The organism is Pseudoxanthomonas sp. 68-E7 (assembly GCF_057773145.1).
The window spans coordinates 420982-651667 of record NZ_JBYMTI010000001.1; the positions used below are offsets into that span (position 1 = coordinate 420982).

A 230686-nucleotide genomic window follows, 5' to 3' on the forward strand; every position below is an offset into this window, starting at 1 on the left:
CCGTACCTGAGCACGTTGATGAACTATCCGGTGTTGACCATCGGCCTGGTCCTGGCGCCGCGCGGCGTCGGCACCATGCTCAGCATGATGGTGGTCGGGCGCCTGCTGGGGCGGGTGGACGCGCGCGGACCGATCCTGGTCGGCATGGGCCTGATGGTGCTCTCGCTGCACGGCATGACCCAGTTCGGCCCCACCGCCTCGATGTCGGCCATTGTCTGGCTGGGCGTCATCCAGGGCTTGGGCCTGGGACTGGTGTTCGTGCCGATTTCGACGGTCGCCTACGCAACCCTCGAACCCCACCAGCGCACCGAGGCGGCCGGGCTTTTCAGCCTGGTCCGCAACATCGGCTCGTCGGTCGGCATTTCGGTGGTGATGACGCTGCTGTCGCGCGCCGGACAGATCAACCACGCCGAGATCGGCGCTCGCATTCCCGCCTTCGGTGCCGAGACCACCCTGCTGCCGCCGATGTGGAATCCGGACACGGTGAGCGGCGCGGCGCTGCTCAATGTCGAGGTGATGCGGCAGTCGGCGGCGATCGGCTACCTCAACGACTTCAAGCTGATGATGCTGTTGACCCTGGCGTCGATGCCGCTGGTGCTGCTGATGCAGAGCGGCAAGCACCCGTCCGCCGGTTCCGCGGGGGCGGACGCGGCGGCCGCGCATTGATGGGAATCACCCGGTCATGGGCGCGTCGCGGGTCGCGACCGCTTGCCCGGGGATCGCAAGGGGTACCGGTAGTTCGCGACTTGCGTCGTCCCCACCGCCCGCAGGACTAGAATGATGTCCATGAAACTGCTCGGCATCCATCATGTCGCCATCATCGCTTCGGACTATGCGCGTTCGCGGCGTTTCTACACCGAGGTGCTCGGGCTGGAAGTGATTGCGGAGCATTACCGCGAGGCGCGCGATTCCTGGAAGCTGGACCTGCGGGTGGATGATCGCACCCAGATCGAGCTGTTCTCCTTTCCCTCGCCACCGGCGCGCACCTCGCGCCCGGAAGCGTGCGGCCTGCGCCATCTGGCGCTGCGGGTGGCGGACCTGGATGCGGCCGTCGCCCATCTCGCTGCGCATGACGTGGTGGCCGAGCCCGTCCGGATGGACGAGTTCACCGGGCGACGCTTCACCTTCTTCGCGGATCCGGACGATCTGCCGCTGGAGCTTTACGAGGATTGAAACGTGATGGTCGTAGGAGCGGCGTGAGTCGCGACCGTAGTGCCGAGGCTCGGTCGCGACTCACGTCGCTCCTGCGGAAGCGGGACGATCAGTGCCCCGCGTCGGTATCGCGCAGGAAATCGATCAGACCGTTCACGTAGGTCGACTGATCGTCGTACATCGCCATGTGGCTGCCTTCCGGGCAGAACAGGTAGCGTCCCTTCGGCAAGCGCTTGCTCATCATCTCCATGTAGGCCGGATCCATGGTGTCGTGGCGGGCGCCGATGACCAGCGTGGGGATCGGAATCCTGCCCAGGTCCGCGGTGCGATCCCACTTGGCCAGGATGCCGCTGGCGCCCAGTTCGCTGGGGCCCTGCATGGGCACGTAGACTTTCTTGTTGATGTGGGCGAAGGAGCGGTTGACCGGTTCCGGCCACTGCGCGGCGGGCATGCGCAGGACGTGCGCTTCGTAATGCGGCAGCAGCAGCTCCATGTAGCGCGGATCGTCGAAGCGCTTCTCCGCTTCCAGGCGCTTGATCCCGGCCAGCGCGGCAGGGTCCATCTTCGGTTCCAGCACTTTGTGCGCGTAGTCGTTGTACGCCGGGATGCTGGACATCATGTTGGAGATGATCAGCCCCTTGAGGTGCTGCGGATACTTGAGCGCGTACTCCATCGCCAGGATGCCGCCCCAGGAATGCCCGAGCAGGTAGAAGTTGTCCCGGTCCAGCTTCAGTGCCTGGCGGACCTGCTCGACTTCCTCGACGAAGCGCGCGGTGTCCAGCAGGCGCGGATCGTCAGGCTGATCGCTGTAGGCCGAACCCAACTGATCGTAGTAGTAGTACTCGATGCCCGCGGCGGGCAGGAAGCTGTCGAACGCCTCGAAGTACTCATGGGTGGCGCCGGGCCCACCGTGCAGCAGGAGCAGCTTGATGCGCGGATTGTTGCCGACCCGCTTGGTCCAGACCTTGAAGTCGCCGGCCGGGGTGTGGATCGGAATCATCCGCGCGCCGCCGGACAGCACGTCGTCGCGGCCGCTGTTGTCGAAGTAGCTTGCCGGTGGCGTCGACGGCGCAGCAGGCGCGGATTGCGCACTGGCGATGCCGGAGACGAGGAACAGGGACGACAGCAGCAGCGAACCGGCCAGCTTCATGACGAACTCCGCGACGGTGGACCGTGGCGAGCCTAGCAACCGGCGCGAAGCCCCCGCAACCGCGCGGGCGGATGCGCATGCGGTATGCGCGGCCTCACCGCCATGGAATGGCGGCAAGGTGCGATGGCGGCGATGGGGGGCGGTTCATTTGCCGCCCAGGAACGCGGGGTCAGCCCAGCGAGGCCAGCCACTCGTCGTCGGAGCCCTCGTTGACGCCTTCGAACAGCGGGGTGGAGAAGTAGCGCTCGCCGGTGTCCGGCAGCACCGCCAGGATGACCGATCCTTCGCTGGCCTTTTCCGCGACCTGCAAGGCGGCGGCGACGGTGGCGCCGGCGGAGATGCCGACGAAAATGCCTTCCTCCGCGGCCAGCCGGCGCGAGGTGGCGATGGCACTGGCGTCGTCCACGGTCACCAGTTCGTCGAACACTTCCCGGTTCAGCACCTCCGGCACGAAGTCCGGGGTCCAGCCCTGGATCTTGTGCGGTGCCCAGTCCTTGCCCTGCAACAGGGAAGCGCCGGCGGGCTCGGAGGCGGTGATGCGCACTTCCGGGCGCGCCACCCGCAGCACTTCGCCCACGCCGGTAAGGGTGCCGCCGGTGCCCCAGCCGGTAACGAAATGATCGAGGCGGCGGCCGGCGAAATCGCGCAGGATTTCCGCCGCGGTGGTCTGCCGGTGATAGGCCGGATTGGCCGGGTTGGCGAACTGGCGGGCGAGGAACCAGCCATGCTTCTTGGCCAGTTCCTCGGCCCGGCGCACCATGCCGCTGCCGCGTTCGGCGGCGGGCGTCAGGATGACCTTGGCGCCGTAGGCGCGCATCAGCTTGCGGCGCTCGATGGAGAAGGTCTCGGCCATGGTGGCGACGAACTTGTAGCCGCGCGCGGCGGCGACCATCGCCAGCGCCACGCCGGTGTTGCCGGAGGTGGCCTCGACAATCGTGTCGCCCGGCTTGAGCAGGCCCTTGGCCTCGGCGTCCAGGACGATCGCCAGGGCCAGGCGATCCTTCACCGAACCGCCGGGATTGAACGATTCCACCTTGGCGTAGAGCTCGACGTGCGCAGGCGCCACGCGGTGAAGCTTGACCACCGGCGTGCGGCCGATGGTGTCCAGGATGCTGTCGTAGATGGGCATGAAGGGATCTCCGGAAGGGTATGTCAGGCGGCGTGCGGGAGTGTGGCGGCCGAAAGGTGATCGGAACGTGGTGGCGCGGCCAGCGGCGCCTGGCCGAACCAGTGCAGGGTATCGGCCAGGCCGGCGACCTCGCCGAGGACGAGCAGGGCGGGTGATGCCACCCGGTGGTGGCGGGCGGTTTCCGCCAGCCCATCCAGGCGGCCGGTGATCACGCGCTGTTCGGCGCGTGACCCATTCTCGATCAACGCGAACGGCGTCGAGGCCGGACACCCTTCGGCGGAAAGTCGCGCCTGCACCGCCTCCAGTCCGGCCACGCCCATGTAGAACGCCAGGGTCTGGCGGCCACGCGCCAGTGCCGCCCAGTCCAGGGTGTCCAGTGAATCCTTGCAGTGGGCGGTCACCAGCCGCACCGACTGGGCGTGGTCGCGGTGGGTCAGGGGAATGCCGGCGTAGGCCGCGCAGGCCACCGCCGCGGTGATGCCGGGGACGACTTCGTAGGCAATGCCATGCGCGCGCAGGAACTCCAGTTCCTCGCCACCGCGGCCGAACACGAACGGGTCGCCCCCCTTCAGGCGCACCACCCGGCGACCGGCGAGCGCATGCTCCAGCATCAGCGCGTGGATGCTTTCCTGGCGCACGCTGTGGCCCTGCGCGGACTTGCCGACCTCGATGCGCAGCGCGTCGCGTCGCGCCAGTTGCAGGACCGCGTCGCTGACCAGCCGGTCGTGCAGGATCACGTCGGCCTCGTTGAGCGCGCGCAGGCCGTTGAGGGTCAGCAGGCCGGGATCGCCGGGGCCGGCGCCGACCAGGACCACCGCGCCCGGCGGCCGCGACACCGGCGCGGCCAGCGCGTCGGCGAGCGCCCGCTCGGCCTGCTCCGGGTGCCGCTGCCGCAGCAGGCGCGGCAACGGGCCGGCGAGCAGTTGTTCGAAGAACCGGCGGCGCGCGCCCGGTTCCGGGAAACGCGCGCGGATGCGCTTGCGCTCGCGGGCGAGCAGCGCGGTCAATGCGCCCCAGGACTCGTCCAGCCAGGTTTCCAGCTGCCGACGCAGGTGCCGCGCCACCATCGGCGCGCCGCCGCCGCTGGATACCGCGATCTGCAGCTCTCCGCGCTGGACCACCGCCGGCACCTGGAAGCTGGACAGCGCCGCGTCGTCGACCACGTTGGCGAGCACCCGGCGGCGGCTGGCGGCATCGGCGACGGCGCGATTGACGCCCGCGTCGTCGGTGGCGGCGATGACCAGCCAGACGCCGTCGAGCGCCCCCGCGCGGAAGGTTCCGGGTTCCCAGCCGATCCGGCCGGCGTCGGCCAGCGCCTGCAGGGCAGGGGTGAGGGCGGGCGCCTGCAGGTGGATGCGGGCGCCGGCTTCACGCAGCGCCTGCACCTTGCGCTCGGCGACCGCGCCGCCACCCACCACCAGCACCGGGCGGTCATGCAGATCGGCAAAGAGGGGGAACAGGGTGGCCACGGCGGAGCGACTGATTCGAGGCTCATGACCGTAGCGTCGGCATGCCGGTACCAGGAAATAACTTGCGCCGGATCGGACATGCCTTGCGGTTATAAGCCACCGGCGTTACGGTCCGGGAAAATCCTCTACAGTCCTCCGCTCCCCCTGCACCGCCCGCCGAGGCGGTCCCGAGACGGATTCCGATGACGCTGACCCAACTGCGCTACCTGGTGGCGATTGCCGACGCCGACCTCAACATCACGCTGGCGGCCGCCCGCGTGCATGCCACCCAGCCGGGTCTGTCCAAGCAGCTCAAGCAACTGGAGGACGAGCTGGGTTTCCTGCTGTTCGTGCGCAAGGGCCGCAGCCTGGAGTCGGTGACCCCGGCCGGCGAGGAAGTGATCGAGCGCGCGCGCGCGGTGCTGTCCGAAGCCAACAACATCCGCACCTACGCGGCCAACCAGCGCCGCGAGAGCCAGGGCCAGTTGATCCTGGCCACCACCCACACCCAGGCGCGCTTCGTGCTGCCGCCGGCGATCGCCCGGATCAAGCGGGCCTATCCGCAGGTCAGCGTGCATCTGCAGCATGCCGCCGAAAGCACCGCGCTGGATCTGCTGAGCCAGGGCGACGCCGACATCGCGGTGATCAGCACCGCTGGCGACGAACCGCAGGGGGGCATCGCGGTGCCGCTGTACCGCTGGCGCCGGCTGGTGCTGGTGCCGCGCGGGCACGCGCTGGATCACGAGGGCGCGGCGCCGAGCATCCGCGAACTGGTCGATCTGCCGCTGGTCAGCTACGACTCCTCGACCCGTCCGGGCTCCTCGCTGCAACGCGCGTTCGCCAGCGTGGGCCTGGAGCCGACCATCGCAGTGACCGCGCTGGACGCGGATCTGATCAAGACCTACGTGCGCGCCGGCCTGGGCGTGGGCCTGCTGGCGGAAATGGCGGTGGGCAGCACGGACACCGATCTGCGTGCCTGGCCGGCGCCGGTGGAGATCAAGGAATGCATCGCCTGGGCGGTGCTGCCGCGCGAGCGCGTGCTGCGCGACTACGCGCTGGAGCTGGTGCACGCGCTGGCGCCGCAGGTGGATCGCCGGGATCTGCGCCGGGTGCTGGACGGCAACCAGGTCGCGGACTGGCCGGATCCGCCAAGCTGGGAATCGCTGACCCAGACCATCACCATCTGAGGGCGCGGCACTTCCGGCGCCGTTGGCGGGGTCGCATACTCCGGCCCTGGTTCGAAAAGGATATCGACATGCGCTTCGCGATCCCCCTGGCGTTCGGCCTGGCCTGCTGCCTGCATGCGCTTCCCGCCCGTTCCGCCGAACCGGCCGCCGGCCAGGTGGCATTGCCGGCGCCGGAAGAATTGAAGCGGATCATCCGCGAACAGGATCGCGCGCTGTTCGCGATCACCTTCGAGACCTGCGACATCGAAGCGTTGAAGCCAATGCTGGCCGACGACCTGGAGTTCTATCACGACAAGGGCGGCCTGGTGGCGCGCTCGGCGGCGGACTTCATCGCGATCACGGAAAAGAACTGCGCGGCGCGCGCTGCGCCCGATGCCTGGCGATCGCGCCGCGAACTGATCGAATCCTCGTTGCAGGTGGATCCGATTCCGGGCTACGGCGCGATGGAGATCGGCGAGCATCGCTTCCACGAACGCCAGGGCGACGGTCCCGAGAAGGCGGTCGGCATTGCCGGCTTCAGCCAGGTCTGGAAGTTCGAGGACGGGCGCTGGAAGATCTCCCGCGTGCTCAGCTACGGCCATCGTCCGTTGCCATGAGGCGCCGCCGATGAAGATGGTTTCCCGGATGGTGTTGCGCCTGTATGCCCCGGCGGTGCTGATCGCCGTGGGCGGGCTCGTGGTCGCGGAAACGGTGACCCGGACCCAGGCCAGCTTCAGCGGCCTGAGCAGCGGACGCATGGCCTCGCTGTCCTTCCTGGCGGCGATCCTGCTGGGCACCGCCTGGGCGCTGCACTCCAGCTGGCGTTTGTATCGCTGGGCGCTGGGGCGTGAGCGTCGTTGCGCTTGCGGGGGGCTGATGTCACGGCCACGGATCGGCCGGCGCGGGGAGATCTACCGCAAGTGCATCGGCTGTGGCGGCAAGACCGTGATCCGCCACGCCCACTGACGTCTCGCCGAGGCGTGCATGCCCACCCGTGGGAGCGCAGCCGGACTTGCCCGGCTGCGGGGAGCAGGCCAGGCCTAGTTCAGGCAGGTGGCCGCATCGGGCACGCGTTCGCGGTCCACGCAGGGGCGCGCGCCCCGTGGCAGGTCGGCGATGCGGCGCTCGCCGCCGACCTCCAGGTCGAAGGCCTGCAGCCTGCGGGGCGGACAAGCGCCGTTCGTCGCGCAGGCATCGGCCACGACGATCACGTAATGGCATTTGCCGGTCGCGCTGGCCAGGCAGCGGAAGCGGCCCTCGCCGGCGCGGATGACGCTGCGGCTGTGGATGAGATCGACGCCGTTGGCCTCGCTGCGTACGACGGAGGTCACGGTCGGTTTCTCCTGGCAGCCGACGAGGCTGAGCAGGAAGGACACGGCGGTGGCGATGATGCGCATGACGGGCCTCGATGGCGGTGCGTGTCGCGGTGATGTGGCGCGGGGCTCACATGCCGCGGAACAGGGACATGAAGGGCTGGCTGACCAGCAGGGTTTCCGGACGGTTGCGGAGCTTGAGCACGCCGCGACCGGTGTCGTCGCGGGTGATCGACGCCACCGCCTTCAGGTTGACGATGGTGGAACGGTGGATCTGCTTGAAGATGCTCGCGTCCAGCGCATCCAGCAGTTCCCGCAGCGGCGTGCGCAGCAGCGCCTCGCCTTCGGCGGTCATCACCACGGTGTACTTGTTGTCGGCGCGGAAGTAGGCGACGTCGTCGATCAGGATCAACCGGGTTTCCTTGCCGGTACTGGCGGTGATCCAGACCAGCGGCGGCTTGTCCCTGGCCGCCGCGCGGCCGCCGATCTGCCTGAGCAGGGCCGCCAGCGTGGCCGCGTCGGGATGGTGGCCGCTGCGTTGCTGCAGGCGCTGGACGGTGGTGGCCAGGCGTTCGCGGGTGATCGGCTTGAGCAGGTAGTCGACCGCGCCCTGCTCGAACGCGTCGATCGCGTACTGATCGTAGGCGGTGACGAACACGATCTGGGTGGCGGGGCTGGCTTCGGCCATCGCGGTGGCGACTTCTATTCCGGTCAGGCCCGGCATGCGGATGTCGAGGAAGGCGACGTCGGGCTGGTGTTCGGCGATGGCTTCCAGGGCCGAAGCGCCGTCCTCGCACTCGGCGACCAGTTCCAGTTGCGGCCAGGTGTCGCGCAGCAGCGAGGCCAGCGCGGTGCGCAGCAGTTCCTCGTCCTCGGCGATGACGGCCTTAGCCACGGGACACCCCCGCCGACGACATCGGCAGGTTGAGGGTGGCGGCCACGCCCTGCGGGAAATTGGAGATGATGGCGAACGAGGCGTGGTTGCCGTAGGTCAGGTGCAGGCGTTCGCGCAGGTTTTTCAGGCCGATGCCGGTACCGCCGGTCTGGCTGCCGAAACCTTGGCCATCGTCGGCGACGGTGATCGCCACCCGGCCTTCCTGTTCGCGGGCGATGACCCAGATGGTGCCGCCGCCGGGCTTGGGCTCCAGGCCGTGCTTGATCGCGTTTTCGACCAGGGTCTGCAGCATCATCGAGGGCATCGCCACGTCGCGCAGGCCTTCCGGGATCTCCACCCGCGTGTCGAGGCGGCTGCCCATGCGGATCTTCAGGATCTCCAGGTAGGCTTCGGCGCGTTCGGTTTCCTCGCCCAGCGTGGACATCGCATCCTCGGCGCGCGGCAGCGAACGCCGCAGGTACTGGATCAGGTGGCCGAGCATGAGATCGGCGCGCGCCGGATCCGTGCGAGTCAGCACCTGCGCGCTGGCCAGGGTGTTGTAGAGGAAATGCGGTTCCACCTGGGCCTGCAGCAGGTTGAGCTTGGCGACGGTCAGTTCCTTCTCGGTCACGGTCTGCACGGTGTCGGCCTTTTCCTGGCGCCGCCGTTCGCCGATCCGGCGCGCCATCGCGCGGACGATGGCTTCCGCGTTCTCCAGGTTGGTGCCGTTGTCGACCTTGAGCAGATCGCTCCAGGTGCTGGCTTCCGGTTCGCACAGCAGCGAAACGCTGCAACTGCCGGCGCCCGGGGTGACCGTGGCCAGGATCTGGTTGCGCTTGGTGCTGAACCAGTTGAACACGTTGTAGCGCGAGGGCCGGTCATTGCCGTAGGGATCGATGCGCTTGAGCTTGGCCTTGACCTGCAGGCTGTCGCGCGCACTTTCCACCTCTTCCACCCGCGGCAGTTCGCGTACCGCCGATTCGACCAGCAGGAAGGCTTCGTCGGCTTCCAGCGGAATCTCGATGCGCCGGTGCTGGCGGTTGGACAGGGTGTCGTGATCCAGCCGGCCGGCGACCAGGCTGACCCGGCGCAGGTGCGAGAAGGTGCTGATCACGACCGACAGCGCGACCAGCAGCGCCAGCAGGGCGAAAACCGGCCCGGGCGCGTTGTCGCTGCCGGTGATGACGTTGAAGGTACCGGCCCAGATCAGGCCGGCGAGCATCAGCACGCCGGTCCAGGCGGCAAAGATGCGGACAATGAAGAACAGGCTGGCGAACACGGCGGATCCATCGGTGTTGGAGTGCCGCGGAGCATAGCCGGCCCGTGCCCGGGGGGAAGGGGGCGGGCGACGGAAGCCGGATTCGGGCGATGAAGGCCGGCCGGTGCCGGATGGGGTCGGTCAGGCGGCAACCCCGGCGCGTGGCCGGGGTCACCGGTTCGAACGGGGCGGACCCGAATCCCGCGGGATGCCGGCGGAGGCGGATCAGACGTCCAGGTGCAGGCCGCACTCGCGCTTGAGGCCGAAGAAGCGCGTGTCTTCCTCGCGCATGCCCGGTTCCCAGCGGCTGGTGGTGTGGAAATCGCCGATGGACACGTAGCCTTGTTCCCACAACGGGTGATAGGGCAGATCGTGCTGCTTGAGGTACTGCCACACCTCGCGGTCGGTCCAGTCGGCGATTGGATTGACCTTCAGACGCGCGCCGCGCCATTCGGCGATCGGTGCGTTGGCGCGGCTGCTGGCCTGGCTGCGGCGCAGGCCGGTGAACCAGGTGCCCACGTCCAGTTCGGCCAGCGCGCGCCGCATCGGTTCGACCTTGCGCAGGTTGTTGTACTGCTCGATGCCGACCAGGCCCTGTTCCCACAGGCGGCCGTGGCGCGCTTCCATCCAGGCGCGGCTGACCAGCGGACGGAATACCTTCAGGTTGAGCTTGAGCCGCTCGGTCAGTTCGTCGGCGAAGCGGTAGGTTTCCGGGAACAGGTAGCCGGTGTCGATCAGGATCACCGGCAGATCCGGCTGCTGGCGGGTGAGCATGTGCAGCAGCACCGCGGCCTGCGCGCCGAAGCTGGAGGACATCGCCGCCTGCGCGGGGCCATTGGCCAGCGCCCAGCGTACCCGCGCCTCGGCCGGTTGCGCTTCCAGGCGCGCGTTGAGGGCGGCGATGTCCTCGGTGGATGCGGTCAGCGGTACGGCGTGCGGCGCACTCATGCGTGCAGCTCCAGGGCGATCTGTCGGTGGGTGGGATACGGGGGCAGGGCGACGATGCCGCTGCGATGCAGGAAGTCGCCGAAGCCTTCGTCCGTTTCGCGTTCCCGCGCGTAGCGGGCCAGCAGCGGATCCAGGGCCTCCAGGATTTCCGGTTCGGTGATGTTTTCGCGGTACAGCGTGTTCAGGCGCTGTCCGCGGTGATCCGCGCCGAGCATCAGGTTGTAGCGGCCCGGTGCCTTGCCGACCAGCGCGATCTCGCCCAGGTAGGGGCGCGAGCAGCCGTTGGGGCAGCCGGAGATGCGCAGCAGGATCGGTGCGTCGCGCAGGCCATGCCGATCCAGCAGCGGCGCCAGCCGGGCGGTGAAATCGGGCAGGTAGCGCTCGGCCTCGGCCATCGCCAGGCCGCAGGTGGGCAGGGCGACGCAGGCGACCGCGGCGCGCGCCAGCGCGGTGCCGGCGCCGCGGCCGTCGTCCAGGCCATGCGTGCGCACCAGCGCGTCGATGCGTTCGCGCTCGCCGGCCGGCACGCCGGCGATGACCAGGTTCTGGTTGGGGGTCAGGCGGAATTCGCCGCGATGGATGCGCGCGATCTCGCGCAGGCCGGTCAGGTGGGTGGCCTGCGCGGTATCGGCGATGCGTCCGGCGAAGAAATGCAGGGTCAGGTGCCAGCGGCCGTCCTCGCCCTCGACCCAGCCGTAGCGATCGCCGTTGTGTTCGAAGTGCCAGGCGTGCGCCGGCAGCAGCGTGAAGCCGGCGCGGTGCTCGATTTCGCCGACGATGAAATCCAGGCCGCGATCATCGATGGTGTACTTGAACCGGGCACGCTTGCGCTGCTCGCGGTTGCCGAAATCGCGCTGGGTGGTGACCACCGCGGTGGCCACGTCCAGCAGCTTCTCCAGCGGCACGAAGCCGACCACGTTGCCCAGCCGGGGATAGGTCGCGGCATCGCCGTGGGTGGCGCCCATGCCACCGCCGATCACCAGGTTGAAGCCCGCCAGTTCGCCGTCCTCCAGGATAGCGATGAGGCCCAGGTCGTTGGCGAACACGTCGACATCGTTGAGCGGAGGCACCGCGAAGCCGATCTTGAACTTGCGCGGCAGATAGGCGGCGCCGTAGACCGGCTCCTGTTCCTCGCCGCTGCCGGCCACGCGCTCCTCGTCCAGCCAGATCTCGTAGTAGGCGCGGGTATTGGGCAGCAGGTGCTCGGACAGGCGCGCGGCCCACGCCTGCACCTGCGCATGCGCCCTCGAAAGCAGCGGATTGGCCGCCACCAGCACGTTGCGGTTGACGTCGCCGCAGGCGGCCAGCGTGTCGATCAGCGCGGCGTTGATCGCCTGCATGGTCGCCTTCAGCTCGCGCTTGATGACCCCATGGAACTGGAAGGCCTGGCGGGTGGTGACCCGCAGCGAGTGGTTGGCGTAACGGCTGGCGATCGCATCCAGCTTCAGCCACTGCTCCGGCGTGACCACGCCACCGGGGGTGCGGGTGCGGATCATGAACTGGTAAGCCGGCTCCAGTTTCTGCCGCCGCCGCTCGTCGCGCAGATCGCGGTCATCCTGCTGGTAGCTGCCGTGGTACTTGATCAGCGTCTGGTCCGACTCGCGCAGCGCGCCGGTCACCGGATCGGCCAGGCTCTCCAGCAGGCTGCCGCGCAGGCGCCGGCTTTCGGTCTTGATGTCTTCTACGGAGTGGGACATGGGTGGGGAGCCGGGATTCGGGAGTGGGGATTCGTGATTCGCAGGAGCGCAGTCGGAGGGCGGAGAAACACGGAACAGGGCGGGCTTCTACGAATCCCGAATCCCCGCCGTCAATACACATCACGACAGTAGCGGCCTTCCGATTGCAGGCGGGCCAGGTATTCGGACGCGGTGTCTTGGTCGTGGCCACCCTCGGTGCGGACGATGTCGAGCAGGGTGGCGTGTACGTCCTTGCCCATGCCGATGGCGCCGCAGACGTACAGGTGCGCGCCGCCCTCGAGCCAGGCGTAGACCTCGCGGGCCTGTTCGCGCAGGCGATGCTGCACGTAGATCTTGTCGGCCTGGTCGCGCGAGAACGCCAGGTCGAGCCGGTGCAGCGAACCCTCGCGCAACGCGTCCTGCCATTCGGACTGGTAGAGGAAATCCTGGTTGAAGTGGCGGGCGCCGAACAGCAACCAGTTGCGTCCGCCGGCGCCGGTTTCGGCGCGTTCCTGGACGAAGCCGCGGAAGGGCGCGATGCCGGTGCCGGGGCCGATCATCAGGATGTCGCGCGCACCGTCGGCGGGCACGCGGAAGCGTTCGTTGGCCTCGATGTAGACCGGCACCGGGTCGCCTTCCGCGCGTTGCGCGAGGAAACCGCTGGCGGCGCCGCCGTGCGGCTGGCCAAAGGCCTCGTAGGCCAGCACATCGACGGTGAGGTGGACTTCCTCGCCGACCCGCTTGCGGCTGGAGGCGATGGAGTACAGCCGTGGCGCGAGCGGGCGCAGCGCGGCGACCAGTTCGAGCGCTTCCCAGCGCGCCGGCCAGCGCCGCAGCACGTCGACGACCTGATGGCTGCCGAGCAGGCCGGCCAGGGCAGGTTGCTGCGCCGGTGCCAGCAATGCGTTGAGGTCGTCGGCGCGCGCCTGCGCGGCGTGTTCGGCGAGGAACGGGCGCGACAACCGGGTCAGCTCGCGGCGGCTGGCCAGCCATTCGCGCAGCGGCAGGGTCTCGCCCAGCAGGGCGACTTCGGCCTCGCCCGGCAACGCGGTGGCCTGGAGGACGGCCTCCACCAACGCGTCCGGATTGCGGTGGCGGATGCCCAGCGCGTCACCCGGTTCGTAGTGCAGGCCGCTGCCGGCCAGTGACAGCTCGATATGGCGCACGTCCTTGTCGCGCACGCCATGGCGGGCGAACGCGGGACCCTTGAAGTCGCGACCGCCGATGGCCTGGTTGAGCAGCAGTTCCGCGGCGAAGGGTTTTTCATGCGACCACGGCGACGGGGCATGCGCCGGACGCAGCGGGGTGACCTTGGCCAGCGGGGTGCCGCCCTGCGGCTTGAGGTGTTCGCGGGCATGGACCAGCGCCTGGGTCCGCCACGGGTCGGCGATGGTGTCGATGTCCAGATCGGCCAGGCCGGGGTCGAACAGCCGTTGCGCGCCCAGTTCGCCCAGCCGGGCGTCCAGGCGGCGGGCGATGCCGCAGAAGTCGGCGTAGCTGGAATCGCCCAGGCCGAGCACGGCGTAGCGCAGTTCGGGCAGTTTCGGCGCGCGCCGGCCCGACAGGAATTCAACGAATCCGATGGCGTCGTCCGGCGGGTCGCCTTCGCCCTGGGTGCTGATCACCACGTACAGCAGGCGTTCGTTGGCCAGTTCGCGGGTCGGATAGGCGTCGGCGCGCAGCAGCCGCACCGGCAGCCCGCCAGCTTCCACTTCCTGGGCAATCTTCTCGGCGGCGCGGCGGGCATTGCCGGTCTGGCTGCCGTAGACGATGGTCAGGCGCTGCCCGGACTGCGCCTGGCCGCCGGGCAACACGGCCAGCTGGGGCGCATGCTGGCCATGGGCCAGGCCGGCGGTGTAGCCGGACAGCCACCACAGGGTCGGGGCGTCGAGTCCTTCCACCAGTCCCGCCAGCAGCGCACGGCGCTCCTCGGCCAGGGGGCTGGGCGCCAGTGCGGAGGAGGAAGCGGTCATCGCGGGCAATCGCTTTGCGCAGAAGGGAATCCGATGTTAGGAATTGGTTGCCGCACGCAGAAAGGACGGCTGGTTATGGCCTTATCGCCGGGGCTTATTTCCGGGGTCGGCGGCGTCGTGGAATGCTCTTCGGCCCCGGAGGGCAGAGGCAGCGGCGGCAACTGGTACGCTTCGCATCGGCATCCCGTCACGTACCGCAGCCTGTTTTGATGAGCGCCGACCCACGTCTGTCCCACCTCGACCGCCTCGAAGCCGAGAGCATCCACATCCTCCGGGAGGTGGCGGCCGAGTTCCGCAACCCCGTGCTCCTGTACTCGGTGGGCAAGGACAGCTCGGTGCTGCTGCACCTGCTGCTCAAGGCATTCGCGCCGGCCCGCCCGCCGATTCCGCTGCTGCACGTGGACACGCGCTGGAAGTTTCGCGAGATGATCGCGTTCCGGGACCGGCGGGTTGCCGAAACCGGCGTCGAACTGCGCGTGCACATCAATCCCGACGGCATCGCCCGCGACATCGGCCCGATCAGCCACGGCGCGACCGTGCACACCGACGTGATGAAGACCCAGGGCCTGAAGCAGGCGCTGGACCAGCATGGTTTCGACGCGGCCATCGGCGGCGCCCGCCGCGACGAGGAGAAATCCCGCGCCAAGGAACGCGTGTTCTCCTTCCGCAACGATCGCCACCGCTGGGATCCGAAGAACCAGCGGCCCGAACTGTGGAACCTGTATAACGCCCGCATCCACAAGGGCGAGAGCGTGCGGGTGTTCCCGCTGTCCAACTGGACCGAACTGGACATCTGGCTGTACATCTACCGCGAGGGCATCCCGGTGGTGCCGTTGTATTTCGCCGCCGAACGACCGGTGGTGGAACGCGACGACGCGCTGATCCTGGTGGATGACGAACGCCTGCCCCTGCATGCGGGCGAACAACCGCGACTGCGGCGGGTGCGGTTCCGTACCCTGGGCTGCTATCCGCTCACCGGCGCCATCGAATCCGAAGCCGACACCCTGGAAAAGATCATCGCCGAGATGCTGGTGGCGACGTCCTCCGAGCGCCAAGGCCGGGTGATCGATCACGAGCCGGGCGCGTCGATGGAGAAGAAGAAGCTGGAGGGGTATTTCTGATGAAGCCGGGATTGGGGATGACCGGCCATTCGGCCGTTGAAAACGGGGATTCGGGATTGGGAAAGGCGGAAAATAGTCCGCAGGGGGACGCTTTTGCGAATCCCGAATCCCGAATCCCCAATCCCGAAAACGGTATTGCCGCCTACCTGCGCCAGCACGAAACCAAGCCGCTGCTGCGTTTCATCACCTGCGGCAGCGTCGACGACGGCAAGAGCACGCTGATCGGCCGCCTGCTGCATGACAGCAAGCGGCTGTTCGATGACCAGCTCGCGGCGCTGGAGAGCGACAGCCGCCGACATGGCACCCGTGGCGGCGACATCGACTACGCGCTGTTGCTGGACGGCCTGGCCGCCGAGCGCGAACAGGGCATCACCATCGACGTGGCCTACCGCTACTTCGACACCGAGCGGCGCAAGTTCATCGTCGCCGACTGCCCGGGCCACGAGCAGTACACCCGCAACATGGCCACCGGCGCGTCGACCGCGGACGTGGCGGTGGTGCTGGTGGACGCGCGCAAGGGCGTGCTGGGCCAGACGCGCCGGCACAGCTACATCGTCTCGCTGCTGGGCATCCGCCACGTCGTGCTGGCGGTGAACAAGATGGACCTGGTGGATTTCGACCAGGCGGTGTTCGACGCGATTGCCGGCGAATACCGCGCGCTGGCCGCGCAACTGGGTATCGCCGACGTGCTGTGCGTGCCGCTGTCCGCGCTGGAAGGCGACAACCTGATCGAGCATTCATCGCGCACGCCCTGGTATGACGGCCCAAGCCTGCTGGGGCACCTGGAAACGGTGCAGTTGCAGGACACCGCCGTCGCCGGTGGATTCCGCCTGCCGGTGCAGTGGATCAACCGTCCGCACCAGAATTTCCGCGGTTTCGCCGGCACGATTGCCGCCGGGCGCGTGGCGCCGGGCGACGCGGTGGTGGCGCTGCCCTCCGGGCGCCGTTCGCGGGTGGCGCAGGTGCTCGGGCCGGACGGCGAGGTCGCCCATGCCGCTGCCGGCCAAGCGATCACCCTGACCCTGGCCGACGAGATCGACATCAGCCGTGGCGATGTCATCGCCGCCGCCGACGATCCGCCGCAGGTCGCCGATCAGTTCGCCGCGCACGTGCTGTGGATGGACGATGCCGCGCTGCTGCCGGGGCGTCCCTACTGGCTGAAGATCGGCGCGCGCACGGTGGCGGCCTCGATCAGCGAAATCAAGCACCGGGTCGACGTGAACAGCCAGGAACACCTGGCGGCCAAGCGCCTGGAACTCAACGAGGTCGGTTACTGCAACCTCAGCCTGGACGAACCGATCGCGTTCACGTCGTACGCGGAGAACCGCAGCCTCGGCGGCTTCATCCTGATCGATCGGCAGAGCAACCACACGGTGGCCGCCGGCACCCTGGACTTCGCGCTGCGCCGCGCCGGCAACGTGCACTGGCAGCACCTTGACGTGGACAAGGCGGCGCGCGCGCGCATCAAGGGCCAGCAGCCGCGCGTGCTGTGGTTCACCGGCCTGTCCGGCGCCGGCAAGTCGACCGTGGCCAACCTGGTCGACAAGCGCCTGCATGCGCTGGGCTACCACAGCTTCATCCTCGACGGCGACAACGTGCGCCACGGGCTCAACCGCGATCTCGGTTTCACCGCCGAGGACCGGGTGGAGAACATCCGTCGCGTGGCCGAGGTCGCGAGGTTGATGGCCGACGCCGGCCTGATCGTGCTGGTCAGTTTCATTTCCCCGTTCAGGGCCGAACGGCAGATGGCGCGCGAGCGTTTCGGCGCGGACGAGTTCCTGGAAATCTTCGTCGATGTTCCGCTGGCGCTGGCCGAGGAGCGCGACGTCAAGGGCCTGTACCGCAAGGCGCGCGCCGGCCTGATCCCCAACTTCACCGGCATTGACTCGCCGTACGAAGCACCGGAACATCCGGACCTGCGGCTGGATGCCGGTGCCGAGAGCCCGGAGCGGTTGGCGCTGCGGGTACTCGAAAAACTGGGACTGGCCTAGCGATCCGGCGTTGTACAAGGGTCGTTAGTCATGGCCCTGTCAACGCCCTTGTGCGCTTTTTCGTTCATGGCGTGAAGGTAAACTTCACGTGATAACGATCATTACGGTACTTGCATGCTGAGCCGAACCGGATTGCGGGCGACGCTGGCCGTCGCCGCGTCGATGTTCCTGTTGACCGCCTGCGGAGGAAAGTCCGCCGACGCGGGCCGAGGCGGGCAGGGCGGTGATCGGCCGGTGCCGGTGACCACCCAGGTGGTCGCTCCGTCGGCCTGGAACGACACCCTGGAGGCGCTGGGCACCGCCAAGGCCCGCGAGTCGGTGACCCTGACCGCCAAGGTCAGCGAGATCGTCCAGGACGTGCATTTCGAGAGCGGCCAGGACGCGAAGGCCGGACAGGTCCTGGTGACCTTGCGCGGGGATGCCGCCAAGGCGTCGCTGGAGCAGGCCGAGGCGACCTACGCCGAGGCCGATCGCCTGTACCGCCGGCAGAAGGAACTGGCGGAGCAGCAACTGGTCGCCCGCTCGACCCTGGATACCCAGCTGGCCCTGCGCGACGCCGCCGCCGCGCGCGTGCAGCAGATGAAGGCCGACATCGGCGACCGCAGCGTGCGCGCGCCGTTCGCCGGGGTGCTCGGCATCCGCCAGGTCAGCCCGGGGTCGCTGATCACCGCCAATACCGTCATCGCCACCCTCGACGATGTTTCCCGCATGTACGTGGACTTCCAAGTGCCGGAAGCCGCGCTGGCGTCGGTCGGCAACGGCGATGCGGTCGGCGCGACCACCGCGGCGTGGCCGGGACGCAACTTCGAGGGCAGCGTGGAGACCGTCGACGCCCGCGTCGATCCGGCCACCCGCGCGATCACCGTGCGCGCGGTGTTCGCCAATCCCGACCGCGCGCTGCGTCCGGGCATGCTGCTCAACGTCAACCTGTTCCGGCCGGAACGGCAGGCGCTGGTGATCCCCGAAATCGCCGTGGTGCAGGTGGGCCGCGACACCTTCGTGTACCGGGTCAAGGCCGATGCCAGCGTGGAGCAGGCGATGGTGCGTACCGGCGTGCGCCGCGAAGGCAAGGTGGAGATCGTCGAAGGCCTGAAGGCGGGCGAGCGCATCGTCGTCGACGGCACCGGCAAACTGCGCCCGGGCGCGAAGATCACCGAAGGCGAGGCCACCGTGCCGGCTGCCGCCAACAAGGGCTGATCAATGAAACTGTCCGACCTGTCGATCAAGCGGCCGGTGCTGGCCGTGGTGATGAGCCTGCTGCTGATCGTGCTGGGCGTGATGTCGTTCATGCGCCTGACCCTGCGCGAACTGCCCAACATCGATCCGCCGGTGGTGTCGGTGGAGGTGACCTATCCCGGCGCATCCGCGGCGGTGGTGGAAACCCGCGTCACCCAGATCCTGGAGGATGCGCTGGCCGGCATCGAAGGCATCGAGACGATCGAGTCGCGCAGTTCCAACGGGCGTTCGCAGGTCACCATCGAATTCACCCTTACCCGCGACATCGAGGCCGCCGCCAACGACGTGCGCGACAAGGTCAGCCGGGTGATGGATCGCATGCCCGACGAGGCGGACCCGCCGGAAGTGCAGAAGGTCGAAGCGGACGCGGACGTGATCCTGTGGTTGAACATGAGTTCGACCAAGATGGACACGCTGCAGCTGACCGACTACGCCGACCGCTACATCGTCGACCAGCTGTCGGCGCTGGACGGCGTGGCCCAGGTGCGCATCAGCGGCGCGCAGCGCTACGCCATGCGGATCTGGCTGGATCGCGCGGCGATGGCCGCGCGCGGGATCACCGCCAGCGACGTGGAGGCGGCACTGCGGCGCGAGAACATCGAGCTGCCGGCCGGCCGCATCGAATCGGAAACCCGTGACTTCACCCTGCGGGTCGAGCGCGGCTACATGACCGCCGAACAGTTCGCGCGGATGCCGCTCACCAAGGGGGCCGACGGCTACGTGGTGCGGGTGGGCGACGTGGCGCGGGTGGAACTGACCACCGCCGAACGCCGCGCCTATTTCCGCAGCAATGGCCAGCCCAACGTGGGCCTGGGCATCGTCAAGACCTCGACCGCCAACGCGCTGGACGTGGCCCTGGCGGCGCGCGCGGCGGCCGAGCGCATCCGCCCGACCCTGCCGGACGGCACCAACATCTTCGTCGCCTACGACAGCACCGTCTTCATCGAGGCCTCGGTGGAACGCGTCTACGCCACCCTGGTCGAGGCGATGATCCTGGTGTTCGCGGTGATCTGGCTGTTCCTGGGCAGCCTGCGCGCGGCGCTGATCCCGGCGGTGACGGTGCCGGTCTGCCTGATCACCTCGTTCATCGCGCTGTACGCATTCGGCTTCTCGATCAACCTGCTGACCCTGCTCGCCCTGGTGCTGTGCATCGGCCTGGTGGTGGACGACGCCATCGTGGTGCTGGAGAACATCCAGCGCCGCGCGGATCTGGGCGAACCCCCGCTGGTGGCCGCCCGCCGCGGCACGGCGCAGGTGGCCTTCGCGGTGATCGCCACCACCGCGGTGCTGGTGGCGGTGTTCCTGCCGGTCGGTTTCATGGAGGGCAACACCGGGCGCCTGTTCCGCGAATTGTCGGTGGCGCTGGCGGCGGCGGTGGCGATTTCCGCCTTCGTCGCCCTGACCCTGACCCCGATGATGTCGTCCAAGCTGGTCCGTCCGCACAGCAAGCCGAAGGGCTTCAATGCCTGGATGAACCGCCGGCTGGCCCGGCTCAGCGAAGGCTACGGCCACCAGGTGGAGCGGCTGGTCGCCATGCCGGGCCGGCGCATCCTGTTGATCCTGCTGGTGGCGATGGGGGCCTGCCTGGCGCTGGCGGCGGTGCTGGGCCTGCGCGTGCCGAAGGAACTGGCCCCCATGGAGGATCGCGGCGCGTTCTTCGTCTCCATTCAAGGACCGGAAGGCGCGGGCTTCGATTACAGCGTGAAACAGATCCAGCAGGTGGAACATCTGTTCGCCGACAACATCGGCGAAGGCAAGCCGATCCAGCGCGCCAACGCCCGCGTGCCGGGCGGCTTTGGCGCGAGCGAGGAGATGCATACCGGCCAGGTGATCGTGTTCCTGCAGGACTGGAGCAAGCGCCACGAGAGCACCACCGAGGTGCTGGAATCGGTGCGCGGCCAGCTGGAAAAGATGCCCGGCATCCGCGCCCAGCCCTCCCAGCGCACCGGCCTGGTCCGCGGTGGCGGCCAGCCGTTCCGGATGGTGCTTGGCGGCCCGGACTACAACGAGCTGTCGCAGTGGCGCGACCGGATGATGGCGCGCATGGAGCAGAACCCCGGCCTGTACGGCGTGGATTCGGACTACAAGGAAACCCGGCCGCAGATGCGGGTCAACATCGACCGCAGCCGCGCGGCGGATCTGGGCGTGTCGGTGCAGGAAATCGGCCGCACCCTGGAAACCATGATGGGCTCGCGCCAGGTCACCACCTTCGTCGACAACGGCGAGGAGTACGACGTGCTGATGCAGGCCGACCGCGAGCGCCGTTCCTCACCGGCGGACCTGACCAACACCTACGTGCGCGGCAGCGCCGGTGACCTGATTCCGCTGTCCAACCTGGTGACCCTGTCGGAGATCGCCGAGCCGGGCAGCTTCAACCGCTTCAACCGCCTGCGCGCGATCACCCTGACGGCCTCGCTGGCGCCGGGCTACACCCTGGGCGAGGCGATGGACTGGGCCCAGCAGACCGCCCAGCAGGAACTGCCCGACTACGCGCAGATCGATTGGAAGGGCGAGTCCCGTGAATACCTGAAGGCGGGCGGCGCGGTGCTGCTGACCTTCACGCTCGCCTTGCTGATCGTCTATCTGGTGCTGGCGGCGCAGTTCGAGAGCTTCATCCATCCGCTGGTGATCATGCTGACGGTGCCGCTGGCGGTGCTCGGCGCATTGATCGGCCTGTGGGTCACCGGCGGCACCCTCAACCTGTTCAGCCAGATCGGCATCGTGATGCTGATCGGCCTGGCGGCGAAGAACGGCATCCTCATCGTCGAGTTCGCCAACCAGTTGCGCGACGATGGCATGAGCGTGGCCCGCGCCATCGCCGAATCCTCGAAGGTGCGCCTGCGGCCGATCCTGATGACCTCCGTGGCCACGGTGATGGGCGCGGTGCCGCTGGTGGTCGCGGGCGGACCGGGTTCGGCCAGCCGCGCCACGATCGGCGTGGTGGTCATCTTCGGCGTCTCCTTCTCCACCCTGTTGTCCCTGTACGTGGTGCCGGCCTTCTATGCGCTGCTGGCGCCGTTCACGCGTTCCCCCGAAGCCGTGGCGCACGAGCTGCAGCGGCTGGAAGACGAAACTCCCCCGGTAGGCGGTCATGGTTGATCTGGAAGACACGGAAGAAAGAACGATTGAAGGCGATGGATTCAGGTTGCGGCCCTGGCAGGCGGAAGACGCGCGCTGGCTGGTGCGGCATGCCAACGACGCGCAGGTCGTGCGCGGCCTGAGCGAACGTTTCCCGCATCCGTACCGGCGCGAGGACGCCTGGCGCTTCCTCGCCGGCGAGGTGGTGGACCTGGCCGACCCCGTGTTCGCCATCGACATCGATGGCCGCGCCTGCGGCGGCATCGGCGCGCATCCCCGCCAGGGCGAACGCGGCGGCAGCGCCGAACTCGGTTACTGGCTGGGCCGCCGCTACTGGGGCCAGGGCCTGATGAGCCGGATCGTGGCGGCCTACGTGCCGTGGGTGATGGACCACCTGCAGCTGCACCGCATGCAGGCCAACGTACTGGACATCAACCCGGCCTCGGCGCGGGTGCTGCTCAAGAACGGCTTCCAGGAAGAGGGCGTGCTGCGCCAGGCCATCCGCAAGGACGGGCAACTGCACGATCTGCACGTGTTCTCGCGCCTGCGGAAGCCCACCACGCACTGAATCCCGCCGGATTTCCCTGTTCAGCAGGAAGATCGGCCCTGCCGGGCTTCGCAGGCCGGGCCGATTCGTGGAGAATCGACCGGCCCCGATGACGGGGATTTCTTTTTGGGCTGGGGAGACCGCGTGGAAGCCATCATCAATGCCGTCAACGGCATCATCTGGAGCAAGGCACTGATCGTCATGTGCCTGGGCGCCGGCCTGTACTTCACCATCCGCACCCGCTTCATGCAGGTGCGCGGCTTCGCCGAAATGCTGCGGCTGACCGTGAGCGGACAGAAGTCCGAGGCCGGCGTGTCCTCGTTCCAGGCGCTGGCCATGTCGATGGCCGGCCGCATCGGCATCGGCAACATCGCCGGCGTCGCCACCGCGATCGCCTTCGGTGGCCCGGGCGCGGTGTTCTGGATGTGGGTGATGGGCTTCCTGGGCTCCTCGACCTCCTACGTCGAATCCACCCTGGCCCAGATCTACAAGGTCAAGGACGCCGAAGGCCGCTATCGCGGCGGTCCCGCCTACTACATCGAAAAGGCGATGGGCCTGAAGTGGTACGCGCTGCTGTTCGCCATCGCCACCATCGCCGCCACCGGGTTCCTGATGCCGGGCGTGCAGGCCAATGCGATCGCCGACAGCGCCGCCAACGTCTGCCAGGGCACCTCGCTGTGCGGCGCGATGGATGGCCATTGGCTGGGCATGCCGGCGCGCGACGCGTTCAAGCTGGGCATCGGCATCACCGTGTCGCTCCTGCTGGCGGTGATCATCTTCGGCGGCGTCAAGCGCATCGCCAACTTCGCCGAAATCGTCGTGCCGTTCATGGCCGCCGGTTTCATCCTGATGGCGGTCACGGTGATGGCGCTCAACGCCGAACTGGTGCCTGAGATGTTCCGCGTGATCTTCAGCAGCGCCTTCGGCAGCCATGCCGCGTTCGGCGCGATCCTGGGCCTGGCGGTGGAATGGGGCGTCAAGCGCGGCATCTACGCCAATGAAGCCGGCCAGGGCACCGGTCCGCACGCCGCCGCCGCCGCCGAGGTCTCGCATCCGGCCAAGCAGGGCTATGTGCAGGCCTTCGCGATCTACTTCGACACCATGCTGGTGTGCACCTCGACCGCGTTCCTGGTGCTGACCACGGGCAAGTACAACGTGTACTCGCCGACCGGCGGCGCGCACCTGTATTCGGGCCTGCCGGCGGGGGTGGAAGAGGGGCCCGGCTACGCGCAGGCAGCGGTGGAATCGGTGCTGCCGGGCTGGGGCGCGGGATTCGTGGCGGTGGCGCTGTTCTTCTTCGCCTTCACCACCATCATGGCCTATTACTACATGGCCGAGACCAACCTGAGCTACGTCAACGGCAACCGCCGGCGTCCGCTGACCGTGCTGCTGCTGCGCCTGGGCATCATGGGCATGGTCGTCTTCGGTGCCTTCCACAACGCCAAGACCGCGTGGGCGCTGGGCGACATCGGCGTGGGCCTGATGGCCTGGCTCAACATCATCGCTATCCTGATCCTGCACAAGCCCGCGATGGCGGCGCTGCGCGACTACGAGCGGCAGAAGAAGCTGGGCCTGGATCCGGTCTTCGATCCGGACGTGGCGGGCGTGAAGAACGCCGACTTCTGGAAGCATCGGCAGGGCTGAGATGAGCGGTCCCTGGGACAAGCGGCCTCCGTCGCCGCGTGCGGCCGGCTCCGGCCCTCGGCCACCGCGTGGCCCGCGTCCGCCCGTCGCGCGTGACGAACCGCGCGCGGCGTCGGCGGCGGGAGGAGCGCGCGACGAACTGCGGCTGTACGGCATCAATGCCGTGCAGGCGGTGTTCGAGCGGCGTCCGGATGCGATCCGCAAGGTCTACCTGACCGAAGCACGGATTCCCTCGTTCAAGGCATTGCTGGCCTGGTGCGTGAAGCATCGGGTGGGTTACCGGGTGGTGGCGGAGGACGATCTGGATCGCCTCGCCGCCAGCCAGCACCACGAAGGCATCGTCGCCGAGGTGCGCAAGGGCGAACCGCAGGCGCTGGGTGATTGGCTGCGCGGCCTGCCGGCCGGACCGGTGTCGGCCATCTGGCTGGACGGGGTGGGCAATCCGCACAACTTCGGCGCGATCCTGCGCTCGGCCGCCCACTTTGGCGTGTCGGCGATCCTGCTGCCGCCTCAGGGCGGACTGGCCTTGTCCGGTGCGGCCGCGCGGGTCGCCGAAGGCGGCGCGGAACAGGTACCGCTGGTGCGTCTGGGCAACACCGCCAACGCCATCGCGCAGTTGCGTGGCGCGGGTTTCTCGCTGGCGGCCACGGTGGTGCGCGGCGGCGACGATCTGTTCGCGGCGCGTTTGCCGGAGCGGCTGGTCTACGTGATGGGCGCCGAGGGCGAGGGCATGGACGCGCAACTGGCCGCGGCCTGTGACGGGCGCCTGTCCATTCCCGGCACCGGCGCGGTCGAAAGCCTCAACGTGGCCTCGGCGACCGCGGTGTTCCTGGCCCAGTGGCGGCAGCGCCTGCGCAAGGACTGAGCGGCGCGTCCGCGCCGGGCTCCGATCGGCAGGGCTTTCAAAAAAAGAGCGGGCCGATGGCCCGCTCTTTTTTCATGCGCGGATGACGCTGGCCATCACTCCTGCGGCGGCTTCACCTGCTTGGGTTCGCTGCCGAAGCCGCCCTCGGCCTCCGCGGCCAGATAGGCGAACACGGTGTAGGCGGCGACGTTCTGCGCCAGCGCCTTGGGATCGATCTTGTCGAGGGTGTCGTCGGCGGTGTGGTGCAGATCGAAGTAGTCGCTGCCGTCCTGCGCCAGCCAGCCCCAGGCCAGCCCCTGCGCCGCGAACGGACTGATGTCCGGTCCCGGGCCGCCCTTGTCGGCCTGGTATTCGATGCCCAGCGGCGCCAGCGCTTCGGCGATCTGGCGGGTGGCGTCGCGGGCGTAATCCGGCGCGCTGGTGTTGAAGGCGTAGATGCGCCCGGCGCCGAAATCGCTCTCCGCGCCGATCTGGTGCAGGCGCACGTCGGCGGCATGCTTCTCCGCATACGCGCGGCCGCCGTACAGGCCCTGCTCCTCGTTGGCGAAGGCGACCACGCGGATGGTGCGCTTCGGCGCCTGCTTCAACTGGCCGATCAGGTGCCCGGCGGCCATGGTCAGGGCCACGCCGGCGCCGTCGTCGATGGCGCCGGTGCCCAGGTCCCAGGAATCCAGGTGGCCGCCGATGACCACCACTTCCTTCGGCAGGCTGCGCCCGGTGATTTCACCGATCACGTTGTACGAGGTGGCTTCGCCGTCCCAGCCGCAGTCCAGCGCCATCCGCACCTTCACCGGACCGCGCGCCAGCAGGCGGGCGAGCTGATCGGCATCGGGAATGGTCAGCGATGCCGACGGCACCGGGGTCAGGCCTTCGTCGAAGCGGGTGATGCCGGTATGGGCGACGCGGTGGTTGTCCGTGCCGGCCGAACGCATCAGGTAGCCGATGGCGCCCTTGCGGATCGCCGCCGACGGACCGCGCGAGCGGATCGCGCCGCCGTTGCGGTAGTCGCTGCCGGAGCGATCCGCCTTCATCTGGTAATCGACGAAGGCGATCTTGCCGGCCAGCGAGCCGGCCGGCGCGGCTTCCAGCGCGGCCAGATCGGCGAAGCGCACGATCTCGGCTTCCACCGTACCGCCCGGGCTGCCGCCGAGCGCGGTCACGGTGAGCGGCTGCGGATGGGTGCCCAGCACCGAGGCCTGCTCGCTGCGGCGCTCCCACTTGGGAAAGGTCACCGGCTCAGTCCAGACCTTGTCGAAGCCCAGCGCCTTGAACTTGGCGGTGGCCCAGACCACCGCGCGCGCGTCGGCCTCGCTGCCGGCCAGGCGTGGCCCGACCTCGGTGGTCAGCGATTCCACCACCTTCCAGCCGGTGTCGTCGGCCAGCGCCTGCTCGCGCAGCTGCGCGGCGGTGGCCAGGGCGACGTCGGGAATGCGGGTGGGTTTCTGCGCGGCGTGCGCGGACAGGGACGGCAGGGACAGGCTGAGGGCGATCAACAACGGCGTCAGACGCATGGAGTACCCCTGGAGGAAGGCTGGAAACAGGAAAGCCGCGAGCTTAGCAGCCCGCGGCTTTCCACGATTGTGAAACAAGTCCTGGCTTACTTCTTCAGCGAATCGCGGATCTCGCGCAGCAGCAGCACATCCTCCGGCGGGGCGGCCGGCGCTTCCGGCGCCTTCTTGTGCAGGCGGTTGACCGCCTTGACCAGCAGGAAGATGGCGAAGGCGACGATGACGAACTGGATCAGCGTGTTGATGAACTCGCCGATGCCGATGACCACGGCCGGGATTTCCTTGCCGGCGGCATCGAGGCTGGCTTCCTTCAGCGTCCACACCAGCTTGGAAAAATCCACGCTGCCGACCAGCAGGCCGATCGGCGGCATGATGATCTTGTCCACCAGCGTGGTGACGATCTTGCCGAAGGCGGCGCCGATCACCACACCGACCGCCAGATCGACGACGTTGCCGCGCGCGATGAATTCCTTGAACTCGCTGATCATGCCCATGCTGGTTGTCCTCGTGATCCGGGCGGCCACGCCCGTATGCGCAAAACTATACCGTGGATGGTGAAGAACGCATCCTCCTCCAAGCTCTTTTCGTCGTCATTCCAGCGAAAGCCGGAATCCATTGCGGCGTTGGCGGCGTCGACGTGGCACGGAAGAAACAAGCGGAAGAAACCGGCATCGGGCCCGGCTTTCGCCGGGACGACGGGGTTGGCTGAGGTGGCGGGCGGTCGATGTCCGGCCGACTGCCCTGGAATCGGGTTCCGACACGGGGCGCGGAGGATGCCGCTTCAGCCGACGATCGTGCCCCGCAGTTCGACCACGCCGTCCAGCGATGCGGTGAAGCGATCGCCGGGCAGCAGCGCGGCCACGCCGGCCGGGGTGCCCATGAAGATCAGGTCGCCCGCCTTGAGCGCATACAGCCTGGACAACTCCTGCACGATCTCGGGCACGTCCCAGATCAGATTCGACAGCGCGCTGTGTTGGCGGACCTGATCGTTGATGGCGAGGGTCAGCGTGCGCGGCGCCAGTTCGCCCACCTCGGCCGCGGGCACCAGTTCGCTGATCGGCGCCGAATGATCGAAGCCCTTGCCGGTGTCCCAGGGCAGGCCCTTGGCCTTGGCCGCGCCCTGCAGGTCGCGGCGGGTCAGGTCCAGGCCGACCCCGTAGGCAATCACGAGCGCCTGCGCCTGCGCGTCGTCGAGCGGGCCGGCGGGCGCGTCGTGGCCGAGCGCGGCGACCAGTTCGACTTCGTGGTGCAGATCCCGGGTGCCGGGCGGGTAGGGCACATCGGCGCCGTCGACGACGATGGCGTCGGCGGGCTTGTGGAAAAACGTCGGCTGTCCGCGTTCGTCCCTGGAGGCCGGCGCGGTGGCGCCCATCTCGCGGGCATGGTCGGCGAAGTTGCGGCCGACGCAGAAGATGCGGCGCACCGGAAAGGTGCCGCCGCCGCGCACGCGGATGCGCGGAACGGGAGAAGCGGGGAACAGATCGGTCATGTCAGCGGCCGGCCGGTGCCGGACAGGGAAACAGCCGCTGAGTGTAGGCGTCCGCCGCGATCAGCGCGACAGCGGCAGCACCGGCTTGCGCACCACTTGGTACTCGCCTTCGACCACGCGGTCGCGGCCGCGCGTGATCGGCTTGCCACGCTGCTTGAACAGCTTGTACAGCAGGCCGGCGGCAATCATCGCCGCGCCGACGAACACGCTGAAGAACACCAGCACGCACAGCACGCCCAAGCCCAGCAGGCCAATGGCCAGCCGCAGCAGCGGATGGCGCGGCTTGCGCGGCGCGAAGGCGGAACGGAAGGCGTTGAACTGGAAGCTGCGTGCGAACATGGCGATGGGTCGTGACACAATGCGGCCGGAGCCGGGTGGCGAGCAGTATCCGGTGACAAGAATATGACGGTGTGAGAAGTTCGTTAAGACGGCCATGGTTCTTATAGCGCTGGACAGCATAGAAGACGGCGGTTTCGCCGAAGTCGAAGCTGATATCGACGGAGATAGCGAGTCCCTGCTGCTATATCGGCAGGGCGCGGAAGTGCGCGCCTGGCTGAATGTGTGCCCCCATGCCGGCCGCCGGCTGGACTGGGCGCCCGGCAAGTTCCTGAAAAGCAAGGACGGCCTGCTGGTCTGCGCCGCGCATGGCGCTTCCTTCGAACTGCAGCGCGGCGACTGCGTGGCCGGTCCGTGCCGCGGCGATTCGCTGCGGGCGGTGCCGGTGCAGGTGGTCGAGGGGATGGTGCGGCTGGCCTGACGGCTCGGTGCCGGCGGGAGCGACGTCAGTCGCGAGCGCTTTGCCGGCCTTCACCGTAGCGATCATCGCGACTGTCGTCGCTCCCACGGGTGGATCAGGCGAACGCCTCAGCCCGCGCGGCCGTTCCACCAGAACAGCGCGTTGACCGCCAGCACCACCACCATCGTGTAGATCAGCGACAGCGGTCCGCCGACCCGCCACATCTGCCGCGAGGTGTAGTTGGCCGGGCCGGTGACCATCGAGATCACCGGGTTGGAGGCGGTCATCAGGTTGTTGGAGGCCGACAGCGCGACGATCAGCGCGAACGCGGTGGGATTGCCGCCGGCCGCCAGCGCCAGGTTGATCGCCATCGGCACCATCACGATGGTCGCGCCGACATGGCTGATCACCAGCGAGAAGCCGGTGGTGAGCAGCGCCACCGCGATTTCGATCAGCCAGACCGGCATGCCCTCGGGCAGGCGCTCGACCGTATGGCCGGCCACCCAGGCGGCCGCGCCGCTGCTGTCCATCGCCCACCCCAGCGGAATCAGGCCGGCCATCAGGAACACGGTCTTCCAGTTGATCGCCGCGTAGGCCTCGTCCATGCGCAGCACGCCGGTCAGCAGCATGCCGGCCACGCCGGTCATCAGGGTCAGCGAGACCGGCAGCTTCGAGGTCAGCGCGATGATGATGGTGACCGCGAAGATGGTCATCGCGATCTTGAATTTGTGCGGTCGCTGCTCGCCCTTGGGATAGTCGGTGACCACCACGAAGTCGCGGCTCTCGGAGGCCTGGTGCAGGTCGGTCCAGATGCTGTGGAAGACCAACATGTCGCCGGCGCGCAGCGGAATCTTGCGCACGTCCTCGCGCAGCACCTTCTTGTCGCGGTTGATCGCCAGCAGGCTGATGCCGGCCTGCTTGCGCAGGCGCAGGTCGGCGGCGGTCTTGCCGATCAGCTTGGAGGTGGGCGGAATCACCGCCTCGGAAATGCCGGCGCGGCTGGGATTGAACAGGTCGCCGAAATGGCGCAGCCGCGAGGACATGCGCAGGAAATGGTTCTGCGCGAAGTCGGCCACCTGCTGGCGCGGGCCCATCACGCCCAGCACGCTGCCCACCCAGATGCGCATGTCCGCCGGCGGCGCCAGGCGGGTGTCGTTGCCGGTCTGCAGCGCCAGCATCAGCGGCGCGTCGTGCATGGCTTCGGCCTCGCCCAGCGACATGCCCACCAGCGGGCTTTCCGCGGTGACCAGCAGCTCGAACACGTCGCCCTCGATGCCGTAGGTATTGGCGAAGTAGCTCTCGGTGCGCGCCGGGGTCACGCTGGTCTCGGTCTCGTCCTTCAGCTTCCTGTCGCCGTAGTAGCGGAAGTACAGCAGCGAGGCCAGCAGCAGGGCCACGCCGATCGGCAGCGGCGCGAACATGCGCAGCGGCTCCAGCGTGGCCATGCCGGAGGGCAGGTTGTTGTTGGCCGAGACCAGCAGATCGTTCAGCAGGATCAGGGGCGAGTTTCCGACCATGGTCAGCGCGCCGCCCATCACGATGGCGGCGGCGATCGGCAGCAGCAGGCGTTGCAGCGACAGCGAGGTGCGCGAGGACAGCCGCGAGGCCACCGGCATGAACAGCGCCATCACCGACGGATTCTGCATGAACGAGGAATTGAGGCCGGCGATGGCGGTGGTCATCAGCAGCAGCCGCTGCTCGACCCCGTGTCCGCGCCGCAGCAGCCAGGAGGCCAGCCGGTTCAGCGCGCCGGTGCGGTCCAGGCCGGCGCCCAGGATCATGGTGGCGATGATGCTCATCACCGCGTTGCCGGAGAAGCCGCCGAAGATTTCCTCCGGGGCGATCAGGCCGGTGATGCCGAGGATCACCAGCACCACCAGCGCGACCAGGTCGGCGCGGATGCGCTCGAACAGGAACATCGCCATCGTGAAGCCGACCAGCCCGAGGACGAGCTTCATGTCGTTGGTCAGCGTCAGCGCGTTGGTTATCACGGCCAGGATGGGGGAGTGGGGATGACCGTCCATTCGGACGCTGAAAACAGGGATTCGGTAGAGCGGGCGCACCGGTGGCGCGGGCCGGGTGCAGTGTTGGCGCAGTTATCAGGCAATGTGGCGAAGACGTCCAATCCCGAATCCCTATTCCCTAATCCCGGTCATAAACCAGATCCCAGACGCCGTGGCCCAGCTTCTGGCCGCGGGTCTCGAAGTGGGTCTGCGGCCGCCACGGCGGACGCGGCACGTGTCCGCGCGGGCCGGCCCGGTTGCGCAGGCCGGGCGTGGCGTCGAGCACGTCCCACATCTGCTCGGCATAGTCCTGCCAGTCGGTGGCCGCGTGCAAGCGCCCGCCGCTGCGCAGCTTGCTCGCCAGCAGGGCGGCGAACGCGGGCTGGATCAGGCGCCGCTTGTTGTGGCGCTTCTTGTGCCAGGGATCGGGGAAGTAGATGCGGATCTCGTCCAGCGAGCCGTCGGCGACCTCGTGCTGCAGCACTTCCACCGCGTCATGATGGTAGAGGCGGACGTGATCGGCGGCGTCCTCGGCGAGCGCGTTGAGCAGCCGGCCGACACCGGGCGCGTGCACTTCCAGGCCGATGTAGTCGCGATCCGGATCCTGCGCGGCGGCGAAACGCAGCGCCTCGCCGTTGCCGAAGCCGATTTCCAGCACCCGCCGGGCCTGCCGGCCGAACACCGCGTCGTAGTCCTGCAACATGCCGGTGTAGTGCAGCCCGAACCGCGGCCAGAGGGTGTCGAAGGCGCGCTGCTGGGCCTCGGTGAAGCGGCCCTGGCGCAGCACGAAACTGCGGATCCGGCGCCGTCCTTCCTCCACCGTGAACGGCTTGGGCGGGGTCTTGGCGCCGGGGCTGGAGAACGGATCGGTCATCGGCTCAGCCGATCAGGCCGTCGATGGGACTGGACGCCGAGGCATTGCGCTTGCGCGGGATGCGGCCGGCCAGGAACGCCTCGCGGCCGGCCTCGACCGCCTTGCGCATGGCGCTGGCCATCAGCACCGGGTTGCGGGCGCCCGCGATCGCGGTGTTCATCAGCACGCCGTCGCAGCCCAGTTCCATCGCGATGGCGGCGTCCGAGGCGGTGCCGACGCCGGCGTCGACCAGCACCGGGACCTTGGCGTTCTCGATGATTTCCAGCAGGTTGTACCTGTTCTGGATGCCCAGGCCCGAGCCGATCGGCGCGGCCAGCGGCATCACCGCCACGCAGCCGATCTCCTCCAGGCGGCGGGCCAGGATCGGGTCGTCGCTGGTGTAGACCATCACCTGGAAGCCGTCGGCCACCAGTTGCTCGGCCGCAGCCAGGGTCTGCACCACGTCCGGATACAGGGTCTTCTGGTCGCCCAGCACTTCCAGCTTGACCAGGGTGTGGCCGTCGAGCAGCTCGCGGGCCAGCCGGCAGGTGCGCACCGCGTCCTCGGCGGTGTAGCAGCCGGCGGTATTGGGCAGGATCGTGTAGCGATCCGGCGGCAGCACGTCGAGCAGGTTGGGCTCGTTGGGCGATTGGCCCAGGTTGGTGCGGCGGATGGCGACGGTGACGATTTCGGCGCCCGCGGCCTCGGTGGCCACGCGGGTTTCCTCGAAATCCTTGAACTTGCCGGTGCCGGTGAGCAGGCGGGAACGGTAGGTTTTTCCCGCAATGACCAGCGGGTCGGTGTGGGTATCGTGAGACATCGCCGGATTATCGCCGATCCCGGCCGGACATGCGTGAGCGGAGGGATGCGGACGGGGCGCGAAAGCGGGATCCACGTCGCGACGGTCATCCCAGTGACCTCCGATGGTCACCCCGGCGACACATCCGCCGGCCACCATCCGGTTGATCACGGCGCGGCCCCTGTCGCCGCGCGGTCACTCTCCTCCCCCAGGAAACAACCATGCCCATCCGTCTCCACCGCCTCGGCGGTTCGATTCGCTGCGTCCTCGCGTCCGGCGCCTGCTTCACCGCCGGCCTGCTGCCCGTCCATGCCCAGGAAGCCGCTGGCGCCGCCCCGGCCGCCAGCGCCAAGCAACTGGACACGGTCATCGTCACCGGCCGCGCCGGCGTGAAGGAACGCAGCAAGGCCGAAACCAGCTATTCGATCACCGGCATCGACGAGGAGCGGCTGCGCCTGCAGGCGCCCACCAGCGTCACCGAATCCCTGAAGAGCGTGCCAGGCTTCTGGGTCGAGGCCTCCGGCGGCGAGGCCAGCGGCAACGTGCGCGCGCGCGGCGTGCCGGTCGACGGCTTCGGTTCGATCACCCTGCTCGATGACGGCATGCCGGTGCAGCATGATCCCGCGCTGGGCTATCTCAACGGCGACCAGGCGTTCCGCCTGGACGAGACCACCGAGCGCATCGAAGTCGTGCGCGGCGGTCCCTCCTCGATCTTCTACTCCAACGCGCCGGCCGGCGCGGTCAATTACATTCCGCGCCAGCCGGGCGATCGCACCGAGGGCGTGTTCAAGTACACCCTCGGCGACTATGGCCTGCATCGCGGCGACTTCTGGCTCGGCACCCCGATGGGCCAGGACTGGAAGCTGTCGCTGGGCGGCTACTACCGCCAGGACGACGGCGTGCGCGATCCCGGCTTCAAGGCCAACGATGGCGGGCAGGTGCGGCTGAACCTGGTGCGCGCGCTGGACGGCGGCAGCCTGTCCTTCGACGTCAAGCACATGGACGACAAGGTGATGCTGTACCTGGGCATCCCGATGCGCACCACCGGCGGCAAGATCCGGGCGGTGCCGGGCTTCGACGGCAACCGCGGCACCCTGGCCGGGCCGGAAACCGAGCACGTGCGCATGCGCATGGCCGATGGCGGCGTCTACGACTTCGACAATGGCGAGGGCACCCACGTCAAGCGCGACCAGTTCACGGTCAAGTTCGACAAGACCCTGGGCGATTGGCGCTTCGTCGACAGCCTGCGCTACAACGACACCCAGACCCAGCGCAACGGCATGTTCCCGAACGCGCTGCAGAGCGCGCGTTCGTTCCTGACCAACGGCGACAACCTCGCGCTGCTGTCCCGTTATCCGGGCGCGACCGCGTTGCAGTTCCGCTACGTCACCAGTCCCGGGCAGGTCTACGACACTTCCAACCAGAACGGCAACGGCCTGGTCGTCATCGGCGGCCTGCGCGGCATCACCGCGCCGGTCAAGGAGTTGATGAACGACGCGCGCGTATCGCGCCGTTTCGAGTTCGGCAGCCAGTCCCACGATCTGACCTTCGGCTACTACTACGCCAAGGTGGACCAGGATTTCGACCGCTATTCCTCCACCGTCCTGCTCGACGCGCGCGACAACGCCCGCCTGCTGGACCTGGTGGCGGTGGACGCCAGCGGCAACCCGGTGGCCACGATCAGCGACCACGGCGTCTGGCGTTACGGCTACGAATGGGAAAACGCCAGCGGCCGCTCGCAGACCCACGCGTTCTACCTGGCCGACGAATGGCAGGTCAACGACCAGCTGCGCATCGACGGCGGCGTGCGCTGGGAGAAGGTCAACGTGGAAGGCTGGGTGGAAGGGCGCGTGCAGCCGAATCTCACCAGCGGCGGTCCAATCACCGACAGCCAGATGTGGATCGGCAATGATCGCTATTCGACCTACGACCGCGATTTCGACAAGGTCGGCTGGACGCTGGGCGGCAACTGGCAGTTCGACGAATACTCCGGCCTGTTCGCGCGCTGGACCTCGACCTTCCGCCTGCCGAACCTGGGATCGTTCATCACCAACGCCACCGCCAAGCCGGTGATCCAGACCATGGACCTGGGCGAGATCGGCTACAAGTTCACCCACCAGCGCTTCGACCTGTTCGCCACCGCCTTCTTCACCAAGTACGACAACGTCGGCTACAGCAACTACGTGTTCGATCCGAACAGCGGTGCGTCGACCCGGCAGGAACTGTTCGCCAACACCCGTACCCTCGGCCTGGAACTGGAAGCGGCCTACTATCCGGTCGACTGGTTCGACGTGTCGATGACCGCGACCGTGCAGGATCCCGAATATCGCGGCCTGCGCTATACCGAAGTGGTGGCCGGCCAGCCGGTGCTGCGCGACTTCGTCGGCAACCAGCTGATCCGGGTGCCGAAGAACAGCCTGCGGGTGGTACCGGGCTTCAACCTGCTGGGCGGCAAGCTGCGCCTGCAGGCGTCCTACGAACGCCAGGGCGAGCGCTACGTGGATACCGCCAACAGCGTGCGCCTGCCGTCGTATGACGTGATCAATCTCAGTGGCCACTACGCCTTCGACGATCGCTGGTCGCTGTATGCCTACGTCGACAACCTGGACAACTCGCTGGGACTGACCGAGGGCAATCCGCGCGCGGGCGAGGTGTCCAGCGGCGACGCCGGCGCCAACACCTTCATCGCGCGTCCGCTGCTGGGACGCTCGTATCGCATGGCGTTGATGTACCGCTTCTGATGACCGCGGCGCGGGCCCGGTCGATGCCGGGCCCGCGCATGCCTAGGGGAAACCGCATGAAAACCATTCTGTCGGCCTTGCTGGCGTGCATCCTTTGTGTCGTTGCGCCCGCCATGCGCGCGAACGAACATCCGGACCAGGTGCTGGAAGGCGCCATCCAGGGCGGCGATCACCAGAGCTACCGCCTGCTGCCGTTCGACGTGCCGGCGGGAACCCGGCGCATCACGGTGGAGTTCGAATACAGCGGGCGCGAACACAAGACCACGGTGGATCTCGGCCTGCTGGGACCCGACGGCTTCCGTGGCCAGGAAGGATTCCGTGGCTGGAGCGGCGGCAACAAGAAGCGCTTCACCGTGGCGGCGACCGATGCCACGCCGTCCTACCTGCCGGGTCCGATCACGCCCGGACGCTGGTCGCTGCTGCTGGGATTTCCCAATGTCCGCGCCGACGCGCGCGATCGCTATGTCGCGCGCATCTGGTTCGATGACGCGCGGCACGATGCGCCATTGCGGCCGGAAGCAGGCTGGTATCGCGGTGATCTGCACATGCACGACGCGCACAGCGATGGCGGCTGTGCCAGCCAGGCGGGCACGCGCGTGCCGTGCCCGCTGTTCCTGACCGCGCAGGAAGCCACGCGGCGCGGGCTGGATTTCATCGCCATCACCGATCACAACACGATGTCGCAGGCCAATGGACTGCGCGAGCTGCAGCCTTACTTCGATCGCCTGTTGCTGATGCCCGGACGCGAAATCACCACCTTCAGCGGCCACGCCAACTGGATCGGCAGCATCGAACCGCTGGATTTCCGGGTGGGCTCGCGGGAGGTTCCGGACTGGAACGCGGTGCTGGCGCAGATCCGGGGGCAGGGCATCGTGTCGATCAACCACCCGGTCCGGCCTTCGGGCGAGGCGTGCATGGGGTGTGGCTGGAGCGCGCCGGCAACGACGGACCTGTCGCGGATACAGGCGGTGGAAGTGGTCAATGGCGCCGACGCCGACAGCGAGTGGTCGGGCATCCCGTTCTGGGAAAGGCGGCTGTCAGCCGGACATCGATTGACCGCCATCGGCGGCAGCGACAACCACGACGCCCTGCGCGTGACCACCGATGCCGGTGGCGCGGCGCTGGGCGCGCCGACCACGGTGGTCCACGCCGACGCGCTGTCGATGCCGGCGATCCTGGAGGGTATCCGCAGGGGGCGGGTATTCGTCGATGTCCAGGGCAGCGGCGATCGCGCGCTGGCCTGGGAAGGGGTGTCCGGCCAGGCGCGCGCGGTGATGGGGCAGTCGTTGCCGGTGGCGGCCGGCGGCGAAGCGAGCTTCACCCTAGTCGCGACCGCGGTCGGTGGCGCGACCGCGGAGTTGATTGTCGATGGCCAGGTCGTGGAGCGCCGCGGGATTCCGGCGGGCGGCCAGGCGCAGACCCTGCGGTTCGGCTGGCGCGGCGACGGCGGCCGGCACTGGGCCAGGGCCAACGTGCGCGGCGCCGATGGCCGGCTGTGGTTGCTCGGCAACCCGATCTACATCGAGCCGCCGGCGGACTGAGGCGGGAAAGCGGCGGCGCTCAGCCGCCGCCCAGCGCGTGGACGATCTCGATGCGATCGCCGGGTGCCAACTGGCGGGTCGGGTGCAGGCCGCGGGGCACGATTTCGCCGTTGACCTCCACCGCGACCCGGCGTTCGGCCAGGCCTTCGGACTGCAGCAGGCCGGTGATGGTGAGGGCGGGTTCGATGTGGCGGGATTCGCCGTTCAATACGATGTCCATGCGCCCATTGTCGCCTTCCCGCCCGGCGGGCGCACGCGCGGTTTGCCGCATTGCAGCGTGAACGGCCCCGGGCTTGGTGGAACGATAATCCCATGCGCCGCCGTACGGCCTGCGGGCCGCGTCGCATCACGACCATAACGACAGCACCCTCATTGCCCCGGGAGAACACCATGAAACCGACCCAACGGCCGCTGCGCCGCCTGCTGGCATTGGCGCTTGCCGCCGCCGCCGCACCGGCGTTCGCGCAGAGCAGCCCCTTCTCGCAGACCATCTTCTTCGGCGACAGCCTGACCGACAGCGGCCATTTCCGGCCGACCCTGGTCCAGCTCAATCCGGGCGCCGCGGTCGCCGGCCGCTTCACCACCAATCCGGGTTTCGTCTGGTCCGAGTTCCTGGCCCAGTACTACGGCACCGGCGCGGTCAGCGCCAACCAGGGCGGCACCAACTACGCGGTGGGCGGTGCGCGCACCGGCACCGATGGCTCGCAGGCCTTCGGCCCGATCACGGTGCCGGTACCGGCGCTGACCACGCAGCTCGGTACCTATCTGGCCGCGACCGGCGGCAAGGCCGATGCGCGCGCGCTGTATACGGTCTGGGGCGGTCCCAATGATCTGTTCGCGGCGGTCGCCAACCCGTCGCAGACCCCGGCCATCATCGGCGCCGCGGTGACCTCGCAGGTCACCGTCGTTGCCGGGCTGAAGCAGGCGGGCGCCGAGTACATCCTGGTGCCGAACATCCCGGATCTGGGCAGGACCCCGGCCTTCCTCGGCAATGCCGGCGCCACCCAACTGGCCGCGACCTACAACGCCGCGCTCTACAACGGCCTGACCGCGCAGGGCCTGCGGGTGATCCCGCTGGACACCTTCAACTTCCTGCGCGAAATCACCGCCGCGCCGGCCCAGTACGGCTTCGTCAACGTGACCACGCCGGCCTGCGGCGCCGTCTCCTCGCTGCTGTGCGTGCCGCAGAACTACGTGGATCCGAATGCCGCCGCCACCTACGCGTTTGCCGACGGCGTGCATCCGTCGATGACCGCGCACCAGATGCTCGGCCAGTACGCGATTTCGGTGCTGGAAGGCCCGCGCCAGCTGGCCGTGCTGCCGTACACCGCTTCGGTGATCGGACGCTCGCGCGCCGACCGCGTCGCCAGCCACATCGATGTGAAGCCGGAAGGCGACGGCGTGCGCTGGTGGGGCGATCTGCGCGGCGATTCGCTGCGCTATGACGAAGGCGATTTCGACGGTATCACCCCGACCGGCACCTTCGGCCTGGACTGGACCCGTGGCGACTTCGTGTTCGGCGGTTTCGCCGGCTTCGGCCGCGGCAAGATGGACTTCGGCGATCGGCGCGGCAGCTTCAAGCAGTCGGACGCCACCCTCGGCGGCTTCGCCGGCTGGTACCAGGACCGCATGTGGATCAACGGCCAGATCAGCTATACGTGGCTGTCGTACGACGTGGATCGCGAGATCCAGTTCGGCCCGGCCACCCGCCGCCACAGCGGTTCGCCGGACGGCAGCAACCTGACCGTGGCGATCAGCGGCGGCTACGACTTCGAGCACGGCAAGCTGCGCCACGGGCCGGTCGCCAGCGTGATCGCCCAGCGGGTCAAGCTGGACGGCTACGCGGAAAGCAACATCAGCTCGACCGCGCTGGCCTATGGCGACCAGGACCTCGACTCGCTGATCGGCAGCGTGGGCTGGAAGGCCAGCATCCAGGCCACCGAGCACACCCGTCCCTACGCGCAGCTGACCTACGATCACGAGTTCGAGGAAGCCGATCGCCAGGTGTTCGCCAGCCTGCAATCGATGCCGGGCGTGATGCCGTACGCGGTGCCGGGCCTGAACTTCGATCGCAATTACGGCACCTTCACCGTCGGCGCCCGCACGCAGGTCTTCGGCCTGGACGCCGACGTCGGCGCGCGGGTCTCCGCCGGCAAGAAGGATGGCCACGACGCGACCGTGTTCGTCAGCCTGGGCGGCGGCTTCTGATCCAGGCGATCGCCTGATGCCTGCCTTGCGGCGCCCCTCGCGGGCGCCGCATTGCATCCGCGCCCCGACAGCGCATAGACTCCTTCCCGTGCGGGTGTAGTTCAATGGTAGAACTGCAGCTTCCCAAGCTGCTAGCGTGGGTTCGATTCCCATCACCCGCTCCAAGATTCAGAACCCCTTTCCAATCAATGCCTTGGAATGGGGTTGGGTGTCCTTATCGTTACACCAGCTCGTAGCGCTGTTACACCTCCAACAAGGCCCGCCAAGCGCGGGCTTTGTCGTTTCCGGGATTTCGGTCTACGCTTCGGACGCCCAACGGGGGGGCGAGGCTGGTGGCGCCATGGATTCGCGCAAGCAAAAGGAAGAGTTCCAGTACGCGTACGTCGCAGCTCTCGCCGCGCACGCCGGTCTCAACCGGGGAGATTTCCGCGTCGATAATGACAGCGTCGACATCACCTTCCAGGGAAAGGGCTACATCGGGAAAGTGCGTAATCCGCAGATTCAGCTCCAGCTGAAGTGCTCTTCGCAGGATCATCGCGTCGAGAACGGGGTGATCAAGTTCCCGCTGAAGATGAAGAACTACAACGATCTTCGTGGTGATGATGTTGTCGTTCCTCGCTACCTCGCTGTCTTGGTGGTCCCTGAGCGCACCGCGCAGTGGGTTGTGCATCACCCTGACTGTGTCGCGCTACACAACCTTTGCTACTGGGTCTCGCTCCGCGATGCCCCCGCATCCAGCAACACGACGGCTGTGACCGTCGACATTCCGCTTTCGCAGCGGCTCACTGCGGACGCACTAAGGGACATGATGCAGGCGGCTAGTCAGCTGGAGGCGTTGTGAGAAACAGCAGGTTCGCTGACGTCACCGTCGAACAGGTCCACACTTACCTTCAGGTAAAGAACTGGATAAGTGAAGGCGCTGTCGGATCGGTTGCGACTGTGTGGCATCGGAATGATTCACGCGATGCTGAGGTTGTCTTGCCACTTTCTCCCGAGGTAAGGGATTATCGTCAGCGGCTAGACGATGCGCTGCGATCTCTCGCGGCGTACGAGGGGCGAGACGTTGCAGACGTCGTGGACGACCTGGTTGGCGCCGCCCTCAACCTGATGTCAGTGCGCGTCGTCGGGCAGGACACTGCAGACGGGAGCATTCCCCTTGAAGACGGTGTCTTGCTGATTCGTAAAGCGAAAGACCTGCTTCAGGCTGCCGCAATGGCGGTTTACTCCAAGCGGCGACAGTTCAGCGGTGCTCCTCCGAAGGAAGCGAAGGAGTACGTCGATTCGCTGTTGCTCGGGCAGACTGAAGTAGGTAGCTACATCATCAAAGTCATCGCCCCGATTGCGCCAATCACCATGGCGCCATCAGACGAGGGGGAGAGTAGCTCGCTTGCGGAACAGGTCGCTCATAGTTTGGTAGTCGGCTTGTCCGCACTGTCGGAGGCCAGTGGGCGCTTTCAGGTGAACAATGATTTGACGGTGTTCGACAGGGCCGTGGCGAAGGGGGTTAGCGCAAACATGTGCGATGCCCTACTTGGCTTCAGTGGCAAGGAGCGTGACCGACGTTTTGAGGTTAAGGTCACCGCCCCATCTGGGCCTATGTTCGTGCGGGATACAACGACTTTCGCATTCGATCCTGCTGACGTTGAAACGCTGGAGGCGGCGTCCAGCTACTACAAGAACGATTACGTGTTGCGCAATCGGGAGATCATTGGTTCCGTCAAGCACCTGCATCGGCCGCAGGTCGACGAGGTCGGCACTGTTACAGTGCAGGCGATAGTGGGAGATAGTGAGCGAAGCGTCCAGATCGAACTCGGACCGGAGGACTACCACGTTGGTGTGCTCGCTCACGACAGAAAGGCGGTCGTTCGGTGTCGTGGTGACGTGCACGTAAAGAGCAGGACTACGCGATTGCTTAACCCGACCGGCTTCCAGATTGTCGAGGTCCCCGACCTGTTTTGACGACTCGCGCAGTATTGAAAAAATTTCTGTGGACTTTGAGAGAACGTTCTTGGCGGCGTCCCCCCCCGGGGGTAGGAGGGAGCTGAGTCCCCGTGTAGGAAAGAATGAACTCAAGTCCCTCTAAGTGAGACTGTAGAAAGACGTAAAGTCCACTTCAGGAACAAACAGTAGTTCTCTCTTCTTGTGTACTGTTAGATCATTACTATCAGTAGAGCCTTAAGTCTGTACTGCCCGTCACTTCGTGACTCATAGTACAAGCAGTCCGCGTCAGGCTGCGTCTCTGCGCCGCGCTATCTCCAAGACCCGATCACGACCAGGTAATTGGGTTTTTTTCGTCCGGTGCGGCGTAGGCCGCTGGGCAGCCTACAGAACGCCGCTGCTCGCACCGAGCGTACAGGCCAGCGTGCCAGTGCTACCCCTGACTCTGGAGGCGTATTGCGTGTGGCGCCTTGCCATGATCGCGGTAACGCCGAAACATCAGCACGCGAACTTGGAGAGACGGCATTCATTCTTGGAATACCCCGTCAATTCCGAAGGCTTCCAGCTTGTCGGCCGGCCACGACCACATGACCAGCATCCCAGCGTCCAGATCGCGCTGAACATCGGGTGGGGGATTGGTCAGCATGGCCATATCGATGCCGTGGGAATGATAGAACGCCCTGAACGCCTCTTGTTCGGAGCGCAGGTGTTGCTTTGCGGCGTCGGGAATACTCATTGCCGCAATGGTGTCGTCGGGGACAGGGCCGCCGTGAAACAAGAGCAAACCTCCCTTGAGAAGGACCTTGTCCTTGCCTGCTAGAAACAGAAATTGCGCACACGAGGACGCGCAGCGCTCGCCAACCACGACCGAGGCGTTGAGCTTCTCGATTTCGTTGGCGATGTCGATAGCCGACTGAAGTTGACCCCCATCACTTGATAGGACGACGTGGGAAACCTGGTCACCCACGTTGGCAAGCTCGTTGAGCTTCTTGCGGACTGCGCTGGCGAGCGATCCGTTGATATTGCCGACGATGCACAGCGAGTGCGTTTCCTGCGAGTAGGTAACGTGTGCCAGAAGCGGATTGGTGCTGGCCGATTCAGCCTTGCAAGCCGTAAAAGCCGCCCTGGCTTCGACGAACCGGGCCTCATCCCTCGGTTCGCTCGCGGTTTGCGTGCCAATGAACAACAACAGTGTACTCAGGTATCGAATGATGATGGCTGCGGTCATTGCGGTTTCTCGGAAAAGAGAACGCGCGGGGACGGACTTCTACCCCCGCGCGACCTTCCAGCAGTCGAACTCAATCGCTCTTGCAGGTGGCCTTGACCGTATTGCCAGAGGTCGTCGTTTCCAGCGAGGTGCCGGCCGGACAGGAGCAGACGGTCGTATAGACGGTGGCCGAGACCCCGTTTGAACCCGTGATCGTGGCGGACATGACCGTGCAGGTAGGGGCGGTATCGCCGCCGGCGACGGAGCGAAGTTCGTTGGGGGAAAGCATGCGCATGGTGTCTTCTCCTGAGACGTTTACTTGGGAATGCACATCACTGTGACCGTTTCCGTCGAAAGAACGGTTACGGTCATCACCGTGTTGGCAGGACAGGTGATGGTGGTAGTGGAGCCGTTGGTTGTTGGTTGGGGTGGCGGGGAGGGCGGGGGAGTGTCTGCACCGCCGGCGATGAGCGCGAGTCGTTCCTTGGGAATCACCTCCATGTCAGCTCTTCTTCTCGACGATTTCGCCTTTCATGCAGGTCACTGACACCTGATTTTCCAGGACGCTCGTGATCGCCAGGGTGCCCGTCGGACATGTCATGGTCGTTGTATTGCCGGAGGTGGTCGTTTGGGGTGGTTGAGTGGTGGGGGTAGATCCAGTACCCCCGGTCACGCGCACCAGCTCGCTTGGCGGAATAAGACGCATCAAACTCTCCTTTTGGATTTGGATGGCCGGTGCCGTTAGCTCGTCAAGATCAAGTGGCCATCACTGCTCGTCCTTGATGCTCCAATGCCAAATGCGTGATTGCGGCATTTGTCGCAATGTATCGGCGTAGAAGTCCGTCGTCCTGATGCCCGGTGTTTCAGCACCATGAACGAAGGGCTTCGACGATTTCACGGTTGCAGAGCAATAGAGTCGTGTCAATTAACATTGACGCTGATGAGGCGCACGAACGCTTTGAATAGCCGGCAGCGCCATGCAGGGTAATGGCAGGAGACGGTGATGTAGGGAATTCCCTATATGCGGATGCGGCATCTTCCTGTCCTGCGACGCGTCAAGAAGTAGATGTGGTTGGCGGACGTCTCACGGATGGCGTGCTGGAAACGCACCCGGATAGCTTCACCGAGTTCGACGTCATGCAGTTCAACGTACTCACTGCACCCAGGATGCCTTGGTGCTGCGGACCGGGGAAACCAGGGTTGAATGGACTCAGGCGTCCGAAACCACCACGTTGGCGCGGGTCTGTCGTTGAACAGACTGTGCGGGGCGCGAACCGGTTCGGATTCGCCCGTGCCACACCCTAGAGAAAGGGCATCCACTCGCCGAGTACCCGCTGCCCATCAGGCGAGGTTGACCGGCTCGCACGGCATGCAGCGCTTCCTGCCGTCAGAAGTATTTCTTGAAACTTCCTGCCGCGCTATTCCTCGCAAGTCCAAGGAGTGCGGCACTTGGCAGCGGGATCAGCAAGGGATGCAGTGACACCGGCGGCAAGGTAGATGACCCCACGGCAACACGGCCAGCGGCATCAGGGCGGCCTTCGCGCGGTGGTAGACAAAGCCTGTTTCGCGGCCGGCTCCGAGCTTGCGGATGTCCCGCCGCACCGGGTCGTCAATCGGGCCAACGAAGGAGGCCAGCAGAAACAGCGGTATGGCGCCGCGCGTGAACTGCTCGGACAGTTGGGTGGGTTCGTAGTCGAGCATGCCTTATCGAGGTGCACAGCGCCCCGAGCGGGCTATGGGTGACCATTGGCTCTCAAAGCGGCCCATGTCACCGCCGGATGTGTGTAAATTGTTTTTAAAATCAAATATGTAGGAGCGGGTTGTTGTTCCCGTCACCTGAGCCACCTTTTCTCCCCCCTCCCATGTCACCGGGCCGTTATCCACGATTGCCGGGGGCGTGCGATCCTGTTGCCGTCCCCACGGCATACGCCCCATGAAACTGGCCATCCTTTCGCGCAACAGCAAGCTGTACTCCACCCGGCGCCTGGTCGAAGCGGCACGCGAACGCGGCCACTCGGTGCGCGTGCTGGATCCGTTGCGCTGCTACATGCGCATCGCCTCGCATGGTTTCGCCATGCATTACATGGGCAAGCCCATCGCCGGCTACGCGGCGGTGATTCCACGCATCGGCGCGTCGGTGACGCGTTACGGCACGGCGGTGCTGCGGCAGTTCGAACTGATGGGCAGTTTCAGTCCGAATCCGTCCGACGCCATCCTGCGCGCGCGCGACAAGCTGCGCGCGCACCAGTTGCTGGCGGCGCAGGGCATCGGCCTGCCGATCACCGTGTTCGGCGACAACCCGGACGACACCACCGACCTGCTGTCGATGCTCGGCCCGCCGCCGCACGTCATCAAGCTCAACGAGGGCGCGCAGGGCGCCGGGGTGATGCTGACCGAGAAGCCGTCGGCCTCGCGCAGCGTGGTCGAGGCGCTGCGCGGGCTGTACGCCAACTTCGTGGTCCAGGAATTCATCGGCGAGGCCGAGGGCGCCGACCTGCGCTGCTTCGTGGTGGGCGGACGGGTCATCGCATCCATGCGCCGCCAGGCGCCGGAGGGCGACTTCCGTTCCAACCTGCATCGCGGCGGCACCGCCGAGGCGGCCCCGGCGACCGAGGAGGAGCGGGCGGTCGCAGTGCGGGCCGCGCAGGTGCTGGGCCTGGGGGTGGCCGGGGTCGACCTGATCCGCTCCCACCGCGGTCCGCTGGTGCTGGAGGTCAACTCGACCCCCGGCCTGGAAGGCATCGAGGCGGTCTGCGGCGTGGACGTGGCAGGGGCCATCGTCGACCACCTGGCGGATGGGGCCGCCTGTTCAGGCTGAACCTGCGCCTGAACAGGGCGATTTCACGCAGAATTAACGCGGTCTTTAACGGTTTTTTAGTCGAAATCCGCGTAGCCTTGCCCGACCGATAAGCTCTGCGTCTTCCCTGGATTGGGTTACTTCTGGAAAGCACAGGATTACGGTAATCGGGGCACATCTTGGCCCAGGTCGGCGCCCGCCGGCCTGGGCTTTTTCTTGGCCGGGAGGCGGCGCTGCAAGGCCCGGCACGCTGCACGCGGGCCATGCAGGGAGAATTTGTTAAATTCGGGGTCTCACTTCTGGAACCGCGGCCCGCGCGACGGGTCGAATGGATCCCAACACAGGAACCGCCATGCGTATTCTGGTCATTGAAGACAACAGCGACATCGCCGCCAACCTCGGGGACTACCTGGAGGAACGCGGCCACACCGTGGATTTCGCCGCCGACGGCGTCACCGGCCTGCACCTGGCCGTGGTCCACGAATTCGACGCCATCGTGCTGGACTTGAACCTGCCGGGCATGGACGGCCTGGAAGTCTGCCGCAAGCTGCGCAACGAAGCGCGCAAGCAGACCCCGGTGCTGATGCTCACCGCGCGCGATTCACTGGACAACAAACTGGCCGGCTTCGACTCCGGCGCCGACGACTACCTGATCAAGCCGTTCGCCCTGCAGGAGGTGGAAGTCCGCCTCAACGCGCTGTCGCGGCGCGGCAAGGGCGTGCAGACCCGGGTGCTGGAAGTCGGCGACCTGGAATACAACCTGGACACCCTGGAAGTGCGCCGGCAGGGCAAGCTGCTGCAGCTCAACCCGACCGCGCTGAAGATCCTGCAGGCGTTGATGGAAGCCTCCCCGGCGGTGGTCACCCGCCAGGAACTGGAGACCCGCGTCTGGGGCGAGGAACTGCCGGATTCGGATTCCCTGCGCGTGCACATCCATGGCCTGCGCGCGGTGGTCGACAAGCCCTTCGAGACCCCGCTGATCCAGACCCGTCACGGCATCGGCTACCGGATCGCCGCGCCCGATGGCAACGGCTGAGCGGCGGCAACCGGCCGCCCGGCGCGCGGCCAAGTTCCGCCACCGGCTGCGCACCCGCATCATCCTCTCGTTCTTCCTGCTGGGCACGGGCCTGACGGGCCTGTTTGCCTACTTGACCGACGTGACGCGCCAGCGCGTGGAAAACGAGCTGGTCGAAGACGTGATGAATCAGAACATCGATAAGTCATGGCAGCTATACCAGCTGAACCCGGACAACGTAGTGCTGCCAGTGCAGCAGATGCGTGCCCGCATCGTCAGGCCCGACGGATTCGAGCGCCTGCGCGCCGACCAGCCCGACTGGTACGACTTCAAGGACGGCATCCACAACCTCAGCGGCATCGACGAAAACGGGCAGCCGTATTCGTACAAGCTGGCGGTGCGCAAGACGCCCGAGGCATGGTTCTTCCTGGCTTACGACATGACACAGTCGCGCAAGGGCGAAATGCAGCTCAAGCGATGGTTGTATCTGTCGGTCATACTGTTCGGCGCGCTTTCGCTGATCATCGGCTGGTGGTCCGCTTCCCGCGTGATGAGTCCAGTGTCGAGCCTGGCGCGACGGCTGCGCGCCTACAAGGGCAGCAGTGATCCCAAGCCGCTGGCCCCGCATTTCCCGGAAGACGAGGTGGGTGAACTGGCCAAGGCGCTGGACGACTACTCCGACCGCCTGACCGAAGTGGTCCAGCGCGATCGTGAGTTCAATGCCGATGTTAGCCACGAACTACGCACCCCGCTGGCGGTCATCCGTGGTTCGGTCGAACTGATGCTGTCCCGCCAGGATCTGGACGAGAAGACTCGTACCCGCATCCAGCGCATCCAACGTGCGGAACAGCAATGCACCGATCTGATCAGTGCGCTGCTGCTTCTTTCGCGCAGCGAACGTGGACACGGCAACACTGACGTTGGTCGGGTCGCTGAGCAATTGCTGGATGCACATCGGGCTCAGCTTGGCGGGAAGAAACTCGAACTTCGCGTGGAAGGCGAAGGTGAGGTGAAGATAGATGCGCCGGAAGCGGCTCTGTCGGTCGCACTTGGAAACCTGATCGGCAATGCGGTCAAGTACACCCCCGATGGCGAGGTGATAGTACGACTGCTGCCGGCCGCGGTCGAAGTGGAGGATTCCGGCCCTGGGCTGAGCAAGGAAGATGCTGCGCGCCTGTTCGAGCGGGGCTATCGAGGCACCCACGCCGGGCACTCGCAGGGTGGTGGTATCGGTTTGTCGATCGTCAGCCGACTGTGCGCGTTGTACGACTGGCAGGTCAGTGTCAGGCCCGGAGATACAAAGGGCGTTGTCGCAAGGTTGGTTTTCTCTCCCACCAAAGATACAGGCGGGGGGGCAGCTGGAAAGGAACAGACGTTAGATTGAGTGGTGTCTGGTCTTTATCTAGGGTGTGTGACACCACTAATTTTGGCTGGCGTTTCCTTGATTTGACGAAACCCGACTCTGTAGTTTCGCAGGTGCACTGAACCCATGTGCACTTTCCTAACTATGGAGAATCCCATGATCGGTATTCACAACATTGTTCGTTCAATTTTATTGATATCGATGTTGTTTGTTGGTTTAGGTCTGCAAAGTGGTCTGCTCAACCTCGCGGTGGCTTCAGAGCCAGAGGTGATGGAAATTCCCGATATCCAGGAAGACCGGAGTGGCGAGGAAAATTGCTCGCCCCTCTCGACCTCAGTGGATTCTGACGACGCCTTGTATGCCGGTGGAAAGGGACCTTTGCGGGACAAGGATGATCCGGATTGCATGTGTGTCCCCCTTCCGGGTTGCGCAGACGACCCGGTGTGTCCGTGTGTTCGTTATTGTCAGTGGATCTAGTTGGATTTGAGCGGGCCAGTTGAGCAAGCTGGCCCGCTTACAAAGTGATCCAGAAACAGTTATAGGCACGCCGCAGCCCGAACACGGTTCGAGAAGGCGTGGCGCTGTTCTTCAGGGTCTGCTCCAGGCGCAGGCCGACCGGTCGCTGCGGCGTGGTCTGCGGGTAGTAGCCGTCGAGGTTGGCATCCACCACGCTGCCGTCCTCGGCCAGCACCGGCGCGGTGGGACGGATCGGGACGATGTCGATCAGCGGTCGCTGCACGACCGCTTCCAGTTGGTCCAGGATCCGGTTGGCGGAGGCGTCGGAAATGCCGCTCCATTGATAGATGCCGGCCAGGCGGTTGACGTCGTGGGCGTCGACCGCCGCGGTGATCTGGGAGACCAGATCGCTGAGGGTCCGCGAACAGGTGCCGCGGTACAGACCCGAGGAACCGCGCACGGAACTGGATGCGGGATCGGGCAGGCGGTCCATCGCGCCGATGTCCTCGCAGCGCTTGTCGGTGTAGACGGTCTCGCCGCTCATGGTGGTGCAGCGCTGCACCGGATCCTGCGCCTGCGCGCGCGGGATTCCACCGGACCAGGCCAGGCAGGCGGCGAACAGCATCAGGACGGGGAATCGCATCGCGCCAGCCTACCGGCCGGCGCGTGATCCGCCAATGCTTCCAGCCGTCACTTGGTCGTGACGGGAGCGCCGCGCCGTCGGCGTGCGGCTTCAGCGGCCCAGGCGGCTCAGCACGGCCTGGGTCGGCTTGGCCAGGTTGAGCGTATAGAAGTGCAGCGACGGCGCGCCGCCGGCGACGAGCTGATCGCACAGGCGCGCGACCACGTCGGCACCGAATTCGCGAATGCTGTCCGCGTCATCGCCGTAGGCCTGCATGCGCTTGCTGATCCAGCGTGGAATCTCGGCGCCGCAGGCTTCGGAGAAGCGCTTGAGCTGGGAGAAATTGGAGATCGGCATGATGCCGGGCACGATCGGGATGGTCACGCCGATCCTGCGCGCCGCGTCGACGAAGTGGAAATAGGCGTCGGCGTTGTAGAAATACTGGGTGATGGCGCCGTCGGCGCCGGCATCGACCTTGGCCTTGAAGTACTTCAGATCGGTCAGCGCGTCGTCGGACTGCGGATGCGTCTCGGGATAGGCGCCGACTTCGATGTGGAAGCTGTCGCCATGCTCGGCGCGGATGAACGCGATCAGTTCGGAGGCGTAGCGCAGGTCGCCCGGATGGCCCATGCCCGAGGGCAGGTCGCCGCGCAGGGCGACGATGCGCTTGCAGCCGATGGCGCGATACAGCTTGAGCAGCTCGCGGATCTCCTCGCGGCTGCCGCCCACGCAGGACAGGTGCGGCGCGGCGGAGAAGCCGTGCTTCTGGTTGAGATGGCGGACCGTCTCGGAGGTATAGCTCAGGGTCGAACCGCCGGCACCGAAGGTGCAGGAGACGTACTCCGGCGCGTAGTCCTTCAGCTTCTCGGCGGTGCGGTCGAGCTGGGCGCGCTGTTCGTCGGTCTTGGGGGGGTAGAACTCGAAACTCAGGGCGGTCATGGGCGGTGCGGGCGACGGGAATGCCGGCATTATATCTCTCCATCAAGATGGATATGCAAACGACGGCCGGAATCGGGAACGGCCACGCGCTACCCTGTGCGGGTTCCTTCACCACGCCCGTCCATGTCCATCGTCCTGACGCCCTTCGCCCGTACCCGCCTGTTTCCCCGGGAAATCCGCCGCAACACCCTCCAGGACTGCACGCCCGAACAGTTCGAACGCCATCTCAACGCGCATGCGCCGTTGAAGGTGCTGGAGGGCTACGCGCCGTTCTGCAAGCTGCACGTGCACGAGAACTGGACTTCCACCCGCTGCCTCACGGTGCCGATCACCGACGCCAACCGCCACCAGCTGCGTTCGGCCTACGAGGCCCGCACGCGCGAGGAGCTGCCGGTGCTGGTGCGCTGGTTCGAGGGCGTGGAGCCGCCGGTGGCCCGCTACCTGGTGGTAATCCTGTACAGCCGCGAGCAGCTGGCGCGCGAAGGCAGTCCCATCGAAGCCGACTGGGGCGTGGTCGGCTGCCTGTACACCACCGAGCCGGAGGAGCTTCCGATGGCGCCCATCACCATGATGCGCAATGCGCTGGGAGTGGAGGAGGGTGGTTCCGGCACGCCGCTGGACCGCGAGGCCTATCGGCGCGCGGTGGCGTTCTGGGAGAACAACGCCAACTGGCGGCCCTGAGCAGGGTGCCCTTCCCGTCGGCGGGAGGGGCGACGCGTCAGCGCGCCCGCCCGAGGCGGGCGACGTGGGCGCCGGTCAGCCGCACCAGCTCATCCGGCGCCAGTTCCACTTCCAGCCCGCGGCGCCCGGCGCTGACGTGGATCGCGGGCAGGGCGCGCGCGCTGGCGTCCAGGAAGGTGCGCAGGCGCTTCTTCTGCCCCAGCGGGCTGATGCCGCCGACCAGGTAGCCGGTGGCGCGTTGCGCGGCGTCCACCGCGGCCATGTCGCAGCGGCGACAACCGGCGGCTTCGGCCAGCGCCTTGAGATCGAGCTGGCCGGCGACCGGCACGATGGCGACCAGCAGTTCGCGGGATTCGGTGGCGGCCAGCAGGGTCTTGAACACGCGTGCCGGGTCCAGGCCCAGCTTTTCCGCGGCCTCGTCGCCGTAGGAGCCGCTGTCGCGGTCATGCGCGTAGGCGTGCACCGTGTGGGCGACGCGTTCGCGCTTGAGCAGTTCGATGGCGGGCGTCATGGCGGAAGGGGGGCGGTGGCGGTGATGACAGGCATCCTGGCTGTCTCCCCGCGCGCGGTCTTGAACCGGATTGCTGGGCCAGACGACAACGGGCGCCCGAAGGCGCCCGTTGCGAGGTACAGCGGATCGGACGAGCCGATCAGTAGCGGTAGTGATCCGGCTTGTACGGACCTTCCACCGGAACGCCGAGGTAGTCGGCCTGGTCCTGGGTCAGCTTGGTCAGCTTGACGCCGATCTTCTCCAGGTGCAGGCGGGCCACTTCCTCGTCCAGGTGCTTGGGCAGGCGGTAGACGGTCTTCTCGTAGCTGTCCTTGTTCGCCCACAGGTCGATCTGGGCCAGGGTCTGGTTGGCGAACGAGTTGGACATCACGAAGCTCGGGTGGCCGGTGGCGCAGCCCAGGTTGACCAGGCGGCCTTCGGCCAGCAGGAAGATCGCGTTGCCGTTGGGGAACACGTACTTGTCGACCTGCGGCTTGATGTTGACCTTCTGCACGCCCGGGAAGTTGACCAGCGCATCGACCTGGATCTCGTTGTCGAAGTGGCCGATGTTGCAGACGATGGCCTGGTCCTTCATCGCCTTCATGTGATCGATGGTGATGATGTCCTTGTTGCCGGTCGTGGTCACGTAGATGTCGGCCGTGCCCAGGGTGTCCTCGAGGGTGTTGACCTCGAAGCCTTCCATTGCCGCCTGCAGCGCGCAGATCGGATCGATCTCGGTGACGACCACGCGGGCGCCGTAGGCGCGCAGCGAGTGCGCCGAACCCTTGCCGACGTCGCCGTAACCGCAGACGACGGCGACCTTGCCGGCGAGCATCACGTCCATCGCGCGCTTCAGGCCGTCGGCCAGCGACTCGCGGCAGCCGTACAGGTTGTCGAACTTGGACTTGGTCACCGAGTCGTTGACGTTGATCGCCGGGACCAGCAGGGTGCCGGCTTCGGCCAGCTGGTACAGGCGGTGCACGCCGGTGGTGGTTTCCTCGGACACGCCCTTCCAGGCCTTGACCACGTCGGTCCAGTAGCCCGGACGCTCCTTGTGGACGCGCTTGAGCAGGTTCTTGATCACCTGTTCCTCATGGCTGGAAGAGGCGGTGTTGACCCAGTCCGAACCGTTTTCCAGTTCATAGCCCTTGTGGATCAGCAGGGTGACGTCGCCGCCGTCGTCGACGACCAGTTCCGGACCCTGCTTGCCGCCGCCGAAGCTCAGCGCGTCGAGCGTGCAGTCCCAGTATTCCTCCAGGCTCTCGCCCTTCCATGCGAACACGGGGGTGCCGGTGGCGGCGATCGCCGCGGCGGCGTGATCCTGGGTGGAGAAAATGTTGCACGAGGCCCAGCGCACGTCGGCGCCCAGGTCGACCAGCGTTTCGATCAGCACGGCGGTCTGGATGGTCATGTGCAGCGAACCGGTCACCCGCACGCCCTTGAGCGGCTTGGCGGCGGCGTGCTTGCGGCGGATGGACATCAGGCCCGGCATCTCGTGCTCGGCGATGTCGATTTCCTTGCGGCCCCAGTCGGCCAGGGAAATGTCGGCGACCTTGTAGTCACCCTCGGTGGAAAACTGGCGTACGGCGTTCATGCGTTGCTCCGGTTAGTGGGCGAGCCTGGGCTCGCATTCTCGACCGGGCGCCGTTACAGAAAAGTCCTGCCGAGCCTGGCCGCGTGCACTTCCCTGGAAGTCGTCACGGTCGCAGCGCCCCTCGGCGAGGGTGGCCATTATATCGGTTGTTCCGGATGGAGCGATGGATGGGCCGGGGCATGACCGACGGCCGTGGCCGGGCCCCGCGCGCCGTTGTTAAGCTCGGATGAATCCCCGCCAACGAGAGTCCCGCATGACCCCCATGCCCCGTATCGCCGCCCTGGCCTTGGCGGTCGGCCTGCTGGCCCCGGCCGCCTTCGCGCGCACGCCGGCGTCGGCGCCGCCCGCCAGCGCCGACGCCGGCTACCAGTTGCCGCCGCCGGCCCTGCGCGCCATCGTCGATGCGCCCCGCCGCCCCGACGTTTCGGTCAGCCCGCGCCGCGATCTGCTGGCGTTGATGCAGGTCCCCGCGCTGCCCGGCATCGACGTCGTCGCCCAGCCGGAACTGAAGCTGGCCGGCCTGCGCATCCATCCGCGCAGCCATTCGGCCAGCCGGTTTTCCTTCGGCAGTGATTTCTGGCTGCAGGAAATCGCCTCCGGCAATGAACTGCGCATCCAGGGGTTGCCGCAGCCGCTGTCGATGGTCGGTTTCCGCTGGTCGCCGGATCAGCGTTACATCGCGTTCAATCGCATCGATCCGCAGTCCGCCGCCAACGAGTTGTGGCTGATCGACGTGGCGGCGCGCAGCGCCCGGCGCCTGACCGATCGCGCGCTCAACACGGTGGTGGGACGCGGCTATGCGTGGCTGGGTGACAGCGGCCGGCTGCTGGTGCAGTTGCAGCCGCAGGGACAGGGCGAGCCGCCGGAGCGCAGCCCGGTGCCGTCCGGCCCCAACGTGCAGCAGACCCAGGCCGGTGGCGGCGTGGTGCAGATCCGCACCTACCAGGACATGCTCCGCAACGAAGGCGACGCGCGCCTGCTGGAGTACCAGCTGCGCTCGCAACCCGCGTTGATCGACCTGACCGGCGCGGTGAAGCCGCTGGGCAATCCCGATCTGAACCTGTCGCTGTCGGCTTCGCCGGATGGCCGCTACATCCTGCGCCGTCGCATCGAGCGCCCGTTCTCCTACCTGGTGCCGGTGAGTTCATTCCCCACCCGCATCGAGGTCCTGGACATGCAGGGGCAACTGGTCCACGAAGTGGCGAAACTGCCGCTGATCGAAGGCCTGCCGCCCGGCAATGACGCGGTGCCCGCCGGCGTGCGCGACATCCACTGGCGCGCCGACGCCGATGCCACCCTGGTCTGGGCCGAGGCCCAGGACGGCGGCGATCCGTCGCGCGACGCCGCTATCCGCGACGCGGTGATGATGCAGGCCGCGCCGTTCGAGCGGCCGCCGGTGACCCTGGCGCGGCTGGGCATGCGCCTGGTCGACATCCAGTGGGGCGATGGCCAGCTGGCGCTGATCAGCGAGGCGTGGTGGAAGAACCGCCGGATCCGCGAATGGCGGATCGCGCCGGACGATGCGGCGCAGGCGCCCAAACTGATCCGCGAGGGTTCCTACGAGGACCGCTACCAGGATCCCGGCCAACCGGTGCTCGCGCAGGACGCACGCGGCGAAATGCGCCTGATGATGGCCGCCGATGGCCACAGCATCTTCCGCATCGGCGATGGCGCGTCGCCGGAAGGAGATCGGCCCTTCCTGGACAAGGTCGATCTCGACAAGGGCGATGCGGAAGGCGGCAGGACCCGCCTGTTCCATTCGCAGGCGCCGTACTACGCCGCCCCGGTGGCGCCACTGGACGCCGATGGCAAGCGCCTGCTGATCACCCGCGAATCGCCGGACGAGCCGACCAACCTGTTCGTCAGCGAAGGCGAGGCCGCGCCGCGCGCGCTGACCCGCTTCCCGCATCCCACGCCGCAGCTGAAGGGCGTGAAGAAGCAGCAGGTCCGCTACAAGCGCAAGGATGGCGTGGATCTCACCGCCACCCTGTACCTGCCGCCGAACCATGATCCCAAGCGCGATGGCCGCCTGCCGATGCTGATGTGGGCGTATCCGGCCGAGTTCAAATCCGCCGAGGCCGCCGGCCAGGTCACCGATTCGCCCTATCGTTTCAACGCGGTCAGCTACTGGGGACCGCAGGCATTCCTGGCGATGGGCTACGCGGTGTGGGACGACTTCTCCGTGCCGATCGTGGGCGAGGGCGACAAGGAACCCAACGACACCTACGTGCCGCAGCTGGTCGCCAGCGCCGAGGCGGCGGTGGACGAGGCGGTGCGCCTGGGCGTGGCCGATCGCGATCGCATCGCCGTCGGCGGGCATTCCTACGGCGCGTTCATGACCGCCAACCTGCTCGCGCACACCCGCCTGTTCAAGGCCGGCATCGCCCGCAGCGGCGCCTACAACCGGACGCTCACGCCGTTCGGCTTCCAGGCCGAGGAGCGCAATTTCTGGCAGGCGTCGGAGGTGTACGAAACGATGTCGCCGTTCAACCACGCCGACCGGATCAAGGACGCACTGCTGCTGATCCATGGCGAGCAGGACAACAACTCCGGCACCTTCCCGATCCAGAGCGAGCGCATGTACGCGGCGATCAAGGGACTGGGCGGCACCGCGCGGCTGGTGATGCTGCCCAACGAATCGCACGGCTACCGCGCGCGCGAATCGATCCTGCAGATGCTGGCCGAATCCAACGCCTGGCTCGACCGCTACGTGAAGCAGGCGCCGGAGGCGCCCAAGCGCTGACCCATAGCAGACCGGAGCCGGACCAATTGCGGTCCGGTTCGCCTGTCCCGCGGGACATCGCGGGACAGGCGTGCGGCGGTGCAGCAAACGGCGGCCGAATTGGGGTAGTGTTGGGGACTCACCCCCGCCGTCCGGTCCGCCGCCTCGATGAATTCGCCCCGCAGTCTCGAGTTCGCTCCCCCCGATGTACCGCTTCGCGAAGACGTGCGCCGGCTCGGCGCGCTGGTCGGCGACATGCTGGCCGAACAGGTCTCGCCCGCGTTCCTGGATGAAGTCGAACGCGTGCGCACCACCGCCATCGCGCGCCGCCAGAGCGATGCGCCGCCGCAGTCGCTGGCGGGATTGCTGGCCGGGCTGAAGCCTTCGCACGCCGAAGGGCTGATCCGCGCGTTCAGCGCATACTTCCAGGTGGTCAACATCGCCGAGCGCGTGCATCGCATCCGCCGTCGCCGCGACTACCAGCGCACCGACAGCAGCAAGCCGCAACCGGAAGGCCTGCAGGACGTGTTGCAGCGGCTGCGCGCGCAGGGCGTGGGCGTCGACGAGCTGGCGCAGTGGCTGCCGCGCGTCGACATCGAACCGGTGTTCACCGCGCATCCCACCGAAGCGGTGCGGCGCGCGCTGCTGGAGAAAGAACAACTGATGGTCGCCAGCCTGGTCAACGGGCTGGATGGCACGCGCACGCCCGGCGAACAGGCCACCGACACCGCGCGCTTCCGGATGGCGCTGACCTCGGCCTGGCAGACCGCCGATTCCTCGCCGGTGCGCCCCGGCGTGGAGGACGAGCGCGAGCATGTCGGCTTCTACCTGATCGAAGTGTTGTACCGGGTGATGCCGGTGCTGTACGAAACGCTGGAAAACGCCATTACCCAGGTGTATGGCGAACAATCCGCCATCACCCGCCACCTGCCACGGCTGCTGCGCTTCGGCACCTGGGTGGGCGGTGACATGGACGGCAATCCGAACGTCGACGCCGGCACGATCACCGCGACCCTCAACGCGCAGCGCGCGCTGATCCTGCGCCGCTACATCAAGGAACTGCGCCAGCTCACCACGCTGCTCAGCCAGTCGACCTCGCTGGTCGGTGTGTCACCGGAAGTGACCGCGCGCGTGGACGCGTATCGCGAACTGCTGCCGCAGGCCGCGGCGCAGTCCCGCCCCCGCCACGGCGACATGCCGTATCGCCTGTTCAACGACCTGATGCGGGCGCGCCTGCAGGCGACCCTGGAGGATCGTCCGCAGGGGTATGCCGGCCCGGATGAACTCGCCGACGATGTCGATCTGATCCTGCGCAGCCTGGAAGCCAATCGCGGCATCCATGCCGGCTGGTTCGCGGTGCGCCGGCTGGCCTGGCGCATCCGCAGCTTCGGTTTCCACCTGGCCCGCCTGGACGTGCGCCAGGAATCCAGTGTCCATGCGCGCGCGGTCGCGGCCGCGCTGGGTGATGCGGCATGGGAATCACGCGATGCGGTCGAGCGCGGTGCGTTGCTGGCGCCCTATGCCAGCGGCGAACGGCGGCTGCCGGCGTCGGAGGAAGAAGGCAATCCGCGCCTGGACGCGGTGTTCGCGGCCTTGGGCGATGCGCGCCACCGGCACGGCACCGACGCACTGGGTGCCTACATCATCAGCATGGCGCACAACCGCGCCGACGTGCTCACCGTGCTGGCGCTGGCGCGCCGCGGCGGACTGGTCGACGCGGACGGGCACGTGCCGCTGGATATCGCGCCGCTGTTCGAGACGGTGGACGATCTGCGCCACGGTCCCGACACCCTGCGCGATCTGATGGCCGATCCGGTGTACCGCGCGCACCTGGCCGCGCGCGGCAACGTGCAGATGGTGATGCTGGGCTATTCCGACAGCGGCAAGGACGGCGGCATCGCCGCTTCGCGCTGGGGCTTGCAGCGCGGGCAGGTGGAACTGCTGCAGACCGCCAATGAACTCGGCATCAAGCTGACCTTCTTCCACGGCCGCGGCGGTTCGATCAGCCGTGGCGGCGGCAAGACCACCCGCGCGGTCGATGCCTCGCCGCGCGGCAGCGTCGACGGGCGCCTGCGGGTCACCGAGCAGGGCGAGGTCATCCACCGCAAGTACGGCATCCGCGCGCTGGCGTTGCGTTCGCTGGAACAGGCGGTCGGCGCGGTGCTGGCGTCGTCGCTGCGCCCGCGCCCGCAGGAGCCGCGCGAGCCGGCATGGCGCGCGGTCATGGACACGGTGGCCCGCCACAGCAGCGAGGCCTATCGCGATTTCGTCGGTGCGCCGCGCTTCATGGACTACTTCCGCAGCGCCACGCCCATCGACGTGATCGAGCGCATGACCCTGGGCTCGCGGCCGTCGCGCCGGCTCGGCCAGGACGCGGCGCTGGGCAACCTGCGCGCGATTCCGTGGGTGTTCGCTTGGAGCCAGGCGAGGGCGGTGATTCCCGGCTGGTTCGGCGTGGGCAGCGGCCTGCAGGCCGCGGTGGACGCGCACGGCGAGGACGCGGTGCTGGAGATGGCGCGTGACTGGCCGTTCTTCCGCACCTTCCTCGACGACATTTCGATGGTGCTGGCCAAGGGCGATCTGAGCATCGCGGAGATGTTCTCGCGGATGGCCGGCGACCTGCACGGCGAGTTCTTCCCGCGCATCCAGCGCGAGCATGCGCTGACCCTGCGCTGGGTGCTGCGCCTGACCGGCGACGAATGGCTGCTGCAGCATGATCAGCGACTGGCGCTGTCGATCCGCCTGCGCAATCCGTACATCGATCCGATCAGCGTGCTGCAGGCGGACCTGCTGCGGCGCTGGCGCGAGACCGGGCGCGAGGACGAAACCCTGTTGCGGGCGCTGGTGGCCAGCATCAACGGCGTATCGCAGGGCGTGCAGAACACCGGCTGATATCCGCCTGCCGATCCGGATCCGCCGACCCGCCCGAGGGCGGGGCGATCAGCCCTCGTGCCCGCGCTTGGGCCGGTCCAGTTGCAGATCCAGCCAGCGCAGCAGATCCGCGACCACCCGGCTGCGCTCGGCCTCGGCCTCGTTGTAGATCTCGTGGTACAGGCGCAGGTATTCGTGCGCGCGCAGCTTGCGCTGCGGCGCGGCGGCGGCGAACGCGCGCGAACCGGCGGGATCCACCAGATGATCGTCGGCGGCGAACTGCAGCAGGGTCGGCGTCCTCAAATCCGGCGCCCGCGCGATCACCCGGCGGCCACCGCCGAAAATGAAATGCGCCAGGCGCGCGCTGATCCGGGAATGGTTGAGCGGGTCGTTCCGATACTCATGTTCGACATGCGGATCATGCGAGAGGCGATCCGCATCCAGGCCGGTGCGCAGGGTCAGGTCCGGCCACCAGCCGGCCAGGCAGCGTGCCAGGGCGCGCTGGATGCCACCGGCATGGGTGGCCAGCGCCGGCGAGGAAGCAATCAGGCCACGGGGGATCAGGTCTTCGAGCAGGACGGCCTGCATGGCGACCAGGCCGCCCATGCTGTGGCCGAACAGGAACGGCAGGTCACCGCTTTCGGCGGCATAGGCGTTGAACACCGAGACCGTGTCGCGTGGCAGCCGGGTCAATTCGTCCACGCACCCGCGCGCGCCTTCCGAACGGCCGTGCCCGCGATGATCGTAGGCGCGTACCGCGATGCCGGCGGCGTTCAGTTCTTCGGCCAGCCGCGCATAGCGTCCCGAGTGTTCACCCAGCCCGTGCACCAGCAGCAGGCGCGCACGCGGCCGTTGCAACGGCCAGTCCCGCTGGTGCAGGCGCAGACCGTCACGGGTGAGGAAGGGCGAGATCGGGAGAGCGGTCGGCATGGCGCAACATCGCTTGCGCCCGCGCGACGGTCAAGGGGCGCGGGCATGGAACGTAATGCCCGCGACGGCATCAGCCGTCCAGTTCCGCCCAGCGCTGGTAGGCCAGTTCCAGTTCCTGCTGGAGCGCGGCGAGTTGCTCGTTGGCGCGCTGCAGGCTGGCCGGATCCTGCTGGTAGTAGGCGGGGGCGTTCATCGCCTCGGTGCGGCCGGCGATATCGGCCTCCAGCGCCTCGATGCGCGCGGGCAACTGCTCCAGCTCGCGCGCGTCCTTGTAGCTGAGTTTGCGCCGTGCCGGCGCCGGGCTGGCGGCGGGCGAGGGTGCGGCGATGGATGGCTTCGCCGCCGCCGCTGCTACCGCCGCCGGGCGTTGCCGTAGCCAGTCGCTATAGCCGCCGACGTAGTCGCCCAGGCGGCCTTCGCCCTCCAGCACCAGGGTGCTGGTGACCACGTTGTCGAGAAAGTCGCGGTCATGGCTGACCAGCAGCAGCGTGCCCTTGTAGTCGAGCAGCAGCTCTTCCAGCAGTTCCAGCGTTTCCACGTCCAGGTCGTTGGTCGGTTCGTCCATCACCAGCAGGTTGGACGGCTGGGCGAACAGCTTGGCCAGCAACAGGCGGTTGCGCTCGCCGCCGGACAGCCGGGTGATTGGCGCGCGCGCGCGTTCGGGCGAGAACAGGAAATCCTGCAGGTAGCCGATGATGTGCTTGCGGCTGCCGTTGATCTCGACGAAGTCGCGCCCCTCGGCGACGTTCTCCAGCGTGGTCAGCGATTCGTCCAGCTGGCTGCGGTGCTGGTCGAAATAGGCGATCTGCAGGCCGGTGCCCAGCTTGACCTCGCCCCGCTGCGGCGCCAATTCGCCCAGCAGGATCTTCAACAGGGTGGATTTGCCGGCGCCGTTGGGGCCGATGATGCCGACCCGATCGCCACGCATGATGGTGGTGGACACGGCGTCCAGCAGGACGCGCCCGTCGTAGGCCTGCGACACGTCCGTGGCCTCGATGACCTTGCGCCCGGACGCCTGCGCCGCGGCCGCTTCCATCCTGACGTTGCCGGACAGTTCGCGGCGCTGGGCGCGTTCGCGGCGCATCGCCTTGAGCGCGGTGACGCGGCCTTCGTTGCGGGTGCGCCGTGCCTTGATGCCCTGGCGGATCCAGACTTCCTCCTGCGCCAGCAGTTTGTCGAAGCGCGCGTTCTCCTGCGCCTCGGCGTGCAGGCGCTCCTCGCGCCGGCGCAGGTAGTTGTCGTAGTCGCCCGGCCAGCTGGTGAGCTGGCCGCGATCGATTTCGACGATGCGGGTGGCCAGCGAACGCAGGAAGCTGCGATCGTGGGTGACGAACACCAGGCTGCCCTCGAACTGCTTGAGGAAACCCTCCAGCCAGGCGATCGCCTCGATGTCCAGGTGGTTGGTCGGCTCGTCCAGCAGCAGGATGTCGGGTTTGCGCACCAGCGCCTGGGCCAGGAGCACGCGCCGCTTCATGCCACCGGACAGGGCGGCGAAGTCGGCGTCCTCGGGCAATTCCAGCCGGGTCAGCACCTGCTGCACGCGGCGGTCCAGGTCCCAGCCGTGACGGGCCTCGATCTGCGCCTGCGCCTCGCCCAGCGCGGCCATGTCGCCCTCGGCCAGCGCGTGGTGATAGCGCGCCAGCAGCGCGCCCAGATCGCCCAGGCCCTGGGCGACCACGTCGAACACGCTGCCGGCGGTGTCCTGCGGGACCTCCTGGGCCATGCGCGCGACCACCACGCCGCCCTGGATCCGGATTTCGCCGTCGTCGGGCCGGATTTCACCGGCCATCAGCCGCATCAGGGTGGACTTGCCGGCGCCGTTGCGACCAACGATGCAGACGCGCTCGCCGGCTTCGATGGACAGATCGACGTGTTCGAGAAGGAGCGGACCGCCGACGCTGAAGTCGACCCGCTGGAATTGCAGAAGGGACATGCCGCCATTGTACCCGGCCGCCCCGCGCGATCCGCGCGTCGCGGGCGGGGCGGTCCACTTCCATCACGGGGCCGGTCCGCAGCCCGGAACCCGCGGGGTCCTACTGGAACCCGTAGCGGACCACGTGGAAGAAGATCGGCGCGGCGAACACCACCGAGTCCAGGCGATCCAGCATGCCGCCGTGGCCCTCGATCATCTCGCCCCAGTCCTTGGCCCCCAGGCTGCGCTTGACCGCCGACAGCGCCAGCCCGCCGAGGAAGCCGCACAGCATGATGAGCAGCGACAGCAGCCCGGACTGCAACGGCGTGAACGGGGTGATCCACCACAGCGCCGCGCCCACCCCGGCGGCGGACAGGCCGCCGCCGATCAGGCCTTCCACCGTCTTGGACGGACTGACCAGTGGCGCCAGCAGGTGCCGGCCGAACAGTTTGCCGAACACGTACTGCAGCACGTCGCTCAACTGCACCACCAGCAGCAGGTACAGCAGCAGCATCAGGTTCTGGCCCTCGTAGCTGGGGATGCGCAGCAACAGCAGCGCCGGGGCGTGGCTGAGGCAGTACACCGCCAGCATCAGGCCCCACTGGACCTTGGCGCTGCGCGCCAGGAAGTCCTCGGTGTCGCCCGACAACGCCGACACCGCCGGCAACAGCAGGAAGCCATATACCGGAATGCACACCACGAACAGGCCGTACCAGTCGACGCCGATCAACCAGTACTGCAGCGGGATGGCGATGTAGAAGCACAGGCACAGCGCCAGGTGATCGCCGCGCCGGGTCGGGGTGAGGCTGATGAATTCGCGTAGGGCCAGGAACGAGAGCAGGCCGAACAGGATCAGCGTCGCCACCTTGCCGAGCAGGAAGCAGGCCGCCAGCACCGCCGCCATCACCCACCAGGCGCGGATGCGCGCGTTGAGGTTGTCGATGACCGGTCCGGGCCTGCGCAGGTGCAGCAGCCAGCCAATCAGGCTGGCCAGCAGCAGCAGCGCGCCGATGCCGCCCATCACGCCCCAGAACGTCTGCGGCGCGCGCGCGATGGCGGCCTGCAGGAAGCCGCCCACCGGCAGATCGGTCGCGATCAGGGTCATGCCAGCGCCACCACCGCCGCGCGGGCGCGTTCCAGGAAGGCGTCCTTGTCCTCGTCCGGCCGCAGCGCGACCGGTGCGCCGAAGCGCACGCTGCACACCAGCGGCACCGGCACCAGGCTGCCCTTGGGCAGGCAACGCCGCGCGTTGTCCAGGTAGACCGCGATGAGTTCGACCTGCGGATACCGGCGCGCCAGATGGAACAGCCCGGACTTGAACGCCTGCGGATGGATGTCGTGGTTGCGGGTGCCTTCCGGGAACAGGATCAGCGAATCGCCGGCGTCCAGCGCCTGGTACAGCGGTTCCAGCAGATCCTGCTCGGGCCTGCTGCGCTGGCGATCGATCAGCACCGCGTTGAAACCGTGCCGGGCCAGCCAGCGCCGCGGGCCATGGCCCCAGTAGTCGCGCGCGGCGACCGGGCGCGTATGCGCGCGCAGGGGCGGCGGCAACGCGGCCCACAGCGCCACCGTGTCGATGTGGCTGGCGTGGTTGGCGAAATAGATCCGCTGGCGCGGTTCCGGCCGGGATCCCTGCCAGCGCGGATACGCGCCGAAGAACAGATGGGCCAGGCCGGCGAGCAGGCGCGATCCCATCAGGCGTTCCCGCGCAGTCGGGCGGCGATCGCGCGGGTGCGGGTGACGCAGGTCAGCAGCGAGCCGATCGCGATGATCCACGCCGCCGCAGGCAGCACACACGCGGTGTCGATGAGGAAGCGCTCGCCGACGGCGAGCAGGCAGGCCGCGGTCAGCACCGCCATGCGGTGCTGCTTGGCCATCGGCCCGCGGAAATCCTGGGGCAGGCCGAGGCTGCCGCCGGACACGCGCACATAGGCGGTGAGCGCGGCCAGCAACGCGCCCAGCCAGCCCAGCCAGGGCAGGCCGGCGGCGTAGCCCAGGCCGATGATCAGCAGCGAATCGGCGATCCGATCGGGAAATTCGTTGTACAGCGCGCCGGTGGGCGTCTGCTTGCCGCCTTCCATCGCGACCATGCCGTCCAGCAGGTTGCACAACAGGCGCAACTGCACGCACGCGGCGCACAGTAGCAGGCCGGCGGTGGAGGGCGCCCACGCCAGCATTGCCGCGCCGACCGCCGCGAAGAAGATGCTGAGCACCGAGATCTGGTTGGGCGTGACGCTCGAGCGCGCCAGCGCCGCGCTCAGTGCGCGCGCCCAGCCGCTGCCGCGCGCGGCGATCGGTCGTCGTTCGGATGAGTTCCCCATGACGGGAGAATAGACGAAATGCGCGGGACGGGCCGGCCAGAGCGATGTATCCGCGACGTCGCCGGAAAAAGAAAAACCCCGCCGGGGCGGGGTTTTTCGGAGCGCGTCGCGTCGGCGGCCTTACTTCAGGCCGGCATCCTTGCGCAGGGCTTCGGCGCGATCGGTCTTTTCCCACGAGAACGCGGTGGCGGTGTGCTTCTTGCCGGCGCCGTCGACGTAGCTGATCTCGTGCGGCTTGCGGCCGAAGTGGCCGTAGGACGCGGTGGCCTGGTACATCGGATGGATCAGGTCCAGCATCTGGATGATGCCGTACGGACGCAGGTCGAAGTGCTTGCGGATCAGCTTCTCGATCTTGTCGTCGCTGATCTTGCCGGTGCCGAAGGTGGTCACCGAGATCGAGGTCGGCTCGGCCACGCCGATGGCGTAGGAGACCTGCACTTCGCAGCGATCGGCCAGGCCGGCGGCGACCACGTTCTTGGCGACGTAGCGCGCGGCGTAGGCGGCGGAACGATCCACCTTCGACGGATCCTTGCCCGAGAACGCGCCACCACCATGGCGGGCCCAGCCGCCATAGGTGTCGACGATGATCTTGCGGCCGGTCAGGCCACAGTCGCCCACCGGGCCGCCGATGACGAACTTGCCGGTCGGGTTGATGTGGAACTTGGTGCCCTTGTGCAGCCACTTGGCCGGCAGCACCGGCTTGAGGATGGTCTCGCGCACGGCCTCGATCAGATCCTTCTGCTTGACGTCCGGATCGTGCTGGGTCGACAGCACCACCGCGTCGATGGCAACGGCCTTGCCGTTTTCATAGCGCAGGGTGACCTGGCTCTTGGCGTCCGGGCGCAGCCACGGCAGCGGCGAATTCTTCTTCTTGCGCACCTTGGCCTGCTGTTCGACCAGGCGGTGCGACAGGTGGATGGCCGCCGGCATGTAGCTGTCGGTTTCATTGGTGGCGTAGCCGAACATCAGGCCCTGGTCGCCCGCGCCCTGTTCTTCCGGCTTCTTGCGATCCACGCCCTGGTTGATGTCCGGGGACTGCTTGCCGATCAGGTTCAGCACGCCGCAGGTGGCGCCGTCGAAGCCGACGTCGCTGCTGTCGTAGCCGATGTCCAGGATCACCTTGCGGGTCAGCGCTTCCAGATCGATCCACGCGGAGGTGGTGATCTCGCCGGCCACGATGGCCACGCCCGTCTTGACCAGGGTCTCGCAGGCCACGCGGGCGCGCTTGTCCTGGGCCAGGATGGCGTCCAGCACGGCATCGGAAATCTGGTCGGCGACCTTGTCCGGATGGCCCTCGGAGACCGATTCGGACGTGAACAGGTAGTTGGACATCGGGCTTATATCCCTGTATTCGGATGAAAAGATGGGCGCGAATGATACACGCGCCGGGCGGTGCGTGCATTCTGCGCCGTTCAGGATGTTCCTTGCGTTAAGCCGGACAGGCCGGAGGGCGCGTCCAGGGCTGTCATGGAACCGCCACGCCACTGCCATCGGGCTGTCGCGCCGCCGGCGCAGGCTTCGCGGCGAAACCCGCCGTCCCCGGCCGGATCCGAGCGACCATGCGCCCGCTGGAACAGCAGATTGCCGAACGCTATCCCCACTGGTTCCGTGGCCGCCGCGCCGGCCTGACCCGGCCGCTGCTGCGCACCCTGGGCCGCTGGTCGCGGCTGGACCGGGCCTACGCCTTCCTGGCCGAACATGCCCATCTGCGCGACTTCGCCTTCCTGCAGGCGGCCATCGATTTCCTCAACCTGCGTTACACGGTCGAGCCGGCCGAACGCGCGCGGGTGCCAGCGACCGGTCGCCTGCTGATCGTCGCCAACCATCCCTCCGGCGCGCTGGACGCGATGGCGCTGCTGGACTTCGTCGGCGGCATCCGTCGCGACGTGCGGATCGTGGCCAACGACCTGCTGTCCAGCATCGACAATCTGTCCGGGCTGCTGCTGCCGGTGCGCATCCTCGGCGGCCAGCCCCGCCCGGAGAGCATCCGCGCGGTCGAACAGGCGCTGGAGGCGGGGCAGTGCGTGATCGTGTTCCCGGCCGGCGAGGTGTCCCGGCTGGGTCCGCGCGGCATCACCGACACGCGCTGGCGGCGCGGCTTCCTGCGTTTCGCCCGCAGCACCGGTACCCCGGTCCTGCCGATCCGGGTGCAGGCGCGCAATTCTGCCTTCTTCTACGGCGCCTCCGCGCTGTTCAAGCCGGCCGGCACCGCGCTGCTGGCGCGCGAGATGTTCAATCGCAGCCAGCGCCGCATCGCCCTGCGGATCGGCACGCCGATGACCATCGCCGCCAACGAGGACAGCCAGGCCGCACTGCAGCGCGTGCGCCGCGCGCTGTACGCGCTGGGCCGGCGCGAGGCCGCGCGCGCCGAAGCGGCCGTGCCGGAACCGCTGGTGCCGCCGGTCGCCCCGGACCACCTGGCGATCGCGGTCGACGCGCTGGAACGGCTCGGCCGCACCACCGACGGCAAGCGCATCTGCGTGGGCCGGCTGGCGCCGGATTCGCCGGTACTGCGGGAAATCGGCCGCCTGCGCGAACGGACCTTCCGCGAAGTGGGCGAGGGCACCGGCAAGCGCCTGGACGTGGACCCCTACGACGCCTGGTACGAGCACATCGTGCTGTGGGACGAACAGGCGCGGAAGATCGCCGGCGCCTACCGGATCGCGCGCGGCGCGCCGGTGCTGGCCGAGCATGGCCTGAAGGGGCTGTATACCGCGTCGCTGTTCCGCTATGCCGACGACGCCCTGCCGCGCATCGCCGAGGGCATGGAACTGGGTCGCAGCTTCGTTGTTCCGGAATACTGGGGTAGCCGCAGCATCGATTACCTGTGGCAGGGCATCGGCGCCTACCTGTCCCGGCACCCGCGGGTGCGCTACCTGTTCGGCGCGGTGTCGATGAGCGCGGCGTTGCCGCGCGACGCGCGCGAGCAGATCGTCTCCTACTACGCGCGCTACTACGGCGTTGACAGCCGGGACGCGGTGTCGCGGCATCCGTTCCGCTATTCCGCGGTGCCGCCCACCTACGGCGAGATGGACGCCGACACCGCGTTCCGCGTGCTCAAGGCCAACCTGGACGCGCTCGGCGCCAGCGTGCCGATGCTGTACAAGCAGTACACGGATCTGTGCGAACCCGGCGGCGCGCGTTTCCTCGCCTTCGGCGTGGATCCGGCCTTCTGCGATTCCATCGACGGACTGATTGAAGTCGACCTGCACCGGATCCGGCCAAGGAAGCGCGCACGCTATCTGCAACCGGCCACCGAGGCGGTGCCGGCGTGAGCCCGCAGGCCGCCGACGCGGGCGTCCGGCGGGCGGTCTTCGTTTCCGACGTCCATCTGGGATCCAAGCACTGCCACGCCGCCGAGTTCGCCGATTTCCTGGCCACGCTGCGCTGCCGCCGACTGTATCTGGTCGGCGACATCGTCGATCTGTGGTGGATGGCGCAGCGCCGCGCCAACTGGGACGCCGCCCATAACCGGGTGATCGAGCAGCTGCACGCGCTGGTCCGCAACGGCACCGAACTGATCTACGTGCCCGGCAACCACGACCGGCCCATCCGCCGCTTCTGCGGCCTGATGCTGCCGGCCATGCAGGTGCGCCGGCGCGCCATCCACGTGACCGCCGACGGCCGCCGGCTGCTGGTCACCCATGGCGACGACTATGACGGCATCACCCATTTCGGTGGCTTGCAGGAAAAGTTCGGCGACTGGCTGTATTACCGCATCCTCACCGGCAACCGCCTGACCAACCGTATCCGTCGCCGCCTGGGCCTGCGCTACTGGTCGCTGGCCGAATACCTCAAGCGCCAGAGCGACGCGGCCGAACGCTACATCGCCCGCTTCGTGCAGGCGGGCCTGGACGACGCGCGCCGGCGTGGGCTGGACGGCATCCTGTGTGGCCATATCCACCGCGCCGCGCTGTTCCAGCGCGACGGCCTGCTGTACGCCAACGACGGCGACTGGGTGGAGAGCCTGACCGCGCTCAGCGAGGAAGCCGACGGCACGATCTGCCTGCTCTCGCACACCGGCCAGGTGCTGACGGAAATCCCGCCACGCCTGCGGCTGGTGGCGCGGGAGCGGCCGGAGGCGAAGGCGGCTTGATGGCCGGCTTGGATTCAGCGCGAACAGCAAATCCCCCGTCGTTCGCTGCGCGGCCGCCACCCCCTTTTTCGCTTTCAACAGCCGCATGGCTGCTCAAGGGGGCATGGGAAAGCAGGTTCCATCCTGATTGGAGGATTCACCTCCCCCTTGACCAGCCATGCGGCTGTTGAAAGCGAAAAAGGGGGATTGAGGGGGATTTGCTCTTCGCCTTATCCATCGCGCCAGCCAGGCAACTGCTAGCATCCCGCCATGGATTCCCTCTCCCAGATCGTCCTTGGTGGCGCCATCGCCGCCGCCATCGCGCCCGCCGGGCATCGCCGCGCCGCGTTGCTGGCAGGCGCCGCGCTGGGCACGTTGCCCGACCTCGACAGCCTGCCGATCGCGCTGCTCACCGATGATCCGGTGGCGCTGATGACGATGCACCGCAGTTTCAGCCACTCGCTGTTCGTGCTGCCGTGGGTCGGCTGGCTGATCTGGTGGCTGTGCAGGCGCCGCGGCGGTCGCGTCGCGCAGGCGCCGGCGCGCTGGTTCTGGGCCATCCAGCTGGCCCTGATCACCCATCCCTTGCTCGACGCCTTCACCGTCTACGGCACCCAGCTGTGGTGGCCGCTGCATCCGCATCCGACCATGTGGTCCAGCGTCTTCATCATCGATCCGCTGTACACGGTCTGGTTGCTGGTTGCCTGTGCGCTGGCCTGGTGCTGGCGCGACCGGCGCGTCGCCCAACGCGCGCTGCTGGCGGGACTGGTGCTGAGCAGTGCCTACCTGGGCTGGTCGTTGCTGGCCAAGGCGCAGGTCGATCGCGCCGCCGAACGTTCGCTGGCTGCGATGGGGCTGAAGGACGCGCATCATTTCAGCGTGCCGATGCCGTTCAATACCCTGCTGTGGCGGGTCGTGGCGATGACACCTTCCGGCTACGTCGAAGCGGAGTATTCGGTGGTCTCCGACCGGGGTGCCATGGCGTTCCGCGGCTATCCCTCCCAGGTGCAGGCGCTGGCCGAGGCCCGCGATGTTCCGGCGGTGCGGCGCCTGCAATGGTTCAACCGCGGCTTCATGCGCGCGCGGGTGCGTGGGGACGGCACGCTGGTGCTGTCGGATCTGCGGATGGGTCTGGAACCCGACTACACCTTCAGTTTCGAGGTCGCGCGCCGCCGGGACGACCGCTGGCTTGCGATACCGCCGGTGCAGCAGCCGTGGCACTCGCCGATCTCGGGCTGGCGCGGACTGCGCACCCTGCTGGCCGCGACCTGGCAGCGCATCTGGCATGCCGACGCCGGGCCGCTGCGCGGCGCCATCGTGGAAGAACCCGCCGTGCCGGGCGACACGCCGGTACCGGGCGCGCCTTGATCCCGCTCGTGCGGCGGATCGCGACGCGACCTCCACGGAATCAGTAGACCGTCGCGCTGGCCTGCACGAAGGCGTAGAAGAACACCGCGTTGGGATCGTTCTGCACGTCGTTCATCTCGCGGCGCATGCCCTCGACCACGTCGGGGGTGACCCGGCCGGCGTCCAGCAGCTGATCCGACGCCGACAGCAGCAGTTCCTCCCAGAACGCGATCATGGTCTTGCGCCGTGCCGGTTCGCGGTTGTCGAAATGGAAGGTCTTGATCTCGGTCTGCACGTCCCGGTAGCCGCCGGCCAGCAGCAGGTTGCCGAGCTTGGCGCCGACGAAGGGATCGCCGCCGTTGTCGTACTGGAAATCGTTGAATGCCATCCAGTAGCGCCAGACGTTGGGCGAGTAGGGATGCAGCAGGAACGAGGAGTTCATCACCTCGGTGACGTAGACCGGCGATCCCGGCGCCAGCACGCGCCGGACCTCGTTGAGCACGCGTTGCGGCGAGGGCACGTGTTCGAGCACCCAGCACAGGAACGCCGCATCGAAGCTGCGCGGTTCGAACGGCAGGTTGGTGGCGTCGGCCTCGTGCAGTTCGTAGCGGTCCCGGTACCAGGGCATCTGCGCCAGGTTGCGGCGCGCGGCCTCCAGTTGCAGCGGGTTGAGATCCACGCAGGTCATGTGGATGTCCGGGAATCGCCGCAACAGGATCTCGGTCTGCGCACCGACCCCGCTGCCGACTTCCAGCGCGCGGCGCGCGCCGGTGTAGTCGATGCGGCTGAAGATGGTGGATTCGGCCAGTCGGGCCTGCTTCATCAGGCGGGCCTGTTCCACCGGCGAGAAACCATGCAGATACGCGGGAGACGGGGATTCGCTCATGGCACGGCTCCGGTCAGGCGGCGGCAGGCAACTCCGGGGTGACGCCGGCGATCAGGGCGTCGAAATAATCGGCGGTCAAGGCCACTTGCGCTTCCGCGGTCTCGGCGCGGTTGACCACCGCGCGGAACGCGGCGTTCTCGGGCCGATCCTTCGCGTACCAGCCCAGGTGCTTGCGGGCGATCCGCACGCCCTGCGCTTCGCCATAGAACGCATGCAGCGCGTGCAGGTGGCCGAGCAGGACATCGCGGACCTCGACCAGCGTGGGCGCGGGCAGGCTTTCGCCGGTGGCGAGGAAATGCGCCACCTCGCGGAAAATCCACGGCCGGCCCTGCGCGGCGCGGCCGATCATCACCGCATCGGCGCCGGTGACTTTCAGCACCGCCGCCGCCTTTCGCGGTGAATCGACATCGCCGTTGGCGAACACCGGTATGTCCAGTTCGGCCTTGATCGCGGCGATGGTGTCGTACTCGGCCAGGCCGGTGTACTGCTGATCGCGGGTGCGGCCATGCACCGCGAGCGCGGCGATGCCGCTGGCCTCGGCGATGCGCGCGATCACCGGCCCGTTGCGGTGGTCGCAATCCCAGCCGGTGCGGATCTTCAGGGTCACCGGTACGTCGACCGAGGCCACAACGGCCTCCAGGATGCGCGCGACCAGTGGTTCGTCGCGCATCAGCGCCGAGCCGGCCCAGGCATTGCAGACCTTCTTGGCCGGGCAGCCCATGTTGATGTCGATGATCTGCGCGCCGTGATCGACGTTGTAGCGCGCGGCCTCGGCCAACTGGCGCGGCTCGGTGCCGGCGATCTGGACGCTGATCGGAGCCGGTTCGCCTTCATGGTCCATGCGCCGGCGCGATTTGTCGGTTTTCCAGAAGCGCGCATCGCTGATGGTCATCTCCGACACCGCCAGCCCCGCACCCAGCCGTTTGCACAGCTGCCGGAACGGCTTGTCGGTGACCCCGGCCATGGGGGCCAGGATCACCGGGGTATCGATGTGGTGGGGGCCGATGCGCATGTGCACATTGTAGTGCGGCGGATGCGCGGGGATGTGTGCCTACAGCCGGGGCCAGGCCTGCAGGGTTCCGGCCAGGTACAGCCCGCCGAGCATGAGGCAGGCCGCCGAACTGATGATCCAGAAGCGGACACCGTTGTAGCCGGGCCGAAATCCGGCGATGACCAGGCCGGCAACGCCGCGCAACAGCAGGAGGGCGGTGATCGCGGGCAGGATGAAGCGGGCGGCCGGCAGGGCGGGGAGCATCCCCGCGCCGGCGAGCGCGTACAGCGCCCAGATCACCAGCACGAGCGTGATCGCGCCGGTGATCAGCGTCGGCCGCCAGCGGCGCCCGCGCGACCAGCGGACCATCCGTTCGCCGGCGCCCAGGGCGTCGTACCAGGCAGGGCCGAAGACAATGCAGCCGACATGCAGGGCAGCGGCGAGCGCCGTGCCCATGGCGGCCAACAGCAACCCATTGTTGCCTTCCATAGGGAGTCTCCTGAATCGGGACCCGATGTTGGCAGTGCGCGTGCGTGGGCTCAACGCGACGGAAGGTCGCAGCGAAGGAAAACGAAGCGGAGGACGATTTTGTCAAATCGACAAGCGCTTTTTCCATCGCCGGTCAGGACGACCGATGCGTGCGGCCATGCCGTCGCCGTGCCACATCGCGCGGGCACGGCGTCGCGGCGCCCGTCCGCCGTCGACGGGAACGACGGATCGGGCCGCGCGGAATCAAATCAGACGGTTTCGTCGACCACGTCGGCATCCGGCGCGTTGTTCTTCACCGAAGCGATACCGCTTTCGCGGCCGGATTCGGATTCGTACATTTCGCTGGTGCCGATGACCTGCCCGTTGCCGGCCAGCAGGTTGAAGAAGAACTTGTTGTTGGTGGATAGCTTGCGCTCGTAGCGGGCATCGTCGGCGCCGTTCTTCTTCACCGAATCGATGCCGTTCCTGCATCCAGCCTTGTCGGCGTAACCCTGGCTGCCGAGGATGACCTGGCCGTTGCCGGCCTTCAGGTTGAACTGGAAATCGCCGTTGCTGCGCTTGCCGATCACGAATTTGCCTGCCATGGAATCCTCCTTGGGCCGGGGTGGCCTGGCGAGCTTAGCCGTGGCTTCTTAAGGATCCGTGACGGCGCGGCGGCGGCGCGCGCGCCAGAACAGGAAGCCGGTGACCAGGAAAAACAGCGGCAGCAGGCCAGAAGCGGCCACCGCCCATTGCCAGGGCCAGCCGCCGATGAAGCCGCCATGCAGGGGATACATCGCTTCGTCGATGCGCGCGCCCGCGCCCTGGCGGGTGGCGGCGTGGATCTGGACCACGCGGGCGGCGTAGGGATCCAGCCAGACCTGGCTGCGGCCGTTCGGATGCCACTCGCCGACCGCCCGATAGCGGATCGCGACCAGCGCGTCCTGGTCGTCCGGCGGCGAGATGCGCCGCAGTTCACCGCCTTCGACCGCTGCCTGCGCGGCGCGCAGGATCGCGGCCCAGTCGACCTCGGCCTGGCGGGAGGCCATCGGCAGCGGCGGCACCACCTCCGGACCGTCGTCGAAACTCCAGCGCAGCGCCGGCCGCACCGCGTCGTGATAGACGATCGCCACGCCGGTGACCGTCGCCAGCAACAGCAATGGCAACAGCAGCGCCCCGGTGCTGCGGTGCCAGCTCAGCCAGCGCCGGGTGGGAGGGCCGGCATGCCAGCGCAGGCTGGCGGCGAGCGCGCCCTTGCGCGGCCACCACAGGTACAGCCCGGACAGCAGCAGGAACACCGCGATCAGTCCGCACACGCCGAGCAGATCCTCGCCGGTTTCCCCGTACAGCAGGTGCGTGTGCAGTTCGCGCAGCCACAGCACCGGGTCGTTGTCGGCGTTGCGGATCAGCAGCAGTTCGCCGCTGGCCGGATCGAAGTAGCGGCGTTCGCCGTCCGGAAAGTACGCCTGCCAGACCGGCAGGCGCTCCGACGGGATGTCCGCCGAGCGCAGGCCGCGCGGTTGCCATTCGGCCAGGAGCCGCGTGAACGCCTGCGCCTGCGCCTCCGCATCCGGCAGCGGGCGCCGGGTCCACTCCAGATGCTGGGCGAGCAGGATCTCGCGCTGGAAGGTCAGCACGGTGCCGCTGAGGGCGACCAGCGCGAACACCGTGCCGACGATCAGTCCCAGCCACAGGTGCAGCCACTTCAGCGCGCCGCGAACGCGGTGGCGTGGCGGCGCGGAAGGAGACGTGGCCTGGCGATGCGGCATGCGGGGCGTTGTGTCAGGGGCTTAGAAGCGGTGTGCCCAGCTCAGCGAGAGCACCCGTCCGCGACCGGCGACATAGGTGTCCTCGCGCGGCGTGCTCTGCGAGTAGTAGGTCACGTACTGCTCGTTGAACAGGTTTTCGATGCCGACGCTGAGCGTGCCGACGGGCAGGCGGAAGCGGCTGAGCAGATCCACGGTGGTGTAACCGTCGAAACGGGTGTTGGGATTGGTGACGCCGCGGAAGTCGAAACTGCGGTCCTCGGAGCGGCTGGCCTGCAGGCGCAGGTCGGCCGAAGGCGTCACCGGCACTTCCCAGAAGGCGGTCCAACGGTCGGGGCTGACGTTCACGCCGGGCAGATCGCTGTCCACGCGGTTGTCGCGATCGCTGTCATAGCGGCCCTCGCTGCGCGCGTAGGCGATGCCGGCGCGCATGCCGTTCCGCGCCTGGTAGGCGACGCTGCCGTCGATGCCCTTGATCTCGGTGCGCTCGCGCGCGACCTTGTAGGTGCGGGTGGCGGTATCGTAGTTCAGGCGCGCGCCCAGATCCGAATCGGACCAGTACGCGGCCAGGTGCACCAGCCAGCGGCCGTCGTCGTAGTCCAGGCCGATTTCCTGGTTGTCGGCGATCACCGGCTGCAGATCGACCAGGCTGTCGACCCGCTGATTGGGCGCGTTGATGCCGCGCAGGACGCGGCCGATGTCGGCGACGGTGTAGCCCTCGGAGTAGGAGGCGTAGAGCTTCAGCGCGTCGGTGGCTTCCCAGACGATGCCGGCGTTGGGCATGGTCTCGCGGGTTTCCGGCTCGCCGCCCTCGACGAAGTAACGGGTGCCGCGGACGCCCGGCGGGTTGGTCCGTTGATCCGGAACCGTCAGGTAGTCGTCCACCTTCAGCTTGCCGCGCTCGTGGCGCAGGCCGGCGGTGAACATCAGCGATTCGGTCATCCACCACTCGGCCTGCACGAACGGCGACCAGGATTCGTAGATGGTTTCCGGCACCCAGGCCATGCGCGCGCGCACCAGTTCCTGCCGGGTCTTGTCGCGGGCGATGTCCAGGCCCAGGGTCACGCGCAGGTTCTGGTCGAACAGGTTGCCGCGCGACCAGCTGAACTTGCCGCCCAGTTTCTCGGACAGGTTCTGCGATTGATCGAACCAGTGCGGATCGCGGCCGTCGCCCCAGAAGTCTTCCCAGTCGGTGCTGCCGTAGCGGCCCTTGAAGTCCACCCAGTACAGCTGCGCCTGCACGTAGCCGCCGGCCAGATCCTTGTCGGTGTAGTCCACGCCCAGGGAGGTGGACAGGTTGCGGGTTCCCTCGCCGGGCTTGCTGCCGCGCCTGGAAGTCGCCAGCTCGCCGGTCGCCGGATTGCCGTTGACCGTCACGTAGTCGTTGTTGCCCACCAGTTCGTAGCGGTTGGCGCTGAGCTGCAGGCGGCGGTTCCCGTCGATGTTCCAGCCGGCCTTGGCGAACAGGTTGTGGCTGCGCGCGTCCATCAGGTCGCCCTGGATGTCGTTGACCGCGATCGCGCGGCCGTCGCCGTCGTGGTACAGGCCCTCGCTCGCATACGACGCACCGCCGACGAAGTCGAACGCGCCTTCGCGCATGCCGAACACGTAGGAGGCGCGGTATCCGGTGCTGTCGCTCTCGTGCGGCAGCGCGGTGCTGGCGCCGACGGAGACGTCATGGAAGCGATCGCCATCCTTGCGTGGCGCGCGCTTGGTGATGATGTTGATGATGCCGCCGGAAGCGCCCAGGCCCTGCAATGCGTTGGCGCCGTGGATGACCTCGATGCGCTCGATCATCGCCGGATCGATGGTATGGCCGTCACGACCGCCTTCGCGCAGCGGCGTGGACTGCGGCACGCCATCCACCAGGTACAGCGGCTTGCGCCCGCGCAGGTTCTCGCCGGCATTGGTCAGCTTCTGCCGCGACGGCGTGAACGAGGGAATCAGGTTGGCCAGCACCTGCGACAGGTCCTGGGTCAGCGCCAGTTGCTGATCCAGCTGGACCTTGTCGATAACGGTGATCGTGTTGGGCAGCGCGGCGGCGGAGTCGGGGATGCGGCTGGTGCTGGCGGAGACGCTGACGCGGTCCAGTTCGACCGGTGCGTCCGCGCTGGCCTGGGCGAGCGCGAGGGAGGGGAGGGCGGCCAGCAGGGCCGTGGCGAGCAGGTGGGGACGGAATGCGTGCATGGGGGTGGGGGCGGCAAGGAACGCCTCATTGTAAATGAGAAACGTTATCAGTACGAGTCGGTGAGTTTCGGGGAGACACGAGACCGCTCGGCCTTTTAGGAGGTTTCCGATGGCCCGGGCCGATGCCTGCGTGGTCTTTTCCCTGGTGCTCGCCGGAACGGGGAAAACCCCGCGGCGCCCCGTCCGGAACCTCCACTGATCACATGAACCACTGGAACATCGAATCAAACGCCCGTCCATCCGGCGCCGAATCCGCCGACGTCACCCCGACGCCACCGCGCTCGCCCGCGTCGCCGTTCACGACGCCGCAAGAGCCGCGGCTCAACGAAGCGGCGCTGACGGCGATGGCGCGGGCGCGACAGACTTTCTTTGCCGGCCTGGGCAGGGTCGCTCCCCACGCACTGGCGCCGCCGCGGCATCCGGTCTTCGCCGGGGGACCGGTCTGGCCGGCATTGCGGCAGGCATGGCGGGTCATCCATCGCCCCGACACGACACTGGTATGCAGTGACGGCCTGTCGGATCCGTTCGATCCCTTCGATCCCGACAATCCCTTCGGCGCCGCGGGCGCCCGCGCGGTCACGCCGGGACTTGGCCTGGAGGTCTATGCGGAAGCGCGCGGCCGCTTCGATGACGTCGCGAACTCCTGGCTGTTCGATCTCGTTCACCAGGTCAGCCAGAACGCGGCGATGCACGGTCGCTTCCTGCCGCTGCTGCGCGAGCATGGCGTGATGAGCCTGCAGATGGCGCTGTCCGGACTGCCGGAGGGCTGGCTTTCGGTGGGCGGGCTGGCGACGGTCCTGGTTGGCGTTCCGGCTGCCGATGTTCCTTCCCGGTTTGCAACACCGCACGGACCGGTGAGCGTGGTCGCGCTGACCCTGGTGCCGGCGGCGCGCAGGCGCGCGCTGGAAGCGGAGGAGGGCGGTTTCGCAGGCCAGGTCCGGGCCGTGGCCGAACGGTTGGGCCGGGTGCCCGGCGGGCACGTCAACGATGTGCCCCAAGCGCAATGGAGCCACGCATGAAGCGGTTTCACGGCTTCGCCGCATCCTTCGCCGCCGCGTTTCCCGCGGCCAATCCGATGCCGCCCGTGTTGTGGACGACCCTGGAATGGCTGGAGGCGTGGGGCTTTGTGACCACCAGTGAAAAGGGGATGTGCGCGCGTCTGTATCCGGGGGACGAGCCGGGCTCGTCCCGGGTCACCCTGAGAATGCCGAAGGTCGCGGAGACGCAGGCCTGGACGCGCTGCGAACGGGCCCAGGTGACGGATCGGCTGGTCCTGTTCGTCGATACGGGCATCGATGGCTCACAGGCGGGACTGTGGCTGGACGATCAGGGCCACCAGCGCCTGGTCCACGTCGGGGCAACCGAAGGCCCCGGCCTGTTATGCGAACTGGCGGATGATCCGATGCACCTGCTGAGGCTGTTGGCGCTGGGCTATCCGGAACTGTCCGCGCCGGACTACTTCGGCATGACCGCCGCCGACGCCTACGCCATGGGGTATGGGCCGGCAGACGGATACCTGCCTCCCGTCCGCTTCCGCGCGCATGTGGAGCGTGACTTGGATCTGGATGTTCCCAGCACCGCTTCCGTCATCGTCCGCCGCACCGCCAGCATTCATGATGCCCATTCGGAGGACCGCTTCTGGCGCTGGCTGGCGGACGTGAGACGCGCATCGGCCTGATCCGGTCGGCGTGGCGCGACCCCGGCCACGCGGCCGTGCGTACCCGCGGGCGTTCAGTCGCCGAAGCGTGCCCGCAGGTCTGCCAGCATCGGCATCGCCAGCGCCGCGCCGGCGCGCTCGGTGGACAGCGCCGCGTATCGGTTGGCGAAGCGCACGTGCTCGGCGAACGCGGCGTCGGGCGCGCGTGCCAGCGATGCCGCCAGCGCGCCATTGAACGCATCGCCCGCGCCGGTGGTGTCGATCGCGGCCACCGATTCGGCGGGATGGCGGTAGAAGGGCTTGGCATCGCCACGCAGGTGTTCCTCGGCGTGCGAGACGAACACGCCGGTGGCGCCGAGGGTGATGACCACCGTGCCGCGCGGGAGCACTTCGCGACACAGCGCGTGCAGGCGCTGGCCGTCCAGGGCGGCGACATCCTCCGGCGCGACGCGCTCGCCGACGTGGCGGGCGAGCAGGGCGGCGAACTCGGTCTCGTTGGGGGTCAGCACGTCGGCCAGCGACAACAGTTCGGGCGTGGTCGAGGCGTTGGCGGGGGCCGGATTGAGCAGCGTGGGCACGCCATGCTCGCGCGCGGCGCGCAGCGCGGCCAGCACGCTGTCGAGCGGCGATTCCAGTTGCACCAGCAACGCGCGCGAGCCGGTCACGGCATCGCGCTGCGCGTCGACGAAATCGACCGACAGATCCGCATTGGCGCCCGCGCCGATCACGATGGTGTTGCGTCCCATCGCATCGACGTAGATGCCCGCGGTACCCGTGGGTTCGGCCGATGCCTGCGCGATCAGCGTCACGCCATTGTCGGTGGCCAGTCCGCGTGCCAGTTGCCCGCCGGCATCATCGCCCAGCGCGCAGACGAAACGCGTCTCCGCGCCGGCACGCGCCGAGGCGATGGCCTGGTTGAAGCCCTTGCCGCCCGGACCGGTGTCGTAGCGGCCGGCGATGGTGGCGCCCGGCGCGGGCAACTGCTCGCAGCGCCAGACGTGATCGACATTGAAGGAACCGACGAGGGTGACGGTGGGCATGGAGGTAATCGGCATCAGAAGGGACGGCAGGGCCGCGGGCGCGGTGGCGCCGGCGGCGGAGGAACAGCGGGCGGCTCAGCCGAAGTGGGTCAGTACGCCGGCAATCGTGGCGGTCATGAACGTGGCGATCGAGCCACCCAGCACGGCGCGCAGGCCGAACCGCGCCAGGTCGGCGCGGCGCTCGGGGGCGAGCCCGCCGATACCGCCGATCTGGATCGCGATCGAGCTGAAGTTGGCGAAGCCGCACAGCGCGTAGGTCGCGATCAGGCGGCCCTCGTCGCTCAGCATCATGCCCGGCACCTGGCCGTTCACGACCTTGGCCAGTTCGGTATAGGCGACGAATTCGTTGATCACGACCTTCTGGCCGATCAGCGAGCCCACGGTGGTCGCGTCCGCCCACGGCGTGCCGATCACCCAGGCGATCGGCGCCAGCAGGTAGCCGAGCAGGGTGGACAGGTTGGTCGGCTTGCCCAGCATCGCCTGCAGGCCGCTGATTTCACCCAGCCAGGTCAGCGGCGCGTTGAGCAGCGCGATCAGGGCGATGAAGGCCAGCAGCATCGCGCCGATGTTCAGCGCCAGGCGCAGGCCGTCGCCGGCGCCGGCCGCGGCGGCGTCGATGACGTTGCTGGTGGTCTTCTCCACTTCCATCTTCACCGTGCCGCGGGTCAGCGGCGTGCCGGTTTCCGGGATCAGCAATTTGGCCACCACCAGGGTGGCGGGCGCGGCCATGATCGACGCGGCCAGCAGGTGCTTGGCGTAGAACGCCTGCTGCACCGGATCACTGCCGCCCAGCATGCCCACGTAGGCCGCCAGCACGCCGCCGGCGATGTGCGCCATGCCGCCGATCATCATGGTGATCAGTTCGGACTCGGTCATCCGCGGGATGTACGGACGCACCGTCAGCGGCGCCTCGGTCTGGCCGATGAACACGCTGGCGCAGACGCTGGTGGTCTCGGCGCCGGACACCTTCATCACCTTGGTGATCGCCCAGGCCATCGCCCGCACGATCGCCTGCATGACGCCCAGGTGATAGAGCACGCCCATCAGCGCTGAGAAGAAGATGATGGTGGGCAGCACCTGGAAGGCGAAGATGAAGCCGACCTTGGTGGTGTCCATCAGGCCGCCGAAGATGAAGTTGGAGCCTTCGTTGACGAAGCTCAGCACCTTCACGAAGCCCTTGCCCAGCGAATCGAACACATCGCGGCCGCCGGGCACCAGCAGCACGATGGCGGCGAAGCCGATCTGGAGCAGGATGCCGGTGACCACCAGCCGCCAGTCGACGGCGCGGCGGTTGTTCGAGAACAGCCAGGCGATACCGATCAGTACCGCCAGGCCGAACAGGCCGAAGCCAATCCGCCCCAGAGCTTCCACCATGCAATCCCCCAGACCACTACGCGTCGTTCAAAGGCGGGCAGTCTAGCAGGCCGGCCCGCCCGGCCTGCCTGAACCGGCCGGGGGGACGCCGCGTTCAGCCCACCCCGAAAACGGCCACCCAGGCCGCCAGGCCCAGGAACACCAGCGCCGCGACCGTGCGGGCCAGCTTCAGCGGCAGGCGATCGGCGAAGCGGTGGCCCAGCCAGACCACCGGCAGGTTGGCCACCAGCATGCCCAGGGTGGTGCCGGCGATGACCTGCCACAGCGGGTCGTAGCGGGTGCCCAGCAGGACCGTGGCCACCTGGGTCTTGTCGCCGATTTCGGCCAGGAAGAAGGCGATCGTGGTCGCCACGAAGGCGCCGTAGGCCGGCAGCTTTTCCTTGTCCTCGTCCAGCTTGTCCGGCTTCAGCGTCCACAGCGCCACCGCCAGGAAGCTGGCGGCCACGCCCCAGCGCAGCACGTCCGGCGACAGCCAGCGGGTGAGTTCGGCGCCCAGCCAGGCGGAGATGGCATGGTTGACCACGGTTGCGGCGAGGATGCCCCAGGCGATCGGCCAGGGCTTGCGGTAGCGGGCGGCCAGCAACAGGGCGAGCAATTGGGTCTTGTCGCCAATCTCGGCGAGGGCGACCGTGCCGGTGGACACCAGCAGGGCTTGCAGCGACAGCATCAGGAACTCCGGGGCCGGGCTTCGCATGGACGCGAAGGCAAACGCACGCAGCCCGGCCCGGGTTGCGTCGCGCTTGCCTTCGGTCTTGCCCGACTAAGCCTTCGCTTCGTCCCCGGCACCATGGCGTGCCGCCAAGTGTGTTGATGCAGGGTATCCGCACGCGGCGGACGGGCTACTCCCCGGAGGTAAGTGCGCGCATTCTAGCGGAGGCCCGCGGGCGCGGGCGTAAACTGTTCTCATTTGCGCGCGTGCGCGAGGTCGCCATATGCAGTACCGCCGCCTGGGAACCTCCGGATTGCAGTTGTCGGCGCTGTCCTTCGGCAGCTGGGTGACCTTCGGGGATCGCATCGGCCGCGAAGGCGCGCGCGAACTGCTGGCCTGCGCCTGGGACCACGGCGTCAATTTTTTCGACAACGCCGAAAGCTATGCCCACGGCGTGTCGGAAACGGTGATGGGCCAGGCGCTGCGCGATCTGGACCTGCCGCGCGACGGTTTCTGCATTTCCAGCAAGGTGTTTTTCGGCGCGGCCGAGGCGCCCGGCCCGACCCAGCGCGGGCTGTCGCGCAAGCACGTCACCGATGCCTGCCACGCCGCGATGGCGCGCCTGCAGGTCGATTATCTGGATCTGTTCTTCTGCCACCGCCCCGATCCCGAAACCCCGATCGAAGAAACGGTCTGGGCGATGGACACCCTGATCCGGCAGGGCAAGGTGTTGTACTGGGGGACCTCGGAATGGCCGGCCGTGCAGATCCGCGAGGCCGCCCGCATCGCCCGCCAGCACCATCTGCACGGCCCGACCATGGAGCAGCCGCAGTACAACCTGCTGCGCCGGCAGCGGGTGGAACTGGAGTACGCGCCGCTGTACGCGGAACTCGGCCTGGGCACCACCATCTGGTCGCCGCTCGGGTCGGGCCTGCTGACCGGCAAGTACAACGACGGTATTCCGGAAGACACGCGCCTGGGCCATGCCGGCAACGAGGAACTGCGGCGCATGGTGATCGGCGCCGCCGACGATCGGAAACTGGAACGCGCGCGCCGCTTCACCGCGCTGGCGGCCGAACTCGGTGAAGCGCCGGCTCCGCTGGCGATCGCCTGGTGCCTGCGCAATCCGCATGTCTCCACCGTCATCACCGGCGCCAGCCGGGTCGAACAACTGCAGCAGAACCTGGCCGCCATCGAACTGGCACAGCGCTACGACGAAACCATTTGGGAACGCCTGGGCGCCGCCGCCAGCTGACGACGGACAAAGTGCCTCCCCCTCCCCCGTTCACGGGGGAGGGCGGGGTGGGGGCCAAACGGAGCCAGTGAACGTGCTGGGCTGATCGAGATATCGAACGTCACCCGATCCAGCCAACGCGCGCGCATGACTGATGACACGGCGTGACTCCCGGCAGGGGAGCCCATGCCGCGCCGCTGCGGATACTGCGGCCCTGTCCGCGGGAATCGCCATGAGCTACGCCATCCAGACCTTCGATCTGCAACGCCGCTTTCCCGGCGGCTTCGGCGTGCAGTCGCTCAACCTGCACGTGCCGGAAGGTGCCGTGTACGGATTCCTCGGCCCCAACGGCGCGGGCAAGACCACCACCGTGCGCCTGCTGCTGGGCCTGCTGCATCCGGATCGGGGACGGGTCGAACTGTTCGGCCAGCCGCTGGCGAAACATGATCGCAAGGTGCTGGCGCGCGTCGGCGCGCTGGTCGAGTCGCCCTCGCTGTATCCGCACCTGAGCGGCCGCCAGAACCTCGAAGTGACCCGCCGCCTGCTGGATCTTCCGCGCACGCGCATCGACGAGGTGCTGGAGCTGACCGGGTTGCGCGATGCCGGCGATCGACGCGTGCGCGAGTACTCGCTGGGCATGCGCCAGCGCCTGGCGCTGGCGTTGAGCCTGCTGCCGTCTCCCGGCCTGCTGATCCTGGACGAGCCGGGCAACGGCCTGGATCCCGCCGGCATCCTCGATATGCGCCGGCTGCTGCGCGAACTGGCCCGGCAGGGCATCACCGTGTTCGTGTCCAGTCACCTGCTCAGTGAAATCGAATTGATCGCGGGCCACGTCGGCGTATTGCAGGCGGGGCAACTGCGTTTCGAGGGACGCCTGGAAGAGCTGCGCGCGCGTGCGCGTCCGCGCCTGCAGATCCGCTGCGACGAGCCGGCGCAGGCGGCGGAGACATTGCGCCAGGCGGGCGAGCGGATCAGCGATATCGATGCGGAGGGCCTGAAGGTGCACCTCGGGCCGCGCAGCGAACAGGACATCAACCGGCTGCTGGTCGGTTGCCGGATCGGGGTCTCCCATCTGGCGCGCGAGGCGGTATCGCTGGAATCGCTTTTCTTCGCCCTCACCGGCGATCTTCCGGAGGAGTTGGCGGCATGAGCGGGATCATCACGGCCACCCTGCGCGCGGTTTCCGCGGAGTCGCTGAAGCTCAGGGGCACGCTCGCGTTGCGCCTGTGCTTCATTGCGCCCGGCCTGGTGGTGCTGCTCTCCGTGCTGCAACTGCTGTTGAGCAAGGGCGGCCAACCATTGGCGACGCCGGCGCTGGCATGGGAACGCTTCATCCAGGGCGTGATGTTGCTGTGGGCCTTCCTGATGCTGCCGCTGTACGTGACCCTGCAATCGGCGCTGCTGGCCGGACTGGAGCACGGCGAGCGGCAGTGGAAACACCTGCTGGCATTGCCGCTGCCACGCAGCGCGCACTACCTGGGCAAGCTGGCGATCCTGATCGGCATGGTGGTGCTGGCGACACTGGTGCTGGCCGCACTGATCCCGCTGGGCGGCTGGGTGCTGATGCATACGCACAATCCCCTCGGCCTGGGGGGCGCGGTGCCGTGGACCTTCCTCGGACTGCGCGCGCTGGTCGTCCTGGCGGCATCGGGCTGCATCATCGGCCTGCACCTGTGGATCGCGCTGCGCTGGACCAGTTTCACCGTCGCCGTCGCCACCGGCATGACCGCCACCGTGGCCGGCTTCCTGATCGGGCAGTCGGCGCGCTTCGGTCCCTGGTACCCGTGGACCCTGCCGATGCAGGTGTTCGCCGGCCGAGGCGAACTGATGGGGCAGGTGGCGCTGGCCGGCATGCTCGGCGGCCTGGCCACGGTTGCCTTGGGACTGTGGGATTTCCTGCGCCGCGAGTACGCCTGAACGGGCTTTTGGCGGTCCCGACGGCTACGGCGGCGCACCTGGAAAAAAGATTTGACTAGTCAATGAGAATCATTATCATTTGAGTGGCCCGACCCGGAGCCACCACCATGATCTCGAACGTCACTTCATTGCCGAACGTCGAACCCCTGTCCCTGCGTGATCGCCTGCCCACGCGGCCGGCCGCGTCCGCCGAGGAACCACTGGACAGCCATGTCCTGCTCAAGGGACAGCGCGAAGTCCTGATCCGTCATGGCGACAAGATCTATCGCCTGCGCCATACCAGCAACGACAAGCTGATCCTGACCAAGTAACACCGCCGCCGCGGCCGCGCCCCAACGCGCTCTCTCCCCGACGGGGCGCGCCGCCGCGGTGGTGACCTTCTCTCTCCACCTGGGCGCCAGCCATCGGTTCGACCGGCCCGCCAGCCTTCCAGGTTTCCTCCACAACGGCGTGCATGCGTGCGCGCCGGGAAACCGAACAAGGACTGCCGTAAGCCGATGATCCGTCCGACCCTGCTCACCTCCGCATTGTGGCTGGCCTGCGCAAGCATGGCCCAGGCTGGAACGCCTGCCGACGCCGCATCCGCCGGCACAGCACCCACCCGCGAGTTCGAGCGCATCCAGGTCACCGCGACCCGTAGCGAACGCGAGATCGCCGACGTGCCCAATACCGTCAGCGTGATCGATCGCGAACAGATGGATGACCACCTGATCCGCGACATCAAGGACCTGGCGCGCTACGAGCCGGGTGTCAGCGTCACCTCCAGTTTCGGCCGCTTCGGCATGGGCGGATTCCGCATCCGCGGCCTGGATGGCAACCGCGTGCGCATCCAGACCGACGGCATCGCCGTCTCCGATGCGTTCTCGATCGGCAGCTTTTCCAACGCCGGCCGCAACCTGGTCGATCTGGACACGATCAAGCAGGTCGAAATCGTGCGCGGCCCCTCGAGTTCGCTGTACGGCTCCGACGCCCTCGGCGGCGTGGTGTCGTTCATCACCAAGGATCCCTCGGATTATCTGGGGGACGGCAAGGACGCCTACTTCGGTTTGAAGCTGGGGTACGAAGGCGATTGGAAAGGCCTGTTCGGCAGCGCCACCACCGCCTTTGGCGGCGAACGCTGGAGCGGCCTGGCGGTGGTCGGCCATCGCCAGGGCAAGGAAACCGGGAACATGGGGCGCACGGGAGGCGAAGGCGCCGCGCGCACCCAACCGAATCCGCAGGAGCGCGATGGCCGCAGCCTGCTGACCCGCCTGGTATTCGCACCGAACGAACAGCAGCGATTCCGCCTGACGTTGGAAGGGACGGAGGACAACACCGACACCAACCTGCTCAATTCGCTCGGCTTCCAGGCGGCCACCCGGGCCACCAACACGGCGGTCACGGCGCGCGACCGCCAGACCCGCGCGCGACTGTCGCTGGCGCACGAGTGGGACGATTTGGGCGCGGGCTTCGCTGACAGCCTGGACTGGCAGATCTATCGCCAGGACAGCGAGACCACCCAGTACACGCATGAGGAGCGCACGCTGGCCGCGCCCGTCCTGCGCGATATCCGCGACCGCGTGTTCAATTTCGACCAGCGCACCCATGGCCTGCAGGCCAACTTCCGCAAGCATTTCGAAACCGGCGCCGCGCAACACGATCTGAGTTACGGGGTGGACCTGGCCTGGACCCGGACCCGGCAGAAGCGCGACGGTGTGCGTACCTTCCCGCTGACCGGCGTCACCACGCCGGTGATGGCGCCGGATACCTTCCCCGTGCGCGATTTCCCCAACAGCGAAACCACCGTGGGCGCGTTGTACGTGCAGGATGAAATCGCGCTGGCCGACGGCCGCCTGCGGCTGGTCCCCGGGCTGCGCGTGGATCACTACCGGCTCAAACCGAAGGTCGACAACATCTTCGCCGAGGACAATCCGGGCGTGCGCGCGGTAAGCCTCAACGAAACCAGCGTGTCGCCCAAGTTCGGCCTGGTCTGGCATTTCAACGACGCGTGGTCGCTGTTCGGCGGCTACGCGCGCGGCTTCCGCTCGCCGCCGTACAACGACGTCAACATCGGCTTCACCAATGTCCAGTTCGGCTACACCGCCATCGCCAATCCGGACCTGAAGCCTGAAACCAGCGACGGCCTGGAACTGGGCCTGCGCTTTTCCGGCGATGCCGTCTACGCCAGCCTGTCCGGCTACTACAACCGGTATGACGACTTCATCGAATCCAACCGCAACATCGGCACCAATGCCGAGGGCTTGATGGTGTTCCAGTCGCAAAACATCGCCGAAGCCGAGATTTACGGCGCCGAGGTGAAGGCGGGTGTCGATTTCGGCGCGCTGTCGGCCGCCTGGGACGGCTGGTCGATGCGCGGTTCGGCGGCCTGGTCGCGCGGCAAGGACAAGACCGACGACACCTGGCTGGACAGCGTGGACCCGCTGACCGCGGCGTTGGGAGTGGCCTACGACCAGGCGCAATGGGGCGTGGAACTGGCGGGCCGTTTCGTCGGGCGCAAGCGCCATGCCTCCGCCAGCAACCTCTACCGCCCGGGTGGTTACGGCGTGCTGGATCTGTACGCGCACTGGGAATTCGCGCCTGGCGCGAAGTTCAACCTGGGCGTCTTCAACCTGGGCGATCGGCGTTACTTCGATGCCGGCGACCTCGCCCTGGTGGCCGCCACCAGCAATGCCCTGGATCGCTACACCGCGCCCGGTCGCACGCTGTCGGCCAGCGTGGCGGTGAGCTGGTAGCGATGGCCGCGCGCGTATTTCCGCCGCAGCTCCGGATGCCGGACGAGGGGCGGGAACCCGCGCGCCTGCCCCGGCCGCAGCAGCTGGCCGCGCTGGGTGCGGTGTTGTGCCTGTACCGCGCCGAGCAGGGGGGCGAACTGGCCGGCTGGGAGTTGGCCAGCGGCGTCCAGGTCCGCGCGGGGCTGGACAGCGACGGGCTGCGTGAATCCCTGCAGTTCGTGGATGCCGGCGGCCGCTGTTGCTGGCGCCTGTTCCTGCTGCCGGACAGCGATTTCCTGGCCTGGGACCGCCTGCTGTCGCGTTGGCCGCAGGAGGCGGGCATGGAAGCACCTGCCGGTGTCGGCGAGCGCCTTTGGCGACGACTGGCCGGTCGCCTGCGCGGTGAGCAGTGGCGTGCCGCCGTCCTGCGCCTGCACGAATTGCCGGGCGGGGAAGGCCGGCCGGTACTGGCCGCCAGCCTCGCCCGCCTGTCTTCGCTGGGTGCGGCCACCGCGCGTGCCATCGCGCGCGGCGAAGGCGTCGATGATGAAACCCTGTCGGACGAGTACTGCTGTCTCTCGTCCGCACCGTCGCGAGCCCGCGACATCCCGCACGGTAGCTACCCGGACGCCGTGATTTCCTGGAAGCCAAACGAGAGAACCCACGCATGAAACGCCTGTCCTGCCTGTCCCTCCTTCCCCTCCTGATGACGGTCGCCGCCGGCGCCTTCGCGCAGGACGCGGATCCCGCGCGCGATCGCGCTTCCATCCTGGCCATGCAGGGCGAATACACCGTCGATTTCGCATTCGACGAAACCGTGTTGCTGCAGCCGGGCTACGAACGGCAGGCCGCGATGCGCAGCGGCGGCGATGAAACCGTCATCGTGGTCGAGGACACCCCGCACCGGATCGTCCTGCAGCACATCCTGGTGGATGCCAAGAGCGGCCACGTCACCAAGCACTGGCGGCAGGACTGGGTCTACGAGGCCCCCCAACGCTTCCAGTTCACCGCCGACCAGACCTGGAGCCGTGAGGCGATTCCCGCCGAAGCCACGCGCGGCGCCTGGACCCAGTGCGTGTACGAAGTCAGCGACGCTCCCCGCTACTGCGGCACCGGCCGCTGGACCTATCGCGACGGCCATCCGACCTGGACCAGCGACCTGTCCTGGCGCCCGCTCCCGCGCCGCGAATACACCCGGCGCAGCGACTACAACGCGATGTCGGTGATCAACCGCCATACGCTCACCCCGAACGGCTGGACCCACGAACAGTTCAACACCAAGGTGCTGCGCAAGCCCGATGGCAGCCAGGTGCAACTGGCGCGCGAGTTCGGTTTCAACGACTACATCAAGACGAAGGACATCGACTTCAAGCCGGCCTACGACTACTGGAAGGGCACCGCGGGCTACTGGGCGAAGGTGCGCGGCCGTTGGGATCGTTTCCTGGCGAACGATACCGGCGTGCATCTCAAGACCAAGATCGATGGCATGGCGATGATCATCCCGCTGTTCACCCAGGCCGAGGCGCAACAGGAAGGCAAGGCGGTCAGTGATGCGGAAATCGACAAGGTGTTCGCGGCGTGGGTGGAACCGGCGCCGGTCGCCGATACCGCCGCCCGGTAAATCCGCGATGCGGGACACATCGCCACCGCTGCCGTTGTTGCCGCTGGTGCTTGCCAACGCGGCCTGCATGATGGCGATGAATGCCTTCATCGCGTTGCTCGGGCCATTGGCGCGGACGCTGGGACTGGCCGAATGGCAGGCGGGCGCGTCGGTCACCGTGGCCGGCGTGCTGTGGTTCCTGCTGGCGCGGCGCTGGGGCCGGTTGAGCGATCGGCTGGGGCGCAAGCACGTGATCGTGACAGGCATCGCCGGTTTCGCGCTGTCCTGCCTGGGGCTGGCGGCCGGCGTGCACTGGGCGTTGCTGGCGGTTCCCGGCACCTGGATCAGTTTCCTGCTGCTGCTGGCCGGGCGCGGTGCGATCGGCGCGTTCTATGCCGCGGTGCCGGCGGCGGCCAACGCGATGATTGCCGATCGCACGCCGGTGGAACGGCGCACCGCGGCGATGGCGACGCTGGGCGCTTCCAGCGCCATCGGCCTGGTGCTCGGTCCGTCGCTCGCCGGTTGGCTGGTCGGCGACGGGCTGGTGCTGCCGCTCTACGCCATGGCGGGTCTGGCGGTGCTGGCCCTGGCCGTCGCATTGACCGGCCTGCGAGGCGGCCATGTCCATGCGCCCGGTGGAGTGTTGCCGGTGCGCATGGGAGATCCGCGGTTGCGCATACCGATCGTGGTGGCGTTCGTGGCGATGGGCAGCGTGGCCATCGCCCAGATCTGCGTGGGCTTCTACGCGATGGACCGCTGGGGGCTGTCGCGCGAACACGCCGGACGGGTGGCGGGGCATGCGCTGACCGCGGTGGGTGTGGCGCTGATCGCCGCGCAGATGGGCGTGCGGCGGCTGCGGTGGCCGCCCCGCGTACTCATCGGGCGCGGGGCGGGCCTGGCGATGCTGGGGTTTCTCGCGGCGGGATTCACCGCGGCGTCCTGGCAATTGATTGCCAGCTACTTCGTGATGGCGCTGGGCATGGGCCTGGTGTTCCCCGCGTTCGCCGCGATGGCGGCCAACGCCGTGGCCGCGCATGAGCAGGGTGCGGCCGCCGGCGCGGTATCCGCGGCGCAGGGCGTCGGCATGGTGCTGGGCCCCTTGCTGGGCGCGCTGCTGTACGGCATCGCGCCCGCGGTGCCGTTCCTGGTCGGGGCCGCGCTGCTCGCGCTCGTCGCGCTCTGGGTTGGCGGTGCGCGCGACCGTAGCGTTGCCGCGACCGCGGACGAATCCGCCTGACACCGGGTGAAAAAAATGCCCCGGAAACTCCGGGGCAGGGGATTCACTTGCGCGTTTCTAATGGGAATGTCCAACAAGAATGCTCAGACCGGTATGCCCGGCGGCGGGGGAGGCGGTGGTGGCGCGGGAGGTGAAGGCACGGAAGGGGCCTTCGGCGCGACCGGCGGCGCGGGCGGCACGGGCAAGGGCGCGCCGGCATCGCCGCTGTACGCGTGGATCTTGCCGTTGCGTTCGACCATCACGACCTGCTGCCGACGGGAGGTGGTCACGGTCGACGGCGGCGGAGCCGGCGGCGCGGGGATTGCGGCGGCCGCCGGAGGTGCCGGAGGCGCTTTCGCGGCCGGGGAAGGTGGAGTGGGGGGCGGAGCCGGTGGAGCGGGCGGCGTCGGCGGGACGGGGATCCGCAACGGCATGGCGCGCGGAATCTTGATCGCACTGGTCGCGCTCCGGCGATCACGCAGGTATTCGACGTTGACGCTGCTGTCGGCCGGTTTTCCGCGCAGGGCTTCCATCACGTCGCGGGGCGTGCCGACCTCCTTGCCTTCGACGCGCCGGATCACGTCGCCGGCCTGCAGGCCTTCCAGCTCCGGTCCGGTCGACAGCACCAGCACGCCGCGATCCGTGCCGAAGTATCGACCCAGTTGCGCATCCACCGACGACAGGTTGAGGCCGTTCCAACGATAGGCCTCGGCCAGCCGCGGCATCAGGCAATCCTTGCCGTCGGTGCAGTCGGTAAGTTCGCGCACGCGCATCAATTCGCGCTGGATTTCCGGGGTGATGGCCAACTCGGCGGGTTTGAAGTCGAAAGCGCCGAAGTTGAAATTGTCGATCGTCGCGACGCCGTCCCCATCCGGCGACAACACGATGCGGGTGCCGCGTTCGTCGACCGAACCGTCGTCGGTGAAGACCAGGACCGGCCGCCCAGCCTGGGGCATCACTTCCACCGCCTGCTGGCGGCCATCGCGTTGGAACTCGACCTTCACCGGCACGTCCGTCTCCAGCCCCGACAGGGCAGCGCGTGCGTGCTCCAGGCGCTGCTCGGGCGTACCGCCGGTGATCGCCTTGCCATTGATCTTCAGCAACTGATCGCCGGATCGCAGGCCAACCCGCGCGGCGCCGCTGTCCGGGGTGACGCCAGTGACGCGGACGCCCGTCCGCGCATCCGGCGCCAGCAGCACACCCAGCATTGGACGCCGCTCGATGCGCTGGCGCAGCGCCGCCATCTCATCGGCACGCGTCAGTTCGGCCATGCGGCGGGCGGCACGCTGCAATTCCGCGCGCGCCGCGTCCAGTTCCTTGCGCTGCGCTTCCCGCTCGGCGGTGCGTTGCGCCGCGACCCTGGCGTCCTCCCGATAGGCGGCGGCGTTGTCCTGGGCCTGGCTGGTGAAAGCCAGGCCGACGGCGATGGCGAGCACGGCGATGCTCAGGTTTCGGGTGTTGGGTTTCATGATCACCTCGGTGGTTCCTCGTGTTCCTCAATAGACCTGGGCTACGGCGCCATCGGTCGGGTAGCCATTGGCCGCCATCCAGCGCTGGGTGCTTTCCACGCCGGCCAGGCGTTGCAGGACCGCGACCCGTTCGCGCCACAGGCCGACGCGGGTATCGGCGGCCAGATCCGGCTGCGACAGCGCGACGTCGATCCCGGCTACGCGTTCGTTCAAGGCGGTGCTCAGCGCCATGGCCGGACCACTGGCCACGCGGTCGTCGCGGATCTGCGAAAGCAGCGCCTCCAGCCGTGCGGATTCGGTGTACAGGGTTTCGAGCATGGCCGGCGAAGCCGGCGTGTCGCCCGCACCGGTGGCCTGGCGAACGGGGGCGGCGGCATCTTTCGTCCCGGTGGTGGCGACGGACGGGCCTGCGTCGAGCAGGTTCGTGCCGGAACTCCCGGACGCGGGAGCCGGGCGAGCCGGCGCTTTCTTGTCCCGCGGCGCGCGCACCGGCGTGACGGCCAGTCCGGTATCCGGCGACGCGGGGGCGTCGGTGGAAATGGACGCCGCGCGCTTGCCATCACCGACCGCATCAAGGGACCTGTCCGCCGGAGTGGCTGCAGGCGTGGCGGCGGCGACCGACGTTGCGGGCGTTCGTTCCGATGGCGTGATCGATGGCGTCGCCGCCGGCGGAACGGAAGCGACGACGGGTGGCGATTGATCCGGCGTGGCGCCGCGCCAGGGCACGACCACGGCGAGCGCCAGGCAAGCCGCGACGGCGGCGGGAATCCAGACCCGGCTGCGGGACCGACGCGCGGGCAATGCGGCGGCCACGCGGTTCCAGCCGCCGGCGGGCGGCGTCTCCAGCGGCAGCGCGGCAAACGCCTGGCCCCAGTCGTCGGGCGCGGGGCGCCCCGGTTGGCGTGCATCAGGCATGGGCGGGTTCCTCGATCTGCAGCAGCGTCCGTAAGCGGCGGGTGCCGCGCGAAAGCTGGGATTTGGAAAAACTGGGCGTGCGTTGCATCAGGCGGGCGATTTCCTCGTGGGTATAACCCTCGGCGTAGTACAGCCACAGCACGCTGCGGGTGGCCGCCGGCAGGGCGCCCAGCGCGCGTTGCAGCATCGCCGCGTCGGCGGCGGCCGGGGGCAGGTGGCCCTGGTCTTCGGGAAGATCCTCCTCGTCCATGGCGATCTCCATGTCGAAGCGGCGGTTGCGGCGCAGCTTCATCAGGGATTCGTTGACGGCGATCTGGCGCAGCCAGCCCCAGAACGGGCTGCCGCCGCGGAAGTCGTCGAGGTGGTGGAACAGTTTCAGCATGGTGTCCTGCAGCACGTCGGAGGCTTCTTCCCGATCGCCGCAGATGCGCAGCGCCAGGGTGAATACGGGCCGCTCGAACCAGCGATACAACTGCTCGAAGGCGTCCTGCCGCCCCGCGCGGGCGCGGGCCAGGAGGGTGTCGGGCACATCGATGGCGAAGCTGGATACGGGTGGCATGCATTCATCCAGATGCCGGGGGCGCCAAAAGGGTCGCAGCCGGGCCCCACAATTGTTCCAACCCGGCCGGCGGTGCCCCGGGGGCCGTCTATACTCGCCTATTACTAAGGACTGGAAAGGGGATCACCATGTTCACCTCGGCTCTCACCACGTTCGTGGTCGCCGCGATCGGCATTTTCATCATCATCACCTTCTTCAAGGGGGTGCGGGTGGTGCCGCAGGGGTACGAGTTCACCGTCGAACACTTCGGCAGGTACACCCACACCATGTCGCCCGGCCTGCACTTCCTGATTCCGTACATGCAGGGGGTGGGGCGCAAGGTGAACATGATGGAGCAGGTGTTCGAGGTGCCGTCCCAGGACGTGATCACCAAGGACAACGCGGTGGTGAAGGTGGACGGCGTGGTGTTCTTCCAGGTGCTGGACGCGGCCAAGGCGGCGTACGAAGTGGCCAACCTGGACCAGGCGATGATCGCGCTGGTGCAGACCAACATCCGCACCGTCATCGGTTCGATGGACCTGGATGAATCGCTCAGCCAGCGCGAGACCATCAACGCCAAGCTGCTGGGCGTGGTCGACCACGCCACCAGTCCGTGGGGCGTGAAGGTCAACCGCATCGAGATCAAGGACATCCAGCCGCCACGGGATCTGGTCGATTCGATGGCGCGGCAGATGAAGGCCGAGCGCGACAAGCGCGCCTCGATCCTGGAAGCGGAAGGTTCGCGCCAGTCGGAGATCCTGCGCGCCGAAGGCGAGAAGCAGTCGGCGATCCTGGAAGCCGAGGGCAAGCGCGAAGCCGCCTACCGCGAGGCCGAGGCGCGTGAGCGGCTGGCCGAGGCGGAAGCCAAGGCGACCGCGCTGGTGTCCGAAGCCATCGCCAAGGGCGATGTGCAGGCGATCAACTACTTCATCGCGCAGAAGTACGTGGAAGCGTTCAAGGAACTGGCGACCGCACCCAACCAGAAGTTCGTGCTGATGCCGATGGAAGCCAGCGGCGTCATCGGTTCCATCGCCGGCATCGCCGAGCTGGCCAAGGACGCGTTGAACCAGCAGCAGGCGTCGATCGCGTCGCGGCCGCCGCGCATCGGAGGCTGAGATGAGCTTCAAGTTCGCGATCTGGGCCGGCGCCGCGTTGCTGCTGTTCGCGGCAGAGACCATGGCACCGGGTGCCTTCATGCTCTGGTTCGGCTTCGCCGCCGCCGCGATGGCGGTGGCGGTCCTGGTGCTGCCGGAACTGGGCTGGCTGTGGCAGGCGATCCTGTTCTCGTTGTTCGCGGTCATCTCGGTCGGCATTTACCTGAAGTGGTTCCGCGGTCGCGGCCGCCGCAGCGACCAGCCGCTGCTGAACCGGCGCGCCGAACAGCTGATCGGCCGGGTGCTGGAACTGGACCAGGCCATCGTCGACGGACGTGGCCGGGCCAAGGTGGACGATGCCTTCTGGTCGGTCAGCGGTCCGGATCTGCCGGCCGGCGCGCGCGTGCGGGTGGTGGCGGTGGACGGGATGACCCTGAAGGTGCAGGCACACTGACCCGCGCGTCTCACGGCGACGCGCACCGCGCCACCGCAAGGGCGGGACGCCACCGTGGCGTATCGCCGGGAGTGCGCGAGAACGGGTCGGGATCCCGTTCGCCGGCTTCCCGCTCCAGGGGACACGTCCGCACCATGCGCCGGCGTCGGGGGCGTTGCCGCGCCCCATCTGGGATAATGGCGTTCTTTGCCCCGGAGCCGCCATGACCCAGAAGACCATCCTCAACGACACCCATCGCGCGCTTGGCGCCAAGATGGTCGATTTCGGCGGCTGGGACATGCCGATCCACTACGGCTCCCAGATCGAGGAACACCACCAGGTGCGCCGCGATGCCGGCATGTTCGACGTCAGCCACATGACCGTGGTGGATCTGCATGGCGCCCGCACCCGCGAGTTCCTGCGCCACCTGGTGGCCAACTCGGTCGACAAGCTGAAGGTGTCCGGCAAGGCGCTGTACACCTGCATGCTGGACGCCGGCGGCGGCGTCATCGACGACCTGATCATCTACTTCATGGACGAGGCGTTCTTCCGCCTGGTCGTCAACGCCGCCACCCGCGACAAGGATCTGGCGTGGATCCAGTCCCAGGCCGCGGCATTCGGCGTGGAAGTGAAGGAACGCCCCGAGTTCGCCATGATCGCCGTGCAGGGCCCCACCGCCCGCGCGAAGGTCATCGGCCTGCTGCGCGAAGCCGACCGCGCCGCCGCCGACAAGCTGTCCCGCTTCGCCGCCGTGCAGGCGCAGAGCAGCGCGGGCGTGCCGCTGTTCGTCGCCCGTACCGGTTACACCGGCGAGGACGGATACGAGATCGTGCTGCCGGAACAGGATGCGGTCGCCTTCTGGAACGCACTGCTGGACGCGGGCGTGAAGCCGGCCGGCCTCGGCGCGCGCGACACCCTGCGCCTGGAAGCCGGCATGAACCTGTATGGCCAGGACATGGACGAGTCGGTGTCGCCGTACGAGGCCGCGCTGGCCTGGACGGTCGCCCTGGACGCCGGTCGCGACTTCATCGGCCGTCCGGTGCTGGAACAGCAGAAGGCCAACGGCGCGCCGCGCCAGATGATCGGCCTGGTGATGGACGAGAAGGGCGTGCTGCGCCATGGCCAGACCGTCCTGACCGCCAACGGCAACGGCGAAATCCTCTCGGGCACGTTCTCGCCCACCCTCGGCAAGGCGATCGCTTTCGCGCGCGTGCCGGCCGGCGAGCCCGGCGCGGTCCGCGTGGACATCCGTGGCAAGGAAGTCCCGGTCCGGGTGGTGAAGTTCCCGTTCGTCCGCGACGGCCAGGCCCAGCCCGGCGTGCTGGGTGAATGAAAACGATGGCGGTCCCGGTCGTTGGACCGGACCGCTTTCATGCCCGGCATAAGCAGCTAAACTAGCCCCCTCTTTCCGCCCACCCGATACAAATCCGGAGTAGCCAACATGAGCGAGATTCCCGGCGATCTCAAATTCCTGAAGTCCCACGAATGGGCCCGCGCCGAAGGCGGTGGCCGCGTCACCGTCGGCATTTCCGATCACGCGCAGGGCCTGCTCGGCGATCTGGTCTACGTCGAGCTGCCGAACGTCGGCGACCGCGTCGAGGCCGGCAACGCCAGCGCCGTCGTCGAGTCGGTGAAGGCGGCTTCGGACGTCTACAGCCCGGTCACCGGCAAGGTGATCGAGGTCAACGCGGCGCTGGCCGACAAGCCCGAGACCATCAACGAGGATGCCTACGGCGAAGGCTGGATCTTCGTGGTCGAGGCCGAGGAACCGGAACAGCTCAACGAACTGCTGTCCCCCGACGACTACGCCGAACTGCTGGAGGACGAGGACCACTGAGTCCCCGCGCCTCCTCGTGGAGCATCGACCGGCCGCCTTCGCGCGGCCGGTTTTTTTTTGCCTTCCCGCCGAGGGAATGGACCGGAGCGCATCCCGGAACCGCGCCCGGCCGATGGAGATGCGTCGTTGCCGTGGCCGGCGTCGGAATTCCGCCGCGGTTTTTTTCAGCGCGTGGCGTCGTCCACGGCAACCTCGACCGGTGCGCGATGGCATGCCTCATCCGATCCGGTGACCGGGCGGCGAAGGTTGGCGGCGTGCATCACGGGTGCCGATCCGAGGCGCCAACGCATCTCCGGGAGGCGGCGAACACGGTCGCGACGACGGATTTTTTTTGCGCAAATCCGCGCAATCGGGCTTGTGCGCCGCCCCAAACCGGACCGTTCGGCGGAAAAATTTTTAGGTGCCGTTTAGGCCGCAACCGGGATCCCGGCGACGCGACTACCCGCGTGGCGGATCACGATGTCGATGACGCGTCGCGCGAAGCGATATCAAAAAAGCACTCGTTTTTGCGCTTTTTTTTTTTTTGCCGCGTCGCTGCGGGTATTGCCGGCTGGATCCGTCATGGTCATTTCCCAAGCTTGGCCGAAGCCGGACGACCGGGCGGGCGGCGGCGGCCATGGAAAAAAAATTCGCCGAGGTGTTGACACGTCCAAAAACCGTGATTAGGTTTCGCGCAGCAGAGAGTGCTGCGGAAGCGAGTGAGTCGGATCAATACGACAGCGCGAGTGACAACAAGGCCAATCGTCCCAGCCCAGGTAGCGGCGGACGCAGGACCCGCTTCCCCCGAAAAAAAGCGCCCCACCTTCCTCATCGCACCCGCGCCGTCCGGCGACGCGGGTGTTTTCGTATTTGTAGGGGACCACGTCAGAAGGGTCCTTACAAAAGAATCCGGTTCAACGCGCCTGGCGCGTCGACGGTTGCCTGCGGGTCCGACTCCCGCGGCTGATTCCGCAACTGGGCCTGCCTTCGGGCAGAGGTTTCGTACCCCGATGTACCCAATCCAAGTTCACTGACGAGGAGCCATCACATGGCAATGAAGAAAGCTGCTAAGAAGAAACCTGCCAAGAAGGCCGCCAAGAAGGCGACCAAGAAGGCAGCCGCCAAGAAGACCGTGAAGAAGGCCGCCAAGAAGGCTGCCAAGAAGGTCACCAAGAAGGCCGCCAAGAAGACCGTGAAGAAGGCTGCCAAGAAGGTCGCCAAGAAGCCGGCCAAGAAGGCTGCGAAGAAGGCCACCAAGAAGGCTGCCAAGAAGACCGCCAAGAAGGCTGCCAAGAAGGTCGCCCGCAAGCCTGCGAAGAAGGCTGCGAAGAAGGCCACCAAGAAGGCTGCCAAGAAGACCGTGAAGAAGGCCGCCAAGAAGGCTGCCAAGAAGCCGGCCAAGAAGGCTGCGAAGAAGGCCGCCAAGAAGCCTGCCCGCAAGTCCAAGAAGAAAGCGGCTCCGGTCGCGCTGCCGGCCACCCCGGCTCCGCTGATCTAAGCCAACCCCGATTAGCCGTATCCATCAGACTCTCTCCCTGTGCCCAGCAGGGGGAGAGTTTTTTTTTTGCGGGCGCTTAAGCTTGTCGCCATCCGGAACGGAGGAACGACATGAAGCTACTGAAGTGGGCCCTCGGCACCCTGATCCTGCTGGGCGTGCTGCTGGTCGTGGGCAGCCTGCTGCTGCCGGCGCGTACCCACGTGGAAAGATCGATCACCATCCAGCGGCCGCCCGCGGAGGTGTTCGCCACCCTCAACTCGTTCCGACGGTTCAACGAGTGGTCGCCCTGGTTCGCCGCCGATCCCCAGGCCAGTTACACCTATGAAGGACCGGCAGAAGGCGTCGGCGCGGGCATGCGCTGGTCGGGCAACCAGGCGGTGGGTACCGGCAGCCAGCGGATCACCGAAAGCCGGCCGCCGGCGCGCGTGGTGGTGGCGCTGGACTTCGGCGGACATCCGTCGACCGCGACCTACACGCTATCTCCTGAGGGCACCGGTGCCACCCGCCTGACCTGGGCCTTCGATACCGAGCACGGCTACAACCCGATGTCGCGCTGGTTCGGGCTGCTGTTCGATCGAATGATGGGCACCGACTACGAGCGTGGCCTGGCCAGGCTCAAGACCCTGCTGGAAACCGCTCCGCCGCGCTGAGCGTGGCCCAGGAAGCAGAACGCCCCGCGCGGATGACCGGGCGGGGCGTGCGGGATCAAGGAGAGGTCGCGGTGGATGTCAGCGTGGAGACGCCGTCGCCTGGCTGGCGGCCGCGCCGCTCTTGTTGTCCGGTTGCGGCGAATCGGCCATCAGCAGGTCGCTGGTGTCCATCGGTGTATCCAGCCACTGCTGCGGCGAGAGGCCAATGGCGCGGTCGAGGATGGTCGGCAGCAGTCCGGAAGGCACCGAGCTGTCGCTGTTCCAGAGGATGGCGATGCCCAGGTCGCGTTCGGGCACCAGCGCGACCATGCCACGGTAGCCCTGCACCGCACCGGCGTGGAAGATCACCGGATGGTTGGCGTAGTCGAACACGCGCCAGCCCAGCGCGTAGCCGGCCGAGTAGATGCGATCGCGGCGCCAGCCGGCACGCATCTCGCCCGGCGTGGGCACCAGCGAGGCGTGCAGGGTGGCCAGCAACGGCGCGGACAGCACGTCCTGGCGATGTCCGGTCTGCGCCACCAGCCATTGCGCCATGTCGCTGATGCTGGCGTTGACGCCGGCCGCGGGCGCCAGGCGGTAGTAGGTCGGCTTGGGCGTCAATGCGACCCAGCCATTGCGGCTGCGTACGTGCGGACGCGCCCAGCGCGCGCTGTTCTGGATGCCTTCTAGGCCGAGGCTGGCGTCGTTCATGCCCAGCGGCTTGAAGATGCGCTTGTCGACCGCCTGCTCGTAGAAGCCGCCGGTGGCGGCGAACACCACGTCGCCGAACACGCTGAAGGCGACGTTCTGGTAGGCATAGCACTGGCCGGGTACGCAGCTCATCGGCGCGTAGGCGAGCTTCTGGGTCACCGCGTAATAGTCGGCGTTGCCCTCGATGTCGCGGTCGAACGCGTTGTGCGCCTGCAGGCCGACGCGGTGGCTCAACAGATCGGCCACGGTCACCTGGCGCGTCGCCATGGGATCGCTGAGGCGGAAGTTGGGCACGTAGTCGGCCACGCGGCTGTCCCAGCGCAGCGAGCCATCGTTGACCAGCAGCCCGGCCAGGGTGCCGGCGAACGCCTTGGACAGCGACGCCAGGCGGAACACGGTATGTCCGTCGATCGTCTGCGGCGCGCTGACGTCGGTGACGCCATAGCCCTTGGCGGTGAGCACGCGGCCATTGTGGACGATCGCCAGTGCCATGCCCGGCACGCGCTCGCCCATCGTCAACTGCTGCGCCATGGCCTCGAAACGGGCAACGTCGAAACCCGGGGCGAGCGTGGATGCCGATGCGGTCGCGGCGGCGGCCGTCGTGGCGGTATTGGCTTGCGTGGCGGGAACAGAGGCCGTGGCGGCGGGCACCGGCGAAACGGCGTGCGCGGTTCCGGCGGGAGGCGTCTGGGCCGTGGAGGCCAGCGTCAGAGGTATCAGCAGTCCGAGCAACCCAATACGGAACGGGCGCAACGGCCGCCGAGTTACCTTCTTTTTCATGTACTGATCGCCTGCGCAACGGTTGCTGGACGCGATAATAACGTTGCTGTTTCAGATTGCACAAATGGCGGCAACTTCCGCACGCATGTCGTTCATCTAGTTGAAGATCCGGGGTGCGGTCCGTCGCATTTTTGACGCGCCCTGTTCAGATCCCTGAGCAGGGGTTCCCGCGCGTGATTCAGTGCGAATCACGGACCGGCTCATGCCCACGGATGAGGTCGGCGGCACGCTCGGCAATCATCATCGTCGGCGCGTTGGTGTTGCCGCCAATCAGGGTGGGCATGACCGAGGCATCGATCACGCGCAGGCCAGCGACGCCGTTGACGCGCAGTTGCGGATCGACCACGGCGCCGGCATCGCTGCCCATGCGGCAGGTGCCGATGGGGTGGTAGACCGTCTCCGCCTTCGCCCGCACGAACGCCGCCAGGCCGGCATCGTCGAGGTCATCGCGCGCGGGGAAGATCGGCGCGCCGCGATAGTCGTCGAACGCGCGCTGGGCGAACAGTTCGCGCGACAGGCGCGCGCATTCGATCATCATCTTCAGGTCGAAGCCTTCCGGATCATTCAGGTAGTTGGCCTCGATGCGTGCCGGCGTGCGCGGGTCCGCATCGTCCAGGCGGATGCGGCCGCGGCTGCGCGGTCGCAGGAAGCAGGCATGCAGGGTATAGCCGTCCCCGTCCAGCCGGTGGCGACCGTGGTCGTCGAGCATGGCCGGCACGAAGTGCAGTTGGATGTCGGCGTGCGCGTCGGGCGCCAGTGGCGAACGCACGAATGCGCCCGCTTCGGCGATGTTGCTGGTACCCGGACCGTGATGACCGCGCAGGAAGTAGTCGAAGGCGGTTTTCAGCTCGCTGGTGCGGTCGTAGGTGACTGGCCGGGTGGAATGGCGCAGCGTGCAGATGTCCAGGTGATCCTGCAGGTTGAACCCGACCTGCGGCGCATCCACCCGCACGTCGATACCGTGTCCGCGCAGGTGTTCGGCCGGACCCACCCCGGACAGCATGAGCAGCTGCGGCGAATTGATCGCGCCACCGGACAGCAGCACCTCGCGCTCGGCCCGGACCTGCACCTCGCGTCCCTGGTGGGCATAGGCCACGCCCACCGCGCGTCCGTTCTCGATCAGGATGCGACGGGCCAAGGTGCCGGTGAAGACTTCCAGGTTGGATCGATGACGGACCGGATGCAGGTAGGCCACCGCCGACGAGCAGCGTGCGCCGTCCTTCTGGGTGACCTGGTAGAAACCGAAGCCAGGCTGCTCCGGGCCGTTGAAATCGTCGTTGCGCCGATAGCCGGCCTGTTGCCCGGCCTCGATGAAGGCCGCCGACAATGGATTGGTGTAGCGCAGATCGGAGACCCACAACGGACCATCGTCGCCATGCAATGCATCGGCGCCTCGGCTGTTGCGCTCGGAGCGCCGGAAGTACGGCAGCACACCGGCCCAGTCCCATCCCTGCGCGCCCTGCGCCGCCCAGCCGTCGTAGTCGGCGGGGATGCCGCGGATGTAGCACATCGCGTTGATGGAGCTCGATCCACCCAGCACCTTGCCGCGCGGCCACCACAGGCGCCGGCCGTCGAGCTGTGCCTCGGCCGCGGTGTCATAGTTCCAGTTCACGCCCTTGTGGCCGACCAGCTTGGCCAGCCCGGCCGGCATGTGGATGAAGGGATGCCAGTCGCGGGGACCGGCTTCCAGCAGCAGCACGCGGCAGGCGGGATCTTCGGAGAGGCGGTTGGCCAGCACGCAGCCGGCCGAACCGGCGCCGATGATGATGTAGTCGTACACGTGGAGGCCTGCAACCGGGACCGGTCGAAGCTATCGGGCGGGGATAGAGCAAATGCTCGGCCGCGCCGGGCATGCGCGGAAGGCACCCGGCGGATGGAACGCAGCGGCGCGGGAAAGTGCTGGCGATGTTGCAGTGCATCGGATACCTTGCGCGCGTGACGCGGGCCGCTGCGCGCGTCCATCCCGTTCCCGGCGGCCACGACGATCGCATGAATCCTTCCGCTTCCGACGCCTCACGCCCCGCCGGTTTCCGCCAGGTGATTTCGCAACTGGGCGTGGATTCCCCGGCCTTGTGGTGGTCGCTGCTCTACTTTTTCTGCCTGCTCAGCGGCTACTACGTGCTGCGCCCGGTGCGTGATGCGATGGGTGCCTCGGGCGATGTCGCCGCGGTGTTCCCGGTGCAATTGAACGATTGGGCGGGGCGGCACGGCATCGACCTCAAGGACTTCACCCTGCAGGTGCTGTTCACCGGCACCTTCGTCTGCATGGTGCTGCTGCAGCCGATTTATGGCGCGCTGGTGTCGCGTTTCCCGCGGCGGGTGTTCCTGCCGGTGGTGTACCTGGCCTTCATCGCCTGCCTGGGTTTTTTCTACTGGGCCTTCAACCGGGAACTGCCGGGGCGCGGCGCGGCCTTTTTCATCTGGGTGGCGGTGTTCAACCTGTACGCCGTGTCGGTGTTCTGGAGCTACATGGCGGACGTGTTCGACAACGAGAACGCCAAGAAGGTCTACGGCTACATCGGCGCCGGCGGCACCACCGGCGCTCTGGTCGGGCCGATGATCACCAGCCTGCTGGTCGAGCGCATCGGCGTGGGCAACCTGCTGCTGGTTTCCGCGTTGCTCCTGGGGATCTGCCTGTTCTGCATCCTGCGCCTGCGGCCCTGGGCCGTGCGCCGCGAGCAGCGCAACCGCGATGCCAGCGGCGAGGACGCGATGGGCGGTTCGGTGCTGGCGGGCCTTCGACTGGTCTGGCGGGATCCGCTGCTGCGTTCGCTGGCCATGCTGATGTTCTTCGGCGTCGGCGTCGGCACCCTGCTGTACAACGAGCAGGCCGCCATCGCCCGCCAGTTGGCCCAGGATGCCTCGCGCACGGCGTACTACGCCAAGCTGGATCTGGGGGTGAACCTGCTGACCATCGTGGTGCAGGTGTTCCTGACCCGCTGGCTGCTGCGCCGGTTCGGGATCGCGCCGCTGCTGCTGATACCGGCCACCGCCATCCTGCTCGGGTACGCGCTGCTGGCGGCGGCGCCGCTGCCGGCGCTGATCTGGGCGGTGCAGGTGGCGACCCGCGCGGGCGAGTTCTCGCTGGCCAAGCCGGCCCGCGAAACCCTCTACACGCGGGTCGACCGCGAGTCGCGTTACAAGGCCAAGGCGGTAATCGACACCGTGGTCTATCGCGGCGGCGATCTCAGTTTTGCCTGGCTCCACAAGGCGTTGTCGGCGCTGGGCTCCAGCGTGGTGTTCCTGGTCGGCATCGGCGTGGCCGCCGGCATGACCCTGGGCGCCTGGCGCGTGATCCAGGCACAGCGCCGATTGCCGGAGGCGGGGAGGGCGGTACCGGCGGAAGGCGAGCCGGCCTGATCGGCGACGCGCCGGAGCGGCGCGGTGTCGCGTGCGGACACGACCGGCGCTTCACTGCCGGAGCGCCTGCGCGCACGCAGCGGGGTCCCCATGCCTGGATGCGCGCGCGACGCGCCCCCTGTCATTGGCTATCCTGTCGAGGTTGCCACGCTGGAACCCAAGCATGTTGATTGCCGCGTCACTGAGCGTCCTGGTCGCCCTGCTGCACCTGTACTTCATGGTGCTGGAGATGTTCCTGTGGACCCGCCCGGTTGGCCTCAAGACGTTCCGCAACACGCCCGAGAAGGCGGCGGCCACGCGGGTCCTGGCCGCCAACCAGGGGCTGTACAACGGCTTCCTGGCCGCGGGCCTGCTGTGGGGGCTGATGAGCGAGCAGTGGAACGTGGTGGTGTTCTTCCTGGTCTGCGTCACCCTTGCCGCGCTGTATGGCGCCTACAGCGTCAGCCGGCGGATCTTCTTCGTGCAGGGCATCCCCGCCATCGCCGCGCTGGCCGCCATCCTCATCGGTTGAGCGAATCGGGCGGTTCCCGCGGGAGCGACATCGGTCGCGACCAGGAATTCTCAGCCCGCCAATGTTGCTTGGCGACCGACCTCGCTCCTACGGGAGAGGCAGGGCCAGCGGCAGCGCGAACAGCAGCGCGCCCAGCACGAACAGCGCGGTGAGCAGGTGCAGCAGCCAATGATGGCGACGCAGGAACACGAACTGCTCGACCGTCCGTCCCGCCCAGAACAGCGCCATGAAAGCCAGCAGCGCACGCCCCAGGCCACTGTCCTGCAGCTCGCCGGTGAACACGAAACAGGCCGCGCCGACACCGAGGAACAGATAGACCAACCGGAGATTGAGGATCTGGGTGATCGCGCGGGTGGCGAATCCGACCTTGGCCAGTTCGTCATGCCAGCGGAACAGCTTCCAGAACGCCAGGTGGAACAGGGCAAAGCCCAGGCTGTGGACGCCCGCCAGCCGCACCAGCCAGTCGCCGGATGCATCCATGGGTCAGCGCTCCTCGCGTGGCGGCCGCGGCGACACCCACATGGCGATGCGGGCGCGGAACACCGCCTCGCCCTGCGGGTTGCTGACCACCACCTCCATCGGCAGTTCATAGCCTTCTTCCGCCGAATGCGGAGGAAAGGCCGGCGTGGCGACCGCGTGCATGGTGCCGACGGCCTTCTTCAGGTACTCCACGCTCATGCCCTTCGGAATCCAGCGCATGGAGGCAGGAATGCTCACGTCCGTGGTCAGGCCGCCGACGAACTCGGCCAGGTTGCACAGCGCGATCGCATGCACCGTGCCCAGGTGGTTGGTGACGCTGCGCCGATGGGCGATGGTCGCTTCGCCGCGGTTGGGTTCCAGCCTCGTGATGCGCGGCCGGATGCTGGCGAAATAGGGCGCCTTGAAGCAGACCAGCCGCGAGAACAGCCATGAGCCGAACGGGCGCGCGGCGAGCTTGCGGTACATCGTCAGGACGGATGCGCTCATGGGGTCTCCGGACGAAGACGGCGAGCCGAAGCTCGCCGTCAGGGGGAACATGGGGATCAGGCCGCCGCGCGTGACTTGTCGCCCGGCTGGTGCCGATCGTAGTAGCTGGCGGCACGCAGTTCGTGCGGATCGAAGTCGTCCACGGTGATCGTGTCCAAGGTCATCGTGCGCAGTTCTTCCAGCTGCTTGCGCTCGTCCGCGGTTATCCAGCCTTCGCGCACGCCTTCATCCAACTGGCTGGCGAAATCCAGCGCCTCGATGCCCTTGGTCTTGAGCGCCTTCAGGAACTTGCGCTCCACCGGCTCGGCCAGCACCGCCTTGGCCAGGTAGCTGTTGATGCGGCCGGCCGGGTTGTTCTCGCACGGCGTGGTGAACACACCCTTGGCCAGGCGGTCGCGCGCCTCGTTCGGCGTCATCAGCAGGGCCGCGGCACGGTGGCCGAGGCGGTCGCCCGGCGCATGCGCGCGACGGCCCCACGGGAAGATCAGCGCCCACATCAGCCAGCCGACCGGACGGATCGGGAAGTTGCGCAGCGCCGCCGACAGCGACAGTTCGATCTGGTGCACGCTGTCATGGAAGGCCCAGGCCAGCAGGGTGCGATCCGCCGCCGGCGCGCCTTCGTCGTGGTAGCGCTTGAGCATCGCGCTGGTCATGTACAGGTGGCTGAGCACGTCGCCGAGGCGGCCGGACAGCGACTCCTTGAATTTCAGCTTGCCGCCCAGGGTCAGCATCGAGATGTCGGCCATCAGCGCCAGGTTGGCCGAGTAGCGGTCCATCTTGCGGAAGAACCGGCGGGTGTAGTCGTCGCCCGGCGCCGCACCGATGCGCGAAGCAGTCAGGCCGAACCAGAACGAGCGCACCGCGTTGGAAATCGCATAGCCGATATGGCCGAACAGGTTGCGGTCGAACTCGTTGGTGCCGGCGACGGTATCCGGATTCTGCGCGGCCTTCATCTCCTTCAGCACCCACGGATGGCACAGGATCGCGCCCTGCCCGAAGATCAGCAGGCTGCGGGTCATGATGTTGGCACCTTCCACCGTGATCGCGATCGGCGAGGCCTGCCAGGCGCGGCCGACGAAATTGCGTGGTCCCAGGATGATGCCCTTGCCGCCGACCACGTCCATCACGTCCTTGACCACGTCGCGGCTCATGTTGGTGCAGTGGTACTTGGCGATTGCCGATGGCACCGCCGGCTTCTCGCCGCGATCCACGGCCGCCGCGGTCGCCTGCGACAGCGCGCTGATCGCATAGGCCTTGCCGGCGATGCGCGCCAGCGCTTCCTCGACGCCTTCGAAGCGGCCGACCGACAGGCCGAACTGCTTGCGGATGCGCGCATAGGCGCCGGTGACGATCGCGCCCTGCTTGGCGCCGCCGCTGGCGGTGGAGGGCAGGGTGATCGAGCGGCCGATGGACAGGCACTCGCTGAGCATGCGCCAGCCTTCGCCGATGCCATTTTCCTCGCCGATGATCTGCGACAGCGGCAGGAATACCTCATGGCCGCGCACCGGGCCGTTCTGGAACGGCGAATTCAACGGGAAGTGGCGGCGGCCGACCTCCACTCCGGGCGTTTCGCGCGGCATCAGCGCCAGGGTGATGCCCAGGTCGCGCTTGTCGCCCAGCAGGCCATCCGGGTCGTACATGCGGAAGGCAAGTCCGATGATGCTGGCGACCGGCGCCAGGGTGATGTAGCGCTTGTCGAAGGTAAGCTTGATGCCGACCACCTTGGCGCCGTCCCAGTCGCCTTCGCAGACGATGCCGTAGTCCGGGATCGAAGTGGCGTCGGAGCCGGCGAACGGACCGGTCAGGCCGAAGCACGGCACTTCGCGGCCATCGGCCAGGCGCGGCAGGTAGTAGTCCTTCTGCTGCTCGGTGCCGTAATGCATCAGCAGTTCGCCCGGTCCCAGCGAATTGGGCACGCCGACGGTGGAGCTCACCACGCTGGAGACGGACGCCAGCTTCTGGATCACCTTGTGGTGGGCCAGCGCCGAGAAGCCCAGGCCACCGTAGGACTTGGGAATGATCATGCCGAAGAACCTGTTCTTCTTGATGAAATCCCACATTTCCGGCGGCAGGTCCGCATGGACATGGGTGATTTCCCAGTCATTGGTCATCCGGCACAGATCCTCGACTGGACCGTCCAGGAACGCCTGCTCCTCGGGGGTCAGTTCGGGCTTGGGCTGCGACAGCAACTGGTTCCAGTCCGGATCACCGGAGAACAGCTCGCCTTCGAAACCCACCGAGCCCGACTCCAGCGCGATGCGCTCGGTCTGCGACAGCGGAGGAAGGATCTTGCGGTAGAAGGTCAGCAGCGGCGCGGTGATCAGCGGCTTGCGGATGGCCGGAATCAGTAGCGGCACCGCGATCAGCGCGACGATGATCGCGGCGACGATCGTCGCGGTGTGATTGGCGCCCATCAGCCAGCAGGCCACCAGCAGGGTTGCGGTGATCGCGGCCCAGTAGGCCAGCCGCAAGCGGTGATAGGCCGCGAACGCGCCCGCCAACAGGAAGGCGAGGAAGGGGGCTAGGATGCTCATGGACTTGCTCCGGTTGCGGATCCGCCGTCGGCGGACGATTCGGTGGGGGCTGGCCCGAAGGACGCCTGCGGCGAGCGCAGTTCGGCCAGGTACTCGAGGACGGTGGCGGTGAAGGTGTCGTTATCGTCGCCGGCCACCATGTGGGTGGCCTGCGGAAGGTGGACATGCCGAGCATGGGGAACCAGCGTGCGGAATTCCTCGACGGTCTTTTCCGAGACAAGATCGCTGCGTCCGCCGCTGATCAGCAGGATCGGGCAGCGGATGCGGCTGGCCGCCTCGGCCAGGGCATCCTGGTGCTGTTCGCTGTCGCGCGCCAGTTCGTCGATCAGGCGCGGATCCCAATGCCAATGCCAGCGGCCGTTCCTGTCCGGGCGCAACAGCGCACGCAGTTCATCCGGCGACTTGCGGTTGCGGCGATGCGGCAGGTAGGCGGCGATGATGTCGCTGGCCTGTTCCGGAGACTCGAAACCGTCGGGAAACGCGGTCATGAAACCGAGGATGCGCTCCAGCCCGGCCGATTCCCAGCGCGGGGTGATGTCGACCAGCACCATCGCCCGCAGCAGTCCGGGCCAGCGCGACTCGGCGATCAGGCCGAACAGTCCGCCCATCGACGCGCCGACGAGGATCGGCGCCTGCGCCTGCTCGCCGGCCACGATGATCAGGTCATCCGCGAACTGCTCGCCGGCATAGGGCACGTCTTGCGGATTGCGCTGCGAATCTCCGTGCCCGCGGGCGTCGTAGGCCAGGCCGGCATAGCCCTTCGAGGCGAGGAACTGCGCGGTCCGGGTCCAGGCATGGCGGGTCTGGCCAAAGCCGTGCGAATAGATCAGTGCCGGTTCCGCTTGCAAGGGAGCGGGCGAGGCAAAGCCGCTGGCGGCGAGGCGCAGGTCTCCGGCGCCGGTCAGCCCGAGTGCTTCGCCCGCACCGGAGGCGGAGAGGGACAGAGCAGGGGAGTGGGTGTTGACCATACGGACTAGTATGGACCTACCGATTTAGAGCAGTCAATCGGTCGGCAGGATTGTCGGGAGCGCAAGCGTTTGATTTGACGAAAGTTTTGCTGCGACGCAGCAAACGTACTCCAACAAACTTCGGCGTATGGTTAAATGGAACCATGACGACCCCAAGCCCCGACCCAGCTCCCGCCGCATCCCCGCGGAATGCCCGCCTCAGTGCAGACGACTGGGCCCAGGCCGCGCTCGATCTCATCGCCGAACAGGGTGTCTCCGCCGTCGCGGTGGAACCGCTCGCGCGGCGTCTTGGTGTGACAAAGGGCAGCTTCTACTGGCATTTCCCTTCCCGCGACGCGCTGCTGCAGGCGGCGCTGGAGCGCTGGGAGGCGGTGGAACAGGAAAGCGTGTTCGGCAATCTGGAGAAGGTGCCTGATCCGCGCGAGCGCCTGCGCGCGCTATTCCAGTTGGTCGGCCATGAAGTGAAGCCGCACATCATCTACAGCGAACTGCTGAAGGCACTGGATCACCCGGCCGTGCAGCCGGTGATCGATCGCGTGTCACAGCGCCGCCTGGAATACCTGATGGCGTCCTTCCGGCAGGCGGGGCTGGCGCGCCAGGATGCCATCCACCGCGCACGCCTGACCTACGCGGCCTACGTGGGTTTCCTGCAGTTGTCGCTGCAACTCCAGCAGCCGCGCATGACCCACGACGAATTCGAGGCCTACCTCGAACACGTCATCTCCACGCTCATTCCGACCTGACGGCGCGGGCACGCGGCTCGCGTGCCGGACACACGGCGCAGTGGGCAAGGGCGGAGGCACGAGGCCAACACGCGGGAATCATGCCGGTCCGGGCGTGGCCATCAATCGGCCGTTGCGCCATTCCTGCACGCGCTCGGTGTATCCCGCCCTCTCCAGGTAGCGGAAGATCGAGCGGACCGTGACCACGGGGTAGTCGCCTGACAGGCGGGTCGCGACCGGATGGTCGGTGAAATCGACGTTGGCGGTGAACAAGCCACCCAGCACGCGCTTGGTGTAGGGAACATGGATGGTCTCCGGTACGAAGCCATCGCCGCGCGCGAAGGCGTAGGCGGTCGCGCGGTCGTAGATCGGCGAGTCGGCGATCGCGCTGGCCATCATCTCGACCAGCCAGGCGGTGGAATTCTGGTAGTCCCGGCTGCCGGGGCGCGCGATCAGGTTGTAGTGCGGATGATGCAGGCTGTGACGCGGCACCTGCTGCAGTCGGCGGGTCAATCGCTGGGCGACATCCGGCTTGAACCAGACGATGCGCAGATCCTGGTTGACCAGATCATCGGAGAAGAAATTCACCAGTCCCTGGGCATACAGTCCGGAACGATCACTGCCGCACTCGTTGAGCAGATGCACCACCGTCCAGCGTCCCTGCGGATGATCGCGGACCACGAAACCGGCGTGGCTGTAGACCAGGCCCTGTTTGGACAGGTCCGTGCCCACCCGCGCGATCAGCGCCACCGGCGCATCGCTCTCCTCCAGCGCAACTGCGGCCCGCAGCGCGGTTTCCGCCGCCGCGGCGACCTTGGCAGGCGGCATTTGCTGCTCCCGGCAGTTGTTGCCGGCATGGGCCGCCAGCGGCAGGCACAGCAGCCACGCAACGCGCACCAATAACCGGTTCATGGCTCAGCTCCCGTAGCGGTGGCTGTGGATGTGCGGGCGGACCCGGTCGTTGGCGATGAAGCAGAGCGTTTCGCCGGCAGCGCTCAGCAACCAGCCGGTGGCGACCGTGGTCACGCTGATGGCGGTTCCCACCGCGATGCCCAGCCGGCGAACGGCTTCCACCGACAGGTAGATCACGAACGAGGCGCCGGCAGCGGTCGCCGATACGGTCACGACCACGCTGCTGCCCACCGCCGCAACCCCCGACACCACCGCCGACGCTCCATGCGCCAACGCGTGCACGACGGCCACCGGGACTTCGACGGACGCCGCAAGGCTCGCTCGCGAATGCCGGCTGGCGCCATCGGACTGGACGGCGCCCCAGGCGGGAATGGTCGCGACGGACAGCGCGACCGCCAGCAGCAGGGGGCGGACATGTTGGATGGGGGATGCGGACGGGGTCATGGGCGGGTCTCCTTGCGTGGCGCGAAGGTGGACGCAGACACCCGGAGGATTCAACTAACTTTGACAAGGTAAGCTCTTGGGGGACGAAAGGTATAGGAATCCGCTACCCATGGCCGTATCCATCGAACTGGTCGACGCCCTCAAACGCTGCCTGCGCGGGCAATCCATGACCTATCGGGACCTCGCTGCCCGGATGAAGATGAGCGAGGCGGCGATCAAGCGGATGTTTTCCCGGCGTGCGATGAGCCTGCAGCGGCTGGAACAGATCTGCGAGGTGCTCGACGTTGGCCTGGCCGAGCTCAGTGCCGAGGCGGCGCGCGGGCGCAAGCCGATGGCGCAGTTGGAGGCGGCCCAGGAACAGGCGCTGGTGAAGGAACCCGCGCTGTTGATGGCGCTGTTCCTGGCCCTGAACCGTTGGCGGCAGGAAGACGTGCTGGAGCATTTCGGCTTCACGCCCGCGCAGTGGACCGGCCTGCTGGTGAAACTGGATCGCCTCGGCATCATCGAACTGCTGCCCGGCAACCGGACGCGCGCGCTGACCGCGCGCAATTTCCGTTGGCGCGCGGACGGTCCGATGGAACGCTATTTCCGGCATACGCTGCTGACCGACTACTTCGCCGATGCCTTCGATGGCGAACAGGATGCGTTGCTGCTGCTCAGCGGCAGCCTGAGCATCGACGGCATCAAGCAACTCCGGCAGCGCCTGGAAGAAGTGGCCCGCGAGTTCGACGCGCTGCTCGCCAGGGATGCCACCCTGCCGGCGTCCGGGCGGATCGGGGTCAGCCTGGTGCTGGCGCAGAAGCCCTGGCTGCTGCAACTGTTCAATCCCTACCGGCGGTCGCGCGGCGGCTGAGTCCGCCTCCCGCAGCGCCGGCGGTGCCAGTGCTTTAAGGCCACTCTTATATGTAGCGGTCCGGCCAGGACATGGTCTGACCTTCCTGAATCCGATTCGGCGTTGTTCTCGTCATCGGGACCAGACATTGGTATCATTTTGGTCTCTTTTTCGAGGGCTAGGCATGAACGCAGCGGTCGACGTTTTCAAATCGCAGGATTCCCGGGGATGCCGGTTGGAAGCGCTGAACGCCTGGGTGGCCGAGGTTGCTGTCTTGACCCAGCCCGACCATATCCACTGGTGCGACGGCAGCGATGCCGAAAACGCCGCCCTGATCGCCCGCATGCAGGCTGACGGCACGCTGCTGCCGCTGAACCACGAAACCCACCCGCATAGCTGGTTGCACCGTTCCAGCCCCAGCGACGTCGCCCGGGTCGAACACCTGACCTTCGTATGCACGCCGGAGCGCGACGATGCCGGTCCGAACAACCACTGGATGGCACCGGCCGAAGCGCACGCGAAGATGGACGCCCTGTTCGCCGGCTGCATGCGCGGGCGCACCCTGTACGTGGTGCCCTACTGCATGGGCCCGATCGATTCGCCGCTGGCGCGTTGCGGCGTGGAGATCACCGACTCGCCGTACGTGGTCGCGAACATGCGCATCATGACCCGGATGGGCGCTCCCGCACTGGCCCGGATCGAACGCGAAGGCAGCTTCGTCAAGGGCCTGCATTCGGTCGGCGAGCTGGATCCGGAGCGTCGTTTCATCATGCACTTCCCGGAAGAACTCACCATCAAGAGCTTCGGCTCCGGCTATGGCGGCAACGCGCTGCTGGGCAAGAAGTGCCACGCACTGCGCATCGCCTCGCACCAGGCCCGCCAGGAGGGCTGGCTGGCCGAACACATGCTGATCGTCGGCATCGAGAATCCGCAGGGCCAGATGCACTACGTGGCCGCGGCGTTCCCCTCGGCCTGCGGCAAGACCAACCTGGCCATGCTGATTCCGCCGGAAGGCTATCGCCAGGCGGGCTGGAAGGTCTGGACGGTCGGCGACGACATCTGCTGGATGCGTCCGGGCGCCGACGGCCGCCTGTATGCGATCAACCCGGAAGCCGGCTTCTTCGGCGTCGCGCCGGGCACCTCCGACAGTTCCAATCCCAATGCGCTGGCGACCATCAGCCACCACACCATCTTCACCAACGTGGCCGTGACCGACGATCAGGAACCGTGGTGGGAAGGCCTGGACAAGCGCACGCCGGCACTGGACTGGCAGGGGCGTCCCTATGATCCGGCCAATGGCCCGGCTGCACATCCGAACTCGCGCTTCACCGTCTCCGCACGCCAATGCCCGAGCTACTCGCCGCGTGCCGAGGACCCGCAGGGCGTGCCGATCTCCGCGATCGTGTTCGGCGGACGTCGCGCGTCGCTGGTGCCGCTGGTGTTCGAGGCCCGCGACTGGACCCACGGCGTGCTCATCGGCGCCGCGATGGGCTCGGAAACCACCGCGGCGGCTACCGGCGCGGTCGGCGTGATGCGCCGCGACCCGATGGCGATGAAACCGTTCTGCGGCTACAACTTCGCCGACTACTTCGCCCACTGGCTGTCGTTCGACCAGGCCGGCGCGAAGCTGCCGAAGATCTTCCACGTCAACTGGTTCCGCAAGGGCGACGATGGCAAATTCCTGTGGCCCGGCTTCGGCGAGAACCTGCGCGTGCTGGAATGGATGATCAAGCGCGTGGAAGGGCAGGCCGACGCGGTCGATACGCCGATCGGCAACCTGCCGCGGGCGGACGACCTCAATCTGGATGGGGTATCGCTTTCGCAGGAAGCGGGAGCCAAGCTGTTCGGCTTCGACCCGGAGGGCTGGCGTGCCGAGGTCGACAGCATCGGTGCCTATCTGGAAGAGTTTGGCGGGCGCATGCCGGAGGCACTGAAGGCGGAGCAGGCGCGCATCGCGGCGCATCTGGGCTGAAAGCCTGACTGGAACATCGGGGCTGCCGAGAGCGGCCCCTTTTGCACGTACAAGATTGGTTTCAAATGTATTTGAATTTACAGTTCATCAAAATGAACAGGGCAAGTGATTGATTTATAAGGCTGGATAACTCTTTCTTAATAAAGAAATTTGCGTTACTCTTGGGTTCACAGGATATGTCGCGCCTGTCACATCGGATTCCGGGGCCTGTTGGCACCGGCCGCTTACAACTCAAGAGAGAGAGACAAATGGGTTCCAGTTACTTGTCGAAAGGCATCAAGCGCACGGCCCTGAGTTTGGCCCTGGGTGCCTGCTTCGTGGGTGGGGTACAGGCGCAGTCGAACTCGGCCGGTGCCATCACCGGTCGCGCCATCGACGGCGACACCATCACCATCGTCAGCCCGGACACCGGTTTCACCCGCACCCTCAACGTCAGCGGCGACGGCAGCTATCGCTTCTCCGCGCTGCCGACCGGTAAGTACACGATTACCCGCAAGGCGGCTGATGGCACCTCGTCCAGCCGCGACATCACCGTCACCGTCGGCACCGCCGCGAATGTCGATTTTGCCCGCGCGGCGCAGGCTTCGAGCGGTGCCACGACCTTGGACGCCGTCCAGGTCGTCGGTTCCAACGCCATCAATCCCATCGATGTCTCCTCCGTGGAATCCACCACGGTGCTGACTTCCGAGCAGATCGCCAAGATCCCGGTGCCGCGCAACATCACCGGTGTCGCCCTGCTGGCGCCCGGCACCATCAAGGGCGATGCCGCCTTCGGTAATCTCGCTTCGTTCGGTGGTTCGTCGGTCTCGGAGAACCAGTACTACGTCAACGGCTTCAACATCACCAACACCTTCAAGAACCTCAACTTCGCGCAGATCCCGTTCGAGGCGATTGCCGAACAGCAGATCAAGACCGGTGGCTACGGTGCGGAGTTCGGCCGTTCGACAGGTGGCGTGATCAACCTGATCACCAAGCGCGGCTCGAACGAGTTCCATGCCGGCGGTAACGTTTTCTGGGAACCGGAGTCCCTGCGCGAAGCCACGCCGAACTACTATTGGAACAACGGCCAGCTGATTGCCGACAATTCCAAGGACAAGGGCTGGGAAGCCACTGCATCGGTCTGGGCGAGCGGGGCCCTGGTGAAGGACAAGTTGTTCGCGTACGCATTGCTGCAGTACGGCCGTACCGAAACGGATGCATATCCGGGTACCGAGAACGGCTTGAGCTTCCGTTCCCTCAACAACACCCAGACCCGGCAGAAATCGCCGACCTGGTTGGTCAAGCTGGACTGGAACATCACCGACGATCACTTGTTGGCGCTGACCGCGTTCTCGGACAAGCGCAAGAACGAGCGGGAGTACTACCGCACCACGTTTGGTGATGCTGCTTCCCCGAGCACCAAGCCGGGCCGCGGCAACTACATGGGCACGGTATTCAGCGAAGAAGGCGGTGACAACTACTCGTTGAAGTACACCGGCTACCTGACCGAGAACTTCACCTTGTCGGCTCTGGCCGGCCATGGCGAGTTCACCCGTACCAACTATGCGCGCGAAGCTGATGGTGCGGTAATTCGCTACAACGGCGACCTCAACGAGGTGGTGGGTGGTTGCCCGGTGATTTCCAGCAGCCGCAACTGGCGCGCCAACAATGGCAACACGCCCCCGCCGGGATGCTTCATGCAGGGCACCCTCACGCGCGCCGACGCCAAGGACACGCGTGACCAGTTCCGCCTGGATGCCGAATGGCTCCTGGGCGACCATGTAGTCCGCTTCGGCTATGACGTCGACAACTTTGAAACCGTCGACGGCGGCGCCTATTCGGGCAACTATCAGTACCAATACAACTCCAACCTGTCCGGTACCAACCAGTTCGTCCGCCGCTACAACATTCGCCAGGGTTCCACGGTAAAGGTTGAGCAGGAAGCCTTCTATCTGGAAGACACCTGGAACATCACGGACAACTTCCTGGTCTATGGTGGTGTTCGTTGGGACAGCTTCGAGAACAAGAACGGCCGCGGCGAGAGCTATGTCAAGATCGACAACCAGTTCGCTCCGCGCATCGGCTTCTCGTGGGACGTGAATGGCGATTCCTCATTCAAGATCTTCGGTAATGCGGGCCGCTTCGCGCTGCCGCTGACCGCGAATGTCGCGGTGCGTGGTGCCAGTGCGTCCATTTACCAGATCCAGGACTTCACCTACACGGGTATCGATCCCGAGACGGGCCTGCCGTTGGGCATGGCACCGGGCGGCGGTCCATACAGCACTCCGTTCTACGCCAACGGCGAGAATGGTGGGCCGAAGAACCCGGAAAGCATCGCGTCCACGAACCTCAAGCCCATGTATCAGGATGAGTACATCCTCGGCTTCCAGGCTCAGCTGACCGACCATTTCTCGGCAGGTGTGCGCGGCGTGTATCGTGAACTCAAGCGCGCGATCGACGATAGCTGCGACTATGGTGCGATCCTGGAATCCGCCGGCTTCACCCAGCGGTTCGACGGGGATGACAACTTCCTGGGTTGGGCCGATGGCAATGACCGCTTTGCGGTTACGCCGAACGCCGGTTTCCCCTATTGCCGCCTGTACAACCCGGGTTCGGACGCGGTCTTCATGACCGACTTCTTCAATACCGGGCAGCTGACCGCCACCACCGTCAAGGCTGATCGCCTGGGACCGGACGCCAAGCGTACCTACAGCGCCCTGGAGTTCTTCTGGGAAGGTGCGTGGGACAAGTTCTTCCTGCAGGGTTCGTACACCTACGCCAAGAGCAAGGGCAACACCGAAGGCGGCGTCAAGTCCGACATCGGTCAGGCGGATACCGGCACCACGCAGGACTTCGATTATCCGGAACTGATGCTGGGCTCGTTCGGTTACCTGCCGAATGATCGTCGCCATACCCTGAAGCTGTTCGGCAACTGGGAAATCACCGATGAATGGTCGGTCGGCGGCAATCTGCTGGTCCAGTCCGGTCGTCCGGAGAACTGCTTCGGCATTTATGGCGGCGACCCGACCAACTACCGTGTCGCCTATTTCTCCTGCGATGCGGGTGAACCCACCGGCCTGGACAACGGCAGCACGATTGTCGACCGTGGCACCGTCGGCCGTACGCCGTGGACCACGACGTTCGATCTGAACGTTGCCTACCGACCGTCGTTCGCGGATGGGAAGCTGGCTTTCAAGGTCGATGTGTTCAATTTGTTCAACTCGGACAAGCCGACTTCGGTGGATGAGGAAGGCGAGGACGATCTGGGTAGCCCGGCAGGTGCGCGCAACACCTACCTGACCCCGCTGTCCTGGCAGACCCCGCGCTCTGTCCGCTTCATGGTGCAGTACGACTTCTAAGCAATACCGGAAGTCTGCTTGAAAGGACGGCCGCCCTTGGGCGGCCGTCCTGTTTTTGCTCTATCCTTTTTCTTTATCCCACGGAGCCGAGCGTGCAGAATCCTGACATTGGTGCCTACGTCCAGCGTGGGCGGCAAGCGATGATGGAGCGCCGTTTTGACGACGCGCGCGGCATATACCAGCAGATTCTCGAACTAGATCCGGCCCAGCCGCGAGCGTGGCTGGCCTTGTCCGCACTTGCGCAGAGCCAGGGCGATTTCCGTCAATCATTGCGCGCAGTGCGTTCTGCTGTACCGGCTTGGAAGCGCAGCGGCAGCCAGCAGTTCATCACGGAACTGAGCATGCGCCTGCTCGTACTCGGCGAGTACCGCGAGGCCAGGGACATCATTGCTTCCGCAAACTGGTCCGATCCGGTTGTACTGCGCTATAGCATGGGCCTGGTGCAGTATCTGGGGCTTGTCGAGGCGCACGAACAGGCCCTCCAGCTGGCGGACCACGCCTTGTCGAGGATAAGCAGCCCCCCCGTGGAGCTGTTTTATTCTCGGGCCACTGCGCTTCGCTATCTGGGCAGGATGCAGGAGGCGACGGAAGCATATGAGCGCTGCATAGCATTGAACCCGCTATACGCCGAGGCACATTGGGCATTGGCGCATCACGAATCGGCACATTCTCCCGGCGCAAGGGTCCAGCGCTTGCGCAAGGCAATAGCGCACACGAGTGCGGAATCGGAAGACGCCATCTACCTGCAATACGCGCTCTTCAAGGAGCTTGATGATGCAGGAGATGTTTCCGAAGCGTGGCGTGCGCTCGAATTGGGTGCACGCAAGAAGCGAGAGAGGATCCGGTATGACGCATCGCTGGACGACGCCGGGTTCAGGGCTTTGCAGGAAACATGCTCCGAAGGATTTTTCGCGGATGCTCAAAGCGTCGAACATGGGGCAGGGCACACACCGATCTTCATCGTGGGTTTGCCGAGGAGCGGAACGACGCTTCTGGAGCGTCTGCTTGGAAATCATCCAAGAGTGAAATCAGCCGGCGAACTCAATGATTTCCCTTCGCAGATATCCTGGGAAATAAACCGCTTCCTGGGCGAGTGTCCAGACCGCGATACACTCAAGGCCTGCGGCCAGATGGATTTCGCCGCACTTGGAAAGGCATACCTGGACAGGACCGCCTGGCGTGCCGAGGGAGCGGATTTCCTCGTCGACAAGCTACCCAACAATGTTCTCCACGCAGGCTTCATCCGCAAGGCACTGCCGAAGGCCAGGATAGTCATCATGCGACGAAACGGCCTGGACAGCTGCTTTTCGACTTTCAAGCATCTTTTTTCCGGGAGCGCCTATCCCTACAGCTACCATCTGCAGGAAATGGCGGCCCATTACGATCGATTCGAACGCCTCGTCGGCCATTGGGAGCGGGTACTCGGTGACGGGGTACTGACGGTCGATTACGAGACATTGGTCAGCCAACCAGCGCTGGTCGTTCCGCAGATCGCGAAGTTCTGCGGAATCTCCTATCAAGACGGAATGCTGGATATCCGGAGGAACATCTCTCCGTCGGCTACGGCGAGCGCATCGCAGATTCGCGAAGGCGTCCATGTGCGCAACGTGGATAGCTGGAAGCGATACGGGTGGGCTCTTGGAGAGCTATCGATTGCGCGTCCGGGATAGGTTGCATCTGCAACTTTTAACGGGACGGCTCGCAGGTTAGTCGAGCCATAGGATGCAAGGCACGCGTCCGGTCCGACGATCTGAACGTAACCCAGGACGAGAGGTGTATCCTAAGCATTTGATTCTAAATGAAATAAGTTGCTCTGAGTGTAATTCAAATTCTGCTCTCACCCGTAAAAGTTACGTTATTCTTCGGTCACCAGACACCATTGAGTGTCGGTTCATTTGGGTCGGGCTGCTTGCAACCCGGGCTTCTATTGACTTGAGAGAGAGAGCACAAGATGACTACCCACAAGGGTTCCAGCTACTTGTCGAAGGGCATCAAGCGAACGGCGTTGAGCCTTGCGCTAGGTGCCTGCTTTGTTGGCGGAGTGCAGGCTCAGTCCAACACGGCTGGTGCGATCACCGGCCGTGCGACGGCGGGCGACACGATCACCATCACGAATCCGAACACCGGGTTCTCGCGCACCATCACGGTCGGCGGGGATGGCAGCTATCGCTTCTCGGCGCTTCCGACCGGCCAGTACACCGTCACCAGCAGCAGTGGCGGTTCGCGGAACGTAGTGGTCAGTGTGGGCACGGCTTCCAGCGCGGATTTCGTGACCAGCAGTGGTGCGGCGACGACCCTTGATGCGGTCCAGGTCGTCGGCTCCGGCTTCATCAATCCGATCGACGTCTCCTCGGTCGAGTCGACCACGATCCTCACCGCCGAGCAGATTGCGAAGATTCCGGTCCCGCGTGACGCGACCAGTGTCGCGCTGCTGGCTCCGGGTACCGTGCGTGGCGATGCCGCGTTCGGCAATCTTGCGTCGTTCGGTGGCTCCTCCGTTGCCGAAAACCAGTACTTCATCAACGGCTTCAACATCACCAACTCGTTCCGGAGCCTGAACTTCTCGCAGGTGCCATTCGAGGCCATCGCCGAGCAGCAGGTGAAGACCGGCGGTTACGGCGCGGAGTTCGGGCGTTCGCTGGGCGGCGTGATCAACCAGGTCACGAAGCGCGGTACCAATGAATTCCACGCCGGTGCGAATTTCTTCTGGATCCCGAAGAGCCTGACTTCGGACGTGGATAACACGTATCTGCGCAACGGCACCCTGCGCCAGGACAATTCCAAGGACACCGAGTGGGAAGCCACGACCGCGGTCTGGGCGAGCGGCGCGCTGATCAAGGACAAGCTCTTTGGCTACGCCCTGGTCCAGTATGGCCGCGAGCAGGCTGAAACCTGGGGCAGCGTCGTCGCCAGTACCAACACCAGTGCGGAAACCAAGAACCCGAACTGGCTGGTGAAGTTGGACTGGAACATCACCGATAACCACCTGCTGGAACTCACCGCGTTCTCGGACAAATCCAAGGTCGAAACGGACATCTACGCCAATGATATCGGCGTGCTGAATCGAGGCGACTTCATCGGTACCAACTTTACCGAGCAGGGCGGCGAGAACTATGTCCTGAAGTACACCGGCTACCTGACCGACAACTTCACCCTCTCCGCACTGGCTGGCCATGGCGAATTCTCTCGCAGCCAGCATCTTCGTGCCGCCAATGGCACCGAAGTCCGGTATCAAGGCGATCTGAACAATCCGGCGAGCGGCTGCCCTGTCGTGGTCGATGGTCGCCCGGGCTATCGTCGTGCCATCACCGGTACCTACTTCAGCACCTGCAACATCACCGGTACCACTGTTGACCGTGTTGACTCCGGCGATACCCGCGACCAGTTCCGACTGGACGCCGAGTGGCAGCTTGGCGATCACCTGCTGAAGTTCGGCTACGACGTGGATGACTACGAGTCGCTGGCCGGCGTGTCGCTGGAAGGTGGCCGCCAGTGGAACTATTCCACCAGCAACGGTCCGGACGGCGACCCCAATACGGGTGACGAGTTTGACATCGTTCGCGAGCAGGTCTTCAGCCAGGGTGCGACCGTCAAGGTCAAGCAGCGCGCTTTCTATCTGCAGGACAGCTGGAACGTTACCGATAACTTCGTTGCCTACCTGGGCCTGCGCTGGGATACCTTCGAAAACATCAACGGCCAAGGTCAGACTTACGTCAAGATCGACAATCAGTTCGGTCCGCGCCTGGGTTTCTCCTGGGACGTCAACGGTGATTCTTCCTTCAAGCTGTTTGCGAATGCAGGCCGCTATGCGCTGCCGCTGACCCCGAGCGTTGCCGTTCGTGGTGCCAGTGCCTCCATCTTCAGCCGTGAGGAGTTCGACTTCACGGGTGTCGACCCTGTGACCGGTGCTCCGACCGGACTGACTTCGCGCGGCACCTTCCGCTACCTGAATGGCGAGGACGGCCATGCGAAGAATCCGCTGACGGTGGCCGCGAAGAATCTGGACCCGATGTACCAAGACGAGTTCATCCTCGGCTTCCAGGCCCAGCTGACGGATCACTTCTCGCTGGGTGCACGTGGTATCTACCGCGACCTCAAGCGTGCGATCGACGATAACTGCGACTACACCGCCATCCTGGATGCCAATGGATTCACGCCGCGGTTCAATGGCGACGGTGACTTCATCGGCTTTGCGAATGCCAATGACCAGTTCGCTGCATTGCCGAGCGCCGGCTTCCCGTACTGCCGTATGTACAACCCGGGTTCGGACGCGATTTTCGTGACCGATTTGCTGGGCGATGGCACCCTGACCACCAATACTATCGCCGCTGATCGCCTGGGCCCGAAGGCCAAGCGTACGTACACCGCGCTGGAAGTGTTCTGGGAAGGCAACTGGGACAAGTTCTTCCTGCAGGGTTCCTACACTTACGCCAAGAGCAAGGGCAATACGGAAGGCGGCGTGAAGTCGGATATCGGCCAGGCTGACACCAGCGTCACCCAGGACTTCGACTATCGCGAGCTCACGGTTGATACGTACGGCTACCTGCCCAACGACCGTCGCCACAGCCTGAAGCTGTTCGGTAACTACCAGTTCAATGACGAATGGAGCGTGGGTGCCAACCTGCTGGTGCAATCGGGCCGTCCGTTGAACTGCTTGGGCGTGCTGGATCGTGACCCGAGCCGCGGCCCGGGCGAGCCGGTCAACCCGGAAACGTACGATCCGCACCCCTACGGATCCTCGTTCATGCGCTGCAATAACACTCCGGTCCCGCGTGGTACGGCTGGTCGGTTGCCGTGGACGACGACGTTTGACTTGAATATCGCTTATCGGCCGTCCTTCGCCGAAGGCCTGCAATTCAAGTTGGACGTGTTCAACGTCTTTGATTCGCAGAAGGTCACCTCGTACAACGAAACGGCGGAAGTCGCCAACACGGGTGCTGCTTCGGAAACGTACCTGCTGCCGCTTTCGTTCCAGGCGCCGCGCACCGTGCGTTTCATGGTTCAGTACGACTTCTGATAGACACCGTCTGATTCGTGTTTTGTTGACGGCCGCCTCTTTGGGGCGGCCGTTTTTTTTGGAGCGGAAATTTTTTGGAATGAAGGCTGAACGACAGGGGGAGCTCGGCTGTTAGGCGACGTACGGCATTGTTTCAGAAGGGGCGCTCTGCTATTCAGTGCGCTTGACCAACCATTGAGGAGCACTCGGATGCGCAGGCTGGGAATGGTCGCTTGTTGGAGCTTGTTGATGGTTGCGGCAGGGGGGACGTTCGCCGCAAAGCCGCCGGTGGTAGTCCAGGAAGGAAGGCTGGGACAAGACTGGAAAGTTGCGGACGGCGTGCAGCTCGCCGCTCCCGGATATCCCGCATCGGGACAGGAGAGTGCGAACGTATGCATCAATCTGGGATACGCGGTCGATGAAGACGGCAGCATCCAGGACATGGTCGTGCTGAAGTCATGGGGAGAGAACTCCGCTGGCGAGCCGCTGACGGAAGAGGGAATCAAGCCCTTTGCCCAGGCTTCGGCGTTGGCCGTTTCTTCCTGGCGTTTCGCGCCCAAGGAACATGTCAGCGAGCCCGCGCGGACGGTAACCTCAACGACACTGGCCTTCGTCAACGGGAAATCACAAGGCGAAGTGCGAGCGCATTGCGCGATTGAGAATCTTGCTGTGTTCCTCGATGAGAACCGGCCGAAATTCCGGCGCGGCGAGTCGATGAGGGCGAGTGACCTGGATGCGATCTATCGCGGCCTCAATCGCCAAGAGAGGATCAACAACGCCAATCGGACCATCGGCCAAGGCGCCAGATAGCGGATGGCGGGGACGGTAGCGACCCGGGTAGGGTGACGATGGCGGGACGTGGTGGCTGATGTATGATGCCTGCGCATGAATTCATCCGCAGAGCAGCTCGCCAAGTTGGCTGAACAGTACGCCGGCCAAGGAAATTGGAGCGAGGCGCGGCGCATTTATGAACTGATACTTTCCCGTTCTCCGGGCAATGCCGACGCGGCGATACAGCTCTCCTACGTAGAGTCACTCGGGGGAACCTATCGCGCTGCCCATCGATACGCCATGCTGGCGCTTCAGGCGCGGCCCCGGGATCCGCGGACACTGGGCGAGTTGCTGAAGCGCCTGCGGACTTTCAATGAAGCCGAGGCCTTGCTTGCCTGTTTCAAGGCGTTGGGGCCATTGGGGAGTGTGCCGATTCCCCTGCTTATCGCTTTCGCGGCCCAACTGAGCTATCTGAACTGCCAGGAGAAGGCGCTGGAGCTCCTCGATGAGGCCAAGCGAGGCGATCCCGACTATCCGACAACGCTCATGGCGAGGGCACAGGTACTAATCTACTTGGGCCGCTTCTCTGCGGCCGAACAGGACCTCCAGTACTGCCTGCGGCGCGCACCCGAGATTGCCCAGGCCTGGTGGCTGGTATCCCGCCTGCGCAAGCAGAGCAAGGAGGCGAACCATGTGGATCGCCTGCGCCGCCTGCTGGCCGTGCCCGGCAAGCGGGCCGATGAAGTGGCGTTGCTGGGCTTCGCGTTGCACAAGGAACTGGACGATATCGGCGATGTGGCCGGCGCCGGCGAGGCGCTCACGCTGGCCTGCCGGGCCAAGCGTTCCACCCTGAAGTACCAGAGCGAGGAATCGAGGCGGCTGGTCGATGCGCTGATTGAAGTCCCCGTGGCGGCAACCACGGCGCCGCGCTCCGGGGGCACCGGCGATTCGTCCCGGATTCCGGTCTTCATCGTCGGCATGCATCGGTCCGGTACCACCCTGCTGGAGCAATTGCTGGACGGGCACCACGACGTGCACGGCGTAGGCGAGCTTTACGATTTCACCAGCCAGATGCGTTGGGCTACCGATTACCACTGCCGTGGCGTGATCGACGAGACCTTGGTGCGGAAAGCTGCGGAGGGCGTGGACTATGCCGCGGCAGGGCAGGGATACCTGCAGAAGATGGAATGGCGGCTTGGCAAGGAGCGCTTCTTCACCGACAAGCTGCCGTCCAACTTCCTCAACATCGGCTTCATCTGCCAGGCGTTGCCGCAAGCGAAGATCCTGCACATGGTACGAGACCCGGTGGAGACCTGTTTCTCAAACCTGCGCGAGCTGTTCTCCGATGCCAATCCCTATTCCTACGACCAGCAGGAACTGGCTTTCTATTACCGCCAGTACGAGCGGTTGATGGCGCATTGGCGGACCGTGTATCCGGGGCGGGTGCTCGATGTCGACTACGGCCGACTGACCCGGGATACCGAGGCGGTGCTGCGCGAGGTATCCGATTTCTGCGGTTTCGCGTTCGAGCCGGGCATGCTGGCCCTGCAGGAACGCACCCGCGGGGTGGCCACCGCCAGCGCGGTGCAGGTGCGGGACCGGGTGGTGGCGCTGGAGCGGCCGAAGTGGGCGCCCTACGAGGATTATCTCCAACCGCTGATCCGCGGCTTGAGGGCGGAAACCGCTTAAACCTTTCCCCGCGCCGGCACATCCAAAGGGATATGCTGAACGCTGCCGTGACCGACCTGATGACCGACACGACCGCCCTGGTGGCCGCCGAGACCGACAATGGCCTGGTCCGGGCCGCCGTCGGCGGCGACATGCGCGCCTTCGAAGCGATTTACCGCCGCCACGCCGGCCGCATCCACGGCGTCATCCAGCGCCTGGTCGGTGGCCAGGGCGTCCGCGCCGACGACCTGACCCAGGAAGCCTTCGTCCGGGCCTGGCAGGCGCTCCCGCAGTTCCGTTTCGAAAGCGCCTTCAGCACCTGGCTGCACCGGCTCGCGGTCAACACCGCGTTGATGGAACTGCGTTCGCGCCGGTCGCAGCCGCTGTTCGACGAAGACGAGGACCGCCTGGACGATCTGGGCATGGCCGATTCCGCCGGCCAGCACACCGCACTGTCGCTGGACCTGGAACGGGCCGTGGCGACCTTGCCGCCCCGCGCGCGCGCGGTGCTGGTGCTGTACGACGTGGAAGGCTGGAAACATGAAGAGATCGCCGGCGAACTGGGCATGGCGGTCGGCAGCTCCAAGGCGCAGTTGCATCGCGCCCGCCAGTTGCTGCGTGAAAGATTGGGAGTAGAAGCATGAACGAAGAAAACGATCGCCTGCGTTGGCAGCTCAAAGGGCTGCGCCAGGACACCCCGCCGACCCGGGATCTGTGGCCCGGGATCGCCGCCCGGATCGCCGGGCTGCCGCAACCGGAAGCCGCACCGGGACCGGAGCGTGGCCATGGGTTCCCATGGAGAAAGGGCGCATCACCCGATCATGGCGGGAGCCTCACGCGCACGGGTGCGCGACGGCTGGTGCCCTGGGCGATGGCGGCCTCGATGCTGCTGGCGGTCGGTTTCCTCTGGCAGGCCACGCACCTGACCTCGCCGCAGGAGCCCCTGATCCGGCAGGAAGCAGCGCTGCTGACCCGGGATTACCAGGGCGCGCTCGCGCAGATCCAGGGAGCCGAAGCCCATCCGGAACTGGGAGGCGCCCTGCAGGAGCTGGATCGCAGTGCCGAGGAGATCCTCGCCGCGCTGGATCGCGCACCCAACACGCGCTTCCTGCTCGAGCAGTTGCGTCGCACCTATGCCAAGCGCCTGGCGTTGACCCAGCGCGCCATGATGAGTTGACCAAGGAGCCCTCCATGCACATGTTCAGAACTTCCCTGCTGTTGCTGTCGTTGGTCGCGGCATTCCCGGCGCTGGCCGGAACGCCCATCAACGAGAGCCATCCGCTGGATCCGCGCGGACGCGTGGATGTCAGCAACGTCAAGGGTCGCATCCAGGTCCGCACCTGGGACCGGGCCGAGGTCAAGATCACCGGCACTCTTGGCGCCGGCGTCGAGAAGCTGGAAATCGATGGCGGTGGCGAACACCTGAATGTCTCCGTCCGCTACCCGAACGGCAGTGGCTGGGGCGAGCGCAGGAGCGAGCCGACCGATCTGCAGCTGATGGTGCCGCTGCGCGCGGATCTCGAGATTGATTCGGTGTCGGCGGATGTCGATGTGGAGGGCGTGGCGGCGGGCTCGTTGTCGATCGAAGCGGTCAGCGGGCAGGTGGTGGCAATCGGTGCGCCGCGGAGCGCGGACATCAGCTCGGTCAGCGGCGACGTCCGCCTCACCCTCAACAGTCCCGAGGTCGATGCGCAGACCGTCAGCGGCAGCCTGACTCTCAACGGGCGTCTGAACGGCGAGGTCACCGTCGAGAGCGTCTCCGGCAACGTCAATGTCGCGGTCAGGAACGAGCGCCTGCGCGAGTTCAAGGCCAATACGGTGAGCGGCGATCTCCGGGTCAGCACCGGCGTGGCGCCCAAGGCGGAGTTCCACATGGAGACGGTGAGCGGCAACGTGCTGCTGATCGTGCCGAAGAATCTGTCGGCCGAGGTTCGGGGCGAAACCTTCAGCGGGGATCTGCGCGCGCCGGGTGTGAAGGTCGAGCGCGGCGTGGGACCGGGCGCCAGTTTCCAGACCCGCTATGGCAGTGGCGATGGCGACATCAGCCTGGAGACATTCTCCGGCAACGCGGAGCTCCGGTTCGAGTAAGGACGGAGGGGCGGTACAAAGCAGAAAGGCCGCGAACGTCGCGGCCTTTTTCTTGTTGCGGGTCCGTCATGCCGAAGCGGTGCGGTTGGCTTGGGCGTCAGAGATCCTGTTCGTAGCGCACGTAGGGCACGGTACCTTCATCGGCCTTGTCGTTGCTGAGCGAGAACGGATTCTTGCCCCGGCTGATGACGTTCTCCGCACCTACCGTCAGCTGGCCGCTCCACGGGGTGCGCCAGGTGAAGCCCAGGCCCAGGCCTTCCCACTTGCCCGGCTGGCCCGGCACGTCGATCACGCGGCCGATGATGTTGGCGCTGAAGGGACCATAGCCGCCGCCCACCGTGAAGGTCTTGCTGTTCCAGTGGTCGGCGATGGCGGGCAGGTCGGAGGCGGGCACCAGGCGCGCCCGGGCGACCGCGCCGCCGATGGACACGAAGCCTTCGCGGCCGATGTTCTTCTCGCCGAACACTGCCAGGTCATTCTGCTCGACGCGACCCGCGGACACCTTGTTGCCGCCGGACAGCCAGACCGGCAGGGTATCGCGGCCGGTACCGGCCGAAAGGCCGAGACGCCCGCCGGGCCGGTTGAGGGTCGCGCCCGCACTGAGACGTTGGCTACCGCCGGTGGCGTCGTCGTTGTCCAGCGCAGCCAACATGCAATGGCTGGCCAGGCTGCCGATGTTGCCGACGATGCCGCTCTGCCGGTTGCAGACCAGGCCGAGCGAATCCCCGGCTTCCAGGCCGAAGGCGGCGCTGAGCGTATTGCTGCCGAAGCGCCAGCGCGCGCCCGCGGCGGTCTCGCCGGTGGGCTCGAGCAGCAGCACGGCTTCGACCTTGCCGTTCGCATTGTTGAGGATGGGGAGGGCGGTCGGCGCGGCGCGCTCGGACTTCTTCTGCTTGTTCTGCGCAGCCGCGCCCGTTGCCACGCCAAGGGCGAGCAGAACGGCTAACGGTAGTCGCAGATGACGCAGTTTCATGGCTCGCTTCAGACCCCGATCGTTGACGCGGAGTTCCCCTCCCGAAGGGGAACTGATGCTATGCCGTTTATGTTTCTTTAACAAGTCCCCAAGACCCGCTGGTCTCCAAAATAACGCTACTGGAGTCTGGCAGGGGCCTCGATTCCGACCGACGGCAAGGTGAAAAGTTCCCCGATCTGATTGGTATCAAATTGGTACTTTTGGCCGCAGAACTCGCAGCGTACCTCCGCCGTCCCGTCCACCAGCGCCGCCCGGGCTTCTTCCTCGCCCAGCGACTGCAGCATCGCCGAGACCCGCTCGCGCGAGCAGGAGCAGCCGAAACTCAACGAACGCTCGGTCATCCGTTCCGGTGCTTCCTCATGGAACAGGCGATGGATCAGCAGATCCGGCGGCGTGGCCAGCAGTTCATCCCCGGACAAGGTGTCGAACAGCGCGCCGACGCGATTCCAGCCGTCGGCATCACCCTCGTCGCTGGGCAGCTTCTGCAGCATCAGCCCGGTGGCGCGCCGTCCGTCGCTGGCCAGCAGCAAACGGGTGGGCAACTGCTCGGACTGGCGGAAGTAGTCCTCGAAGGCCTCGGCCAGCGATTCGGCGTTCAGTGACACCAGGCTCTGGTAGCGCTGGGGTTCGCGCGGGTCCAGGCCAGGATTCTCGATGGTGATGGCCAGCAGGGCATCCTCGCCCAGTTCGCGCAGGTCGCGGGGAGCATCGTGGCCTTCCTCGAGTTGGGCGATGCCGCGCAGCGTGCCGGCCGCGGTGCACTCGGCGAACAGGGTGCGCAGCGGCGCCCGGCTGCGCAGTTGGATCGACAGGCGGCCATCGACCTTGGTGTGGCCGGTGAACAGCACGGCCGCGGCGCAGGCTTCGCCCAGCAGCCCGGCGGCGGCGGGCGGATAGGCCTGGTGCGACAGCAGTTCGCGCCATGACGCGTCCAGGCGCACGGCCACGCCGCGCACGCCGGCCTTGGGCAGCAGGAAACGCAGCTGGGTGTCGGTGTCGGGGCTGGGGTTCACGAAGACTCCGGGGTGCGGGAAAACGGGCCGCATCGGCATAATGCGGTCTTGCGATGACGATGGGTGGAATCACGATGGGGGCGAACCCGGCCTTCCTCAAGACGGCAGGCCAGGACGTGAAGACTTCCCGGTGGCGGCGCTGGAGGCGCTGGCTGCTGGCGCTGCCGTTCCTGTTCGCCGCGGCCAGCGTGCTGCAGGTGCTGGTCCTGCGCTTCGTCGATCCTCCGCTGTCGGCGTTCATGGTCGCGCGCCAGATCGAAGCCTGGGGCGAAGGCGACTGGAACTTCCGCCTCCAGCATGCGTGGCGCGACCTGGACCGGATCGCGCCGAGCCTGCCATTGTCCGTGGTCGCGGCCGAGGACCAGAACTTCGCCGATCACAACGGTTTCGATTTCAAGGCCATCGAAAAGGCCCGCGCCAGCAACGCCAAGGGACGCCGGCTGCGCGGCGCCAGCACGCTCAGCCAGCAGGTCGCCAAGAACCTGTTCCTGTGGCAGGGCAGCAACCGCCCCTCGCGCTGGGTGCGCAAGGGTTTCGAGGTCTGGTACACGCTGCTGATCGAAACCTTCTGGCCGAAATCGCGAATCCTGGAAATGCACGTGAACATCGCCGAGTTCGGTGACGGCGTCTATGGCGCCCAGGCGGCGGCCCGCCGCTACTGGGGCAAGGATGCGTCGCGGCTGTCGCCGGCCGAAAGCGCGCGCCTGGCGGCGGTGCTGCCGGCGCCGCGCCGCTACAACGCGCGCAATCCCGGTCCGTACGTGCAGCGCCGGGCCAACTGGATCCAGCGCCAGGTACGCCAGATCGGTGGTGCGGCCTATCTCGAGCATCTGGATTGAGCCGGCCATGAGCGACGATCTGCTGACGGTGGTGATCGCGGCGCGCAACGAAGCCGATGCCCTGCCACACCTGCATCCGCGCATCGCCGCGGCGCTGGATCGGATGGCGGGCATCCGCGGGCGCGTCCTCTATGTCGACGACGGCAGCACGGACGGTACCTGGGACGTCATGCGGCGCCTGGCGCAGGAAGACGGCCGGGTATCGCTGCTGCGGCTGTCGCGCAACTTCGGCAAGGAGGCAGCCCTCACCGCTGGATTGGATCAGGTGCTGGAGGGAGCCGTCATCATCCTCGACGCCGACGGTCAGGATCCGCCGGAACTGATTCCCGATTTTGTCGCGCGATGGCGCCAGGGTTACGACAACGTGCATGGCACCCGCATCGCCCGCGAGGGCGAGGGCTGGCTGAAGCGTTCGACGGCGCACCTGTTCTACCGGCTGATCGGCCGGCTGTCCAAGACCCCGATACCGGCCGACACCGGCGATTTCCGCCTGCTTTCGCCGCGCGCGCTGGAGGCGCTGCGCGGACTGCGCGAACGCCACCGTTTCATGAAGGGACTGTTTGGCTGGGTCGGCTATCGCCAGACCGCCATCGCCTACCGGCGCGAGCCGCGGCTGGCGGGAAACAGCAATTTCGGATTCTGGCGGCTGTGGAACTTCGCCCTGGAAGGCATCACCAGTTTTTCCACCGCGCCGCTGCGCGCCGCGACCTACCTGGGCGTGCTGACCGCGCTGCTGGCGTTCCTGGCCGCGATCTGGGTGATGGTCAAGGCGATGCTGTGGGGGGATCCGGTGGCCGGCTGGCCGACCATGATGACCGTCATCCTGTTCCTGGGCGGCGTGCAACTGGTGGCGCTGGGCATCATCGGCGAGTACCTGGGCCGACTCTACGAGGAATCCAAGCAGCGTCCGCTGTACCTGATCGACGAGTGGCAACCCGGCGCGGCAGGAGTATCCTTGGGCCAGCCCGATCGTCCTTCCCATGGAGGCAGTCATGCGCACGGTACGCCAGCTGTTGGGGGCCAAGAGCCCTGAGGTTTTCGCGGTTTCTCCGGACGACTCGGTACTCGATGCCATCAAGCTGATGGCGCAGAAAAGCGTGGGTGCGGTGCTGTCCATGCAGGGAGCGAGGCTGTGCGGCATCGTTTCCGAACGCGACTACGCGCGCAAGGTGGTGCTGCAGGGACGCTCCTCGGCCAACACGCCGGTCCGCGACATCATGACCAGCCGGGTCGTCACGGTGGGGCCGGACGACACCGTCGATCGCTGCATGCAGATCGTCACCGAGCATCGCATCCGCCACCTGCCGGTGCTGGAAGGCGATCGCGTGGTGGGGGTGATTTCGATCGGCGATCTGGTCAAGGCGGTCATCGAGGACCAGCAACTGGAGCTGGATCAACTGCAGCGCTATATCGCCAGTTGATCCTCAGCGCGCATAGCGACCGCCGCAGCCGGCGTCCTTGCCGGGTCCCAGTTCCAGGGTGGCCAGCAGCGCCGCGGGCGGCGCGATGCTGCCCAGCGCCAGTGCGGTCGCGCCGCGCAGGCCCAGCCGCTTGAAGTCGGGCCGGAACGAGGGATCCCGGAAGGTGCCGCCGACCACCAGCGGCGAGCGCAGCGCCAGCAGGCTGCGATCCTTCGGGCGGGGCCGCAGTTCCAGGTCCAGGGTTTCCTCCTTCAGGCTGATATCGCCCTTGCCGACGATGAGGGTGTCGGTGGTGTCGAACGCCAGTGTCCGCGCGTGCATGACGCCGTCCTGCACGGCGAAGTCGCCGAACGCGCAGCGCACCGGCACGGTCTTGTCGCGGGTCAGCAGGAACTTGAGCGACTCGGCGATATCCAGTCCCGCCAGTTCCATCAGCAGGTTGCTGATCTGGCCCTTGCCCATGCCGATCGCGATGTCGCCATCGGCGCTGCCGAGGATGCGCGCGATCGAATTTCCGGTGCCGGTGATGGCGAGGTCGCCGCCGATGCGGCCGATGGCCGTGCGGGTGATCTCGGCATCCGGGAACAGGCGGCCGAGGTTGAGCCGGCGCACCGCGATGTCCGCGCGGGTGCGGATGGTGTCGGTGCGCGCATCCATGCGGATGGTCGAACGGATATCGCCTTCGGCGACGCCGAAGTTGAGCGGGTCCAGTTGCAGCAGTCCGCCCTCCAGGCGCAGGTGCGCGTCCATGTCGTCCAAGGGCAGTTTCGGCGCGTTGATGCGATGGGCCTTCCAGCGGACATCGGCATCCATCGCGCGCAGCTTCGCCAGATCGTAGGGCGTGTCCGGCAGGACCCGGGCCTGCGCGCGCTGCTGCGCGGCCAGGGTTTCCTGCTGCGTGTTGCTGGTCTCGCCGGCACCGGACTGTGGCGAGGCGCCCACGAAGCCGGCGAGGTCGTCGAAATCCAGTCGTTTCGAAACCAGGTTGGCCTGGAACAACGGACGTATCCGGCCGACCGTCACGCTGGCGGTGCCGGCCAGATCGCTGTCGCCGACCTGGCCGCTGAAACCGTCATAGCGCCAGGTATCGCCCGCGCGGGTGAAACGGCCATCCAACTGGTAGGGCGGCGTCGGCGGCAGGGCGATGCCGAGCAGGGGATACAGGTCCTCCAGATCGCGGCCGGCGAGCCGCAGCTTCAGATCGAAATCGCGCAGGCGCAGCGGATCCAGGAGGGTGCCACGGGCGTGCGCACGGGTCGGTCCGGCCTGCGCGCGCAGATCGATGCGGTAGGGCTGGCGGGTGTCGCGCAGGGCCAGTGGCGAGTCGGCGTGGCCCTGCAGGCGGAACGGTTCGCCGGTCCAGTGGCCGCCGCCCTCGACGGCCACGGAAGGTGCACTGCGCGCACCCTGCGGCGCCACGCTGTCCAGGCGGATGTCGATGTCGGTTTTTTCGGCCGCATCGAGGTATTGCAGGCGTCCGTCCCGGACCCACAGCCGATGGAAGTGGACGTCGGTGTCGCCACCGGGCCCGAAATCCCAATTGCCCTGTTTCCCCGGACCGGTTTCCAGGCGCAGCCTGGGTTCGAGCAGCCGGATCTCGGGAATGCGGACTTCACCGCGCAGCAATGGCCAGATTTCGATGTCCAGTTCGGCGCGCCGGGCCACGGCCATGGCCGGTTCCTTCGACCAGGCGGCGTTGCCCAGCCTCAGGCCATCGGCGCGCACGGTGGTCACCCTGCCGAGATCGACATCCAGGTTTCCACCGATGCGGAACTCGCGGCCGGTGCGCGCCTGGACCTGGCGTTCGACCGGCCCCTTGAACCAGTTCCAGTCGAACAGCAGGAATAGGGCCAGCACGGCGACCGCCACCACCGCGAGGATGAGCCCGGTGCGGCGCGAGGGCCTGGGCCAGCGGAATGGCGTCTTGCGGGCGGGGACGCGATTCATGCGTCCACTTAGCCAGCGCGGTTGTTCAGGGGATGCGAAAGCCGGGTCAAGCCCGGTCAGGCGTGTTCAGGCGGCGTGAGCCGCCACTCAGGCACCGCCCAGGCGCGGCCGCAATACCTGTTCGGTGACGGCGATGTAGTGGCAGACGCTGCCGCCGATCACGAACAGGTGCCAGATCGCATGCGAATAGCGGATCGATTCGCGATGGTAGAAGTAGGTGCCCAGGGTATAGAAGAGGCCGCCGGCCAGCAGCCAGCCCAGGGTCCAGGCATCGAGCGAGGTCAGCATGGGCTTGATCGCCACCATCACCAGCCAGCCCATCGCGATGTAGATCAGCGTGGACAGCAGCTTGAAGCGGCCGGTGTAGAACAGCTTGAAGATCACCCCGCCCACGGCCAGCGTCCAGATCGCCGCGAACAGGCTCCAGCCCCACGGCCCGCGTAGGCCGATGAGGGTGAAGGGCGTGTAGGTGCCGGCGATCAGCAGGTAGATCGCGCAGTGATCGAACACTTTCAGCCGGCCCTTGGCGATTGGATGCTGGATCGCGTGGTAGAGCGTGGACGCGGTGTACAGCAGCAGAAGGGTCACGCCGAACACGATCGAGGCGCCGAGCTGCCAACCGTCACCGTAGATGGCGGCCAGGGTGATGAGCACCGCGCCGCCGGCCAGGGCGGCCATCGCGCCCAGGCCGTGGGTCAGGGCGCTGGCGATTTCGTCACGGATATGCGCGGCGCGGGGGTGGGAGCGTTCGGCGGTCATGCGCGGACGTTACCGCAATGCAGCAAGCGCTGCATCCATACGCCGCCCGTGCCTTCAGCATGGAGCCGGAAAACAGGGGCGGTGACGCGCGGGATCGTCGCTCAGTCCACCGTCGCGGCGTGGGCGTGTTCGCGGGTGGCGAGGAACTGCACGGCCGGCGCGCGTTCCTGCGCCAGTTGCAGGTTCACCCGCGTGGGCGCCAGGTAGACCAGCTGGCCGGCGGCATCCAGCGCCAGGTTCATCGCGTTCTTGTCGCGGAACTCTTCCAGCTTCTTCGCGTCGTCGCAGCGGATCCAGCGGGCGGTGGCGACGCTGACGTTCTCGAAGCTCGCGTCCACGCCGTACTCGTCCTTCAGGCGATAGGCGACCACGTCGAACTGCAGCACGCCGACCGCGCCGAGGATGAGGTCGTTGCTCATCAGTGGGCGGAAGAACTGGGTCGCGCCCTCCTCGCTGAGTTGGGCCAGGCCCTTCTGCAGTTGCTTGAGCTTGAGCGGATCCCGCAGGCGCGCGCGGCGGAACAGCTCCGGCGCGAAGTTGGGGATGCCGGTGAAGCCCAGCGATTCGCCCTCGGTGAAGGTGTCGCCGATGGAGATGGTGCCGTGGTTGTGGATGCCGATGACATCGCCCGGCCAGGCTTCGGCGGCGATTTCGCGATCGCTGGCCATGAAGGTCAACGCATTGGCGAGCTTGACCTCCTTGCCGTTGCGCACGTGGAAGGCCTTCATGCCGGCTTCGAACCTGCCCGAGCACACGCGCATGAACGCGACGCGATCGCGATGCTGCGGATCCATGTTGGCCTGGATCTTGAAGACGAAGCCGGTCAGCTTGTTCTCGGTTGGCTGCACGCTGCGGCCGGTGGTGGCGCGCGCCTGCGGCGAGGGCGCGTGTTCGACGAAGAAATCCAGCAGCGGCTGCACGCCGAAGTTGTTCACCGCCGAGCCGAAGAACACCGGCGTCTGCCGGCCTTCGCGATAGGCCTGCAGGTCGAACGGATGCGAGGCGCCCTGCACCAGTTCCAGTTCCTCGCGCAGGTTGGCCAGCATCTCCACGCCGATCCGCGCTTCCAGCTGCGGGTCGTCCAGCGAGGCGAAGATGGTCGAGTCCTGGCGGGTGAAGTTGCGCCCCTGCTCGTACAGGTGGACCTCGCCGGTCAGCAGGTGGACCACGCCCTTGAGGCGGCTGCCCATGCCGATCGGCCAGGTCACCGGCGCGCACTGGATGCCGAGCACGCGTTCGACTTCATCCAGCAGTTCGATCGGCTCGCGGCCCTCGCGGTCGAGCTTGTTGATGAAGGTCATGATCGGGGTGTCGCGCAGGCGGCACACTTCCATCAGCTTGATGGTGCGCTCCTCCACGCCCTTGGCGACGTCGATGACCATCAGCGCCGAGTCCACGGCGGTCAGCACGCGGTAGGTGTCCTCGCCGAAGTCGGCGTGGCCGGGCGTGTCCAGCAGGTTGACGATCTTGCCTTCGTACGGGAACTGCATGACCGAGGAGGTCACCGAGATGCCGCGCTCCTTTTCCAGCGCCATCCAGTCGGAGGTGGCGTGGCGGGCGGCCTTGCGGCCCTTGACCGAACCGGCCATCTGGATCGCGCCGCCGAACAGCAGCAGCTTTTCGGTCAGCGTGGTCTTGCCGGCGTCAGGGTGGGAAATGATGGCGAAGGTGCGGCGGCGCGCGGCTTCGGTGGCGACTTCGGACATGGCGACGGCGCCCGCGCGGGCGCTGGGGGACAGGGGAAAGGCGGCGATTATACCGGGTCGGGTGGTTACGGGCCGGGCCGCCCCGCCGGCGCGGTCCCGACGGGTGGGGACTCGGCGTGCTGGCTCGGGAACCGCAGCAGGCCGAGCGGGCCGAACATCCGGAACGGGATGGACTCCAGCACCATGCCGTGATTCACCTGGACCACGAAATGCAGGTGCGGGGCGGTGCTGAAGCCGGTGTTGCCGGACAGGCCGATGCGCTGGCCCTTGCGCACGTATTGGCCCTCGCGCACCTGCACGCCCTCCGGTTTGAGGTGGGCGTAGACGGCCATGCTGCCGTCGCCGTGGACGATGCGGATGAAGTTGGCACGGCCGCCGAAGCGTTCGCGGTTCAGCCCGGCCTTGTCGAAGTCCGATTCCACCTGCATCACCAGGCCTTCGCGGGCGGCCAGGATCGGCGTCCCCTCGGGCACGGCGAAGTCGATGGCGTAGAGGTTCTGGGTGTCGTTGTGGCTGAAGCTGCCGCCCGGCCCCTGGTCCACCCGCACCCGCCCGTACTCGAAGGGCAGGCGGTATTCGTAGTCCTGCGCGTCGGCGGCCGGATCACCGGGCAGGCTGTCCAGCGACAGTTCGAAATCGCCGCCGCGCATGGGATCGCGCATGGCGATGCTGGCGACCATCACGCTGCTGCGCGCCGGCACCACCGCGGTGGCCGGCAGCAGCGGCTGGGCGATGACGTTGCTGTTGCGCTTGAACCCCAGGCGGACTTCGACCGGGCCGTGCAGCAGGTTGTCCGCCCATGCCTGGTATCGCATGCCGCTGCGCTCCAGGCGCAGGCGGACCAGCGCGCTGGGGGGGTTGTGGAAGCGCAGGACGTCCACGCTGGCGTCCACCAGTTCGCCCGCTTCCGGGGGGCGGTCGCCGTACTGGGTGTAGCCCTGCTTGTCCTTCCAGCGGTACAGCCGCGCGGCCTCGCCCGGCACGGCGCCACCGAGCAGCACGGTGGCGGCGAGGCAGAGCAGGGCGGTGCGCAGGACGGGCTTCACGGCAGGCAGTCGTTTCCGAGGTCGAGGGCGCGCGCGACGTCGCGCAGATCGAAGGCGGCCAGCGATTGGTCGTTGTGCAGGGCGAACAGCGCGCCGGCGGGGAAGCGCCGGGTCGACGCCGCGTACAGGGTCTCACCATCGGTGTTGGCAACCTGTTCACCGCGGAAGATGCCGCGCGGCTTGAGGTCGGCGCGATCGAAGACGCGGAACAGGGTGGGCGTGAGCTGGTCCACCGCGATCCAGTAGCCGCGATCCGGCGCGCAGGTCCACAGCGCGATGCCCTCGGCGTCCGCGTCGAACGTGGGCAGGCTGTAGCCGCGGTACTGGCCCGACAGGCTGTAGTCGCGCAGGGTGGAACCGACCCGGCGATCCTCGTCGGCGATCAGCAGGCGGTCGTGCGCCGGGTCGCCGGCGATCGATTCCACCATGCGTAGCGCGCCGGCCTCGTCGGTGGCGCCGAAGCTGCCGAGCAGGCGCGCCTGCACCGTGCCGTCCTCGTGTTCCTCGACCCGGAAATGCTTGATCCGCTGATCGAGTTCGGACATCGGCGGCAACTGGCCGGTGCGGAAGTCGGCCATGAAGCTGTCGGTGACGAACAGGTCCAACTGGTTCGGTCCGGTCTCGTCCAGCCACAGGCCATAGGGGACCTTCAGCACGTCCTGGCCGATCTGCGCGACCGGGGTGAATCCGGGCAGGCGCATGACCTGTACCCGGTGGTTGTCGCGCTCGGCGACGAACAGCAGATCGCCGAACACGGCGATGCCGTTGGGGCGGTTGAACTGGCCGGGAGCCGGCCCGGGCCCGCCGACCGTGCGCAGGCGCTCGCCGGTGTCGGCGTCGTAGATCGCCAGGCGATGGCTGGACTTGGCGGTGGCGATCAGCCAGACGTGACCGTCCTCGGTCGGCCAGGCGGCCAGCGAGTCGAGTTCGTCTTCCGGAACCGGAGTGGACACCCAGGCTTCGGGGACGATGGCGTCGGCGGCGGTGGTTGGCGTCGGCGCCGGCGGGCGGGAGGTGTGGTGGGGCCGGGTGGCGCAGCCGGCCAGCAGGGCCAGCGCGCCGATCAACAGGTATTTCCTTGTCATGACAGGATTATGCGGCATGGGTCACGGAGCCGGGAGGGGGCATTCCGGAGATCCATCGCTCCATCCGTATAAAGCGATTGACATCGCTGGAAAGCGCTGGCAAAGTGCCGGTCACCATCGAGACCGGCAGAGGGACAGGCCCGAAGAAGCCGGGGCAACCAGCGATGCGCAAGCGTCGTGGTCGGTGCCAAATCCTGCGGGGACCTCTGCGTCTGCCCGAAAGATGGTTCGTACCGTGCCTCTGCACGGCGAACGCGAGCTCCGCGAAAGCTCGATGGCCGCAAGTCCCCTCTTCATCGGACACCGCCATGAGCTTCGCCACCGCCGCCGTGCCTTCCCTGTCTTCCGTGCCCGCGTCCTGTACGGCCGATGCCGTCCTCCTCGCCCAGGACGGCATCACCGCCCGTCGCGGCGAAATCGCGCTGGAACTGGACATGCGCCACGCCGGCAGGCACCTGATCCGGCTGCGCTACGAACTGTCCGGCGCGGTGGACGCGCCGGTGGTGCTGGTCGCCGGTGGCATTTCCGCGCATCGTCACCTGGCCGCGAGCGCCACGTTCGCCGAGAAGGGCTGGTTGAACGATCTGGTCGGCACCGGCCGCGCGCTGGATCCGGCCCACCGCTGCCTGCTGGCGATCGACTTCATCGGCGCGGACGGCAAGCTCGATGCGCCGATCGACACGGCCGACCAGGCCGACGCCATCGCCCGCCTGCTCGATGCGCTGGGCATCCGCCAGCTGCATGCGTTCGTTGGCTATTCCTATGGCGCCCTGGTCGGGCTGCAACTGGCGGTGCGCCATCCCGCCCGCCTGGCGAAACTGGTCGCGGTCAGCGGCGCGCACCGCGCCCATCCCTATGCCGCCGCCTGGCGCGCGCTGCAGCGCCGCGCGGTCAGCCTGGGCCAACTGCAATGCGCCGATGCCGAGGGACTCTCGCTGGCACGCCAGTTCGCCATGCTCAGCTACCGCACCCCGGAGGAATTCGAGGAGCGCTTCGACGCTGCCGCCGAAATCGTGCACGGCCGCGTGCGCTGCGCGGCGGAGGATTACCTGGACGCCGCCGGCGCGCAGTACGTCGCGCGCACGCCGGTGACCGCCTATCTGCGCCTGTCCGAATCCATCGATCTGCACCGCATCGAGCCGGCCGCCGTGCGCGTGCCGACCACCGTGGTCGCGGTCGAAGGTGATCGGCTGGTGCCGCTGTCCGATTCCGTGGCCCTGGTCGAGGGGCTGGGCACGCTGGGCAACCTGCGTGTGCTGCGCTCGCCGTATGGCCACGACGCCTTCCTGAAAGAAACCGATCGCATCGACGCGATCCTCAGCACTGCCCTGCGCGGCAACGGAGAAAACGCATGAGCCAGTTCGAAGCCGCCGGCGACAGCCACTGTCGTCCCGCCACCGCCGCCGTTCGCGCCGGCATCGATCGCGATACCGCCTATGGCGCGGTGACCCCGCCGATCGTGCTGTCGTCCAATTTCAGCTTCGACGGCTTCGGCAACAAGCGCGAGTACGACTACACCCGCAGCGGCAACCCGACCCGGGATCTGCTGGGCGAAGCGCTGGCCGAACTGGAAGGCGGCGCCGGCGGGGTGATCACCTCCACCGGCATGGGCGCGATCAACCTGGTGCTCAACGCGCTGCTGCAGCCGGGCGATCGCCTGGTGGTGCCGCATGACGCGTACGGCGGCAGTTGGCGCCTGTTCAACGCGCTGGCGAAGAAGGGCCACTTCGAGCTGATCACCGCCGACCTGACCGACCCGCGCTCGCTGGCCGACGCGCTGGCGCAGTCGCCGCGACTGGTCCTGATCGAGACCCCGTCCAACCCGCTGCTGCGCATCACCGACCTGCGCTTCGTGATCGAGGCCGCGCACAAGGTCGGCGCGCTGACCGTGGTCGACAATACCTTCCTCTCGCCCGCGCTGCAGAAGCCGATCGAATTCGGCGCGGACCTGGTGGTGCATTCGACCACCAAGTACATCAATGGCCACAGCGACGTGGTCGGCGGCGCGGTGGTCGCGCGGGATGCGGAAGTCCACCAGCAGCTGGTGTGGTGGGCCAACGCGCTGGGCCTGACCGGCTCGCCGTTCGACAGCTTCCTGACCCTGCGCGGCCTGCGCACACTGGATGCGCGCCTGCGCGTGCACCAGGAGAACGCCGATGCCATCGCCGGCCTGCTGGAGGATCATCCGGCGGTGTCGAAGGTGTATTTCCCCGGCCTGGCCTCGCATCCGGGCCACGCGCTGGCGGCGCGCCAGCAGAAGGGCTTCGGCGCCATGCTGAGCGTGGAACTGCACGGCGGCGAGCCGGCGGTGCGCGCGTTCGTGGAAGGGCTGCGCTATTTCACCCTGGCCGAATCGCTGGGCGGCGTCGAGAGTCTGGTCGCGCATCCGGCGTCGATGACGCACGCCGCGATGACCGCCGAGGCGCGTGCCAAGGCGGGCATTTCCGATGGCCTGTTGCGCCTGTCGGTAGGCATCGAGGCCACCGAGGACCTGCTGGCCGATCTGTCCGCCGGCCTGGCGCGCGCGCAGCGCGCGACCGCGGAGGCCGACCGAAAACTCGCCGACGCATGAGCGCGGTCGTCCAGCTTCCGGCGGCGCGTCGCCGGCCGTCGCCGCGGCTGGCGCTGCTGGGCACCGGCGTGGTCGGCAGCGCGTTCGTGGCGCGTTACGAGCGCTTGCGCGAACGTGTCGAGGGTCTGCCCGAGTTCGCCTGGCTGGCCAACTCGCGCAGCCTGCAGGCCTGCGACGCGGCGGTTTCCAATGCCTTGGACGCGGCGCGCAACGCGCCGGCGCGCGACGCCGGGCTTCCACCTTGGGCCGAGGCCGAATCGTTGCGCGATGGCGACATCATCGTCGACGCCACCGCCAGCGACGCGGTGGCCCACTGGCATGCCGAATGGTTGACGCGCGGCATCCATGTGGTCACCGCCAACAAGCTGGGCAACGGCGGGACGTTGGCGCGGGCCGAGGCGATCCGGCATGCGCGCGCGGCGTCCGGCGCGCATTACGGCGACAGCGCCACGGTCGGTGCGGGCCTGCCGCTGCTGCGCAGTTTGCGCGCGCTGGTGGCCGGCGGCGATCGCATCCACCGGGTGGAAGGCGTGCTGTCGGGTTCGCTGGCCTGGCTGTTCAATCACTACGACGGCATGCGGCCGTTTTCAGGCTTCGTGCGCCAGGCGCGCGAGGCGGGTTACACCGAGCCGGATCCCCGCATCGATCTGTCCGGCGAGGACGTGCGCCGCAAGCTGCTGATCCTGGCGCGCGCGGCAGGCCTGCCGTTGCAGTCGGAGGACGTGCGGGTGGAGTCGCTGGTGCCGACGGCATTGGCGGCGTTGCCGGCCGGCGAGCTGGACGGCGCGCTGGACCGGTTCGACGCACCGCTGGGCGCGCGTTTCCGCGAGGCCTACCGCAACGGCGAGAAGCTGCGCTTCCTCGGCCGCTTCGACGCCGAAGGCGCGAGTGTCGGCCTGCAGGCATTGGCGTCGGATCATCCATTGTGCGGCGGGGGCGGCACCGACAACCGGGTGGCGATCTTCAGTGACCGCTATCCGGATCAGCCGCTGGTGGTGCAGGGGCCGGGCGCGGGTGCGGAAGTGACCGCGGCGGCGCTGCTCGACGATGTATTGGCGATCGCTGCGACCGCGTAGAGCCAGGCGCTTGCTCGGCTGACGGGTGTTGAGGCGCGGCGGAGCGAGCTCCGCGCCATGTGGAGCCGAGCCTGCCCGGCTACGGGGTTCGGAAAGGCGGCGGAGCTGGCTCCGCTCTACGGTTCCGCGTTCGTCAGCACTCGATGACGTTGACCGCGAGGCCGCCGCGGCTGGTTTCCTTGTACTTGTCCTGCATGTCGCGGCCGGTGTCGCGCATGGTCTTGATGACCTTGTCCAGCGACACCTTGTGCTTGCCGTCGCCGCGCATGGCCATGCGGCTGGCGTTGATCGCCTTCACCGCGCCCATCGCGTTGCGCTCGATGCACGGAATCTGGACCAGGCCGCCGATCGGATCGCAGGTCAGGCCGAGGTTGTGTTCCATGCCGATTTCGGCGGCGTTCTCGATCTGGCTGGGCGAACCGCCCAGCGCGGCGACCAGGCCGCCGGCGGCCATCGAGCAGGCCACGCCGACCTCCCCCTGGCAGCCCACCTCGGCGCCGGAAATGCTGGCGTTTTCCTTGTACAGGATGCCGATGGCGGCGGCGGTGAGCAGGAAGTCGAAGATCCGCTGTTCGCTGCTGCCGGGGCAGAAGCGGTCGAAGTAGTGCATGACCGCCGGGATGATGCCGGCCGCGCCGTTGGTGGGCGCGGTGACCACGCGCCCGCCGGCGGCGTTTTCCTCGTTCACCGCCAGCGCGTAGAGGTTGACCCAGTCCAGCGTGGTCAGCGGATCGCGCAGGTTGGCTTCCGGCTTGCTGGCCAGCTCGCGATGCAGGGTGGGCGCGCGCCGCGAGACGTGCAGGCCGCCGGGCAGGGTGCCTTCCTCGCGGATGCCGCGGGTCACGCAGGCCTGCATGGCGCTCCAGATCGCGCGCAATCCCTCGCGGATCTCGTCTTCGCCGCGCCAGCACTTCTCATTCTCGAACATCAGCTGGGCAATGCTCAGCCCGCTGCGCTGGCATTGCGCCAGCAGTTCATCGCCGCTCTTGAACGGATACGGCAGCGGGGTCTCGTCGGCGACGATGCGATCCACCGCCGCGTCGTCCTGGTTGACCACGAAGCCGCCGCCGACGGAGTAATAGTCGCGGGTGGCGATGACCTCGTCGTTGGCGTCGTAGGCGGTGAAGCGCATGCCGTTGGTGTGGTACGGCAGCTTCTGCCGCTTGTTCATCAGCAGGTCGCGCTTCTCGTCGAAGGCGATCGCGTGGCGGCCGCCCAGTTGCAGGGTCTTGCTGCCGCGGATGCGTTCCAGCGCCGGCGGAATGATGTCCGGGTCGATCTCGTTCGGATAGTGGCCTTCCAGGCCCATCAGCACGGCCTTGTCGGTGCCGTGGCCGCGCCCGGTCAGCGCCAGCGAGCCGAACACCTCGGCGCGGATTCGCGCCACGTCCTGCAGGCGGCCGGGATCTTCCAGCCAGCGGGCGACGAATCGCGCCGCCGCCCGCATGGGGCCGACGGTGTGGGAGGAACTCGGTCCGATGCCGATCTTGAAAAGGTCGAAGGTGCTGACTGCCATGGCGCGTATTCTATGCCGTCGCCGGTGAAAGCCGCTTCCGCGACGCAACAGATCGGACCCGGAGGTTGTTCCCTTGCCACTGACCCTCTACCAGCGCGACGACTGCCATCTGTGCGACCTGGCCCTGGCCGTGCTGGCCGAGGCGCGGGCGCCGGAGTTCGAAAGTGCCTTCATCGACGGCGACGACGATCTGGAGGCGCGTTATGGCGTGCGGGTGCCGGTGTTGCGTCGCGGGGATGGCGCCGAACTGGATTGGCCGTTCGACGCGTCCAGGCTGGCGCGCTTCCTGGCCGGCTAGCCGCGTCCGCCGGACGGCGGCGGCACGACCGGAATCGGCGGCAGCCCACCGGTTTCGCCGCACCCTCCCGGGCCCGCGCCCGGACGCAGGCGCAGGCGCAGGCCTCCGCCGACGGTGTCGTCGCGCGGGCGCAGCCGATCGCGCAGGGCCGGCGTGATCAGCACATCGCCCTCGCGGGTGACCTGCAGCGCGCAGTTCAGGTGCATGCGCCGGACCAGCGTATCGAATCCGGACGGACCGGCCACCATCAGCGCGGTCGCGGCCATGTCCGCCAGCACCGGGTCGGTGGCGATCACGCTGGCCGCGGCGCTGGCCCGTTCGGGCCGGCCGCTGCGCGTGTCGACGATGTGGCCGCCGCCCTGGCGCGTGCCGGCGCGCCGACGCTGGTAGTCGCCTGACGAGGACAGCGCCTCGCCATCGCGCAGGTCGATCACCCCGAGTACGCCGTCCGGACCGCGCACGCCCGCCGTCCAGGGCCGATGGCCGTCGCGGCCCATCGCCAGGACGAAGCCGCCGACGTAGAGCAGCGCGTCGTCGATGCCTTCCGCACGCAGCAGCTGCCGCATCTGGGCGGCGGCGTAGCCTTCGGCCAGGCCGTTGAAGTCCAACTGCACTTCGCGACGGCGGGAGCTCGCCACGCCGTGCGCATCCACCCGCACGTCCCGCATGCGCGGCGTCGCGGCGCGCAGCGCGGCCACCTGTTGCGCCGTCGGCGCGGCGGTGCGCACCGGATACTGGCTGGTGTGGAATCCCCATGCGGCGATGAGTCGCCCGGCGGCGGGATTGAACAGCCCGTCGCTGCGGGTGTCGCCGACCGTGGCGGCGTGGATCAGGCCGGCGATGTCGGGTTCGACCCGATGCGCGCGGCCTTCCGCCAGCGCGGTGTTGAGGCGGGTGACATCGCTGGATTCCCAGGGATGCCAGGCGCGGTGGTCGTGGATCAGCAGCGGGCCGATCGCGGCCAGTGCGCGCGAGGCCGCCTCGCGGTCCGGCGCGCGCAGTTGCACGGAAACCCGGGTGCCGAAGGCGAGGTATTCCCCTCGCGCCTCGACCACGGGCCGCCACCACAGCACCGCCGCGGTGACCAGCCCCGCGACCACGGCGCAGGCGAGCACGCCCTGCCAGGCGCGCGGGCGCGGCGCGCTGTTCACGCGCGCCGGCCGTTGAACCGCGGCGCGCTCATTCGCCGGAGGAGGGCAGGCGTCCATCGGCGATGGCCTGCAGGACCAGGCCGATCAGCGCATCGCGATCGAGGGCGTCGAGCGCCACGTCGGGCGCGACGATCGCGCCATCGGGCAGATGCAGGTGCGGACTGCCGGCGGCGGCAAGACCGGGATGCGCCACCGGCGCGGTATCCAGTCGCCACAGCCGCTCGCCGCGTCGCCATTCGAATGACCAGTCGCCCGGCGTCAGCACCCGCGCCAGCAGCTCCAGGCCGTCCGCGCCGCGCAGGCCTAGGCCGTCCAGGTGCCGTTCCGGCGGATGGACCAGGAACACCGTGGGCAGGCTGGCGGGGATGCTGTCGGCGATCGCCGGCCATTCCGCGTCGTCTCGGATATGCCGGCAGTGCCAGTCCAGCAGTTCGCGCGCGGCCTGCCGGCGTTCGCGCATCAGTCCCAGCGCCAGCCAGGCTTCGTAGCCGGGGTGCTCGGGCAGGCGGCCATCGCGGATCGCGGCGAGCACCGCCTCCTCGTCAACGCAATCCAGTTGTTCCAGCAGTTCCTTGTGCCGTTCTCGCAATTCGAACATCTGCCGGGACAGGCCGGCCATGCGGGTGGCGACGGCGGGTTCGATGCCGGTGAAGAAGGGATCCATGTCGGTGCTCCGTCAGTGCATGTCGTGGCTGGCCGCACCATCCAGCTGGACCATGTCCGCGCTGATGTCGGCGAAGGCCAGTACCTTGCCGCCGTGCGCGGCGGCGAAGCTGTCTGCGTCGTCGCGGCTGGCGAAACTGGCGAAGGTGGGACCCATGCTGCCGGTGCGGGAGGAACCCTGCACATAGAAAGCGCGGGTGGCGTCGATCCAGTGGCCCTTGGGCACGTCCCAGTCGGTCTTGCCCATGTCCTGGGTGTAGACGCCAGCCACCTTGCGCACCTGTTCCGGCTGCAGGGTGATCGACAGCAGTTCGAGGGTGTCGCAGTAGTACTCCACCTTGCCGTCGGCGTAGCGGATCTGGCCCTTCGGACCGGGATAGTCGCGCAGCACCATGCCATCGAGCTCGCACTGCTGGCCGGCGTCCGGGTCGGCGGGTTCGACGCCCGCCATGGGGGGGGCGCAGCCGGCGACCAGCAGGGCCAGCAGCGAAACACGTAACGCTTTCATCGGAATCTCCAGAGGGCCACCCCGAGCGGGGCGAGGATCCAGGCCACCATCACCGAGCCGAGCACGCGCGGATCGCCCCAGGCATCGGGCAGCAGCGTGCCGAGCCCGAACGCATTGCGCAGGGTTTCGGTGGACATGGCGTTGAACACGCGGAACACGTCCGCGGGGTTGAGCAGCAGGGCGTAGGGCGCCCATGCCGAGGAATGCCGGCCGGCGGTGGCGACCAACGCGCCGAGCAGGGCCAGGTCGAACACCAGCACGAAGCCGAACCACAGCAGGATGGCCGCACCGGTGGCGCGCGCGCGATCGCGCACCAGTACCGAGACCAGCATCGCCAGGCTCAGGAACGACAGGCCCAGCGCGATCACGCTGGCGACGAACAGCGCGTACAGCCGGATGCCGGCGGCATCGAGTTGCGCGGCCAGCGGCACCAGCGCCGCGCCGAAGCCGATCAGGGTGGCCAGCACCAGCGCCGCGCCCAGGCCCAGGTACTTGCCGAGCAGCAGTTCGGCGCGGGTGAGCGGCATCGACAGCACCAGGTCCAGGGTGCCACGTTCGCGTTCGCCGACGATGGCGTCGAACCCGAGCAGCAGCGCGATCAGCGGCACCAGGTAGATCGCCAGGCTGGTGAGGCTGGCCACGGTCACGCCGATGCTGCGGAAGCCGACCGTGCCGGACTGCGCGCCGCCGAAGTAGGCGATCAGCAGCGCGAACGCCGCCAGCACCACCGCGACCGCGAGAATCCAGCGATTGCGCAGGCGGTCGCGCAGTTCCTTGCCCGCCACCACGCGCAGGGCGCGCCATTGCAGTCCGCCGTTCATGCGTGCCCTCCGGCGTGGCGCTGGCGCAGGTACAGGTCTTCCAGGGTCGGCGGATGGATCTCCACGTCGACCAGGCCCGGGCCGGATTCGGCCAGCAGCGGCAGCAGGCCGGTGCGATGCGTGCGCGAAACGCTGACCGTCAGTACGTTGCCCGTGGTGGCGATCACCGGGAAGCCGGCGTCGCCCAGCCGTTGCCCGATGCGCTGCGCGGCGCTCGCGTCGCGGGCGTGCAGGCGGGCGCGGCCGGGCAGGTCCGACGTCGCGGTCAGGCTGTCCACGCTGCCCTGCGCGACGACGCGGCCGTTGGCGAGGATGGCCAGGCTGTCCAGGTGCGGCTGGATTTCCGCCAGCAGGTGCGAGCTGAGCACAATGGTCGCGCCCGCGCGCTTGAGCGTGGCCAGGGTGTCGTAGAAATCGTGGATGGCTTGGGGATCCAGGCCGTTGGTCGGCTCGTCGAGGAACAGCAGTTCCGGCTGGCCCAGCAGGGCCTGGGCGAAACCCAGCCGCTGGCGCATGCCCTTGGAGTACTCGCGCACCGGCCGTTTCATCGCCGCCGACAACCCCACCTGTTCCAGCAGGCGGGTGCATTGTTTCGCGTCGGCGGCCTTGAGCCGGGCGAAGAAACGCAGCGTGTCCAGGCCGCTCAGGTTGTCGTACAGCGCCACGTTCTCCGGCAGGTAGCCGATGCGCTGGCGCAGCCAGCGGAACGCGGCGCCGCGCACCGGCATGCCGTGGATGCGGATCTGCCCGGCGCTGACCGGTTCGATGCCCAGCATCATCTTGAACAGCGTGCTCTTGCCGGCGCCGTTGTGGCCGACCAGTCCGAACGTCGTCCCCGCCGGGATCGACAGGCTCACTCCGTCGACGGCCTGCACGGGACCGAACCGCTTGTCGACCCGTTCCACTTCAATCGCGTGCTGCATCGTTCCGCGTGGCTTCGAGCCACGCCCTCCAGTCCTTGTGTCCCGGCGCCATCGCCGGGCGCATGTCGGTCACCGTGGCGACCCGCAATACCGGGAATTGCCGGGAAATCAGCCGCAGGGTGCTGATCGCGGGGCTGCTGTCGAGCAGCTTGGTGAACGGATAGCGGGTCACCAGCCAGTCGACCGCGTCGCTGGCCTCCATGGGCGTGTCGCCGAAGCCGTCGCCATCGCCGTCCCAGCCCAGGTAGTTGCTCCAGTAGTTGCCACGCTGCTTGCCCCATTCGACATCGCGCGAGGCGACGTAGCGGATCTGTTCCTGGTTGTTGACGAAGTCGTTGCCGTCGACCTGGTTGTTGAACGAGCCCGCCCACAGGTGGATGCCCACCCGGTTGCCGATCACCAGGTTGCCGCGAAGGATGTTGTACTCGGCGTCGTAGATGAACAAGCCGCGTCCGTTGCCCGCCGAGATGTTGTCCTCGATGGTCGAATCCTGCAGGGTCCGCAGCATGATGCCGTGGTCGGTGTTGGCCCAGGTGCGATTGCCGCGCACGGTCAGGTTGCGGACCTCCATCAACGCCAGGCCGCCCTGGTTGTGATGGCTTTCATTGCCCTGCCACAGGTTGTGGTAGGAGTTCATGTAGTGGCTGCCATACCGCACGTGGTGGATGACGTTGTCGATGAATTCGGCGTGGTGCGACACGTCCACGTAGATGCCGTCGCGGGCGAAGCTGATGTGGTTGCGGGCGATGCGCGCGCCGCGGGTGTTGTAGAGCTGGATGGCGTTGCCGCGCTGGGACGACAGTTTCTCGCGCATGCCCGTGATCAGGTTGTCCTCGATGCGGACGTCATCGGCCTTCTCGATCCACAGCCCGAACAGCACATGGGCGAAGTCGCACTGGCGGACCACCGCGCGGTGCGCGCCGGGCTGCAGGTAGATGCCGGCGTTCTGTCCACCCAGGTCGTCGCCGCTGTCGCGCACGATGATGCCTTCGATGCGCACGTCCGGCGCGGTCACCCGGATCACGTCGCCTTCACCGCCGCCGCTGACCGTCGGCCGGTCGATACCGCGCAGGATCAGCGGCTTCTCGATGCGCAGGCGTTCGGCGTAATGGCCGCGCGGGATTTCCACCGTGTCGCCGGGAGCGGCACGCGCGATCACATCGCCGATGCGTTCGCCGGGGGCGACCCGCCACACCGCCGCGCCGGCGGGCGAGATGCAGGCCAGCAACAGGAGCAGGGCGCCCAGCCGGTTCATTCCACCAGTTCCAGCGGAATGAAATGGCCATCGCGTCCCACCGGGGTCAGCGGCAGGCCGGCGCGCTCGCGACGCTTGCGCTCCTTGGCCAATGGCGGGCACGAGTGGTCGTCGTGGTAGAGCACCATGCAGTCCAGGCATTGCATGCACTCGCTGGGGTCGATCCGGCCCTGCGGATCGATGGCCTGCGAACCGCAGCCGACCGCGCAGGCCTTGCAGGTCGTGCATTCGGCCTTGCGGCGCAGTCCGAACAGGCGCCAGCGCGAGGGCAGCGCGAGGCCGGCGCCGAGCGGGCACAGGTACTTGCAGAACGGCCGCTCCATGAACATGGAGGCCGCCAGCAGCAGCACCCAGAACGCGATGAACGGCCAGGCGCGCGTCCAGATCGACACGAAGAACGTGCTCTTGAACGGCTCCACCTCGGCCAGCAGCTCGGCCAGCGCCATCGAATGGAAGGAGGCCGCGACCAGCACCACCAGGATCACGTACTTCAGCCAGCGCAGGCGGTGGTGCCATTTGCCGGGCAACTGGAACTGCCAGCGGGCCAGGCCGATTTTTCCGGCGAACTTGTACAGCAGTTCGCTCAGCGAGCCGTACGGACACAGCCAGCCGCAGAACACGCCACGCCCCCACAGCACGATGGTGATGGCGATGAAGATCCAGAAGATGAAGATCAGCGGGTCGCTGAGGAACAGGTCCCAGCGCCAGCCGTCGCGCAGCGCGTGCAGCAGGGTCAGGCCCTGGACGATGGAGGGCTGGGCCAGCTGGCTGAAGCCGAGGAAGCCCACCGCCACCAGCCATACCGCGATGTGCGGCCACAGGATCCAGCGCTTGTCCACGCGGGTGGAACGGGCGGCCCAGCGGCGATGCGTGGCATAGAACCCGAATACGAACACCAGCAGCGCGCACATGGCGGCGATCTGCCACGCCTTGGCTTTCCAGATGCGGACCCAGGCCGGGGTCGGGCTGGCGACCGTGGGCCGTCCACCGTGCAGGTACGCGGCGGGCAGCCAGTACTGCGCATCGAAGTTGGCGTAGTCGCGGTTGCCTTCGTCGGTGTTGCGGTGGGCCAGGAACGACAGCTTCCATGGATAGGCCGCGGAGAACTCGCCGCTGCGCAGGATGAAGATGCCGGATTCGGCGTGCGACGGCGCGCCGTTCGCGTGGACGCGGTACAGGTTGCGGTAGTCGGTGTCGCGGAAATGGTGGACGTCGATGTCCTGCGAGACCTGGATGCGATCGTAGATGCCGCCGCGGACGAATGCCGAACCCTTGAAGGAACTGGTGCCGTTGCCGAGCACGAAGATCGCGTGCTCGCCTGGCTTCAGTTCATCCATCAGTTGGCGGTAACCCGCGTCGCCGAGCACGCTGCGGCCAATGGCGGGCGCATTGAGGTAGCCGAACCACAGATCGATGAAGGCCTGCTCGCTGGCCGGCGCGCCCACGTCGGCCTGGCTCACGGTCAGGCGCTGCACGCTGCCTTCCTTGACCAGCGCGTTCCAGTCGCGCGAAGGCACGGCATCCTCGATCAGCCGCGCCTGTGGCCGCGCCACCGCCTTGATCAATCCCACCTGCCGGGCGACGGCGTAGCTGCCGCGGCTGACCAGTTGGTTCTCCGCCATCACCGTCACGGTCGCGCCGCTGATGACGTCCATCGAGACTTCGCCGTCCTCGGCCTTGCCCAGCTCGAAGCGCGAGCCGGCCGGCTGGCCGACATACTGCTCGACGTAGCGGTTCAGTTCCTTCTCGGGGATGCCGGCCAGCAGGATCGGTTCGCTGTGCTTGAGGATGCGCACGCCGGTGATCCGGCCGCCCGCATCCATGCCGGCCAAGGTGATCATCGGCTTGCCGGAATAGCCGACGATGTCCGGCGTCACGTCGCTGGACAGGAACACATAGCCGACCGTGCGCAGTTTGCCGCCTTCCTCGCGCAGGCCGCGCACGAACGCGGGGTTGCCCTCGCGCAGGCCGAAACGGCTGGCCTGTGGCAGCACGCTGTCGCAGGCCACGTGGCGGCACATGTCCGGATCGCTGAACAGCGCTTCCGGCAACTGCGCTTCGTAGGAGCCGGCCTGGGCCCAGCCCGCGAACAGGCAGAGCAGCAGGAGGGCCAGGCACGGCCATCGCGTCGCGCTTGCCCGTCGCGTTGGCCGCGCGATGCCCGGATGCGATGCGCGCGGAACGGACTCCCCGTGCGGGGAGGGCTGGATGATCGAAGGCATGGCGGTACCCGTGCTGGCGTTACTTGGACTTGCTCACCATGTAGTCCACGGCGGCCTTGACCGCGTCGTCGTCGAGGCTGGGATTGCCGCCGCGCGCGGGCATCACGCCCTTCTGGCCATTGAAGCCTTCCAGTGCGTGCTTGTGCAGGGTGTCGGCACCCTGCGCGGCGCGCGCGCTCCAGTCGGCCTTGTCGCCGACCATCGGCGCGCCCAGCGCGGTGGTGCTGTGGCACATCGCGCAGGTCTTCTTGTAGGTCTCCTCGCCCGGATGCCCGGCCGCATCGGCCGCGGGCGCGCCATCGGCGGCGGCCAGCGGCGCGGCCTCGGCGGGCTCAGGTGCCGTGGGCGCGGCTTCGGGCGCGGGCGCCGCCGGTTCCGACGCGGCGGGCGCGGATGGGGCGGCATCCGTCGATTCCGGCGTCTGCCCGGAGCAGGCGGCGAGCGCGAGGGTGATGGCCGCAAGTGCAAGCAGGCCAGGATTTCGATTGTTCATGAGGAAGCTCGGAGGAAATGGAGAGGGGTCGTTCCGCGGGACCGGTCCGCCTGCGCGCACTCGACGCGGTCGCTGCAAAAGGTAGTGGGGCGTACTTCCGGCCGCCTTGATTTGAGTCAAGGAGCGCGCGGTATCCCCGCGCGTATCGTTGCGCCGCAATCCAGCGTTACATCCAAAGACGAACGTCAATCAGAGGAAAGCAGCGATGAAGAACAACGAGAGCGGGATGGAGATCCGGGATCCGTCACGCCGAAAGATTCTCGGGGGAGCCGCCGCGCTGGCGGGCACCGGCCTGACGCTCAGCCTGACCGGCTGCGGCGCGGCATCGGATGGCAAGGGCGCGGCTGCGGCCAGTGGCGCCGCGACGAAGGCGGCCGGTGCGGCGGGCCATTTCGAAGTGCCGCCCGGCAAGCTCGATGACTATTACATCCTGTCCTCCGGCGGGCACTCCGGCGAAGTGCGCATCCTGGGCTGCCCGTCGGGCCGCACCATCAAGCGCATTCCGGTGTTCAACATCGATCCGATGGTGGGCTGGGGCATCACCAACGAATCCAAGGCGATCATGGGCACCCGTCCGGACGGCCAGCTGAAATACTGGACCGGCGACACCCATCACGTGCATGGCTCGTATACCGACGGCACCTACGACGGCAAGCGCTTCTGGGTCAACGACAAGCTGCATGGCCGGGTTGCGCGCATTCGCGGCGATACCTTCGAGGTCGATCGCATCACCGAGCTGCCGAACGTGCAGGGCCACCACGGCATCTTCACCGACAAGCGCGATCCGGTGGACAGCGCCATCAACCACACCACCCGCGTGTTCGCCGGCGCCGAGTTCCATATCCCGCTGCCCAACGACGGCCGTGACATGGACAAGCCGGAAGCGTATGGCTGCCTGTTCTCCTGCCTGGACGCGGAGACCATGGAAGTACGCTGGCAATGCCGCGTCGACGGCAACATGGACCTGGTGGCGACAAGCTATGACGGTAAGTACGCCGCCTCCAACCAGTACAACGTGGAGGGCGGGATCCACTACGAGGACATGATGTCCGCCGAGCACGACGCCTGCGTGTTCTTCGATGTCGCCCGCATCGAGGCGGCGATCAAGGCCGGAAAATTCGTCACCATCGGCGATTCCAAGGTGCCGGTGGTCGATGGCCGCAAGGCCGCCAACGCCGATGCCGCCACCGCGCTGACCTGCTACGTGCCGGTGCCGAAGAACCCGCATGGCGTCAACGCCAGTCCCGACGGCAAGTATTTCGTCTGCTCCGGCAAGCTGTCGCCGACCTGCTCGGTGATCGACCTGTCGCTGGTGGAGAAGTGGTTCGCCGGCGAAATCAAGAACGCGCGCGACGCGGTGGTGGCCGAGCCCAACCTGGGCCTGGGTCCGCTGCACACCGGTTTCGACGGTCGCGGCAACGCCTATACCACGCTGTTCCTGGACAGCAAGATCGTCAAATGGAACGTCGATGCCGCCATCAAGCAGTTCAAGGGCGACAAGAACGCCAAGGTCGTCCTCGACAGCATCGACGTGCACTATCAGCCCGGCCACGGCTTCACCTCGATGGGCGAGACCAAGAACGCGGACGGCAAGTTCTTCAACTCCGGCAACAAGTTCTCCAAGGACCGCTTCCTGCCGGTCGGCCCGCTGCACGTGGAGACCGAACAGCTGATCGACATCTCCGGCGACAAGATGGTGCTGGTGCATGACCACACCGCCTATCCGGAACCGCATGACGCGATCATCGTGGCCGCCGACGCCATCAAGACCCGGCAGATCTACAGCCTCGACGAGTTCCCCAATGCGGTCAGCGCGCAGACCGCCGGCATCGAGCGCAATGGCAACAAGGTCCATGTCCGCCTGACGTCGCAGGCACCGGCCTACTCGCTGCGCGAGTTCTCGGTGAAGAAGGGCGACATCGTCACCATCACCCTGACCAACCTGGACAAGGTGGAGGACCTGACCCACGGATTCGGCATCCCGAAGTACAACATCAACTTCATCGTCAATCCGCAGGAAACCAAGTCGGTGACCTTCGTGGCCGACAAGCCGGGCGTGTACTGGTGCTATTGCACCCACTTCTGCCACGCGCTGCACCTGGAAATGCGCACGCGCATGGTGGTCGAAGGCTGACCGGGCGCCGCCCGCCGGCGTTGGCGGTATCGCGCCGGCGGGTTTTTCCCGCCAGAAAGGAAAAGCCCGCGCCATGGCGCGGGCTTTTGTTGTTTCCTGCCGGAAACCCTTTCCCTGCGCCACGGCGATGCGGATCAGGGGGGCCGGGGATCGCGGCGGGAGGCGGAACCGGACGGCGGAGCGGGTGAATCCGGATGCGCGGTCGGGCGCAGCGGCGAAACGGATAATTGGCGGTCGAGGAAGCCGACCACATGCCGTTCGTATGCTTCGGGGGCGTGCGCGAGGAAATCCACGTGCGCGGCATCCGGCAGCAGCCAGAACTCCTTCGGTCCACGGGCGCGTTCGAACAGGGCGCGCGACTCGGCGGGCAAGGTGTGCCGATCCCGGCCGCCAGCCACCACCAGCACGGGCGCATCCAGATCCCGGATCCGATCCAGGGGCGACAGGTCATCGGCGGACACGCCGATCCGCCATTGCGTTTGCAGGGTCAGGAGCGGCGCAAGCAATCCCGCCATGCCATCGCCCAGCCGCATCGCGATGCGGTTGCGGACCGCCTGGCGCGCGTTCGAATAGACCGCTTCCAGCACCACCGCGTCGAATCCGCCGGACTGCGGTGACAGCACCACCGAAGCCCCGCCCAGCGAAACACCGATGACGGCGATGCGGGCGCCGGGAACGCGCCGCTTCATCCACTGCCCGGCGGCAATGACGCCGCGGGACTCGCGTGCGCCCAGCGTGATGGCATCGCCGCGGCTCTCGCCGTGCGCCTGCAGATCGACCATCAATACGGCATAGCCGTGGCGATGCAGCATCCTCGCGCGCCCAAGCATGGCCCGCCGATCCGCGCGGATGCCGTGCAACAGGAGCACCGCCGGTTTCCCGGCGGCGCCCGCGACCCACCATCCCCGCAGGGGAGGCGCGTCCGGAACGGGGAGGGTGACGGTTTCCACCGCCAGATCGGTGGGGACGTCCGTGATGCTCGCCGGACAGGGCGCCAGCAGCGCGCCTCCGACGAACCAGGCGGCCAACGCGGTCACGACGACCAGCAATGCGCCGGCCAGTGCGGCGCGCAGCATGACGCGCCGCACGGCGACGGCTTACTTCGCCGGCTTCAACACCACCTTGGTGCTGATGGCGACATCGTTGGGGATGGTCTTGGTGTCGGCCCATTCGCCGCCGCCCACGCCGAAATCCAGGCGCTTGACGGTGGCCTTGCCGGCCAGCACCGGCTGCGCGCCGGGCGTCCAGGTGAAGGTCAGGGTGACCGGCTTGCTGACGCCGCGCAGGCTCAGGCTGCCGTCGGCGGCGTACTGGTTGCCGCCGAGCGAACGGAACCGGGTCGCGGTGTAGCGGGCCTGGGCGAACTTGGCGACGTTGAAGAAGTCACCGGTCTGCAGGGTGCCGTCGCGATCGTCGTTGCCGGTCTTGGTGCCGGCCAGCTGGATGGTCACGTCCAGCTTGGAGGTGGCCAGGTTGGCAGGATCGAAACTCAGCGTGGTGGTGAAGCCACCGAACTTGCCGGTGAACGTTTCGCCCTGGTAGTTGCTGGCGAACACCAGGGTGGAGCCCGGCGCCTGCACGTAATCGGCGGCGAAGGCGGGCGATGCGGCGGCCAGCAGCAGGCCGGCGGCGATGAGGCGGGGGAGACGGATCATGGTGCGGAGTCCTCGGGGGTGGGCGCGGAGGGAGAGGCGATGGCCGGGCGGCGGCGCCCCGGCAGCATCCGCCGCAGGGTGTCGTCGTTCTGGAACAGGTGGTGGTAGAAGGCGGCGCCGGCATGCAGTACGACCACGGCCACCAGCACCCAGAACATCGATTCGTGCAGGGTCTCGGCCAGTTCGTGCAGCTCGGGATTGCGGGCGGTGATGGCGGGCAGGTTGAACAGCTTGAACCACTGCAACGGATAGCCGGCGGAGGAGTTCAGCACCCAGCCCGACAGCGGCATGGCGAACATCAGCAGGTAAAGCGCGACGTGGGTCAGCGAGGCGATGCGTTGCTGCCAGCCGGGCGTGCCGGGAATCGCCAGCGGCGCACCGGCGTACACCCGCCAGATCAGCCGCAGCGCGACCAGCGCCAGGATGGTCAGGCCGATCGACTTGTGCAGCGCGTAGATGTTGATCTTGCGCGGGCCGTTCGGCAGATCGCCCATGGTCAGGCCGATGTAGGCGATGACCAGCAGCAGGATGGCGATGAGCCAGTGCAGGGTCTGGCTGACGGCGCCCCAGCGTTCAGGGGTGTTCTTCAGGGTCATTGAGGGTGGGCTCCCGAGGGGTGGCTGGGGCGTCGGCCGCGTCGGCGGCCGCTTCTTCGCTATCGTCGGCCTTGCCCGTCCGTGTGGCTTCGGCTTCGATGCGGAGTTCGACGGAATCGCCGATCACCGACTTCCAGGCGGTGATGCCGAAATCCGAGCGTTGCAGCGAGGTGGTGGCGGAGAAACCGGCCGTGCGCCGGAACGGCGGCAACGGATGGCGCTTGAGGGCGTTGAGCTTGACGTCCATGCACAGATCGCGGCTGACGCCGTGCAGGGTCAGGGTGCCGCAGACCGAGGCGTGGTCCGGGGCGATGGGCTCGACCCGGCGGGAAATGAAATGCGCTTCGGGAAACCGTTCGGTGTCCAGCAGGTTGCCCGCCAGCACCGCCTGGTTCCATTTCGCGTCGCCCAGATCCGCGCGGGCCAGCGGCACGGTGACGTCCAGGCGCGCGGTCGTCCAGTCCTCGGGATCGAACACCAGCGTGCCGGTGCTGCCGGAGATCGTGCCGATGGCCTGCGAAAAACCGGCGTGCTCGACCGCGAACATCACCCGGGTATGGACCGGATCCAGCGCATAGGCCACCGGCCCCCGCGCCAGCGCGGGGCCGGCGATCACGAGCAACGCAAGCAGCGCGCCGGTGCGGACGTGGCGATGGCGTCGGGACGATGAAGTCATGGGCGGGGATTCTAGGCGGGCCCGGCTGAAGATACTCCGCTTGCACCTGCAACGGTCCGTTGCGACGATTCGCGCAGGGGACCGACCGGGAACAAGGGATACGACGGCATGGGATGGCGGATCTGGATGTTGGCGGCGTGGCTGGCCTGCGCGACGGTGCAGGCGGGCGTGCCGGAGATTCCGCGGTTCCGGATGATGACGGTGGCCGATGGCCTGCCGTCCACCACCATCCCGGCGATGGCCCGGGATCGGGCCGGCTATCTGTGGCTGGCGACCTGGGACGGCGTGGCCCGCTACGACGGCGTCAATTTCAGGATCTGGCGCCACGATCCCGATGATCCGGGCTCGTTGCCGGGCAACGTGGTCCAGGCGCTGCACGTGGATGACCAGGACAGGGTCTGGGTCGCCACCGAGAATGGCGGCCTGAGCATGATGGGACCCGAGCGACGCGGATTCCGCCACTTCCGCAGGGCCGATCATCCGCAGATGGGCAGCGACGATGCCTTCGCCATCACCAGCCATGCCGGCGAGGTGTGGTTCGGCACCTTCGGCGGCGGCCTGCACCGGATTGGCACCGACGGCCAGGTCCGGCGGTTCAGCGCGATCGAGGGCGATCCGGCCAGCCTGCCCTCGGACAACGTGCTTTCGCTGGCGTTCGATCCCCGTGGGGAGCTGTGGGTCGGCACGATGAGCGGCCTGGTCCGCTTCGACGGCAAGCGGATGCAGCGCGAGCCCCTGCCCGGGGGCGAGGCGCTGATCATCTATTCGGTGACCGTCGATGGCGATTCGATCTGGGCGGGCACCTCGGCGGGCGTGTACCGCTGGCGGCGCAACGGCGGCTGGAGCACACCGGCGTGGTCGCCGATGTTCGAACGGCCGAACGCGGTGATGGCGATGGCCGCCGATGGCCACGGCGAGTACTGGCTGGCCAGCCAGGGCGGCCTGTGGCATACCGATGGCGATCGCGCACCCGCCCCCATCGCGCAGGACAGCCAGGGCGTGGGCGTGGGGCGGGTGTTGCAGACCCTGCTCATGCAGCCGGATGGCGGCCTGTGGGTGCCGGTGCCCACGCGTGGCGTGGCCTACCTGCGTTCGGATTGGCGGCGGATTGCCTCGTTCACCCCCGCGCAGGGCCTGGGTGGCGGCCTGTATCGCGGCTTGGCGACATCGACGAGCGGAACCGGTCTGTGGCTGGTCAGCAGCATCGGCGGAGTGGAGCGGCTGGATACCGCTCGCGGCGAGGTCGAGCCGCTGGGCCTGCATGCGCAGCGCCTGAAGGAACTGCGCTTCACCTCCGTGCTGGAGGATCGCCAGGGCCGGCTGTGGCTTGGGCATCGCAACGGCCTGATCCGCATCGATCCGCGCAGCGGCGAGAAGCGCGAGTGGTCGAACGCCGAAGGCGCGGACCAGGTACCCGACGGCACCTCGGTGGACTGGCTGGTGCAGGTCGGCGACGGCACCCTCTGGATCGCGACCCAGATGGGATCGCTGCAGCACCGCGACAGCGAGACCGGGCAGGTGCTCGACAATCTGGCGCGTTCCGAACAGGACAGCGAGCCGAGCGAGATCGACACCATGCTGGCCGGGCCGGACGGCCGCCTGTGGACCGCCAGCAATCGCGGCATCGAACGCTGGGATCCCGAACAGCACCGGTTCGTCACCGTGATCGGCGCGGGCGTGGAGCGGGTGCTTTCCTTCGCGTTCGCCTCACCGGACGAACTCTGGCTGCACCGGCTGTCCGGGATGGAGCATTGGCGTCAACGCGATGGCCGCTGGACCCAGGTGCGCCAGATCGCGCCCCGCCAGGGCCTGCCGGCGCTGGAATCGACCGGCATGATCATCGATCCGGAAAAGCGCGTCTGGCTGGCGACCCGGCGCGGCCTGTTCCGTGTCGAGGCGCCCGATGACCAGGCGCCGGTGCGGGTGCGCAATTTCGGCGTGCGCGATGGCCTGATGAGCCAGGAGTTCAACGATCGCGGCCTGCTGCTGGCCGACGGAGGACTGCTGGCCGGCAGCACCGCCGATGGTTCGGTCATGCTGCTGGACACGGCGCTGCCGGATCCGCCGCCGCTGGTCCCGCACCTGCTGCTGGACGGCCTGCAGGTGAACCAGCGCGATCACATCGTGCAGTTGCCGATGAAGGGCGGTTTCGAACTGCTGCCGGACGATCACGACCTGCAGCTCAGCCTGCGCCTGCTCAGCTACGAGGACCCGCTCGCGCACCGCTATCGTTCCTGGCTGCAAGGGTTCGACCAGGGCTGGGTCGATCAGGGCGCCAGCGGCGAGCGGGCGTTTTCCAACCTGCGCCCCGGCCACTATCGGCTGCGCATGCAGGCGTTCGACGCGGCCGGCAATCCGTCGGAGGAACGCCAGCTTTCCTTCGAGGTCCTGCCGCCGTGGTACCGCAGCGTGTGGGGCATCAGCCTGCTGTCCGCGGCCGGCGCGCTGCTGCTGGCGCTGCTGGCGGCGGCCTACCGGCGCCGGGTCCGCCGGCGCACGGCCTGGCAGCTGGCCGAACACAAGCGCGAGGTCGCCGAACAGGCGTCGCTGGCCAAGACCCGCTTCCTGGCCACCCTGGGCCACGAGGTGCGCACGCCGATGACCGGCGTGCTGGGCATGAGCGAACTGCTGCTGGCCACGCCATTGACCGAGACCCAGCGCCACTACACCACCGCCATCCAGGGCGCGGGTTCGCACCTGCTGCGGCTGGTCAACGATGCGCTGGATCTGGCGCGCATCGAGGCCGGCAAGCTCGACATGGACATGCAGGACGTCGATCTGCGCGGCCTGATCCGCGAGGTCGTCGACATGACCGCGCCGATGGCCGAGAAGCGCGGCCTGTCGTTCTCCGACGAATGCGCCGACGACGTGCCCGCGCAGGTGGTGGCCGATCCGCTGCGCCTGCGCCAGATCCTGCTCAACCTGCTCGGCAACGCGATCAAGTTCACCGAGCGTGGCGGGGTCGGCCTGCGCGTGCTCCGGCTGCAGCCTAACGGCGTGCGCCTGGAAGTGACCGATACCGGTCCGGGCATCAATGCCGAACAGCAGGCGCGCCTGTTCCAGCGCTTCGAGCAGGCCGATGGCGCGCGCACCGCCTCGCGTTACGGCGGCAGCGGACTGGGCCTGGCGATCTGCCAGGAACTGGCGGTCGCGATGGGCGGCAGCATCCAGGTGGAAAGCCGGCCCGGCCTGGGCACGCGCTTCATCGTCGACCTGCCGCTGCAGCACGCGGCGCCGGCCACCAGTGCACCGCGCGTGCATCCGGCCTCGGCCCAGGAGCGCCGCATCCTGCTGGTGGAAGACGATGCCACGGTGGCGGAAGTGATTGCCGGATTGCTGCGTGCGCGCGGCCACCGGGTCGTGCATGCGGCGCATGGGCTGGCCGCGCTGGGTGAAACCGCCAGCCAGGCGTTCGACGTCGCCCTGCTGGATCTGGACCTGCCCGGACTGGACGGCCTGGCGCTGGCGCGGCAACTGCGGCTGGGCGGTTTCCGCGCACCGCTGATCGCCATCACCGCGCGCGCCGACGCCGAGGCCGAGCCGCAGGCGCGCGCGGCCGGTTTCGACGATTTCCTGCGCAAGCCGGTGACCGGCGACATGCTGGCCGACACCATCCAGCGCGCCTGCGACGGCGTGGCGGGCAACATCTGACGACCCGCCTGCACGGCGGGCGGTGACGGGGGACGAGCGATGCGCAGCGGGAATGGAAGGCGAAGGATCGCAACGCCCGGCGACGGATATCGAGGCTGCCTGCGCGCATGGCTGTTGCTGTTCGCCGTTCCGATGGCGCTGGCAGGCGAACCGGAACCGGCGCCAAGGGAAGAACCCGCGCCGTTCCTCGGCGCATTCCTCACCGAAACGCGGATCCTGTACCCGTTGAAAGTCGATGCCTGGGAGGCATTGGGAGAGCATCGTTTCGAGCTTGCCGAGCTCGGCGCTTCGGTCCGTTACCAGGATCCCGCCAGCGAGGATCGCTGGATGGATGCGTATTTCTATCCGGCCGGGATGCTGCCACCGGAGCGCCTGCGCAAGGACGTCCAGCAGACGGTTGACGAGATCAGCGGCCTGGCCGGGCGTGCGGACGGCTACGAGCGGATCGCGATGGGCGCGTTGAAGCCCGTCTCCGTCACCCTCGGCAAGGGCCGGGACAAGCGGAGCCTGGAAGCCTATTCGGTGTCGATGCAGCTCCAGCGCAAGGGCAAGTCCTACCACTCGGCGATGGTGATGCTGGTCAGCGACATGTACTACGTCAAGACCCGCATGACCGTGGCCGAGGACCAGCTCAGGCAGGAACGGGTGCGATCCCTGCTCGAAAAAAGCACCGTCGAACTCGTTCGCGCGCTGCGCGTGTCCAACACCGGCCGCTGCTGGAATCCGGCGCCCATCGTGGCCGCGACCACGCCATTGGCGACCGGCAAGCCGGATCTGGTGGGGAGCGCCAACGTGGGCGGCGTGGTGTCGGTGCTGGCCTACGCGGACCGGATCGAGGCGCTGGATCCGAAGTCTCCCCAGGCCAGGGTATTGCAGCTGATGGCCGGAACCGCCACCGGCCGCATCGGTCCGGGATGCGTGCCGGCGGAAGACATGAATCCGGCAGTGCCGGAGGGCATGCGCGAACTGCGCTTCGAATACAGCGCTCCGAAAGAAGACACCGACGGAAACTCGCCGCGGTTGCGCGGGCGGCGGACGGGCGTGGGGTGAGGGTGGGGTGGATGCGGGAGGGCGGTCAGCCTTCCTGGGTTACCAGCCAATGGGTGAAGGCCACTGTTGCTGGCGCGAAAAGCAAATCCCCCTCGGTCCCCCTTCTGCGAAGGGGGGCAAAAGGCTTAGCCTTTGCCAATCCCCAATCCCCAATCCCCAATCCCCAATCCCCAATCCCCAATCCCCAATCCCCAATCCCGCCTAATCCGCCCAGCCTTCGGCGTAGATCGTGCGCGCGGCGTCATCGGGATCGGCGTGGATCCAGATACCGCTGATCTCGTCCATGCGCAGGTACAGCGCGTCCTCGCTTTCCTCCATCCTGCATTCGGGCGCGCCTTCGCGCACTTCGCGTTCCTCGCGCAGGTGGCGCTTCCGGCAATCGGATTCCAGCTGCGCGCGCAGATCGGTGGCGACCGCGGCGTAGGGTTCGGCCAGCACGTACTGGTGATCGCCCCACAGTTCGGAGTCCATCCGTCGTATTTCGCTGACCGCGTGTCCGGCCAGCCAGACCCGGCCGGGTTTGAGGAAGGCCGTCGCGGTGAGCGCCATCAATGCGGCCTCGCCTTCCGGCGCGTCCATGGGCTGGCAATCCAGATGGATGCGATCCACGGCCTCGCGCCACGGATATGGCAACTCGTCCACCCGGCGTGCGCGCACCGCCTCGCAGCCCGGCGCGCGCGGCAGGCCGTTGTCGTCCAGGGGCGGCGCCAGGCCGGTGTCCTGCACCAGCATCGGAAAATCGTCGCCCCGCACTTCGATCGTGACCGGCGCGCGTTCGCCGGTCCCGACGGGAACGCCATCCCCGGCCCGCGCGATGGACGGCACGGACAGGATCAGCGCGATGACGGCGAAGGAAAGCGCGTGGGGGCGGCCGTCCATTGCGGGCTCCGGAAACGTCGCGCCTATCGGGCGCTGAATTCGTGCACGGCGTCCACCAGCACCGCGACGTGATCGGGATTCATGTCCGGCGACATGCCGTGGCCGAGGTTGAAGATGTGGCCGTCACGGCTGCCGCCAGCGCCTTCGGCGTAGCTGTCCAGGGTCGCCCGGGCGTGCGTGCGGATGGCATCGGGCGAACCGTACAGCACGGCCGGATCCAGGTTGCCCTGCAGCGCCACCTTGCCGCCGGTGCGACGGCGCGCGTCGGCCAGTTCGACCAGCCAGTCCACGCCGACGCCTTCGGCGCCGCTGTCGGCCAGTGCTTCCAGGTGCGCGGCGTTGCCCTTGCCGAACAGGATCAGCGGGGTGCGCTCCGCGCCTTCACCGCGTTCGAGCTCGCGCGCGATGCGGGCCAGGTAGGGCAGCGAGAACTCGCGGTACATCGCCGGCGACAGCACGCCGCCCCAGGTGTCGAACACCTGCAACGCCTGCGCGCCGGCCGCGCGCTGCGCGGACAGGTAGGCGATCACCGCATCGGTGTTGACGGACAGGAGCTTGTGCAGGGTGGCCGGATCGTTCAGCGCCATCGCCTTGATCCGCGCGTAGTCCTTGCTTCCGCCGCCTTCGACCATGTAGCAGGCCAGCGTCCACGGGCTGCCGGAGAAACCGATCAGCGGCACCTGGCCGTCCAGCTCGCGCCGGATCAGGCGCACCGCGTCCATCACGTAGCGCAGCTCGGTCTCCATGTCCGGCACCGCCAGTTTTTCCGCGTCGGCGGCGGTGCGCACGGTGCGTTCGAACTTCGGGCCTTCGCCCTCGACGAAATACAGGCCCAGGCCCATCGCGTCGGGCACGGTGAGGATGTCGGAGAACAGGATCGCCGCGTCCAGCTTGAAACGGCGCAGCGGCTGCAGGGTCACCTCGCAGGCGATCTCCGGGTTCTTCGCCATGCCCAGGAAACTACCGGCGGCGGCGCGGGTGGCGCGGTACTCCGGCAGATAGCGTCCGGCCTGGCGCATCAGCCACACCGGCGTGCAGTCGACGGGTTCGCGCTTGAGGGCGCGCAGCAGGCGGTCGTTCTTCAATGGACTGGACATCATGTTCCTTGTGGGGAGTCCGGCGGTGGAATCGCCGGGTGGGGGAAAAATGCGCGGCGCGGCGCGGGGAGGCGGACAGGCCGGTCAGGCGGCGCGGAGAGCGGCCGCCGCGGAGATGCTCACGGCTGCGGTGCTCCCTGCGTGAACGTGATCTGGTAGCCACGCTTGATGTGCGTGTCGCGGGCCTTCTCGAAGGCCGCATCGGCCTCGGACTGCAGCAGATATTGCTCGCGCTTGAGCTGCGCGCGCCCGCCGATCTGGCCGCTTTCGCGCAGCAGCTCCCAGCCGCCGAACAGGTCCGGTTGCAGGGTCAGCTGGACGTAGCGGGGAGCTTCGCCCGTCTCGGGGCGTTGCTGCAGGAAGACGCGCATGGGGCGGATTGTAGCGAAGCGGCGGCCGTTCAGCCGCCGCGGAAGCTGCGCCGGTAGGCCGAGGGCGAGGTGCCCAGGGCGGCGGCGAAGCGCTGTCGCAGCGACACCGCGCTGCCGAAGCCGGCCTCGGCGGCGACGTGATCCAGCGGCCGGTCGGTGGTCTCCAGCAGTTGCTGCGCCCGCGCCAGCCGCTGGTGGGCCAGCCAGTCGCCGACGCTGGCACCGGTGGCGCGGCGGAATCGGCGGGTGAAAGTGCGTCGGCTCATCAGCGCCCGGTCGGCCAGTTCGTCCACGCCCAGCCGCTGGTCCAGGTGCGCCAGCGCCCAGGCCAGCACCGCCCGCAGGCGGTCGTCGCCGGGGTCGGCCGGCAATGGCTGCTCGATGTACTGGGTCTGGCCGCCCTGGCGGTGTGGCGCCACCACCAGCCGGCGGGCGATGCGGTTGGCCACCTCGGCGCCGTGTTCGCGCCGGACCAAGTGCAGGCAGCAGTCGATGCCGGCGGCGGTGCCGGCCGAGGTCAGCAGCTCGCCGTCATCCACGTACAGCACGTCCGGTTCAAGCCGCACTCGCGGGTAGCGACGGGAAAACGTGTCCAGCGCCGCCCAGTGGGTGGTGGCCGGGCGGCCGTCCAGCAGGCCGGCGTCGGCGAGCACGAATGTGCCCAGGCACAGGCCCACCAGCCGGGCGCCGTTCGCATGGGCCCGGCGCAGCGCCTGGCGCAACGCCTCGGGCGCCGGTTCGTCCTGATCCCGCCACGACGGCACGACCACGGTGTCCGCGCCTTCCAGTCCTTCCAGGCCGTGTTCTGGCTGCAGGGCGAAGCCGGCGTCGGTGCGCAGCGGGCCGGGCTCCACCGCGCAGACGCGGAGATCGAAGTCGGGCATGCCCGGCGCCGGCCGGGATTCGAACACCAGGCAGGGCACCGACAGGTGGAAGGGACTGATGCGGTCGAAGGCGACCACGGCGATGCGATGCAGGGACATGGCCCGATTCTATCGAAAGATGAGCTTCGGGCCACTCGTGGGGTTCCGGCCCGCCGCCCAGAATGCCGCCACCCCTCCCACCGGAACCCAATGCCATGTCATCGCCCCGCCGCGCCCTCATCGTCATCGACGTCCAGAACGAGTACTTCACCGGCCAGTTGCCCATCGAGCACCCGCCGGTGGCCCAATCGCTGCCCAGGCTGCTGGAGGCGATGGACGCCGCCCGCGCCCGCAACATCCCCGTCATCGTGGTCCAGCACAGCGCCCCGGCCGGCGCACCGGTGTTCGTGCCGGGCACCGACAGCTGGGAATTGCACCCGGAAGTGGCTCGCCGCCCGCGCGACCACTACATCGGCAAGTCGCTCGCCAGCGCCTTCACCGGCACCGACCTGGCCGACTGGCTGGCCGCGCGCGACATCGACACCCTCACCGTGGTCGGCTACATGACCCACAACTGCGATGCCTCCACGATCTACGAAGGCGCGCACCGCGGCCTGCGGATGGAATTCCTGCACGACGCCACCGGCGCGCTGCCCTATGCCAACGCGGCCGGCTCGGCCAGCGCCGAGGAAATCCACCGGGTCTTCAGCGTGGTCTTCCACAGCAACTTCGCCGCGGTCGCCTCCACCGCCGAGTGGATCGCCGCGCTCGACGCGCAGCAAGCCCTGCCGGTCGACAACGTGCCGCAGTCCAACCTGCGCGCCCGCGAAGCAATCGCCTGACCCGAATCCTACAGAGTTCGTGTCGTCTCGATACCACTACCTCCACGGAACACCCATGAACCTCATTCGCAGCCGCGACTACACCGCCGAACGGGCGTGGGGCGCACTCGACATCGCCCGTCTTGACGACGTCAGCGTGCGCCTGCACTGGACTGACCAGCCTTACCTCTGGCACGTGAATGACGGCGAAGAAGTATTCGCGGTGATGGACGGCCGGGTGCGCATGCATTGGCGTGAACAGGGCGACGAACATGCGGTGCTGCTGGAACCCGGCGACATTTTCCATGCATACACCGGCACAGAGCACCGCGCCGAACCGCTCGGCGTGGCGCGAATCCTGGTGATCGAACGCGCCGGCAGCATTTAGCCGGCAGCGCGCGGCCAGCACCCCTTCCCCCGCGTGCGGGGGAAGGTTGGGATGGGGGCTGCTTTCAGCGGTCTGGAAACCCCGAAAAAAACATTCGCCCCCCAGTCATCCCCGCAAGCGGAGGAGGGGCTGAATCCGTGGCTCGCCCGTTTCCTGCGCACGGCGAAGTAAGGAACCATGTCCGCGCACGCGCAACACGACTATGGGAGCGACTCAGTCGCGATGGGACTTTCCCGCAATCTTCACCGCGACCGACGTCGCTCCCACGGGAAACTCAACCGGCCGCCAACACCTTCAACACCTGCGCCTCGTCGACATCCGGCACCACTTCGGCGCGGCCGATGCCGCGCCACAGCACCAGGCGCAGGCGGCCGGCCTGGTTCTTCTTGTCCAGGCGCATGCGCGACAGCAGCGCGTCGGGTGCGAGCCCGGCCGGAATCGCGGTCGGCAGGCCATACGCCCGCAGCAAGACGATCAAGCGCTCGGTATCGGCGTCGTCCGCCATGCCGAGTAGCGCCGACAGCCGCGCCGCCAGCACCATGCCCACCGCCACCGCTTCACCGTGGTTGAGATTGTCGTTGTCCGGACTGCCGTAACCCTGTTCGGTCTCGATGGCGTGGCCGAAGGTGTGGCCCAGGTTGAGCAGCGCGCGTTCGCCGCGCTCCAGCGGGTCGCGCGCGACGATCTCCGCCTTGTGCTCGCAGCTGCGCGCGATGGCCTGCGCCAGCACGGTGGGCTCGCTCTCCAGCAGCGCGGCGCGCTCGGCTTCCAGCCATTGGAAGAACAGCGGATCCCGGATCGCGCCGTACTTGATCACCTCGGCCAGGCCGGCGCGCAGCTCGCGCGGCGGCAACGTGCCCAGCGCGGCGGTATCGGCGAATACCGCGCGCGGCGGGTGGAACGCGCCCACCAGGTTCTTGCCCTGCGGGATGTCCACCGCGGTCTTGCCGCCGACCGAGGAATCCACCATCGACAACAGCGTGGTCGGCAACTGCACGCAGTCCACGCCGCGCATCCAGCATGCGGCGGCGAAGCCGGCCAGATCACCGACCACGCCGCCGCCCAGCGCGAACACGCAGGCGTCGCGGGTCGCGCCGAGGGTGGCCAGCGCCTCGATGGCGTGGCCGAAATGCGCCAGCGTCTTGGACGCCTCGCCGGCGGGCAGCACGAAGGTGCCGATGCCCAGATCCGGCCGCGCGGCATGCAGCGCCTCGCGCACGGCGGCCGCGTACAGCGGCGCCACGGTCGAATCGCTGACCAGCAGGACGTGCCGACCGCGCACGTGGCGGGCCAGCGCGGCGCCGTCGGCCAGCAGGCCCGGACCAATCGTGATGGTGTAGGGCGTCTCGCCGCCGACATCGACGGTGCGGAAAAGCGGATTCATGCGGGGGTCTCTTGGCGCTGCCAGCGGATGGCCAGCAGATGGCACAGGCGCAGGGTGGCGTCCGGCGGCATCAGGTGATCGGTATCGAGGCTGAGATCGGCGATCTCGGCATACAGTGGCGTCCGTACCTGCGCCATCTCGCGCAATACCTGTTCGCGATCGGGGCGTTGCAGCAACGGACGGTTGGTGCAGCGGGCCAGGCGCTTGAGCTGGCCCTCCACGCTCACGCCCAGATGGACGACGAAACCGCGCTGGCGCAGCAGGGCGCGGTTGTCGGCCGACAGCACCGCGCCGCCGCCGGTGGAAATCAGCTGGCCTTCGCCGGCCAGCAGCTCGCGCAACACCGCGGTCTCGCGCTCGCGGAAACCGGCTTCGCCGGCGTGCTCGAAGATCTCCGGAATGGTCGCGCCCGCCCGTTCGACGATGGCCTGATCGGCATCGACGAACACCAGCCCGAACCGGTCGGCGACGCGCTTGCCGATCGAGGTTTTGCCGGCGCCCATGGGGCCGACCAGCACGAGGTTGGGGGCGGGATTCATCGCCGGGGATGCTAGCACCCGTGGCGGGGGCTTAACACGTTCTGGCCTACGGTGGCCGTCCCGGCGGCCCGTCCGCCTTGTTCCCGGAGCGACCCATGTCCGTTGCCAAGATCATCGAAATCAATGCCGCCTCCAAGACCAGCATGGAAGACGCGGTGAAGGTTGGATTGAAGAAAACCTCGGAAACCGTCAAGGGCATCAAGGGCGCATGGGTCAACGAGATCAAGGTGGTGACCGACGACGCCGGCAATGTCACCGAATGGCGGGTGAACCTGCGGATCAGCTTCGTGGTGGCGTAGAACCACCGGCATCCCTGCAGGAGCGACGTCAGTCGCGAAGGCTTTCCCGCGATGCCGGTCGCGACTGACGTCGCTCCTGCAGGGGCCGCCGCTGTTCGTCCAGCACCAGCATTCGATCCGCCAGGCCCGGAAGGGTGCGCAGCGCCTGCCGGCTGACCCGTTCGAAGAACTGCACGAAGCGCGCCACCCCGGCGGCGTCCATCGCGGCGACGCCGGGACGCGCGCCGGCGAGAGCGCGCTCCTGCTGCTCGCGCCAAGCGGCGACCACCTCGAAGCCGGGTGGTTGCAGGAACCACAGTCGGTCGAAGTGTTGCCACAGGGCCGGATAATCCCGGCGCAGCGCGTCATTGCAGTACCGCCGCCAGCGGCCGTCCGCATCCTGCTCGCGCTCCAGCGCGTTCAACGGCGCGCCCAACGCGGCCTCTTCCTCGGCCGGCGTGCCCAGGAACCAGCCTTCGAAAATCACCAGATCCGCGCCGGCCTCCAGTCGTTCCCACGCCGGCTCCGGTGCGCGATCGTCGGCCAGTTTGTCGAAGCGCGGCAGCACCGCTGGCCGGCCCGCGCGCAACGCATCCAGCAACCCACACGCCAGATCCACGTCGTGCGTGCCGGGCGGGCCACGGGTGGCGAGCAGCGGATGGACGTCGTGGGCCAGCCGCCGCCGTTCGGCGCGGGTCAGGTAGACGTCGTCGATGGACAGCACCGCCGGACGCCGTCCGCGCTGGCGCGCGAGGCTGGCGATCTGGGCGGCGAGCGTGGATTTTCCCGACCCCTGCAGGCCGCTGATCGCCAGCACCGGCACCGCCACGGGCACTGACAGCGCGTCGGCCAGCGCGGTCTCGACCCATTCGGGCGCGAACCCATCATCGTGGCCGGGGTGCGTGGATGCGGACATCGCGCGACAATAGCGCATGACCGCCGCGCACCGCGCGGCACCTTCCCTCTGCCGGGTGCGCAATGACCGACCTGTATGCCCAAGCCCTGACCACGTTCGCCGGACTCTACGAGGAAGCCCAGGCTTCCCCGCGCGAACTGGAAGCCAACGCCATGACCGTGGCGACCGCCACCCCGGACGGCCATCCCTCCGCGCGCACCGTGCTGCTGAAGGCGTTCGACGAACGCGGCTTCGTGTTCTACACCCACCTGCACAGCCACAAGGGCCGCGAACTGGAAACCAATCCGCGCGCGGCGCTGCTGTTCCTGTGGCGCAGCCTGCGCGACGCCGGCATCCAGGTGCGCATCGAGGGCGCGGTGGAGCAGGTGGACGCCGCCGAGGCCGACGCTTATTTCGCCTCGCGTCCACGCATGAGCCAGATCGGCGCCTGGGCCTCGCAACAATCCGAAACGCTGGCCTCGGCCGAGGCCTTCGACGCGCGCATCGCCGAGACCGAAGCGCGCTTCGCCGGAAAGGACGTGCCGCGTCCGGCCGGCTGGAGTGGTTTCCGGGTCATCCCGGAAGCGTTCGAGTTCTGGTACGGCGCGCAGTTCCGCCTGCACGAGCGCTGGCGCTACGAACGCGATGCGTCCGGCCAGTGGAGCAAGCGGATGCTGTTCCCGTGAGCGATGGCTGGAGCATCCGCCAGGCGCAACCCCGTGACACCGCCGGCTGGGCGCGCCTGCGCCAGGATCTATGGCCGATGGACAGTGCCAGCCAGCAGGCCGCCGACATCCTGGATTTCCTCGCCGGCGATGCGGCCGGGTTCCTCGCCACCGACACGGACGGACAGGTAGTCGCGTTCGCCGAGGCCAGCCTGCGCCACGACTACGTCAACGGCACCGAAGCTTCGCCGGTCGGGTTCCTGGAAGGCTGGTATGTGGATCCGGCCTGGCGCGGACGCGGCATCGGCCGCGCGCTGGTGCAGGCGGTGGAAGCGTGGACGCGCGCGCAGGGTTGCAGTGAACTGGCGTCCGACGCGCTGCTCGACAACCGCGACAGCCAGGCCGCGCACGCCGCCTGCGGCTTCGAGGAAACCGAGCGCGTGGTGTATTTCCGCAAGCGGCTGGACGACTGAGCATGGGCCCGCAACGCATCGTCTGCCTCACCGAGGAACCCACCGAAACGCTGTACGCGCTCGGCGAGCAGCAGCGCGTCGTCGGCATCAGCGGTTTTACCGTGCGGCCGCCGCAGGCGCGCCGCGAGAAGCCCAAGGTCAGCGCCTTCACCAGCGCCAAGATCGGCGAGATCATGGCGCTCAAACCGGATCTGGCGATCGGCTTTTCCGACATCCAGTCGGAGATCGCCGCCGAGCTGATCAAGCAGGGCGTGGAAGTGTGGATCGCCAACCATCGCAGCGTGGATGGCATCCTCGACTACATCCGCCGCCTCGGCGCGCTGGTCGGCGCGACCGACAAGGCGAACGCCTATGCCGACGGCATCGAGGCCGGGCTGCGCGCCATCGAGCAGGCCGCGGCCACGTTGCCGCGTCGCCCGCGCGTGTACTTCGAGGAATGGGACGAACCGATCATCACCGGCATCCGCTGGGTCGCCGAGATCGTCCGCATCGCCGGCGGCGACGACGTGTTTCCCGAGTTGTCCGCCGAACCGCTGGCGAAGCAGCGCATCCTCGCCAACGGCGACGAAGTCGTCCGGCGCGCGCCGGACATCATCCTGGGCTCGTGGTGCGGCAAGAAATTCCGCCCCGAGCGCGTCGCCGCGCGGCCCGGCTGGGACACGATTCCGGCGGTGCGCGACGGCGAACTGCACGAAATCAAATCGCCGCTGATCCTCCAGCCCGGTCCCGCCGCGCTCACCGACGGCGTGAATGCCATCGCCGCGATCATCCAGGCCTGGGCGGCGAAGCGGTCCTGAGACCGGCTTTCAAGCGGCCGGACGCACGCGCCGTGATTCTCCCTCAACCGGCCGGACGCACGCGTCCGGCCAGCAACGCGCCGACGACCGCCAACGCGGCGGTCAGGCCGAAGCTGAGTCCGAATGCCAGCGTCGGCGCGCGATCCAGCAGCGCCGCCACCAGCGAGCCGGCCAGCGCCAGCACCGTCGCGATCGCCAGCGCGTCCATCAACTGCAAGGCGGAACTGTTGCGGCCCTGCGCCTGCGGAGGAGAAAGCGAGAGCGTCAGTACCGACAGGCTGGGGTAGGTCAGGCCCATGCCGATGCCGGTGACTGCCCAGCCGACCAGCGCCAGCCCCAGGCCACCCGGCAGGAATATCGCCAGCGGCAAGGGCAGGATGCCGATCGCCATCATCGACAGGCCGATGCGCAGCAGCGTCGCGCGCGACCATGGCCGGCGCGTGTTGCCCTGGTACCACGAACCCATCGACCAGCCCAGCGCGCCGACGCTCAGCGCCACGCCCGCCCACAGCGGCGAGAGTCCGAACTGCTGCGCCAGCATCAGCGGAATGAATACCTCGGTACCGAAGAAGGTCGCGCTCGCCAGCCCGCGCAGCGCGATCACGCTGGGCAGGCCGCGCCGCAGGCTCAGGCTGCCCGTCGGCAACAGCTTGCGCGTCGCCGCGATCAACGCGAGCAGCGCCGCCGCCAGCAGCACTGCACCCAACGCATCGTGCCGCTGTCCGGCCAGATGCAACAGGCAGGCGGCCAGTGCCGCGAGCCCGGCCCAGGGCAACAGCGAGCCCCCGGTCGTTGTTCCGGCGCTCGTCGTCGGCAGCGCCTTCAGACCGGGCCGCAATGCCAACGCGGCCGGAATCGCCAGCAGCGGCACCGCCAGGAACACCCAGCGCCAGCCAACGTGTTCGACGATCAGTCCGCTCAGGCTGGGCCCGACCAGCGAGGGCACCACCCAGGCCGCCGAAAACGCGGCGAACACGCGCGGGCGCAGTGATTCCGGATAGGCGCGCGCCACCACCACGTACAGCGCCACCGACATCGCGCCGCCGCCGAAGCCCTGCACGATGCGCCCGAGCAGCAGCACCGGCATGTTCGGCGCCAGCCCCGCCACGATCAGGCCGGCGACGAACCACGACACGCCCCACCAGACCACGCGCCCCGGACCATGCCTGTCGCTGGCGAGGCCGGCCTGCACCATGCCGACCACGCTCGCCGCGAGGGTGCCGGCGAACGCCAGCGCGTACAGCGACAGGCCATCCAGCGCACGCGCGACGGTCGGCATCGCGGTCGCCACCGCCAGCGCCTCGAACGCGCCCAGCGAGACCAGCGCGACCATGCCCACCGTCATCGCGCGATGACGCGGCGCCAGCACGCCGTCCATGGGCGCGGCAGGCGGCATCGTGGCGGATGCCTCCGCGGCGTCCGGCGACGGGGAGGAAGAGGAGGAAAGGGAAGGGGATTCCATGGAGACAGCGGCGGAGTGGGGGGCGCGAAGCTTGCGCCCTCAAGCGCGGTTGAGGTCAACCGCTTCGCTCAGGCGCGCTCGTTGCCGGCGGAAGACGCTCAGAAATTGCGCTGGAACTGCAGCTTCTCGCTGCGGCCGTCCACGCGCACGGTCAGATCGAAGCGGTAGGTGTCGCGCGGTCCCACCTTGAGCGTGCCGATGTGATCGACATAGTCGCCGGTGCGCACCGCGCGGAACGCCAGCGCCTGCCGCTTGCCGGACAGATCCCGCGCCTCGCCCTCGACGTCGCCCTCGGTGACGGTTTCCTCGCCGCCGCTGACCTGGCGCAGGGCGATGACCACCAGCGCCGTTCCCGGCTCGCGCTGGACCTGGTATTCGCGCGCCACCGCCTCGCTCAGCGACAGCGTCGGCAGCGCGTTGAAGTGCACGCGCAGGGAACCGAAATCCTGCTGCGCTTGCACCGGCGGCACGAACTCGGCCACGCGCGGCGCTTCGCCGGACGAGCACGCGGCCAGCGCGAGCGAAAGGGCGCAGGCCATCCAGGCGGTCTTGATCATTTTCATGGCGGGTGTCGGTCTCAGTCGTTGGCGGCGGACAACTGGCGTCCGCGTTCGGTGGCGGCATGGATGGCCTTCGCCACCAGGGCCTCGAAGCCGCCGGCCTGGAAGGTTTCGATGGCGGCCTGGGTGGTGCCGTTCGGGGACGTCACCCGCGCGCGCAGCACGCCGGCCGGCTCGCCGGATTCGACCAGCATGCGCGCCGCGCCCAGCAGGGTCTGCGTGGCCAACTGGCGCGCCGCGTCCGGCGGCAGGCCTTCGGCTTCGCCGGCCGCCTGCATCGCCTCGGCCAGCAGGAACACGTAGGCCGGTCCGCTGCCGGACACCGCGGTGACCGCATCCATCAGCGCTTCGTCGGCAATCGCCACCGTCGGCCCCACCGCCGCCAGCAACGCCGCGGCGTCGTCGCGCTGCGCGGCATCGGCGCGATCATTCGCATACAGCCCGGTGATGCCCGCGCCCAACAGCGCCGGCGTGTTCGGCATCGCCCGCACCACCGCCACGTCGCCGCCCAGCCAGCGCTCCAGCTGCGCGGCGGTGATGCCGGCGGCGATCGAGATCGCCAGCGGACGCCGCGCCTGCGCCAGCGCGGTCAGATCCGCACAGACCGTGCGCATCACCTGCGGCTTGACCGCCAGCAGCCAGATATCGGCGTCGGCGGCGGCATCGGCGGCACTTGCATGGACCCGTACGCCAAAGTCCCGCGCCAGCGCCTCGCGCAACGCTTCCACCGGCTCGGCCACATGGATGCGCTCCGGCGCGTGGCCGCGCGCGATCAGCCCGCCGATCAGGCTGCGCGCCATGTTGCCGCCGCCGATGAAGGCGAGCGTGTTGGACGAAGGCGAGGAGGGCGATGGCATGGACGCGGTCCGTTGGAAAACCGCGTTGATTCTAGCGCAGCCTCCGCACCGGCAAGGGCCGGCACACCCGCGCGCCGGTCCGTGCCAACGCTAGAGCAGGCTGCAACTCCCACCCTGGCCCAGCGTCGCGCCGAGCATGACGCCGACGAAAAACAGCACCACCGCCAGAATCGCCGCATCGGACAGCAGGATGGACAATCGCCGGTGTTTCCGTACGCGATGCAGGTGCCACGCGAACATCGCTCCCAGCCCCGCCGCCCATGCGATGCCCGCGACGGCGGGCGCCACCAGGCTGCCGCCCAGCAGCGCGATGAGCGCAAAGGCCCAACCCGCCTTGCCGCACGCCGGCAGCCAGTAACCGATGCACGCGACATACGCCAGCAGCGGCAGAACGAACAGCGTGAACGCGGCGGCGCCGAATCGCTGGACCGGAGACAGGGGCAGATTCATTCCAGACCTTCAGGTGTCATGGCGGGGTGAGGTGGGGGCTCGCCGACGCATGCGCCGCTCCGAGCGATGACAGACTCGCCCCCATCCCGACCTTCCCCCGCAGGCGGGGGAAGGAGCGACACCCGCGAGGAAACGAGCGGAACACGCAAACGGCTCCCTCGCCCGCCTGCGGGGGAGGGCTGGGGTGGGAGCAAGCGGGAATCCGTGTGCGCTACTTTGCTCCGCATGATGGCGCGCGGAAAGCGCCACCATCCCAACGTTCCCCTGCACGCGGGGAAGGGGTGCGGCGCTGGCAGCGGGCTTCCTTCGTCAGTGTTCACCGCTCGCGGGAAACGAGAAAAACACGCAAACAGCTCCCTCCCCCGCTTGCGGGGGAGGGCTGGGGTGGGGGCAAGCCGGAACCCATGAGCACCCAATTTCTCCGCGTGATGGCGCGCGGAAAGCGCCCCCGAGGGGGAAGGGGTGCGGCGCGGGCAGCGGGCTTCCTTCGTCAGTGTTCACCGCTCGCGGGAAACGAGCAAAACACGCAAACAGCTCCCTCCTCCGCTTGCGGGGGAGGGCTGGGGTGGGGGCAAGCGGGAATCCGTGTGCGCTACTTTGCTCCGCATGATGGCGCGCGGAAAGCGCCCCCATCCCAGCCTTCCCCCGCACGCGGGGGAAGGGGCAGGTGCCGGCAGAGTGGCTTCCTTCGTCAGTGTTCACCGCTCGCGGGAAACGAGCAAAACACGCAAACAGCTCCCTCCTCCGCTTGCGGGGGAGGGCTGGGGTGGGGGCCAGCCGGAACCCATGAACGCCTAATTTCTCCGCGTGGTGGCGCGCCGAAAGCGCCCCCATCCCAACCTTCCCCCGCACGCGGGGGAAGGGGTGCGGCGCGGGCAGCGGGCTTCCTTCGTCAGTGTTCACCGCTCGCGGGAAACGAGCGAAACACGCACATAGCTCCCTCCTCCGCTTGCAGGGGAGGGCTGGGCTGGGGCCGCCGGGACACATGCATGTCGCTTTTTCTCTGCATGATGGCGCGCGGAAAGCACTCCTCATCCCAACTTTCCCCCACATGCGGGGGAAGGAGCAGGCTGGCTTCCTGTCGATTCCCTGCGGATATGCGGGCCTGGTATCACGGCCACTTGGAATCAGGCCCCGGCGGGTCGCGCATATCGCCGGACGTCGTATCGAACGCCTCCCGGGAAGACAGTGCCAGGCGCATCAGCAGAATGTCCGCGTCCTCCGAGCGCCAGCGCCCGTCAGCCGATTGCCGAAGCGTGAAGCTGAAATCCCATTCGCGCCGGCCTGTCTCGCGTGTCATCGATGCCGTGTACCGGTCCAGGATGGCGGCGAGTTCCCGTGCGGTCGCTACCGGCGCGTCCGACAGCGGGGGGGCTTGCGGAAAAAGACAACGGAAAGCCACGGACGCCATCGGCGGCTTTCCCGGCATGTGGTCTATGCGGTGCCCGGAAACGTCGCAGGAGGCTTCGAACAACAGTCGCGCGGTCTGTTCAAGCACCCGGCGCAGGCTGGGTTCGAGTTGTCCGCCGCCATCGCCATCCGGGAACGTCCAGTCCTGCAGTGCGATGTCGGCCAGCGGCAGATCCCGCATGCGCGAGAGCATGTCCTGCTTGGCCTTGACCGTGCGGTACTCGTCCGAGGACTCGAATTCCGCCGTGTTTCCGTGCAAATAGGCATGCAACTCGCGCGCGCTGTCGGTGTCGCCGTTGAGATAGGTCGAAAGATAGAGCCGGGTGACCTCCGCAGGATCCTTTTCCGGCGTCGAAGACATGCAGAGGGCATTCGTTGCCGTGAGGAGGTAGGCCAACAGCGTTCCTGGAAAGAAGATGCATGCGAATTTTCGGGAACGCCGGACGGCCCGCGCGTTCGCCGGAACGAAAGAACGCTCGCAAAGACTCATGGCGCGTCCTGCCCTGCCGAAAACAGCATCGTCAGTCCCATGTCGAAGATCTTGTTCGGGTGCACGTACCAGGTATCGCCGCGCACGCCGATGAGGGCCAATCCCAGCGAACTGGTGCGGGCATGCCGGACGGGTGACGCGAGCGCGGCGATCAAGGCGTCCACATCTTCCCGGGTGACCGGAACACCGGCGTCGGCACGTTGCTGGACCGTCGCGACGGCCGCGGAAATGTCCGGAAGCTGGCAGCGGACGGACACGCGCACGTGATGGCTGTACTCCAGGGGGAGCGCGTCCACCTGCGTGGCCGTGCATTGTGCCGCTTTCATGACGGCGACCATCTGTCGGGAGAGCGCACGGATGCGCTGCTCGGGTATCCCGTCAAACAGGCGGACGAGTTGGCTGCTTTCGCGACGGGTCACGAAGGTCGCCGTCAGCCGCGCAATGGGTGCTTCCTCGTCCCATGTGTGGTCCTGCCCGAGTGAGGTCAGCAGATCCGCCAGCGTGGCGCCCGGTTCGTCCCATGCCGGATCCCGCGCGGATTGCAGATAATCCTCCAGCTGTTGCCGATCCGTGGCGGCGAAGCCCAGATGCGCCCGCAGATACCGATTGGCCGCCGGCACCGCGGTGGCTGGCGCATCGGCATGTTCCAGCAGGGCCAGGAAGCATTCCATCCATTGGGCCGGCAGCATCGTCCGCCAGGCGCCGCCGGTATCGCGGTGCATCAGCATCTCCCCATCGATCGTTCGCAGTGGTGCCCTTCGCAGGGCCACGGCGGCCTCCATGTGCGTGCGCAACAGCGCGTCCACCGACAGGTTGTCGCCGTGTTCCCGCAGGGTCGTGGCCTGGCGCAGCGCGACGGCGGCATCGGGCAGATCGCAGCGGAAGCGGACTATCGCTTCGTTGGCCTCTTCCGGTGTGGAGGACCCGAAGAAGTGGCTGGATGCGTCCAGCGCATGGCAGCGCGAGCGGCGCACTCCCTGTGTCATCGCCTGCGTGATCGCGCCGATGCGTGCGGAAAGCGCCGGCTCCGCCATGCCGCGCTCCGCGAGCACCTCCCCCAGGCGGCGTTCGACCGCGACTTCGGGCAGCAAAGGGATGTCGCATCTCTCCGCGCATGACGAAGGCGTCTCGTTGCGCAGATAGTTCGAGAGCCGCTCCACTTGCCCTGCCTCGGCCTGGAGATAGGCTTGCAGATGGATATCGGCCGCTTCCACCACGGAGACGGGTGCTTCGGCATGCAGGTCAAAGCCGACAGCCGCGAGCAGCACCAGCAGGGGCATGCGCTGGCGCCAACGACCCGTCAAGAAATCAAACGGCTGGCGGCTTCTCATGTCTTCTCCTTTCAGAATTTGCAAAATAAGGGAACACGCGCACGGCTCCCTCCTCCGCTTGCGGGGGAGCGCATGCACAGACACGGCGGCTCCTTCGCAGGAAAGGAGCCACGCACGCACACGGCTCCCTCCCCCGCGCGCGGGGGAGGGCTGGGGTGGGGGCCAGCGCCGACGCACGCATCGGGCGTCTTAGGGAGGAGGAGAATGATTCATGTCTATTCAAGAGGATTTGTTGCTTCTCCCATGCGGCGTCGTTTTTCCGGGAATGCTCGGAGCCTTCCAGCGAGCCATGCAGGTACTCATACAGATTCCGCGCGCTGTCGGCGTCACCGGACAGATAAGCGCCCAGATACCATTCCGCCACGTGTTGCACGTCGGGCTCTGCCTGGCGTGGATCACTCCATGCGCATGGCGTGAAAAGCGTCAGCAGCACGGCCACGGCGGCGGGCCGTCGCGAATCGCGTTTCATCGCGGGGCCCGGAAGAGGCGACGGAGATTTGCGAACGAACATGGACCTGGATGCCGTCGTGCAAAAGCGGTGAGCCTAGGCCTATGGATTGTGGAAGGGAGTAGGAATGCTCTTAAACGGCGCCGGCGCGGAAAGCGCCCCCATCCCAGCCTTCCCCCGCACGCGGGGGAAGGGGCGGGACGTCGGCGAGGCGGACTTTTTCCTCGGTGTTCACCGCTTACCGGAAATGAGCGAAACACGCATGCAGCTCCCGCCTCCACTTGCGGGTGAGGGCTGGCGTGGGGGCAAGCGGGAACCCATGAGCGCCACTTTTTCTTCGCAGGATGGCGCGCGGAAGGCGCCCCCATCCCAGCCTTCCCCCGCACGCGGGGAAAGGGGCGGGACGTCGGCGAGGCGGGCTTTTTCCTCAGCGTTCACCGCTCGCGGGAAACGAGCGAAACACGCAAACATCTCCCTCCTCTGCTTGCGGGGGAGGGCCGGGGTGGGGGCAAGCGGAACCCATGAGCGCCACTTTTTCTTCGCAAGATGGCGCGCGGAAGGTGTCCCCATCCCAGCCTTCCCCCGCACGCGTGGGAAGGGGCGGGACGTCGGCGAGGCGGGCTCTTTCCTCAGCGTTCACCGCTCGCGGGAAATGAGCGAAACACGCACACGGCTCCCTCCTCCACTTGCGGGGGAGGGCTGGGGTGGGGGCAAGCGGGAACCCATGAGCGCCACTTTTTCTTCGCAGGATGGCGCGCGGAAGGTGTCCCCATCCCAGCCTTCCCCCGCACGCGGGGGAAGGGGCAGGAGCGTCGGCGAGGCGGGCTCTTTCCTCAGCGTTCACCGCTCCCGGGAAACGAGCGAAACACGCACACGGCTCCCTCCTCCGCTTGCGGGGAGGGCTGGGGTGGGGGCAAGCGCGAACCCATGAGCGCCACTTTTTCTTCGCAAGATGGCGCGCGGAAGGTGTCCCCATCCCAGCCTTCCCCCGCGCGCGGGGGAAGGGGCGGGACGTCGGCGAGGCGGGCTCTTTCCTCAGCGTTCACCGCTCGCGGGAAACGAGCGAAACGCGCATGCAGCTCCCTCCTCCGCTTGCGGGGGAGGGCTGGGGTGGGGGCCCGCCGGAACCACCAGCGCCACTTTTCGCGCGGCATTTCTCACCCTTGACGTCATAAATGTCAGAGGCAGATCATTGATTCAATGTGCGTTGACGGGCGCAGGGGAGCGGATCCAGCATCCCCGCGTCGCCTCAAATTCGGCGACCGGGATTGCAGTCTCGACTCCTACGGCGCACCAGCGCCCATCAGAAAAATGCACGGCGCATTTTGTTTCCCTTGCATTTGATGGGCGCAGCCCTGCCAGCTTCATGGCGGGCGGTACGTGGGGGGCTTCGGCCCCGCCGGTCCGTAGGCCGGTACTGCAACCCGTGCCGTCCGCCGCCCTGATTGCAGTCGGGGCGGTGGAACTCAGTCCACCTACGGAGTCCCCGCACCATGCGCAAGCACGCTCGAGCTGCCCAGGGCAGCCACCCATCTACGCAACTGACGACCTACTTCAACGCCATCGCCGACACCCTGGATTGGAATCCCGACGCATGGTGGATCCTGTGCGACCGCCTGCGGGCATCCGGCACGCCGGTTGGCAACCTGACGCTGCGCCAGATCCACGATTGCCTTCGCAAGGACCAGGAACGTGATCGCGCCCCAGCCGTTCTCGCGAAACACCCGCGTCATCCGCAGCAACCGGATCCTGAGGACATCCAGAGCGCTCCCGTCACGCACCGTCCAACTACCCCCGAAGCCACGCGGGCCCGTGTCTCGGCCGATATCACGCTGCACATCAGCGAGGACAACATCACGCTTGCCGGCGCGCTGGACATGGGCGGCTTGCTGGTGCGCAGCGCGCGCGGCTGGCGTCGCATCGAGGACGGGTGGACGCTGACGAGCGGCCCGGTGTTCTTCCGCGATCACGAGGACCTGCTGGGCCACGAACTGGCCGAATACCTGGGCAATCTGCCGTTGCCGTTGCCGCTGGCGCTGGCGGATGCGTTGCAAGCCCAGCGCGGAGACACTGACGAAGCGGCGGGGGAGGACTGATCGCCCGCGCCAGAGACCTCGTACCTTCAGCGATGGGCGGCGGATGGTGTCGTCGGTCGCCCATCGCGATCTTTTCCCGCATCAATGCGGCCGCGGCAATGACGGTGAAGTCGGACGCGCACGGATCGAGCCGACGATCGCGTTCCACAACGCCAGTGCCTCGTGGTCCGACGTGAAGGCCGGCGGCGGATGACCGCTGCCCACGTCGCTGCGTTCCGCGGTCCCCATCACGGCGGTGAGGCGTGGCTCGCTCCGTGAGCCCTCCTTGCCTGGGACCCGCCACAGGAAGGTGTAACCGCGCTGGCCCTGGTCGCCGCCCGCCACCAGATACTGTTCCGCGCGAAGATGCCCGCCCCGGCGCTTCCCGTTTCGCAGCTTTTTCATGTCGGTCGAACTGGGCGGCAGCAGCTCCTTGAGGCCGCTGATCCGCCGCGATCGGCCTTTCCGGACGTTCCGCGGATGGACGCGAAACTCGAAGTTCACGCCTGGGTGGTCGGAAAAAATGATCCCCACGCCGTATCTCTCCGTTTGAACGCTGTCTCCCGCCAGGTAAGCGCGGTCGATGCAGAAGCCCGGTTCGCCGGGGATCTCCCGGGGGCCGCGGGAGCGAAGATTGCGCGCCAGCGCGGCCGAGAATTCCATGGCCGACGGCACCCTGTCCGCCGATGGCCGTCCCGCCCAGTGGTAGGCATGGCCTGCCGGCTGGGCCACGACATAGGTATCCAGCAAATAGGCATTGGCCACATCAGTGGACCGGGACAGCAGGCCCGTCGAGTTTTCGCCGAACTCGACGCGACGAACGAACAGACTATCGTGAGGGTCGTATGCCTGCGTCCTGAGATCGTGCTCGCGGCGGGAAATCCTCTCGGCAAGTCCGGCGGGCGTGTCGTACAGGCGCTCGATGTGGCCGTCCTCCAACAGGTAGTAGGTCCTGAGGGTCGCATCAGGAGGCAGGTCGATCAGAAAGCGGCCAAAGCAATGGGTCACCCAGCCGGTTGTGTCCAGGGAGGAATGCCGGGAAGCCGAAAACGAAGCGCAGCCGGTCATGCTGAGCAGCAGGACCAGTCCAAGCACGCCGAGCGGAAGGCGGATGCGCATGGTGAATTTCCTTTGTCATGGGAACACCGGCGGCAAGCCGGACGGTATCGGCAATTGCATTTGCGCGCGGACCACGGGTCAGCGGGTTTGCCCGCAACGGAGAAGGCAAGAGCCGCCGGCGGGGAGGGCGAAGCCAACGGACAGCGCGCGCGAAAGGGCACAGCGTAGGAGCTCGCTCACCCCTGCGACCTAGGATTGTTCTTAAAACGGTTCCGAAGCCGGAAGGGGTATCGCGGATATGTCACCGGCTGCCCGGTGCGGTGAGATCGCGCGGCGGGACACGCGTGATGCTTCAAACGGGATAGGCGCCTCGTCGGGGAGAAATTCAGAGTTGTCCGATGGTTTGGCGGGGAGCTGGACGGCAAGGTCGCGTCACATTTTTGTGCGCTTCCTTCCCATGTCTTCACTCCGCTCTCTTCGATTGCTGCAGGTCGTCCATACCCAAGGCTATGGCGGCCTGGAACGGCAGGTGCTGTCGCTGAGCCGGGGCCTGCGTGATGCGGGCCATATGGTGACCCTGGCATTGCAGGCCGGATCGTGGCTGCAGCGGCGCGCGGATGACGAGGGACTGGAGTGGGCGCCATTGCGCTTCCGTGGCCTGTTTGATCCTGCCACCCACCTGCGCCTGCGCCGGCTGGTGCGTGAGCGCGACATCCAGGTGGTCCATGGCCACTCGCGCCGCAGCGCGTTCTACAGCGCGCTGGCCGGATGTTTCGGACGCTGCCGCTCCGTCGCCACCATCCACTCGCTGCAGACCTGGAAGGGATTCCGCCGCAACCAGCGGATGATCGCGGTGTCCGAGGCCGTGCGGGATTTCCTGATCACCAAGGGACTGCCGGCGGCGCGGATCGAACGCATCTACAACGGCGTCGATACCCTTGCCGGGACGCGCGAGGCGGAGCGGACGGCGGCGCGCGAATGCCTGGGCATGGCGCCGGACCGGTTGGCGATCGGCATGGTCGGCCGGATGGTGCCGCACAAGGGCCACGACCTGGTGGTGCGGGCGCTGTCCCTGCTCGGCGCGGTGGGTGCACCGTTCGATCTTTTCCTGCTTGGCGACCCTGTGGGTGCCTGGCCGGACGAGCTGGTGCGGCTGGCCGAGCGCCTGGGACTGGGCGGTCGCGTGCACCTGACCGGCTATCACGATGACGTGACGGCCCTGCTGCGGGGCATGGACGTGTTCGTGCAGCCTTCGCGCAGCGAAGCGCTGTCGCTGTCGTTGCTGGAGGCGATGTCGGTGGGATTGCCGGTGATCGCCGCAAGGACCGGCGGCATGCCGGAAGTGATCGCCGACGGCGACAACGGCCTGCTGTTTGCCTCCGACGATGCGCATGACCTGGCCTGGCAGCTGAAGAAACTGCTCGACCCCGCCGAACGCCTGTGGCTGGGAACGCGCGCGCTCGAAACCCAGCAGGCGCGCTTCAGCGCCCGGACCATGACCCACGCCACGGTGTCGCTGTACCGGCGCCTGCTGGAGCAGTCGTGAGCGGGGTGCTGCCGGTCCTGATGTACCACAGCATCGGCCCGGTACCGAAAGGCAGCCGGCGCCGGAGCATTTTCGTCGGCGCCGGGGCGTTCGAGCGGCAGATGCGGCTGCTGGCACACTGCGGCTATCGCGGCGTGACCATGAACGAGGCGCATGCGGTCCTGCAGGGCGGCGTGCCTTCGCGGGAAAAGCTGTGCGCGCTGACCTTCGACGATGGCTTTCTCGACAACATCGACACCGCGCTGCCGATCCTGCAACGGCATGGCCATCGCGCCACCTGCTACGTGGTGTCCGAGCGGATCGGCCAGCGCAATGTCTGGTCCGAGGACGTGCTGGGCGTGAGCAGCCCCCTGGCCGGGGAAGGCGCGCTGCGCGAATGGATCGACGCCGGCATGGAACTGGGCGCGCATACCCGCACCCATGCGCGGCTGACCACCCTGGACGATGCGCGCCTGGAAGACGAAGTGGGCGGCGGCAAGCGCGCGCTGGAGGATCGCTTCGGCGTCCGTGTCTCCCAGTTCTGCTATCCCTGGGGCGCGCACGATGATCGGGTGGTGGAGGCGGTGCGTGCCGCGGGATTCGAGGGCGCGACCACCATCGTGCGTGGCCGCGCGCGCATGGGCGTGGATCCGCTGCGGGTGCCACGCGTACACGTGCTCAACCAGCATCATCTGTTGCAGTTCTGGCTGAAGCTGGAAACTCGTTACGGCGATCGGTCGTGAACCGGGGGCCGCCGGCCTTCGTCCAGGCGGGCCGCGGCGTTGGAATGAGTCAGGCTTGGGGCGCTGCGGTCAGTGGAACCCCGCGCCCAAGCCGGTATTTTCCGTTCAGCGCGACAATCACCGCGTGCTCACGGGTCAACACCACCTGGGCGACATTGCCTTCCGCCGTCAGGAACGTTTCGATCCCGTCCAGCCGCACGTTGATCGGAATGCCGTCGAGCAGGTGCAGATAGGACGCACCTGTATGGTGGCGACCATGGCGGGTCACGATGACCCGGTAGGCGCCTTTCAGCACGAAAACATCCTCCCGCCCCGTGAGCTCGGGATACAGGCGGCAAAGCATGTCGCGCTCGATGGGCCTCAACCTGCGGACGGGAGCATTGTGCCGGGGGAAGGCACGCAGCCTTCTCGCCACCACGGTGTAAGGCCAGAAGCGCAGGAAAAACACCGCTATTCCGCACAGCCACAGCGGAGCGAACAGCAGGATGCCTTTCCCAACGACGTCCGCCTGATTCCAGATTTCAAGCAATGCCATTCCCCTTCATCGATGGCTCCGAAGGCGGCCGCCCATGCCGTCAAGGCCCGTAGACGTACTCGCGCCGGGCATCGCGGGCGAGGTACCACTCCACGACTTCGAACGTGTCCGCATCCGCCTGCGGCATCGGTTCCTGCATGTAATAAATCGTCTGGCCCTGGCGGGCATAGGCGGATCCGGCGCAGACCTTCAGCTGTCCGGACACCGCAGCCGGCAGTACGTTCCCGCCGTAATACACGCGGCGGGCGTCCTGCCACCAATGCAGGAAGCCGGCCTGGGCGCCGGGTACCGGTGCGACGGTCGCGCCATCGGCCCCGGCGACCGGCTGGCCTTCGTACCAGGCATGGACGCCATCCCAGGCCAGGGCGCGATTGAAGGGGGCGACGGTCAGATCCGCCACCGCGTCGTCGAGTCGTGACCAACCGTGGCCCGCGTAGTACGCGCCGCCGGCATCGGCGTAGTAGCGTCCGCCCGCATGCCGCAGCGGGCCATGCGACAACGTCAGGCATTGCCCTCCATTGACCGCGTGGTGCTGCCCGCACCACACGCCACCCATGCGTTGCATCGTCCCCGGCCGCTCGCTTTCGAGTACGCACGCGCCCTTCTCCATGCTCTGGAGATAGACATGACGCGCATCCTCGAACAGGCCCTCGTCCAGTGCGCGGAAGCTGGCGCCGTCCACTTCGATATGGCGCAACCAGAACAACTGGTACACCGCTTCGCAGATCGGCAGTCCGCCCTGTCGCATCACCGCTTCCAACAGCCGGCGACGGCCTTCGGGCGTGTTGTCCTCGTAGCGCGTCTTGACCGGATGCCACAGCGCGTCACCGCAGAGCAGCACGGGCGTGCCTTCGTGGGAACGGAATCCACGCGGCGCCGGCGGCGCCTGTTCCGGCAAGCGGTGGAGGCGGAACTGGAAGTCGAGATACCAGACGGTGTTGCGGTCCGCATAGAAGGCTTCGCCATCGGTGCCGGCAGTGAGGCGGCGGAAGGAACGCGGATCCGCATCGGTGACGACGGCGGAGGCACCCGGGGCCAACGGACCCCGCTGGAGGACGCGTTCGCCATCGGTGCCGAAGGTCAGGTCGTAGGCGAAGGGACGCTGGGGCGTCGCATGCAGGGCACCCAAGCTGATGATCTGCTTGACCTGGCGCAGCAACGACGGCGCCAGCCAGCGGCGCGGATCCGCGGACGGACCCAGTCTGTCCAGATCGCCGAGCCAGTCGGTCAGCCAGTCCGGCCAGATCGACGGCGCGTCCGCGCGGAGTTCGGCGCGGCCCTTGCGGAGATTCACCGCCGCCAGCGGCGTGCCGCCGAGGTCGAACGCCACCGCCCAGTCCTCGCCCTGGCGGATGCGGAAGTCGGCCGTGGTGCGCAATAGCGCCAGCAGATCGCGGATGTCGGTGCGTGCGGCGGCCGTCTCGCCCTGCAGGCAGCAGGCGGCGAAGCGCAGTTCCCCGGACGCTGCGTCATGCTGGCACAGCAACTGCGTGTGTCCCGACGTGAGCGCGTCGACGATGCGTCGGACCAGTTCGTCCCGGACAGTGGCGGCGGGTGCGCCGACGGGCAGATCCACGAAGGGAGCCGGCCAGTCGTCGAAGGCCGTGCGTGCCGGCGCGGCCAGCCAGCGCCGGAAGGCAGCGGCCGACATACGGATGGTGGCGACGAGCAACAGCGGTTCGGACACTCGGTGCTTCCTTCAAATGGCGGTTGTGGTTTCCGGCGTTGCCGCGCGCCGACGAAACGTTTGCGCGGCGCGAAGCCGTGATCCGGACGGCGTACGCGCGGCGGGACGGAAACCGCCGCACGAAACCGGACGACGCTCCGGCTCGCTCACCAGCTCAACCGATAGCCCACATTGACCGACCAGGGTTTGTCGATGCGTTCGCCGTCGGCACGCTCGACATCCGCGTACAGATGGTGGCGGCCGTTCACCGAACCGGTCACGCCCAGGCCGTATTCGGTGCGGGACCCGGACAGGTCGGTGCGGGTCGCGATGCCGTTGGTGCGCACCGTGCCGCGGCCATCGAACTCGCGCACTTCGCCGAGTTTCAAGTAGGGCTGCACAAAGCCGCCATCGGCCAGCGGAATGTGCCTGCCCAGCAGGGCGCTGGTGCGCAGTTGCAGGGAGTTGCCGCCGTCGGCCTTCACCCGCATTCCGTTGCTGGTGCGGTAGGCGTCGCCATTGATGTGCAGCAGCGTCATGCCCGCCTGCGGTTCCAGGAACCAGCCATCGCCGAACCGCCACTGACGGCCGGTTTCCATCGCCAGGCCGATGCCGTTCTGGCGGGTGTGCCCGCGCACGGAACGGCCATCGGTGGCGACGACATTGAAGCGGCTGTCGAAGCGGTTGTTCTTCACCAGCGCATCGAAGTACCAGCCGTCGTCGGCCAGGAAGGTCGCGTAGCCGCCCAGGTGGACGCTACGGGTGCGGCCGGTGCCTTCACCGCCGAAGCGGCGTTCGGTCTGGCTGTAGCCGGCCACGCCGCCCAGGTGCCAGCGTCCGCCGTCGACGGCGAAAGCCCGATCGCTGCCGGCCTGCACGCCGCGCACGGTCTGGTCGAACGGGCGCCCGCCCCGGTTGTCCAGTTGCTGGTCTTCCGCCCAACCGCGCACCCACGCGCCGCCGCGTTCGGGCTGCGCGCGGCGCTCGCCAACACGCTTGACCAGCGAGCCGGCTTCCGAATGCCAGATGGCCTGCAGGGTGCTGGCCGCGGAGGTGTCGATGGCGGCATTGGCGGTGGTGGACAGATTGTCCGGATTCGGCGGCCGGATGACCGGCGGTTCCGGCGGCGTCACGGGCGGCTCGACCGGTGGTTCCGGTGGCGTCACGGGCGGTTCGACCGGCGGTTCCGGCGGCGTCACGGGCGGCTCGACCGGCGGTTCCGGCGGCGTCACGGGCGGCTCGACCGGTGGTTCCGGCGGCGTCACGGGCGGCTCGACCGGTGGTTCCGGCGGCGTCACGGGGGGCTCGACCGGTGGTTCCGGTGGCTTCGGCGGATCGAGGCGACCGGTATTGATCAGGCTCCAGTCGCTGTTACGGCCACCCACGCGGTCGCTGGTGTGCAGGGTGTAGCGATAGGTGCCCACGTCCACGGCCTGGCCGATGTTGGCGAGCTGGAACGTGCCGTCGCCGCCTTCGGTGCGGATGATTTCCAGGAATCCGCCTTCGCTGTCCGGCTCGGCGCCACTATTGGCGACCAGCACGCGATGGTCGCCGCTGACCGTCCCGCCCACGCGCAGCAGATCACCCCGGCCTGCGGCGAGATCGGTGCGCATCTCGAACAGTCCCGCGCCGTCCAGATTGCCGACGATGTCCAGCGTGGTGAAGCCCGGCCCGGTGAAGGACACCGTGCCGGTGGTGTGCAACTGTCCCAGTGTCGAGGGGCCGCGCAGGTTCCAGCGGCTGCCGTCGTCCAGCGCCAACCGTCCGACATGCCGGCCCGCGTTGTCCCACAGGGTGCCGGTGAGGGTGGAATGGTCGCGTAGATCGAGGTCGGCGCTGCCGCTGTCCAGCCACACGTCGCCCTCCAGCCAGCTACGCCGCGCATTGAGCTGGACGTGTCCGGCTTCGATGACCGAGGGCGCGATGACCTTGTTGTCGAGGGCTTCGACGCGGAGCAGCAGGCCATTGCCATTGGCGGAACGTCCAATCACGGTGGCATCGCTCAGATCCGCGGTCAGGCCGCTGCCGGTGACCAGCAGGGCGGTGCCGTTGGCGGTTTCCACGCGGGCGCCGCCGGTCAGGCTGAGGCGGTTGTCGCCGCCATCGGTGCGGTAGCTCCAGATGCCCCGGGTGCCTGTGCCGTGCGCGTACAGTCTGGCGCCATCCAGGAGGGCCTCGCCGGCGAACAACAAGGCATCGGCGCAATAGAAGCCGGTGCAGCCACCGTAGGTGTCGATGGTGGTGCCGACCAGCGACAGGGGGGAGGTCAGACGTTCGGCGATGATGCCGCCGGCGCCATCGCCATGGGTGGTGATGCTGCCCCCTTCCACGCTCACCTGGCTGTCGGTCGCGAGCATGCCGAACGCGGTGTTTCCGAAGGTCTCGATGGCGACATCGCGCAGGGAAACGCGGGCGCTCGCCCCTGGCCTGGAGACTTGCGTCAGGACGCCATAGCCGAAGTCGCCACGCGTGGTGATGGCGCCGCCGGTGATCACGACCTCGCTGTCCGCACCCGCGTTCCACAGGCCGATGCCCTGGATGCCATCGGATTCTATGACCGTATCGAGGAGGGAAATCCGGTTGCCGTCGCCCTGGATGAACACACCGGAGCGATAGTTATGCTCATTCCGGATGCGTGAGCGTTCGACCTCCAGCCGCGCGCCGTCATAAAGCGCGATGCCGTTGCCCTGCAGGGAGTGAATGGAGGAATCGACCACCCGTGCATGGACCGGGCCGTCCCAGGCGTCCATCCGGAGTGCATCTCCCCCCAGTCCTTGTGCGCTGAGGTCGACGCCACGCAGCAGCAACTCGCTGCCGTCACCGCGCAGGTAGGCGCCGTGTGCGGCATGACCGCCGGCGACGATCTGCACGTCATCGGCTTCGATTCGACCCCCGTTGATGGCGCTCAGGCCGCGGGCGTCGTCGCCTTCGGTGGTGACGGTGCCGCCCCGCAGTGAAATCCGGCTGCCGTCGTTGGACGCGATGACGCCATGCGCGGCTTGGCCGCGGGTGTTCACCTGCAGCCCATCGGCTTGGATCCGGCCGGTGCTGAAGGCATACAAGCCGTAGGCGTTGTCGGCCTCGGTCTGGACCCGGGTGAGGTCGCTGGTGATCGTTCCGCCGCCGGACGCCGCCAGGCCATGGGCGCTGTCGCCATGGGTGGTGATCATCCCGCCATGCAGGAACGCATCGAACCCCGCTTTGCGGGTCCATGCTCCATGCGAGTTGCTGCCGAAGGTCTCGATGGCGACATCGCGCAGCGTGCTGGTGCCGCTGCCGCCGCTGCCGGCGTAGATCTCGACCATGAGCAGGCCGCGTGCGTTGTTGCCGTGGGTGGTGATGGAGCCGGTCTCCATCTCGAAGCGGCCGGCCCGGATGTCGACGCCGGACCCGTAGTTGCCCGTGCTGGCGATGCGGGTGCCGTTGCGGGCGGTGACCGAAGCCGCCTCGTCGGTGATCCAGATGGCAGGCGAAGCGGGACCGTCGGTGCTGATGGCGACGTTGTCCAGGGATACCCGGCTCACCCCGGAGTTGACGTCGATCGCGATGCCATTGCGGGAGTGGATCCGCGCATCGCGGATCTCGGCGGTGGAAGGCGGCGGGACGACGTGGGAAGGATGGGACGGCGCGGAGAACCGGATGGCTTGGCGGGCGGCCTCGATGGATCCACCGGTGAACGACAGGTGGCCGCCCTCGACCACGACACCCTTACCGTTGCCGGCGACAATCCGCGTATCGGTGGCGAGAACGCGGCCTTCCCAGTCGATGAACAATCCGGCCGCGGATTCGGACGCCAGCGCGGTGCTGGTGACCTGGGTGCCTTCCAGCACGATCTCCGCACCCCGCTCGGCCCGCACGCCCGAGGCCATCGTTCCATCGGCGCTGATCGCCCCGCCGCGGATCGTGATCCGGCTGCCCACGCCGGTGGCGGACAAACCATCGGCGCGCCGACCGCGGGTGGTGACGCTGCCGTCCTGCAACCGGAAGTCGCCGCCGCTGCCGACATGCACCCCCACCGCCTCGTCGCCCTGGATGTCGATCGTGCTGCCATCGGTCAGGACCACCGAGCCGCCTTCCTCGACGTTGACCGCACGCGAGGGCTGGGGATCGCCCGCCGTGCCGGCGACGATGGAGACACCGGCGCCGGACAGCGCGTTGTTCGGACCCTTGACGTTGACGGCGATGCCGGCGCCCGGATGAATGACCCGATCGCCCGGTTGCAGGACCAGGGTTTCACCGTCGGGCGAGATCAGTTCGATCGCATCATGTTCGGTGGCGGGCAGCAGACCCGGGAAAAGGACGGCCAGGATGGCGGCCGAGATGGGGGAGAGGCGAAGTTTCATGTCGGATTCCAGACGGGGCCATGCCTCCTGGATGCCGGACGGGCAAGCGTGCTCAGGAATCGTCCCGGACAGGAGCGGGAACATGGCGACGGATGTGAGATCGTGCCGCCGCATGTTCGTACCGCTGGCACAGCGGAAGAATCGGAATGTTCCTAAACATGGGGATCCGCGAGGCGCGCGCGCATCCGTTCACGAGACGGCAAGCCGCGCTGCGCCTGCGCGCCGGAACCCGGCCACGGCGGGTTCCGGCGTCGCGACGCGTCAGCCGCGCTGCGAGGAAATGTTGCCGCCGTCGACCACGAACTCGGCGGCGGTGACGTAGCTGGCTTCCCGCGAGAGCAGGAAACGGACCACCCGGCCGATTTCCTCCGGAAGGCCGAGGCGTTCCAGCAGGATGCGCTTTTCAAAAAAGCCCGGCGGGAGGTGATCCACCGCCGCCCTCACCATCGGCGTCATGATTTGGCCCGGCGAGACCGAATTGATGCGGATGCCGTCGCGCGCCAGCCGGTCGGCCAGCGAACGCACCAGCGACAGCATGCCGCCCTTGGCCGCGGTGTAGATCGGATTGACCGCGTTGCCGAGCGTGGCGTTGATGGAGGTGATGGCGACGATGGCCGAACCGGGGTTGGCGGCGAAGTCGGCATGCAGCTTCTGCGTCAACAGGGCGAGCGGACGCAGGTGGGTGTTGATGCCGGCCGCCCAGCTCTCTTCGGTGATGCCTTCCAGCGAACCCTGATCGACGACGCCGGCCGAATGCACCAGGCCGCCGAGCGGTCCCAGCGCTTCACGGCTGGCGGCGATGGCGTCGGCGTACGCATCCAGTCCGGTCAGGTCGATGGCGACGCCGGCGGCCTTGACGCCATGGGCATCGCGGATGGCGGCGGCCTGCTCGGCGGCCTTGGCGCCGTTGATGTCCCACAGCGCGACCGGGCGGCCCACCGCGGCCAAGGCTTGCGCCGACGCCAGGCCGATGCCGGAGGCGCCGCCGGTGATGATCACGGCGGCGCCCGGGGCGCCGAGCGAAGGGGCGAGATCTTGCGTACTCATGGGGGAACTCCTGTTTTCGGGAATACGACGCGACATGCCACGCGGCCGTCGCGGGTTCACCATGATGAAGAGACCAATCCCGATTTCCCTCGGAATACTCCTAAAGCGCGGCGGCCCGCATCGTCGGGCAAGGCCATGGTCAGCATCGGAACAAGGGGACTTTGACGTGGCGACGCCATCGCCGTGACCGGGCGCTCCTGCGTGTGAATCGAGATCCGGACGCCGGGCAACCGCGCGGACAAACACCGGCGCGCATGCCGTCGATGCCGCGACCGGGCGCATCCACCGACGCGTTCGACGCCCACCGGTGCGCCATCATGGGCGCGGACGTGCGGGTAGAATCCGCGTGTCTTGGAGCACATTCCTGAAGCGGACCCGGGACATCCGTCCCAACGGCAGCCACGGCAACTGGATGAAAAACACCCCCTTCGGCCGCGTCACCCGCTCCATCCGCTGGCTCCGGCTGGCCCTGTTCGGCATGGTGCCCCTGCTGATCCTGCTGGTGGGCGGCCTGTACTGGGGCGTCCAGCGGATCGTGGCCGAACAGCAGGAGAAGCTGACCGTCCATTTTTCGCTGATGTCGCGAACCATTGGCCAGCACGAACGCTTCCTGTGGCGGTTGCAGGACGAGAACGCGCGCCTGGCCGCGCTCCGTTTCGGCGACGCGGCGTTCCTGCAGCAACAGCCGCTGCCCAGCCGTCCGGGGTGGCGCATGTTCCGGGGACAGGCGCAGGGCGTGCACCTGCCGTTCTCGTTGATCTGCGCCGCGCGGGATTGTCCGGACCGCGACGACGATACCTGGGGCGCGGGCCAGTACCTGTCGGACGCCTTCACATCCTTCTGGTCCACGTCGTCCGTGCCGTCCGGCGATGCGTTCCTGCTGGATCTCGAGAGTTACCTGAGCATCGCCGCCCCCGGCATCGGCGCGGGCGAAGCGTCCGCGCCGATGACCGAAGCGCGATTCCTGGCCGTCGATGCGCGCATCCGCCAGGCCCTGGTCGAACAGACCGGGGTCGGCCGGCGGTATGCGGGGCCGGCGGGACGGGACATTCTCTGGCTGCAAAGCGCGGACCTGCCGGACATGATGATCGGGGTCGTCCGCGCGCCAATCCCGGCGCAGACCTGGCATGGCGCCGCCGGCCGACCCGCCGAAATCCACGTCGCCACGCTGCTCAGGTTCGAACGCACGGCGATTTATGAAGCCGCGACCGGCAAGCCGTCCTATGACGACATCTGGTTGACCCATCGCGATCGGTATCTGCTGGTGGGCGGCGACAGTGCGCCCAGCATCGCCGAGCCCGAGTCGGGCTCGGATCGACCGGTGCGCGCGTACACCGCGGATGGGCTCGTGTTCCATTTCAAAAGCCGCAATGGTCAATGGGATGCGTACTACCGCATCGGCTACGCGCGGCTGTTCAGTGACAGTGCGGGCCTGGGCGTGGCGGCGGTCGTGCTGTTGTTGCTGGGACTGGCGGCGGCGGTCGGGTACGGGTACTGGTACGAACGGCGGGTGGTGGCGCCGGCCGAGCGTGACCAGCGTGATCTGATGGACAGCGAGGCGTTCAATCGCACCATCATCGCGACCACGCCGGTGGCGCTGGGCGTGCTGCGCCGTGATTCGGGCCGGTTGCTGTTCGGCAACCCGCTGGCGCGCCAGTGGCTGGACCTGGCGGAGGACGGCGAGGCGGCCACCAGCCCCACGCTGGAGCGCCTGCGCGAGCAGCTTGCCGGGCGGGTCGGGGCCGGTACCCTCGACGGATTCAGCTCACGCGACGGCGCGGTGCTGCAGGTCGCCTATGCGCCCACCCGCTATCGGAAACAGGACGTGATCCTGTGCGCGTTCACCGACATCAGCGCCCGCGCGGAGATCGAGCGCACGCTCGAACGCTCCCGGCGCGATGCCGATCGCGCCAGCGCCGCCAAATCCACCTTCCTGGCCACCATGAGCCATGAAATCCGCACGCCGCTCTACGGCGTGTTGGGAACGCTGGAACTGCTCGAACTCACCCCGCTGGGCGAAGAGCAACGACGCTACCTGGCGACGATCAAGAGTTCCTCGGCCATCCTGCTCCAGCTGATCAGCGACATCCTCGACACCACCCGCATCGAAACCGGCCAGATGGTGCTGGAATCGGAGGCGTTCAGTCCTCGCCAGCTGGTGGAGGATGCGGTATCCGCGTACGCCGCGATGGCCTGGCAGAAGCAGCTCCTGTTGTTCGCCAGCATCGATCCGGACATTCCGGCCGCGCTGCGCGGGGATCCTGGGCGGATCAGCCAGATCCTCAACAACCTGATCAGCAACGCCATCAAGTTCACCGGGTCCGGCCACGTGATCGTGCGCCTGCAATCGCGGGGCGAACGGGAAGGCAAGGCGCGCATCGGCATCGAGGTGGCCGACACCGGCGCGGGCATCGACGCCGAACATCGCGCGCGCCTGTTCGAGCCGTTCTACCAGATTGATGCGGGCGAACACGAGTTCCGGGGGGCCGGCCTGGGCCTGTCCATCTGCATGCAGCTGGCGAAGCTGATGGGAGGAAGGATCGAACTGGACAGCGCGCCCGGTGCCGGCAGTTGCTTCTCGCTGGAACTGGCGCTGGAGCGGGAACCCGAAGGCGATGCGCAGGCGGCTCCCGACCTTTCCGGCATCCGCCTCCAGGTGCGCGCCGCGCATCCGGAACTGGCGGAAAACACGTGCCGCTGGTTGCGCCGCTGGGGCGCGGACGCGCGCCTGGCCGATCCGTCGCCGCTGGCGTCCACGCCCGACGACGTACTGGTGGACGTCATGCTGGCCGATGCCACTCCGCCGCCCTGCTGGAAAGGCCGCCACATGGTGGCGGCCAGCGCGCTGGCGATGCCCCTGTCGGCCGGGACCGCGGACGCAAACCGCCTGGACAGCATTGCCAACGTCATCGCCGCCCACCTGCGCGGCGAGCCCGTCGCCGTCGACGCGCAGGCCGTCGGCAGCCTGCCCGAACCGTTGCGGATGAAGGTGCTGATTGCCGAGGACAATCCGATCAACCGGGCGACCCTGGCGCATCAGCTGCACTTGCTGGGTTGCACGGTCACGTCGGCGACCGACGGGGCGGAAGCGCTGGTGCGCTGGCGCGAACAGGGACCGTTCGACGTGGTCCTGACCGACGTCAACATGCCGCGCCTCGATGGCTACGGGCTGGCGCGCGCCATCCGCGCGGAGGATGCCGGGGTGCGCATCGTCGGCGTGACCGCCAATGCCATGCGCGAGGAGGAGGCCAAGTGCCGGGAAGCAGGCATGAATGCCTGGCTCGTCAAGCCGATTGGACTGCGCACGCTGTCCCGGCACCTGCGCGGTGGCGCGGGCAAAGACGCCGGCAAGACGATGCCGGTGCTGCGGCCGCTGCCCGACCGCGATGAAACGGACCTGCCGCCCCAGTTCGCCGGACTGTTCAACGATGCCATGGGCAGTGATATCGCCCGGGCTCGCGACGCGCTGGCCATGCGGCGAGCCGACGATCTGCTCGCCACCCTGCACCGGATGCGCGGGGCGATGGCGATGATGCGGATGGCTGACCTGATTGCCCGTTTTGAACAACTGGAAGAACGCATCCGCGGCGATGGTCTGGATGAGCGCGTGGATGGCGATGTGGAGGCCGCCCTGCGGTCACTGGAAACGGCGTTGATGGCCCCGTGATGCTGCTGCGTGCGGACGCGCTTGCTGGAAAGTAGCGTCCGCGCGGTGGAAGACGGGGCGTGCTTTGATACAAGGCGTAGACCTTTCCTCGTTCCTTCCCTGGGCGGGAGAGAGGGACTTCGACATCCATTGGATCGAAGCACAAAAAATGCCCTCCTTTGAAACAAGAGGGCAGTTCCTCCACGGACCGGAGGACGGGGAATTTGCTTCTGGTATGGAAAGCAATCGATTTTCAACGCCAGATGGCGGGTCAATCCCCCCAAAAGTGGGTCAGGGTGCGACCGCGGGACGACAGATCAGATTCACGCGCTCATAGGTCGGCGCCGGATTGGCCAGAGGCGACTGCCCATCGAAAGTCGCCGGCCCCGCAGGGGCTAGTTGTACTCAAGTACATAGGTGAGCGTGGCATCGCCTGCGCCGGCTTTGACCTCACCGCCACTGGGGACATAGCGCGCGTGCCCCGAGAAGCGGTAAACCTCGGCATCGGGGTCGCGGCGCAACCAGGACAGGTTGATGGCGCTGTTCTTGGCAAAGGGCAGCTTGTTGATGCCTTGGTCGTCGGTCAGTTCGATGCCCACACCCGTTGCCGTGCCCGGATCGCCAGCGCCGGTGAGCGCAAGCAGACCGTTCTGCGTTTTACCCTCGAAGTAGATCTTGACTGCCGGCTTCTGCGTGAACTCCGGACTCTTGCAGCTCACTTCGAAAGAGAAGTTCTTCTTGGGTATTGCGTTCTGGCGGATGAGGGAGGTGGTGGCCTTGCCCAGAGGTACGTCGATGCTCCTGGCTGCCGATGCGCAGCTCTCGAAATAGATCCTGTTCACCAGCGTCGTGGTCGAGGATGAGTACCGATACGTCACCGGAGCAAGTCCTCCATATTTCCACTCCGCGGTGAAGGACAGCGTCACCGCCCCCGAGCCAACGGCCGTGCCAGTGCGAATGAACTCGATCCAGATGTAGTTATTCAGTGGCCAAATGATTGGCGCCCCCACCCGCCCTTCGAAGTCGGCAAGGAAGTCGGGGTATGAGTTATCGCTGCTGCTGCCAATGCGCACACCGATTCCTTCCACATTGGTCGCGTAGATACCCGCACCATTGGATACGAGGCCATCGACGTTTGCCTTGAAGCTGAAGGGCTCCCCTGCGCTGCAGAGCCAGCTAATACTGTTCATCGATATGAACAGGGGCCGCCGTACCAGGACCTGGCCAATGTCGGCCTTGGCGATATCCAGTGTGGAAGGCAGCCTGGGGACGTTGTACGAGCTCTGCGGAGCTGTGCCATTCCATTGACATGTGGCAAATGCCGTATTCGAGGCGGCCAGAAGACTTACAAAAAGAACGGCAATCCAGCCATGTTTCATCGTCATATTGAAGTGCTCCATGGCGGTCAGAGTGGTTGCTTGACGGGGGAAGGGCGGCAGGTCAGCTCCACGCGCTCGTAGGTCAGCGCGGGGTTGGCCGGCGGCAGTTGGAAATCGATGGTGCAGGCGCCACCGTTCCAGCGCACGTCCAGGCGACCCCGGTCACCCACGCCGAACACCAGTGCGCGGGATTGGTTGTCAATCATGCCCAGCGCCTTGTCGTCGAGGTCGTAGACCATCGCGCCGAACGGCAACGCGCTGCCATCGTCCTGCTGCAGTTGCAACTGCACGCGTCGACCGGTTTCGACGTTGTAGCGTGCCTTGGCGATGGCGCCACGGGTCGGCACCAGTCGCAGAGAACTGTCGATCACCTCGGTGCTGCTGCCTAGGGTGTGGGTGTCCAGATTGAGATGGTTGAGGCGATAGGGCTGCAGGTACGGCACCACCGCGTAGCCGCGATGGTTGGTGCGCACGCCGTTCCAGCCGGAGACGCCCACGCCGCGGGTCTTGGGCACCTCGATCAGGCCGAAGGTCTCGCCGACCGGCTGGCCCAGGGTCACGCCGCCGCGATGCACCACCAGCGAGCCGGAGGCATTGAAATCCGCGCGACGGCTGTCATTGCCGTAGGCGTAGCCGCCGCTCAGGCGGGCCAGCGGCGCATCCCAGCTGACGTTGGCGCTGGCGGTGGTGCTGCCGTCGTCCTGATGGCCGGCCTGCAACGAGTAATTGACCGCGTTGCCGTCGTCCAGATAGCCCGACAGGCCGGCCTGCACGCTGTTGCTGCCATGCTGGGACGACACGCTGCTGGCGTACAGATTGTGGGTACGCCGGTTCAGCCCGCGGCCGCCCAGCGGCACGCTCAGCGAAGCGGTCAACTGGGTGTCGGAGCGGCGGGTCGAGGAGAGCGCGGAATCGTCGCGGGTACGCGCCATCGCCAGGTTGTAGCTGGCGATGCCCCAGCGGCCGCTGTAGCCGAACTGGACATTGCGGGTGCGTCCGGGCGTGTTCCAGTAGCGGGTATCGCCCGCGCTGAAGTACAGCGAGCCCCGCGAGCCCAGCATCTGGTTGACGTTGAAATCCAGTCGGCTCTTCTGGGTCTGGAAGCCCCAGTCGTCCGGCCGGGCCACCTGCTGCACGTGCTCGCCGAAGGTGCGGTAGCCCTCGGTGGAGTAACGGTAGCCCGCCATGGTCAGGGTGGTCTGGGTACCGGTCAGGGTCTTGGCGTACAGGAAGCGCGCGCTGTAGCCCTGATCGGTATGCCCGTTGGGCAGGCGCGAGCGACTGCCGGTGACGTCCAGCGACACGCCACCCAGGCGCGAGTTGAGGCCGACGCCCAGGTTGACCGCGTGGAAATCATCGGACAGCTGCACGCCGCCGTAGGTGGTCAGGTTGTCGGTGGCGCCGTAGACCAGCGTGCCCTGTGCGAAGCCCGGGGTTTCCAGATCGGTGCCGTTGCGGTATTCACCGGCGGTCGCGCTGTAGCGCAGGTTGCCGCGACGGACCATGACCGGCAGCGCCGCGTAGGCCTGGGTGAACTCGCGCACCCGGCCGTCCGCTTCCAGCACCTTGATCTGCAGGTCGCCGTTGGAACCGTTGGGATAGAGGTCGCGGATCTCGAACGCGCCCGGCGTCACCGCGACGGAATGGATCAGATAGCCGTTCTGGCGGATCTCCACCGTCGCGTTGGTTTCGGCGACGCCACGCACGATCGGCGCGTAGCCGTTCAATTCGCTCGGCAGCATGCCCTGGTCGGTGGACAGCTGCACGCCGCGGAAGCGCAGGCTGTCGAACACGTCGCCGGGCGTGTACAGATCACCCACGGCCAGCTTGCTGTTCCAGCCGGCGATGTCGCGTTCCAGATAGGTGCGCTGGCTGCGGAAGCGGCGTTGCCCGTTGCTGTCGCTGAACGAGGCATCGTTGCGCAGGCGCCAGCCGCCCAGGTTCAGGCCGCTGCGCAGCGCCACATAGCGGTAGTCGCTGCTCTGACCCTGATGGGTGTTGCGGCTGATGTTGGCCTGATAATTGATGTGGAACGCGTTGACGCCGGTGTCCCACAGCGAACGATCCACTACGCTGCGCGAAGGCCGCGGCACGTATGCCTGCGGAATGCTGATCATCAGCGCCAGTTCGTTGGGGTCGAACTCGGCCCGCGCGCCGGGCAGCATCGCGGCCACGTCGATGGCGGTTTGATTGTCGGCATCGGCCGCAATCAGGCCTTCCTGCCGCAGGCGCGCGACGTCCACGCCCAGATCCTGCAACAGCCCCACCGGAATCACCGGCAGCACATGCCCCTGGGCGTTTGCGGAGAACAGGATTTCCCGGCGCTGCTTGAGCGCCAGGTTGAGGTACACGTCCACCCGGTAGCTGCCGGGCGCCAGCGCGTTGCCCTGCTCGAAATACCGCAGATCCGCGCCACCGCCTCCGCTGCGCTGGAGGAAGTGCATGTTGAATTCCATTTCGCCGCCCAGCCCGCCGCCCATGTCGGCGCCGGCGCCGCCGCCGGCCAGGGCCACCGGCGCATACAGGCCCAGCAGGCCCAGGCACGAGGCGCCGGAGCGCAGCGCCAGGCTCAGTTTGGTCTTTCTGCGCGAGCGGGGCATGGTGGGGCCTCCTGGCCTGGCCGCGGCCAAGGCATCAATGGAAATCGGTTGGTGGGAAGTGCCGGGGATTCACGGAGCCCGGCGTCCGATGCGGTGTTGCGTATCAGCGGCCCAGCGCGCCGCTCAGTGCGACGATGCCGCCGTAGTCGTTGACGACCTCGTAGTCGACCTTGGCGCCGGTGGGGCGGCCCGCGGCGCCATCCAGCGCGAACACTTCGGTGGCGCCCGGCGCCACCATGCGGGTGTCGCCCTTGTAGCGGCCCCCGTCCAGCGTCGCGCTGACAAACGACACGTGATAGGCCGAGGCGTTGCGGGCTTCCAGCGCGGGTTTGCCGGCGCGGTCGACCAGTCGCCACTGGATCTGCTGGGCGGCGGCGTCCGGTGTACCCGGCAGGCCGGACGGGCGATAGAACACCTTCAGGCGCTGGCGCACGGCCAACTGCAGGGTGTTCTCTTCCTTGGTCTTGGGCGGGATTTCCTGCACCGAGAGCCAGAACACCGACTCGCGATCGGTCGGCAGGCCCTGGCCCTGGTAGAAGATGCGCAACATCTGCTGCTTGCCCGCGGCCAGCCGGCCCAGCGAGGGCGTGAGCGCAAAGGGCAGATCGGCGGAGGCGGTGGCGCCGTCGCCGGATTCGAGCCAGGACTGGATCATCACGTCCTGCGCGTCGGGGTTGCCCACCGCGATGGCGGCTTCCTGCGCGGGGGCGTCCATGATGAGACGGGTGCCGGCGACGGTGATGCCGGCGTTGGCCAGCGACGACAGCAGCAGCAGGCTGCCGGCCAAGCCGGCGCGGGCTGCTTGGAAGGACATGTTCATGGCGATGCGTCGTTGAGAAAAGGGGATGAAACGGAAGCAAAGGGAAGGAGAGGGAATGCCCTCTCCTCCCTCCCGGACTTAGTGGTATTCCAGGACGAACGGCAGGGTGGCGTTGGCTTCACCCTCGGTGATCGCGCCGCCGGTCTTCACGTACGCGGCGCCCAGGCTCAGATTGGTGGAGTGCTTCTCCGGCGACGAACCGTCGATCTTGGTCAGGTCCGCGGAGACGTAGTAGCCGGCGTTGCTCAGATCAATCTTCTGGTTGTTGTTGTCCAGCAGGGCGATGGCCACGTTGGTGGCGCCGCCGGTGACATTCAGCACGCCGTTGGCGCCCAGACCGCTGCCTTCAGCCGGACGGAAGTACATGCGCAGTTTCTTGGCGTCGGCGCCGACGTCGCCGCATTCCAGCGTCAGGCCGATGTTCTTGATCGCGGTGAAGCTGGCGCTGCCCGGCTCGTTGCTGATGCTGTCGGCGGTGACGGTGCCCATGTCGACCGCGATGGCCGGCTTGGTGGCTTCGCCGGTGGAGGTGCAGGCGGAGGCGATGACCTTGCCGGTGAAGTTGATCTGACCATCGGCGGCCATCGCCGAGTTGGCGGCCGCGCCGGCGAGCGCCAGCACCAGAAGTCCCTTGAGGGATTTGGACATGTTGCGGTTCCTTTTGTTGGTTGGTGGAAAGGAGCCGCAAGTGTGAGTTGGGAGTCCTGTTCACCGAATAGGAATCGTCCGAAAGTATTCGAAAGGCCCGCATTGGCGGGCCTTTCGGGGGCAGTACGCGAGCAGATGTCAGGAATTCTGTCGGCGTCTTCGGATTAGGAAACTTCCTATGGCGCCAGCCGGGAACGGCTCATAGGGTCCTTGGGCGCCCACACGCGCCTGTTGCGCCTTGGGCCGTTGCCAGCGCAAACCTGATTTCCCGCGCGCGGGTTCGCTCGATGGGAGGGCATGCCATCGCCGTTTCCATGGCGAGCCGGCGGAAACGAACGTTGCCGCGAGTGTCGCCGCGAATCAGGTCGGTCACCGCTGCATATGAATCCGGATATCACCGACACGCCACATGCACTCACCAGAACAGCCAACACGGAAGGGCCTTGTCGCAGGAATGCTCCGCTTCGGGTGGAGGGCATCGGCGCGCTTTGCCTGATGCTGATGACCCACGACGCGCGGGCCGAGCTCTCCTTCGAGGGAAACAACCGGTTCTTCCTGACCGGTACGCGCAAGGTGGTGGCGATTGTCAACGAAGGCGATGCGCCCGCGCTGGTGCAGGCGTCGCTGGCCTGGGGGGACAAGGACAGTAGCCGGGATCTTCCCGTTGTCGTGTCAAAGCCGCTGCTCCGCATCGTGCCAGGCGGCCGGGCCACTACCGAACTGTTCTATCAAGGAAGAGGGCTGCCACAGGATCGCGAGAGCTATTTCGTGCTCAGCGTGCTGGATGTGCCGCCCGTCGCCCGCGCGGAAAACACCCTGCAACTGGCCTACCACCATCATTTCAAGTTGTTCTATCGCCCAGTGCTGTCTTCGACGCTGGACGACGCCATCGCCGATCTGGCGTGGGGATTTCCGGCGGATGAAGACATGCGGGTCACCGCCCACAATCCTTCGCCTTATTACCTGACGCTAAGCGAGGTGACGGTGGTGGACGCCGGTGGTCGCCCCTGCGGCCAGGTCATCGACCATCTGATGCTGCCGCCCTTTTCTTCCCGGCCGTTGGCGGTCGCGGACTGCCGTCCCGCCCAGGTGTATTACCGGGTGGTCAGCGATGGCGGCCATCGTTGGCCCTACGCGGCTTTCCTGTCCTCCGGCGTGCGCAGCCACGGCCGTCCCGAACTACGCCCCACGAAGGAGCAATGACGATGCATGCAATTCCCCGGCTGATGATGCTGGTGCTACTGATGGCGCTGACGCCCAAAGCGTTTGCGCTGGCCTGCCTGAAGGATGCAACCGCCCGCAAGGGCATCATTGGCGGCAGGGAGTACATCACTGGTTGGGACGGGACGCCCGTCCAGGACGAGCCGATCAGCGAGCCGATTGCCGTGGCGACCGCGTTGCCGAAAGGGACGGTCCTGTGGCGGTCCCCCGAGTTCGTCATGAGCGTGACGTGTTGGCAGGACTCACCGCAGGGTGGGGAAACGGTTTTTTTCTACCTGAGTCCCGGTGACGGCGCGCAGGCCCAACTGGATCCCGATCTGGAAATGGGCGTTCGCCTGAACACCGGCGCCGGCACGCAGGACTATTCTTGCCAGACCATGCATACCGCCCACGGGCACTGCCGTGTGGAGCTGCCCAAGACGCTGTTCGATTTCACTCCTTTTGCACAAGCCTGCAACACGAATGAGCCGTTTGTAACGGGTTGTCCGGGCAAAGCGCAGACCCGGACGCTCAACTTCAGTGTGTTCCTGCTGAAGAAAAGCCCGCCCACGGAAGGCAAGGATGGCCCGATGACCCAGATCAGCTCCCTGCCCCTGTTCCAGCTGGTTGGCAAGAGTGGCTTGAACGGGACGCCCGGCCTCAACTTCAGGGTCAACATCACCAACCTGAGCAATCTGCGCTATGTGGCCTGTGAATCCCGGCTGGGGAACATGAGCGTCGATTTCGGCCCCGTTTTTCCTCGTGGCGCGGTAAATGGCGCGGAAATCAAGGAGAAACCATTCACCGTCACCGCGACCAAGGATTGCGACAGCCGCTATGGATTGAATGCGCAGTTGGCCGTGGTCAGCGGCACGCTGGATCCCGACAGGGTCACCCTGGTGCCCAGCGACAACCCGTCGGTCGGCATCCGCCTGTTCAAGGAGGGCAGCGCCACGCCGCTGGAATTCAACAAGCGTTTCCGCCTGGTGGATCTGACCGAGCAGCGCGTGAGCACCCAGGATTTCCTGGCCAGACTGTACTGGCGCACCTCCACCCCGACCCTCGGGGCATTCAATGCGGCGGCGTTGTTCGAGGTGTATTACTTCTGAGCCCCTGCGTGAGCGCGTTCCGGATGACCTCTTCAAAGAGCAGAGCCCCCTTTGGAAAAGGGGGCAGGCATCCGCGCAGCGGGTGACGGGGGATTTGCGCGGAGTGTCGGGAAAAGCGCAAATCCCCTCGGTCCCCCTTTTGCAAAGGGGGAGGAAGAGGAGCGGAGTACTGCTGGGATGGAGCGAATCGGAGCCCCCTTTGAAAAAGGGGGCAGGCATCCGCGCAGCGGATGACGGGGGATTTGCGCGGAGTGTCGGAAAGCGCCAATCCCCCTCGGTCCCCCTTTTGCAAAGGGGGAAGGAAGAGGAGCGGAGTACTGCTGGGATGGAGCGAATCGGAGCCCCCTTTGGAAAAGGGGGCGGGCATCCGCGCAGCGGATGACGGGGGATTTGCGCGGGATATCGGGAAAAGCGCCAATCCCCCTCGGTCCCCCTTTTGCAAAGGGGGAGGAAGAGGAGCGGAGTACTGATGGGATGGAGCGAATCGGAGCCCCCTTTGGAAAAGGGGGCGGGCATCCGCGCAGCGGATGACGGGGGATTTGCGCAGGGTGTCGGAAAGAGCAGATCCCCTCGGTCCCTTTTTACAGAGAAGGAGCGGTGGCGTTTCCGGAAGCTGAGGTGATTCGAAGGCTCAGTTGTATTCCAGCACATACACCAACTGCGCATCGGCCTGGCCGGGCGTGACCGGGCCACCGCTGGGCACGTAGCGCGCGGTGCCGGAGAAGCCGTAGCGATGGCCATTGGGCAGCTTGCTTTTCCAGTCCATCGGAATGGCGCGCTCGCGCGCGAACGGCAGGGCGACATGCTTGTCGCTGAGCAGCTCGATGCCCACGCCCGCCGCGATGCCGGGTTTTCCCGCGTCCTGCAGATTCAGCCATCCGTCCTTGGCGGCATCGCCTTCGAAGTAGACCTTCACCGTCGGGGCGGAAGCCACGTTCATGCCGTCGCAATCGACGGTGAACGAGAACCCCTTGGCTGCCGCGTCGCCAGACTGGATACGTGATGTCATCACCTCGCCCATGCGGACTTCCTGGGCGGGCAGGTTCGAGACACAGGCGCCGTAGTAGCTGTTCTGGGTGAGATTGAATTGCAGGTTGGTGCCGCTGATCGGGACCACCGTCTCCACGGCGGTGGGAAAGCGCAGGTCGGCGCGGTAGCTGAAGGTGACGCGGCCTTTGCCCACCGCCATGCCGGTGCGGATGAACTCGACATCGGCGTAATAGGGGGTGCTGACCAGAGTGCCATAGATGTATTCGCTGCTTTCAAACGGGGGATAGCGAATGGTCGGCCAGCCGCCCAGGTAGGCGCTGTGGTAGCCGATGCGCACGCCCACGCCCTCCACGGAAGTCTGGTAGACATTGGATTGGGAGGATGGCGGCAGGGACATGTTCGCGACCGCCATGCTGTAGACGGAATCGGCGGTGCAGTGGAAATTTCCCATGCCGCCCGCGAGGCGGATCTGCACCTTGGCCATCACCTCGCCCATGGGGACATGGGCCAGCGTGACCGTACCGGCAGGCGCGGTGATGGTCTGGGCCAGGTTGTCTCCATTGTTGCTCCAGGGCGAGCAGGCCGCTTTGGCGGCGGTCGGCAGTCCAGCGATTCCCAGCAGGACAGGCAGGAGCCACGCGCGTGAGGATGGCGAGCGATGTGCTTTCACAGGGACCTCGTTGAAGCGGGGAGCGGATGGGACGCGGCCCCGTCCCGCGGGACTTCCGGAGCCGTCGGGAGGACGGAGGGGGCGCTCGTCGCTCCCGGTTCCCGGTGTGCGTGTGTTCCGGACGTGCGCTTTGGAAGTGAGACGATTCTCCGTCCGCGTCTTCCGTACCGGCATCGGAATCGTCCTAAATGGCGGGCCGGCGGCACGTGGGATTCAGCGTGGCCGGGGGGCGCATGTCCCGTCATGCGGAAAGGCGGAACCCCGGTTTTTCGGAGAGTTCCTAAGGACAGCCAGCGTTCGAACCACGAACATACGCGCCTCGCGTCGGGGCGAGCCGAACACGAGGCGCAAGCCTTGCGCCGGCCAGGACGACGGGAGGCGGTGGGGACCGCCGACCGACGGAATGCCCGGGCCCGATCGCGAGAGGACTGTCCTGACACAATCGATGAGCGCGCGGTGCCCATTGCGCTCGATGGCAAGGACAGGTGATGACGGCCATGTTCGCCGGCCGCCGGGCCATGCGCCCAACCACGATCAGATGGATGGTGGCAGCTGCCGCCGGTCGTGAATCGTCGCCGTGAAGGGGGAAATCACCGCGACGATTCGCCGCCGGGATGGCGCTCCCATCCGGGGCGCCGGCATGGGCGCGGGTGTGCGATGGCGAGTGGCTCCTTCAGGCAAGGCCGGCTTGGTTGGGTTGCGTGCGCCGGACACGGCCCCCACCCAGCCTCCCCCGCATGCGGGGGAGGGGCCCATTCCGTACTTCCCTTGCCGCCTGCGGCTCGGACCCTTCCCCCGCTTGCGGGGGAAGGTGCCCGAAGGGCGGATGGGGGCAAGCGGGATGCATGCATGAATGACGTTCGCCGTTTGTCTTGTTGCCGACAAATCACGCGCTCCGGATGGCGGCCCCACCCGGCCTCCTTCGCGAGGGGGGAGGGGCCCAACTCTTTACTCTCGTTGCCGCATTGGAACGCCGATCCTTCCCCCGCTTGCGGGGGAAGGTGCCCGAAGGGCGGATGGGGGCAACCGGGATGCATGCATGAATGACATTCGCCGTTTGTCTTGTTGCCGACAAATCACGCGCTTCGGATGGCGGCGCCACACCGGCCTCCTTCGCAAGAGGGAGGGGCCCAACTCTTTGCTCTCGTCGCCGCATTGGAACGCCGATCCTTCCCCCGCTTGCGGGGGAAGGTGCCCGAAGAGCCTGCCCCGTACTTGATACGGGGGCGGATGGGGGCAAGCGGGATGCATGCGAATCACGTGCTCCAGACGCGGCCGCCATCGAGCCTCACCGCGTGGGAGTAGCGTCGAAGCGAGCGCGGATCAACCCGGCCGGCGACCGAACAAGGCGGTACCGATGCGGATCTGGGTCGCACCTTCGGCGATCGCGATGGGATAGTCGTCGCTCATGCCCATCGACAGCGTGTCCACGCCGGGATGCGTGGCGGCCACCGCTTCGTACAGCGCCTTCATTCGCGCGAAAGCGGGGTGGCGCCGCCCGGGATCCGCATGCGGCGTCGGGATGCACATCAACCCGCGCAGCGCCAAACGGGATTCGGCGGTGATGGCGGCGGCGAGGACGGGAACCTCCTCCGGCGCGCAGCCGTGCTTGCTGGCTTCGTCGTCCACGTTCACCTGGATGAGTACGTTCAACGGTCCCCGCTCGGCTGGCCGATGCCGCGCCAGCGCGGCGATCAACTTGGGACGATCGACCGTCTCCACCCAGTCGAACAGTTGCGCGGCCAGCTCCGCCTTGTTGGATTGCAGGTGCCCGATCAGGTGCCAATCCAGTGAAAGCTCGACCAGTTCACGGACCTTGGTGGCCGCTTCCTGCACATAATTCTCGCCAAACGACCGCTGGCCGGCGGCCGCCAGCGCGGCCACCGCCGAGGCCGGCTGGGTCTTGGACACGGCCAGCAGGCGGGGGACTGGCCGATGGGCGGCATCCGCAGCGTTTTCAATACGTTGCAGGGTGTCGCGAAGGGTGTCGGCGAGGCTCATCCGGGGGCGGTTGGAAGGTCATTGGGGAGCGCTATACTGCCCTTCGGGGCAGCATCGTTCCAGTTTTGCAGCACTATTCCGGGGGAAGGCAAACGTATGGATATCGCCGAACTGTTGGCGTTTTCGGTCAAGAACAAGGCATCGGACCTGCATCTGTCGGCAGGGCTGCCGCCGATGATCCGCGTCGACGGCGACGTCCGCCGCATCAACATCCCGGCCCTGGACCACAAGCAGGTCCACGCGCTGGTCTACGACATCATGTCGGACAAGCAGCGGCGCGATTACGAAGAATTCCTGGAAGTGGACTTCTCGTTCGAGATTCCCAGCCTGGCCCGCTTCCGCGTCAACGCCTTCAACCAGAACCGCGGCGCCGGCGCGGTGTTCCGCACGATTCCCTCCGACGTGCTGACCCTGGAAGACCTGGGCTGCCCGCCACTGTTCCGCGATCTGATCGCCCAGCCGCAGGGCCTGATCCTGGTGACCGGGCCGACCGGTTCGGGCAAGTCGACCACGCTGGCGGCGATGATCGACCATATCAACAAGAACGAGTACGCGCACATCCTGACGGTGGAAGACCCCATCGAATTCGTGCACACCTCGCAGAAGTGCCTGATCAACCAGCGCGAAGTGCACCGCGACACGCACGGCTTCAACGAGGCGCTGCGTTCGGCGCTGCGCGAGGATCCGGACTACATCCTGGTGGGCGAGCTGCGCGATCTGGAAACCATCCGGCTGGCGCTGACCGCCGCCGAGACGGGTCACCTCGTGTTCGCCACCCTGCATACCAGTTCCGCGGCGAAGACCGTCGACCGCATCATCGACGTGTTCCCGGCCGGCGAAAAACCGATGGTCCGCTCGATGCTGTCCGAGTCGCTGCGCGCGGTGATCAGCCAGGCGCTGCTGAAGAAGGTCGGCGGCGGCCGTACCGCAGCTTGGGAAATCATGGTCGGCACCCCCGCCATCCGCAACCTGATCCGCGAGGACAAGGTGGCGCAGATGTACTCCTCCATCCAGACCGGCCAGCAGTACGGCATGATGACCCTGGACCAGCACCTGCAGGATCTGGTCAAGCGCAGCCTGGTCACCCGCCAGCAGGCCAAGGAATACGCCAAGGACAAGCGGTTGTTCGAATAAGCGTCGGGATACGAGATTCGGGATTAGAGATTTGCAAAAGCCGGGACCAAGAGCCGAGACGGGATGCGAATCCCCAGTCTCCAATCCCCAATCCCGGCTCCCACAGGGAGCCACCCCATGAGCAGCATCGATTTCACCTCCTTCCTCAAGCTGATGGCGCACCAGAAGGCGTCGGATCTATTCATCACCGCCGGCATGCCGCCGTCGATCAAGGTCCACGGCAAGATTTCGCCGATCACCCAGACCCCGCTGACGCCGCAGCAGTCGCGCGACCTGGTGTTGAACGTGATGACGCCGGCGCAGCGCGAGGAGTTCGAGAAGACCCACGAGTGCAACTTCGCCATCGGCGTGGCCGGCGTGGGCCGCTTCCGCGTGAGCTGTTTCTACCAGCGCAACCAGGTTGGCATGGTCCTGCGCCGCATCGAGACGCGCATCCCGACGGTAGAGGAACTGAGCCTGCCGCCGGTGATCAAGACACTGGCGATGACCAAGCGCGGCATCATCATCTTCGTCGGCGCCACCGGCACCGGCAAATCCACCTCGCTGGCGGCGATGATCGGTTACCGCAACCAGAATTCGACCGGCCACATCATCACCATCGAGGACCCGATCGAATTCGTGCACAAGCACGAGGGTTGCATCATCACCCAGCGCGAGGTCGGCATCGACACCGACAGCTGGGACGCCGCGCTGAAGAACACCCTGCGCCAGGCGCCGGACGTGATCATGATCGGCGAGGTGCGCACCCGCGAGGGCATGGATCACGCCATCGCCTTCGCCGAAACCGGCCACCTGGTGCTGTGCACCCTGCACGCCAACAACGCCAACCAGGCGATGGACCGCATCATCAACTTCTTCCCTGAAGATCGCCGCACCCAGCTGCTGATGGACCTTTCGCTCAACCTCAAGGGCGTGGTCGCCCAGCAGCTGATTCCCACCCCCGACGGCAAGGGCCGCCGGGTGGCGATGGAAATCCTGCTCGGCACCCCGCTGGTGCAGGACTACATCCGCGACGGCGAGGTCCACAAGCTGAAGGAAGTGATGAAGGAATCCACCAACCTCGGCATGAAGACCTTCGACCAGAGCCTGTTCGAGCTGTACCAGGCCGGCGAGATCTCCTACGAGGACGCCCTGCGCTACGCCGACTCCCAGAACGAAGTCCGCCTGCGCATCAAACTCTCCCAGGGCGGCGACGCCCGCACCCTGGCGCAGGGGCTGGACGGGGTGGAAGTGGCGGAAGTGCGGTAAGGCGGGCAATCTGACGGAATGGATACCGGTCTGGACAGCAGCCCCTATCGGGCACCCGATGGGGGAATCGAAGAGCGGCCTGCCACGCGCACCAAGCCATTTTTCCTCGCACCACCTACCTTGAAGTTGGTGGTGATGATGGTGTTTACCCTGGGCTGGTACGCCGTCTGGTGGTTCTACCGCGCCTGGCGTGCGATCAGGCAGCATGATCGACGCCGATTCAATCCTGCCTGGCGCTCGATATTCGCCATCTTCTATGCCTACGCCTGTTTCCGGGCGATCAACCGCATCTCCGCCGAGGATACGCGGGAGCGCAGGGCGCCAGCGGGACTTCTGGCCATCGCATATGTCGTGCTGGCACTGGCGGTGTTCTTGCCCGTGCCCCTGTGGCTGCTGTTTCCGCTGTCCGTGTTGCCGCTGTTGCCGATGAACGCGAAAGCGCGCCGCTACAACCAGTTCGTCAACGCCGATGTGTATCGGGACGAAGACGGCATCAACACATGGAACTGGCTGGCGATCGTCATAGGAGGAGCCTGCTGGGCAATCCTGTTACTGGGCATGCTGCTCTATCTGCTCTCGCGCCTTGTGCCGGCGGCTTGATCCGGGGATCCGAACGCTGGGGGCATGCATGGAAACCAGCGGGCGCGCGGTTCTTCGGGGTGGGCTATTGGCAGTGCTATTGACCGGCTGTGGCCAAGGTCCCAGTGGTGATGAGCTGGTCTCGCAGACCAGGAGCATCCTGGCTGAAGCGAATCCGGGCTGTCCTATTGATGCGACATTCAACGGTGTAGGTGAAGGCGATGCGGATAGTGCCTATGCGGGCATTCGTCTTGAAACTGGACCTGAGGGGAGCCGTCGGTCCACGGACGTGGAAGTGTTGACCTCAAACATGAGGTCGGACCGCTGGGAAGTCCAGCAAAGAGGTTCTACCGAGTTGATGGCCGCCGCACACCGACTTTGTCGACACCGGCATGAACAGTAAGGCGGAGACAAGAGCAGCTTGTCATAACGAGTGGCTTGTCCTGGGATGAATCCTGCTTGTCGGTGAGGTCTCATGTTTCAAAAAACTCAAAGAAGAGGCGCGTTGCGGGGTGAAGAAAAAGGGAACTCTTTGAGTGCGGCGGGTGAGTTTCACACCGGGCTTGGCCGTTTGATGCGCCGAAGTTTTGACCCCGAGATTGGCGTCTATGTGAATCCAGGAATGAGCTTTTCATCCAGATCTGGCCACTGCTGGCAATGGACCGCTTCGGTATGCACATAAACCATGTTGCTTGAGATCACCGTCGCTCTCCGTGATGCCAGCAAATGCCATTGGCTTGACGGCGAGCGTGGCATTGAGGTAATGAGGCATTAAGTCGGGGCGTTGCTCGATATAACGCGCTGGCAACTCCGATATCTCAACTGGGGAACGGGTATGGAAGCCTGGATGTTTATCATGATTATTTCGACGGCGCTAACCATCCTGTTCGGGGGTGAGTGATGGTGCGAACCCTGGGTTTCCTGTTGCTGTGTGCGCTTGCGTGGATGGGCGTCAATGATGCAAGGGCGCAGCAGACCAATTTATGCCCGCAGCCAACTTCGCCGCCCTGGGACCCGGTATGTGATGAGGGGCAGGCGTACGCCGAGGTATACCGACAAGCATCTTTGTGGGATGCCCTGCGTGACGACTGGGGCACTCCGTACTGGGTCTATACAATCGGCAATAGGCTTGATAGTTACTGCACCATCAACGCCCCAAATCAGTGGAATCATGGATGGGTGGCTGGGTGTGGTAGTACATGGTTTTCGCTCAATCGCACTTGTGCGACGCGACCGAATTACGTTGCTCCTGGAGGAAATACATCGGGAGCTCTTTCTTGCCAGGAAGGCTGTGAATACGGTTCATCGAACGGTACGGATTTCAGTCCCACCGGACGTGTCTGCAATAACCCGGCGCCGAGAATTGATCCTGCCAAGAACAACTGCTGCGAAGCGGAAAACGGAGTCATTACCGCAGGCAACCCTGTCAACGTTTTCTCAGGTGTCAAGCTGGAAGTCGCGACGGACTATTCTTCCCCCGTCGGGATATTGGAGTTCAGGCGCTATTACACGAGCGCGGATTCCTTGCAACCAGTATCGGAGCTAGGAGCGACCTGGCGGCACAGTTACATGCGAAGTGTCCGTACGGTTGATGCTTCAACGGTAGCGGTCACCCGCCCCTCGGGTGATTTCTATACCTTCAGGGAACATCTGGGCACCTGGATGCGGGACCCCGATGTCCCATATCGACTGACGGAATTGGTGGATGCGGGAGGCGTCACCAGTGGCTGGACATTGACTCTACCAAATGATTCAGTGGAGAGCTTCGACGGGACCGGTCGCTTGATTCAGATTGCCGAACCTGCTGGAGAGGTCCTGTCGCTGTCCTACATTGGCGGAGAATTGGCTTCGGTAACCGATGCTCGGGGTAGGAGTATCGGGTTCATGTATCAGGCTGGGAAGCTTGCCACTGTGTCGCTTCCAGATGGAAGCCAGCTTCTTTATGCCTTTGACGCGAATGCCCGCCTGTCTACCGTGAAAGTAAAGGGTGTCGACAACATCGAGCGGCAGATTGCGAGATACGGATACACCTATACTGGTTATCCACAGTTGCTGACGCAGCGCTTTGACGAAGATGATTCCATCTTCGCGACATGGGGGTATGACACCAGTAGGCGGGTAGTTCGTAGCGTCCACGGCAACCCGGCGGGTGCGGTCGAGCAGACGACCTTTGCCTACACGTCGAGCGCCACGACGGTCACCGATGCCAACGGTCATTCGGATGTCATCGCGCCGGCTTTCTTGTTCGGACGTGCCAAGGCGGTCAGTTTCAGTCAGCCCTGTCCTGCGTGCAATGGAGCGACGTTCAAGAGCCGGACGTATGACAGTAACGGCTACCCTGATGTACAGGTCGATTTCAACGGAAATCAAACCGACAGTGACTACAACCCGGAAGGATTGGTGGTGCGCAAGGTGGAAGCGGTGGGCAGTACGTCGGGCGTCAGGCGCACGGTCGAGACGAGTTGGCACGCCACACTCCGCAAGCCAGTCCAGCGTGAGATTTTCGATGCCGCCAATGCGCTGAAACAGCGAGCAACATGGAACTACAACGCTCGCGGGCAAGTATTGGCGTATTCGGTGATGGAGCCTGCGATCGGAAGTTCGCGCACGGCCACTACTTCCTACTGCGAGCAGTCCGGAATTGATGTGGGTGCTTGCCCGCTGCTGGGGTTGACTACCTCGGTCGACGGTGCCCGCACAGATGCAGCCGACACCACAACCTACACGTACTACCCCAGCGACGACGCCACCTGTGCGACCGCGCCCACCACCTGCCCCCATCGCAAGGGCGACCTCTGGAAGGTCACCAATGCCAAGGGCCAGGTGACAGAGACTCTGAAGTACGACGGCGCCGGTCGCGTACTCTCGGTCAAGGACCCGAACGGGGTCATCACCGACTTCGAGTACCACCCGCGCGGTTGGCTGACCGCCAGCAAGGTGCGGGGTCCGGACAACGCCGTGGAAACCGACGACGCCATTACCCGCGTGGAGTACTGGCCAACCGGGCTGGTGAAGCGGGTGACCCAGCCCGATGGCGCCTTCACCCAGTACAGCTACGACCCGGCCCACCGGTTGACCGACATCAGCGACAACGCCGGCAATACCATTCACTACGTCCTGGACAATGCCAGCAACCGCATCGCCGAGGAGACCAAGGATGTCGGGGGCATGCTCAAGCGCAGCCTGAGCCGGGTCTACAACCAACTGGGCCAACTGGCGACCCAGGCCGATGCCCAGGCCCACCCGACCGATTTCACCTACGACGCCAACGGCAACCTCAACACGGTGACCGACGCGCTGGGCCGGGTGACCGACAACGACCATGACCCGCTCAACCGGCTGGCGCGCACCCTGCAGAACGTGGGTGGCATCGCTGCCGAGACGAAGTTCCAGTACGACGCGCTGGATAACCTGACGAAGGTGACCGACCCCAAGGGCCTGGACACCACTTACACCTACAACGGCCTGGGCGACCTGACCCAATTGCAGAGCCCGGACACCGGCACCACCACCTATACCTACGACAGCGCCGGCAACCGCGCCAGCCAGACCGATGCGCGCGGAGTTACCACGACCTACGCGTATGACGCCCTGAACCGGTTGACGGCGGTGAGCTACCCGGACAGCAGCCTCAACGTCGGCTACACCTACGACACCGTGCCGACCGCGTGCGAGGCCGGGGAAACGTTCGGCGTGGGTCGACTCAGCGGCCTGGACGATGCCAGTGGCAGCACCCGCTACTGCTACAACCGCTTCGGTCACTTGGTGCGCAAGGTCCAGACCACGAACGGCGTGAGCTTCGTGGTCCGCTACGCCTACACCCTGGCCGGCAACCTGCAGGCGATGGTCTACCCGGACGGCACCACGGTGGACTACGGCCGCAACGCACAGGGGCAGGTGACCGAAGTGGGCGTGACCCGCAACGGGCAGCCGCGGCAGGAGCTGCTGAACCAGGCGACCTACCATCCCTTCGGCCCGGTGGCCGGCTGGACGTACGGCAATGGCCGCACGTTGAGCCGGACGCTGGACCAGGACTACCGACCCCTGACCATCGAAGACCCCAACACCGGCGGCCTGTCGCTGGGCTTTGGCTATGACGCGGTGGGCAACCTGACGAAGCTGGGCACGGCGCAGGGCGTGGCGAACCCGGCCATCCGCTTCGGCTACGACGCGCTGGGCCGGCTGACCCGGACCGAGGACGGCCCGACCCAGGCGGCCATCGACGTCTACGCCTATGACGCCACCGGCAACCGCACGGCCCACACCACGGCGGCGGGCACGGCGGCTTACACGTACCCCACCACCAGCCATCGCCTCACGGACGTGGCCGGCGTGGCCCGCAGCTACGACGCGGCCGGCAACACCACCGCCATCGGCGGAACCCGTGGCTTCGCCTACAACGACGCCAACCGGATGAGTCTCGTGCAGCAATCCGGTGTGACCACCCGCCAGTACGCCTACAACGGTCGGGGCGAACAGGTCCGGCGCTACCTGGGCAGCACCAACACCTACACCGTCTACGACGAAGCCGGCCACTGGCTGGGCGACTACGACGACACCGGCACGCCCGTCCAGCAGGCGCTGTGGATGGACGACCTGCCGGTGGGCCTGCTGGCCAATGGCAACCAACTCCACTACGTGCAGCCCGACCATCTGGGCAGCCCGCGCGTGGTCATTGAAGCCACCCGCAACGTACCGGTCTGGACCTGGGACCTGAAGGGCGAAGCCTTCGGCAGCACGGCCCCGCAGCAGGACCCGGACGGGGATGGCATTCCGTTCGTGCTGGACATGCGGTTCCCGGGGCAGCGGTATGACGCGGCCTCAGCGCTCAGCTATAACTATTTCAGAGACTACGAACCGGCTGCCGGCCGATACATCCAAAGCGATCCGCTTGGATTGGATGGTGGAGTTAGCACCTATGCCTATGTTGGTGCGAGCCCGCTTTCATTCATTGATCCTCTTGGGCTTGTGAGGGGTGCAGGAGGTAAGGGTGAACGGGGACATGCGGGCTCTGCTAGCGGAACGAACAATCCTGGAAAACACTGGAAGGATGATCCAAAAAATCCTGGGTGGGGATGGCAGAAGAATGACCAGACCGGGAAGAAGGTGTATAAGAAAAAACCACACTACTTGTTACCTCCAAAAGCGATTGGCCCATTCTTGGCTCTGAGAATTGCTCTTCAGGTCGCATGTGAAGGCGGTGATATATATGCGTGTAAGCAACTATGTGCTCTGTTTCCGGACGCCTGCGAAGATGATGATCCATCACCCGACTACGCCGCTTGTTCAGTTCAGAATGAAGCTGGTTGGTAGATGAAATGACATGAAAAAAAGAATGGCGCGTGAACTTCTTGAGAAAGGATGTGACGCCTTTGAAGAGGGCGACATTCATATGGCGGTCTATTATTTTGAAAGAGCGGCCAGGTTGGGTAATGGGGAAGCTCAGGTCAATCTGGCAAACATCTACAGTGATGGGGCAGAAGGGGTTGAAAAAAATAGTGAACTTGCAGTTCATTGGTACCGTCTTGCCGCCAAAAAAGGTATTCCTGAGGCGGCCTACAATTTGGCGGTCCACTATTTAAGAGATGGCGAAGAAGTGAAGTACAAAAAATGGATCTTAAAAGCCTCAAGTATGGGAGATGTAGATGCACAAGAGGCGATAAGGGAGGTAAAAAAATAGGGCGTTGCTGAGTGCTTTCAGGCGATATGAGATGCACGGAAATGTTTCTTAGTTTATGAAACATTGCGCCGAAATTTTCGTGCCGCGAAGCTACGACGCGGTCGGCACACCACCGCCATCGGCGGAACCCGCGGTTTCGCCTACAACGACGCCAACCGGATGAGCCTCGTACAGCAGGCGGGCGTGACCACCCGGCAGTACGCCTACAACGGTCGCGGCGAACAGGTCCGGCGCTACCCGGGTACCACCAACACCTACACCGTCTACGACGAAGCCGGTCACTGGCTGGGCGACTACGACGACACCGGCGCGCCCGTCCAGCAGGCGCTGTGGATGGACGATCTGCCGGTGGGCCTGCTGGCCAATGGCAACCAACTCCACTACGTGCAGCCCGACCATCTGGGCAGCCCGCGCGTGGTCATTGAAGCCACCCGCAATGTGCCGGTGTGGACCTGGGACCTGAAGGGCGAAGCCTTCGGCAGCACGGCGCCGCAGCAGGACCCGGATGGAGATGGCATCCCGTTCGTGCTGGACATGCGCTTCCTGGGGCAGCGGTATGACACAGCCTCAGCGCTCAACCAGAACTACTTCCGGGACTATGAAGCGATACAGGCCGATACACACAGCCAGACCCCATGGGACTCAGTGGCGGTATCGGTTCCTACACATATGTGGGATCAAGTCCGCTGATTCTTGCAGACTCTTTAGGGTTAGCAAAGGATCAAATCTGCGTTGGCGCCTATACAGTTGGAGGTGCGGTTTGCGGTGGCGCCGCCGGCTATTACGGCGGCGGTGCATTGGGTGGGATAGGTGGTGCGGCAGTTTGCAGTCCAACCGGCCCGGGAGCAGCGGCTTGCGCGATTGGTGGGGCTGCTGGCGGTAGCACATTGGGTGGTGCTGCTGGTTCCGTGATTGGCGGAATTCTGGGAAATATTGCCGGACAAGCGATGTGTCCGGATGATGAAGAAGGGCACGAAAAGCAATGCCAATAAAATTTGGATCGCGACATGGCCACATGCAAAGTGATGGGAAATCAGTTTGGAAAAAAGGCATTCGAAGTTTGCCGACAACAAGCGATGTTGAGATACGGTAATTGCCTCAGTGGTCGAGATGAAGGGATAGATACGCCACTACCGCCATGGAGAAAACTATGAGCTCGAATAAGCTAAGGCGTGCCGTTCTCGTCCGCTTGACAGTTAGGGATAACAAAATGTTCGTCAGTTTGGACGATGTTGAAGAACTGCATCCGCAGTCTAAAGAGTGGCGACAGAGAGAGATGTTTACATTTCAAGAAATTGATGAGCATAACTTTGATCGTATGGAGTTCGAAAAACAGGATCTGGCTGATTTTGGGTTTTACATTCTGGCGAGGCTGCATGCTTTTAGGTCTATGGGTGAAGGCCCGTAGTGGCCGTTCCTGTTTCGGGTCTAGTTCATTGAAAAGTCCTGTTCAAATTTGAGTGGGCCAATCAGACGGGGTTCAGTGGCGAGAATGCGAGGCCGGAATTCCTTGCAGCTGATACAAACGCTATTGAACTGGCACCAGCCAGGTTATCTTTGCGTCACAAAAATCCCGTATATGACGAAGCCGGTCATTGGCTGGGCGACTACGACGACATCGGCGCGCCCGTCCAGCAGGCGCTGTGGATGGACGACCTGCCGGCGGGCCTGCTGGCCAACGGCCATCAACTCCACTACGTGCAGCCCGACCATCTGGGCAGCCCGCGCGTGGTGATTGAAGCCGCGCGCAACGTGCCGGTCTGGACCTGGGACCTGAAGGGCGAAGCCTTCGGCAGCACCGCCCCGCAGCAGGACCCGGATGGGGATGGCATCCCCTTTGTGCTGGACATGCGGTTCCCGAGGCAGCGGTATGACGCGACCTCAGCGCTCAACCAGAACTATTTCCGGGACTACGAGTCCGATTCAGGGTGCTACGTTGAGAGCGACCCGATTGGGTTGGATGGAGGAATAAGTTCGTACAGTTATGTGCATGGTCGTCCATTGACAATGATCGATCCGCTGGGCCTCCAGTCTTCATCCATGGCCGGTTCTGGAGCGACCGGTTCCATGGGAGCGATGGGAGGGGCTTACAACCCAAACAATCCAGATGGTTCGGGGTTGTCGCCGGGTTCATCAGGCGGCGATTGGCCAAGCTGGCCACAGAGACAGCCGCAATCAAAGCCGACGGTGGCGGTGCCGCTTGATGAGCGGTTAGGGCAATGGCTGTATCAGAACTCACCCTTGGGCGCGCTCAACCAACTGGAGCAGGCTACAAGTGATAAATTGAATAACGTCTGTGACGAAGATGACAACGATGATTTCTGTGAGGAGCGCTATCAGATCGAGATGCAGACCTGTCGCGGCTTAGGTGTAGCGGAGCGCGCCAGGCGAGCACCAACGGGGAGCGCCAGTCGGTGTTACGAGTCTGCGCAAACCAGACTATGGGCTTGCCTGAACAAAAGGCCAGCCCCCCCTTTTCATGGATGGCCACAACACTGAGGTGAGGTCTTGATAGAGAACTACTCTCATTGCGTCTCAATTGAAGAGCGGGATGGAACGTCATTCATCCGGCTGTATAGGGTTATTGAAGGGAGAAAGGACTTTTACACTGAATTCAAGCTGGTGCAGTCGCCTGGTGGCGTGGATTGGGATGAATTCGAGAGGCTATCTTCCTTGTTGGGAAAGTCACTTCTTATCGATAGTCCAATGGCGCGCCTACGCTTCGGCATAGAGGCAGAAGCCGAAAAATACGAAAAAAAGGGGTGATTTAGGATGAAGGCTCCAAGATGTGAAACGATGTGTGCGAGGGCTGGTTAGTCAAGACTGTGGTGGCAACATAGTGAGCAAATGAATGAGGGGCCAAAAACTGAAGAAGATCTGAGCGCTACCTGAGACAGGTAGAAAGACTTAAGGAGGTCACCGATTTTCCTGCTGCGTTGGAGGCTTGCCTATCTCGAGGCATTCAAGGTCGCCGACGGAAAATCAGAGAAACTAATTAGAGTTTCACCTGTTGCGGATTACTTAAGGGTAATACCGATCGCCCCGCGGCAGGTCCTTAAAGGCGAGGTTGATCTTGGTCAACTCTTTGCTGGGTTCGATGATGCAAACAAAATGGCGGATATCTTGGTTTTTTACCGAATAAGAGATGTGAAAGGGCGGGGCGGCATAGAATTTTATGGCCGCCCGGGAGTGGTCCTGATCCCCAAAAAAGGTCTTCTTACACACGGCTGCCCAGTAGCCATCAATCCGACGCTGTAATCTTTGCCGCGAGCCAGCACGACTTGAACGTCGGCGACAGCCACCAGAGCATGGGGTCGAGTTTGCGGTCGAGCAGCAGCACGCGCGAGGCGAAGAAAGTGGTCGGCGCGACCTCGGAACTGGGGGCTTTGACTAGCTTTTCAGTGGAGTTCGAGCAGATAGCGCCATGGAGAACGCCAATGAATGCGGATGTGAGTAACAAAGTTCTTGTTAGGCGTCACTCTGCATTTAATACGTTGCAGCAACCACTCTTCTACTACTCGCCCGAGTCTGGGGATATCGTTCCGGAGTCCAATGTGGGTTTGGAAGCCAGTGGTTGGCTCATCGACTTTGAGAAGGTCGTTATTGGCACGAGGAGAGTCATCTTCTTTCGCCATGATGGCAGGCACTATATTTCGCTAGATGATCGTGTTTTTGAGATAGGGAAAGAAAAATCGTCAGTCACTCATCATCGAGGAATTCTTATCTCGGAGTTGAAGATCGTAGACGAGCGGGGTGATGAACACGCAGTCAAGTATGTAACCCCGTGGTGGCGTCTCGTATTTGATGACGGTAGTCATCCTGATCTCCAGTTCCCGCTTGAGGCGTTCTCCAAGCAATATGCAAATATGTGATATTGATAAGTGACGAGCAAAAAAAAGAGGATAGGACAATTTGTCACAGCGATGGTTATGGGGTGGTGATCGGATTCATGTCTCTTTTACTTCTTGAAGGGTCTTAATAAAGAAGCTCGCGATGCGGGTTGCTTCAGCAGGATTCTCCCTGTTCGTTTCGTACGCTAGAGACAGAGTTAGAGTGCCTTCTGAAGGATTTTTAGGCTCAAGATTGCCTCGGTTGAATCCCGCCGAAGCCGCCTAACGCCTGCGCGGGTGGCTGCTGCCATTCGACCGCGTGATGGAATGACAGGCGCGGGGTGCAGCACGGCGCCCAAGCATCCCGGGCTATCCCACAGCAGGGCTGCATATCGACACCATGGATGCGAATCTCAGGAGTGCTGCCTCAACACCGGCGCCACCGTCACACTGGCAATCCCCGGCATCGCCACGATTCGCTCGCGCAGCGCGCTAAGCGCGGCGAGGTCGGCGGCGCGGACGGTGAGCACGGCATCCATCGGACCGGAGACGTGATCGCAGGCTTCCACTTCCGGCAGGCCGGTGAGGCTGGGGAGCAGGCGGTTGCACGGGCGGCCTTCGATGCGGACGAAGAAGTAGGCGCGCGCGCCGGGGAGATCCACCGGGTTAGTGGTGTCGATGGTGAAGCGCTTGATGACGCGGTTGCGCTTGAGGCGGGCCAGCCGGTCCTGCACCGCGCTGCGTGACAGGCCGACGGCGCGGGCCAGCGCGAGTACCGGTTGGCGGCTGTCGCGGCGCAGGAGTTCGACGAGTTGCCTGTCCACCTGATCCAGTTCGGCGGTTGCCATGTCCACGCGGGATTCCTTGGCCGGCATTGTGCCGGTCGGACGACATATTGCGGGGAGAGAACCGGCGGCGTCCGCCGGTAGTTTTCGCGTTCGAGCCACTTCGCGGAAACCTATCACATGCCTCCCGCCACGGAACGCGCCGCACGCATCCATGCCTATGGTCCACCTGAAACACTGCGTATCGAATCCATCGACAAGCCGGCGCCCGGCCCCGGCGAGCTATTGATACGGCATACGGCGATCGGCTTGAACTTCGTCGAGGTGTACTTCCGTCGCGGAACGTTCCCGGTTCCCGCGTTTCCCACCGTGCTGGGCAACGAAGGCGCCGGCGTGGTGGAGGCGGTGGGCGCGGAGGTGGACGGGTTCGCCATGGGCGATCGCGTGGTCTACGCGGACGGGCCGCTGGGCGCCTACGCGACGGCGCGCACCTATCCGGCGGATCGCGTGGTCCGGATTCCCGACGGAATCAGCGATCGGCAGGCCGCGGCGTCGTTCCTGCGCGGGATCACCGCGCGCATGTTGTTGAAGGAAGTCACGCCGTTGCAGGCCGGCGACACCGTGCTGTTTCATGCGGCGGCGGGTGGCCTGGGACTGCTGTTCGCGCAGTGGGCGACGGCGCTGGGCATCCGGGTCATCGGCACGGTGTCGAACGCCGCGAAGGCCGACGCCGCGCGCCGGGCCGGATGCGTCGAGGTCATCGACCGCACGCGGGTCGACTTCGCCGCCGAGACGCGCGCCTTGACCGGCGGCGAAGGCGTCGCGGCGGTGTTCGATTCGGTGGGGCGCGATACCTTCCGGGATTCGCTCGACGCGCTGCGGCCGCGCGGCACGCTGGTGGCCTTCGGCAAGGCTTCGGGCGATCCGCCACCGCTGGATCCCTTCCTGCTGGCGCCGAAATCCCTGCATCTGACCTGGCCCATCCGGCCCACCTATACCGAGGGCCGGGAAGCGCTGGAACGTGGCGCCGCGGATCTGTTCGATGTCATCGCGCGGGGCGTGGTGGATGTGAATCCCCGCTATGTCTATGCATTGGACGAGATCGTGGACGCGCATCGGGACATGGAGAGCCGGAAGCGGGTGGGCGCGGCGGTGCTCGAGGTCTGACATCCGTGCCGCGCGGCGAGGCCGCGCCGGAAAGCGGGGACCGGACCCGGCGGTTTTCCGCCGTATGATGACGGCATGTCGATTGCCCTTGCCGCACCGCATGTCGAAGCAGCCGAGCGCCTGCGCGACTGGCTGGTTCCGTTCGACCGCGTGTTCGTGCTGACCGGCGCCGGTTGCAGCACGGCGTCCGGCATCCCGGACTATCGCGACGCCGATGGCCAATGGAAGCGCACGCCGCCGGTGACATATCAGGCCTTCACTGGCGACCCGCTGACCAACGCGCGCTACTGGGCGCGCAGTTTCGTGGGCTGGCCGCGGATGGCCAAGTCGCAGCCGAATGCGGCGCACCGGACGCTGGCGGCCTGGCAGGACGGGCGGCTGTCGCAGTTGTTGACCCAGAACGTCGATGGCCTGCACGAGCGCGCCGGCAGCCGCGATGTGATCGATCTGCATGGGCGCATCGATCAGGTGGTGTGCCTGCAATGCCGGGCGTTGTCTGCGCGGGCAGCGTTGCAGGAACGGCTGCACGATGCGAATCCCGATTGGCACGGGCTGGAAGCGGCGACCGCGCCGGATGGCGATGCGGATCTGGAGGGGCTGGATTTCAGCCGGTTCCGCGTGCCCGCGTGTGACGCCTGCGGTGGGATGTTGAAGCCGGACGTGGTGTTCTTCGGCGAGAACGTGCCGCGTGAACGCTACGAGCGGGCGGTAAAGGCGCTGGGTGCGTCGGACGCGCTGCTGGTGGTGGGTTCTTCGCTGATGGTCTATTCGGGTTTCCGTTTCGCGCGCATCGCGCATGACGCGGGCAAGCCCATCGCGTTGCTCAATCGTGGGCAGACGCGCGCGGACGCGCTGGCGGATCTGAAGCTGGACGCCGATTGCGTGGCGGTGTTGCCGGCCGTGTAGGAGCTGTTGGCAGGGGATGTGCGTGTGGATTCCACACTTGCGGTGGGGTGGGAGCAGCGCCTGGTGAGGGAGGCCTGGTTCGGATGGATTTGCCCCCATCCGCCTTCGGCACCTTCCCCCGCTTTGCGGGGGAAGGGACGATATGCGCGACGGGATGTTGGGGCCTGCATGTCGTTTGGGCCTGCTTACGGAAGCGCGCGCAGTTTCCGGAGCAGGGTTTCGCAATCGCTGGCGGACATGGGCGGGGCGAACAGGTGGCCCTGCAGGCCGTCGCAGCCGAGTTCGCGCAGGGTGCGGGCCTGGTGTTCGGTTTCCACGCCTTCGGAGATCAGGGTCAGGCCCAGGCTGTGGCCGAGCTCGATGATGCTGCGGATGATCGGATAGTGCAGGCCGGGTTCGGCGGCCGTGTCGATTTCATTGATGAAGGAACGATCGATCTTCAGCGTATCCACCAGCAACTGGCGCAGGTAGTTCAACGACGAATAGCCGGTGCCGAAGTCGTCGATGGCCACGCGCACGCCCAGGGCGCGCAGTTCGCGCAGATGGCGGGCGGTGGACTGGACGTCCTGCATCACCAGGCTTTCGGTCAGTTCCAGTTCCAGCGACGAGGCCGGCAGGCCGGTGGCGTCCAGCACGCGGGCGACGGTGCGGGTCCAGTCTTCCTGCTGCAACTGCACCGCCGACAGGTTGACCGCCATCAGCAGGTGGGCGACGCCGTGGCGCTGCCACTGCGCCATCTGGCGGCAGGCATGCTCCAGCGCCCAGTGGCCGATCCCCAGGATCAGGCCGGATTCCTCGGCAATCGGGATGAACACGCTGGGCGGAATCGCGCCGTGGCGCGGGTGGTGCCAGCGCATCAGCGCCTCGAAGCCGAGCAGGACGCCGTCGGCGCGGTATTGCGGCTGGTAGTGCAGGGCCAACTGGCCTTCTTCCAGCGCGTGATGCAGATCCGCGCGCAGGTCCAGCCGTTCGCGACTGCCGGCGGTCAGTTCCGGGGTGAAGAACTCGAAGCAATTCTTGCCGCGCGCCTTGGCCCGGTACATCGCCGCGTCGGCGTTGCGTTGCAGCTGTTCTGCATCGCGTGCATCGTCGGGAAACAGGGCGATGCCGATGCTGGCGGTGACGTACAGTTCATGCCCGTCGACGGGAATGGGCCGGCGCAGCGTCTCCAGGCAGCGATCAGCCATCCGGGTGGCATCGGCCACGCTCTTCATGCCGGGCAGGATCAGGGTGAATTCGTCGCCGCCCATGCGCGCCAGGGTGTCGGTCTCGCGCAGCAGGCGGCGGATGCGGCGGGTGGCGGCCATCAGCACGTTGTCGCCCTGCTGATGGCCGAGGGTGTCGTTGATGTACTTGAAGCCGTCCAGATCCAGGAACAGCACGCCGACCCGGTGTTCCTCGCGGCGGGCGTGGGCGATGGCCTGGTTGAGCCGATCCCGGAACAGGAAGCGGTTGGGCAGATCGGTCAGGGCGTCGTGGTGGGCCTGGTGGTTGAGGTTGTCGGCGAGCTGGCGATGGCCGATGGCGAGCGCGGCGAGTCCGCTGATCACCATCATCCATTCCAGTTCCGAATCGGTGGGCTGACGTCCGTTCGGCGGCTGCAGGGCGAACTCGCCGATGTGCTCGCCATGCGCGGTGGTCAGTGGCACCGACCAGGCGCTGGCGGCGCCGTCGAGCGGGCCGTCGTCGCAATGGCGGCGCCAGACCGGATGCTGGCGCACGATGTCCACCCACTGGATCTGGCGCTGTTCGTGTGCGCCGCCGGGCAGCCATGCCAGCGGTGCCTGGATGATCGGATTGCGGCCTTCCGGCAGCGGCCGGTCGGCGTGGAAGAGTTCGCCATCGGCATGCACCGCGATGAAGCAGCGGCCGCCGGGTGTCTGCGCCTCGACCATGCGGGTGAGTTCGACCAGGATGCTGTGCAGCGGATGGTCCTGGACGATCCGTTCGAGGAAGCTCTCCAGCGTCTCGGCCTGGATGCGGCGGCTGATTTCTTCCTGCAATTGCCGGTTCAGGGCGTTGGTGGCGACGGTCTGGGCCTGCAGGGCCTGGAAGGCCTGTTCGCGTTTCTGCTGTTCGACGTACAGCTCCAGGCTCTTTTCCTCGATGAACAGCTCGGCCGCGCGGCGGGCCTGCTTTTCGCGCTCCAGTCTCCGTCTGAGCAGTTGCAGTTCGTCCATGGATGGAGCGGCTCAGTCCACCCGGGTCAGCAGGAAGCGGATCGCGGTGCCGCCGCCTTCGGTGGCCAGCGGCGAGCGCTCGATCCGCACGCGCTCGCCGTAATGATCCGCGCAGCCGGAAATCAGGCCTTCGGCGAGATCGCCGAGCGGCCGGCTGGAGCGATAATCGAACACCATGTGCCGATCATCCTGGCGTTCGTTGCTGAAACTGGGCAGTTCGGCACCCGGATACAGCTTCAGCACTTCGACATGGACGTGGTTGTCCACCTGCTCGAGGAAATCGAACGCGGAGTGCACGTTCTCGAAGAAACGCGGATAGCTCTTCACGAAGCGCCCGAACAGGTAATGGCCGAACTCGCGCACCAGTTCCGCGCCGGGCAGGCCGGTCTCGCGGCTGAGTTGTTCGACCAGGGCCAGCAGTTCGGTGTGGTCGTAGGTGCCCACGGCGGTGTAGATGCCGCCGCTGGGCAGGTGCGCGGCCTCCAGCACGCGCTCGGTCAGCTCCGGCCCGAAGCGGCTGTCCATCATCTCCATGAACTCGGTGAACACGACTCCCTTCATGCCTGCCTCTCCCGAGCAGCGATGATGGCCGGAGTATGCCGCAACCGTGCGTGGTGTCGGACCACGCGAGACCGGCCTTCCCGATATCGGAAGGCACGGGGGAAGATTGAGTGGAAAGGGGGTAAGCCGGGCTTACCACTTCGTGGATGGCCGACGGACTCAGCCCGCCGACTGCCAGGGTGGCGCCAGCGCGAGGATGCGCAGGTGCGCAGGGCAACTGTCACGGTGCGCGCCGCGCAGGTAACCCAGGCTCATCAGGAATTCGCCGGTAATCTCGCCGCCGGTGAACCGGAAGGTCCGCTTGAACAGCTTGATCCATTCGGGCTTGGCGAGCGGATGATGCGTGTCCAGCCACGCGGCGAAACCGCCATGGGAACCGCGCAGTTGCTGGATGACCCGGGCGTTGTGGATGGCCGCGTCCACCTTCAGGCGGTTGCGGATGATGCCGGGGTCGGCCAGCAGGCGCTCCCGGTCGGCGTCCCCGTAGGCGGCCACGGTGTCCACGTCGAAGCCGTGGTAGGCCTGCCGGAACCCGTCGCGCTTGCGCAGGATGGTTTCCCAGCTGAGCCCGGCCTGGTTGATTTCCAGCAGCAGGCGCTCGAACAGGACCGCCTCCTCCCGCTGGGGAAAGCCGTACTCGTGGTCGTGGTAGGGGCCGTGGACGGGATGGCCGGGGGCGATGTCGCAATATCCGCTCATGCGGTCAGGGTAGCGCGGTCGGGCTAAAATGGCGCCATGTCCGCCGAAACCTTCCTCGCCAACCAGCTGCTGATCGCCTCGCCGGCCTTGGATGACCCCAATTTCGCCCGCAGCGTGACCCTGATCTGCCAGCACGACGGCGAAGGGGCGATGGGGGTGATGGTCAACCGTCCCTCCGAGTACACCCTGGGCGAGGTGCTGCAGCAGATGCAGCTGGATACCCCGGACGAGGGGCTGCGCGAGCAGATCGTGCTGAATGGCGGCCCGGTCCATCCGGAGCGCGGCTTCGTCCTGCATGACGACGCGCGGGCCTGGGATTCCACCCTCACCGTGGCCGACGGCCTGTACCTGACCACCTCGCGCGACATCCTGGAAGCGATGGCCGCCGGCAAGGGCCCGGAACACGCGATCGTCACCCTCGGTTGCGCAGGCTGGGGCGCGGGCCAACTGGAGTTCGAGCTGGGCGAGAATGCCTGGCTGACCGCGCCGGCCGACTCCGGCCTGCTGTTCGATTTGCCGCTGGAACGGCGCTGGCAGGCCGCCGGTGGCCTGATTGGTGTAGACATGACCAGGCTCACAGACTACAGCGGACACGCATGAAACCCTGTTTCCGGAACCACCGTGCCGCTCCCGCCGGGCAAGCCTGCCCGCCGGCGCACGCCGGCCGGCGTTCCCGGAGTCGGCCATGAAGTTGGATGGCACGGTGTTGGGATTCGACGTCGGTGCGCGACGCATCGGCGTGGCCGTGGGCAGCGCCTTCGGCAGCGGCGCGCGGGCGCTGGCGGTGGTGGACGTGCATGCGCACGGACCGGACTGGCCGGCCATCGATCGATTGCACGCCGAATGGCGTCCCGATGGCCTGGTGGTCGGGGATCCGATGACCCTGGACGGCGGCGATCAACCGAACCGCAAGCGCGCACAAGCGTTCGCGCGGGACCTGCATGCGCGCTACAAGCTGCCGGTGGTGCTGGTGGACGAACGCGCCAGTTCGATCGAAGCCTCGCAGCGGTTCGCCCTGGATCGCGCCGAAGGCCGCAAGCGCAAGCGCGATGCCGCGGCGCTGGACGCGGTGGCGGCGGCGGTGATCATCGAGCGCTGGCTGGCCGCGCCGCAGGACGCCACGCAGGTGACCCTTTGATCGAGCGGGTGACCCTCCGCCCAGGAACGGGTACGCCGCCGTGCGATCTTGCTGTTTTTCCGGTACCGGATTCCGCCAGCGCTGGACCGGCCGGCGCCCGTTTTCCGCGCGTTTTCTTTTTCCCAACCCGTCGGGTTTCGGCGATGTCGCCGCGGCCCGGTTCCCGAACCCTGCATTCCAGAACTGAGCCATGACCCAGCAAATCGATTCGGATGGACGCCTGCGGCACCTGTTGACCCTGGACGGTCTTCCCCGCGAAACCCTCTGCCGCCTGCTGGACCGCGCCGGCCAGATCCGCGATACCGCGCTCGGGCGCACGCAGCGCCGCAATCTGCTGGACGGCACCACGGTCTGCACGCTGTTCTTCGAGCCTTCCACCCGCACCCGCAGTTCGTTCCAGATTGCCGCCCAGCGCCTGGGCGCGGACGTGCTTAACTTCGACGCTTCCACGTCCTCCACCCGCAAGGGCGAGACCGCGCGCGACACCCTGCGCAACCTGGAGGCGATGGGCGTGCGCGGCTTCGTGGTGCGGCACGCCGACGACGGCGCGGTGGACGCGCTGGCCGAGGCGGCGGGCGAGGGCACCACCCTGGTCAATGCCGGCGACGGCCGCAGCGCGCATCCCACCCAGGGCCTGCTGGATGCGCTGACCCTGCGCCAGGCCAAGGGCGCGGATTTCTCGCGGTTGAAGGTGCTGATCGTCGGCGACGTCAAGCACTCGCGCGTGGCCCGCTCGGATCTGCAGGCGCTGCGCACGCTCGGCACCGGCGAGATCCGGGTGTGCGGACCGAAGTCGCTGCTGCCCGATGACCAGACGCTCGCCGGCTGCGTGGTCGGCGACGATTTCGACGCCATGCTCGAAGGCGTGGACGCGGTGATGATGCTGCGCCTGCAGCGCGAGCGGATGGAAGAAGGCCTGGTCGCCTCGCTCGACGACTATCACCGCGACTTCGGCCTGGACCAGGCTCGCCTGGGGCGCGCGGCCAAGGATGCGGTGGTGCTGCATCCGGGCCCGATCAACCGTGGCGTGGAAATCACCGACGAGGTCGCCGACGGTCCGCAGTCGCTGGTGCTGCGCCAGGTCAGCAATGGCGTCGCGATCCGGATGGCGGTGCTGGAAACCCTGCTGGGTTGAGAAGCGTGGGCCCGGGAACCATGGCGGCGCGCGTCAGTCGCGTGCCGCCGCCACCCGGTTCTTGCCGTCCGCCTTGGCCTGGTACATCGCGCGATCGGCGCGTTCTACCAGCGGATCCTGCGACTCGCCGTCGCGCCACATCGCCACGCCGGCGCTGAAGGTCACGACCAGGCGTTCGTTTTCGTGGAGGAACGGGCGTTGCGCCAACCGCTGCCGGGCACGCTCGACGATCGCCAGGGCTTCGCGGAAGGATGTATCCGGCAACAGCAACACGAATTCCTCGCCGCCGAAACGGCCGATGGCGTCACTGCCCCGCAACGCGCCACGGATGACCGTGACCACGTGGCGCAGCGCCGCGTCACCGCCCAGATGCCCATGGGTGGCATTGATCAGGCGGAAGTCGTCCAGGTCCAGCAGGGCCAGGCACAGCGGCTGGCCACTGCGCTGCGCGCGACTGGATTCGCGCCGGAACAATTCCTCGAAGCCGCGCCGGTTCAGCGCCTCGGTCAACTGATCCACCCTTACCAGGTTGGAGACCGATTGCAGTTCCTGCTCCAGGCTGGCGACGCGCCGCTCGGCGGCCTCGGCCTCGGCCCGCACCGCGTACAGATCGTCGCGTGCGCGCAAGGCCTGCCGTTGCAACTGGGCGGTGTCCTCCAGGATGTCCTCCATCCGCTTGCCCAGTTCGGCGACGCTGCGGCTGTCGCGGATCGCCTGCGCATGGAAGCTGATGCGATCGTGGAACTCGCCGGTGCTGCTGGCCATGCCGTCGAGGCGTTCGACGAAGGTGACCATCATGTCCTTCATTGCCGCCTTGGATTCGTTGAGTCCCTGCTTGAGCAGGCCCTGCTTGTAGATGACCTCGCGCAGGCCGGTCCGGGTTTCCTCCAGCCGCCCGCGATCCAGCGGACCGGCGAGCAGGCTACGCGCCGCCGCGATCTGGTCGTGCAGCCAACTGCCGTCCTCCAGCAGTTCACCGACGTTCTCCAGCAGCAGGTCGAACAGGCTGCGCAACAGTTCCTGCGCATCACTGGCCTCGTGGCTACCCTGCCCGATGGCATGGCACAGATCCTTGAGCTGGCCGTCCAGTCCGTCCAGGGGTTGTCCCGGCTGCCAGGCCTTCAGGCCGTCGGCCAGTTGCTGGGTCTGCTGGTAGAGGCGCGCATCCTCCCGCAGCAGGCTTTCCACCGCCATCACCAGGGTATGGTGGAGCAGCCCGCGCAACTGCTCGGATTCGCTGGGCGTGTCGCTGCCCGGAACCGGTTCATCCCGGATGGTGCGGATGTACTTGTCGATCAATTGCCGCATGGCGCGGCCGTAGGCGAGCCAGTCGCCGTCGGCGCAGGCGGCTTGCAGCCGCTGGCCCATCCCGCGCAGCTCGCCCCCCAGTCCGGCCACGCCATCGGCGAATGCGGACACCAGCGCCGTCGGCGCATCGGCGTGCAGGAACAGGCCCTGCAGCTGGGCGGTGCTGATCAGCGGCCGCGTCGGGTCGTGGGCGGCCAGATCCTTGCCCGCCGGTTGCGCACGCTTGTGGCCGCGCGCCCACAGGCGGCGGAAGCCGCCGGTCAGGCCGGGAGGGACATCGGAACGTTCGGCCATGGAGTCTGCTCGGCACGGATCTTTCGTGAAGGGGCGCCGGGTTATCGGCGGCGCCGGCCGGCAGTTGAGGGGGAGGCGACGGGTGGCGTCAACGCGGGCCCAGCAGGCGTTCGGCTTCCTCCAGCAGGGCCAGTTGCTGGCGCGCCTCCGGGTGGCCGGCCGCCGCCGCCGCGCGGACCTGCCCCAGATCCGGATGGCGGACGATCAGCAGCAGGTTGCCGCATTCCGGGCAGGCGTAGTCGGTCACCTCGTCGTGCAGGTCCATCTGCATGGCGCGCGAATCCCCTTGCCAGTTGCATGCGCATTCGTGCCGGCGTTCGCGCCAGCCGGGAGTGAAGTAGTCGTTGAGCAGTTCGGCCATGGGGTCTCAGCGGTGCTGCTGGAACAGCCAGGCCCACAATTCGGGCGTGGCGTAGGCGGGATCCCAGGAATTGTGGTTGGCATCGGGGAATTCGGTATAGCGCACGTCGCCACCGGCCTGCCTGAGCGCGGCGTCCATCTTGCGCGACTGCACCGGCGGAACCAGATCGTCCTTGCCGCCGTGGAAAATCCAGACCGGCACATGCTTGAGGCGGCTGGCGGCCTCGGCGAACGGATCCGTGGCGCCGGCGACGCTGTGCGCGACCATGCCCGGACGGCGATCGGTCCAGTCCACGGTCAGCCCGCCGCAGATCGGCACCAGCGCGGCGAACCGCTGCGGCTGCTTCAGGGCCAGTTCCCAGGTGCCGTAGCCGCCCATCGACAGGCCGGTCAGGTAGACGCGATCGGGATCGCCGTCGAATTCCTTCATCGAGGCATCCAGCGCCGCCAGTGCGATGTCACCGGCTTCCTGGGTCCATTCGGTTTCGTCCGGTGCCTGCGGGATCACCACCAGTGCCGGGAAATCATCCAGATGCTTGCGCAGGTGCGGCGGCAGGCCGACCTTCATCTGCAACTGGTTGTCCTCGCCACGCTCGCCGGAACCGTGCAGGAACAGGATCACCGGTGTCTTTCCGCGGCCGTGGCCCGCGGGCACGAAGACCTGATAGCGATGGGTCTTGCCGGCGACCTGGACTTCGCGTTCGACGAACGTGCCGTGCGTGGTGACCGGGCGGGTGGCGCAGCCGCCCAGCAGCATGGCGGTCGAAAACAGGGCGAGCATCAGCAGGACCAGGCGGCGGGGAAGGATTCGACGCGGGCGATCGTGCGCGGAGCCAGGCAGGACGGCAGTCATCATGTGGGGGTTCCCGGAACGGCGTGGAGGCAGGTGGTGGCGTGAATGGCGGCAGGGAACCGCCAGGTCCCATGATGGACCGGGAACGCAGGCGCGGCCAGCCCGGGAACCGCGCGACACGCCCGATGCGTCATCGCGACCTGCCCGTCACTGCAGCAGGATGACGGTGGCCAGGCCCAGGAAACTGAGGAAACCCATCACGTCGGTGACGGTGGTCAGGATCACTCCGCCGGCCAGCGCCGGATCGAACCCCAGCCGCTTGAGCGTCAGCGGCACCAGCACGCCGGCGGTCGCGGCGGTCAGCAGGTTGATGGTCAGGGCGCTGCCGATGACCAGCGAAAGGCCCAACTGGTGGAACCACAGGTAGACGATCACGCCCAGGCCGACGCCCAGGCACAGTCCGTTGATCAGCGCGACCGACAGTTCCTTCTTCAGCAGCGTCATCACGTTGGAGGCGCCGATCTGGCCCAGCGCCAGGCCGCGCACCATCAGCGCCAGCACCTGGGTGCCGGCGTTGCCACCCATGCCGGCGACGATCGGCATCAGCGCGGCCAGCGCCACCAGCTTGGCGATGCTGCCTTCGAACTGGCCGACCACGCTGGCGGCGAGGAAAGCGGTGCACAGGTTGATGCCCAGCCAGATCAGGCGGCGCCGGAAGGCGCGCCGCACCGGCGAGAACAGATCCTCGTCCTCGTCCAGGCCGGCCGCGCTCATCGCCTGGTGTTCGGCCTGTTCGCGGATGATGTCGACCACGTCGTCGATCGTGATGCGGCCAAGCAGGATGTTGTTGTCGTCCACCACCGGCGCGGAAATCCAGTCGTGGTCGGAGAACTGGCGGGCCACTTCCTGCGCGCTCTCGCCGACATCGATGGCCGGCTGCTCGTCGTCGATCAGCCGGTTGATCGGCGTGCTGTCCTCGTGGGTGACCAGCGAAGCCAGCGAGACCCGGCCCAGGTACTGGTGGCGGCGGCTGACCACGAACAGGTGATCGGTGTGATCCGGCAGCTCGCCGCGCAGGCGCAGGTAGCGCAGCACCACGTCGACATTGACGTCGGCGCGCACCGTCACCACGTCCGGGTTCATCAGGCGGCCGGCGGTGTCCTCGGGATAGGACAGCACCTGTTCCAGGCGCTCGCGGTTTTCCCGGTCCATCGACTTGAGGACTTCGTCGATGACGGTATCGGGGAGATCCTCGACCAGGTCGGCCAGGTCGTCGATGTCCAGGTCTTCGACCGCGGCGATGATCTCGTCCGGGTCCATGTCCGCCAGCAGGCTCTCGCGGACCTCGTCGCCGACGTGCACCAGCACCTCGCCGTCGTCCTCGGCGTCCACCAGGCCCCAGACCACCTCGCGCTTGCCGGGCGGCAGGGATTCCAGCAGGTTGCCGATCTCGGCGGGGGCGAGGGTATTGACCAACCGGCGCACGGGGCCCAGCCGGCCGCTGTCGAGAGCGTCGGAAAGCAGGCGCAGTTGGCGCGCGGTCTTGTCGTGGCGGACGGCTTCGGCCATGCAGTGCTCCGAAACGGGGCCGATCCGCAGGACGGATGCGACCGTGGCATCAGATGTTCATGGCGCCATTATCGCCTGCCGTTGAGATTATGCACACCCCGCGCGGGCACTTTCCGCGCGAAAGTTTCCAGTCAGACCGCCGTGGATTTCAGCCAGCGCTCGATGCCGGCGCGATCCCGGGCCTTGAGCAGCTTGTCGGTGGACGCCTGCAGCGCGGCCCAGTCGCTGCCGCGGATGACCCGCCGCAGTTCCAGCAGCGTGTTCGGGTGCAGGCTGAATTCGCGCAGGCCCAGTGCCAGCAGCAGCGGCGCCAGGCGCGGATCGCCGGCCATCTCGCCGCATACCGCCACCGGGATCCCATGGGCCTGGCCGATGGTGATGACATGCCGCAACAGCCGGATGACGCCCGGGTGCAGCGGTGAATACAGCTCGCCCAGGGCCTCGTTGTTGCGATCGGCGGCCAGCAGGTACTGCACCAGATCGTTGGTGCCGATGGAGACGAAATCGACCACGTCGACGAAGCCGTGCATGGCGATCGCCGCGGCCGGCACTTCGATCATCGCGCCCAGCTGCACCTGGCCGGCGATCTCCAGTCCCTGCTTGCGCAGTTGGGCCGATACCTGCTTGATCAGGCGGCGGATGGCCAGGATTTCCTCGCGGCTGCTGACCATCGGGATCAGGATCCGCACCGGTCCATAGGCCGAGGCCCGCAGGATGGCGCGCAACTGGGTATCGAACACGCCATCGCGGGCCAGCGACAGGCGCACCCCGCGCAGGCCGAGCGCGGGATTGTCCTCGCTGTCCAGGGCCAGGCCGGTGCGGTCGGCCTTGTCCGCGCCCAGGTCCAGGGTGCGGATGGTCACCGGGCGGCCGCTCATGCCCAGCACCACGTCGCGATAGGCGCGGAACTGCTCGTCTTCGTCCGGCAATTCGTTGCGTTGCAGGAACAGGAATTCGGTGCGATACAGCCCGACCCCCGCGGCGCCCAGCGCATGCGCGCGCGCCACGTCGTCCAGCGATTCGGCATTGGCGTAGAGCGCGATGTCCATGCCGTCGCGGGTGCGGCTGGGCTTGGAACGCAGGCGGCCCAGTTCGCGCTCCTCGCGCGCCACCTCGCGCAGGCGTTCGCGGTAGCGCCGCAGATCCGCCGCGCTCGGGTCCACCACCACGCGCCCGGTGGTGCCGTCGACGATCAGGGCGTCGCCGTCATTGACCCGCTGCAGTGCCTGCACCGCGCCGACCACCAGCGGCATGTGCAGGCTGCGCGCGAGGATGGCGCTGTGCGAGAGCGCGCTGCCGGCGGCGGTGACGATGGCCACGACGCCCTGCGATTGCAATTGGGCCAGCTCGGATGGCGCGATGTTGTCGCAGACCAGGATGTCGCCGGCCACGCCCTCGGCATCGACCGCGCGCTGCTGGAGATGCGCGTGGATGCGGCCGATGACGTGATCCAGATCGTCCATCCGGCTCTTGAGGTAGGCATCGTCCATGTCGTCGAACACCGCCGCCAGGCGATCCCGCTGCAGGCGCAACGCATAGTCGGCGCTGTAGCGGCCGGTGCGGATCAGCTCGTCCAGGCCGTACAGCAGTTCCGGATCGTCCAGCAGCAGGGCATGCAGGTCCAGGAACTCGCCGACTTCCCGGGCGAGGGCGCCGTGCAGGCGATCACGCAGGCGATGCATCTCCTCGCGGGTGGCGTCGACCGCCACGTGCAGGCGCTGCAGTTCGGCCTCCACCGCATGGGCGGGGATGCGTTGTTCGGCGACTTCCAGCGCGTGCGGCAGCCGGACCCGGGCGCGTCCCAGCGCGCTGCCGCGCGAAGCGCCATGGCCCGACAGCAGCGACCGCATCAGGCGTCCTCGTCGAATCGTCGTTCGAACAGGGAGGCAACCGCGTCCATGGCGGAGGCTTCATCCTCGCCATCCACCCGCACGATCACCGGCGTGCCCTGGCCGGCCGCCAGCAGCATCACGCCCATGATGCTCTTGGCGTTGACCTCGCGGCCCTTCGCCGCGAGCGTCACGTTGCAGCGGAAGCCGGCCAGGGCCTGGACCAGCTTGGCGGTCGCGCGGGCGTGCAGGCCCAGGCGATTGGATACGGTGAGTTCGCGTTCAAGCATCGTCGTGGATGACTCCGTTGCGTGCGCCGGCGGCCGCGGTCGCCGGCAGTTCGTCCAGTCCCTGTTCCGAATAGTTCATCACCCGCAACAGCATCGGCAGGCTCAGCGCGGACACCCGGCGGATGGGCGTACCCAGGCGCGCCAGTTTTCCCGCCAGGTTGCTGGGGCTGGCACCGTACAGGTCGGTCAGCACCAGCACGCCGTCGCCCCCGTCAACCCGTCGCAGCGCGGCCGAAGCCTGCGGCAGCAGCACGTCCAGGTCGGCGTCGAACGGGACCTCGAAGGCTTCCGCCTTCAACGGCAGTTGACGCAACAGGGTTGCCGCGACGGCCAGGATGGACGCGCCGATGCCGGGATGGGTGATCAGGAGGATGCCACAAGCCATTCCGGAACGTTAACAGACCGGGATGACATGCCGGAAGCGGTTTTCACGGGACGCGGCGTTGCGCGTGAAGGCGGGGTCAAGGGCGGTGCGCGCCGCGCGCCGCCCCGGACCGGATCGCACAGGCTAGTCGAGTTCGCGGTGGAAGGTGGCCACCTCTTCCCAACCCTGGTTGCGGGCATGCTGGGCCAGGGTCTCGGCCAGGTACACCGAGCGGTGCTTGCCGCCGGTGCAGCCGAACGCGATGGTGACGTAACTGCGGGTCTCGCCGCGCAGGCGCGGCAGCCAGGTATCCAGGAACTGGCTGACCTGGCTGACGTACTCGGCGACCTCGGGCTGCGAGCGCAGGTACTCGCGGACCTTGGGATCGCGCCCGGAATAGGGGCGCAGTTCCGGGTTCCAGTGCGGATTGGGCAATACCCGGGCATCGAACACGAAGTCGGCGTCGGCCGGAACGCCACGCTTGTAGGCGAACGATTCGAACAGCAGCGACAGGGCCGCGCCGCGATTGAGGGCGAACTCGGCGATGATGCGCCGGCGCAACTGGTGCACGTTGAGCTGGCTGGTGTCGATGATGACGTCGGCCGCTTCGCGCAATGGCGCGGTGATTTCGCGCTCGCGGCGGATGGCTTCCTGCAGCGACACGCCGGTCTGGTTGTGGCTGAGCGGATGCCGGCGGCGGGTGTCCGAATAGCGCCGCAGCAGGATTTCGTCGGCGGCGTCGAAGAACAGCAGCGTGCCTTCCAGGCCCAACTGCGCCAGCGCGGCGCGCCATTGCGCGAGCTTGCCCAGTTCGGCGTGGCCGCTGCGGGCATCGATGCCGACCGCGATCTTCTGCGGCAGGGTGTCGCCCTTCATCAGGCTGCGC

199 protein-coding genes, 1 tRNA gene, 3 pseudogenes and 2 riboswitches (2 of these 205 running past the window's edge) are annotated in these 230686 nt (G+C 66.9%); of the genes and pseudogenes, 97 read left to right on the plus strand and 106 right to left on the minus strand.

Translation table 11 applies throughout. The features are described from left to right. Positions 1-666: the 3' portion of an MDR family MFS transporter gene (locus tag AC3DE2_RS02030; protein WP_295382534.1), read on the plus strand. 879 nt of this gene lie to the left of the window's left edge; 666 of the gene's 1545 nt are visible here — the last part of the coding sequence; the start codon falls outside the window, past its left edge; it ends in the stop codon at positions 664-666. Between the two features lie 120 nt (positions 667-786). Next, complete coding sequence (gene gloA2, locus AC3DE2_RS02035) at positions 787-1173, plus strand: SMU1112c/YaeR family gloxylase I-like metalloprotein (protein WP_488425240.1); 387 nt, start codon at positions 787-789, stop codon at positions 1171-1173. A gap of 88 nt (positions 1174-1261) precedes the next feature. Here the strand turns inward: gloA2 and AC3DE2_RS02040 are convergent, their stop codons facing one another. From AC3DE2_RS02040 to cysG, 3 genes are all read right to left on the minus strand, one after another. Then, positions 1262-2302 carry a proline iminopeptidase-family hydrolase gene (locus AC3DE2_RS02040; RefSeq protein ID WP_488424860.1) on the minus strand — a complete coding sequence of 347 codons (1041 nt, stop codon included), beginning with the start codon at positions 2300-2302 and terminating at the stop codon, positions 1262-1264. Between the two features lie 169 nt (positions 2303-2471). Next, the gene (gene cysK, locus AC3DE2_RS02045) at positions 2472-3431 is read right to left on the minus strand and encodes a cysteine synthase A (protein ID WP_488424861.1); all 960 of its coding nucleotides are present in this window, start codon (positions 3429-3431) and stop codon (positions 2472-2474) included. A 23-nt stretch (positions 3432-3454) separates the two neighbouring features. Beyond that, positions 3455-4900, minus strand: coding sequence for a siroheme synthase CysG (gene cysG, locus AC3DE2_RS02050; protein ID WP_488424862.1), 1446 nt, complete (start codon positions 4898-4900; stop codon positions 3455-3457). Between the two features lie 182 nt (positions 4901-5082). Here cysG and AC3DE2_RS02055 point away from each other — a divergent pair, with 182 nt between their 5' ends. The 3 genes from AC3DE2_RS02055 (at position 5083) to AC3DE2_RS02065 (ending at position 7011) form a co-directional block, all read left to right on the plus strand. Continuing rightward, complete coding sequence (locus tag AC3DE2_RS02055) at positions 5083-6066, plus strand: LysR family transcriptional regulator (protein ID WP_295382538.1); 984 nt, start codon at positions 5083-5085, stop codon at positions 6064-6066. Positions 6067-6134: 68 nt separating this feature from the next. Further along, positions 6135-6662, plus strand: a complete 528-nt coding sequence (locus AC3DE2_RS02060; protein WP_488424863.1) for a nuclear transport factor 2 family protein — start codon at positions 6135-6137, stop codon at positions 6660-6662. A gap of 10 nt (positions 6663-6672) precedes the next feature. Next, positions 6673-7011 carry a hypothetical protein gene (locus tag AC3DE2_RS02065; protein WP_295382540.1) on the plus strand — a complete coding sequence of 113 codons (339 nt, stop codon included), beginning with the start codon at positions 6673-6675 and terminating at the stop codon, positions 7009-7011. Positions 7012-7085: 74 nt separating this feature from the next. Here AC3DE2_RS02065 and AC3DE2_RS02070 read toward each other — a convergent pair whose 3' ends face one another. The 6 genes from AC3DE2_RS02070 to AC3DE2_RS02095 form a co-directional block, all read right to left on the minus strand. Beyond that, positions 7086-7442, minus strand: coding sequence for a hypothetical protein (locus AC3DE2_RS02070; RefSeq protein ID WP_488424865.1), 357 nt, complete (start codon positions 7440-7442; stop codon positions 7086-7088). A gap of 46 nt (positions 7443-7488) precedes the next feature. Then, the gene (locus tag AC3DE2_RS02075) at positions 7489-8253 is read right to left on the minus strand and encodes a LytR/AlgR family response regulator transcription factor (protein WP_295382542.1); all 765 of its coding nucleotides are present in this window, start codon (positions 8251-8253) and stop codon (positions 7489-7491) included. Beyond that, positions 8246-9511, minus strand: a complete 1266-nt coding sequence (locus AC3DE2_RS02080) for a sensor histidine kinase (RefSeq protein ID WP_295382543.1) — start codon at positions 9509-9511, stop codon at positions 8246-8248. The genes AC3DE2_RS02075 and AC3DE2_RS02080 overlap by 8 nt, the downstream gene beginning before the upstream one ends. A 204-nt stretch (positions 9512-9715) precedes the next feature. Then, positions 9716-10438: a phosphoadenylyl-sulfate reductase gene (locus tag AC3DE2_RS02085; RefSeq protein ID WP_295382544.1), complete on the minus strand. Its 723-nt coding sequence runs from the start codon at positions 10436-10438 to the stop codon at positions 9716-9718. Then, positions 10435-12135 carry an assimilatory sulfite reductase (NADPH) hemoprotein subunit gene (gene cysI, locus AC3DE2_RS02090; RefSeq protein ID WP_488424867.1) on the minus strand — a complete coding sequence of 567 codons (1701 nt, stop codon included), beginning with the start codon at positions 12133-12135 and terminating at the stop codon, positions 10435-10437. Before cysI ends, AC3DE2_RS02085 begins: the two co-directional genes overlap by 4 nt. Before the next feature lie 110 nt (positions 12136-12245). After that, the gene (locus tag AC3DE2_RS02095) at positions 12246-14087 is read right to left on the minus strand and encodes an assimilatory sulfite reductase (NADPH) flavoprotein subunit (RefSeq protein ID WP_488424869.1); all 1842 of its coding nucleotides are present in this window, start codon (positions 14085-14087) and stop codon (positions 12246-12248) included. A gap of 209 nt (positions 14088-14296) precedes the next feature. On the opposite strand from AC3DE2_RS02095, the gene cysD reads away from it, so the two are divergent. The 7 genes from cysD to AC3DE2_RS02130 all read left to right on the plus strand — a co-directional run bounded on the left by cysD (position 14297) and on the right by AC3DE2_RS02130 (position 24569). Beyond that, positions 14297-15208 (plus strand): sulfate adenylyltransferase subunit CysD, encoded by a 912-nt coding sequence (gene cysD, locus AC3DE2_RS02100; RefSeq protein ID WP_488424870.1) that lies wholly within the window; start codon positions 14297-14299, stop codon positions 15206-15208. A 17-nt stretch (positions 15209-15225) separates the two neighbouring features. Next, positions 15226-17199, plus strand: coding sequence for a sulfate adenylyltransferase subunit CysN (gene cysN / locus AC3DE2_RS02105; RefSeq protein ID WP_488424872.1), 1974 nt, complete (start codon positions 15226-15228; stop codon positions 17197-17199). A gap of 114 nt (positions 17200-17313) precedes the next feature. After that, the gene (locus tag AC3DE2_RS02110) at positions 17314-18396 is read left to right on the plus strand and encodes an efflux RND transporter periplasmic adaptor subunit (RefSeq protein ID WP_488424874.1); all 1083 of its coding nucleotides are present in this window, start codon (positions 17314-17316) and stop codon (positions 18394-18396) included. 3 nt (positions 18397-18399) lie between these two features. Further along, positions 18400-21534 (plus strand): efflux RND transporter permease subunit, encoded by a 3135-nt coding sequence (locus tag AC3DE2_RS02115; protein WP_295375586.1) that lies wholly within the window; start codon positions 18400-18402, stop codon positions 21532-21534. After that, a complete protein-coding gene (locus AC3DE2_RS02120; RefSeq protein WP_295375588.1) occupies positions 21527-22081 on the plus strand; it encodes a GNAT family N-acetyltransferase in 555 nt (184 codons plus the stop codon). The genes AC3DE2_RS02115 and AC3DE2_RS02120 overlap by 8 nt, the downstream gene beginning before the upstream one ends. A gap of 123 nt (positions 22082-22204) precedes the next feature. Then, positions 22205-23704 (plus strand): alanine/glycine:cation symporter family protein, encoded by a 1500-nt coding sequence (locus tag AC3DE2_RS02125; protein WP_295375590.1) that lies wholly within the window; start codon positions 22205-22207, stop codon positions 23702-23704. Between the two features lies 1 nt (position 23705). Further along, positions 23706-24569, plus strand: coding sequence for a TrmH family RNA methyltransferase (locus AC3DE2_RS02130; RefSeq protein ID WP_488424875.1), 864 nt, complete (start codon positions 23706-23708; stop codon positions 24567-24569). Positions 24570-24664: 95 nt separating this feature from the next. Here AC3DE2_RS02130 and AC3DE2_RS02135 read toward each other — a convergent pair whose 3' ends face one another. Together AC3DE2_RS02135 and mscL are read right to left on the minus strand one after the other, a co-directional pair. Beyond that, complete coding sequence (locus AC3DE2_RS02135; protein ID WP_488424877.1) at positions 24665-26080, minus strand: M20/M25/M40 family metallo-hydrolase; 1416 nt, start codon at positions 26078-26080, stop codon at positions 24665-24667. An 86-nt stretch (positions 26081-26166) separates the two neighbouring features. Further along, entirely contained in the window at positions 26167-26571 is a 405-nt protein-coding gene (gene mscL, locus AC3DE2_RS02140; RefSeq protein ID WP_295375596.1) for a large-conductance mechanosensitive channel protein MscL, read from the minus strand. Positions 26572-26624: 53 nt separating this feature from the next. On the opposite strand from mscL, the gene AC3DE2_RS02145 reads away from it, so the two are divergent. Beyond that, positions 26625-26786 (plus strand): hypothetical protein, encoded by a 162-nt coding sequence (locus AC3DE2_RS02145; protein ID WP_488424879.1) that lies wholly within the window; start codon positions 26625-26627, stop codon positions 26784-26786. Between the two features lie 72 nt (positions 26787-26858). On the opposite strand, the gene AC3DE2_RS02150 is transcribed toward AC3DE2_RS02145, so the two are convergent. Continuing rightward, a complete protein-coding gene (locus AC3DE2_RS02150) occupies positions 26859-27566 on the minus strand; it encodes a fumarylacetoacetate hydrolase family protein (protein ID WP_488424880.1) in 708 nt (235 codons plus the stop codon). Positions 27567-27626: 60 nt separating this feature from the next. Continuing rightward, positions 27627-27905 (minus strand): hypothetical protein, encoded by a 279-nt coding sequence (locus AC3DE2_RS02155; RefSeq protein WP_295382111.1) that lies wholly within the window; start codon positions 27903-27905, stop codon positions 27627-27629. A 94-nt stretch (positions 27906-27999) separates the two neighbouring features. Here AC3DE2_RS02155 and AC3DE2_RS02160 point away from each other — a divergent pair, with 94 nt between their 5' ends. Next, positions 28000-28323: a Rieske 2Fe-2S domain-containing protein gene (locus AC3DE2_RS02160; protein WP_295382112.1), complete on the plus strand. Its 324-nt coding sequence runs from the start codon at positions 28000-28002 to the stop codon at positions 28321-28323. 107 nt (positions 28324-28430) lie between these two features. Here the strand turns inward: AC3DE2_RS02160 and AC3DE2_RS02165 are convergent, their stop codons facing one another. From AC3DE2_RS02165 to AC3DE2_RS02175, 3 genes are all read right to left on the minus strand, one after another. After that, positions 28431-30290, minus strand: coding sequence for an SLC13 family permease (locus tag AC3DE2_RS02165; RefSeq protein WP_488425241.1), 1860 nt, complete (start codon positions 30288-30290; stop codon positions 28431-28433). 154 nt (positions 30291-30444) lie between these two features. Further along, positions 30445-31179 carry a tRNA (guanosine(46)-N7)-methyltransferase TrmB gene (gene trmB / locus AC3DE2_RS02170; protein WP_295382113.1) on the minus strand — a complete coding sequence of 245 codons (735 nt, stop codon included), beginning with the start codon at positions 31177-31179 and terminating at the stop codon, positions 30445-30447. 4 nt (positions 31180-31183) lie between these two features. Next, complete coding sequence (locus AC3DE2_RS02175) at positions 31184-31978, minus strand: thiazole synthase (RefSeq protein ID WP_295382115.1); 795 nt, start codon at positions 31976-31978, stop codon at positions 31184-31186. 200 nt (positions 31979-32178) lie between these two features. Between AC3DE2_RS02175 and AC3DE2_RS02180 the strand changes: the two genes are divergently transcribed. Both AC3DE2_RS02180 and AC3DE2_RS02185 read left to right on the plus strand, forming a co-directional pair. After that, positions 32179-34698 (plus strand): TonB-dependent receptor, encoded by a 2520-nt coding sequence (locus tag AC3DE2_RS02180; RefSeq protein ID WP_488424881.1) that lies wholly within the window; start codon positions 32179-32181, stop codon positions 34696-34698. Between the two features lie 56 nt (positions 34699-34754). Continuing rightward, positions 34755-36239 (plus strand): CehA/McbA family metallohydrolase, encoded by a 1485-nt coding sequence (locus tag AC3DE2_RS02185; protein ID WP_488424883.1) that lies wholly within the window; start codon positions 34755-34757, stop codon positions 36237-36239. A gap of 19 nt (positions 36240-36258) precedes the next feature. On the opposite strand, the gene thiS is transcribed toward AC3DE2_RS02185, so the two are convergent. Next, a complete protein-coding gene (gene thiS, locus AC3DE2_RS02190; RefSeq protein WP_440472205.1) occupies positions 36259-36459 on the minus strand; it encodes a sulfur carrier protein ThiS in 201 nt (66 codons plus the stop codon). Positions 36460-36629: 170 nt separating this feature from the next. Between thiS and AC3DE2_RS02195 the strand changes: the two genes are divergently transcribed. The 4 genes from AC3DE2_RS02195 (at position 36630) to AC3DE2_RS02210 (ending at position 40406) form a co-directional block, all read left to right on the plus strand. After that, a complete protein-coding gene (locus AC3DE2_RS02195; protein ID WP_488424885.1) occupies positions 36630-38447 on the plus strand; it encodes an autotransporter domain-containing protein in 1818 nt (605 codons plus the stop codon). Between the two features lie 90 nt (positions 38448-38537). Continuing rightward, positions 38538-38611: transfer RNA gene (locus AC3DE2_RS02200), tRNA-Gly, on the plus strand. 176 nt (positions 38612-38787) lie between these two features. Next, positions 38788-39288, plus strand: coding sequence for a DUF4365 domain-containing protein (locus AC3DE2_RS02205; protein ID WP_488424887.1), 501 nt, complete (start codon positions 38788-38790; stop codon positions 39286-39288). Between the two features lie 233 nt (positions 39289-39521). Next, on the plus strand, positions 39522-40406 hold the full coding sequence (locus AC3DE2_RS02210) for a hypothetical protein (protein WP_488424889.1): 885 nt from the start codon (positions 39522-39524) through the stop codon (positions 40404-40406). Between the two features lie 505 nt (positions 40407-40911). Here AC3DE2_RS02210 and AC3DE2_RS02215 read toward each other — a convergent pair. The 3 genes and pseudogenes from AC3DE2_RS02215 to AC3DE2_RS02225 form a co-directional block, all read right to left on the minus strand. Next, a complete protein-coding gene (locus AC3DE2_RS02215; RefSeq protein ID WP_488424891.1) occupies positions 40912-41613 on the minus strand; it encodes an ATP-dependent Clp protease proteolytic subunit in 702 nt (233 codons plus the stop codon). A 70-nt stretch (positions 41614-41683) separates the two neighbouring features. Continuing rightward, entirely contained in the window at positions 41684-41887 is a 204-nt protein-coding gene (locus tag AC3DE2_RS02220) for a hypothetical protein (protein WP_488424893.1), read from the minus strand. 1092 nt (positions 41888-42979) lie between these two features. Continuing rightward, positions 42980-43242 (minus strand): annotated as a pseudogene (locus tag AC3DE2_RS02225) (IncC plasmid conjugative DNA transfer DtrJ family protein); the annotation flags it as partial. A 283-nt stretch (positions 43243-43525) separates the two neighbouring features. Between AC3DE2_RS02225 and rimK the strand changes: the two are divergent. From rimK to AC3DE2_RS02245, 4 genes are all read left to right on the plus strand, one after another. Further along, complete coding sequence (gene rimK / locus AC3DE2_RS02230; protein ID WP_295377867.1) at positions 43526-44410, plus strand: 30S ribosomal protein S6--L-glutamate ligase; 885 nt, start codon at positions 43526-43528, stop codon at positions 44408-44410. Positions 44411-44741: 331 nt separating this feature from the next. Beyond that, positions 44742-45425 carry a response regulator transcription factor gene (locus tag AC3DE2_RS02235; protein ID WP_295377865.1) on the plus strand — a complete coding sequence of 228 codons (684 nt, stop codon included), beginning with the start codon at positions 44742-44744 and terminating at the stop codon, positions 45423-45425. Then, complete coding sequence (locus tag AC3DE2_RS02240) at positions 45412-46788, plus strand: sensor histidine kinase (protein ID WP_488424895.1); 1377 nt, start codon at positions 45412-45414, stop codon at positions 46786-46788. The genes AC3DE2_RS02235 and AC3DE2_RS02240 overlap by 14 nt, the downstream gene beginning before the upstream one ends. A gap of 135 nt (positions 46789-46923) precedes the next feature. Further along, positions 46924-47244 carry a hypothetical protein gene (locus AC3DE2_RS02245; protein ID WP_488424896.1) on the plus strand — a complete coding sequence of 107 codons (321 nt, stop codon included), beginning with the start codon at positions 46924-46926 and terminating at the stop codon, positions 47242-47244. A gap of 37 nt (positions 47245-47281) precedes the next feature. Here AC3DE2_RS02245 and AC3DE2_RS02250 read toward each other — a convergent pair whose 3' ends face one another. Both AC3DE2_RS02250 and metF read right to left on the minus strand, forming a co-directional pair. Beyond that, complete coding sequence (locus tag AC3DE2_RS02250; RefSeq protein WP_488424898.1) at positions 47282-47866, minus strand: hypothetical protein; 585 nt, start codon at positions 47864-47866, stop codon at positions 47282-47284. A gap of 90 nt (positions 47867-47956) precedes the next feature. Continuing rightward, on the minus strand, positions 47957-48784 hold the full coding sequence (metF, locus tag AC3DE2_RS02255; protein ID WP_295377859.1) for a methylenetetrahydrofolate reductase [NAD(P)H]: 828 nt from the start codon (positions 48782-48784) through the stop codon (positions 47957-47959). Between the two features lie 123 nt (positions 48785-48907). On the opposite strand from metF, the gene AC3DE2_RS02260 reads away from it, so the two are divergent. Further along, entirely contained in the window at positions 48908-49465 is a 558-nt protein-coding gene (locus AC3DE2_RS02260) for a DUF3228 family protein (protein WP_488424899.1), read from the plus strand. A gap of 37 nt (positions 49466-49502) precedes the next feature. On the opposite strand, the gene ybaK is transcribed toward AC3DE2_RS02260, so the two are convergent. Both ybaK and ahcY read right to left on the minus strand, forming a co-directional pair. Continuing rightward, positions 49503-49976, minus strand: coding sequence for a Cys-tRNA(Pro) deacylase (ybaK, locus tag AC3DE2_RS02265; protein ID WP_488424901.1), 474 nt, complete (start codon positions 49974-49976; stop codon positions 49503-49505). A gap of 139 nt (positions 49977-50115) precedes the next feature. Beyond that, a complete protein-coding gene (ahcY, locus tag AC3DE2_RS02270) occupies positions 50116-51549 on the minus strand; it encodes an adenosylhomocysteinase (RefSeq protein ID WP_488424903.1) in 1434 nt (477 codons plus the stop codon). 38 nt (positions 51550-51587) lie between these two features. Continuing rightward, positions 51588-51678: riboswitch (S-adenosyl-L-homocysteine riboswitch) on the minus strand. A 124-nt stretch (positions 51679-51802) separates the two neighbouring features. On the opposite strand from ahcY, the gene AC3DE2_RS02275 reads away from it, so the two are divergent. Both AC3DE2_RS02275 and ppc read left to right on the plus strand, forming a co-directional pair. Then, complete coding sequence (locus AC3DE2_RS02275) at positions 51803-54292, plus strand: S9 family peptidase (protein ID WP_488424904.1); 2490 nt, start codon at positions 51803-51805, stop codon at positions 54290-54292. 147 nt (positions 54293-54439) lie between these two features. Further along, positions 54440-57163 (plus strand): phosphoenolpyruvate carboxylase, encoded by a 2724-nt coding sequence (ppc, locus tag AC3DE2_RS02280; RefSeq protein ID WP_488424905.1) that lies wholly within the window; start codon positions 54440-54442, stop codon positions 57161-57163. Positions 57164-57211: 48 nt separating this feature from the next. Here the strand turns inward: ppc and AC3DE2_RS02285 are convergent, their stop codons facing one another. From AC3DE2_RS02285 to metK, 6 genes are all read right to left on the minus strand, one after another. Further along, on the minus strand, positions 57212-58072 hold the full coding sequence (locus tag AC3DE2_RS02285) for an alpha/beta hydrolase (RefSeq protein WP_488424907.1): 861 nt from the start codon (positions 58070-58072) through the stop codon (positions 57212-57214). A 70-nt stretch (positions 58073-58142) separates the two neighbouring features. Next, entirely contained in the window at positions 58143-60005 is a 1863-nt protein-coding gene (locus tag AC3DE2_RS02290) for an ATP-binding cassette domain-containing protein (protein WP_488424909.1), read from the minus strand. 100 nt (positions 60006-60105) lie between these two features. Continuing rightward, on the minus strand, positions 60106-61005 hold the full coding sequence (locus AC3DE2_RS02295) for a phosphatidate cytidylyltransferase (protein ID WP_488425242.1): 900 nt from the start codon (positions 61003-61005) through the stop codon (positions 60106-60108). 80 nt (positions 61006-61085) lie between these two features. After that, positions 61086-61679, minus strand: a complete 594-nt coding sequence (locus AC3DE2_RS02300) for a lysophospholipid acyltransferase family protein (RefSeq protein ID WP_488424911.1) — start codon at positions 61677-61679, stop codon at positions 61086-61088. Continuing rightward, positions 61679-62305 carry a CDP-alcohol phosphatidyltransferase family protein gene (locus AC3DE2_RS02305; protein ID WP_488424912.1) on the minus strand — a complete coding sequence of 209 codons (627 nt, stop codon included), beginning with the start codon at positions 62303-62305 and terminating at the stop codon, positions 61679-61681. Before AC3DE2_RS02305 ends, AC3DE2_RS02300 begins: the two co-directional genes overlap by 1 nt. A 120-nt stretch (positions 62306-62425) precedes the next feature. After that, on the minus strand, positions 62426-63637 hold the full coding sequence (metK, locus tag AC3DE2_RS02310) for a methionine adenosyltransferase (RefSeq protein WP_295375036.1): 1212 nt from the start codon (positions 63635-63637) through the stop codon (positions 62426-62428). Between the two features lie 227 nt (positions 63638-63864). On the opposite strand from metK, the gene olsF reads away from it, so the two are divergent. The 3 genes from olsF to AC3DE2_RS02325 all read left to right on the plus strand — a co-directional run bounded on the left by olsF (position 63865) and on the right by AC3DE2_RS02325 (position 67748). After that, complete coding sequence (olsF, locus tag AC3DE2_RS02315) at positions 63865-65580, plus strand: bifunctional ornithine lipid synthase OlsF (protein WP_488424914.1); 1716 nt, start codon at positions 63865-63867, stop codon at positions 65578-65580. After that, a complete protein-coding gene (locus AC3DE2_RS02320) occupies positions 65577-66401 on the plus strand; it encodes a UDP-2,3-diacylglucosamine diphosphatase (protein ID WP_488424916.1) in 825 nt (274 codons plus the stop codon). The genes olsF and AC3DE2_RS02320 overlap by 4 nt, the downstream gene beginning before the upstream one ends. 249 nt (positions 66402-66650) lie before the next feature. Further along, positions 66651-67748, plus strand: coding sequence for a metal-dependent hydrolase (locus tag AC3DE2_RS02325; RefSeq protein ID WP_488424917.1), 1098 nt, complete (start codon positions 66651-66653; stop codon positions 67746-67748). Between the two features lie 40 nt (positions 67749-67788). Here the strand turns inward: AC3DE2_RS02325 and AC3DE2_RS02330 are convergent, their stop codons facing one another. From AC3DE2_RS02330 to AC3DE2_RS02355, 6 genes are all read right to left on the minus strand, one after another. Next, positions 67789-68613: a class I SAM-dependent methyltransferase gene (locus tag AC3DE2_RS02330; RefSeq protein ID WP_295375025.1), complete on the minus strand. Its 825-nt coding sequence runs from the start codon at positions 68611-68613 to the stop codon at positions 67789-67791. 13 nt (positions 68614-68626) lie between these two features. Beyond that, positions 68627-69625 (minus strand): tRNA dihydrouridine synthase DusB, encoded by a 999-nt coding sequence (gene dusB, locus AC3DE2_RS02335; protein ID WP_488424919.1) that lies wholly within the window; start codon positions 69623-69625, stop codon positions 68627-68629. A gap of 39 nt (positions 69626-69664) precedes the next feature. Continuing rightward, entirely contained in the window at positions 69665-70093 is a 429-nt protein-coding gene (locus AC3DE2_RS02340; protein WP_488424921.1) for a hypothetical protein, read from the minus strand. 248 nt (positions 70094-70341) lie between these two features. Then, complete coding sequence (locus AC3DE2_RS02345) at positions 70342-70677, minus strand: YegP family protein (RefSeq protein WP_488424922.1); 336 nt, start codon at positions 70675-70677, stop codon at positions 70342-70344. Positions 70678-70725: 48 nt separating this feature from the next. After that, positions 70726-71841, minus strand: a complete 1116-nt coding sequence (locus AC3DE2_RS02350; RefSeq protein WP_488424924.1) for a PepSY-associated TM helix domain-containing protein — start codon at positions 71839-71841, stop codon at positions 70726-70728. A gap of 21 nt (positions 71842-71862) precedes the next feature. Next, complete coding sequence (locus AC3DE2_RS02355) at positions 71863-74025, minus strand: TonB-dependent receptor (RefSeq protein ID WP_488424926.1); 2163 nt, start codon at positions 74023-74025, stop codon at positions 71863-71865. A gap of 203 nt (positions 74026-74228) precedes the next feature. Between AC3DE2_RS02355 and AC3DE2_RS02360 the strand changes: the two genes are divergently transcribed. Then, a complete protein-coding gene (locus AC3DE2_RS02360; RefSeq protein ID WP_295375009.1) occupies positions 74229-75044 on the plus strand; it encodes a hypothetical protein in 816 nt (271 codons plus the stop codon). Then, positions 75041-75703, plus strand: coding sequence for a hypothetical protein (locus AC3DE2_RS02365; RefSeq protein WP_488424927.1), 663 nt, complete (start codon positions 75041-75043; stop codon positions 75701-75703). The genes AC3DE2_RS02360 and AC3DE2_RS02365 overlap by 4 nt, the downstream gene beginning before the upstream one ends. Before the next feature lie 53 nt (positions 75704-75756). Here AC3DE2_RS02365 and AC3DE2_RS02370 read toward each other — a convergent pair whose 3' ends face one another. From AC3DE2_RS02370 to AC3DE2_RS02380, 3 genes are all read right to left on the minus strand, one after another. Then, positions 75757-76722: a ribokinase gene (locus AC3DE2_RS02370; RefSeq protein ID WP_488424928.1), complete on the minus strand. Its 966-nt coding sequence runs from the start codon at positions 76720-76722 to the stop codon at positions 75757-75759. Positions 76723-76797: 75 nt separating this feature from the next. Further along, entirely contained in the window at positions 76798-78096 is a 1299-nt protein-coding gene (locus AC3DE2_RS02375; protein ID WP_295375000.1) for a NupC/NupG family nucleoside CNT transporter, read from the minus strand. Positions 78097-78190: 94 nt separating this feature from the next. Then, positions 78191-78763 (minus strand): TMEM165/GDT1 family protein, encoded by a 573-nt coding sequence (locus AC3DE2_RS02380; RefSeq protein WP_295374997.1) that lies wholly within the window; start codon positions 78761-78763, stop codon positions 78191-78193. A gap of 265 nt (positions 78764-79028) precedes the next feature. Here AC3DE2_RS02380 and AC3DE2_RS02385 point away from each other — a divergent pair, with 265 nt between their 5' ends. The 8 genes from AC3DE2_RS02385 (at position 79029) to AC3DE2_RS02420 (ending at position 87444) form a co-directional block, all read left to right on the plus strand. Then, positions 79029-80000 (plus strand): potassium channel beta subunit family protein, encoded by a 972-nt coding sequence (locus AC3DE2_RS02385; RefSeq protein ID WP_488424929.1) that lies wholly within the window; start codon positions 79029-79031, stop codon positions 79998-80000. Between the two features lie 211 nt (positions 80001-80211). Then, on the plus strand, positions 80212-81129 hold the full coding sequence (locus AC3DE2_RS02390; protein WP_488424931.1) for an ATP-binding cassette domain-containing protein: 918 nt from the start codon (positions 80212-80214) through the stop codon (positions 81127-81129). Then, positions 81126-81896: an ABC transporter permease gene (locus AC3DE2_RS02395; protein ID WP_488424932.1), complete on the plus strand. Its 771-nt coding sequence runs from the start codon at positions 81126-81128 to the stop codon at positions 81894-81896. Before AC3DE2_RS02390 ends, AC3DE2_RS02395 begins: the two co-directional genes overlap by 4 nt. A 107-nt stretch (positions 81897-82003) precedes the next feature. Further along, entirely contained in the window at positions 82004-82207 is a 204-nt protein-coding gene (hemP, locus tag AC3DE2_RS02400) for a hemin uptake protein HemP (protein WP_295374988.1), read from the plus strand. Between the two features lie 186 nt (positions 82208-82393). Further along, entirely contained in the window at positions 82394-84628 is a 2235-nt protein-coding gene (locus AC3DE2_RS02405; RefSeq protein ID WP_488424933.1) for a TonB-dependent hemoglobin/transferrin/lactoferrin family receptor, read from the plus strand. A gap of 2 nt (positions 84629-84630) precedes the next feature. Next, on the plus strand, positions 84631-85278 hold the full coding sequence (locus AC3DE2_RS02410) for a Hemin transport protein (protein WP_488424934.1): 648 nt from the start codon (positions 84631-84633) through the stop codon (positions 85276-85278). Next, a complete protein-coding gene (locus AC3DE2_RS02415; RefSeq protein ID WP_488424935.1) occupies positions 85275-86228 on the plus strand; it encodes a DUF6607 family protein in 954 nt (317 codons plus the stop codon). Before AC3DE2_RS02410 ends, AC3DE2_RS02415 begins: the two co-directional genes overlap by 4 nt. 7 nt (positions 86229-86235) lie before the next feature. Then, positions 86236-87444 (plus strand): MFS transporter, encoded by a 1209-nt coding sequence (locus AC3DE2_RS02420; protein ID WP_488424937.1) that lies wholly within the window; start codon positions 86236-86238, stop codon positions 87442-87444. Positions 87445-87527: 83 nt separating this feature from the next. On the opposite strand, the gene AC3DE2_RS02425 is transcribed toward AC3DE2_RS02420, so the two are convergent. From AC3DE2_RS02425 to AC3DE2_RS02435, 3 genes are read right to left on the minus strand one after another with little or no spacing between them, the layout of a single operon-like run. Then, positions 87528-88892, minus strand: coding sequence for a PDZ domain-containing protein (locus tag AC3DE2_RS02425; RefSeq protein ID WP_488424938.1), 1365 nt, complete (start codon positions 88890-88892; stop codon positions 87528-87530). Positions 88893-88919: 27 nt separating this feature from the next. Further along, entirely contained in the window at positions 88920-89807 is an 888-nt protein-coding gene (locus tag AC3DE2_RS02430; RefSeq protein WP_488424939.1) for a hypothetical protein, read from the minus strand. After that, positions 89800-90366, minus strand: a complete 567-nt coding sequence (locus AC3DE2_RS02435; RefSeq protein ID WP_488424940.1) for an RNA polymerase sigma factor — start codon at positions 90364-90366, stop codon at positions 89800-89802. The genes AC3DE2_RS02430 and AC3DE2_RS02435 overlap by 8 nt, the downstream gene beginning before the upstream one ends. A 128-nt stretch (positions 90367-90494) precedes the next feature. On the opposite strand from AC3DE2_RS02435, the gene AC3DE2_RS02440 reads away from it, so the two are divergent. The 7 genes from AC3DE2_RS02440 (at position 90495) to AC3DE2_RS02470 (ending at position 95836) form a co-directional block, all read left to right on the plus strand. Next, a complete protein-coding gene (locus AC3DE2_RS02440; RefSeq protein ID WP_295374974.1) occupies positions 90495-91460 on the plus strand; it encodes an SPFH domain-containing protein in 966 nt (321 codons plus the stop codon). Position 91461: 1 nt separating this feature from the next. Continuing rightward, entirely contained in the window at positions 91462-91893 is a 432-nt protein-coding gene (locus AC3DE2_RS02445; protein WP_295374972.1) for an NfeD family protein, read from the plus strand. A gap of 202 nt (positions 91894-92095) precedes the next feature. Then, positions 92096-93205 (plus strand): glycine cleavage system aminomethyltransferase GcvT, encoded by a 1110-nt coding sequence (gcvT, locus tag AC3DE2_RS02450; RefSeq protein WP_295374969.1) that lies wholly within the window; start codon positions 92096-92098, stop codon positions 93203-93205. Between the two features lie 108 nt (positions 93206-93313). Further along, positions 93314-93709: a glycine cleavage system protein GcvH gene (gene gcvH, locus AC3DE2_RS02455; protein WP_295374966.1), complete on the plus strand. Its 396-nt coding sequence runs from the start codon at positions 93314-93316 to the stop codon at positions 93707-93709. A 459-nt stretch (positions 93710-94168) separates the two neighbouring features. After that, positions 94169-94375, plus strand: a complete 207-nt coding sequence (locus AC3DE2_RS02460; RefSeq protein ID WP_488424941.1) for a hypothetical protein — start codon at positions 94169-94171, stop codon at positions 94373-94375. 361 nt (positions 94376-94736) lie between these two features. After that, on the plus strand, positions 94737-95186 hold the full coding sequence (locus AC3DE2_RS02465; protein ID WP_295374964.1) for a hypothetical protein: 450 nt from the start codon (positions 94737-94739) through the stop codon (positions 95184-95186). Between the two features lie 110 nt (positions 95187-95296). Then, on the plus strand, positions 95297-95836 hold the full coding sequence (locus tag AC3DE2_RS02470) for an SRPBCC family protein (RefSeq protein WP_295374961.1): 540 nt from the start codon (positions 95297-95299) through the stop codon (positions 95834-95836). Between the two features lie 78 nt (positions 95837-95914). On the opposite strand, the gene AC3DE2_RS02475 is transcribed toward AC3DE2_RS02470, so the two are convergent. Next, positions 95915-97306, minus strand: coding sequence for a serine hydrolase domain-containing protein (locus AC3DE2_RS02475; protein WP_488424943.1), 1392 nt, complete (start codon positions 97304-97306; stop codon positions 95915-95917). Positions 97307-97484: 178 nt separating this feature from the next. Continuing rightward, the gene (locus tag AC3DE2_RS02480; RefSeq protein ID WP_488424944.1) at positions 97485-99086 is read right to left on the minus strand and encodes a GMC family oxidoreductase; all 1602 of its coding nucleotides are present in this window, start codon (positions 99084-99086) and stop codon (positions 97485-97487) included. Between the two features lie 209 nt (positions 99087-99295). On the opposite strand from AC3DE2_RS02480, the gene AC3DE2_RS02485 reads away from it, so the two are divergent. Both AC3DE2_RS02485 and AC3DE2_RS02490 read left to right on the plus strand, forming a co-directional pair. Then, positions 99296-100666 (plus strand): NTP/NDP exchange transporter, encoded by a 1371-nt coding sequence (locus AC3DE2_RS02485; protein ID WP_488424945.1) that lies wholly within the window; start codon positions 99296-99298, stop codon positions 100664-100666. Between the two features lie 163 nt (positions 100667-100829). Next, positions 100830-101177, plus strand: a complete 348-nt coding sequence (locus AC3DE2_RS02490; RefSeq protein WP_295374950.1) for a DUF1304 domain-containing protein — start codon at positions 100830-100832, stop codon at positions 101175-101177. A gap of 87 nt (positions 101178-101264) precedes the next feature. On the opposite strand, the gene AC3DE2_RS02495 is transcribed toward AC3DE2_RS02490, so the two are convergent. From AC3DE2_RS02495 to AC3DE2_RS02510, 4 genes are read right to left on the minus strand one after another with little or no spacing between them, the layout of a single operon-like run. After that, positions 101265-101657 (minus strand): hypothetical protein, encoded by a 393-nt coding sequence (locus AC3DE2_RS02495; RefSeq protein ID WP_488424946.1) that lies wholly within the window; start codon positions 101655-101657, stop codon positions 101265-101267. A 3-nt stretch (positions 101658-101660) separates the two neighbouring features. Beyond that, on the minus strand, positions 101661-102143 hold the full coding sequence (locus AC3DE2_RS02500; protein ID WP_488424947.1) for a hotdog fold domain-containing protein: 483 nt from the start codon (positions 102141-102143) through the stop codon (positions 101661-101663). Between the two features lie 56 nt (positions 102144-102199). Beyond that, entirely contained in the window at positions 102200-104677 is a 2478-nt protein-coding gene (locus tag AC3DE2_RS02505; RefSeq protein ID WP_488424948.1) for an acyl-CoA dehydrogenase, read from the minus strand. Next, on the minus strand, positions 104674-105645 hold the full coding sequence (locus AC3DE2_RS02510; protein WP_488424950.1) for an alpha/beta fold hydrolase: 972 nt from the start codon (positions 105643-105645) through the stop codon (positions 104674-104676). The genes AC3DE2_RS02505 and AC3DE2_RS02510 overlap by 4 nt, the downstream gene beginning before the upstream one ends. Before the next feature lie 143 nt (positions 105646-105788). On the opposite strand from AC3DE2_RS02510, the gene AC3DE2_RS02515 reads away from it, so the two are divergent. Beyond that, a complete protein-coding gene (locus AC3DE2_RS02515; protein ID WP_183643979.1) occupies positions 105789-106388 on the plus strand; it encodes a TetR/AcrR family transcriptional regulator in 600 nt (199 codons plus the stop codon). Positions 106389-106466: 78 nt separating this feature from the next. On the opposite strand, the gene AC3DE2_RS02520 is transcribed toward AC3DE2_RS02515, so the two are convergent. Continuing rightward, positions 106467-107279, minus strand: coding sequence for a DUF2145 domain-containing protein (locus AC3DE2_RS02520; RefSeq protein WP_488424952.1), 813 nt, complete (start codon positions 107277-107279; stop codon positions 106467-106469). A 3-nt stretch (positions 107280-107282) separates the two neighbouring features. Continuing rightward, positions 107283-107723, minus strand: a complete 441-nt coding sequence (locus AC3DE2_RS02525) for a hypothetical protein (protein ID WP_488424953.1) — start codon at positions 107721-107723, stop codon at positions 107283-107285. Positions 107724-107832: 109 nt separating this feature from the next. Between AC3DE2_RS02525 and AC3DE2_RS02530 the strand changes: the two genes are divergently transcribed. From AC3DE2_RS02530 to AC3DE2_RS02575, 10 genes are all read left to right on the plus strand, one after another. Beyond that, on the plus strand, positions 107833-108576 hold the full coding sequence (locus AC3DE2_RS02530) for a helix-turn-helix domain-containing protein (protein ID WP_295374930.1): 744 nt from the start codon (positions 107833-107835) through the stop codon (positions 108574-108576). Positions 108577-108739: 163 nt separating this feature from the next. Beyond that, positions 108740-110527, plus strand: a complete 1788-nt coding sequence (locus AC3DE2_RS02535; RefSeq protein WP_488424954.1) for a phosphoenolpyruvate carboxykinase (GTP) — start codon at positions 108740-108742, stop codon at positions 110525-110527. A gap of 248 nt (positions 110528-110775) precedes the next feature. After that, positions 110776-113865, plus strand: coding sequence for a TonB-dependent receptor (locus tag AC3DE2_RS02540; RefSeq protein ID WP_488424955.1), 3090 nt, complete (start codon positions 110776-110778; stop codon positions 113863-113865). A gap of 92 nt (positions 113866-113957) precedes the next feature. Then, a complete protein-coding gene (locus tag AC3DE2_RS02545; protein WP_488424956.1) occupies positions 113958-115535 on the plus strand; it encodes a tetratricopeptide repeat-containing sulfotransferase family protein in 1578 nt (525 codons plus the stop codon). A gap of 308 nt (positions 115536-115843) precedes the next feature. Beyond that, positions 115844-118882, plus strand: coding sequence for a TonB-dependent receptor (locus tag AC3DE2_RS02550; RefSeq protein WP_488424957.1), 3039 nt, complete (start codon positions 115844-115846; stop codon positions 118880-118882). 189 nt (positions 118883-119071) lie between these two features. After that, positions 119072-119671: a hypothetical protein gene (locus AC3DE2_RS02555; RefSeq protein ID WP_295377439.1), complete on the plus strand. Its 600-nt coding sequence runs from the start codon at positions 119072-119074 to the stop codon at positions 119669-119671. Positions 119672-119746: 75 nt separating this feature from the next. After that, complete coding sequence (locus AC3DE2_RS02560; protein ID WP_488424958.1) at positions 119747-121321, plus strand: tetratricopeptide repeat-containing sulfotransferase family protein; 1575 nt, start codon at positions 119747-119749, stop codon at positions 121319-121321. Positions 121322-121380: 59 nt separating this feature from the next. After that, on the plus strand, positions 121381-121944 hold the full coding sequence (locus AC3DE2_RS02565) for an RNA polymerase sigma factor (RefSeq protein ID WP_488425243.1): 564 nt from the start codon (positions 121381-121383) through the stop codon (positions 121942-121944). Next, complete coding sequence (locus tag AC3DE2_RS02570) at positions 121941-122477, plus strand: hypothetical protein (protein WP_295377443.1); 537 nt, start codon at positions 121941-121943, stop codon at positions 122475-122477. Before AC3DE2_RS02565 ends, AC3DE2_RS02570 begins: the two co-directional genes overlap by 4 nt. Before the next feature lie 20 nt (positions 122478-122497). Continuing rightward, positions 122498-123388: a DUF4097 family beta strand repeat-containing protein gene (locus tag AC3DE2_RS02575; RefSeq protein WP_488424959.1), complete on the plus strand. Its 891-nt coding sequence runs from the start codon at positions 122498-122500 to the stop codon at positions 123386-123388. A gap of 97 nt (positions 123389-123485) precedes the next feature. Here the strand turns inward: AC3DE2_RS02575 and AC3DE2_RS02580 are convergent, their stop codons facing one another. Continuing rightward, complete coding sequence (locus tag AC3DE2_RS02580) at positions 123486-124325, minus strand: XOO1806 family protein (protein ID WP_295377462.1); 840 nt, start codon at positions 124323-124325, stop codon at positions 123486-123488. Between the two features lie 152 nt (positions 124326-124477). Continuing rightward, positions 124478-125374 carry an Hsp33 family molecular chaperone HslO gene (hslO, locus tag AC3DE2_RS02585; RefSeq protein WP_488424960.1) on the minus strand — a complete coding sequence of 299 codons (897 nt, stop codon included), beginning with the start codon at positions 125372-125374 and terminating at the stop codon, positions 124478-124480. A gap of 74 nt (positions 125375-125448) precedes the next feature. On the opposite strand from hslO, the gene mtgA reads away from it, so the two are divergent. The 3 genes from mtgA to AC3DE2_RS02600 are packed head-to-tail and all read left to right on the plus strand — an operon-like array spanning position 125449 to position 127634. Beyond that, a complete protein-coding gene (gene mtgA / locus AC3DE2_RS02590; RefSeq protein WP_488424961.1) occupies positions 125449-126213 on the plus strand; it encodes a monofunctional biosynthetic peptidoglycan transglycosylase in 765 nt (254 codons plus the stop codon). Between the two features lie 7 nt (positions 126214-126220). After that, positions 126221-127246 (plus strand): glycosyltransferase family 2 protein, encoded by a 1026-nt coding sequence (locus tag AC3DE2_RS02595; RefSeq protein ID WP_488424962.1) that lies wholly within the window; start codon positions 126221-126223, stop codon positions 127244-127246. Then, positions 127206-127634, plus strand: coding sequence for a CBS domain-containing protein (locus tag AC3DE2_RS02600; RefSeq protein ID WP_295377452.1), 429 nt, complete (start codon positions 127206-127208; stop codon positions 127632-127634). Before AC3DE2_RS02595 ends, AC3DE2_RS02600 begins: the two co-directional genes overlap by 41 nt. 3 nt (positions 127635-127637) lie before the next feature. Here AC3DE2_RS02600 and AC3DE2_RS02605 read toward each other — a convergent pair whose 3' ends face one another. The 5 genes from AC3DE2_RS02605 to AC3DE2_RS02625 all read right to left on the minus strand — a co-directional run bounded on the left by AC3DE2_RS02605 (position 127638) and on the right by AC3DE2_RS02625 (position 134177). Next, a complete protein-coding gene (locus AC3DE2_RS02605) occupies positions 127638-129581 on the minus strand; it encodes an AsmA family protein (RefSeq protein WP_488424964.1) in 1944 nt (647 codons plus the stop codon). A gap of 87 nt (positions 129582-129668) precedes the next feature. Beyond that, positions 129669-130340 carry a PAQR family membrane homeostasis protein TrhA gene (gene trhA, locus AC3DE2_RS02610; RefSeq protein WP_295377457.1) on the minus strand — a complete coding sequence of 224 codons (672 nt, stop codon included), beginning with the start codon at positions 130338-130340 and terminating at the stop codon, positions 129669-129671. 101 nt (positions 130341-130441) lie between these two features. Beyond that, entirely contained in the window at positions 130442-132046 is a 1605-nt protein-coding gene (locus AC3DE2_RS02615) for a peptide chain release factor 3 (RefSeq protein WP_295377465.1), read from the minus strand. A 65-nt stretch (positions 132047-132111) separates the two neighbouring features. Beyond that, the gene (locus tag AC3DE2_RS02620) at positions 132112-133092 is read right to left on the minus strand and encodes a M23 family metallopeptidase (RefSeq protein ID WP_295377467.1); all 981 of its coding nucleotides are present in this window, start codon (positions 133090-133092) and stop codon (positions 132112-132114) included. Continuing rightward, positions 133089-134177 (minus strand): NHL repeat-containing protein, encoded by a 1089-nt coding sequence (locus tag AC3DE2_RS02625; RefSeq protein WP_295377468.1) that lies wholly within the window; start codon positions 134175-134177, stop codon positions 133089-133091. The genes AC3DE2_RS02620 and AC3DE2_RS02625 overlap by 4 nt, the downstream gene beginning before the upstream one ends. A 111-nt stretch (positions 134178-134288) precedes the next feature. Further along, a riboswitch (SAM riboswitch) is annotated at positions 134289-134407 on the plus strand. A gap of 78 nt (positions 134408-134485) precedes the next feature. Between AC3DE2_RS02625 and metX the strand changes: the two genes are divergently transcribed. Genes metX through AC3DE2_RS02640 form a run of 3 tightly spaced genes read left to right on the plus strand, consistent with a single transcriptional unit; the run spans position 134486 to position 137825 of the window. Next, a complete protein-coding gene (gene metX, locus AC3DE2_RS02630) occupies positions 134486-135532 on the plus strand; it encodes a homoserine O-succinyltransferase MetX (RefSeq protein ID WP_295377470.1) in 1047 nt (348 codons plus the stop codon). Next, the gene (locus AC3DE2_RS02635) at positions 135529-136749 is read left to right on the plus strand and encodes an O-succinylhomoserine (thiol)-lyase (protein ID WP_295377472.1); all 1221 of its coding nucleotides are present in this window, start codon (positions 135529-135531) and stop codon (positions 136747-136749) included. Before metX ends, AC3DE2_RS02635 begins: the two co-directional genes overlap by 4 nt. Beyond that, positions 136746-137825, plus strand: coding sequence for a homoserine dehydrogenase family protein (locus tag AC3DE2_RS02640; protein WP_295377474.1), 1080 nt, complete (start codon positions 136746-136748; stop codon positions 137823-137825). The genes AC3DE2_RS02635 and AC3DE2_RS02640 overlap by 4 nt, the downstream gene beginning before the upstream one ends. 133 nt (positions 137826-137958) lie before the next feature. Here the strand turns inward: AC3DE2_RS02640 and AC3DE2_RS02645 are convergent, their stop codons facing one another. Further along, entirely contained in the window at positions 137959-139341 is a 1383-nt protein-coding gene (locus AC3DE2_RS02645) for an L-serine ammonia-lyase (protein ID WP_295377476.1), read from the minus strand. A gap of 73 nt (positions 139342-139414) precedes the next feature. Here AC3DE2_RS02645 and AC3DE2_RS02650 point away from each other — a divergent pair, with 73 nt between their 5' ends. Then, the gene (locus AC3DE2_RS02650; RefSeq protein WP_295377479.1) at positions 139415-139639 is read left to right on the plus strand and encodes a glutaredoxin family protein; all 225 of its coding nucleotides are present in this window, start codon (positions 139415-139417) and stop codon (positions 139637-139639) included. Here AC3DE2_RS02650 and AC3DE2_RS02655 read toward each other — a convergent pair. The 8 genes from AC3DE2_RS02655 to AC3DE2_RS02690 are packed head-to-tail and all read right to left on the minus strand — an operon-like array spanning position 139636 to position 147675. Beyond that, positions 139636-140790: an FAD:protein FMN transferase gene (locus AC3DE2_RS02655; protein WP_488424966.1), complete on the minus strand. Its 1155-nt coding sequence runs from the start codon at positions 140788-140790 to the stop codon at positions 139636-139638. The genes AC3DE2_RS02650 and AC3DE2_RS02655 overlap by 4 nt on opposite strands. Positions 140791-140818: 28 nt before the next feature. Continuing rightward, positions 140819-141454, minus strand: a complete 636-nt coding sequence (locus tag AC3DE2_RS02660) for a hypothetical protein (RefSeq protein WP_488424967.1) — start codon at positions 141452-141454, stop codon at positions 140819-140821. Positions 141455-141466: 12 nt separating this feature from the next. Next, positions 141467-141961 carry a nitrous oxide reductase accessory protein NosL gene (locus AC3DE2_RS02665; protein WP_295377484.1) on the minus strand — a complete coding sequence of 165 codons (495 nt, stop codon included), beginning with the start codon at positions 141959-141961 and terminating at the stop codon, positions 141467-141469. Then, positions 141958-142782 (minus strand): ABC transporter permease, encoded by an 825-nt coding sequence (locus AC3DE2_RS02670; RefSeq protein WP_488424968.1) that lies wholly within the window; start codon positions 142780-142782, stop codon positions 141958-141960. The genes AC3DE2_RS02665 and AC3DE2_RS02670 overlap by 4 nt, the downstream gene beginning before the upstream one ends. Beyond that, complete coding sequence (locus AC3DE2_RS02675; RefSeq protein WP_488424969.1) at positions 142779-143705, minus strand: ABC transporter ATP-binding protein; 927 nt, start codon at positions 143703-143705, stop codon at positions 142779-142781. Before AC3DE2_RS02675 ends, AC3DE2_RS02670 begins: the two co-directional genes overlap by 4 nt. Next, positions 143689-144960, minus strand: coding sequence for a nitrous oxide reductase family maturation protein NosD (gene nosD / locus AC3DE2_RS02680; protein WP_488424970.1), 1272 nt, complete (start codon positions 144958-144960; stop codon positions 143689-143691). The genes AC3DE2_RS02675 and nosD overlap by 17 nt, the downstream gene beginning before the upstream one ends. Beyond that, on the minus strand, positions 144957-147182 hold the full coding sequence (locus AC3DE2_RS02685) for a 4Fe-4S binding protein (RefSeq protein ID WP_295377492.1): 2226 nt from the start codon (positions 147180-147182) through the stop codon (positions 144957-144959). The genes nosD and AC3DE2_RS02685 overlap by 4 nt, the downstream gene beginning before the upstream one ends. Positions 147183-147201: 19 nt before the next feature. Then, positions 147202-147675, minus strand: a complete 474-nt coding sequence (locus AC3DE2_RS02690; RefSeq protein ID WP_488424971.1) for a c-type cytochrome — start codon at positions 147673-147675, stop codon at positions 147202-147204. A gap of 205 nt (positions 147676-147880) precedes the next feature. Here AC3DE2_RS02690 and nosZ point away from each other — a divergent pair, with 205 nt between their 5' ends. After that, positions 147881-149809: a TAT-dependent nitrous-oxide reductase gene (nosZ, locus tag AC3DE2_RS02695; protein WP_488424972.1), complete on the plus strand. Its 1929-nt coding sequence runs from the start codon at positions 147881-147883 to the stop codon at positions 149807-149809. A 134-nt stretch (positions 149810-149943) separates the two neighbouring features. On the opposite strand, the gene AC3DE2_RS02700 is transcribed toward nosZ, so the two are convergent. From AC3DE2_RS02700 to AC3DE2_RS02715, 4 genes are read right to left on the minus strand one after another with little or no spacing between them, the layout of a single operon-like run. Beyond that, complete coding sequence (locus AC3DE2_RS02700; RefSeq protein ID WP_488424973.1) at positions 149944-150885, minus strand: alpha/beta hydrolase; 942 nt, start codon at positions 150883-150885, stop codon at positions 149944-149946. Between the two features lie 21 nt (positions 150886-150906). Beyond that, positions 150907-151464: a YceI family protein gene (locus tag AC3DE2_RS02705; protein WP_295377500.1), complete on the minus strand. Its 558-nt coding sequence runs from the start codon at positions 151462-151464 to the stop codon at positions 150907-150909. Then, a complete protein-coding gene (locus AC3DE2_RS02710) occupies positions 151461-152060 on the minus strand; it encodes a cytochrome b (RefSeq protein ID WP_488424974.1) in 600 nt (199 codons plus the stop codon). Before AC3DE2_RS02710 ends, AC3DE2_RS02705 begins: the two co-directional genes overlap by 4 nt. Continuing rightward, positions 152038-152736 (minus strand): YceI family protein, encoded by a 699-nt coding sequence (locus AC3DE2_RS02715; RefSeq protein ID WP_488424976.1) that lies wholly within the window; start codon positions 152734-152736, stop codon positions 152038-152040. The genes AC3DE2_RS02710 and AC3DE2_RS02715 overlap by 23 nt, the downstream gene beginning before the upstream one ends. 108 nt (positions 152737-152844) lie before the next feature. On the opposite strand from AC3DE2_RS02715, the gene AC3DE2_RS02720 reads away from it, so the two are divergent. Both AC3DE2_RS02720 and AC3DE2_RS02725 read left to right on the plus strand, forming a co-directional pair. Further along, positions 152845-156387: a hybrid sensor histidine kinase/response regulator gene (locus AC3DE2_RS02720; RefSeq protein WP_488424978.1), complete on the plus strand. Its 3543-nt coding sequence runs from the start codon at positions 152845-152847 to the stop codon at positions 156385-156387. A 114-nt stretch (positions 156388-156501) separates the two neighbouring features. Further along, positions 156502-157437, plus strand: coding sequence for a hypothetical protein (locus AC3DE2_RS02725; protein WP_488424979.1), 936 nt, complete (start codon positions 156502-156504; stop codon positions 157435-157437). 201 nt (positions 157438-157638) lie between these two features. On the opposite strand, the gene AC3DE2_RS02730 is transcribed toward AC3DE2_RS02725, so the two are convergent. The 4 genes from AC3DE2_RS02730 to AC3DE2_RS02745 all read right to left on the minus strand — a co-directional run bounded on the left by AC3DE2_RS02730 (position 157639) and on the right by AC3DE2_RS02745 (position 160767). Further along, positions 157639-158316 carry a hypothetical protein gene (locus AC3DE2_RS02730; protein ID WP_488424980.1) on the minus strand — a complete coding sequence of 226 codons (678 nt, stop codon included), beginning with the start codon at positions 158314-158316 and terminating at the stop codon, positions 157639-157641. Between the two features lie 23 nt (positions 158317-158339). Beyond that, positions 158340-159413: a uroporphyrinogen decarboxylase gene (hemE, locus tag AC3DE2_RS02735; protein ID WP_488424981.1), complete on the minus strand. Its 1074-nt coding sequence runs from the start codon at positions 159411-159413 to the stop codon at positions 158340-158342. Positions 159414-159532: 119 nt separating this feature from the next. Next, positions 159533-159784: a WGR domain-containing protein gene (locus tag AC3DE2_RS02740; protein WP_141453834.1), complete on the minus strand. Its 252-nt coding sequence runs from the start codon at positions 159782-159784 to the stop codon at positions 159533-159535. Positions 159785-159813: 29 nt separating this feature from the next. Further along, entirely contained in the window at positions 159814-160767 is a 954-nt protein-coding gene (locus AC3DE2_RS02745) for a GlxA family transcriptional regulator (protein ID WP_295380525.1), read from the minus strand. 95 nt (positions 160768-160862) lie between these two features. On the opposite strand from AC3DE2_RS02745, the gene AC3DE2_RS02750 reads away from it, so the two are divergent. Next, positions 160863-161489 (plus strand): cysteine hydrolase family protein, encoded by a 627-nt coding sequence (locus AC3DE2_RS02750; RefSeq protein ID WP_295380532.1) that lies wholly within the window; start codon positions 160863-160865, stop codon positions 161487-161489. 55 nt (positions 161490-161544) lie between these two features. Continuing rightward, a complete protein-coding gene (locus tag AC3DE2_RS02755; RefSeq protein WP_488424982.1) occupies positions 161545-161856 on the plus strand; it encodes a cupin domain-containing protein in 312 nt (103 codons plus the stop codon). A 274-nt stretch (positions 161857-162130) separates the two neighbouring features. Here the strand turns inward: AC3DE2_RS02755 and aroB are convergent, their stop codons facing one another. Next, on the minus strand, positions 162131-163240 hold the full coding sequence (gene aroB, locus AC3DE2_RS02760) for a 3-dehydroquinate synthase (RefSeq protein WP_295378405.1): 1110 nt from the start codon (positions 163238-163240) through the stop codon (positions 162131-162133). Continuing rightward, complete coding sequence (locus tag AC3DE2_RS02765; RefSeq protein ID WP_295378404.1) at positions 163237-163779, minus strand: shikimate kinase; 543 nt, start codon at positions 163777-163779, stop codon at positions 163237-163239. Before AC3DE2_RS02765 ends, aroB begins: the two co-directional genes overlap by 4 nt. A gap of 95 nt (positions 163780-163874) precedes the next feature. Between AC3DE2_RS02765 and AC3DE2_RS02770 the strand changes: the two genes are divergently transcribed. Beyond that, positions 163875-164078: a dodecin family protein gene (locus AC3DE2_RS02770; RefSeq protein ID WP_141453826.1), complete on the plus strand. Its 204-nt coding sequence runs from the start codon at positions 163875-163877 to the stop codon at positions 164076-164078. Between the two features lie 28 nt (positions 164079-164106). Here AC3DE2_RS02770 and AC3DE2_RS02775 read toward each other — a convergent pair whose 3' ends face one another. After that, positions 164107-164973, minus strand: coding sequence for a kinase (locus tag AC3DE2_RS02775; RefSeq protein ID WP_488425244.1), 867 nt, complete (start codon positions 164971-164973; stop codon positions 164107-164109). A gap of 62 nt (positions 164974-165035) precedes the next feature. On the opposite strand from AC3DE2_RS02775, the gene pdxH reads away from it, so the two are divergent. Genes pdxH through AC3DE2_RS02790 form a run of 3 tightly spaced genes read left to right on the plus strand, consistent with a single transcriptional unit; the run spans position 165036 to position 166887 of the window. Beyond that, positions 165036-165638: a pyridoxamine 5'-phosphate oxidase gene (gene pdxH, locus AC3DE2_RS02780; RefSeq protein WP_295378402.1), complete on the plus strand. Its 603-nt coding sequence runs from the start codon at positions 165036-165038 to the stop codon at positions 165636-165638. Continuing rightward, positions 165635-166090 carry an aminoglycoside 6'-N-acetyltransferase gene (gene aac(6'), locus AC3DE2_RS02785; protein WP_295378401.1) on the plus strand — a complete coding sequence of 152 codons (456 nt, stop codon included), beginning with the start codon at positions 165635-165637 and terminating at the stop codon, positions 166088-166090. Before pdxH ends, aac(6') begins: the two co-directional genes overlap by 4 nt. A 2-nt stretch (positions 166091-166092) precedes the next feature. Then, entirely contained in the window at positions 166093-166887 is a 795-nt protein-coding gene (locus AC3DE2_RS02790) for a cobalamin-binding protein (RefSeq protein WP_488424983.1), read from the plus strand. A 43-nt stretch (positions 166888-166930) separates the two neighbouring features. Here AC3DE2_RS02790 and AC3DE2_RS02795 read toward each other — a convergent pair whose 3' ends face one another. The 6 genes from AC3DE2_RS02795 to AC3DE2_RS02820 all read right to left on the minus strand — a co-directional run bounded on the left by AC3DE2_RS02795 (position 166931) and on the right by AC3DE2_RS02820 (position 173447). Beyond that, a complete protein-coding gene (locus AC3DE2_RS02795) occupies positions 166931-168349 on the minus strand; it encodes an MFS transporter (protein WP_488424984.1) in 1419 nt (472 codons plus the stop codon). Between the two features lie 98 nt (positions 168350-168447). After that, entirely contained in the window at positions 168448-168912 is a 465-nt protein-coding gene (locus tag AC3DE2_RS02800; protein WP_295378398.1) for a DUF4426 domain-containing protein, read from the minus strand. A 14-nt stretch (positions 168913-168926) separates the two neighbouring features. Further along, a complete protein-coding gene (gene proC, locus AC3DE2_RS02805; RefSeq protein WP_488424985.1) occupies positions 168927-169766 on the minus strand; it encodes a pyrroline-5-carboxylate reductase in 840 nt (279 codons plus the stop codon). Between the two features lie 90 nt (positions 169767-169856). Further along, positions 169857-170216, minus strand: a complete 360-nt coding sequence (locus tag AC3DE2_RS02810) for a hypothetical protein (RefSeq protein ID WP_295378396.1) — start codon at positions 170214-170216, stop codon at positions 169857-169859. A gap of 1111 nt (positions 170217-171327) precedes the next feature. After that, positions 171328-172023: a hypothetical protein gene (locus AC3DE2_RS02815; protein WP_488424986.1), complete on the minus strand. Its 696-nt coding sequence runs from the start codon at positions 172021-172023 to the stop codon at positions 171328-171330. A gap of 89 nt (positions 172024-172112) precedes the next feature. After that, positions 172113-173447, minus strand: a complete 1335-nt coding sequence (locus tag AC3DE2_RS02820; RefSeq protein ID WP_488424987.1) for a hypothetical protein — start codon at positions 173445-173447, stop codon at positions 172113-172115. Positions 173448-175388: 1941 nt separating this feature from the next. On the opposite strand from AC3DE2_RS02820, the gene AC3DE2_RS02825 reads away from it, so the two are divergent. After that, on the plus strand, positions 175389-175991 hold the full coding sequence (locus AC3DE2_RS02825) for a hypothetical protein (RefSeq protein ID WP_488424988.1): 603 nt from the start codon (positions 175389-175391) through the stop codon (positions 175989-175991). An 81-nt stretch (positions 175992-176072) separates the two neighbouring features. Here AC3DE2_RS02825 and AC3DE2_RS02830 read toward each other — a convergent pair whose 3' ends face one another. Continuing rightward, complete coding sequence (locus AC3DE2_RS02830; RefSeq protein WP_488424989.1) at positions 176073-177089, minus strand: T6SS immunity protein Tli4 family protein; 1017 nt, start codon at positions 177087-177089, stop codon at positions 176073-176075. Positions 177090-177486: 397 nt separating this feature from the next. Between AC3DE2_RS02830 and AC3DE2_RS02835 the strand changes: the two genes are divergently transcribed. Then, complete coding sequence (locus AC3DE2_RS02835; RefSeq protein ID WP_488424990.1) at positions 177487-178575, plus strand: glycosyltransferase family 4 protein; 1089 nt, start codon at positions 177487-177489, stop codon at positions 178573-178575. Beyond that, positions 178572-179297 carry a polysaccharide deacetylase family protein gene (locus tag AC3DE2_RS02840; protein WP_488424991.1) on the plus strand — a complete coding sequence of 242 codons (726 nt, stop codon included), beginning with the start codon at positions 178572-178574 and terminating at the stop codon, positions 179295-179297. The genes AC3DE2_RS02835 and AC3DE2_RS02840 overlap by 4 nt, the downstream gene beginning before the upstream one ends. 49 nt (positions 179298-179346) lie before the next feature. Here the strand turns inward: AC3DE2_RS02840 and AC3DE2_RS02845 are convergent, their stop codons facing one another. From AC3DE2_RS02845 to AC3DE2_RS02860, 4 genes are all read right to left on the minus strand, one after another. Further along, positions 179347-179832 (minus strand): hypothetical protein, encoded by a 486-nt coding sequence (locus AC3DE2_RS02845; RefSeq protein WP_488424992.1) that lies wholly within the window; start codon positions 179830-179832, stop codon positions 179347-179349. Positions 179833-179872: 40 nt separating this feature from the next. Beyond that, a complete protein-coding gene (locus tag AC3DE2_RS02850) occupies positions 179873-181519 on the minus strand; it encodes a DKNYY domain-containing protein (RefSeq protein WP_488424993.1) in 1647 nt (548 codons plus the stop codon). Between the two features lie 146 nt (positions 181520-181665). Next, on the minus strand, positions 181666-185841 hold the full coding sequence (locus AC3DE2_RS02855; RefSeq protein WP_488424994.1) for an autotransporter outer membrane beta-barrel domain-containing protein: 4176 nt from the start codon (positions 185839-185841) through the stop codon (positions 181666-181668). 261 nt (positions 185842-186102) lie between these two features. Beyond that, positions 186103-186888, minus strand: coding sequence for an SDR family NAD(P)-dependent oxidoreductase (locus AC3DE2_RS02860; RefSeq protein ID WP_488424995.1), 786 nt, complete (start codon positions 186886-186888; stop codon positions 186103-186105). Positions 186889-187300: 412 nt separating this feature from the next. On the opposite strand from AC3DE2_RS02860, the gene AC3DE2_RS02865 reads away from it, so the two are divergent. Beyond that, positions 187301-190555, plus strand: coding sequence for an ATP-binding protein (locus tag AC3DE2_RS02865; protein WP_488424996.1), 3255 nt, complete (start codon positions 187301-187303; stop codon positions 190553-190555). A gap of 374 nt (positions 190556-190929) precedes the next feature. Here AC3DE2_RS02865 and AC3DE2_RS02870 read toward each other — a convergent pair whose 3' ends face one another. The 4 genes from AC3DE2_RS02870 to AC3DE2_RS02885 all read right to left on the minus strand — a co-directional run bounded on the left by AC3DE2_RS02870 (position 190930) and on the right by AC3DE2_RS02885 (position 195981). Continuing rightward, on the minus strand, positions 190930-191919 hold the full coding sequence (locus AC3DE2_RS02870; protein ID WP_488424997.1) for a fimbrial protein: 990 nt from the start codon (positions 191917-191919) through the stop codon (positions 190930-190932). Positions 191920-191939: 20 nt separating this feature from the next. Continuing rightward, positions 191940-194513, minus strand: a complete 2574-nt coding sequence (locus tag AC3DE2_RS02875; protein WP_295376358.1) for a fimbria/pilus outer membrane usher protein — start codon at positions 194511-194513, stop codon at positions 191940-191942. A gap of 103 nt (positions 194514-194616) precedes the next feature. Continuing rightward, on the minus strand, positions 194617-195333 hold the full coding sequence (locus AC3DE2_RS02880) for a fimbrial biogenesis chaperone (RefSeq protein ID WP_488424998.1): 717 nt from the start codon (positions 195331-195333) through the stop codon (positions 194617-194619). Positions 195334-195411: 78 nt separating this feature from the next. Beyond that, positions 195412-195981 (minus strand): fimbrial protein, encoded by a 570-nt coding sequence (locus AC3DE2_RS02885; RefSeq protein ID WP_488424999.1) that lies wholly within the window; start codon positions 195979-195981, stop codon positions 195412-195414. Positions 195982-196362: 381 nt separating this feature from the next. On the opposite strand from AC3DE2_RS02885, the gene AC3DE2_RS02890 reads away from it, so the two are divergent. Further along, a complete protein-coding gene (locus AC3DE2_RS02890) occupies positions 196363-197184 on the plus strand; it encodes a fimbrial biogenesis chaperone (RefSeq protein ID WP_488425000.1) in 822 nt (273 codons plus the stop codon). Next, positions 197181-198290: a fimbrial protein gene (locus tag AC3DE2_RS02895; RefSeq protein ID WP_488425001.1), complete on the plus strand. Its 1110-nt coding sequence runs from the start codon at positions 197181-197183 to the stop codon at positions 198288-198290. The genes AC3DE2_RS02890 and AC3DE2_RS02895 overlap by 4 nt, the downstream gene beginning before the upstream one ends. A gap of 631 nt (positions 198291-198921) precedes the next feature. Here AC3DE2_RS02895 and AC3DE2_RS02900 read toward each other — a convergent pair. Together AC3DE2_RS02900 and AC3DE2_RS02905 are read right to left on the minus strand one after the other, a co-directional pair. Beyond that, a complete protein-coding gene (locus AC3DE2_RS02900) occupies positions 198922-199950 on the minus strand; it encodes a fimbrial protein (protein ID WP_488425002.1) in 1029 nt (342 codons plus the stop codon). Between the two features lie 1323 nt (positions 199951-201273). Next, positions 201274-201951 carry a YggS family pyridoxal phosphate-dependent enzyme gene (locus AC3DE2_RS02905; protein ID WP_488425003.1) on the minus strand — a complete coding sequence of 226 codons (678 nt, stop codon included), beginning with the start codon at positions 201949-201951 and terminating at the stop codon, positions 201274-201276. Positions 201952-202047: 96 nt separating this feature from the next. On the opposite strand from AC3DE2_RS02905, the gene AC3DE2_RS02910 reads away from it, so the two are divergent. The 10 genes and pseudogenes from AC3DE2_RS02910 (at position 202048) to AC3DE2_RS02955 (ending at position 214464) form a co-directional block, all read left to right on the plus strand. Beyond that, positions 202048-203085: a type IV pilus twitching motility protein PilT gene (locus tag AC3DE2_RS02910; protein ID WP_141453781.1), complete on the plus strand. Its 1038-nt coding sequence runs from the start codon at positions 202048-202050 to the stop codon at positions 203083-203085. Between the two features lie 117 nt (positions 203086-203202). Then, entirely contained in the window at positions 203203-204333 is a 1131-nt protein-coding gene (locus AC3DE2_RS02915) for a PilT/PilU family type 4a pilus ATPase (RefSeq protein WP_295379124.1), read from the plus strand. A gap of 18 nt (positions 204334-204351) precedes the next feature. Further along, complete coding sequence (locus AC3DE2_RS02920) at positions 204352-204933, plus strand: hypothetical protein (protein WP_488425004.1); 582 nt, start codon at positions 204352-204354, stop codon at positions 204931-204933. 879 nt (positions 204934-205812) lie between these two features. Further along, a complete protein-coding gene (locus AC3DE2_RS02925; protein ID WP_488425005.1) occupies positions 205813-210225 on the plus strand; it encodes an RHS repeat-associated core domain-containing protein in 4413 nt (1470 codons plus the stop codon). Between the two features lie 10 nt (positions 210226-210235). Then, entirely contained in the window at positions 210236-210592 is a 357-nt protein-coding gene (locus tag AC3DE2_RS02930; RefSeq protein ID WP_295383595.1) for a tetratricopeptide repeat protein, read from the plus strand. Between the two features lie 79 nt (positions 210593-210671). Beyond that, positions 210672-211584: pseudogene (locus AC3DE2_RS02935) on the plus strand (RHS repeat-associated core domain-containing protein); the annotation flags it as partial. A gap of 158 nt (positions 211585-211742) precedes the next feature. Beyond that, positions 211743-212000, plus strand: coding sequence for a hypothetical protein (locus tag AC3DE2_RS02940; protein WP_488425006.1), 258 nt, complete (start codon positions 211743-211745; stop codon positions 211998-212000). 167 nt (positions 212001-212167) lie between these two features. Beyond that, positions 212168-213091: pseudogene (locus AC3DE2_RS02945) on the plus strand (RHS repeat domain-containing protein); the annotation flags it as partial. Between the two features lie 9 nt (positions 213092-213100). Then, positions 213101-213358, plus strand: a complete 258-nt coding sequence (locus AC3DE2_RS02950) for a hypothetical protein (RefSeq protein ID WP_488425007.1) — start codon at positions 213101-213103, stop codon at positions 213356-213358. A 515-nt stretch (positions 213359-213873) separates the two neighbouring features. Beyond that, on the plus strand, positions 213874-214464 hold the full coding sequence (locus AC3DE2_RS02955; protein WP_488425008.1) for a hypothetical protein: 591 nt from the start codon (positions 213874-213876) through the stop codon (positions 214462-214464). Between the two features lie 371 nt (positions 214465-214835). Here the strand turns inward: AC3DE2_RS02955 and AC3DE2_RS02960 are convergent, their stop codons facing one another. Beyond that, on the minus strand, positions 214836-215270 hold the full coding sequence (locus tag AC3DE2_RS02960) for an Lrp/AsnC family transcriptional regulator (RefSeq protein ID WP_488425245.1): 435 nt from the start codon (positions 215268-215270) through the stop codon (positions 214836-214838). A 117-nt stretch (positions 215271-215387) separates the two neighbouring features. On the opposite strand from AC3DE2_RS02960, the gene AC3DE2_RS02965 reads away from it, so the two are divergent. Next, the gene (locus AC3DE2_RS02965; RefSeq protein WP_488425009.1) at positions 215388-216374 is read left to right on the plus strand and encodes a quinone oxidoreductase family protein; all 987 of its coding nucleotides are present in this window, start codon (positions 215388-215390) and stop codon (positions 216372-216374) included. 75 nt (positions 216375-216449) lie between these two features. After that, entirely contained in the window at positions 216450-217280 is an 831-nt protein-coding gene (locus tag AC3DE2_RS02970) for an NAD-dependent protein deacetylase (RefSeq protein ID WP_488425011.1), read from the plus strand. A 185-nt stretch (positions 217281-217465) separates the two neighbouring features. Here the strand turns inward: AC3DE2_RS02970 and AC3DE2_RS02975 are convergent, their stop codons facing one another. The 3 genes from AC3DE2_RS02975 to AC3DE2_RS02985 all read right to left on the minus strand — a co-directional run bounded on the left by AC3DE2_RS02975 (position 217466) and on the right by AC3DE2_RS02985 (position 220720). Further along, a complete protein-coding gene (locus tag AC3DE2_RS02975; RefSeq protein WP_488425012.1) occupies positions 217466-219460 on the minus strand; it encodes a putative bifunctional diguanylate cyclase/phosphodiesterase in 1995 nt (664 codons plus the stop codon). A gap of 12 nt (positions 219461-219472) precedes the next feature. Then, positions 219473-220021, minus strand: a complete 549-nt coding sequence (locus tag AC3DE2_RS02980; RefSeq protein ID WP_488425013.1) for a heme NO-binding domain-containing protein — start codon at positions 220019-220021, stop codon at positions 219473-219475. A gap of 159 nt (positions 220022-220180) precedes the next feature. Then, positions 220181-220720, minus strand: a complete 540-nt coding sequence (locus tag AC3DE2_RS02985) for a DNA-3-methyladenine glycosylase I (RefSeq protein ID WP_295378783.1) — start codon at positions 220718-220720, stop codon at positions 220181-220183. A gap of 36 nt (positions 220721-220756) precedes the next feature. On the opposite strand from AC3DE2_RS02985, the gene AC3DE2_RS02990 reads away from it, so the two are divergent. The 3 genes from AC3DE2_RS02990 to AC3DE2_RS03000 all read left to right on the plus strand — a co-directional run bounded on the left by AC3DE2_RS02990 (position 220757) and on the right by AC3DE2_RS03000 (position 222993). Then, positions 220757-221320 (plus strand): YqgE/AlgH family protein, encoded by a 564-nt coding sequence (locus tag AC3DE2_RS02990; protein WP_295378781.1) that lies wholly within the window; start codon positions 220757-220759, stop codon positions 221318-221320. An 85-nt stretch (positions 221321-221405) separates the two neighbouring features. After that, complete coding sequence (gene ruvX, locus AC3DE2_RS02995) at positions 221406-221858, plus strand: Holliday junction resolvase RuvX (RefSeq protein WP_295378778.1); 453 nt, start codon at positions 221406-221408, stop codon at positions 221856-221858. Positions 221859-222048: 190 nt separating this feature from the next. Then, complete coding sequence (locus tag AC3DE2_RS03000) at positions 222049-222993, plus strand: aspartate carbamoyltransferase catalytic subunit (RefSeq protein WP_488425015.1); 945 nt, start codon at positions 222049-222051, stop codon at positions 222991-222993. Positions 222994-223026: 33 nt separating this feature from the next. Here AC3DE2_RS03000 and AC3DE2_RS03005 read toward each other — a convergent pair whose 3' ends face one another. The 8 genes from AC3DE2_RS03005 to rapZ all read right to left on the minus strand — a co-directional run. Then, entirely contained in the window at positions 223027-224595 is a 1569-nt protein-coding gene (locus tag AC3DE2_RS03005; RefSeq protein ID WP_488425016.1) for a GGDEF domain-containing protein, read from the minus strand. An 88-nt stretch (positions 224596-224683) separates the two neighbouring features. Beyond that, positions 224684-224956: a hypothetical protein gene (locus AC3DE2_RS03010; RefSeq protein ID WP_295378771.1), complete on the minus strand. Its 273-nt coding sequence runs from the start codon at positions 224954-224956 to the stop codon at positions 224684-224686. 6 nt (positions 224957-224962) lie between these two features. Continuing rightward, a complete protein-coding gene (locus AC3DE2_RS03015; RefSeq protein ID WP_488425246.1) occupies positions 224963-225736 on the minus strand; it encodes a carboxylesterase family protein in 774 nt (257 codons plus the stop codon). A 219-nt stretch (positions 225737-225955) separates the two neighbouring features. Further along, positions 225956-227317, minus strand: a complete 1362-nt coding sequence (gene mgtE, locus AC3DE2_RS03020) for a magnesium transporter (RefSeq protein ID WP_295378767.1) — start codon at positions 227315-227317, stop codon at positions 225956-225958. Positions 227318-227448: 131 nt separating this feature from the next. After that, positions 227449-229167, minus strand: a complete 1719-nt coding sequence (gene ptsP, locus AC3DE2_RS03025) for a phosphoenolpyruvate--protein phosphotransferase (protein ID WP_488425017.1) — start codon at positions 229165-229167, stop codon at positions 227449-227451. Next, positions 229167-229436, minus strand: coding sequence for an HPr family phosphocarrier protein (locus AC3DE2_RS03030; protein WP_488425018.1), 270 nt, complete (start codon positions 229434-229436; stop codon positions 229167-229169). The genes ptsP and AC3DE2_RS03030 overlap by 1 nt, the downstream gene beginning before the upstream one ends. Beyond that, positions 229429-229821 carry a PTS sugar transporter subunit IIA gene (locus tag AC3DE2_RS03035; RefSeq protein WP_295378761.1) on the minus strand — a complete coding sequence of 131 codons (393 nt, stop codon included), beginning with the start codon at positions 229819-229821 and terminating at the stop codon, positions 229429-229431. Before AC3DE2_RS03035 ends, AC3DE2_RS03030 begins: the two co-directional genes overlap by 8 nt. Before the next feature lie 123 nt (positions 229822-229944). Beyond that, positions 229945-230686: the 3' portion of an RNase adapter RapZ gene (gene rapZ, locus AC3DE2_RS03040; RefSeq protein ID WP_488425247.1), read on the minus strand. Its footprint extends 137 nt past the window's final position; 742 of the gene's 879 nt are visible here — the last part of the coding sequence; the start codon falls outside the window, past its right edge; the stop codon is at positions 229945-229947.

Bases quoted from the DNA above. Each gene is read 5' to 3' on its own strand.
- gloA2 (WP_488425240.1), top strand. From the start codon at position 787: ATGAAACTGCTCGGCATCCATCATGTCGCCATCATCGCTTCGGACTAT.
- AC3DE2_RS02040 (WP_488424860.1), bottom strand. From the start codon at position 2,302: ATGAAGCTGGCCGGTTCGCTGCTGCTGTCGTCCCTGTTCCTCGTCTCC.
- cysK (WP_488424861.1), bottom strand. From the start codon at position 3,431: ATGCCCATCTACGACAGCATCCTGGACACCATCGGCCGCACGCCGGTG.
- AC3DE2_RS02055 (WP_295382538.1), top strand. From the start codon at position 5,083: ATGACGCTGACCCAACTGCGCTACCTGGTGGCGATTGCCGACGCCGAC.
- AC3DE2_RS02060 (WP_488424863.1), top strand. From the start codon at position 6,135: ATGCGCTTCGCGATCCCCCTGGCGTTCGGCCTGGCCTGCTGCCTGCAT.
- AC3DE2_RS02065 (WP_295382540.1), top strand. From the start codon at position 6,673: ATGAAGATGGTTTCCCGGATGGTGTTGCGCCTGTATGCCCCGGCGGTG.
- AC3DE2_RS02070 (WP_488424865.1), bottom strand. From the start codon at position 7,442: ATGCGCATCATCGCCACCGCCGTGTCCTTCCTGCTCAGCCTCGTCGGC.
- AC3DE2_RS02085 (WP_295382544.1), bottom strand. From the start codon at position 10,438: ATGAGTGCGCCGCACGCCGTACCGCTGACCGCATCCACCGAGGACATC.
- cysI (WP_488424867.1), bottom strand. From the start codon at position 12,135: ATGTCCCACTCCGTAGAAGACATCAAGACCGAAAGCCGGCGCCTGCGC.
- AC3DE2_RS02095 (WP_488424869.1), bottom strand. From the start codon at position 14,087: ATGACCGCTTCCTCCTCCGCACTGGCGCCCAGCCCCCTGGCCGAGGAG.
- cysD (WP_488424870.1), top strand. From the start codon at position 14,297: ATGAGCGCCGACCCACGTCTGTCCCACCTCGACCGCCTCGAAGCCGAG.
- cysN (WP_488424872.1), top strand. From the start codon at position 15,226: ATGACCGGCCATTCGGCCGTTGAAAACGGGGATTCGGGATTGGGAAAG.
- AC3DE2_RS02110 (WP_488424874.1), top strand. From the start codon at position 17,314: ATGCTGAGCCGAACCGGATTGCGGGCGACGCTGGCCGTCGCCGCGTCG.
- AC3DE2_RS02115 (WP_295375586.1), top strand. From the start codon at position 18,400: ATGAAACTGTCCGACCTGTCGATCAAGCGGCCGGTGCTGGCCGTGGTG.
- AC3DE2_RS02120 (WP_295375588.1), top strand. From the start codon at position 21,527: ATGGTTGATCTGGAAGACACGGAAGAAAGAACGATTGAAGGCGATGGA.
- AC3DE2_RS02130 (WP_488424875.1), top strand. From the start codon at position 23,706: ATGAGCGGTCCCTGGGACAAGCGGCCTCCGTCGCCGCGTGCGGCCGGC.
- AC3DE2_RS02135 (WP_488424877.1), bottom strand. From the start codon at position 26,080: ATGCGTCTGACGCCGTTGTTGATCGCCCTCAGCCTGTCCCTGCCGTCC.
- mscL (WP_295375596.1), bottom strand. From the start codon at position 26,571: ATGGGCATGATCAGCGAGTTCAAGGAATTCATCGCGCGCGGCAACGTC.
- AC3DE2_RS02150 (WP_488424880.1), bottom strand. From the start codon at position 27,566: ATGACCGATCTGTTCCCCGCTTCTCCCGTTCCGCGCATCCGCGTGCGC.
- AC3DE2_RS02155 (WP_295382111.1), bottom strand. From the start codon at position 27,905: ATGTTCGCACGCAGCTTCCAGTTCAACGCCTTCCGTTCCGCCTTCGCG.
- AC3DE2_RS02160 (WP_295382112.1), top strand. From the start codon at position 28,000: ATGGTTCTTATAGCGCTGGACAGCATAGAAGACGGCGGTTTCGCCGAA.
- trmB (WP_295382113.1), bottom strand. From the start codon at position 31,179: ATGACCGATCCGTTCTCCAGCCCCGGCGCCAAGACCCCGCCCAAGCCG.
- AC3DE2_RS02175 (WP_295382115.1), bottom strand. From the start codon at position 31,978: ATGTCTCACGATACCCACACCGACCCGCTGGTCATTGCGGGAAAAACC.
- AC3DE2_RS02180 (WP_488424881.1), top strand. From the start codon at position 32,179: ATGCCCATCCGTCTCCACCGCCTCGGCGGTTCGATTCGCTGCGTCCTC.
- AC3DE2_RS02185 (WP_488424883.1), top strand. From the start codon at position 34,755: ATGAAAACCATTCTGTCGGCCTTGCTGGCGTGCATCCTTTGTGTCGTT.
- thiS (WP_440472205.1), bottom strand. From the start codon at position 36,459: ATGGACATCGTATTGAACGGCGAATCCCGCCACATCGAACCCGCCCTC.
- AC3DE2_RS02195 (WP_488424885.1), top strand. From the start codon at position 36,630: ATGAAACCGACCCAACGGCCGCTGCGCCGCCTGCTGGCATTGGCGCTT.
- AC3DE2_RS02205 (WP_488424887.1), top strand. From the start codon at position 38,788: ATGGATTCGCGCAAGCAAAAGGAAGAGTTCCAGTACGCGTACGTCGCA.
- AC3DE2_RS02215 (WP_488424891.1), bottom strand. From the start codon at position 41,613: ATGACCGCAGCCATCATCATTCGATACCTGAGTACACTGTTGTTGTTC.
- AC3DE2_RS02220 (WP_488424893.1), bottom strand. From the start codon at position 41,887: ATGCGCATGCTTTCCCCCAACGAACTTCGCTCCGTCGCCGGCGGCGAT.
- rimK (WP_295377867.1), top strand. From the start codon at position 43,526: ATGAAACTGGCCATCCTTTCGCGCAACAGCAAGCTGTACTCCACCCGG.
- AC3DE2_RS02235 (WP_295377865.1), top strand. From the start codon at position 44,742: ATGCGTATTCTGGTCATTGAAGACAACAGCGACATCGCCGCCAACCTC.
- AC3DE2_RS02240 (WP_488424895.1), top strand. From the start codon at position 45,412: ATGGCAACGGCTGAGCGGCGGCAACCGGCCGCCCGGCGCGCGGCCAAG.
- AC3DE2_RS02245 (WP_488424896.1), top strand. From the start codon at position 46,924: ATGATCGGTATTCACAACATTGTTCGTTCAATTTTATTGATATCGATG.
- AC3DE2_RS02250 (WP_488424898.1), bottom strand. From the start codon at position 47,866: ATGCGATTCCCCGTCCTGATGCTGTTCGCCGCCTGCCTGGCCTGGTCC.
- metF (WP_295377859.1), bottom strand. From the start codon at position 48,784: ATGACCGCCCTGAGTTTCGAGTTCTACCCCCCCAAGACCGACGAACAG.
- AC3DE2_RS02260 (WP_488424899.1), top strand. From the start codon at position 48,908: ATGTCCATCGTCCTGACGCCCTTCGCCCGTACCCGCCTGTTTCCCCGG.
- ybaK (WP_488424901.1), bottom strand. From the start codon at position 49,976: ATGACGCCCGCCATCGAACTGCTCAAGCGCGAACGCGTCGCCCACACG.
- ahcY (WP_488424903.1), bottom strand. From the start codon at position 51,549: ATGAACGCCGTACGCCAGTTTTCCACCGAGGGTGACTACAAGGTCGCC.
- AC3DE2_RS02275 (WP_488424904.1), top strand. From the start codon at position 51,803: ATGACCCCCATGCCCCGTATCGCCGCCCTGGCCTTGGCGGTCGGCCTG.
- ppc (WP_488424905.1), top strand. From the start codon at position 54,440: ATGAATTCGCCCCGCAGTCTCGAGTTCGCTCCCCCCGATGTACCGCTT.
- AC3DE2_RS02285 (WP_488424907.1), bottom strand. From the start codon at position 58,072: ATGCCGACCGCTCTCCCGATCTCGCCCTTCCTCACCCGTGACGGTCTG.
- AC3DE2_RS02290 (WP_488424909.1), bottom strand. From the start codon at position 60,005: ATGTCCCTTCTGCAATTCCAGCGGGTCGACTTCAGCGTCGGCGGTCCG.
- AC3DE2_RS02295 (WP_488425242.1), bottom strand. From the start codon at position 61,005: ATGGGCGGCATCGGCGCGCTGCTGCTGCTGGCCAGCCTGATTGGCTGG.
- AC3DE2_RS02300 (WP_488424911.1), bottom strand. From the start codon at position 61,679: ATGGGATCGCGCCTGCTCGCCGGCCTGGCCCATCTGTTCTTCGGCGCG.
- AC3DE2_RS02305 (WP_488424912.1), bottom strand. From the start codon at position 62,305: ATGGGGAACTCATCCGAACGACGACCGATCGCCGCGCGCGGCAGCGGC.
- metK (WP_295375036.1), bottom strand. From the start codon at position 63,637: ATGTCCAACTACCTGTTCACGTCCGAATCGGTCTCCGAGGGCCATCCG.
- olsF (WP_488424914.1), top strand. From the start codon at position 63,865: ATGCGCCCGCTGGAACAGCAGATTGCCGAACGCTATCCCCACTGGTTC.
- AC3DE2_RS02325 (WP_488424917.1), top strand. From the start codon at position 66,651: ATGGATTCCCTCTCCCAGATCGTCCTTGGTGGCGCCATCGCCGCCGCC.
- AC3DE2_RS02330 (WP_295375025.1), bottom strand. From the start codon at position 68,613: ATGAGCGAATCCCCGTCTCCCGCGTATCTGCATGGTTTCTCGCCGGTG.
- dusB (WP_488424919.1), bottom strand. From the start codon at position 69,625: ATGCGCATCGGCCCCCACCACATCGATACCCCGGTGATCCTGGCCCCC.
- AC3DE2_RS02340 (WP_488424921.1), bottom strand. From the start codon at position 70,093: ATGGAAGGCAACAATGGGTTGCTGTTGGCCGCCATGGGCACGGCGCTC.
- AC3DE2_RS02345 (WP_488424922.1), bottom strand. From the start codon at position 70,677: ATGGCAGGCAAATTCGTGATCGGCAAGCGCAGCAACGGCGATTTCCAG.
- AC3DE2_RS02350 (WP_488424924.1), bottom strand. From the start codon at position 71,841: ATGCCGCATCGCCAGGCCACGTCTCCTTCCGCGCCGCCACGCCACCGC.
- AC3DE2_RS02355 (WP_488424926.1), bottom strand. From the start codon at position 74,025: ATGCACGCATTCCGTCCCCACCTGCTCGCCACGGCCCTGCTGGCCGCC.
- AC3DE2_RS02360 (WP_295375009.1), top strand. From the start codon at position 74,229: ATGAACCACTGGAACATCGAATCAAACGCCCGTCCATCCGGCGCCGAA.
- AC3DE2_RS02365 (WP_488424927.1), top strand. From the start codon at position 75,041: ATGAAGCGGTTTCACGGCTTCGCCGCATCCTTCGCCGCCGCGTTTCCC.
- AC3DE2_RS02370 (WP_488424928.1), bottom strand. From the start codon at position 76,722: ATGCCCACCGTCACCCTCGTCGGTTCCTTCAATGTCGATCACGTCTGG.
- AC3DE2_RS02375 (WP_295375000.1), bottom strand. From the start codon at position 78,096: ATGGTGGAAGCTCTGGGGCGGATTGGCTTCGGCCTGTTCGGCCTGGCG.
- AC3DE2_RS02380 (WP_295374997.1), bottom strand. From the start codon at position 78,763: ATGCTGTCGCTGCAAGCCCTGCTGGTGTCCACCGGCACGGTCGCCCTC.
- AC3DE2_RS02385 (WP_488424929.1), top strand. From the start codon at position 79,029: ATGCAGTACCGCCGCCTGGGAACCTCCGGATTGCAGTTGTCGGCGCTG.
- AC3DE2_RS02390 (WP_488424931.1), top strand. From the start codon at position 80,212: ATGAGCTACGCCATCCAGACCTTCGATCTGCAACGCCGCTTTCCCGGC.
- AC3DE2_RS02395 (WP_488424932.1), top strand. From the start codon at position 81,126: ATGAGCGGGATCATCACGGCCACCCTGCGCGCGGTTTCCGCGGAGTCG.
- hemP (WP_295374988.1), top strand. From the start codon at position 82,004: ATGATCTCGAACGTCACTTCATTGCCGAACGTCGAACCCCTGTCCCTG.
- AC3DE2_RS02405 (WP_488424933.1), top strand. From the start codon at position 82,394: ATGATCCGTCCGACCCTGCTCACCTCCGCATTGTGGCTGGCCTGCGCA.
- AC3DE2_RS02410 (WP_488424934.1), top strand. From the start codon at position 84,631: ATGGCCGCGCGCGTATTTCCGCCGCAGCTCCGGATGCCGGACGAGGGG.
- AC3DE2_RS02415 (WP_488424935.1), top strand. From the start codon at position 85,275: ATGAAACGCCTGTCCTGCCTGTCCCTCCTTCCCCTCCTGATGACGGTC.
- AC3DE2_RS02420 (WP_488424937.1), top strand. From the start codon at position 86,236: ATGCGGGACACATCGCCACCGCTGCCGTTGTTGCCGCTGGTGCTTGCC.
- AC3DE2_RS02425 (WP_488424938.1), bottom strand. From the start codon at position 88,892: ATGAAACCCAACACCCGAAACCTGAGCATCGCCGTGCTCGCCATCGCC.
- AC3DE2_RS02430 (WP_488424939.1), bottom strand. From the start codon at position 89,807: ATGCCTGATGCACGCCAACCGGGGCGCCCCGCGCCCGACGACTGGGGC.
- AC3DE2_RS02435 (WP_488424940.1), bottom strand. From the start codon at position 90,366: ATGCCACCCGTATCCAGCTTCGCCATCGATGTGCCCGACACCCTCCTG.
- AC3DE2_RS02440 (WP_295374974.1), top strand. From the start codon at position 90,495: ATGTTCACCTCGGCTCTCACCACGTTCGTGGTCGCCGCGATCGGCATT.
- AC3DE2_RS02445 (WP_295374972.1), top strand. From the start codon at position 91,462: ATGAGCTTCAAGTTCGCGATCTGGGCCGGCGCCGCGTTGCTGCTGTTC.
- gcvT (WP_295374969.1), top strand. From the start codon at position 92,096: ATGACCCAGAAGACCATCCTCAACGACACCCATCGCGCGCTTGGCGCC.
- gcvH (WP_295374966.1), top strand. From the start codon at position 93,314: ATGAGCGAGATTCCCGGCGATCTCAAATTCCTGAAGTCCCACGAATGG.
- AC3DE2_RS02460 (WP_488424941.1), top strand. From the start codon at position 94,169: ATGTCGATGACGCGTCGCGCGAAGCGATATCAAAAAAGCACTCGTTTT.
- AC3DE2_RS02465 (WP_295374964.1), top strand. From the start codon at position 94,737: ATGGCAATGAAGAAAGCTGCTAAGAAGAAACCTGCCAAGAAGGCCGCC.
- AC3DE2_RS02470 (WP_295374961.1), top strand. From the start codon at position 95,297: ATGAAGCTACTGAAGTGGGCCCTCGGCACCCTGATCCTGCTGGGCGTG.
- AC3DE2_RS02475 (WP_488424943.1), bottom strand. From the start codon at position 97,306: ATGAAAAAGAAGGTAACTCGGCGGCCGTTGCGCCCGTTCCGTATTGGG.
- AC3DE2_RS02485 (WP_488424945.1), top strand. From the start codon at position 99,296: ATGAATCCTTCCGCTTCCGACGCCTCACGCCCCGCCGGTTTCCGCCAG.
- AC3DE2_RS02490 (WP_295374950.1), top strand. From the start codon at position 100,830: ATGTTGATTGCCGCGTCACTGAGCGTCCTGGTCGCCCTGCTGCACCTG.
- AC3DE2_RS02495 (WP_488424946.1), bottom strand. From the start codon at position 101,657: ATGGATGCATCCGGCGACTGGCTGGTGCGGCTGGCGGGCGTCCACAGC.
- AC3DE2_RS02500 (WP_488424947.1), bottom strand. From the start codon at position 102,143: ATGAGCGCATCCGTCCTGACGATGTACCGCAAGCTCGCCGCGCGCCCG.
- AC3DE2_RS02505 (WP_488424948.1), bottom strand. From the start codon at position 104,677: ATGAGCATCCTAGCCCCCTTCCTCGCCTTCCTGTTGGCGGGCGCGTTC.
- AC3DE2_RS02510 (WP_488424950.1), bottom strand. From the start codon at position 105,645: ATGGTCAACACCCACTCCCCTGCTCTGTCCCTCTCCGCCTCCGGTGCG.
- AC3DE2_RS02515 (WP_183643979.1), top strand. From the start codon at position 105,789: ATGACGACCCCAAGCCCCGACCCAGCTCCCGCCGCATCCCCGCGGAAT.
- AC3DE2_RS02520 (WP_488424952.1), bottom strand. From the start codon at position 107,279: ATGAACCGGTTATTGGTGCGCGTTGCGTGGCTGCTGTGCCTGCCGCTG.
- AC3DE2_RS02525 (WP_488424953.1), bottom strand. From the start codon at position 107,723: ATGACCCCGTCCGCATCCCCCATCCAACATGTCCGCCCCCTGCTGCTG.
- AC3DE2_RS02530 (WP_295374930.1), top strand. From the start codon at position 107,833: ATGGCCGTATCCATCGAACTGGTCGACGCCCTCAAACGCTGCCTGCGC.
- AC3DE2_RS02535 (WP_488424954.1), top strand. From the start codon at position 108,740: ATGAACGCAGCGGTCGACGTTTTCAAATCGCAGGATTCCCGGGGATGC.
- AC3DE2_RS02540 (WP_488424955.1), top strand. From the start codon at position 110,776: ATGGGTTCCAGTTACTTGTCGAAAGGCATCAAGCGCACGGCCCTGAGT.
- AC3DE2_RS02555 (WP_295377439.1), top strand. From the start codon at position 119,072: ATGCGCAGGCTGGGAATGGTCGCTTGTTGGAGCTTGTTGATGGTTGCG.
- AC3DE2_RS02560 (WP_488424958.1), top strand. From the start codon at position 119,747: ATGAATTCATCCGCAGAGCAGCTCGCCAAGTTGGCTGAACAGTACGCC.
- AC3DE2_RS02565 (WP_488425243.1), top strand. From the start codon at position 121,381: ATGACCGACACGACCGCCCTGGTGGCCGCCGAGACCGACAATGGCCTG.
- AC3DE2_RS02570 (WP_295377443.1), top strand. From the start codon at position 121,941: ATGAACGAAGAAAACGATCGCCTGCGTTGGCAGCTCAAAGGGCTGCGC.
- AC3DE2_RS02575 (WP_488424959.1), top strand. From the start codon at position 122,498: ATGTTCAGAACTTCCCTGCTGTTGCTGTCGTTGGTCGCGGCATTCCCG.
- mtgA (WP_488424961.1), top strand. From the start codon at position 125,449: ATGGGGGCGAACCCGGCCTTCCTCAAGACGGCAGGCCAGGACGTGAAG.
- AC3DE2_RS02595 (WP_488424962.1), top strand. From the start codon at position 126,221: ATGAGCGACGATCTGCTGACGGTGGTGATCGCGGCGCGCAACGAAGCC.
- AC3DE2_RS02600 (WP_295377452.1), top strand. From the start codon at position 127,206: ATGCGCACGGTACGCCAGCTGTTGGGGGCCAAGAGCCCTGAGGTTTTC.
- AC3DE2_RS02605 (WP_488424964.1), bottom strand. From the start codon at position 129,581: ATGAATCGCGTCCCCGCCCGCAAGACGCCATTCCGCTGGCCCAGGCCC.
- trhA (WP_295377457.1), bottom strand. From the start codon at position 130,340: ATGACCGCCGAACGCTCCCACCCCCGCGCCGCGCATATCCGTGACGAA.
- AC3DE2_RS02615 (WP_295377465.1), bottom strand. From the start codon at position 132,046: ATGTCCGAAGTCGCCACCGAAGCCGCGCGCCGCCGCACCTTCGCCATC.
- AC3DE2_RS02625 (WP_295377468.1), bottom strand. From the start codon at position 134,177: ATGACAAGGAAATACCTGTTGATCGGCGCGCTGGCCCTGCTGGCCGGC.
- metX (WP_295377470.1), top strand. From the start codon at position 134,486: ATGAGCTTCGCCACCGCCGCCGTGCCTTCCCTGTCTTCCGTGCCCGCG.
- AC3DE2_RS02635 (WP_295377472.1), top strand. From the start codon at position 135,529: ATGAGCCAGTTCGAAGCCGCCGGCGACAGCCACTGTCGTCCCGCCACC.
- AC3DE2_RS02640 (WP_295377474.1), top strand. From the start codon at position 136,746: ATGAGCGCGGTCGTCCAGCTTCCGGCGGCGCGTCGCCGGCCGTCGCCG.
- AC3DE2_RS02645 (WP_295377476.1), bottom strand. From the start codon at position 139,341: ATGGCAGTCAGCACCTTCGACCTTTTCAAGATCGGCATCGGACCGAGT.
- AC3DE2_RS02660 (WP_488424967.1), bottom strand. From the start codon at position 141,454: ATGGATCCCTTCTTCACCGGCATCGAACCCGCCGTCGCCACCCGCATG.
- AC3DE2_RS02665 (WP_295377484.1), bottom strand. From the start codon at position 141,961: ATGAAAGCGTTACGTGTTTCGCTGCTGGCCCTGCTGGTCGCCGGCTGC.
- AC3DE2_RS02670 (WP_488424968.1), bottom strand. From the start codon at position 142,782: ATGAACGGCGGACTGCAATGGCGCGCCCTGCGCGTGGTGGCGGGCAAG.
- AC3DE2_RS02675 (WP_488424969.1), bottom strand. From the start codon at position 143,705: ATGCAGCACGCGATTGAAGTGGAACGGGTCGACAAGCGGTTCGGTCCC.
- nosD (WP_488424970.1), bottom strand. From the start codon at position 144,960: ATGAACCGGCTGGGCGCCCTGCTCCTGTTGCTGGCCTGCATCTCGCCC.
- AC3DE2_RS02685 (WP_295377492.1), bottom strand. From the start codon at position 147,182: ATGCCTTCGATCATCCAGCCCTCCCCGCACGGGGAGTCCGTTCCGCGC.
- AC3DE2_RS02690 (WP_488424971.1), bottom strand. From the start codon at position 147,675: ATGAACAATCGAAATCCTGGCCTGCTTGCACTTGCGGCCATCACCCTC.
- nosZ (WP_488424972.1), top strand. From the start codon at position 147,881: ATGAAGAACAACGAGAGCGGGATGGAGATCCGGGATCCGTCACGCCGA.
- AC3DE2_RS02700 (WP_488424973.1), bottom strand. From the start codon at position 150,885: ATGCTGCGCGCCGCACTGGCCGGCGCATTGCTGGTCGTCGTGACCGCG.
- AC3DE2_RS02705 (WP_295377500.1), bottom strand. From the start codon at position 151,464: ATGATCCGTCTCCCCCGCCTCATCGCCGCCGGCCTGCTGCTGGCCGCC.
- AC3DE2_RS02710 (WP_488424974.1), bottom strand. From the start codon at position 152,060: ATGACCCTGAAGAACACCCCTGAACGCTGGGGCGCCGTCAGCCAGACC.
- AC3DE2_RS02715 (WP_488424976.1), bottom strand. From the start codon at position 152,736: ATGACTTCATCGTCCCGACGCCATCGCCACGTCCGCACCGGCGCGCTG.
- AC3DE2_RS02720 (WP_488424978.1), top strand. From the start codon at position 152,845: ATGGGATGGCGGATCTGGATGTTGGCGGCGTGGCTGGCCTGCGCGACG.
- AC3DE2_RS02730 (WP_488424980.1), bottom strand. From the start codon at position 158,316: ATGGACGGCCGCCCCCACGCGCTTTCCTTCGCCGTCATCGCGCTGATC.
- hemE (WP_488424981.1), bottom strand. From the start codon at position 159,413: ATGTCCAGTCCATTGAAGAACGACCGCCTGCTGCGCGCCCTCAAGCGC.
- AC3DE2_RS02740 (WP_141453834.1), bottom strand. From the start codon at position 159,784: ATGCGCGTCTTCCTGCAGCAACGCCCCGAGACGGGCGAAGCTCCCCGC.
- AC3DE2_RS02745 (WP_295380525.1), bottom strand. From the start codon at position 160,767: ATGTCCCTGCATCGCATCGCCGTGGTCGCCTTCGACCGCATCAGTCCC.
- AC3DE2_RS02750 (WP_295380532.1), top strand. From the start codon at position 160,863: ATGTCATCGCCCCGCCGCGCCCTCATCGTCATCGACGTCCAGAACGAG.
- AC3DE2_RS02755 (WP_488424982.1), top strand. From the start codon at position 161,545: ATGAACCTCATTCGCAGCCGCGACTACACCGCCGAACGGGCGTGGGGC.
- aroB (WP_295378405.1), bottom strand. From the start codon at position 163,240: ATGAATCCGCTTTTCCGCACCGTCGATGTCGGCGGCGAGACGCCCTAC.
- AC3DE2_RS02765 (WP_295378404.1), bottom strand. From the start codon at position 163,779: ATGAATCCCGCCCCCAACCTCGTGCTGGTCGGCCCCATGGGCGCCGGC.
- AC3DE2_RS02770 (WP_141453826.1), top strand. From the start codon at position 163,875: ATGTCCGTTGCCAAGATCATCGAAATCAATGCCGCCTCCAAGACCAGC.
- AC3DE2_RS02775 (WP_488425244.1), bottom strand. From the start codon at position 164,973: ATGTCCGCATCCACGCACCCCGGCCACGATGATGGGTTCGCGCCCGAA.
- pdxH (WP_295378402.1), top strand. From the start codon at position 165,036: ATGACCGACCTGTATGCCCAAGCCCTGACCACGTTCGCCGGACTCTAC.
- AC3DE2_RS02790 (WP_488424983.1), top strand. From the start codon at position 166,093: ATGGGCCCGCAACGCATCGTCTGCCTCACCGAGGAACCCACCGAAACG.
- AC3DE2_RS02795 (WP_488424984.1), bottom strand. From the start codon at position 168,349: ATGGAATCCCCTTCCCTTTCCTCCTCTTCCTCCCCGTCGCCGGACGCC.
- AC3DE2_RS02800 (WP_295378398.1), bottom strand. From the start codon at position 168,912: ATGAAAATGATCAAGACCGCCTGGATGGCCTGCGCCCTTTCGCTCGCG.
- proC (WP_488424985.1), bottom strand. From the start codon at position 169,766: ATGCCATCGCCCTCCTCGCCTTCGTCCAACACGCTCGCCTTCATCGGC.
- AC3DE2_RS02810 (WP_295378396.1), bottom strand. From the start codon at position 170,216: ATGAATCTGCCCCTGTCTCCGGTCCAGCGATTCGGCGCCGCCGCGTTC.
- AC3DE2_RS02820 (WP_488424987.1), bottom strand. From the start codon at position 173,447: ATGAGAAGCCGCCAGCCGTTTGATTTCTTGACGGGTCGTTGGCGCCAG.
- AC3DE2_RS02825 (WP_488424988.1), top strand. From the start codon at position 175,389: ATGCGCAAGCACGCTCGAGCTGCCCAGGGCAGCCACCCATCTACGCAA.
- AC3DE2_RS02830 (WP_488424989.1), bottom strand. From the start codon at position 177,089: ATGCGCATCCGCCTTCCGCTCGGCGTGCTTGGACTGGTCCTGCTGCTC.
- AC3DE2_RS02835 (WP_488424990.1), top strand. From the start codon at position 177,487: ATGTCTTCACTCCGCTCTCTTCGATTGCTGCAGGTCGTCCATACCCAA.
- AC3DE2_RS02845 (WP_488424992.1), bottom strand. From the start codon at position 179,832: ATGGCATTGCTTGAAATCTGGAATCAGGCGGACGTCGTTGGGAAAGGC.
- AC3DE2_RS02855 (WP_488424994.1), bottom strand. From the start codon at position 185,841: ATGAAACTTCGCCTCTCCCCCATCTCGGCCGCCATCCTGGCCGTCCTT.
- AC3DE2_RS02860 (WP_488424995.1), bottom strand. From the start codon at position 186,888: ATGAGTACGCAAGATCTCGCCCCTTCGCTCGGCGCCCCGGGCGCCGCC.
- AC3DE2_RS02865 (WP_488424996.1), top strand. From the start codon at position 187,301: ATGAAAAACACCCCCTTCGGCCGCGTCACCCGCTCCATCCGCTGGCTC.
- AC3DE2_RS02870 (WP_488424997.1), bottom strand. From the start codon at position 191,919: ATGACGATGAAACATGGCTGGATTGCCGTTCTTTTTGTAAGTCTTCTG.
- AC3DE2_RS02875 (WP_295376358.1), bottom strand. From the start codon at position 194,513: ATGCCCCGCTCGCGCAGAAAGACCAAACTGAGCCTGGCGCTGCGCTCC.
- AC3DE2_RS02880 (WP_488424998.1), bottom strand. From the start codon at position 195,333: ATGAACATGTCCTTCCAAGCAGCCCGCGCCGGCTTGGCCGGCAGCCTG.
- AC3DE2_RS02885 (WP_488424999.1), bottom strand. From the start codon at position 195,981: ATGTCCAAATCCCTCAAGGGACTTCTGGTGCTGGCGCTCGCCGGCGCG.
- AC3DE2_RS02890 (WP_488425000.1), top strand. From the start codon at position 196,363: ATGAATCCGGATATCACCGACACGCCACATGCACTCACCAGAACAGCC.
- AC3DE2_RS02895 (WP_488425001.1), top strand. From the start codon at position 197,181: ATGACGATGCATGCAATTCCCCGGCTGATGATGCTGGTGCTACTGATG.
- AC3DE2_RS02905 (WP_488425003.1), bottom strand. From the start codon at position 201,951: ATGAGCCTCGCCGACACCCTTCGCGACACCCTGCAACGTATTGAAAAC.
- AC3DE2_RS02910 (WP_141453781.1), top strand. From the start codon at position 202,048: ATGGATATCGCCGAACTGTTGGCGTTTTCGGTCAAGAACAAGGCATCG.
- AC3DE2_RS02915 (WP_295379124.1), top strand. From the start codon at position 203,203: ATGAGCAGCATCGATTTCACCTCCTTCCTCAAGCTGATGGCGCACCAG.
- AC3DE2_RS02920 (WP_488425004.1), top strand. From the start codon at position 204,352: ATGGATACCGGTCTGGACAGCAGCCCCTATCGGGCACCCGATGGGGGA.
- AC3DE2_RS02925 (WP_488425005.1), top strand. From the start codon at position 205,813: ATGGTGCGAACCCTGGGTTTCCTGTTGCTGTGTGCGCTTGCGTGGATG.
- AC3DE2_RS02930 (WP_295383595.1), top strand. From the start codon at position 210,236: ATGAAAAAAAGAATGGCGCGTGAACTTCTTGAGAAAGGATGTGACGCC.
- AC3DE2_RS02940 (WP_488425006.1), top strand. From the start codon at position 211,743: ATGAGCTCGAATAAGCTAAGGCGTGCCGTTCTCGTCCGCTTGACAGTT.
- AC3DE2_RS02960 (WP_488425245.1), bottom strand. From the start codon at position 215,270: ATGGCAACCGCCGAACTGGATCAGGTGGACAGGCAACTCGTCGAACTC.
- AC3DE2_RS02965 (WP_488425009.1), top strand. From the start codon at position 215,388: ATGCCTCCCGCCACGGAACGCGCCGCACGCATCCATGCCTATGGTCCA.
- AC3DE2_RS02970 (WP_488425011.1), top strand. From the start codon at position 216,450: ATGTCGATTGCCCTTGCCGCACCGCATGTCGAAGCAGCCGAGCGCCTG.
- AC3DE2_RS02975 (WP_488425012.1), bottom strand. From the start codon at position 219,460: ATGGACGAACTGCAACTGCTCAGACGGAGACTGGAGCGCGAAAAGCAG.
- AC3DE2_RS02980 (WP_488425013.1), bottom strand. From the start codon at position 220,021: ATGAAGGGAGTCGTGTTCACCGAGTTCATGGAGATGATGGACAGCCGC.
- AC3DE2_RS02985 (WP_295378783.1), bottom strand. From the start codon at position 220,720: ATGAGCGGATATTGCGACATCGCCCCCGGCCATCCCGTCCACGGCCCC.
- AC3DE2_RS02990 (WP_295378781.1), top strand. From the start codon at position 220,757: ATGTCCGCCGAAACCTTCCTCGCCAACCAGCTGCTGATCGCCTCGCCG.
- ruvX (WP_295378778.1), top strand. From the start codon at position 221,406: ATGAAGTTGGATGGCACGGTGTTGGGATTCGACGTCGGTGCGCGACGC.
- AC3DE2_RS03000 (WP_488425015.1), top strand. From the start codon at position 222,049: ATGACCCAGCAAATCGATTCGGATGGACGCCTGCGGCACCTGTTGACC.
- AC3DE2_RS03005 (WP_488425016.1), bottom strand. From the start codon at position 224,595: ATGGCCGAACGTTCCGATGTCCCTCCCGGCCTGACCGGCGGCTTCCGC.
- AC3DE2_RS03010 (WP_295378771.1), bottom strand. From the start codon at position 224,956: ATGGCCGAACTGCTCAACGACTACTTCACTCCCGGCTGGCGCGAACGC.
- AC3DE2_RS03015 (WP_488425246.1), bottom strand. From the start codon at position 225,736: ATGCTCGCCCTGTTTTCGACCGCCATGCTGCTGGGCGGCTGCGCCACC.
- mgtE (WP_295378767.1), bottom strand. From the start codon at position 227,317: ATGGCCGAAGCCGTCCGCCACGACAAGACCGCGCGCCAACTGCGCCTG.
- ptsP (WP_488425017.1), bottom strand. From the start codon at position 229,167: ATGCGGTCGCTGCTGTCGGGCCATGGCGCTTCGCGCGGCAGCGCGCTG.
- AC3DE2_RS03030 (WP_488425018.1), bottom strand. From the start codon at position 229,436: ATGCTTGAACGCGAACTCACCGTATCCAATCGCCTGGGCCTGCACGCC.
- AC3DE2_RS03035 (WP_295378761.1), bottom strand. From the start codon at position 229,821: ATGGCTTGTGGCATCCTCCTGATCACCCATCCCGGCATCGGCGCGTCC.